The 225879-nt window shown below is 62.1% G+C and carries 209 protein-coding genes, 1 tRNA gene, 1 other RNA gene and 1 CRISPR repeat array (2 of these 212 running past the window's edge); of the genes, 112 read left to right on the top strand and 99 right to left on the bottom strand.

Features of this window, described 5'->3' with window-relative positions:
- Positions 1-6, bottom strand: partial view of an inositol-1-monophosphatase gene (suhB, locus tag B5T_RS18110; protein ID WP_014995990.1) — the 5' end (the start) only. Its footprint begins 816 nt before the window's first position; only the first 6 of its 822 coding nucleotides appear in the window; it begins with the start codon at positions 4-6; its stop codon lies beyond the left edge, outside the window.
- A gap of 153 nt (positions 7-159) precedes the next feature.
- Between suhB and B5T_RS18105 the strand changes: the two genes are divergently transcribed.
- The 3 genes from B5T_RS18105 to B5T_RS18095 are packed head-to-tail and all read left to right on the top strand — an operon-like array spanning position 160 to position 2724.
- Positions 160-927 carry an RNA methyltransferase gene (locus tag B5T_RS18105; RefSeq protein WP_014995989.1) on the top strand — a complete coding sequence of 256 codons (768 nt, stop codon included), beginning with the start codon at positions 160-162 and terminating at the stop codon, positions 925-927.
- 30 nt (positions 928-957) lie between these two features.
- Positions 958-1728, top strand: a complete 771-nt coding sequence (cysE, locus tag B5T_RS18100) for a serine O-acetyltransferase (RefSeq protein ID WP_014995988.1) — start codon at positions 958-960, stop codon at positions 1726-1728.
- 54 nt (positions 1729-1782) lie between these two features.
- On the top strand, positions 1783-2724 hold the full coding sequence (locus B5T_RS18095) for a bile acid:sodium symporter family protein (protein ID WP_014995987.1): 942 nt from the start codon (positions 1783-1785) through the stop codon (positions 2722-2724).
- 34 nt (positions 2725-2758) lie between these two features.
- On the opposite strand, the gene tnpB is transcribed toward B5T_RS18095, so the two are convergent.
- A complete protein-coding gene (tnpB, locus tag B5T_RS18090) occupies positions 2759-3055 on the bottom strand; it encodes an IS66 family insertion sequence element accessory protein TnpB (protein ID WP_014995986.1) in 297 nt (98 codons plus the stop codon).
- Between the two features lie 218 nt (positions 3056-3273).
- Between tnpB and B5T_RS23295 the strand changes: the two genes are divergently transcribed.
- The 7 genes from B5T_RS23295 to B5T_RS18055 are packed head-to-tail and all read left to right on the top strand — an operon-like array spanning position 3274 to position 9610.
- Positions 3274-3666, top strand: coding sequence for a MipA/OmpV family protein (locus tag B5T_RS23295; protein WP_148279299.1), 393 nt, complete (start codon positions 3274-3276; stop codon positions 3664-3666).
- Positions 3663-4733, top strand: a complete 1071-nt coding sequence (locus tag B5T_RS18080; protein ID WP_081586919.1) for a mitochondrial fission ELM1 family protein — start codon at positions 3663-3665, stop codon at positions 4731-4733. Before B5T_RS23295 ends, B5T_RS18080 begins: the two co-directional genes overlap by 4 nt.
- Positions 4730-5869, top strand: a complete 1140-nt coding sequence (locus B5T_RS18075) for a glycosyltransferase (RefSeq protein WP_014995983.1) — start codon at positions 4730-4732, stop codon at positions 5867-5869. The genes B5T_RS18080 and B5T_RS18075 overlap by 4 nt, the downstream gene beginning before the upstream one ends.
- Positions 5866-6897: a glycosyltransferase family protein gene (locus B5T_RS18070; RefSeq protein WP_014995982.1), complete on the top strand. Its 1032-nt coding sequence runs from the start codon at positions 5866-5868 to the stop codon at positions 6895-6897. Before B5T_RS18075 ends, B5T_RS18070 begins: the two co-directional genes overlap by 4 nt.
- On the top strand, positions 6897-7604 hold the full coding sequence (locus B5T_RS18065; protein ID WP_014995981.1) for a YrbL family protein: 708 nt from the start codon (positions 6897-6899) through the stop codon (positions 7602-7604). Before B5T_RS18070 ends, B5T_RS18065 begins: the two co-directional genes overlap by 1 nt.
- The gene (locus B5T_RS18060) at positions 7601-8644 is read left to right on the top strand and encodes a glycosyltransferase (RefSeq protein WP_014995980.1); all 1044 of its coding nucleotides are present in this window, start codon (positions 7601-7603) and stop codon (positions 8642-8644) included. Before B5T_RS18065 ends, B5T_RS18060 begins: the two co-directional genes overlap by 4 nt.
- 18 nt (positions 8645-8662) lie before the next feature.
- A complete protein-coding gene (locus B5T_RS18055; RefSeq protein WP_014995979.1) occupies positions 8663-9610 on the top strand; it encodes a hypothetical protein in 948 nt (315 codons plus the stop codon).
- On the opposite strand, the gene B5T_RS18050 is transcribed toward B5T_RS18055, so the two are convergent.
- From B5T_RS18050 to B5T_RS18025, 6 genes are all read right to left on the bottom strand, one after another.
- Positions 9580-10425: a DMT family transporter gene (locus B5T_RS18050; protein ID WP_014995978.1), complete on the bottom strand. Its 846-nt coding sequence runs from the start codon at positions 10423-10425 to the stop codon at positions 9580-9582. The two genes, B5T_RS18055 and B5T_RS18050, sit on opposite strands and share 31 nt — an antisense overlap.
- Positions 10426-10518: 93 nt before the next feature.
- Entirely contained in the window at positions 10519-11040 is a 522-nt protein-coding gene (locus B5T_RS18045; protein WP_014995977.1) for a pyridoxamine 5'-phosphate oxidase family protein, read from the bottom strand.
- Positions 11040-11375 (bottom strand): hypothetical protein, encoded by a 336-nt coding sequence (locus B5T_RS18040; protein ID WP_014995976.1) that lies wholly within the window; start codon positions 11373-11375, stop codon positions 11040-11042. The genes B5T_RS18045 and B5T_RS18040 overlap by 1 nt, the downstream gene beginning before the upstream one ends.
- Positions 11376-11388: 13 nt before the next feature.
- Positions 11389-12561 carry a GNAT family N-acetyltransferase gene (locus B5T_RS18035; RefSeq protein WP_014995975.1) on the bottom strand — a complete coding sequence of 391 codons (1173 nt, stop codon included), beginning with the start codon at positions 12559-12561 and terminating at the stop codon, positions 11389-11391.
- A gap of 2 nt (positions 12562-12563) precedes the next feature.
- On the bottom strand, positions 12564-13304 hold the full coding sequence (locus B5T_RS18030) for a class I SAM-dependent methyltransferase (protein WP_051015539.1): 741 nt from the start codon (positions 13302-13304) through the stop codon (positions 12564-12566).
- 275 nt (positions 13305-13579) lie between these two features.
- Positions 13580-13900: a winged helix-turn-helix transcriptional regulator gene (locus B5T_RS18025; protein WP_014995973.1), complete on the bottom strand. Its 321-nt coding sequence runs from the start codon at positions 13898-13900 to the stop codon at positions 13580-13582.
- A 91-nt stretch (positions 13901-13991) separates the two neighbouring features.
- On the opposite strand from B5T_RS18025, the gene B5T_RS18020 reads away from it, so the two are divergent.
- Positions 13992-14579 (top strand): carboxymuconolactone decarboxylase family protein, encoded by a 588-nt coding sequence (locus B5T_RS18020; protein ID WP_051015537.1) that lies wholly within the window; start codon positions 13992-13994, stop codon positions 14577-14579.
- Between the two features lie 35 nt (positions 14580-14614).
- Here B5T_RS18020 and B5T_RS18015 read toward each other — a convergent pair whose 3' ends face one another.
- A complete protein-coding gene (locus tag B5T_RS18015) occupies positions 14615-15496 on the bottom strand; it encodes a LysR family transcriptional regulator (RefSeq protein ID WP_014995971.1) in 882 nt (293 codons plus the stop codon).
- 89 nt (positions 15497-15585) lie between these two features.
- Between B5T_RS18015 and B5T_RS18010 the strand changes: the two genes are divergently transcribed.
- The 3 genes from B5T_RS18010 (at position 15586) to B5T_RS18000 (ending at position 20401) form a co-directional block, all read left to right on the top strand.
- On the top strand, positions 15586-16023 hold the full coding sequence (locus tag B5T_RS18010; protein ID WP_014995970.1) for a PACE efflux transporter: 438 nt from the start codon (positions 15586-15588) through the stop codon (positions 16021-16023).
- A gap of 358 nt (positions 16024-16381) precedes the next feature.
- Positions 16382-17248: a DMT family transporter gene (locus B5T_RS18005; RefSeq protein WP_014995969.1), complete on the top strand. Its 867-nt coding sequence runs from the start codon at positions 16382-16384 to the stop codon at positions 17246-17248.
- Positions 17249-17497: 249 nt separating this feature from the next.
- On the top strand, positions 17498-20401 hold the full coding sequence (locus B5T_RS18000; RefSeq protein ID WP_188832224.1) for a di-heme oxidoredictase family protein: 2904 nt from the start codon (positions 17498-17500) through the stop codon (positions 20399-20401).
- A 119-nt stretch (positions 20402-20520) separates the two neighbouring features.
- Here the strand turns inward: B5T_RS18000 and B5T_RS17995 are convergent, their stop codons facing one another.
- On the bottom strand, positions 20521-21150 hold the full coding sequence (locus tag B5T_RS17995; protein ID WP_014995967.1) for a Vgb family protein: 630 nt from the start codon (positions 21148-21150) through the stop codon (positions 20521-20523).
- A gap of 38 nt (positions 21151-21188) precedes the next feature.
- On the bottom strand, positions 21189-22409 hold the full coding sequence (locus B5T_RS17990) for a helix-turn-helix domain-containing protein (protein WP_014995966.1): 1221 nt from the start codon (positions 22407-22409) through the stop codon (positions 21189-21191).
- A 374-nt stretch (positions 22410-22783) separates the two neighbouring features.
- Between B5T_RS17990 and B5T_RS17985 the strand changes: the two genes are divergently transcribed.
- Genes B5T_RS17985 through B5T_RS17975 form a run of 3 tightly spaced genes read left to right on the top strand, consistent with a single transcriptional unit; the run spans position 22784 to position 26514 of the window.
- The gene (locus tag B5T_RS17985; RefSeq protein ID WP_014995965.1) at positions 22784-23254 is read left to right on the top strand and encodes a (2Fe-2S)-binding protein; all 471 of its coding nucleotides are present in this window, start codon (positions 22784-22786) and stop codon (positions 23252-23254) included.
- Positions 23255-25546 (top strand): xanthine dehydrogenase family protein molybdopterin-binding subunit, encoded by a 2292-nt coding sequence (locus B5T_RS17980; protein ID WP_014995964.1) that lies wholly within the window; start codon positions 23255-23257, stop codon positions 25544-25546.
- Between the two features lie 44 nt (positions 25547-25590).
- Entirely contained in the window at positions 25591-26514 is a 924-nt protein-coding gene (locus B5T_RS17975; protein ID WP_041717109.1) for an XdhC family protein, read from the top strand.
- A 38-nt stretch (positions 26515-26552) separates the two neighbouring features.
- Here B5T_RS17975 and B5T_RS17970 read toward each other — a convergent pair whose 3' ends face one another.
- The 3 genes from B5T_RS17970 to ychF all read right to left on the bottom strand — a co-directional run bounded on the left by B5T_RS17970 (position 26553) and on the right by ychF (position 29765).
- A complete protein-coding gene (locus tag B5T_RS17970; protein ID WP_081586918.1) occupies positions 26553-27173 on the bottom strand; it encodes a nucleotidyltransferase family protein in 621 nt (206 codons plus the stop codon).
- A 55-nt stretch (positions 27174-27228) separates the two neighbouring features.
- On the bottom strand, positions 27229-28470 hold the full coding sequence (locus B5T_RS17965) for an ATP-binding protein (RefSeq protein WP_041717108.1): 1242 nt from the start codon (positions 28468-28470) through the stop codon (positions 27229-27231).
- 203 nt (positions 28471-28673) lie between these two features.
- Complete coding sequence (gene ychF, locus B5T_RS17960; RefSeq protein WP_014995960.1) at positions 28674-29765, bottom strand: redox-regulated ATPase YchF; 1092 nt, start codon at positions 29763-29765, stop codon at positions 28674-28676.
- A 27-nt stretch (positions 29766-29792) separates the two neighbouring features.
- On the opposite strand from ychF, the gene B5T_RS17955 reads away from it, so the two are divergent.
- A complete protein-coding gene (locus tag B5T_RS17955) occupies positions 29793-30665 on the top strand; it encodes a glutathione S-transferase family protein (protein ID WP_014995959.1) in 873 nt (290 codons plus the stop codon).
- Between the two features lie 21 nt (positions 30666-30686).
- On the opposite strand, the gene pth is transcribed toward B5T_RS17955, so the two are convergent.
- Both pth and B5T_RS17945 read right to left on the bottom strand, forming a co-directional pair.
- Positions 30687-31271: an aminoacyl-tRNA hydrolase gene (pth, locus tag B5T_RS17950; RefSeq protein ID WP_014995958.1), complete on the bottom strand. Its 585-nt coding sequence runs from the start codon at positions 31269-31271 to the stop codon at positions 30687-30689.
- 59 nt (positions 31272-31330) lie between these two features.
- Positions 31331-31978 carry a 50S ribosomal protein L25/general stress protein Ctc gene (locus B5T_RS17945; protein WP_014995957.1) on the bottom strand — a complete coding sequence of 216 codons (648 nt, stop codon included), beginning with the start codon at positions 31976-31978 and terminating at the stop codon, positions 31331-31333.
- Positions 31979-32195: 217 nt separating this feature from the next.
- On the opposite strand from B5T_RS17945, the gene B5T_RS17935 reads away from it, so the two are divergent.
- Positions 32196-33370 (top strand): IS3 family transposase gene (locus B5T_RS17935; protein WP_085942833.1). Its coding sequence is split into 2 segments (ribosomal slippage): positions 32196-32487 and positions 32487-33370, totalling 1176 coding nucleotides; the frame shifts between segments, so codons are not numbered across the junction.
- Between the two features lie 79 nt (positions 33371-33449).
- Here the strand turns inward: B5T_RS17935 and B5T_RS17930 are convergent.
- From B5T_RS17930 to B5T_RS17910, 5 genes are all read right to left on the bottom strand, one after another.
- Entirely contained in the window at positions 33450-34409 is a 960-nt protein-coding gene (locus B5T_RS17930) for a ribose-phosphate pyrophosphokinase (protein ID WP_014995956.1), read from the bottom strand.
- Between the two features lie 51 nt (positions 34410-34460).
- Positions 34461-34536 (bottom strand) — tRNA-Gln (locus B5T_RS17925).
- A 12-nt stretch (positions 34537-34548) separates the two neighbouring features.
- The gene (gene ispE / locus B5T_RS17920; RefSeq protein ID WP_014995955.1) at positions 34549-35430 is read right to left on the bottom strand and encodes a 4-(cytidine 5'-diphospho)-2-C-methyl-D-erythritol kinase; all 882 of its coding nucleotides are present in this window, start codon (positions 35428-35430) and stop codon (positions 34549-34551) included.
- The gene (gene lolB / locus B5T_RS23690) at positions 35427-35987 is read right to left on the bottom strand and encodes a lipoprotein insertase outer membrane protein LolB (protein ID WP_014995954.1); all 561 of its coding nucleotides are present in this window, start codon (positions 35985-35987) and stop codon (positions 35427-35429) included. Before lolB ends, ispE begins: the two co-directional genes overlap by 4 nt.
- Positions 35984-37705 (bottom strand): tetratricopeptide repeat protein, encoded by a 1722-nt coding sequence (locus B5T_RS17910; RefSeq protein WP_014995953.1) that lies wholly within the window; start codon positions 37703-37705, stop codon positions 35984-35986. Before B5T_RS17910 ends, lolB begins: the two co-directional genes overlap by 4 nt.
- Before the next feature lie 218 nt (positions 37706-37923).
- Here B5T_RS17910 and hemA point away from each other — a divergent pair, with 218 nt between their 5' ends.
- From hemA to B5T_RS17890, 4 genes are read left to right on the top strand one after another with little or no spacing between them, the layout of a single operon-like run.
- Complete coding sequence (gene hemA / locus B5T_RS17905; RefSeq protein ID WP_014995952.1) at positions 37924-39189, top strand: glutamyl-tRNA reductase; 1266 nt, start codon at positions 37924-37926, stop codon at positions 39187-39189.
- Between the two features lie 43 nt (positions 39190-39232).
- Positions 39233-40330 carry a peptide chain release factor 1 gene (prfA, locus tag B5T_RS17900; RefSeq protein ID WP_014995951.1) on the top strand — a complete coding sequence of 366 codons (1098 nt, stop codon included), beginning with the start codon at positions 39233-39235 and terminating at the stop codon, positions 40328-40330.
- A gap of 3 nt (positions 40331-40333) precedes the next feature.
- Positions 40334-41155, top strand: coding sequence for a peptide chain release factor N(5)-glutamine methyltransferase (gene prmC / locus B5T_RS17895; protein ID WP_014995950.1), 822 nt, complete (start codon positions 40334-40336; stop codon positions 41153-41155).
- A 27-nt stretch (positions 41156-41182) separates the two neighbouring features.
- Positions 41183-41944, top strand: coding sequence for a HesA/MoeB/ThiF family protein (locus tag B5T_RS17890; RefSeq protein ID WP_014995949.1), 762 nt, complete (start codon positions 41183-41185; stop codon positions 41942-41944).
- Between the two features lie 125 nt (positions 41945-42069).
- On the opposite strand, the gene B5T_RS17885 is transcribed toward B5T_RS17890, so the two are convergent.
- Positions 42070-43095, bottom strand: a complete 1026-nt coding sequence (locus B5T_RS17885; protein ID WP_014995948.1) for a hypothetical protein — start codon at positions 43093-43095, stop codon at positions 42070-42072.
- A gap of 36 nt (positions 43096-43131) precedes the next feature.
- Complete coding sequence (locus B5T_RS17880; protein ID WP_041717106.1) at positions 43132-43386, bottom strand: hypothetical protein; 255 nt, start codon at positions 43384-43386, stop codon at positions 43132-43134.
- A gap of 318 nt (positions 43387-43704) precedes the next feature.
- Between B5T_RS17880 and B5T_RS17875 the strand changes: the two genes are divergently transcribed.
- Together B5T_RS17875 and B5T_RS17870 are read left to right on the top strand one after the other, a co-directional pair.
- The gene (locus B5T_RS17875; protein ID WP_014995946.1) at positions 43705-44397 is read left to right on the top strand and encodes a LuxR C-terminal-related transcriptional regulator; all 693 of its coding nucleotides are present in this window, start codon (positions 43705-43707) and stop codon (positions 44395-44397) included.
- 38 nt (positions 44398-44435) lie between these two features.
- Positions 44436-46232: a hybrid sensor histidine kinase/response regulator gene (locus B5T_RS17870; RefSeq protein WP_041717105.1), complete on the top strand. Its 1797-nt coding sequence runs from the start codon at positions 44436-44438 to the stop codon at positions 46230-46232.
- Here the strand turns inward: B5T_RS17870 and B5T_RS17865 are convergent.
- Complete coding sequence (locus B5T_RS17865) at positions 46221-46985, bottom strand: Crp/Fnr family transcriptional regulator (protein WP_041717726.1); 765 nt, start codon at positions 46983-46985, stop codon at positions 46221-46223. The two genes, B5T_RS17870 and B5T_RS17865, sit on opposite strands and share 12 nt — an antisense overlap.
- Before the next feature lie 184 nt (positions 46986-47169).
- On the opposite strand from B5T_RS17865, the gene B5T_RS17860 reads away from it, so the two are divergent.
- The gene (locus B5T_RS17860; RefSeq protein ID WP_014995943.1) at positions 47170-47421 is read left to right on the top strand and encodes a hypothetical protein; all 252 of its coding nucleotides are present in this window, start codon (positions 47170-47172) and stop codon (positions 47419-47421) included.
- A gap of 4 nt (positions 47422-47425) precedes the next feature.
- Here the strand turns inward: B5T_RS17860 and B5T_RS17855 are convergent, their stop codons facing one another.
- Complete coding sequence (locus B5T_RS17855; RefSeq protein WP_014995942.1) at positions 47426-47965, bottom strand: cytochrome b; 540 nt, start codon at positions 47963-47965, stop codon at positions 47426-47428.
- A 107-nt stretch (positions 47966-48072) separates the two neighbouring features.
- Here B5T_RS17855 and B5T_RS17850 point away from each other — a divergent pair, with 107 nt between their 5' ends.
- From B5T_RS17850 to B5T_RS17835, 4 genes are all read left to right on the top strand, one after another.
- Positions 48073-48348 carry a YrhK family protein gene (locus B5T_RS17850; RefSeq protein WP_014995941.1) on the top strand — a complete coding sequence of 92 codons (276 nt, stop codon included), beginning with the start codon at positions 48073-48075 and terminating at the stop codon, positions 48346-48348.
- Between the two features lie 204 nt (positions 48349-48552).
- Positions 48553-48795 carry a hypothetical protein gene (locus tag B5T_RS17845; RefSeq protein ID WP_014995940.1) on the top strand — a complete coding sequence of 81 codons (243 nt, stop codon included), beginning with the start codon at positions 48553-48555 and terminating at the stop codon, positions 48793-48795.
- Positions 48796-48838: 43 nt separating this feature from the next.
- The gene (locus B5T_RS17840; RefSeq protein ID WP_014995939.1) at positions 48839-51601 is read left to right on the top strand and encodes a DUF2339 domain-containing protein; all 2763 of its coding nucleotides are present in this window, start codon (positions 48839-48841) and stop codon (positions 51599-51601) included.
- Positions 51601-52947: a DUF3999 domain-containing protein gene (locus tag B5T_RS17835; RefSeq protein WP_014995938.1), complete on the top strand. Its 1347-nt coding sequence runs from the start codon at positions 51601-51603 to the stop codon at positions 52945-52947. The genes B5T_RS17840 and B5T_RS17835 overlap by 1 nt, the downstream gene beginning before the upstream one ends.
- A gap of 61 nt (positions 52948-53008) precedes the next feature.
- On the opposite strand, the gene B5T_RS17830 is transcribed toward B5T_RS17835, so the two are convergent.
- From B5T_RS17830 to B5T_RS17805, 6 genes are all read right to left on the bottom strand, one after another.
- Complete coding sequence (locus tag B5T_RS17830) at positions 53009-54112, bottom strand: hypothetical protein (protein WP_041717104.1); 1104 nt, start codon at positions 54110-54112, stop codon at positions 53009-53011.
- Positions 54113-54140: 28 nt separating this feature from the next.
- Positions 54141-54917 (bottom strand): hypothetical protein, encoded by a 777-nt coding sequence (locus B5T_RS17825; RefSeq protein ID WP_148279295.1) that lies wholly within the window; start codon positions 54915-54917, stop codon positions 54141-54143.
- A gap of 44 nt (positions 54918-54961) precedes the next feature.
- Complete coding sequence (locus B5T_RS17820) at positions 54962-55498, bottom strand: hypothetical protein (RefSeq protein ID WP_148279294.1); 537 nt, start codon at positions 55496-55498, stop codon at positions 54962-54964.
- Entirely contained in the window at positions 55499-56944 is a 1446-nt protein-coding gene (locus B5T_RS17815) for a hypothetical protein (protein ID WP_014995934.1), read from the bottom strand.
- On the bottom strand, positions 56922-57602 hold the full coding sequence (locus B5T_RS17810) for a hypothetical protein (protein WP_014995933.1): 681 nt from the start codon (positions 57600-57602) through the stop codon (positions 56922-56924). Before B5T_RS17810 ends, B5T_RS17815 begins: the two co-directional genes overlap by 23 nt.
- Positions 57603-57708: 106 nt before the next feature.
- Positions 57709-58908: an FAD-dependent oxidoreductase gene (locus B5T_RS17805; RefSeq protein ID WP_014995932.1), complete on the bottom strand. Its 1200-nt coding sequence runs from the start codon at positions 58906-58908 to the stop codon at positions 57709-57711.
- 141 nt (positions 58909-59049) lie between these two features.
- Here B5T_RS17805 and B5T_RS17800 point away from each other — a divergent pair, with 141 nt between their 5' ends.
- Genes B5T_RS17800 through B5T_RS17790 form a run of 3 tightly spaced genes read left to right on the top strand, consistent with a single transcriptional unit; the run spans position 59050 to position 64900 of the window.
- Complete coding sequence (locus tag B5T_RS17800) at positions 59050-62010, top strand: type VI secretion system Vgr family protein (protein WP_014995931.1); 2961 nt, start codon at positions 59050-59052, stop codon at positions 62008-62010.
- 30 nt (positions 62011-62040) lie between these two features.
- Positions 62041-63093 (top strand): T6SS immunity protein Tli4 family protein, encoded by a 1053-nt coding sequence (locus B5T_RS17795; protein WP_148279293.1) that lies wholly within the window; start codon positions 62041-62043, stop codon positions 63091-63093.
- Between the two features lie 49 nt (positions 63094-63142).
- On the top strand, positions 63143-64900 hold the full coding sequence (locus B5T_RS17790) for an esterase/lipase family protein (RefSeq protein ID WP_014995929.1): 1758 nt from the start codon (positions 63143-63145) through the stop codon (positions 64898-64900).
- A gap of 13 nt (positions 64901-64913) precedes the next feature.
- Here the strand turns inward: B5T_RS17790 and B5T_RS17785 are convergent, their stop codons facing one another.
- The 6 genes from B5T_RS17785 to gatC form a co-directional block, all read right to left on the bottom strand.
- Positions 64914-65729, bottom strand: coding sequence for a crotonase/enoyl-CoA hydratase family protein (locus B5T_RS17785; RefSeq protein WP_014995928.1), 816 nt, complete (start codon positions 65727-65729; stop codon positions 64914-64916).
- Positions 65730-65751: 22 nt separating this feature from the next.
- Entirely contained in the window at positions 65752-66138 is a 387-nt protein-coding gene (locus B5T_RS17780; protein ID WP_014995927.1) for a hypothetical protein, read from the bottom strand.
- Positions 66139-66142: 4 nt separating this feature from the next.
- On the bottom strand, positions 66143-67675 hold the full coding sequence (locus B5T_RS17775; protein ID WP_014995926.1) for a S41 family peptidase: 1533 nt from the start codon (positions 67673-67675) through the stop codon (positions 66143-66145).
- Positions 67676-67763: 88 nt separating this feature from the next.
- The gene (gene gatB, locus B5T_RS17770) at positions 67764-69221 is read right to left on the bottom strand and encodes an Asp-tRNA(Asn)/Glu-tRNA(Gln) amidotransferase subunit GatB (RefSeq protein WP_014995925.1); all 1458 of its coding nucleotides are present in this window, start codon (positions 69219-69221) and stop codon (positions 67764-67766) included.
- On the bottom strand, positions 69218-70672 hold the full coding sequence (gene gatA / locus B5T_RS17765) for an Asp-tRNA(Asn)/Glu-tRNA(Gln) amidotransferase subunit GatA (RefSeq protein ID WP_014995924.1): 1455 nt from the start codon (positions 70670-70672) through the stop codon (positions 69218-69220). The genes gatB and gatA overlap by 4 nt, the downstream gene beginning before the upstream one ends.
- Before the next feature lie 6 nt (positions 70673-70678).
- Complete coding sequence (gene gatC, locus B5T_RS17760) at positions 70679-70966, bottom strand: Asp-tRNA(Asn)/Glu-tRNA(Gln) amidotransferase subunit GatC (protein ID WP_014995923.1); 288 nt, start codon at positions 70964-70966, stop codon at positions 70679-70681.
- Between the two features lie 354 nt (positions 70967-71320).
- On the opposite strand from gatC, the gene B5T_RS17755 reads away from it, so the two are divergent.
- The 9 genes from B5T_RS17755 to B5T_RS17715 all read left to right on the top strand — a co-directional run bounded on the left by B5T_RS17755 (position 71321) and on the right by B5T_RS17715 (position 82246).
- Entirely contained in the window at positions 71321-72364 is a 1044-nt protein-coding gene (locus B5T_RS17755) for a rod shape-determining protein (protein WP_014995922.1), read from the top strand.
- A 46-nt stretch (positions 72365-72410) separates the two neighbouring features.
- Complete coding sequence (gene mreC, locus B5T_RS17750; RefSeq protein WP_014995921.1) at positions 72411-73289, top strand: rod shape-determining protein MreC; 879 nt, start codon at positions 72411-72413, stop codon at positions 73287-73289.
- The gene (gene mreD / locus B5T_RS17745) at positions 73286-73777 is read left to right on the top strand and encodes a rod shape-determining protein MreD (protein ID WP_014995920.1); all 492 of its coding nucleotides are present in this window, start codon (positions 73286-73288) and stop codon (positions 73775-73777) included. Before mreC ends, mreD begins: the two co-directional genes overlap by 4 nt.
- Positions 73778-73809: 32 nt before the next feature.
- Complete coding sequence (locus tag B5T_RS17740) at positions 73810-74430, top strand: Maf family protein (RefSeq protein ID WP_014995919.1); 621 nt, start codon at positions 73810-73812, stop codon at positions 74428-74430.
- Between the two features lie 26 nt (positions 74431-74456).
- Positions 74457-78239, top strand: coding sequence for a YhdP family protein (locus B5T_RS17735; protein WP_051015533.1), 3783 nt, complete (start codon positions 74457-74459; stop codon positions 78237-78239).
- A gap of 4 nt (positions 78240-78243) precedes the next feature.
- Entirely contained in the window at positions 78244-79092 is an 849-nt protein-coding gene (locus B5T_RS17730) for a carbon-nitrogen hydrolase family protein (RefSeq protein WP_014995917.1), read from the top strand.
- Complete coding sequence (gene tldD / locus B5T_RS17725; RefSeq protein WP_014995916.1) at positions 79079-80524, top strand: metalloprotease TldD; 1446 nt, start codon at positions 79079-79081, stop codon at positions 80522-80524. The genes B5T_RS17730 and tldD overlap by 14 nt, the downstream gene beginning before the upstream one ends.
- A gap of 71 nt (positions 80525-80595) precedes the next feature.
- Positions 80596-81063 carry a cyclic nucleotide-binding domain-containing protein gene (locus tag B5T_RS17720; RefSeq protein ID WP_014995915.1) on the top strand — a complete coding sequence of 156 codons (468 nt, stop codon included), beginning with the start codon at positions 80596-80598 and terminating at the stop codon, positions 81061-81063.
- A 4-nt stretch (positions 81064-81067) separates the two neighbouring features.
- A complete protein-coding gene (locus B5T_RS17715) occupies positions 81068-82246 on the top strand; it encodes an MFS transporter (RefSeq protein WP_014995914.1) in 1179 nt (392 codons plus the stop codon).
- Positions 82247-82257: 11 nt separating this feature from the next.
- Here B5T_RS17715 and yjgA read toward each other — a convergent pair whose 3' ends face one another.
- Positions 82258-82797 carry a ribosome biogenesis factor YjgA gene (yjgA, locus tag B5T_RS17710; protein ID WP_014995913.1) on the bottom strand — a complete coding sequence of 180 codons (540 nt, stop codon included), beginning with the start codon at positions 82795-82797 and terminating at the stop codon, positions 82258-82260.
- Between the two features lie 66 nt (positions 82798-82863).
- On the opposite strand from yjgA, the gene pmbA reads away from it, so the two are divergent.
- From pmbA to B5T_RS17690, 4 genes are all read left to right on the top strand, one after another.
- Positions 82864-84219: a metalloprotease PmbA gene (pmbA, locus tag B5T_RS17705; protein ID WP_014995912.1), complete on the top strand. Its 1356-nt coding sequence runs from the start codon at positions 82864-82866 to the stop codon at positions 84217-84219.
- 65 nt (positions 84220-84284) lie between these two features.
- Entirely contained in the window at positions 84285-85214 is a 930-nt protein-coding gene (locus B5T_RS17700) for a BPSS1780 family membrane protein (RefSeq protein WP_014995911.1), read from the top strand.
- 90 nt (positions 85215-85304) lie between these two features.
- Positions 85305-87008: a molecular chaperone HscC gene (locus B5T_RS17695; protein WP_229682980.1), complete on the top strand. Its 1704-nt coding sequence runs from the start codon at positions 85305-85307 to the stop codon at positions 87006-87008.
- Complete coding sequence (locus B5T_RS17690; protein WP_014995909.1) at positions 87008-88312, top strand: RDD family protein; 1305 nt, start codon at positions 87008-87010, stop codon at positions 88310-88312. The genes B5T_RS17695 and B5T_RS17690 overlap by 1 nt, the downstream gene beginning before the upstream one ends.
- 95 nt (positions 88313-88407) lie before the next feature.
- Here the strand turns inward: B5T_RS17690 and B5T_RS17685 are convergent, their stop codons facing one another.
- The 11 genes from B5T_RS17685 to B5T_RS17635 form a co-directional block, all read right to left on the bottom strand.
- Complete coding sequence (locus B5T_RS17685) at positions 88408-88677, bottom strand: HPr family phosphocarrier protein (protein WP_014995908.1); 270 nt, start codon at positions 88675-88677, stop codon at positions 88408-88410.
- On the bottom strand, positions 88674-89528 hold the full coding sequence (gene rapZ / locus B5T_RS17680) for an RNase adapter RapZ (RefSeq protein WP_014995907.1): 855 nt from the start codon (positions 89526-89528) through the stop codon (positions 88674-88676). Before rapZ ends, B5T_RS17685 begins: the two co-directional genes overlap by 4 nt.
- 72 nt (positions 89529-89600) lie before the next feature.
- Complete coding sequence (gene ptsN, locus B5T_RS17675) at positions 89601-90074, bottom strand: PTS IIA-like nitrogen regulatory protein PtsN (protein WP_014995906.1); 474 nt, start codon at positions 90072-90074, stop codon at positions 89601-89603.
- Positions 90075-90082: 8 nt separating this feature from the next.
- A complete protein-coding gene (gene hpf, locus B5T_RS17670; protein WP_014995905.1) occupies positions 90083-90382 on the bottom strand; it encodes a ribosome hibernation-promoting factor, HPF/YfiA family in 300 nt (99 codons plus the stop codon).
- Positions 90383-90450: 68 nt separating this feature from the next.
- Positions 90451-91917: an RNA polymerase factor sigma-54 gene (locus B5T_RS17665; RefSeq protein ID WP_014995904.1), complete on the bottom strand. Its 1467-nt coding sequence runs from the start codon at positions 91915-91917 to the stop codon at positions 90451-90453.
- A 125-nt stretch (positions 91918-92042) separates the two neighbouring features.
- Positions 92043-92768: an LPS export ABC transporter ATP-binding protein gene (lptB, locus tag B5T_RS17660; RefSeq protein ID WP_014995903.1), complete on the bottom strand. Its 726-nt coding sequence runs from the start codon at positions 92766-92768 to the stop codon at positions 92043-92045.
- Positions 92769-92770: 2 nt separating this feature from the next.
- Positions 92771-93406, bottom strand: coding sequence for a lipopolysaccharide transport periplasmic protein LptA (gene lptA, locus B5T_RS17655; RefSeq protein ID WP_014995902.1), 636 nt, complete (start codon positions 93404-93406; stop codon positions 92771-92773).
- Positions 93381-93938 (bottom strand): LPS export ABC transporter periplasmic protein LptC, encoded by a 558-nt coding sequence (gene lptC / locus B5T_RS17650; protein WP_014995901.1) that lies wholly within the window; start codon positions 93936-93938, stop codon positions 93381-93383. Before lptC ends, lptA begins: the two co-directional genes overlap by 26 nt.
- Entirely contained in the window at positions 93935-94438 is a 504-nt protein-coding gene (locus B5T_RS17645) for a KdsC family phosphatase (protein ID WP_014995900.1), read from the bottom strand. The genes lptC and B5T_RS17645 overlap by 4 nt, the downstream gene beginning before the upstream one ends.
- Positions 94438-95406: a KpsF/GutQ family sugar-phosphate isomerase gene (locus B5T_RS17640; RefSeq protein ID WP_014995899.1), complete on the bottom strand. Its 969-nt coding sequence runs from the start codon at positions 95404-95406 to the stop codon at positions 94438-94440. The genes B5T_RS17645 and B5T_RS17640 overlap by 1 nt, the downstream gene beginning before the upstream one ends.
- 71 nt (positions 95407-95477) lie before the next feature.
- Entirely contained in the window at positions 95478-96488 is a 1011-nt protein-coding gene (locus B5T_RS17635; RefSeq protein ID WP_229682981.1) for a calcium/sodium antiporter, read from the bottom strand.
- Positions 96489-96588: 100 nt separating this feature from the next.
- Between B5T_RS17635 and B5T_RS17630 the strand changes: the two genes are divergently transcribed.
- The 7 genes from B5T_RS17630 to B5T_RS17600 all read left to right on the top strand — a co-directional run bounded on the left by B5T_RS17630 (position 96589) and on the right by B5T_RS17600 (position 103692).
- Positions 96589-97233: an MlaC/ttg2D family ABC transporter substrate-binding protein gene (locus B5T_RS17630; protein ID WP_014995897.1), complete on the top strand. Its 645-nt coding sequence runs from the start codon at positions 96589-96591 to the stop codon at positions 97231-97233.
- 95 nt (positions 97234-97328) lie between these two features.
- A complete protein-coding gene (locus B5T_RS17625) occupies positions 97329-97583 on the top strand; it encodes a BolA family protein (RefSeq protein WP_014995896.1) in 255 nt (84 codons plus the stop codon).
- Positions 97584-97634: 51 nt separating this feature from the next.
- Positions 97635-98897, top strand: a complete 1263-nt coding sequence (gene murA / locus B5T_RS17620) for a UDP-N-acetylglucosamine 1-carboxyvinyltransferase (protein WP_014995895.1) — start codon at positions 97635-97637, stop codon at positions 98895-98897.
- Between the two features lie 10 nt (positions 98898-98907).
- On the top strand, positions 98908-99555 hold the full coding sequence (hisG, locus tag B5T_RS17615) for an ATP phosphoribosyltransferase (RefSeq protein WP_014995894.1): 648 nt from the start codon (positions 98908-98910) through the stop codon (positions 99553-99555).
- Position 99556: 1 nt separating this feature from the next.
- Positions 99557-100858 (top strand): histidinol dehydrogenase, encoded by a 1302-nt coding sequence (gene hisD, locus B5T_RS17610; RefSeq protein ID WP_014995893.1) that lies wholly within the window; start codon positions 99557-99559, stop codon positions 100856-100858.
- 78 nt (positions 100859-100936) lie between these two features.
- Positions 100937-101995 (top strand): histidinol-phosphate transaminase, encoded by a 1059-nt coding sequence (gene hisC, locus B5T_RS17605; protein ID WP_014995892.1) that lies wholly within the window; start codon positions 100937-100939, stop codon positions 101993-101995.
- Between the two features lie 71 nt (positions 101996-102066).
- Positions 102067-103692: a DUF4139 domain-containing protein gene (locus B5T_RS17600; protein ID WP_229682982.1), complete on the top strand. Its 1626-nt coding sequence runs from the start codon at positions 102067-102069 to the stop codon at positions 103690-103692.
- Here the strand turns inward: B5T_RS17600 and B5T_RS17595 are convergent.
- Complete coding sequence (locus B5T_RS17595; RefSeq protein WP_014995890.1) at positions 103689-104792, bottom strand: trypsin-like peptidase domain-containing protein; 1104 nt, start codon at positions 104790-104792, stop codon at positions 103689-103691. The two genes, B5T_RS17600 and B5T_RS17595, sit on opposite strands and share 4 nt — an antisense overlap.
- A 197-nt stretch (positions 104793-104989) precedes the next feature.
- Between B5T_RS17595 and B5T_RS17590 the strand changes: the two genes are divergently transcribed.
- The 3 genes from B5T_RS17590 to sat all read left to right on the top strand — a co-directional run bounded on the left by B5T_RS17590 (position 104990) and on the right by sat (position 108203).
- Positions 104990-105748 (top strand): Nif3-like dinuclear metal center hexameric protein, encoded by a 759-nt coding sequence (locus tag B5T_RS17590; RefSeq protein WP_014995889.1) that lies wholly within the window; start codon positions 104990-104992, stop codon positions 105746-105748.
- Positions 105749-105809: 61 nt separating this feature from the next.
- Positions 105810-106727, top strand: a complete 918-nt coding sequence (locus B5T_RS17585) for a diacylglycerol/lipid kinase family protein (RefSeq protein ID WP_014995888.1) — start codon at positions 105810-105812, stop codon at positions 106725-106727.
- 261 nt (positions 106728-106988) lie between these two features.
- Positions 106989-108203, top strand: coding sequence for a sulfate adenylyltransferase (gene sat / locus B5T_RS17580; protein ID WP_014995887.1), 1215 nt, complete (start codon positions 106989-106991; stop codon positions 108201-108203).
- Positions 108204-108272: 69 nt separating this feature from the next.
- Here sat and B5T_RS17575 read toward each other — a convergent pair whose 3' ends face one another.
- Entirely contained in the window at positions 108273-108785 is a 513-nt protein-coding gene (locus B5T_RS17575; RefSeq protein WP_014995886.1) for a YhcB family protein, read from the bottom strand.
- A gap of 284 nt (positions 108786-109069) precedes the next feature.
- On the opposite strand from B5T_RS17575, the gene B5T_RS17570 reads away from it, so the two are divergent.
- From B5T_RS17570 to B5T_RS23535, 6 genes are all read left to right on the top strand, one after another.
- On the top strand, positions 109070-109699 hold the full coding sequence (locus B5T_RS17570) for an alpha/beta hydrolase (RefSeq protein ID WP_014995885.1): 630 nt from the start codon (positions 109070-109072) through the stop codon (positions 109697-109699).
- Positions 109700-109815: 116 nt separating this feature from the next.
- Positions 109816-110904 carry a cell division protein ZapE gene (gene zapE, locus B5T_RS17565; RefSeq protein WP_014995884.1) on the top strand — a complete coding sequence of 363 codons (1089 nt, stop codon included), beginning with the start codon at positions 109816-109818 and terminating at the stop codon, positions 110902-110904.
- Between the two features lie 97 nt (positions 110905-111001).
- Positions 111002-112147 (top strand): acyl-CoA dehydrogenase family protein, encoded by a 1146-nt coding sequence (locus B5T_RS17560; RefSeq protein ID WP_014995883.1) that lies wholly within the window; start codon positions 111002-111004, stop codon positions 112145-112147.
- Between the two features lie 360 nt (positions 112148-112507).
- Positions 112508-113740, top strand: coding sequence for an OmpP1/FadL family transporter (locus B5T_RS17555; protein WP_041717716.1), 1233 nt, complete (start codon positions 112508-112510; stop codon positions 113738-113740).
- 139 nt (positions 113741-113879) lie between these two features.
- Complete coding sequence (locus B5T_RS17550; RefSeq protein WP_014995881.1) at positions 113880-115730, top strand: lipoprotein; 1851 nt, start codon at positions 113880-113882, stop codon at positions 115728-115730.
- Positions 115731-116020: 290 nt separating this feature from the next.
- A complete protein-coding gene (locus tag B5T_RS23535) occupies positions 116021-116458 on the top strand; it encodes a hypothetical protein (RefSeq protein ID WP_202803017.1) in 438 nt (145 codons plus the stop codon).
- Here the strand turns inward: B5T_RS23535 and B5T_RS23530 are convergent.
- Together B5T_RS23530 and B5T_RS17535 are read right to left on the bottom strand one after the other, a co-directional pair.
- Positions 116432-116731, bottom strand: coding sequence for an addiction module antidote protein (locus B5T_RS23530; RefSeq protein ID WP_014995879.1), 300 nt, complete (start codon positions 116729-116731; stop codon positions 116432-116434). The two genes, B5T_RS23535 and B5T_RS23530, sit on opposite strands and share 27 nt — an antisense overlap.
- The gene (locus B5T_RS17535) at positions 116728-117048 is read right to left on the bottom strand and encodes a type II toxin-antitoxin system RelE/ParE family toxin (RefSeq protein WP_229682983.1); all 321 of its coding nucleotides are present in this window, start codon (positions 117046-117048) and stop codon (positions 116728-116730) included. Before B5T_RS17535 ends, B5T_RS23530 begins: the two co-directional genes overlap by 4 nt.
- Positions 117049-117460: 412 nt before the next feature.
- Here B5T_RS17535 and B5T_RS17525 point away from each other — a divergent pair, with 412 nt between their 5' ends.
- Positions 117461-117784, top strand: a complete 324-nt coding sequence (locus B5T_RS17525) for a hypothetical protein (RefSeq protein WP_014995876.1) — start codon at positions 117461-117463, stop codon at positions 117782-117784.
- Positions 117785-117831: 47 nt separating this feature from the next.
- Here B5T_RS17525 and B5T_RS17520 read toward each other — a convergent pair whose 3' ends face one another.
- Positions 117832-118176: a type II toxin-antitoxin system HicB family antitoxin gene (locus B5T_RS17520; protein WP_014995875.1), complete on the bottom strand. Its 345-nt coding sequence runs from the start codon at positions 118174-118176 to the stop codon at positions 117832-117834.
- Positions 118173-118427: a type II toxin-antitoxin system HicA family toxin gene (locus B5T_RS17515; protein WP_041717714.1), complete on the bottom strand. Its 255-nt coding sequence runs from the start codon at positions 118425-118427 to the stop codon at positions 118173-118175. Before B5T_RS17515 ends, B5T_RS17520 begins: the two co-directional genes overlap by 4 nt.
- A gap of 121 nt (positions 118428-118548) precedes the next feature.
- Here B5T_RS17515 and B5T_RS17510 point away from each other — a divergent pair, with 121 nt between their 5' ends.
- From B5T_RS17510 to cas6f, 7 genes are all read left to right on the top strand, one after another.
- Positions 118549-119526, top strand: coding sequence for a helix-turn-helix transcriptional regulator (locus tag B5T_RS17510; RefSeq protein WP_014995873.1), 978 nt, complete (start codon positions 118549-118551; stop codon positions 119524-119526).
- Between the two features lie 192 nt (positions 119527-119718).
- Positions 119719-120693, top strand: coding sequence for a type I-F CRISPR-associated endonuclease Cas1f (gene cas1f, locus B5T_RS17505; protein WP_041717100.1), 975 nt, complete (start codon positions 119719-119721; stop codon positions 120691-120693).
- Positions 120690-124076, top strand: coding sequence for a type I-F CRISPR-associated helicase Cas3f (gene cas3f / locus B5T_RS17500; protein WP_014995871.1), 3387 nt, complete (start codon positions 120690-120692; stop codon positions 124074-124076). Before cas1f ends, cas3f begins: the two co-directional genes overlap by 4 nt.
- Before the next feature lie 43 nt (positions 124077-124119).
- Positions 124120-125460 carry a type I-F CRISPR-associated protein Csy1 gene (gene csy1 / locus B5T_RS17495; protein WP_041717099.1) on the top strand — a complete coding sequence of 447 codons (1341 nt, stop codon included), beginning with the start codon at positions 124120-124122 and terminating at the stop codon, positions 125458-125460.
- On the top strand, positions 125453-126439 hold the full coding sequence (gene csy2, locus B5T_RS17490; protein ID WP_014995869.1) for a type I-F CRISPR-associated protein Csy2: 987 nt from the start codon (positions 125453-125455) through the stop codon (positions 126437-126439). The genes csy1 and csy2 overlap by 8 nt, the downstream gene beginning before the upstream one ends.
- 18 nt (positions 126440-126457) lie before the next feature.
- Positions 126458-127495: a type I-F CRISPR-associated protein Csy3 gene (csy3, locus tag B5T_RS17485; protein ID WP_014995868.1), complete on the top strand. Its 1038-nt coding sequence runs from the start codon at positions 126458-126460 to the stop codon at positions 127493-127495.
- Positions 127496-127498: 3 nt separating this feature from the next.
- Entirely contained in the window at positions 127499-128062 is a 564-nt protein-coding gene (gene cas6f / locus B5T_RS17480; RefSeq protein ID WP_014995867.1) for a type I-F CRISPR-associated endoribonuclease Cas6/Csy4, read from the top strand.
- Positions 128063-128191: 129 nt separating this feature from the next.
- A CRISPR array of direct repeats spans positions 128192-132000; the repeat unit is 28 nt; unit sequence GTTCGCTGCCGCGCAGGCAGCTAAGAAA.
- 75 nt (positions 132001-132075) lie between these two features.
- On the opposite strand, the gene B5T_RS17475 is transcribed toward cas6f, so the two are convergent.
- The 7 genes from B5T_RS17475 to B5T_RS17445 form a co-directional block, all read right to left on the bottom strand.
- The gene (locus tag B5T_RS17475) at positions 132076-133275 is read right to left on the bottom strand and encodes an acyl-CoA dehydrogenase family protein (protein WP_014995861.1); all 1200 of its coding nucleotides are present in this window, start codon (positions 133273-133275) and stop codon (positions 132076-132078) included.
- Between the two features lie 8 nt (positions 133276-133283).
- Positions 133284-134900 carry a class I adenylate-forming enzyme family protein gene (locus B5T_RS17470; protein ID WP_014995860.1) on the bottom strand — a complete coding sequence of 539 codons (1617 nt, stop codon included), beginning with the start codon at positions 134898-134900 and terminating at the stop codon, positions 133284-133286.
- A gap of 10 nt (positions 134901-134910) precedes the next feature.
- Positions 134911-135618 carry an ABC transporter ATP-binding protein gene (locus B5T_RS17465; RefSeq protein WP_014995859.1) on the bottom strand — a complete coding sequence of 236 codons (708 nt, stop codon included), beginning with the start codon at positions 135616-135618 and terminating at the stop codon, positions 134911-134913.
- A complete protein-coding gene (locus tag B5T_RS17460; protein WP_014995858.1) occupies positions 135618-136385 on the bottom strand; it encodes an ABC transporter ATP-binding protein in 768 nt (255 codons plus the stop codon). The genes B5T_RS17465 and B5T_RS17460 overlap by 1 nt, the downstream gene beginning before the upstream one ends.
- Complete coding sequence (locus B5T_RS17455) at positions 136385-137674, bottom strand: branched-chain amino acid ABC transporter permease (protein WP_014995857.1); 1290 nt, start codon at positions 137672-137674, stop codon at positions 136385-136387. The genes B5T_RS17460 and B5T_RS17455 overlap by 1 nt, the downstream gene beginning before the upstream one ends.
- A 10-nt stretch (positions 137675-137684) precedes the next feature.
- Positions 137685-138626, bottom strand: a complete 942-nt coding sequence (locus B5T_RS17450) for a branched-chain amino acid ABC transporter permease (RefSeq protein WP_014995856.1) — start codon at positions 138624-138626, stop codon at positions 137685-137687.
- Between the two features lie 77 nt (positions 138627-138703).
- The gene (locus tag B5T_RS17445; protein ID WP_014995855.1) at positions 138704-139936 is read right to left on the bottom strand and encodes a branched-chain amino acid ABC transporter substrate-binding protein; all 1233 of its coding nucleotides are present in this window, start codon (positions 139934-139936) and stop codon (positions 138704-138706) included.
- Positions 139937-140159: 223 nt separating this feature from the next.
- Here B5T_RS17445 and B5T_RS17440 point away from each other — a divergent pair, with 223 nt between their 5' ends.
- Positions 140160-140858: a GntR family transcriptional regulator gene (locus B5T_RS17440; protein WP_014995854.1), complete on the top strand. Its 699-nt coding sequence runs from the start codon at positions 140160-140162 to the stop codon at positions 140856-140858.
- Between the two features lie 4 nt (positions 140859-140862).
- Here the strand turns inward: B5T_RS17440 and B5T_RS17435 are convergent, their stop codons facing one another.
- The 4 genes from B5T_RS17435 to B5T_RS17420 all read right to left on the bottom strand — a co-directional run bounded on the left by B5T_RS17435 (position 140863) and on the right by B5T_RS17420 (position 145100).
- Entirely contained in the window at positions 140863-141567 is a 705-nt protein-coding gene (locus B5T_RS17435; RefSeq protein ID WP_014995853.1) for an SGNH/GDSL hydrolase family protein, read from the bottom strand.
- Between the two features lie 17 nt (positions 141568-141584).
- Positions 141585-143204 carry a phytoene desaturase family protein gene (locus B5T_RS17430; RefSeq protein ID WP_014995852.1) on the bottom strand — a complete coding sequence of 540 codons (1620 nt, stop codon included), beginning with the start codon at positions 143202-143204 and terminating at the stop codon, positions 141585-141587.
- Positions 143205-143214: 10 nt separating this feature from the next.
- Positions 143215-143820, bottom strand: a complete 606-nt coding sequence (locus B5T_RS23770) for a TetR/AcrR family transcriptional regulator (protein WP_014995851.1) — start codon at positions 143818-143820, stop codon at positions 143215-143217.
- A gap of 242 nt (positions 143821-144062) precedes the next feature.
- A complete protein-coding gene (locus tag B5T_RS17420) occupies positions 144063-145100 on the bottom strand; it encodes an NADP(H)-dependent aldo-keto reductase (protein ID WP_014995850.1) in 1038 nt (345 codons plus the stop codon).
- Between the two features lie 238 nt (positions 145101-145338).
- Between B5T_RS17420 and rplM the strand changes: the two genes are divergently transcribed.
- The 8 genes from rplM (at position 145339) to B5T_RS17380 (ending at position 152475) form a co-directional block, all read left to right on the top strand.
- Entirely contained in the window at positions 145339-145767 is a 429-nt protein-coding gene (rplM, locus tag B5T_RS17415; RefSeq protein ID WP_014995849.1) for a 50S ribosomal protein L13, read from the top strand.
- Positions 145768-145778: 11 nt separating this feature from the next.
- Positions 145779-146174, top strand: a complete 396-nt coding sequence (rpsI, locus tag B5T_RS17410; RefSeq protein ID WP_014995848.1) for a 30S ribosomal protein S9 — start codon at positions 145779-145781, stop codon at positions 146172-146174.
- Positions 146175-146700: 526 nt separating this feature from the next.
- The gene (gene petA / locus B5T_RS17405; protein WP_014995847.1) at positions 146701-147288 is read left to right on the top strand and encodes a ubiquinol-cytochrome c reductase iron-sulfur subunit; all 588 of its coding nucleotides are present in this window, start codon (positions 146701-146703) and stop codon (positions 147286-147288) included.
- Entirely contained in the window at positions 147285-148565 is a 1281-nt protein-coding gene (locus B5T_RS17400) for a cytochrome b (protein ID WP_014995846.1), read from the top strand. The genes petA and B5T_RS17400 overlap by 4 nt, the downstream gene beginning before the upstream one ends.
- Entirely contained in the window at positions 148565-149221 is a 657-nt protein-coding gene (locus B5T_RS17395; RefSeq protein ID WP_014995845.1) for a cytochrome c1, read from the top strand. Before B5T_RS17400 ends, B5T_RS17395 begins: the two co-directional genes overlap by 1 nt.
- A gap of 91 nt (positions 149222-149312) precedes the next feature.
- Complete coding sequence (gene sspA / locus B5T_RS17390) at positions 149313-149951, top strand: stringent starvation protein SspA (RefSeq protein ID WP_014995844.1); 639 nt, start codon at positions 149313-149315, stop codon at positions 149949-149951.
- Between the two features lie 78 nt (positions 149952-150029).
- Positions 150030-150437, top strand: coding sequence for a ClpXP protease specificity-enhancing factor (locus B5T_RS17385; protein ID WP_014995843.1), 408 nt, complete (start codon positions 150030-150032; stop codon positions 150435-150437).
- Positions 150438-150480: 43 nt separating this feature from the next.
- Positions 150481-152475: an LTA synthase family protein gene (locus B5T_RS17380; protein WP_014995842.1), complete on the top strand. Its 1995-nt coding sequence runs from the start codon at positions 150481-150483 to the stop codon at positions 152473-152475.
- Positions 152476-152638: 163 nt separating this feature from the next.
- Here B5T_RS17380 and B5T_RS17375 read toward each other — a convergent pair whose 3' ends face one another.
- The 8 genes from B5T_RS17375 to B5T_RS17340 form a co-directional block, all read right to left on the bottom strand.
- On the bottom strand, positions 152639-153844 hold the full coding sequence (locus tag B5T_RS17375; RefSeq protein ID WP_014995841.1) for an MFS transporter: 1206 nt from the start codon (positions 153842-153844) through the stop codon (positions 152639-152641).
- Positions 153845-153913: 69 nt separating this feature from the next.
- Positions 153914-154699 carry an SDR family NAD(P)-dependent oxidoreductase gene (locus B5T_RS17370; protein WP_014995840.1) on the bottom strand — a complete coding sequence of 262 codons (786 nt, stop codon included), beginning with the start codon at positions 154697-154699 and terminating at the stop codon, positions 153914-153916.
- Positions 154700-154838: 139 nt separating this feature from the next.
- The gene (locus B5T_RS17365) at positions 154839-156398 is read right to left on the bottom strand and encodes an AMP-binding protein (RefSeq protein WP_014995839.1); all 1560 of its coding nucleotides are present in this window, start codon (positions 156396-156398) and stop codon (positions 154839-154841) included.
- A gap of 164 nt (positions 156399-156562) precedes the next feature.
- Entirely contained in the window at positions 156563-157864 is a 1302-nt protein-coding gene (locus tag B5T_RS17360) for a TRAP transporter large permease (RefSeq protein ID WP_014995838.1), read from the bottom strand.
- Positions 157861-158334, bottom strand: a complete 474-nt coding sequence (locus B5T_RS22380) for a TRAP transporter small permease (RefSeq protein ID WP_014995837.1) — start codon at positions 158332-158334, stop codon at positions 157861-157863. The genes B5T_RS17360 and B5T_RS22380 overlap by 4 nt, the downstream gene beginning before the upstream one ends.
- A 55-nt stretch (positions 158335-158389) precedes the next feature.
- Positions 158390-159445 carry a TRAP transporter substrate-binding protein gene (locus tag B5T_RS17350; RefSeq protein WP_014995836.1) on the bottom strand — a complete coding sequence of 352 codons (1056 nt, stop codon included), beginning with the start codon at positions 159443-159445 and terminating at the stop codon, positions 158390-158392.
- 20 nt (positions 159446-159465) lie between these two features.
- On the bottom strand, positions 159466-160890 hold the full coding sequence (locus B5T_RS17345) for an aldehyde dehydrogenase family protein (RefSeq protein ID WP_014995835.1): 1425 nt from the start codon (positions 160888-160890) through the stop codon (positions 159466-159468).
- Positions 160887-162506 (bottom strand): GMC family oxidoreductase, encoded by a 1620-nt coding sequence (locus tag B5T_RS17340; RefSeq protein WP_041717098.1) that lies wholly within the window; start codon positions 162504-162506, stop codon positions 160887-160889. The genes B5T_RS17345 and B5T_RS17340 overlap by 4 nt, the downstream gene beginning before the upstream one ends.
- A 110-nt stretch (positions 162507-162616) precedes the next feature.
- Here B5T_RS17340 and B5T_RS17335 point away from each other — a divergent pair, with 110 nt between their 5' ends.
- Both B5T_RS17335 and B5T_RS17330 read left to right on the top strand, forming a co-directional pair.
- The gene (locus tag B5T_RS17335; protein WP_014995833.1) at positions 162617-163357 is read left to right on the top strand and encodes a GntR family transcriptional regulator; all 741 of its coding nucleotides are present in this window, start codon (positions 162617-162619) and stop codon (positions 163355-163357) included.
- The gene (locus B5T_RS17330) at positions 163354-164490 is read left to right on the top strand and encodes a mandelate racemase/muconate lactonizing enzyme family protein (protein ID WP_014995832.1); all 1137 of its coding nucleotides are present in this window, start codon (positions 163354-163356) and stop codon (positions 164488-164490) included. The genes B5T_RS17335 and B5T_RS17330 overlap by 4 nt, the downstream gene beginning before the upstream one ends.
- 107 nt (positions 164491-164597) lie before the next feature.
- Here the strand turns inward: B5T_RS17330 and B5T_RS17325 are convergent, their stop codons facing one another.
- From B5T_RS17325 to B5T_RS17310, 4 genes are read right to left on the bottom strand one after another with little or no spacing between them, the layout of a single operon-like run.
- A complete protein-coding gene (locus B5T_RS17325) occupies positions 164598-165167 on the bottom strand; it encodes a BON domain-containing protein (protein ID WP_014995831.1) in 570 nt (189 codons plus the stop codon).
- On the bottom strand, positions 165167-165754 hold the full coding sequence (locus B5T_RS17320) for a phosphoheptose isomerase (protein WP_085942845.1): 588 nt from the start codon (positions 165752-165754) through the stop codon (positions 165167-165169). The genes B5T_RS17325 and B5T_RS17320 overlap by 1 nt, the downstream gene beginning before the upstream one ends.
- Positions 165754-166122: a YraN family protein gene (locus B5T_RS17315; protein WP_014995829.1), complete on the bottom strand. Its 369-nt coding sequence runs from the start codon at positions 166120-166122 to the stop codon at positions 165754-165756. The genes B5T_RS17320 and B5T_RS17315 overlap by 1 nt, the downstream gene beginning before the upstream one ends.
- A 4-nt stretch (positions 166123-166126) precedes the next feature.
- Complete coding sequence (locus B5T_RS17310) at positions 166127-167926, bottom strand: penicillin-binding protein activator (RefSeq protein WP_014995828.1); 1800 nt, start codon at positions 167924-167926, stop codon at positions 166127-166129.
- A gap of 129 nt (positions 167927-168055) precedes the next feature.
- Between B5T_RS17310 and rsmI the strand changes: the two genes are divergently transcribed.
- The 19 genes from rsmI to lpxC all read left to right on the top strand — a co-directional run bounded on the left by rsmI (position 168056) and on the right by lpxC (position 188474).
- The gene (gene rsmI / locus B5T_RS17305) at positions 168056-168910 is read left to right on the top strand and encodes a 16S rRNA (cytidine(1402)-2'-O)-methyltransferase (protein ID WP_014995827.1); all 855 of its coding nucleotides are present in this window, start codon (positions 168056-168058) and stop codon (positions 168908-168910) included.
- A 250-nt stretch (positions 168911-169160) separates the two neighbouring features.
- Positions 169161-169518, top strand: an RNA gene (gene rnpB, locus B5T_RS22405) — RNase P RNA component class A.
- 104 nt (positions 169519-169622) lie between these two features.
- Positions 169623-170435: an oxygen-binding di-iron domain-containing protein gene (locus B5T_RS17300; protein ID WP_014995826.1), complete on the top strand. Its 813-nt coding sequence runs from the start codon at positions 169623-169625 to the stop codon at positions 170433-170435.
- Between the two features lie 334 nt (positions 170436-170769).
- The gene (gene mraZ, locus B5T_RS17295) at positions 170770-171213 is read left to right on the top strand and encodes a division/cell wall cluster transcriptional repressor MraZ (RefSeq protein WP_014995825.1); all 444 of its coding nucleotides are present in this window, start codon (positions 170770-170772) and stop codon (positions 171211-171213) included.
- 17 nt (positions 171214-171230) lie between these two features.
- Complete coding sequence (gene rsmH, locus B5T_RS17290) at positions 171231-172166, top strand: 16S rRNA (cytosine(1402)-N(4))-methyltransferase RsmH (protein WP_014995824.1); 936 nt, start codon at positions 171231-171233, stop codon at positions 172164-172166.
- Positions 172166-172429 carry a cell division protein FtsL gene (gene ftsL / locus B5T_RS17285; RefSeq protein ID WP_014995823.1) on the top strand — a complete coding sequence of 88 codons (264 nt, stop codon included), beginning with the start codon at positions 172166-172168 and terminating at the stop codon, positions 172427-172429. The genes rsmH and ftsL overlap by 1 nt, the downstream gene beginning before the upstream one ends.
- Entirely contained in the window at positions 172426-174165 is a 1740-nt protein-coding gene (locus tag B5T_RS17280) for a peptidoglycan D,D-transpeptidase FtsI family protein (protein ID WP_014995822.1), read from the top strand. The genes ftsL and B5T_RS17280 overlap by 4 nt, the downstream gene beginning before the upstream one ends.
- A complete protein-coding gene (locus B5T_RS17275; RefSeq protein WP_014995821.1) occupies positions 174162-175634 on the top strand; it encodes a UDP-N-acetylmuramoyl-L-alanyl-D-glutamate--2,6-diaminopimelate ligase in 1473 nt (490 codons plus the stop codon). Before B5T_RS17280 ends, B5T_RS17275 begins: the two co-directional genes overlap by 4 nt.
- Positions 175631-176962, top strand: coding sequence for a UDP-N-acetylmuramoyl-tripeptide--D-alanyl-D-alanine ligase (locus B5T_RS17270; protein ID WP_014995820.1), 1332 nt, complete (start codon positions 175631-175633; stop codon positions 176960-176962). The genes B5T_RS17275 and B5T_RS17270 overlap by 4 nt, the downstream gene beginning before the upstream one ends.
- Positions 176963-178045, top strand: coding sequence for a phospho-N-acetylmuramoyl-pentapeptide-transferase (gene mraY / locus B5T_RS17265; protein WP_014995819.1), 1083 nt, complete (start codon positions 176963-176965; stop codon positions 178043-178045).
- Positions 178046-178047: 2 nt separating this feature from the next.
- Positions 178048-179373, top strand: coding sequence for a UDP-N-acetylmuramoyl-L-alanine--D-glutamate ligase (murD, locus tag B5T_RS17260; RefSeq protein ID WP_014995818.1), 1326 nt, complete (start codon positions 178048-178050; stop codon positions 179371-179373).
- Complete coding sequence (ftsW, locus tag B5T_RS17255) at positions 179366-180520, top strand: putative lipid II flippase FtsW (protein WP_041717097.1); 1155 nt, start codon at positions 179366-179368, stop codon at positions 180518-180520. The genes murD and ftsW overlap by 8 nt, the downstream gene beginning before the upstream one ends.
- Entirely contained in the window at positions 180517-181584 is a 1068-nt protein-coding gene (murG, locus tag B5T_RS17250; RefSeq protein WP_014995816.1) for an undecaprenyldiphospho-muramoylpentapeptide beta-N-acetylglucosaminyltransferase, read from the top strand. Before ftsW ends, murG begins: the two co-directional genes overlap by 4 nt.
- The gene (gene murC / locus B5T_RS17245) at positions 181574-183040 is read left to right on the top strand and encodes a UDP-N-acetylmuramate--L-alanine ligase (RefSeq protein ID WP_014995815.1); all 1467 of its coding nucleotides are present in this window, start codon (positions 181574-181576) and stop codon (positions 183038-183040) included. The genes murG and murC overlap by 11 nt, the downstream gene beginning before the upstream one ends.
- Complete coding sequence (locus B5T_RS17240) at positions 183040-184002, top strand: D-alanine--D-alanine ligase (RefSeq protein WP_051015623.1); 963 nt, start codon at positions 183040-183042, stop codon at positions 184000-184002. Before murC ends, B5T_RS17240 begins: the two co-directional genes overlap by 1 nt.
- On the top strand, positions 183995-184828 hold the full coding sequence (locus tag B5T_RS17235; RefSeq protein ID WP_229682984.1) for a cell division protein FtsQ/DivIB: 834 nt from the start codon (positions 183995-183997) through the stop codon (positions 184826-184828). The genes B5T_RS17240 and B5T_RS17235 overlap by 8 nt, the downstream gene beginning before the upstream one ends.
- Positions 184829-184847: 19 nt before the next feature.
- Positions 184848-186083, top strand: a complete 1236-nt coding sequence (gene ftsA, locus B5T_RS17230) for a cell division protein FtsA (RefSeq protein ID WP_026948624.1) — start codon at positions 184848-184850, stop codon at positions 186081-186083.
- Positions 186084-186258: 175 nt separating this feature from the next.
- Complete coding sequence (gene ftsZ / locus B5T_RS17225) at positions 186259-187422, top strand: cell division protein FtsZ (protein ID WP_014995811.1); 1164 nt, start codon at positions 186259-186261, stop codon at positions 187420-187422.
- 137 nt (positions 187423-187559) lie between these two features.
- Entirely contained in the window at positions 187560-188474 is a 915-nt protein-coding gene (lpxC, locus tag B5T_RS17220) for a UDP-3-O-acyl-N-acetylglucosamine deacetylase (protein WP_014995810.1), read from the top strand.
- Positions 188475-188553: 79 nt separating this feature from the next.
- Here the strand turns inward: lpxC and B5T_RS17215 are convergent, their stop codons facing one another.
- Complete coding sequence (locus B5T_RS17215) at positions 188554-189024, bottom strand: hypothetical protein (RefSeq protein WP_014995809.1); 471 nt, start codon at positions 189022-189024, stop codon at positions 188554-188556.
- A gap of 236 nt (positions 189025-189260) precedes the next feature.
- Here B5T_RS17215 and B5T_RS17210 point away from each other — a divergent pair, with 236 nt between their 5' ends.
- The 4 genes from B5T_RS17210 (at position 189261) to B5T_RS17195 (ending at position 195433) form a co-directional block, all read left to right on the top strand.
- Positions 189261-190187, top strand: a complete 927-nt coding sequence (locus tag B5T_RS17210; protein ID WP_014995808.1) for a M23 family metallopeptidase — start codon at positions 189261-189263, stop codon at positions 190185-190187.
- Positions 190188-190372: 185 nt separating this feature from the next.
- Entirely contained in the window at positions 190373-193105 is a 2733-nt protein-coding gene (gene secA, locus B5T_RS17205; protein ID WP_014995807.1) for a preprotein translocase subunit SecA, read from the top strand.
- 169 nt (positions 193106-193274) lie between these two features.
- Positions 193275-194480 (top strand): bifunctional glutamate N-acetyltransferase/amino-acid acetyltransferase ArgJ, encoded by a 1206-nt coding sequence (gene argJ / locus B5T_RS17200; protein ID WP_014995806.1) that lies wholly within the window; start codon positions 193275-193277, stop codon positions 194478-194480.
- A 2-nt stretch (positions 194481-194482) separates the two neighbouring features.
- Positions 194483-195433 (top strand): Nudix family hydrolase, encoded by a 951-nt coding sequence (locus tag B5T_RS17195; RefSeq protein WP_014995805.1) that lies wholly within the window; start codon positions 194483-194485, stop codon positions 195431-195433.
- Here the strand turns inward: B5T_RS17195 and B5T_RS17190 are convergent, their stop codons facing one another.
- From B5T_RS17190 to pilB, 5 genes are all read right to left on the bottom strand, one after another.
- Entirely contained in the window at positions 195434-195628 is a 195-nt protein-coding gene (locus B5T_RS17190) for a DNA gyrase inhibitor YacG (RefSeq protein ID WP_014995804.1), read from the bottom strand.
- Complete coding sequence (coaE, locus tag B5T_RS17185) at positions 195618-196223, bottom strand: dephospho-CoA kinase (RefSeq protein WP_014995803.1); 606 nt, start codon at positions 196221-196223, stop codon at positions 195618-195620. Before coaE ends, B5T_RS17190 begins: the two co-directional genes overlap by 11 nt.
- Positions 196224-196321: 98 nt before the next feature.
- Entirely contained in the window at positions 196322-197185 is an 864-nt protein-coding gene (locus tag B5T_RS17180; protein ID WP_014995802.1) for a prepilin peptidase, read from the bottom strand.
- Between the two features lie 27 nt (positions 197186-197212).
- Positions 197213-198436 carry a type II secretion system F family protein gene (locus B5T_RS17175; protein WP_014995801.1) on the bottom strand — a complete coding sequence of 408 codons (1224 nt, stop codon included), beginning with the start codon at positions 198434-198436 and terminating at the stop codon, positions 197213-197215.
- Between the two features lie 71 nt (positions 198437-198507).
- Entirely contained in the window at positions 198508-200220 is a 1713-nt protein-coding gene (gene pilB, locus B5T_RS17170) for a type IV-A pilus assembly ATPase PilB (RefSeq protein WP_014995800.1), read from the bottom strand.
- A 361-nt stretch (positions 200221-200581) separates the two neighbouring features.
- Here pilB and B5T_RS17165 point away from each other — a divergent pair, with 361 nt between their 5' ends.
- On the top strand, positions 200582-201058 hold the full coding sequence (locus tag B5T_RS17165; protein WP_014995799.1) for a pilin: 477 nt from the start codon (positions 200582-200584) through the stop codon (positions 201056-201058).
- Between the two features lie 121 nt (positions 201059-201179).
- Here the strand turns inward: B5T_RS17165 and B5T_RS17160 are convergent, their stop codons facing one another.
- From B5T_RS17160 to B5T_RS17125, 8 genes are all read right to left on the bottom strand, one after another.
- Complete coding sequence (locus tag B5T_RS17160) at positions 201180-201452, bottom strand: helix-turn-helix domain-containing protein (RefSeq protein WP_014995798.1); 273 nt, start codon at positions 201450-201452, stop codon at positions 201180-201182.
- Positions 201453-202736 carry a type II toxin-antitoxin system HipA family toxin gene (locus B5T_RS17155; RefSeq protein WP_014995797.1) on the bottom strand — a complete coding sequence of 428 codons (1284 nt, stop codon included), beginning with the start codon at positions 202734-202736 and terminating at the stop codon, positions 201453-201455.
- Between the two features lie 134 nt (positions 202737-202870).
- Positions 202871-205081: a TRAP transporter permease gene (locus B5T_RS17150; RefSeq protein ID WP_014995796.1), complete on the bottom strand. Its 2211-nt coding sequence runs from the start codon at positions 205079-205081 to the stop codon at positions 202871-202873.
- Positions 205078-205608: a DUF1850 domain-containing protein gene (locus B5T_RS17145; protein WP_229682985.1), complete on the bottom strand. Its 531-nt coding sequence runs from the start codon at positions 205606-205608 to the stop codon at positions 205078-205080. Before B5T_RS17145 ends, B5T_RS17150 begins: the two co-directional genes overlap by 4 nt.
- Positions 205609-205617: 9 nt before the next feature.
- A complete protein-coding gene (locus tag B5T_RS17140) occupies positions 205618-206658 on the bottom strand; it encodes a TAXI family TRAP transporter solute-binding subunit (RefSeq protein ID WP_014995794.1) in 1041 nt (346 codons plus the stop codon).
- A 265-nt stretch (positions 206659-206923) separates the two neighbouring features.
- Positions 206924-207286: a glycine zipper family protein gene (locus B5T_RS17135; RefSeq protein ID WP_014995793.1), complete on the bottom strand. Its 363-nt coding sequence runs from the start codon at positions 207284-207286 to the stop codon at positions 206924-206926.
- A gap of 197 nt (positions 207287-207483) precedes the next feature.
- The gene (nadC, locus tag B5T_RS17130) at positions 207484-208335 is read right to left on the bottom strand and encodes a carboxylating nicotinate-nucleotide diphosphorylase (protein WP_014995792.1); all 852 of its coding nucleotides are present in this window, start codon (positions 208333-208335) and stop codon (positions 207484-207486) included.
- Positions 208332-209663, bottom strand: a complete 1332-nt coding sequence (locus B5T_RS17125; RefSeq protein WP_014995791.1) for an alanine/glycine:cation symporter family protein — start codon at positions 209661-209663, stop codon at positions 208332-208334. Before B5T_RS17125 ends, nadC begins: the two co-directional genes overlap by 4 nt.
- A gap of 232 nt (positions 209664-209895) precedes the next feature.
- Between B5T_RS17125 and B5T_RS17120 the strand changes: the two genes are divergently transcribed.
- The 5 genes from B5T_RS17120 (at position 209896) to aceF (ending at position 218436) form a co-directional block, all read left to right on the top strand.
- On the top strand, positions 209896-212106 hold the full coding sequence (locus B5T_RS17120; RefSeq protein ID WP_014995790.1) for a DUF1631 domain-containing protein: 2211 nt from the start codon (positions 209896-209898) through the stop codon (positions 212104-212106).
- Between the two features lie 32 nt (positions 212107-212138).
- Entirely contained in the window at positions 212139-212708 is a 570-nt protein-coding gene (ampD, locus tag B5T_RS17115) for a 1,6-anhydro-N-acetylmuramyl-L-alanine amidase AmpD (RefSeq protein ID WP_014995789.1), read from the top strand.
- Positions 212709-212787: 79 nt separating this feature from the next.
- The gene (locus B5T_RS17110) at positions 212788-213624 is read left to right on the top strand and encodes a protein AmpE (RefSeq protein ID WP_014995788.1); all 837 of its coding nucleotides are present in this window, start codon (positions 212788-212790) and stop codon (positions 213622-213624) included.
- A gap of 395 nt (positions 213625-214019) precedes the next feature.
- On the top strand, positions 214020-216689 hold the full coding sequence (gene aceE / locus B5T_RS17105) for a pyruvate dehydrogenase (acetyl-transferring), homodimeric type (RefSeq protein WP_014995787.1): 2670 nt from the start codon (positions 214020-214022) through the stop codon (positions 216687-216689).
- Positions 216690-216726: 37 nt separating this feature from the next.
- Positions 216727-218436 (top strand): dihydrolipoyllysine-residue acetyltransferase, encoded by a 1710-nt coding sequence (gene aceF / locus B5T_RS17100; RefSeq protein WP_014995786.1) that lies wholly within the window; start codon positions 216727-216729, stop codon positions 218434-218436.
- A 115-nt stretch (positions 218437-218551) separates the two neighbouring features.
- On the opposite strand, the gene B5T_RS17095 is transcribed toward aceF, so the two are convergent.
- The 7 genes from B5T_RS17095 to B5T_RS17065 form a co-directional block, all read right to left on the bottom strand.
- Complete coding sequence (locus B5T_RS17095) at positions 218552-218899, bottom strand: Spy/CpxP family protein refolding chaperone (protein WP_014995785.1); 348 nt, start codon at positions 218897-218899, stop codon at positions 218552-218554.
- An 85-nt stretch (positions 218900-218984) separates the two neighbouring features.
- The gene (locus B5T_RS17090) at positions 218985-219683 is read right to left on the bottom strand and encodes a response regulator (protein WP_014995784.1); all 699 of its coding nucleotides are present in this window, start codon (positions 219681-219683) and stop codon (positions 218985-218987) included.
- On the bottom strand, positions 219661-221037 hold the full coding sequence (locus B5T_RS17085) for an ATP-binding protein (protein ID WP_014995783.1): 1377 nt from the start codon (positions 221035-221037) through the stop codon (positions 219661-219663). Before B5T_RS17085 ends, B5T_RS17090 begins: the two co-directional genes overlap by 23 nt.
- A gap of 114 nt (positions 221038-221151) precedes the next feature.
- Positions 221152-221757, bottom strand: coding sequence for a cob(I)yrinic acid a,c-diamide adenosyltransferase (locus B5T_RS17080; protein ID WP_014995782.1), 606 nt, complete (start codon positions 221755-221757; stop codon positions 221152-221154).
- Positions 221758-222063: 306 nt separating this feature from the next.
- Positions 222064-222933, bottom strand: a complete 870-nt coding sequence (locus tag B5T_RS17075; RefSeq protein WP_014995781.1) for a ketopantoate reductase family protein — start codon at positions 222931-222933, stop codon at positions 222064-222066.
- Entirely contained in the window at positions 222930-224228 is a 1299-nt protein-coding gene (locus B5T_RS17070) for an AmpG family muropeptide MFS transporter (protein WP_014995780.1), read from the bottom strand. Before B5T_RS17070 ends, B5T_RS17075 begins: the two co-directional genes overlap by 4 nt.
- Entirely contained in the window at positions 224229-224561 is a 333-nt protein-coding gene (locus B5T_RS17065; protein ID WP_014995779.1) for an MGMT family protein, read from the bottom strand.
- A 495-nt stretch (positions 224562-225056) separates the two neighbouring features.
- Between B5T_RS17065 and groES the strand changes: the two genes are divergently transcribed.
- Together groES and groL are read left to right on the top strand one after the other, a co-directional pair.
- Positions 225057-225347: a co-chaperone GroES gene (gene groES, locus B5T_RS17060; RefSeq protein ID WP_014995778.1), complete on the top strand. Its 291-nt coding sequence runs from the start codon at positions 225057-225059 to the stop codon at positions 225345-225347.
- Positions 225348-225399: 52 nt separating this feature from the next.
- Positions 225400-225879, top strand: partial view of a chaperonin GroEL gene (groL, locus tag B5T_RS17055; RefSeq protein ID WP_014995777.1) — the beginning only. The gene runs 1161 nt beyond the window's last position; 480 of the gene's 1641 nt are visible here — the first part of the coding sequence; its start codon is at positions 225400-225402; the stop codon falls past the right edge of the window.

Raw genomic sequence — 225879 nt, 5'->3', positions numbered from 1 at the left:
GTGCATGCCGGTATCCTGTCGGTTTAAAAGAGCGGTTTGGGCCGGTGACCTTGAACGGGCACCAGGAGCCATATTGCCGCGAAGTTTAGCAGAGGCGGAGGACTGTGGGCAGGTGAGAATCTGTTAAACTCCCCTTCTTTCCCGCGATCTGGATACATCATGTTAGACAACGTGCGCGTGGTGATGGTAGGAACCACCCACCCGGGCAATATCGGTGCGGCGGCTCGCGCCATGAAGACCATGGGACTGAGCGATCTGCGGCTGGTGACGCCGAAAATCCACCCCAGCGCCGAGGCCACCTCCCGCGCTTCCGGTGCCGGCGACATTCTTGCCGCGGCCAGGGTGTGCGACAGCCTGGATGAAGCCCTGGAAGGCGCCACCCTGGTGGTGGGCACCAGTGCCCGCCATCGCCGTATCCCCTGGCCCTGCCTGACGCCACGTGAGCTCGGCCAGCAACTGGAACAGGAACCCGCCGACGCCCGCATTGCCGTGCTGTTCGGACGTGAGGACCGTGGCCTGACCAACGAAGAGCTGCACCGCTGTAACCTGCATGTTTCCGTGCCCACCAACCCGGAGTATGGTGTGCTGAACGTGGCGTCGGCGGTGCAGTTGATTGCCTATGAACTGCGTCTGGTACTGGCCGACGACGATACCGTGCCGAAGGCGGCGCGGGCCAATCGTGCCACCATGACGCCACCCCGGATGTATTGGGACGAGCCGGCGGCCAGTAACGACGCCGTCCAGCACTTCCTCGATCATCTGGAGCGAATCATGGTGCGCAGTGAGTTCCTGGACCCGGAAAAACCGGCCCAGGTGATGACACGCATGCGGCGATTGTTCCTGCGCGCCCGCCCCGACAGAATGGAAATCAATATCCTGCGCGGCACCCTGGTGGCCATTGACAAGGCCCTGGATGACCGCTCATAGAGCAGGTAGAGCAGGCTCTTAGAGGTAACTATGTTCGAGCAGATCAAAGAGGACATCCAATCCGTCTTTCACCGTGACCCGGCGGCGCGCAACACCCTTGAGGTATTGCTGAACTATCCGGGGCTGCATGCCGTCTTGTTCCATCGGCTGGCGCACTGGTGTTGGGGGCACGGTCTGAAGCTGCTCGCGCGTTTGATCTCCACCTTCAGCCGCTGGCTGACCGGTATCGAGATTCACCCGGGAGCGCGGATTGGCCGACGTTTCTTTATCGACCATGGCATGGGCGTGGTGATTGGCGAGACCGCCGAGATTGGCGATGACGTCACCCTGTACCACGGCGTCACCCTGGGCGGTACCAGTTGGAACAAGGGCAAGCGCCACCCGACGCTGGAAGACGGTGTGGTGGTCGGTGCCGGCGCCAAGGTGCTGGGCCCGTTCGTGGTGCATAAGAACGCCAAAATTGGCTCCAACTCCGTGGTTACCAAGGAAGTGCCGGAAGGCGCCACGGTGATTGGCATTCCCGGCCGCGTGATCCGTCAACCGGCCAACGAGCAGGAGCGCAACCGCCGGGAGATGGCGGAGAAGATCGGCTTCCAGGCTTATGGCGTCAGCAACGATATGCCCGACCCGGTGGCGGAGGCCATTGGCACGCTGCTGGATCATATGCACGCGGTGGACGGCAAACTGGACCGGGTCTGCGACAACCTGCGCCGCCAGGGCATCCAGGGCTGCGACGAGCAACTGCCGGAATTGAAGGATGAGGACTTCGAGTCCATCAAGGCCCGGGAGGGCACCGACTGACCACTCCCGCACGACGGTATCCAGAACAACAACATCAGATAGTGAGGGCAGGGCATGATCGCGAGACTTTTCCCGCTGTGGGCGATTTTGTTTTCCATTTTTGCCTATTTCATGCCGGCGCCACTGGCGGCGCTGTCCGACTGGATCGTTCCGCTGCTGATGGTGATCATGTTCGGCATGGGGCTGACCCTGACCTGGGAGGACTTCCTGCGTGTATTCAGGGCGCCCGGCGTCATTGGCCTGGGGGTGGCGCTGCAATACTTGGTCATGCCGCTGGCCGCGCTGCTGGTGGCCAAGGTCCTGGCCCTGCCCACGGAGGTGATGGTCGGTCTGGTGATCGTCGGCGCCTGTCCCGGCGGCACCGCGTCCAACGTGATCTGTTATCTGGCCCGCGCCGATGTGGCGCTGTCCATCGCCATGACCGCGGTGTCCACCCTGGTGGCGGTGCTGGCGACACCGGCTTTGGTGTGGCTGTATCTGGGCGAAACCCTGCCCGTGCCGGTGGCGGCGATGCTGGTTTCCCTGGTGAAGATCGTTTTGTTGCCGGTGATTGGTGGCACCTTGATCAATTCGTTACTGGGCAAGCGGCTGGATCGGGTGCGTGATGCCTTCCCTCTGATTTCCGTGGCCGCCATCGTTCTGGTGATCGGCATCATCGTGGCCCTGAATCAATCCCGTATCGCCAGTGGCGGCGCCCTCGTCATGCTGGCGGTGGTGCTGCACAACGGTATCGGCCTGGCCGCCGGCTATGGCGTTGCCAGACTGTTCCGTTTCGACCCGCGCCGTGCCCGCACCCTTGCCATCGAGGTGGGCATGCAGAACTCCGGTCTCGGCGTGGCGCTGGCGGTGAAACATTTCACTGCCATGGCCGCCTTGCCCGGTGCCCTGTTCAGCGTCTGGCACAACCTCTCCGGCGCGGTGCTGGCCTGGTATTGGCGCCGTCGTGACGAATCCCCGGGCGTCGCTCGGACGCCACCGCGAGGCAGCGTCAAATAAGCGTCGGCCGACCTCAATCGTAAGCGCCAGAAAATCAGCACCTGTTTTTCCTGAGCCGCCCCCGACACACTCGCTTGAGCTTGTTCAGGTCAATGCCATCCAGCAAAAGTTCCAGATCCTGACGGGGCAGCGACAGGCTGTCGGCACTGGCCTTGGGCCACTTGAAGCGCCCTTGTTTCAGGCGCTTGTAACTCACCATCAGACCGTTACGTTGCCAGTACATTAGTTTGACCTTGTCACCGGATTTATTGCGAAAGATAAACACGCCATCACGCAACGGGTTCGGGGTTTGTGTGCTTTCTCCAGCCTTCTCTTCAACAAGTTTGTTCATGATGATCTCCGGTTTGTTGGGGAGCTCATAATGTAACGGCTTGGAAGATCTATTATTAGGTGGGCTGGGCGGACAGTTACGTCTTTTCCAACATTAACAATCTTTAATTTGCTCTCAACCTGTCAGTTAGACGCGATCATCTAAGCTGTAATTGTTCAATCGCCCTTTCAAGTATTTTTGGCGGGTGGAAGGCCAACTAAACAATGAAAGGAGGTGCTATGAAAAAGCTTATAGTAGCTTCGCTTTCGGATTGTACGATGTTTGGAAGTACCGCAGCATATGCCGAGGAAATCGGCTGGAGAAATTCCTCATACGAACACGGTGAGGAAGAAATGGGAACACGCAATTGGAAAGATTGGGATGTGACAATCGGAATCGGCGGTGAGTATGGCCCTGTTTCTCCAGGTGTTGATAAAACAGAGCTTGATGCTTTGCCTTATGTCGATATTGAATACAAAGATCGTTACTTTCTGAATTTTGAAAGAGGTTTGGGCGCGTACCCTAAATCTGCTCCTCTTCAGCCTGCGGTCGCATTCCTGCGGTCTCAATACTGTCATGAAGTACATAAACAATGTCTGATCAGCGATAGCTTCTCAGGATTGTGTTCATGAGCTCATCCTCCATAAAGGCGAACGCCAGCAAGGTGGGTGCGTTGGGTGGGGATCCGCACTGGCCGGGGCGGGCGTTTTTCGATATCGGGGCGCCTCCGCCCGAGCCGCTGCTGGCGAGTATGGATCCGTTATGGCTGGCGCGGCCGCTGGTCCGGCCGGTGGTGTGGTTGCTCAATGACGGCAAGGCGGGTCACGTGAACCAACTGCGTGGCCTGGGCGAGCGGCTGGAAACCCTGTGCGGAGCGCAACTGATCTGGCTGTCCTGCCGTGAATACCGGGTGTCGCCGTGGCGGGCGGTGATGGGCCGGGCTCCGGCCATTGATGCGCCGGCACCGACCATTATCATTGCCGCCGGTTCTGGCACCCATACCCTGCTGATGGCCTGCCGCCGCCAATACGACGCCATGACGGTAGTGTTGATGCGGCCGAGCTTTCCCGGGCGCTGGGCGGATCTGAAGGTGATTCCCGAGCACGATAACCCGCCGGCCCGTGGCGATATTCTTACCACCCAGGGTGCGATCACGGCGGTGCATCCCAACCCGGCACTGATCGGTGAATCCCGAGGGCTGATTCTGGTCGGTGGCGAGTCGCCCCATTTTCAGTGGGACAGCGAGGCGATCTACCAGCAGCTGCAGACACTGTCGCGGGATTATCCGCACTGGCAGTGGGCGGTGACCAGTTCCCGCCGCACGCCGCCGGCATTGGTGGCGAGGCTGCAGCAACTGACGCAGCCCAATGTGCGCTTTTTTCATCACGAACAGACCCCGGTCGACTGGTTACCTCAGCAATTACGGCAGTCGCGGGTCGCCTGGGTCTCCCCCGATAGCGTGTCCATGCTGTATGAATCTCTCACCGCGGGCGTGCTCACCGGGATGCTGGAATTGCACCCCGGTGGCAAGAAACGGGTGGTGGACGGTGTCAGAAAGTTGCAACAGCGGGGCCTGGTGGCCGCCTGGCAGCAGCGCCACACTCTGATGGAGGCCAAAACCGTCAGGGCGGCCCATCTGTGGGAAGCCAACCGGGTTGCCCACTGGCTGATCGAACGTTACCGGGATGCCGACTTTTGAAGGTCTTGCAGGTATTGCCGGCGCTCAACAGTGGTGGCGTGGAACGAGGCACCGTTGAATTTGCCCGGGAGCTGGTTCGGCAAGGCCATGAATCCTGGGTGCTGTCCAATGGTGGCGCCATGGTGGCGCAGCTGGAAGAACAGGGCAGCCGGCATGCGACCCTGCCCGTGCACCGCAAATCTCTGTGGTCCCTTTTGCAAATAAGGCCGGTTCGACAGTTGCTTCGGGAGCTGGCGCCGGATGTGGTGCATGTGCGCTCCCGTCTGCCGGCCTGGCTGGTGTGGCTGGCCTGGCGCAAGTTGCCGCCGGCGCGGCGTCCGGCACTGGTCAGTACCTTTCATGGCCTCTATTCGGTCAACCGCTACAGCGCCATCATGGCCAGGCCACCCCATGTGATCGCGATTTCCGAAGGGGTCAATCAGTACATTCGCGAGCATTACCGGGTGGACCCCGCGCGGATTACCGTGATCCCGCGGGGCGTGGATGTCGAGCGGTTTTCGCCGGCGGAACCGGACCGTCGCTGGTTGCGACAGCTTTACGCCAGCTATCCCCATTTTCAGGGCAAACGCCTGATTCTGATGCCGGGCCGTCTGAGTCGCTGGAAAGGGCAGGAAACCTTTCTGGAGGTGATGCGGCAACTGGTGCAACAGGTGCCGGACGTGCACGGCGTGATTGTCGGCGGAGCCGAGCCTGATAAGCAGCATTACCGTACGGAGCTGGAAAACAAGGCGCTGAGCATGGGGCTCGCGCCCCACGTGACCCTGGTCGGGCGGCGGGCGGACATGGTGCAGTTTTACCGGCTGGCGGAGATGGTCTGCCATCTCTCCAGCAAGCCGGAGCCCTTTGGCCGGGTGATAACGGAAGCCCTGTCGACCGGTTGCAAGGTGGTGGGGTTCGAGCGGGGCGGTGCCGCGGAGATTCTCTCCGCCTGTTTCCCCGACGGGCTGGTTACGGAGGATGACGTGCCGGCCGTGGTGGCGCGGATCGTGCAGCTGCTGAAGGTGCCGGCGGTGGTCCAATTGCCTCCGCAATTCCACCTGCGGCAGCAGGTCGACGCCACTTTGAAGGTCTATCGTCAGGCGCTGGCTGGGCAGGCCTGTCAGCTGGTAACCGGCGTGCGGGAGCCGCAAAAATGAGAGTGCTGCATGTGGCCTACCAGCAGTTGCGGCGGTACGGTAAAACGCGGGTAAGCTGGGCGCACAAGCTCACCCTTGGTCTGATCCGCAATGATCATGACGTGCGGGTATTCAGTGATCGGGATGTGGCGGCCTTTGAGGCGCCTTTGGGCATCCGTGACCTGGGCAAGCGGCAGGCGAACCGGCGGCTGCTGGAAACCGCGGAAGCGGTGCAGCCGGATCTGGTGATCTGTGGGCATTGTGACCTGATTAGCAACGATACCCTGGTCAGCCTGCGCAAGGCATGCCCCGGGACGGTGCTGATTCATTGCAATAACGACCCTCTTTTCGTACCGGACAACGAGGCCCGGATCGGTCATCGTGCCGAAGTGGTGGATGCGGTGTTCGTCTCTACAGGGCTACCGGAGTTGCGGCGCTTCCGGGGCAGCAAGGCGCGTTTCTATCACATGCCCAACCCGGTGGACGCCTCCATTGAAACCCTGGACAACAGCCAGCGCACCAATTTGCCGGTGGATTTGTTGTTCTGCAGCAACAGCAATGATTTCACGCACCGCCAGGAAACCGTCCGGCAACTCAAGGACGCTCTGGATGGAACCTTGTGCTTCCGGACGCCGGGCAGCTTTGGCATGCCGCCGGTATGGGGGCGTGATTACGAACGTGCCCTGGCCGAGACGCGCATGGGGCTGAACCTGAACCGGCAGGAAGGACATTATTGGTATTCGTCGGCGCGGATGGCGCAGCTGGCGGGCAATGGCATCCTGCAGTTCTGCCACAGTGCGCCGCGCTTTGATGAGTTGCTGCCGCCGGAAACCCTGGTCTATTTCGATGACGACGATGCCCTGCGTGAGCAGGTTCTGGCCTTCCACCACGACGATGCCCGTCGCCAACACTGGGCCGCCCGCGCCCGGGCCTTCTTTCACGAGCGGATGAATTCACGACTGTATGCCCGGTACATTGTTGAAGCGTCACTGCAGTTGCCGTTCTCTTATGATTATGTGTGGGCCCGGCGGGAGCGGGAGGCTTTCTGATGGCAGTGACGCTTTCCTCGCAGGCGCCGTTTGCGCGTGGCGGCAACCGCTTGTGTTTTGTCGACCCGACGGATTCGGGCCGCTGCATCAAGGTTCGTCGTCCCGACTTCACTGTGGCGGATCGGCGGCGCAAGAAGGGGTTCCCGAAAACACTGTTGCCCCTTTCTCGTTTTGATGACAACCGTGAAGAGCGGCAGGTAATGGTGGCGTTGCAGCGCCGCTATGGCGAGCCGTTGTATCGGCATGTCAGCCGCTGTTTCGGTTTCGTGCGGACCGATATGGGGCCGGGGCTGGTGTCCGAACTAATCCGCGATGACGATGGCGGCGTCGCCCAGACGCTGAAGAAAACCCTCTGGGATGAGGGCATGACCGAGGCCTGTCGTCAGGCGGTGGAAGCGCTGGCCGGCTTCTGGCTGGCGATGCGCATGCCGTCGCGGGATCTGCTGCTGCACAACATCGTGGTACAGCGGGCCGGCGACGGCGGTATTCGCCGTCTGGTGGTGATTGACGGGCTGGGCAGCACCGGGCTGATCCCGATGTTGCTGTTGCCGGTCGCTTTGCAGCGCGGAAAAACACAAAGGAAAGTCGCCAATCTGCATCAGAGAATACAGGCATTGCTGGCCCAGCGCGGCCAGCCGGACTTCCCCGGTTACCACGGCCTGCTGTTGCACGATGGCCGGGCCGAGGCGTTGGGGAGAAACCAATGAAACGGCTGGCCCAGGTACTGGCGGGGGCGGAACAAGGCGGTGCGGAGAGCTTCTTCGTGCGGCTGGTGAGCGCCCTGCAAGGGCAACCAGGGCTTGAACAACAGGCGTTCCTGCGTCCCTATGAACAGCGCGTCCGCGCACTCAGGAGTGCCGGTGTGGCCAGTTGTGGATTTCGTTTCCCCGGCCCGTTGCGGCCCTGGGAACGGGTCCGTTATCGGCAGGCTTTGCGCCGCTATCGGCCGGATATTGTGCTGACCTGGATGAACCGGGCCAGTGCGCTGACGCCCCCCGGGGATTACACCCTGGTCAGCCGGTTGGGGCACTACTACAACCTGAAATACTACCGCCACGCGGACTACTGGATAGGCATCACCAAAGGGATCTGTGATCACCTGGTGCGTGGCGGCATGCCGGTCGGACGGGTGGTGCAGATCCCGAACTTTGCCGATGAACACCCGGTCGAGCCGGTGACTCGGGCGGATTTCGCCACGCCGCCGGATTGTCCGCTGCTGCTTGCGGCGGGGCGGTTGCACGTGAACAAGGGATTCGATGTGTTGCTGACGGCCTTGCAGCAGGTCCCCGAGGCCATGCTGTGGCTGGCCGGCAGTGGTCCGGAAGAAGCGGCGCTGAAGACGCTCTGTCGGGAACTGGGGCTGGAGGAACGGGTCCGTTTCCTCGGCTGGCGCGATGATGTCACCGCGCTGATGCGCAGCGCCGATCTGTTTGTCTGTCCTTCCCGACATGAGGGGCTCGGTTCCATCGTGCTGGAGGCCTGGGCGCATCACTGTCCCATCATCGCCACCGCTTCCCAGGGGCCGGCGGAGTTGATCGAGCATGGCGAAACCGGGCTGGTGACACCGGTGGACGAAACGGTTGCCCTGGCCGGGGCCATCGCCTCCCTGCTTCGGCAACCGGCGATGCGGGCGCGGCTGGCCGATAACGGCTGGCGGCACTATCAGCAGCGGTTCAGCCGTGCGGTGGTGGTGCGCCAGTATCAGGACTTCTTCGCCAGCCTGCCCGGGCTGCGGCCTCACGCATAGCCGACCGGAGACGAGCGCATGTGGAAAGCAAGACGCAGAGAAAAACGGCTCCGGGCGAAACGTGATGCCATCGCTTTGCAGAAGAGCGTTTTTTTGTCCGGCCAGTTCCAGTGGAGTGCGATCAACAGCACCATCCCTGGAGTGGGCAACGCACTGGAGGAGGAGATCATCGTTTCGCTGACCACCTTCGACAAGCGTATCGATAACGTTTATCTAACCATTGAGAGTCTGTTGCAGCAGTCCCTGAAACCGGATCGCATCATTCTCTGGTTATCGGAACCGGAATTCCGCCGGGCCGATGTCCCTCATATTCTGACCCTGCAACAACAGCGTGGGCTGGAAGTCGCCTTCTGCCCAGAAGACCTGGGGCCTTACAAGAAATTCTATTACACCCTGATGCGCTATCCGCACAGCCTGGTGATCACCGTGGACGACGATATGCTCTATCCCCATGACCTGGTGGACAGGTTGTATCGAAGTTATCGGGCCATGCCGGGTGTGATTCCCTGCTTGCGGGCTCACGGCATGCGGTTTGATTCGCGGGGAGAGGTGCTGCCCTACAAACAATGGGAGAAACCGACCTCCGATAGCGCACCTTCCTTACTGACGTTTCCGACCGGTGTCGGCGGTGTGCTGTATTTCCCCGGCTGTCTCGACGAGCAGGTGCTCGATGCCACCCTGTTCCGGTCGCTCTGTCCCAACGCGGACGACGTCTGGCTCAAGGCCATGAGCCTGAAGCGGGGAACGGCCTGCCGCCGTGTCCCCGATTACGGTGACTTCAAAACCGGTTTTCCGGTGGTGGAAGGCAGCCAGCTGCATTCGCTAAAGCGGGCCAACAAATCCGCCGTGGGAGGCAATGACAGCAGTATCCGCGCAGTATTCGATCACTTTGATCTGTGGGGTCTGTTCAAGAACCCGGAACCGCCCGCTGTGAATCAGACCGCACTCCGGGGCAAAGTCAGATAGACGCCGGCCAACATCAGCGGCGCGCCGAGCAGGTGATGTAGTCCCAGTGTTTGTTCCAGGATCAGCCAGGCAAAGAAGGCGGTGAAGAACGGTGTGCTGAGGCGGATCACGGTGGCCGCCGTGGGGGTGATGCGCTGGCAGGCCAGCGGGTAGAGATAGCCGGGGGCGAGGGTGGAGAACAGCGCCAGGCCCGCGAATAATCCCCATTGCGGCCAATCGGGCAACGTCAGTGTCGGCACGGAGAACGGCAGGCTGATCAGGGCGCCCAGCAGGCAACTGATCAATACCACGGTCCAGCCCTGTCCCTGCAGACGCGGTCCGATCAGTGAATACAGCGCCATGGTCAGCGCGGCGCCCAGGCCACAGACATTACCGAGAGCGGGAAGGCGGCCGGCGGTTGCGGCTGCGCCGCCGGCAATCAGCACCAACACGCCGGTAAAAGCCAGAATTCCGCCCACCATCTCCTGGCCGCGTAATGCCTCCCGCCGGCAAACACGAATCAACATGACGAAGAACGGTGAGGTGGACACCAGCAGCGAGACACTGACCACGTTGCTGAAATAAAAACCGATGGTGGCGAACAGATAATAGGCGACCAGCAGGGCGCCCGCGCCATAGCCATCGCGAGTGGGTTTGCGGATACCGCCGGAGAGCAGTAATGCCGGTACCAGTAGCACGGTGGCGGTAACGAAACGGAACAACAGTGTGGAAGACACCGGCAGAACCGTCAGGAGGGCTACCCAGATACCGGTGGCGCCCCATAAGGCGCTGGTGGCGAAGGCGTAACCGGTACCTTTTATTTGCGGCCGATCCATCAGGTTTCCGTATCCATTGGGGGTGCGAGAAAGAGACAGCGTATCCCCTGGAACGAAACTCCACCAGACTGTCCGCCCGTATAACGTGCCGGCTCAGAGCTCTGGAATCAGATGAGTGATTTCCACCCGCTGGTCGACCTTGTCCTCGCTCCACCGCTGCAGGTCCAATAGCCATAACCGGGTGAGCTTGAGCTCATAGAAACGTCTGCCACCGCCGCTCAGAAACTGCTCCACAGGCAACTGCCATTGGCGGCGCACCCCGGGATCGGGAAAATTTTCCCTATAGTAATCGCGATGAGCGTCAGGCGTTTTCTGGTCGGATAAAGGGTGGCAACTTCCCTGCAATTGCAATCCGTCCAATCCGACTGGGGGAGCGGCTTCTCCCAGGTCGGTGCGAAACAGCGAGGCGGCCACATCGTGGCTACCGTGAATGTTGCTGGAATGCCGTGCACTGGTCATGGAATACCAGAGCAGGCGCAGCGGCGTGCGAAACACCACGTAGTTCACGGTTGACGCCCAGGCGATACCTTCGGGTGACACGGTGGCCAGGGTAACAAAGCGGGTGCTGTTCAGCAGCCGTGTGGCTCGGGCGGCGAGTTCCTGTTGCGCGGGCATTACGAGTGCTCCATTTTGACCTCGTTCATCAAGCGGGCATCAATGATGTCCCACCACTTATCCTGTTCCACCCGGCGCTCTTCCCAGGCCGGTTCCTTGGCGCGCTGATGTACTTCCGCACGGTACGTACCCCAGGCGGCTTCGTCGAGGAAGGCCACGGAATGCTCGATGCAGTGCACGTGCTGTCCAATAGTGTGAACGTACCAGCGCGGGTTCTGGGCCATATCCAACCCGTCATAGAACCATTGTTCGCGGGCGCGTACCCACTCCCAGAATTCCTTTTGATGGGTTCGAGCGTGGACGGTGGGGCGCATGATGTAGACCAGATGTAACATGATTCCTCCTTGGTTACGGGGTATTCACCAATTTCCAGTCGGTGCTTGTGTAGTGTTGATAGCGGCTCTGATAAAAGTGTTGTATCGCCAGGTTGTGCTCGGCGACGAGGCGAGGATCAAGGGGGCCATCACGGAGCATCACCACGGCGGCCAGTGGGGTGACGATGCCACCTCGTTTGGCTTTGGCATCCAGGGCGGAAATCGACAGGTGGGACACCGAAAAACCCTGACGGGCGGCGAAGTCGAGGGGAGCGTAATAGCCCAGAATGAAGTAACGGAAATCATTGTCACGATGCTGATAATCCGAGCCGAAATAACGGAGATGCAGTGCTTTCCCAAAGCGATAGAACACGCATACGGCCGTGACTCGATCGCCATGCCTGGCGGTGGCGAGAATAATGTTCTGATGCAGGCCGGCCTGTTTCTGGCCGGAAAGAATTCGCGACATCCAGGCTTCACCGGCCTGTGAGCCGTACTTGTGCCGATTGCTTGTCACCAGCCTTGCCACCACGGGTTCCAGTTCCGGTGTCAGAGAGGACCACTCGATGGCGTTGCCATGATTCCGAAAGGCGGAAATTTCCGACCAGGTGCGTGAGCGGTAGCGCTTTCTCCACGCGGAGACGGTGGCCTGTAAGCCGCCTGAAGAAATGGGCTGAAATGCCTCGGCGGTATGGAGAATAATCTGTGTTTCCGGATGCGAGCGGCGCAGAGTCAGGGCATGGTGCAAGGGTATGTACGGTAGAATCACGCCGGCTTGATCCCGTTGCGTGGCAAGCTGTTTTAGAGCGCTGAGCAGCAGTCGTTGCGCGGAGCGCCGGCGGCTGCCGACGGTGACCACTGGCTCGTTGTGAGTGGCACGGTAAGCCCCTCCCCAAAGGAAGTGTTCTTCCCACGGACCAGCGAGGCCTCCGAACAGCGTGGATGGATTGAACAGGGCGTCATCGGGCTGTCCTTTCCAAACCGGACAGCCGGCCATCAGCCCTCCGGCCCCGAATACCGCCAACGTTTCCTGTGGTCCAAAGGCATACTCCAGAGAGGCCAGCCAGCGATGGCTGTTGAAAAAGTTGCTATCGCTGACCAAGGCGTCCCAGGCATGGCGATCAAGGGTGCGCACGGAGGGGCAGAGACGGACGGATGTCTCTCCATACCGGGGTAGCAAGGGCTCCGGTATCGGCACGGCGAGCATGGTTATCTCTCCTTGCGTCCCTCGAGGATCGCCGCGTGGGGACGGCTCTGATAGGCTTCCCAAAAGGGGGCGCCGAGCAAGTTGAGCCCTTCTTCGGTGGCCCGGGGCTGGTGCCATTGCAGAGCCTCGAGACCCTGTTTTGTCATTGCTTCATGCAGGGCCTGCGCGGACCAGTAATAAGCGGTCACATACTCATCATAAGGGGGATGACACAAATGCAGGGTGATGGCCGAGCCGTCGTCATAAGCCGTCTGTTCATCGCTGCTGAGCTGGAAGCCGTAATGGCGATAGTAGGAGGGAGGCAGGGCATATTCCGGGTGGATCGGCAGGGCCACCAGGCGCCCGCCGGGCTTGAGCCGGGATACCATGGCCCCGCACATGTCGAGCAGAGCCGGAAAGTCGGACGCGTAGGGGAGGACATAGACGGACAATAACAGATCGAAGTGTTGCTCCGTGGTTTCGTCGAGAGTGTCGATGAAGGAGACCCCTATCTGTTCCTTTTCTTCGCGGCGCCGGGCATAGGCGATCATGCCTTCGGATTCGTCATAGCCGGTCACCGATGCCGCGCCCCGTTGGCGCAAGGCGCGGCTGTAGAAGCCGCTACCACAACCGAAATCGAACACATCCAGGCCGGAAAGGTCGCCAAGCACACTGAAAACCGAAGGGATTTCGCAGTGTTTTCGGAAGGGCCATTCCGCCATTTCCTCGTAAAGCGCGGCAAGCTCATCAAATTGACTGTCCATGTGATTGTCCCTCATCTTCTCTCGTCCTGATTTAATGGAGTCTTTTTCTTAATCAAATTCAACACATAAAAAAATGAGTTACTACTAATAGTTTTATATAAAAAAATGGCATTTTATGACACTAAAAAATGGTGCAGAAGTGGAGGGGTGGTATCGGTATTTTTGGGGATTTTGCGGCGATGGAGGCTGTTAATGATTAAACGATTTGCGAAAATGAAAAAAAGAGGCGTGTTGTCTGAAAAATCAGCCCCGCTGAAACAGACAGGTTGAAGAGACTATCCCCACCAGCGCTCGCTCCAGTGGTACAGCCCGAGAAGTTGCTCTCCAAGTTCTCTCCCGGCTTTCGTGAGACGGTAGCCGGCTCCTTCCTGGTGTTCCACGATGTCCCGTTCCCGGAGCTTTTTTATGCGCTCATTCAGCACTGTTGGTGAAAGTTGACCGCAGCGCGCCTGCAGTTCCCGGAATGACAAAGGCTCACCTCGCAGCTCCCAGAGGATGCGGAGCACCCAGCGCTGCCCGAGAAGATCCAGCAATACCATGATCGGGCGGCCGGTGGTTGATCCCCGGACCGGTTGGCTGACGGTTTTCCTGGCCATGACGATTCCTTTTTGAATGGCTTGACTGCTACATAAAAAGTAGCGGAGACTGAATGCGTGCTACACATATTGTAGCGATCGGGAGACGACAATGACACACGATTTGAGGCCCCTTTCGGGGCCGCCATTTGACAGAGAGACTCAGGCCATACTGGACAAGTACTACCCGCAGCGGGATGGCGAGGTGTTGAGCCTGTTCCGGGTTTTCGCCCGCAATCCCCGTCTGTTACGCAAACTCGGCGCGGCGGGATTGCTGGATGACGCCAGCCCGTTACCTTTGCGTCAGCGGGAAATAGTGATCTTGCGCACCACCGCGCACCATAGGTGTGAATACGAGTGGGGCGTGCACGCCAGGGTGTTCGCCAAGGCGGCGGGGCTGGATGAAGCGCAGTTGGTTGCCACTCGGCACGGGACCGCGGAAGCGCCATGCTGGACCGAACAGGAACAAGCCCTGATCCGGGTGGTTGATGAACTGCATGACGAAGGCAAGCTGAGTGAGGAGGCGCACTCGTTGTTCGTCCGGCATTGGGAAACCGAGCAGCAGCTGGAAGTTCTTGCTTTGTGCGGGTTCTATTCGACGGTCAGTTTTATCGCCAATACCGCACGGCTGGCGCCGGAGCCTTGGGCGCGGTGTTTTCCCGACGCCGGAGAAGCCCCGTCGGCTTGTCCATGTGGGTGACGGATCCGACCGGTGGCCGGCGCAATCAGGAGAAGTCAGGAGAGTGCCGTGGCGGCGAATCGCTCCCGCAGCCATTTGGCCGCTGGCCCGCAGGGGCGTTGTTTGTGCCAGACCATCTCCACCGCCACCGGCAGATCAAAGTCGTCGAACTGCAGTTCCGGAACCACCAGATCCGCGGCCACCGGCGACGCCTCGATCACGTGACTGGAGACGAAGGCCCAGCCGATTCCCTGGCGCACCAGCTGCAGGATCACCCAGTGGCTTTCCACCCACCACACTTCCGGTGCCACTCGTAACCGCTGTTTCTCGGGGCCGTCGCTGTGCGCCGCCACCAGAATCTGACGGTGGCGTTTCAGGTCTTCCCAGTCCACCCGTACCTTGGCCAGAGGGTGGTGTTTACCACAGACCATTTTGATCGGCACCCAGCCGAGGGTCTGAAATCCCAGCTCGGTGGGTAGAATTTCCTGCCGCCACATGACACCGAGGTCGGCCTTGCCGGTCAATACCAGGCGGCTGACGTCCTCCATCATGGGAAACAGCAACTCCAACTCCACGTGGGGGAATTGTTCGGCGAATTCGGCGAACACCTCGGCCATGACCCGTTCCGGATAAATCTCGTCGACGGCCACCACCAGCCGCTGCTCTACATGGGCTTCGAAACTGCGTGCCACGCCGATCAGGTGTTCACGCCGGTCGAGGATTACCCGGGCTTCCAGCAGCAGTCGTTCCCCCGCCGGGGTCAGGGTAGGGCTGCGCCCGGCGCGGCTGAACAGCGCCAGCCCCAGATCCTCCTCCAGATTGGAGATCTGGGTGCTGACGGCGGATTGGGCCTTGTGCAAACGCCGGGCGGCGGCGGAGAACGAACCCGTCTCGGCGGCGATGACGAAGGCCTGCAATTGGTCCAGGGAAACGGTCATCTATCTGATTTTAAGATGGTATCTAACTTTATTTCTGCGATATTGAAGATAGATTGGGCGCCAGTCAAATCATTGAGGAGTGTTTCATCATGGCATTGCGTACGACTCAGGACCGGGTCCGTCACGCGGTACTGTTCGAGCTGATCGGCCTGGCGATCATGATCCCGGTGGGCGCTTACCTGTTTCAGTTGCCGGTCGGTCACATGGGCGTGCTGGGGGTGGTGGGCGCCACCATCGCCACGGCCTGGAACTTTGTATTCAACCTGGGGTTCGACCACGCCATGTTGCGTTGGCTGGGCCATACCAGGAAGACTCTGCGTATGCGGGTAGGGCATGCGTTGCTGTTCGAAGGTGGCTTGCTGGTAATGCTGCTGCCGATAGTAGCCTGGTATCTGGGAATCGGTTTGATGCAGGCCCTGCTGATGGACCTCGCCATGGTGTTGTTCTATCTGTTCTATGCCTTCAGCTTCAACTGGGCCTATGACCGGGTGTTCCCGGTGCCGCCGATGGCGAAACCGGCGGTTTGAAGGCTGCTGATGTGTCATGGCTACGAAAGACGGCCGTGCATCATACTGGTGCGCGGCCTGTTCACGTATTACCATGAGCAACGTCAAATCGTTATGAACGGATTCCCTCTCATGAATGTTGTCGCACGCATCGTTGCTGTAGCTGTCCGGTCTTCCGGCGACCGCGTGCGGGATCATGGCATGTCTCCTCCGCTTGCTTCCGTCGTTGTCGCCGCGGTCCGGACGTCAGTCGCCGTAGCGCGGCAAATCGTTCGCGGCTAATACCGCTGATTGACCTCCCCGATCTGTTTTAACGGCTTCGCCGCCCGGTTTCCGCGGCGTCAGGTCGGGGCCGTTCGTATTCGATGGATGAGCTTTCATGAAAACGGAAAATACCTTCTGGGCGGCCCAGGGCGCCATGGCCACGTTCGTGTTGCTGTGGGGCAGTGCCGCCATCGTCACTCGTTGGGGGTTGGACCACGGCTCGGTTCTTGCCCTGTTGATTCTGCGTTTCGCTCTCGCGCTTGGCGCCTTGCTGTTGATCCGTGGCGGTCGTTTGCTGCCTCCGCGAGGGCAACGTTTGCCGGTGGCTGGCGTCGGCTTGTTGCTGATCGGTTTTTACACCCTGTGTTACTTCCTGGCTTTGGAGCATGAGGTCACGCCGGGACTCCTGGCCACGGTGCTGGGGGCACAACCAATCCTCACCCTGGTACTCACCGAGAGGCGTTTTGCGCCGTGGCGGCTGGCGGGATTGCTGCTGGCTTTGCTGGGGCTGACGCTGGTGGTCTACCAGAGTCTGGTCCTGGCCAGGTTGTCCTGGACCGGCATGGCGTTTGCTCTGGGCGCTTTGCTCTGTGTCACCGTCGGCGCGTTGTGGCAGAAGCGTATCGCGTTGCCGCCGAGCGAGGTGCTGCCGTTGCAATACGCGGTGACGCTGCTGTTGTGCGCTTTGCTGATCCCGTTCCAGCCTTTTCATTGGCAATGGAGTGTGGGGTTCCTGGTGCCGGTGGTATGGATGGGGCTGGGAGTGTCGGTGGCGGCGCAGCTGCTGCTTTATCGGATGATCCGCTCCGGTAATTTGGTCAATGTGACCAGCCTGTTCTATCTGGTTCCGGTGGTAACGGTGTTACTGGATTACCTGGTATTCGGCAATGCACTGTCGGTAATGTCGCTGGCCGGCATGATCGCGATCCTGGCCGGGTTGGCGGTGGTGCATGGCCGGCCGGAGCGGGTTCCCGCTGAGTAGGGGGACCTTCCGGGGTCTCCCGCTACGAAGTGATGCGCCCTGCGGAGGGGGATCCCGGGTCAAGCCTGGGCTGACGGTACGGGGCACGCCCAGGGTGACGGGTGTTTTTCAGGGGTTCCCTGTTTACGCTAGAGGTTCACATTTTTTTATGAGTAGCCTGTCATAATAAGAAAAAATATGCCCAATAAGATGGGGCTGTTCTCAAAGTGTTGTCCATTACGGATTGCAAGCGGGGGGGGGAAATTGACCATGCGCAGGTTGCTCATCCTATTGTTAGCATTGACGGCATCGGCCTGTGGTGGCGGAGGTGGCGGCAGCACACCACCCGCGTCCGCCCCCGATTCCCCGCCTGCCGGGGAACTGCCCGAACCGGATTTTGAGCCAGCGCCAGTCAGCGATATCAGTCCGCTGCCGTCCGCGGATGCGCCCGTACGACCCGCGCCACCGCCGGAACTGCGCTTGGCAACGGCAACTGACGATGGCGAATGTCAGCCAGCGCAACCCATCACTGGCATCACCGCGAGTTCGTCCGGCGACGAAAACGACAATAATACTGCCGGAAAAGCCGTTGATGGCGACCCGAGCAGCCGCTGGGAAAGTGCTTGGAGCGATATCGCCGACCCTGACGATGCTTGGTTACAGTTCGATTTTGGTGCCAAAACCGCCATCGGTTCCATGAAACTGTACTGGGAAAATGCGTACGCCGATGAATATGCCATCTATATTTCCGACGATGCGGAAGATTGGTATCAAGTGCGTTACATCACCGTCGGAAAGGGCAACACAGAGACCTTTTTCAATCTCAATATCAACGTTCGCTACGTGCGTTTGCAAGGCATTCGCCGCCATACCCATTATGGCTACTCGCTATTTGAAGCCGAGTTTCAAACGCCCGGTTGTGGTAACTCAATGCCAACACTGGATACATCTTATGTGCCTTATCCCGTAGACGGCAGAGACCGCCAGCCCCTGCCAGCGCCAGCGGAGCCCATTGAAAGTATCCGCTTTACCCTGGCCGATGGCACGCTGGTCACCCGTTTTGGCATGGTGGGCCGCTCACGTCACGCGCGTGAACGCGGCGAGGAGTGGAATGAATACGGTTTTGGCCGCAACGACACCGTTGATGGTCAAGGCAATCCGGTCGATAAGGGGCCTGGCGCACACTTAAACTTTGTCGCCAACTACTTCAAAAACCGCACCTGGGGCGTTGAATTTATCGACAACAGCAACGTCGCGGGCGTCACCGAGCCACGCATTATCGTTAACCAGTACTTTCAACAGGCGCAAAAAGGGGGGGGACATTCCTTTGTGCGCCGCTTCGATGACCCCAATGTCACCGGTTTTGGCTGGATGAGTCCGGGTGATCTGCTTGACGATTCAACCTACCTGAGCGACGGCGCGCCCTGTCCGGTAGTGCCCAAGCCCGCTAACAACGAGTTATTGAACCCCGATAGCGGTTTTCATGGGATTATCGGCGCCAACGATGGCTGTAGCGTGGTGTTCGACACCTATCCCGGTCACAGCGCCTTGGCTGAGAATGCCGACGGCGTGCTGGTACCCAACGGCGACAATGTGCCAGCACGGCCGTTGAAACAAGGCGATATCATTGAGTTCACCAGTTCGTTTTTCTCGACCCGCGAGGCCATGGATGCCATCGGCGATGACGGTGCTGTTCGTTACTATACCAACGAACTGACTTACGTAATGGGTGAAGGCTTACGTCCTTGGTACGGTCAAGAGCCACGCTTGATGAACGAACCCTTGCCCAGGCACGCCCTGCAAGGCGGGTTGGGTTCGGTATCATACGATTACGCCGACAATGCCAGCTTTATCTTTCAGCAGCCCCACAACAACGTTGGCATGCGGAATATTCAGCGTTTTATGGAGGGGCGACGCTGGTTACACACCAATCTGTGGAGCGGCGCGCATAATGAAGCCGGTAACGACCGTAATGACGCGGGCCGGGAGCTGCAAGGCCAACATTTTAACCAATCGACCTGTGTCAGTTGCCACATCAATAATGGCCGCAGCGTCGCGCCGGTGGTTGCCAATCAACGGTTAGACACCATGGTGGTGCGTGTGGGTGCGGAGAGTAACCCGGCCAACGGTCTATATTTACCGCACCCTGTCTATGGCCAAAGCCTGCAAATGAATGCGCGTTCAACCACCAGCGGCACTAGCGAAAACTGGGGTAACGCCGCTTATGTGGCTGGCTTCGACAGCCACGATGTAATCCTTGCCGATGGCACGGTGGTTACACTGCGCAAACCCACTATCGCCTTTGAAGGGCCGTCACCCGCCTCCTATTCGCTGCGCGCGGCGCAACCGTTGATTGGCATGGGGCTGTTGGAAGCCATTGCTGATGACACCATTCTGGCACGAGTTCGCGGCACGCCAGACGAGGATGGCGTACTCGGCACAGCCAACTACGCTTACGATCCCGAAAGCGGCGAGGTACGTTTAGGCCGCTATGGCTGGAAAGCAGGCAAGGTCAGCCTGCGCCATCAGGTAGCCAACGCCGCCTTGCTTGATATGTCGGTGACCTCATCGCTTTATCCAAACCGTGACTGTCTGGCCGGCCCGAAATACTGCGATCCCGCCAGCGGCACCGAAGCCGGTTTGCCCGACGACGCGCTGCAATTGATGACCGACTACTTGCAGTTGCTGGCGGTACCCGCGCAACGCAGCCAGGTAAGCGGTTTTCCTCAGGGCGTGTCGCCATTGCCCTATTTGGACGTCGATCCCAATAAAGTGGCACAAGGCGAGCAAGTGTTTAACGACATTCGCTGCAACGCTTGCCATGTTAGCGAAATACAAACCAGCGCCCGTTCGCGCTTCGCCGAAGTCCGCAACCAGACAATTCGCCCATACACCGACCTGCTGTTGCACGATATGGGCGAAGGCCTGGCCGATGACTTTGCCGAAGGTCTCGCCAGCGGCCGTATGTGGCGCACACCAGCGTTATGGGGCATTGGCTATACAAAATACGTGGCCGGCGACATACCCGTTGGCTATTTACACGACGGCCGCGCCCGCACACTCACCGAAGCCATCATTTGGCACGGTGGTGAAGCCGAGGTGATTAAAAACCGCTTTATCAACCTCAGTAGCGAACACCGTGAAGCATTGTTGGCGTTTTTAGGGTCGTTATAGGCGGCGTGACCCCCGATCCAGTGTGCGCAACAGTCCAGGCCAAGTGAGATGACCATCCTGTCGTCCCTTGGCCATTTTTCTGGACTGCTCTTGGATATTGTCGACGATACCCTCCAGCACTATCCCGGGCGGCGTACGGCTCTCAGCTTTCCGCTGCCACCGCCGCCACAGAAGAAACGGTCCCGGCCATCGGACTCGAGCCCTGACACACCCATTCCGGCCGGCATCTCGATTCGCTCCAGCAGTTCTCCGGTGGCGGAGTCGATACGTCGCAATTCGCTTTCGTCGTTTTCCCAGGTGCCGTGCCACAGCTCTCCTTCCAGCCAGGTGACGCCGGTGACGAAGCGGTTGGACTCAAGCGTGCGGAGAATCGCACCGGTTTCCGGGTCGACCTGATGGATCTTGCGGCTGCGATGCTGACCCACCCAGAGTACGCCTTCGCCCCAGGCGAGACCCGAGTTGCCGCCTTCGGGAGCGGGGAGGGTGGCGATGATCGCGCCGCTTCGCGGGTCGATCTTCTGGATCTGGTTTCCGCTGATCTGAAACAGATGCTGCCCATCGAAGGCGGTTCCCGCGTCCGCGGGGACGTTCAATGAGCGCACGGTTTGACCGCTGTCGGGGTCCAGGGCGGTCAGCGTTTCTCCGGTGGCAAGCCAGACGTGCTGGCCGTCGAAGGAAACCCCGTGCACGGCGTCGATAGCGGGGAAGGGGCCGTATTCACGGATCAGGTCGGCTGATGATGTGTTCATGCTGTTGTCCTCGTTGCTGCCTGTGTATGGGCCAGATCCTAGCTGCCCGGCAGCGGGGCCGGGAGTAACAAGGTTGTCGTGAATCCGGGAATGGGGGGAAGCAGCCAGCGGCGGGCGCGGCCCTGGCCGAAACGTTGCACTTTCTCCGCCTGTGCCAGCGACTCCAGTGCTCTCTGCACGGTACGCTGACTGGTGCCCAGTGCCAGGGCCAGAGCCGAACTGGACCAGGCCTGGCCGTCGGCAAGCAGGGCCAGAATGGCGGCGTGTTTTTCGTCCACAGGTGGGGCCAACACGGCCACGTCAGCGCCGGGCTCGGGGGCCAGGGTGAAGCCCCGGCGGGTTGCTTTTATTCCGACGTGGCCTCGCAGGCGCTGACGCAGACGCCCGATTTCCACCCGCAACCGGGCACGATGGGAATCGTCGGCAAAGCGGGTTCGGAATACCTTCTCAATAAGAACGTCTCTGGGCACGTCTTCCGGCCAGGCCTCGGCCAGCATGCGAGCGAGAGCGAGCAGTATCGGGCGTCCCACGAACGGGATCGAGGTACCGCCGCTACGGACCTGATGGCGGCATTCATCCACGATCAGCGTATTGGAAGCCAGCAGCGTTTCCACTTCCTCAAGAAGCAGAGTCCGTTGTCGGCCTTTATGAATCAGACGCGCCGCCGGAACCGTCAGAGTGAGTGCGGTCTGCTCCACCTCCGCGATCAAGGCCGGAATGCCGCTTTGGCGGGCGGCCGTGTCGGCGCGGGCAAAAGCGGACCGGGCCCGCCGCGTTTGTAGACGACGCAAGGCAATGCCGGCGATCACCAATTCATGGGCGGCTTGCAGCGGGGGAGGATAGGAAGAGGGGTCGATTCCGGCCAGTCCCCGCTCGGCTTCGTCAAGACGGCCAAGCAGGAGCTGGCGCCGGATTCGGATATGCCGGGCATGGGCGGCATTGATCCGCTCGCCATGCTTTTCCAGTGTCGATCTGGCCGCCTCGAGGGGCTGTTCGGACCAACCCAGGTCGCGCGATGCCAGTGCGATCTCGGCTTGGGCGACAACGCAGCGGGCCCGGGCCAAGGCTTCTTTCTTCCCGAAGGCCCGGGCCGCGGCTTTCAGCAAGGCTCCGGCACGGGGCAGGTCGCCGAGTTGCGCCAACGCGATGCCGCGCATGGCAAGCGCGGCGGCGTCATCACGCAGGGCGACCTGATTGAGCGCGGCCAGCGGATCGCCCGCCGTGAGAGCACGCGCCGCCGCCGTAATCAACGAATCCATCGCAGTCCCGCCATCTTTGTTACTCACGCTGCCGGCTGGCTAGCATAGCCCATGATCAGTCACATAATAGGCACCCACGAATTCAGAAGGTACAGGCGATTGGCGTGTTCGCGTGCCAGCGTGTTGCGTGTAAGCGTGCTGTCTCAAAACTGCGGGATAGTCGTGACATAAACAGGCAACGATGCGGTATTGACCTGGCATTGCTTTTTGTCGGATGTTGATAAACATCATTCGGTGACGAATGTCGCAAAGAAGTCATGAAACCGTAGTGACCGGATGAGTGTTTTTTTGCACTGTTCTTGATTCGCGGTAGGGGCTCGTGCCCTTATTGGTTATGGTCACCACGCTGATTGTGCAACGCAAAGGAGTTCGCCATGCCCCAGCTTAACGTCAATGGCCAGGCCAAGGAGGTCGACGTTCCCGACGACATGCCGCTGTTGTGGGTGCTGCGCGACGAACTTGGCATGACCGGTAGCAAATTCGGCTGCGGCATGGCGCTGTGTGGCGCCTGCACCATGCACCTGGACGGAGCGCCTGTCCGCTCTTGTGTCACGCCGGTGTCCGCGGCGGCGGGGCGCGCGATTTCGACCATCGAAGGCATGGCGTCCGACCGTGTCGGCCAGGTGGTGCAACAAGCCTGGATCGAGAACAATGTGGCCCAGTGCGGCTATTGTCAGGCGGGTCAGATCATGACGGCGGTGGGGTTGCTCAAGACCACACCGGCACCCACAGAAGAACAGATTGACGGCGCCATGGGTGGCAATATCTGTCGCTGTGGCACCTATCCGCGTATTCGCGCCGCTATCTTGCAGGCGGCGGATCGTCTGGCGCAAGGAGACGAATAAATGTCCACGACCGTGCAACTCTCCCGGCGCCGTTTCCTCCAGAGCAGCCTGGGAGCACTGACGCTGGCGGTGACGGCGGGTGGTCTGGTTACCATCGTCAGAGCCGCTGATGCCGATGCCAGGAAATACGGTGCCGATTCCATGCCGGGCGGTACGGTGGACGACCCGCTGGTCTTCGTGTCCATCGCCGCGGACGGCATGGTCACCATCGTGGCACACCGTGCCGAGATGGGAACCGGCGTGCGCACCAGCCTGCCAATGGTGGTGGCCGATGAAATGGAGGCCAGCTGGGACCGCGTGCAGGTGGTGCAGGCGGAAGCCAACGAGGCCCGCTATGGCAACCAGAATGTGGACGGCTCCCGTAGCATGCGCCATTTTCTGATGCCGATGCGGCGCGCGGGCGCGGCGGCCCGGCAGATGCTGGAAGCGGCTGCCGCTGCCCGCTGGTCGGTGTCCGTGTCCGAGGTCAAGGCGCTGCGGCATGAAGTGGTTCACCAGAGCTCCGGGCGACGACTGGGCTATGGAGAACTGGCGGCCGACGCGGCCCGGCAACCGGTACCCGGGACGGAGCAGCTCAAACTCAAGGCGCGCGCCGACTATCGCTACATTGGTAAGAACCAGGTACGTCTGGTCGATCTAGAGGCCATCGGCAAGGGCCAGGCCACCTATGGCATGGATATGCGCCTGCCCGGCATGGTCTACGCGGTGGTGGCGCGCCCGCCCGTGGTGGGCGGCAAGCTACGCCGTTTCGACAGTGAGAAAGCGCTGACCGTGCCCGGTGTTCTGAAAGTGGTGGAGATTCCCGCTTTCCAGGGGGCGCCGGCATTTCAGCCGCTGGGCGGCGTCGCCGTGGTGGCACGCAACACCTGGGCGGCGATCAAGGGCCGTGAGGCGCTGGAGATAGAGTGGGACGACGGCCCCAACGGCGGCTACGACTCCGCCGATTTCCGCAAGACACTGGAGGAGGCTTCACGTGCAACGGGTAAAACCATTCGTGATAACGGTGATGCCGTAAGTGTGTGGAACGGTGCGGCCGAGACGGAGCGGTTCGCCGCCGAGTACTACATCCCGCACCTGGCGCATGCGTCAATGGAGCCGCCCGTAGCCACGGTGCAAATTAAGGAAGGCCGCGCCGAGGTCTGGACTTCGGTGCAGAACCCGGCGGCGGCACAACAGGCGGTCGCGGCGCGGCTGAAACTCAAGCCGGAAGACGTCAAAGTCAACGTGCTGCTGCTGGGAGGCGGCTTCGGCCGGAAATCCAAGCCGGACTATGTTGATGAAGCGGCCATCGTGGCCCGGGCCATGCCCGAGGGGACGCCGGTCAAGCTGGTGTGGACCCGCGAAGACGATATCCACCACGACTACCTGCACACCGTCTCGGCGGAACGGCTGGAAGCGGTCATCGACAAGACCGGCAAGGTTCGGTCCTGGCTGCACCGCAGTGCCGCCCCGACCATCGGCTCGCTGTTCGCCGAGAATGCCAAGGGGCAGCAGCTTTTCGAGTTGGCCATGTCGGCCATCAACATGCCTTATCAGATCCCGAATGTGCGGGTCGAAACCGCTGAGGTTGCCGCCCACGCGCGCATCGGCTGGTTCCGCTCGGTGGCCAATATCCCCCATGCCTTCGCGGCGCAGTGTTTCATCGCGGAACTGGCGCACCGTGCCGGCAAGGACCACCGGCAGTTCGCGCTTGATCTGATTGGTCCTGCACGCCAGATCGATCCCGGCGACATGGCGGACACCTGGAACTACACCGAGTCACCGGAACGCTATCCTTACGACACGGGCCGCTTGCGCGGCGTCATTGACGCCGCCTGCCAAGGCGCCAAATGGGGGCGTGAGCTTCCCGAGGGGCATGGCCTGGGTCTGGCCTTCTGTTACAGCTTCATGAGCTACACCGCCACCGTGGTCGAGGTGGCCGTGGACGAGAAGGGCAAGGTACGGGTGCTGGCGGTGGATATGGCCATGGACTGTGGTCCGCAGATCAACCCCGAGCGCATTCGCGCACAGATGGAAGGCGGCGCGGTGATGGGGCTGAGTCTGGCGCTCACCAGTGAGATTACCTTCGAGAAAGGGCATGTGAAGCAGAGCAATTTCCACGACTACCAGGTGCTGCGCCACAATGCTTCGCCGCGGGTGATACGTACTCATCTGGTCAACGATGACCATGATTTGCCGCCCGGCGGCGTGGGTGAGCCGCCGGTGCCGCCCGTGGCCCCGGCACTGTGCAATGCCATCTTCGCCGCCACCGGCAAGCGTGTGCGCGGCCTGCCGGTGGGGACGGTAGCTTGAATACCGCAAGCCGGGCCGCGAATGGACCTGTTTCGGAGCCGGTCTTGAAGGAGAGCCTCTGGGTCAACACATCGCCGGTCCGAACGCTGCGAACCGATGATCCGCTGGAGCTGCTGAAATTCGCGCGGGCCGGTTTCCGCGCAGGCGGTGTGGCAATCGCCATGCTCGTTGACATAAGGGGAGGCGCGGCGCGCGCGCTCGGCTCGCAGGTTGTGGTCACCGAGGAGGGCGAATTCGCCGGGTTCGTTTCCGGTGGCTGTGTGGAAGCGGCCGTCGCGGCCGAGGCGCTTCTCGCCATATCCGAGGGCTGTGATCGCTCCGTGCTCTACGGCGAGGGATCACCATTTTTTGACATCGTGTTGCCCTGCGGAGGCGGCATCACCGTCGCCATTCATGTGCTCAGAGACATCAACGCCATCGATCAGGTTATCGAGTGTCTCGGCAAGCGCTGTCCGGCCGGGCTGGCTTACTCGCCACAGCAGCAATCGTTGAGCTGCGTCGCGCCGCCCGAACAGGCGGGGTGGCACGGCGGCACCTTTGTTTCGGCCTACCGTCCGGCGACGCGGGTGGTGATTTCCGGGCGTGGTATCGAAGCGGAACGCGTTGCTCTGCTGGCGGAATGCTCGGGCTATGACGCCGTCGTTCTCGATCCCTCCCGGGCCTCGGAAGGGCTGGACGGGGTGGCCGATGCCTATAGTGCTATTGTGCTTCTGCATCACGATCTGGATGCGGAACTGCCGTTCCTGGAAAAGGCGCTGAACGCTCCGGGCTTTTACCTCGGCGCCCTGGGCAGTACCCGAACCCATCGCAAACGCATCGAACGTTTGCGCGGCCTCGGTTTCAGTGATGAGGAAGTGGCCCGGATCAAGGCGCCGATTGGCCTGTTCGGGCCGGCAAGAGAAGCGTCTTCCCTGGCCATTTCGGTGCTCGCCGATGTCGCCGCGACGCGCTTGGCGACCTTCGTCTGAATATCGGCAAGGTTGATCGTGCCGGGCGCTGGTGGGGGTCAGTTTTTCAGCACGCCGCCTGCCCGGATGACCGCTTCGGGCGTGTCCACATCGAGAAGTGCGGCGGGGCCGGTTTCCACGTCGATGATCGGCAGTTCCGATCGCTCGACCAATGACCGCGCTCCGCTATCGCCAGACAGATGCCGCATGGCGTCATAAAGCGCCTTGGGGATGATAACGGGGTTGCCCCGTTGCCCGTTGCAGCTGGCGCGCACGATCACATTGCCGCCGTGCTGGCGGAATGACTGGATCAGCCGGTCGATATGATCCGGAGTAATCGCCGGCATGTCCGCCAACATCACCAGAGTGCCGTCCGCTTCCGCGATCGCCTGATGGGAAAACCCACGGGCAAGCGAGCTACCCATGCCAGTGGTGTAGGCGGGGTTGAAGTGCGCTTCCACTTCCAGCCCTTGCAGTTCGGCCTCGATTTGCCGGTGTCGATGTCCGGTGACGACGACGACCGGGCAAAGGCGGGACGACAACAAGGTTTGCGCTGATCGTCTTACCAGCGCACAGCCGTCGAATTCGGCCAACAGTTTATGGTGTCCGCCTGATCCCATGCGGCGGGCCTCACCGGCGGCGAGCAGCAAACCGGCCACCGTCGCCTTCCTGTCTTGCACCGATAGCCCTCTTCTTCAGTATTCAGAGACAAGCTTGATTCCAGCGTTTTCGGGGTCACTGAATCGCGGGTACCAGCACACTGATTGGAACCGCGAAAAGTCGCTCCCCGAAAGGCAGTATGGCATCGCCATCGTAGAACACCACGCCGGCGGCAAAGCGCTCACCAGTGGCATCCTTGAGCCGTTTCAGCCCCTTGAAGTCGCTTTGGGTGATGGTAGCGGCGGCCTTGATCTCGATGCCGGCCAGTTTGCGGCCCTGCTCGATAATGATATCCACCTCCACCTTGTCCTTGTCACGATAGTGACAGAAATGCAGTTCCTGTTCGTGCCAATCAGCCTGTTTACGCAACTCTTGATAGATGAAGGTTTCCAGCATCTGACCGAGCAGGGCCTTGTCCTGCCACAGGTCATGGCGGCTGACGCCAAGCAGGGCACAAGCCAGGCCAGTGTCGGCGAGATGCAGTTTAGGGGTTTTGATCAAGCGGCTCAGACGGTTGTTGTGCCAGGGTTCAAGCTGCTCGATCAGGAAAATCTGTTCCAGTAGTGTCAGGTATTCACGGATGGTGGGGCGGCTGATTGCAAAGGGTGAGGCCAGATCACTGACATTGAACAACCGGGCGGTTTGTGCCGCGGATAGAGTGAGGAGCTTGGGCAGGCTGGCCAGGTTGCGAATGTTTGCCAGCTCGCGGATGTCACGCTGAATCAAGGCTTGGCTGTAGTCCCGGTACCAGGTGTTGCGGCGCTTTTCGGTGCGGCGGGCGATGGCGGCGGGATAACCGCCCTGGCACAGAGTGTCTGCCAGAGATTCTCCAAGGCGGGACAGGTGGAGGTTGCCTGCGTTGAAATCCGCCAAGAACAATTGCGGGAGAAAAGCGGGTCGCTGGCCCCTTATTTCGCACTGGGCCAGCGGGCGCAGGCGTATCACTTCCATTCGCCCGGCAAGGGAATCCGCCAGCTTGGGCAGCAGCAGGACATTGGCGGAGCCGGTCAGGATAAAGCGACCGGGTTGCCGGTTCTTGTCAATGGTGGCCTTGAGGCTGGTAAAGAGTTCCGGAACCCGCTGAATCTCATCGAGAATGACGTTTTCCGGCAGCGTTTGAACAAAGCCCATGGGGTCTGTCTGGGCTGCTTGGTGCTGGTTGTCATCGTCAAAGGTGATGTAGTGATAGCCCAACGCATCACCCGTTTCCCGCGCCAGTGTCGTTTTACCGCACTGGCGAGGGCCATGGATCAGGACGGCGGGAGAGTCCTGCAGGGCTTCGTGTAGCAAAGGAGCCGTGTATCTGGGGTAGTGCATGCCGGCGCTTCTGTTGGGCGGATTGCGTCCAATCGTAAATAAAATGCCGTCCAATTGAAAGTTAATTGGCGTCTATCTGTAAGTTGGGTGCCGTCTGATTGAAGGTTTTCCGTAGGCTGAAAGATTCATGAGCGGAAACCGGAAGGGCGGTTTCCGCCTGACAGCGGGTTACCCTGGTCGCCTGTGGCGTGAGACAAGCAGGATCAGACGTTGAAGCGGAAGTGCACCACGTCGCCGTCCTTGACCACGTACTCCTTGCCTTCCAGGCGCCACTTGCCGGCGTCCTTGGCGCCCTGTTCGCCGTTGTAGGCGACGTAGTCGTCGTAGGCGGTGACCTCGGCGCGGATAAAGCCCTTCTCGAAGTCGGTGTGGATGACACCGGCGGCTTGCGGGGCGGTGGCGCCGACCTTGACGGTCCAGGCGCGTACTTCCTTTTTGCCGGCGGTGAAATAGGTGTGCAGGCCCAGCAGAGTGTAGCCGGCGCGGATCACCCGGTTCAGGCCCGGCTCTTCCATGCCCAGGTCGGCCAGGAAGTCGGCTTTTTCGTCGTCGTCCAGCTCGGCGATTTCCGCTTCGATCTTGGCGCAGATCGGCACTACCGATGCGTTTTCCTTTTCCGCCAGTTCCCGCACCGCGTCCAACAGCGGGTTGTTGTCGAAGCCGTCCTCGTCCACGTTGGCGATGTACATGGTGGGTTTGAGGGTGAGCAGGTTGAGACTGCGTAGCTGCTTGCGTTCGTCGTCGCTCAGTTCAACGGCCCGGGCTGGCTCGCCTTCGTTCAACATCGGCAGCACCTTGTCCAATACCGGCAACAGTGCTTGGGCTTCCTTGTTCTGGCCTTTGGCGGCCTTGGTGGCGCGTTGATGGGCACGCTCCACGGTGTCCAGATCGGCCAGCGCCAGTTCGGTGTTGATGACGCCGATGTCGTCCAGTGGCGACACCTTGCCGGCCACGTGAATCACGTTCTCGTCATCGAAGCAGCGCACCACATGGGCGATGGCGTCGGTTTCGCGAATGTTGGCCAGGAACTGATTGCCCAGGCCTTCACCCTTGGAGGCGCCGGCCACCAGGCCGGCGATGTCGACGAATTCCATGGTGGCCGGCAGCACCCGTTCCGGGTTGACGATGGCGGCCAGCTTGTCCTGCCGTGGATCAGGGATGGGCACCACGCCGGTGTTCGGCTCAATGGTGCAAAAAGGGAAGTTTTCGGCGTCGATGCCCGCCTTGGTCAAGGCGTTGAAAAGAGTGGACTTGCCCACGTTGGGGAGTCCCACGATGCCGCACTGAATACCCATAGCCATACCTCCACGTTCGAGGGCGCAATGCTACTCAAGCCGTCGGCAAAAAGCGACCGTCCCGGCGGGTTGCCAGGGAGCCGGGGCGGCCAGGCGCTGGCGCCGGGAGGGCGGCTGTGGGGCGCCGCTAGACTGGTCGGTCAGAAAACCAAGAGTCTGATGATCATGCGTATCCTTTACCAGTTTCCCATTTCCCATTACTGCGAGAAGAGCCGTTGGCAATTGGAGCACAAGGGGCTGGCCTACGAGACCCGTGACCTGCTGCCCGGGGCGCACTGGCCACGGACCCGCTGGCTGGCCCGGATCGGTACCGTGCCGGTGTTGCGCGACGGTGAGCGCAGGGTGGGGGACTCCACCAAAATTGCCTACTACCTGGAGAAGTATTATCCCGAACGCTCCCTGATTCCCGAGGAGCCGGCCTTGCGTCATCGGGTCATTGAACTGGAGCAGCAGTTCGATCGCCTGGGTGTCCATCTGCGAACCTGGATGTACGGGCATGTGCTGGATCGTCCGGAAACCATGGAGTTGCTGCTGGCGCCGGCGGGAACGGTCCCCTGGCTGACGCGATTGCTGGCGCCGCCATTGCGTGAGGCCATCCGCCGCAAATACGCCATCAATCCGAAATCGGTGGTTTATGCCAGTGAGCGGGTCGAGCACGGTCTGACCCTGGTGGAGACGCTGCTGGTACAAAACGGGGGAGACTATCTGGTGGGGGACCGCCTGACTCTGGCGGACATTACCGCCGCCAGTCTGCTGGCGCCGATGATGGGGATTGCCGGTACCCCTTGGGAAGGGATCGAGGTTTCCAGCCTGCCGGAGCCGGTCCGGCATCAGTTCCAAGTGGTCCGTGAACGCCCTGCCGGGCAATGGGTGAAGGACCGTTACCTGCGTGATAGATAGTGCGGGGCGTGGATCCGGAGGTCAGGCGCGAAAGCCGTTCAGGTGGTTCATGGCGCTGTTCAGGTCGCCGCGCAGCAAATCGGGGGTATACCGCACCGCTTCGTCGATGGCGTGTTCAATAAGCGTACGGTCGGCGGTGGACGGCTTGTTAAGCACATGGGGCGTGACCAGCTGGGCGCTGCCCGGGTGGCCGATGCCGATGCGCAGCCGGTAAAAGTTCCGGTTGTTGCCGTGGCGGCTGATGATGTCCTTGAGGCCATTGTGGCCGCCGTGCCCGCCGCCTTGCTTGAACCGGGCGGTGCCGGGCGGCAGATCCAGTTCATCATGGGCGACCAGGATTTGCTCGGTGGGGATCTTGAAGAAGTTGGCCAGGGCGGAGGTGGACTGGCCGCTGCGGTTCATGAAGGTGGTGGGGACCAGCAGGCGAATGGTTTCGCCCTCGAAAGTAAAAGTACCGGTGACGCCGAAGTACTTCTTCTCCTTGTTGAGGTGAACCCCATGGGCACGGGCCAGCGCGTCCAGGTACCAGACGCCGGCGTTGTGGCGGGTCTGCTCGTATTCCTGCCCCGGGTTGCCGAGGCCGACGATCAGTTGAACCTGTGCCATTTCCTTATCCTGGAATCAAAAAAAACGGGGGCCGAGGCCCCCGTTTCGTCTCGGGCCGATTATTCCTGGCCTTCGCCTTCTTCCGCCTCGCCGCCTTCTTCGGCGTCGTCGCTACCGCCACGCACTTTCGGTTTGTGCACCGCGGCTACCGGCTGGTCGTGGCTCTCGCCGTGGCTCAGCTCCACCAGGGTCACGCCTTTCGGCAGCACCAGATCGGACAGGTGAACCACTTGCTCCAGCGCCACGTCGGCCATGTCCACTTCGATGAATTCCGGCAGGTCCTGCGGCAGACAGCTGACCTGAACCTCGGACACATTATGGTGGATTTCACCGCCTTCCTTCTTCACGCCGACGCTGGTTTCTTCGTTAATGAAGTGCAGCGGAACGGTCATGGTGATGGCATGGCTGGTGTCCACGCGCAGAAAGTCAGCGTGGATCGGGAAGCCGCTGGACGGGTGGCGCTGCAGGTCACGCAGTACCGCCTGTTGCTCTTTGCCTTCCAGTTTCAGGGTCAGCACGTGGCTGTAGAAGGCTTCGTTTTCCAGGGCTTTGCGCAGCTCGCGCATTTCCAGTGACAACATGGCGGGTTCGGCGGTACCGCCGTAGAGAACGGCGGGAACCCGGTCTTGCAGACGACGCAGGCGGCGGCTCGCACCTTTCCCCTTGTCGCTGCGTGCTTCAGCGTTCAGTACAAACTCATTGCTCATGAGTGTTCTCCAGTAAAGCTCCACGGCACCCCGCGACCAGGCGCACCGGGAGGGATCAGTCGAATAAAACCGGCAATGGGCCGGAAGGGGGCGGATTATGCCGGAAAAGGCCGCCGGACGCCAGATGCCCCGGCCCGCAACGAAAAAGGCCGCCCCATGGGGCGGCCTCTTGAACCGGCCCCAAAAAAGTAGACACCTTCATTAACGAGGAAGGTGTATGCAATTTCGCAGCAAGCGTCGGTTTAGTGACGCGTTCAAACGCGAGGCCGTTGAGGCCTCGCTGTCCAGCCCACAGACACAAAGACAGATCGCTGCCAAACTAGGGGTTCATCCGACCTTACTGAGCCGCTGGCGGCAGGAGTGGATTGTGGGTAAGTCATCCTCCAAGAAACCGGTCCGTAATGCGGGCCCGACCAAGAGCCTTGAGGAGCTGGAGCGGGAAAATGCCCGCCTGAAGAAACAGCTGAAACGGGCGGAGATGGAGAGGGACATCCTAAAAAAGGCGGACGAGTACTTCGCCAAGCTCCAGAAATGAGGTTTGCCTTCATTGACGGGCACCGTGACCGCTGGCCAGTGACGGTGTTGTGCGAAGTACTCGACGTATCTCGGGCGGGGTATTACCGGTGGTGCCACGCCCCCTGCCGGCCCAGCGCCCGGCGCCAACGGTGGCGGACCTTGCAGACGTTCCTGCTGGAGCAGGCGAAACAACAGGATGGGGTGCCGGGTTACCGCAAGCTGTGGTTGGATGCGCAGGCGGCAGGCTTTGCCTGCGGCAAGAATCAGGTTCAACGGCTGCTACGGGCCTGCGGATACCGTTCTAGCGTGGCGACGAAACCGGGGCATCGGCGCCCCAGCAGCGGGTTGCCAGTGCTACCGAACCTGCTGAACCGTCAGTTCAATGTAGCTCACCCCAACCAGGTGTGGGTGTCGGATATTACCCAACTGCCGTGTCAGGAGGGTTGGCTGTATGTGGCGGTGATCTTGGACCTGTGCACCCGTCAGGTGGTGGGTCGAGCGCTGGGGCGGGTCAACGACTCGGGCCTGGTGCTGCGTGCTCTGGAGCAGGCCTGGGCGTGCCGTCAGCCTCGAGGAAAAGACCTGCTGTTCCACTCGGATCAGGGCGTCCAATACCGCAACGAGGCGGTGATGGGCTGGCTCAATGACCGGGATGTCACGATCAGCATGTCGCGCCCGGGCAACTGCTGGGATAACGCCTGTGCGGAGAGCTTCTTCGCCTTGTTGAAGAAGGAGTGGACGAAGCGTCTAGGGTTGATCGGCCGGGACGAAATGGCCGATGAAATCCAGTACTATACGGACCACTTCTACCCCAAAGTACGGCGCCACATGACGTTGGGAGGGCTCACCCCCAACGACTATGCGGCTACTTTATAATCGGTGTCTACTTAAATGGGGCCAGTCCATCTCTTTATCTTTTCGCTGTCAACTGCCCACTATCAACTGTCGACTGCCTTCACACCAGCTCCAGGCGGTCGAACATGGCGGACAGGGACTCCTCGTTGTTCACCCGGCGTACCGTTTCAGCCAGGATCGGCGCCAGGCTGAGCACGCGGATGTTGGGGCAGGCTTCGCCTTCCGGGGACAGCGGGATGCTGTCGGTGACCACCAGCTGATCCAGCGGGCTGTTGCGGATATTGTCGATGGCCGGGCCGGACAGCACCGCGTGGGTGCAGTAAGCGTAGACCTTGGCGGCGCCGTGGTCTTTCAGGGCCTGGGCCGCCTTGCACAAGGTGCCGGCGGTATCGACGATATCGTCCACCAGGATGCAGGTGCGGCCTTCGACTTCACCGATGATGTGCATGACCTGGGATTCATTGGCTTTCGGGCGACGTTTGTCGATGATCGCCAGATCCAGGTCATTGAGCTGCTTGGCCAGGGCACGGGCGCGAACCACACCGCCCACGTCCGGGCTCACCACCATGGCGTCGTCGTACTTCTGGCGCTCGATATCGGCCACGAACAGCGGTGTGGCGTAGACGTTGTCCACGGGGATATCGAAGAAGCCTTGAATCTGGTCGGCGTGCAGGTCCACCGTCACCACCCGGTCGATGCCCACCGCGGTGATCATGTCGGCCACCACCTTGGCGGTGATCGGCACCCGCGCGGAGCGCACCCGGCGGTCCTGACGGGCATAACCGAAGTAGGGCATGACGGCGGTGATGCGGCCGGCGGAGGAGCGGCGCAATGCATCCGCCATCACCAGCACTTCCATCAGGTTGTTATTGGTGGGGTTGCAGGTGGACTGGACGATGAACACGTCCTTGCCGCGTACATTCTCCTGGATATCCACCGCGACTTCGCCGTCGCTGAAGGTGCCGACTTCGGCATCACCCAGGGGAAGGCTGAGGTGTTTGGCCATGGCGTCGGCCAGAACCGGGTTGGCGTTACCGGAAAAGATGACGAGTTTGGACACTGGCGTCCCCTAGGATGTTGAAAGTACCGTTTTGAAGTACTACAGGAAAGATGGCTGGGGTACCAGGACTCGAACCTGGGAATGACGGGATCAAAACCCGTTGCCTTACCAACTTGGCGATACCCCAACACTAACTTGCTCAGGACGTTCCTGAATTCTGTCTGGCCCGAAGCGTTGCCAGTGCCTCCCGGAGTGGGGAGATTTGTTTGCTTCGCGCCACAAAACCTGTCCAGTGCTGTGGCAACCTCGGCAGTAATTGCCGGGCTGCTTGCTCACCGGCGAGGCGTGCGAAACAGCAGGCGCCGGTGCCGGTCATACGGGCGTTGCCCGCTTCTCGCTGGAGCCAGTCCAGGGCTTCCGCTATGGGCGGAAAGTGCCGTTTGGCCACGCTTTCACAGTCGTTTTGCAGACTGTCCAAGGTGCCCCTGTCCAGCGAGGCCGGTACTTTAATGGGGGGGGTGTGCCTTGTCAATTCCTTGTCGCTGAAAATTCGAGCGGTCGGAACGGCAATGCCGGGGTGCACCACCAGAAACCATTCCTCGGGCATGAACACCGGGGTCAGGCGCTCGCCGACGCCTTCCGCCCAGGCGCTGTGGCCGGCCACGAACACCGGCACATCGGCACCCAGTTTCAGCCCCAGGGTGATTAATTCCGCCTCTTCCAGGTTCAGATCCCAAAGCAGGTTCAGGCCACACAGGGTGGTGGCCGCGTCGGAGGAGCCGCCGCCGACACCGCCCCCGGTTGGCAGTCGTTTTTGCAAGCGCAGGCGCGCGCCCTGGCGGCAGCCGGTGTGCTCCTGCAGAAGCCGGGCGGCCCGCAATACCAGATTGCCGTCATCCACGGGCAAATCGGGATCGTCGCACTGGAGGTCGAGATGAGAGTGCGGTTCAAAGTGGAGACGATCGCCATGGTCCAGCATCACGAACAGGGTTTGCAGCTCGTGGTAGCCGTCCTCCCGGCGTCCGGTGATATGCAAAAACAGATTCAGTTTGGCCGGAGCCGGCAGTTCGAAGGCGGTCACGGCAGCGGGCGCCAGTCGCGGATCAACAAAGTGAATCGGTTGCCGTCCTGCTCCGCCTTGATGCGGTGGGGCAGAGTGACCCGGCCCACCGGCTGATAACGGTCGAATTGCAACTGCCAGCCGAGCTGATTCAGGGTGATCAGATTGCCGGCTTGATCGCGGTCGCTTTGCGCCGGCGCGCCCGGCCAGACCAGGCCGCGGCTCCAGTACTCCAGCGCCGATACCGGCAGCCAGAATCCGGTCAGATGCCAGGCCAGCTCCCCGGGGGTGCGGGCCTGCCATTCGCCCTTGGCGGTGCGCAGATGGGCCAGCCCCGGGTCCCAGCGCAGTTCGGCACTACCGAAACCCAGAGGGCCGGAAAACCGGATCTCGCCCTGGCGCGGCGTCTGATGCCAGTCAAAGGTGGCGGAGCCGCCGTCGGCGTCGGTGCGGTAGCCCAGTTTGCCGGACATGCGCCACTTCAGAATCTGGTCGGGACGGGTGAAATCAGTGCTGACCGGCTGCTGCTGACAGGCGGCCAGCAGCAAGGCCAGAGCCACGGCGAGGACGCGCATCATAATGACACTCCCAGGCGTTGCAGGGTGTCATGCAGCAGTTCGCTCTCCGGGTCGTTGGCGAGGGCGTCGCGCCAGACGGTGCGGGCTTTGTTGCGCTGACCGAGATTCCACAACACCTCGCCCAGATGGGCGGCGACCTCGGCGTCCGGATACTGGGCGTAGGCCCGCTGCAGATAATCCAACGCCTGTTGGGGGCGTCCCAGCCGGAACAGCACCCAGCCCATGGAGTCGAGAATAGCGGGATGGTCCGGCTCCTGTTCCAGGGCCTGGCGGATCATGTCGTGGGCCTGATCCAGATTGATGCCCAGATCCGCCCAGGTGTAGCCCAGGGCATTGAGGGCATCGGTATTGTCCGGACGCAGAGCCAGCACCTTGCGCAGATCGCCGGTGGCCTGGTCCCAGTCCTTGAGCAGCGTGGCGGTCATGGCGCGGGCGTACAGCAGATCGGGATCATCGGGCTGTTCACCGACCGCTTCATCCAGCAGGGCCATGGCCCCGGGCACGTCACCGGTGTCGGTGCGGATCTCCGCCTCGGTAACGTACAGCAGCGAAGTGTGGGCCGGGTGCTGTTGCAGCAGACTGGTCATCAGGGCGTGGCCCTTGGCGGTCTGGCCGCGTTCGTACATCAGCCGTACCGCCTGCACCCGGGCGGGTAGAGTCTGTGGGCCCTGCACCTGCATATAAAGGTCGATGGCCTGGCTTGGCACGCCCTGCTGTTCCGCCGCCTGAGCCAGCTGCATGCGCACCTCATCTGGACGGTAACCCTGATCCAGCAAGGCCTGGAGCCGCTCCTGTGCCACCTCGGCGGCGCCGGATTCCAGTGCCATCAGGGCCAGGGAATACTGCAGGTCCAGGTCGTCGGGGTCCTGGGCGGCGAGAATCTCCAGTTGCTCCTCGGCGCGTTCGTGCTCGCCATCGGCCAGCAGCACACGAATATAGGCCAGGCGGTAACGGCGTTGCTCCGGTGCTTTTTTGACGATCTTGCGCAGATGCCGCTGGGCCCGCTTTTGCTGGCCCATGTCATGCCAGAGTTGGGCCTTGAGCAGCAGAGCTTCGTCATGATCCGGGTTGAGCTTGAGGGTTTTGTCGGTGGCCTCCATGGCCCCTTCCAGATCGCCTTGCTCACGCCGCTCCAGGGCCCGCGCGTACCACAGCGGGGCATGTTCCGGATAATGGTCGGCCAGGCTGGACAGGGCATGCAGTAATTCCCGATTGCCCTGCTGGTCCAGGTTCTGAGCCTCCGCCACCAGCGGTACCAGGGCTTCGGTGCCGTGATGGGCCACCAATTGGTCCACATGTGCTGCGGCGGCGTCGCCGTCACCGAGTTGGATGTCGGCCAGGGCGGCCAGGCGCAGCGCGTCAGGGTCTTGCGGGGAATGCCGCAGCCATTGGCTGGATAGCGCCCGGGCCTGCTCGAAGTGGCCGAGATAGGCGGCCAGCTGGGTGGCCTGGCCAAGCACCCTGGGGTCGCCGGTACGCTCCGCCACCGGGGCATAGTAATCCAGGGTCAAATCCAGCGCCTGGCGCTGGGCGGCGGTCTCCGCCACCAGTAGATCACCGATGTCGGCGCCGTCGTACTCGATCGGCCGGGTGGGGGGGGCGGGCTCGGCGGTGGCGGCGGGAGCCTCGACCCGAGGGGCCGGACTGGCGCAACCGCCAAGTAAGAAACTGGCGATCAGTGGCGGGATCGCGGCAAAAAACGGCGAACGTGGTTTCATCGAACTCGCTGTCACGGCACGGGTGAGCGGCTATCATGGCACAGACATTTGCGTCACCCAAGGGGCCTCTCCTCGGGTTTCCCGCTACTGATCCTGGGCTTGGTGGCGCGGTGGTGTATAGACTATAAACAGGCTCTCATTGTTTCCACGGGCGCTTTCGCGCAAAATGCGTGGCCCTTGCGCGTGTAGCTAACCCAGGCCGGGTCGTCATCACTTTTATGAATCTCTTCGCAGTCGGGGTCAATCACACCACCGCGGACGTGGAGTTGCGCGAGCAACTGGCGTTTTCAGCGGATCAGGCCGACCAGGTGCTGGCCGTCTTGCGTGATGAGCTGCCCGGCGTTCGCGAAGCGGCGCTATTGTCCACCTGTAATCGCACCGAACTTTATTGCCTGGTGGACGGCCCCATCCCCGATTTCAGCGACTGGCTGGCCCGTGCCCGGCGCATGTCCTCGCAGCGGCTGCGTGATGTGGTCTATCAGTATCGGGACGAGCAGGCGCTGGAACATATGATGCGTGTGGCCGGCGGGCTCGATTCCCTGGTATTGGGTGAACCCCAGATTCTCGGGCAGATGCGTGAGGCCTATGCCCGTGCCCATGAGGCCGGCCTGCTTAACAGTGAACTGGGGCGCGTGTTCCAGGACGTTTTCTCGGTGGCCAAACGGATTCGCACCGAAACCGGTATTGGCGCCAACCCGGTGTCGGTGGCCTATGCCGCGGTCTCCTTCGCCCGGCACATTTTCTCCGACCTGAAGCAGAGCCGGGCGTTGTTGATCGGCGCCGGGGAAATGATCCAACTGGTGGCCCGGCATCTGCATGAGCAGCAGGTGCGGGAGATCGTCATTGCCAACCGGACACTGGAACGGGCCAGTGAACTGGCGGCCGAAGTGGCGGGACGCGCCATCGGTCTGGAAGAATTACCGGTGGCGCTGGAGCACGCGGACATCGTCATTTCCTGCACCGCTTCGCCACTGCCGGTGCTGGGCAAGGGCACGGTGGAACGGGCGCTGAAACGGCGCCGGCACCGCCCCATGTTCATGGTGGACATTGCCGTGCCCCGGGATATTGAGCCGGAAGTGGGTAAATTGGACGACGTCTATTTATATACGGTGGATCATCTTCAGGAAGCCATCGAGGAAAATGTGCGCGCCCGTCAGGAAGCGGCGCGCGAGGCCGGTGAACTGATCCGCGAGGCGGTGCACCGTCATCGTCGTTCGCGCCGTGAGCAACGCGCCGCTGGTGTGTTGCGCGATTACCGGCAACAGCGTGGGATGCTGGCGGACCAGGAACTGGAACGCGCATTGTCGCAGTTGCAGAACGGCGCCGATCCGGAGGACGTATTACGCCGCTTCAAGCACAACCTGGTCAACAAATGGCTGCACCAGCCCAGCGTGTCACTGCGGCGGATGGCCGCCGAAGGTCGCGTGGAGGATCTGCGTACCGCCCGGGAACTGCTGCTCGGCGACGAGCCCGACCAGACCTGACGCCGCGTCGCCCGATCCCTCTTTTTCAACATCGGAAACCTCTATGAAAGCTTCGCTGAGCGCCAAGCTCGAGAAATTGACGGAACGTTTCGAGGAATTGAGCGGCTTGCTGTCCGATCCGGACGTCATCGCCGAGCAGAAACGCTTCCGTGCCTATTCCAAGGAATACGCGGAGCTGGAACCGGTGGTGCAGGGATTCCGGGAATATCGAACCACCCAGGAGAACCTGGAAACCGCCCGTGCGCTCACCGAGGACAGCGACCCGGAAATGCGTGCCATGGGCCAGGAAGAAGTGCGCGAGGCGCAGGCGCGTCTGGAGCAACTGGAGAGCGACCTGCAACGGGCCATGCTGCCCAAGGACCCCCGCGATAACGCCGGGGTTTACCTGGAAATCCGCGCCGGCACCGGCGGTGATGAAGCGGCTTTGTTCGCCGGCGATCTGTTTCGCATGTACTCCCGCTACGCCGACCAGCGTGGCTGGAAAGTGGAAACAGTAAGCGCCAGCGAGGGCGAACACGGCGGCTATAAGGAGGTGATCGCGCGGGTGATGGGCGACGGCGTCTATTCCCGCCTCAAGTTCGAATCCGGTGCCCATCGGGTGCAACGTGTCCCCGCCACCGAATCCCAGGGTCGTATCCATACTTCCGCCTGTACCGTGGCGGTGATGGCGGAGGCCGAGGAGGCCGGTGATATCGAGATCCGCAACGAGGATTTGCGCATCGACACTTACCGTTCCTCCGGCGCCGGCGGCCAGCACGTCAACACTACCGACTCGGCGGTACGGATCACCCACTTGCCCACCGGGGTGGTGGTGGAATGCCAGGACGAACGCAGTCAGCACAAGAACAAGGCCAAGGCCATGTCCCTGCTGAAAGCACGTTTGCTGGACGCCCGTGAAAGCGCCTCCCAGGCGGAACAGGCCGCCCAGCGCAAGTCTCTGGTGGGGTCCGGTGACCGCTCCGAGCGTATCCGCACCTATAATTTCCCCCAGGGCCGCCTCACCGATCACCGCATCAACCTGACCCTGTACCGTCTCAACGAAATCGTCGCCGGTGACATGGACGAAGTGCTGGACGCGCTGCTCGCCGAACATCAGGCGGAACAACTGGCGGCGTTGGCGGGCGCCGGCGGCGTGGAGTAACCGGTGCGCATCGACCAGGCGTTGCGAGAGGCCCGTTCCCGTTTGCGGGCCTCGCCCAGTGCGGCGCTGGATGCCGAGTGTCTGCTGGCCCATGTGCTGGCCCAATCCCGCACCTATCTGTTCACCTGGCCGGAACGGACCCTGAACGAATCCCAGCAGCGGCGCTTCCTGGAACTGCTGGCTCGCCGCGAAGCCGGTGAGCCGGTGGCTTATCTGGTCGGTGAGCGGGAGTTCTATGGGCGGTTGTTCAAGGTTACCCCGGATACTCTGATCCCACGTCCGGACACCGAAACCCTGATTGACGCCGTACTGGAACGGCTGCCGGAATCGCCGTTGCGGGCGGTGGATCTGGGCACGGGCACCGGCGCCATCGGCATTACTCTGGCGTTGGAAAGGCCGGCCTGGTCAGTGTTGCTGGTGGATATCAGCGATGCTGCCCTGCGGATGGCGAAGGACAATGCCCGGGTTCTGGGCGCGGAAGTCGCGGTCGTCGGCGGAACCTGGCTGGCGGCGCTGCCAGGCCCGTTTGAGCTGATCGTATCCAATCCGCCTTATGTCGATCCCGAAGACCCGCATCTGGGGCAAGGCGATGTCCGCCATGAACCGCGTACCGCGTTGGTGGCGGCGGAACGGGGGCTGGCGGATATTCGCGTGCTTGCCGATCAGGCCATAACGCGTCTTGTGGAAGGCGGTTGGCTGGTGCTGGAGCATGGTTATGATCAGGGGGAGGCGGTGCGCACCCTGTTGACGGAGCGGGGGTATCGTGAAGTGGAGACGCTCCGCGATCTGGGAGGGCAGGATCGCGTTACTCTTGGCCATCGGTAAGTGGGGCCGGCGATAAGCGGAGACATCATGTTCAACGACGACCAGTTAATGCGCTACAGCCGTCAACTGCTGCTGGCGGACTTCGATCTGGACGGTCAGGAGGCGTTGAGCCGCGCCCGGGTGCTGCTGGTGGGATGCGGCGGTCTGGCCAATCCGGCGGCGCTGTATCTGGCCGGCGCCGGTGTCGGCGGTTTGCTGCTGGTGGATGACGACCGCGTGGAAGTCTCCAATCTGCATCGTCAGGTGGCTTTCCGCGCTGACCAGGTGGGAGAGCACAAGGCCCTTGCCCTGGCGGCGCAATTGCGTTCGCTGAATCCTGATGTGCCGGTTACCCCCGTGGTGGCCCGTGTCGATGCCGCCTGGCTTGATCAACAACTGCCGGAAGTGGATCTGGTGTTGGATTGCACCGACAACTTTGCTACCCGGCAAGCGGTCAACGCCGCCTGCGTGCGTCATCGCAAACCGCTGGTGAGCGGCGCCGCGATTCGTCTGGAAGGACAAATCGCCGCTTTCGATCTGCGGCAAACCGACAGCCCCTGCTACGCCTGTTTGTTTGGTGACGGTACCGAGGGCGATTTGCTGTGCAGTGAGGCGGGAATCCTGGGACCGGTGGTGGGTACCGTGGGCACCCTGCAGGCACTGCTGGCCATGCATTTGCTTACCGGCAAGCCGGTGGATCCGCAACTTCACGTCTTCGATGGCCGTGCCCTGAGCTGGCGGCAATTGGCACCGCGCAAGGACCCGCATTGTCCGGTGTGCGGCGATCCCGTCGCCGGGGAAGACGGATGACAGGCTCCGGAGACATGGATTGGCGTTGTTTTCGCGGCCAAGGCCGCTTCCCACGGCGGGAACTGCAACGTCACCGTGGGAAGCGGCCTTGGCCGTAAATAGAACGGTCGCTTAACGACTACGGGTCAGAGCACCTTTGTCGGAAAGGCACACAACGGGCTGCCGGAGCAGTTTTCCGCGGTGACGAACAGTAGCCGCTCACCGGTGGGATCGTTGACCGGATCATGGCTGACAAAGGTCACGAAGCCGAAGAAGTAGATGCCTTCCGCGCCTTTGGCATTGGCATCCGCCACCACTTCCGCATAGGTGTCCGCCGACGGCGTCAGCTCATAACTGAAAGTGGCCTGGCTGGTGGTGTCCTTGATATAGAAGTTGGCGAATTCCTCAGCGCCATTGGTGTTGACGAACGCAAAGGGATAAAGCCAGAGGTAACCCTGATTGCCTTGCTCGGAGATGGCGGTGAGGAACTCTTCTTCGGTTTCTTCAAAGTCGGCTGGCGTCGAGCGGTAGTTGTAACGTGCCGTGCCGTTGACGGCACGTTGCCACAGGTAACCGGCATTGCCGCTGCTGTCCCTGATGGGGCCCAGCAGCAGATAGCCTTCATCACCCAGGTCATTGGCCGCGGCAATGAGAGCGTCGGCGCTGGTTGCAAGGCCCGGGGTCACCTTGGTTTCGTAGGTGGTGTTGGCGCCTTGCTGGCGCATGTAGACGGTCTGAGTGGTGCTGTCGCCATACAGATTGACATAAGGCGCGTTCAGGGCAAAACCCGCCTGGCCTTGGACATTGGCCTCGGTCTCGAACTGGCTCAGCGTGGGCTGTTGCGGATTGATCCGATACTCGTAGGTGGTTTCCTGATAGCGGCCGAACAGCAGCCCCTCCTCATCCACGTTGGAACCCAGAATCACCGGTCCCAGGAACACATAACCTTCGGCGCCCATATTGATGATTTGCGTGTCGGTGAACTGAGTCCCGGGCAGGAATTCGTAATGGTATGTGCTGGCGCCGCCATCACCACCGCCGTCACCATCTCCCCCACCATTGTCGCCGCCACCATTATCACCGCCGCTGCTGCTTCCTCCACCGCCACCGCAGGCGGCCAGGGTGATGGAAAACAACGTAACGAAAAGGAATGTGAAGGTACGTTTGAACATAACAGCGTCCTTGTTAATGCATCTTTGAATTGGCAATCAGTCGTCGTTCTTGCCGATGGAAGTCATGTCATCCTTGGTGTCCTGGACCGCCTGGCCGGTATCCTGCACGGACTTCACCGTGCCTTGCACGGTGTTGGTGGCCTTGTCGGAGGTTTCCTGCACCTTGTTGATGGCGTTGGAGGTCTTGTCCAGGGCGTCGTTCATTTTGTCGAGAAAGCCGGCCTGGGCATTCACGGACAAAGCCAGTGCACAGGCGGCGGAGGAGGCGATAACCAGGGCTTTAAGTGTCATTGTCGGTCTCCGTACTGTTAACCGTTGTTCATTGAAGAAATCCGGAGTGGCCATGCCCTCCGGACAACTGGAAAAAATAGGCATCGACGTGGAGAACCCGTACCGATTTCGACGCCGGGTGTCGTAAAATGGGGACAGCAACGTCGGACTGCTTTGCCATGGCTCTTGGGGAAGGGAGCACGCGTATCGATGTGCTCCCGGCGCAGCTTCCAGAGTGTTGGCCCCGGGTGAATGAAAGCTATCGCCGGTGCCCGGTCTGAACCACCCTACCGTGGTAGGGTTTTCAGCCGTCGCCAATGACCTAGGATGGAACGGCGAATGAATGAGGACGCAGGGCTTCACGGGAAACCGGAAGAAAGGAAGGGAAACATCGAGTATGCCCTGGTGGTGGATGACCACCCTTTGGTGGTGCGTGGTGTCGCGGAATATCTGATCTCACACTGCGGTTACCGTTCGGTGCACAGCGTCGCGGATGGCGACGCCTGTATGGCGTTGATCGCCGATAACGGAGCGCCCAGCCTGGTCATTATCGATTTCTGGCTCGCCGATGGTGCGGCGCCGCCTCTGGTAAAGGCATTATCCGATCATTGCCCCGCAACCCGGCTGTTGGTCATGAGCGGTGACGATGGTGTTGGTATCGATGCCCAGGCACGGGACGCCGGCGCTCACGGTTTCATTCATAAGAATGAATCGCCGGAGACGTTTGCCCGGGCCGTGAAGGCGTTGCGCCGGGGGAAAACCTGGTTCTCGGATGCGGACCCGGCATCAGCGGCGATACTCCGGTCCCGTCGGGAACTGCTGATCAGTCCGGCGGATCTGGGGTTGACCCGGCGCCAGGGCGAGGTGTTGGCGATGATGCTTAAGGGATTGCCTAATAAGCGGATTGCCATGGCGCTCAATGTCACCGAGCAAACGGTCAAGGAGCATGTGTCGTCCATCCTGCAGAAACTCGGCGCCAGTAATCGGGTGGAAGCGATCGCGTTACTGCATGGGCGACGTCTGCGGCTATGAACACCCCGCCTGCCAGAGGGAATGTGGTGACACCGTCCATGACCGATTTGAGTGCTGACGGGCGCGCCCGGTTATTGGATATCACTCGTGTCAGGCTGTTTTACAGCGCCTCGGTAACGCCGTTCGCGGGCATGGCCTTCATCGTCTGGTTCTATCTTCTCGGGCAGGATATTTCCTGGCTGCTTGTGGAGCTGGCCGTGTACTTGCTGGGCGTCTGGACGTTGTTCGTTCTGCGTCGGCGTTACCTGGCGGACAGAGCATCCCTTGATAGTGAGAAGGTGCTTGAAAAATGGCTGCCGGTGGTCAAGCGCATCGCTGTTCTGCATGGCTTCGGGCTGGCTTTGGTGGTGTTGCTGACGGCGGGCAAGGTGACTTTTGAATTTGCCGCCGTATTGCACATCACCTTCGCCGGCACCATCGCCGCCAACGCAACGCATCAGACGCCGGTGTGGGGCGTGTTCCTGCGCTTTTTCCTGTGTTGCTGGGTACCGGTGGTTTTAATGATGCCCTGGACGGTTCCCGAGCATTGGCATTTCGTGTTGCCGATGGCGGTGCTGTTCGGTATCGCCATGTATCGTCATGGCGTGACCTCCCACCGTTTCTTCGTGCAACAGATCAAACTGGAAGAAGACAGTGCTGCTTTGGCGAAGCGTTTCCGCGACGCCAAAGAAGAAGCGGAGCAGGCCCTGCAGGACAAGAACCGGTTTCTTACCACCGCCAGTCATGATCTGCGCCAGCCGGTGCATGCCATGGGCTTTCTGATTCAGGCCATCGCGCATCGCAATCGCGATGAAACGCTCAAGGATCCGATCCGGGATTTGCAACAGAGCGTGCGTTCGGTGGATCTGATGTTCAACTCGCTGCTGGACCTTTCCAAGATGGAAACCGGCGCGGTGACCGCGCAACGCACGCCGGTGTTGTTGGACGCCATCGTCGAGGATGTGGCGACCACGTTTCGCGAGGAAGCCAACAGCCGTGGCCTGGATCTGCGTATCCGCATTGCCCGAAAAGAGGCGGTGGTGCTGGGCGACGCCAGTCTGATTCGCCGCTGTTTGATCAATCTCACTCACAATGCTCTGCGTTATACCCCCCAAGGCGGTGTGTTGCTGTCGGTACGCCACCGTCAGGGGAACTGGCTGCTGGAAGTATGGGATACCGGAATCGGTGTGGCGCTGGAGGAACAAAAGAGTATTTACACCCAGTTCTATCGCAATGCCTATTCCTGGGGAATCGACAGCGCCGGCCATGGCCTCGGACTGGCGATGGTGGCGCGCAGTGCCAAAATAATGGGCGCTGGCTATGGTCTGAACTCCGTGGAGGGGCGCGGATCCCGATTCTGGTTGTCGTTGCCGGCCATAAAGCAACTGAAAACCGGTCATACGGTATCGGGTAATGCCATGCGCTTGTCGTTGACCCGGCTCGTGCCGCTGAGCGGGAGTTGCCTGGTTATCGACGACGATCCTCTGGTGACCAAAGCCTGGCAGAGCCTGATGGAGGCCTGGGGCGTGGAGGTCCGCTGTGTCGCTTCCGGTGCCGAGGCGCATGAGCTGTTGCGGGGAGGGTTTCAACCGCAGGCGATTCTTTGCGACCAAAGGTTGCGCTCCGGAGAAAGCGGTTTCGAAGTTTTCCAGGCATTGCTGGAGGCATGCCCGGAATCCGGCGGCGCCATGGTCAGCGGTGAATTTCACTCCCCTGTACTGGAGCAGGCGGAACGGGACGGCTATCTGGTGTTGCGTAAACCTCTGCAGCCGCCGCAACTGCACGCCGTACTGTCGCAATGGCTGGAACCCGGAGAGGCGGCCAGCGAAAGCGATCGTTCCGAGTCAGCCGGATAGGGCCACCACACGATGATTGAGCCGGGTGATTTGCCGCGCCATGTCGGTCATCAGCCTTTGAATCAGGGTGGGATGGGCCCGGATCAGTTGATGGAACTGGCTGCCGGGCACCCGCACCGCGGAACAGCGGGTGCGCGCCCGTACCGTGGCGCTGCGTGAGGCGCCGGTAAGCACCGCGATGGCGCCCAGCACCTCGCCCTCGCCGACCTGACCTACGGCCACATCATCCACCAGCACATCCGCTTCGCCTTCGAATAAGTGATAGACGTCAGTGGCATGCTCCCCCTGACGGATCAGCACCTCTCCGGGTTGAAAGTAGACGAAGGCGGAGTGAGCGTGATGATCCTCACCGGCCCTGGCCGCCAGCATGTGCAGCAACAAGCGCTCCCTCAGATTCCGTAGGCGCTCCCATAAAGCCGCGAGATGGGGTTCTTTTCGCAACCTCTGAAGCACCGTCTTCCAGGGGTAGGCTGCCAGCAGAACGGCGCTGTCCGCCTTGTAGCTCAGTTCCGTATCCTGTGGCAGCACATCCCCTTCATCACACAGGAACAGGGGGCTTTCGCCGTGACGGGCCACCACCATGCCGCCACGTACCACATGCAGACATTCTTCATGGAGCGGCAGCCTGTCCGCCGGAGGCTGAGGGCGAGGGGTGGCCAGATCCGCCAGGGCCACGGTCAGTTCACTGCCCAGTCGCTTGTAGTCCCGTGCCAGCGCGGCAAAGCCGGGAAGAGGGTCGCCAAGTGTCATCATGGTGTTCTGTCGTCCGCGGTAGCCGAAAAGTAACGTGTCGTTGACCAAGCAGGGGGCGTGCCATTCCCCGGCGTCTTTAATCATGGCCTCTGGGCGTTATCGAGAGACGTGAACGCAGGCACAATATTGTGCAAAGTGACAAAAAAAGTCAGGGAGGAGTGCTGTGGGATACTGGATCCGCATAATGACAGTGGTGTTATTGGCCGCCCTGGGCCTGCTGGGGTTGGGGTTGATTGTATTGGGGATGATGACAATGGAGGATTGTCCCTCTCGTTCCGACTGTCTGGCCTGGCGCATGCTGGGCGTCATCATCTGGTTGCCGACATCACTGATGTTTCTGGGTTGTGCCGTGTGGCTATGGCGCTGGCCGTCCTGGTGGGCGTTGACTCCGCTACTGTTGCCGTTGTTGCTGATTGTCGCCTTTGTAACAGGCTGATCCTTCACCAGCGCGGTGAGGCCATTCGCCGCAAGGTGTCGTCATGGTCGATGAAATGATGCCAAAGGGCGCCGGCCACATGGATGGCCACCAGCGTTAAAAGCACATACCACAGCAGGTCCTTGTGCAACCAGGCCAGGGTTTCGGCTATTCCCGCATTGGGTGTCAGTAGTTGCGGCAAGGGGCCAAGTCCGAAAATCACGGTGGGTTTGTCAGCGAATTGACGCATCAGAAAGCCCAATATGGGCATGGCGATCACGGATAGATAGAGCCCAAGATGTACCAGTTGAGACAGCCGGTGCTGCCAAGGCGCACCAATAAACGGTGGTGTGGAATGATGAACTCGCAGGTACAGTCGGAAAAGCATCAGGATCAGCACGGTGGCACCAAAGGAAACATGCAGCATCACCCAGCGGTCGCGCCATGGGTTGCCCTTTTCCACAAACTCGTGTAACTCCACGGAGGCCCACACCATCACCAGAAGAATGGCTACCAGCCAGTGCACCCCTTTGAGGGTACGGTGCCAACCAGTGTTCGTTGCCATGCTCGTCTCCCGTGAGGATGAAACAGAAGTGTCTTTTGAATCCAACAAGGGTGGTTTGATTTATATCAATGAATCTTATATCACCGGGCTATGCCATGGAGTTGATCATGTATAAAAGCCGTGTCGATAACCCTCTCACCGTACATCTTGGGCATGAGGAGTTGGTGATCCGCCGTCGTTATGAAACGCTCAGTATCGCCAATGATTTCCTTATCGCCATTTGGTTTCTACTGGGCAGTATCTTTTTTCTATATCCCAGCATGGAAACACCGGCAGCGTGGTTGTTCGTGGTGGGTAGCTTCCAGTTCTTGATCCGGCCCACGATCCGTCTGTGCGGGCATATTCACTTGCAACGTTTGCCGAGCAGTCAATGGGAAGAGTGAGATAAAGATTGACCTTTCATGCCGACGGGATCCGGCCCGGTCAGGTACGATGGGCCTGATATACGGAACTGAGAACCAGGGAGCAAGGATGTGATGGGAAGAATACGGCTGCTTTTCTCGGTAATAGCGCTTTTGAGCTCTCCAGTTCAGGCCACCCAGCCACCTCCTTGGGGAGGTGAATGGCCAGTTTGTGACCGGCTGGAAATGAGTTTCTTTATTATTGCTTCGCTACGCTACGAGGACGGCCAGCCGCTGGAACGGGTGTTGGCGGAGCTGGATACAGAGAATACGGAAACGCCGGCAGAGAAGAAGCTGTTCGAGAAGATGGTCCGCCGGGTTTATGAATTGCCCGCCGATCCCGAAGATCTGACCGAAGAAGGCGAAGGCGTGACCGTGGAGGACCTGGTCGGTGACATCCTGGACGAATGTGGGCAACAATTCCCGTAACACCTGAAGAGACAGGGTGAGAGGCCCGAAGGGCGGAAATGGAATGACCACAAAGGATGAGGATGCCATGAGCCCGAACCGTGTACCCCCCTGGCCGTTGGCTTCGATGACGTTCATGGCACTGGCCGGAGCGCTGGCGGGCGGTGCCGTGATGGCTTTCGTGGCGATGCTGCTGGGGGCCCTGAGTGGTTCCTGGATAGCGGCGGGCATCTTGTGCGCGGTGTTAGGTACCTTGGGAGCACTGACCGGATTCGCCATTGTGCTGCTGGTGCTGATCCGGGACCGGGTGACGGCCAGCGAACAGCGGATCCGGACATTGCTGGCGTCGGCTGACAGGGTGCCTTCGCCTCACGTCGCTTCGCAGCCGCCGGAGCCGGCTTCCGTGGAGCCGCCACTAGCTCGCCCGCCGGAATCGCCACCACCACCGTCGCAACCATCAACGCAGCCGCAACCGGAGCAGCCGCCCGGGAGGCCGCTTGCCCCGCCGGCGCCGTCCCTGTTTTCACGGGGCTTCCAGCGTATCGGTGCCTGGCTGAAAGGCGGCAATACCATTGCCCGCGTGGGCGTTCTGGTGCTGTTCATCGGCGCCGCGTTGCTGGCCAAGTACGCCGCGGAGAGTGGCCTGTTTCCGCTGGAGGTCCGGTTGGCGGCGGTGGCGTTGCTGGGGATGGCGTTACTGGGGTTGGGTTGGCGGCTGCGCATCCGGCATGTTGGCTATGCGCTGATTCTGCAGGGCGGAGGCGTGGCGATACTGTATCTGACCCTGTACGCCGCTTTCCGCCTGTTCGCTGTGATCCCCTCCGGGCTCGCGTTTTCACTGATGGTGGTGGTGGCGTTGGCCGCGGCGATGCTGGCGGTGGCACAGAATGCGCTGATCCTGGCGGTGATCGGCTTCGCCGGCGGTTTCCTGGCGCCGTTGCTGACATCCAGTGGCGCAGGCAGCCATATCTCGTTGTTCAGCTATTACACCGTGCTCAATCTGGGCGTCTTTCTGGTGGCCTGGTTCCGGGCCTGGCGTCAGCTCAATCTGGTTGGTTTTCTGTTCACGTTCGGCATCAGTGCTCTGTGGCGTGGAGGGGGCTATTCGCCGGAGCATCTGATCAGTACGGATCTGTTTCTGGGGCTTTTCTTCCTGATGTATATGGCGGTGTCCCTGTTGTTTGCCCGGCGCCAGGCGAAGGCCGATCTGGGGTATGTCTCGGGGACGCTGGTGTTCGGGTTGCCGGTGGTCACTTTCGGTCTGCACGCTTCCCTGGTCTCGCATCTGCCCTACGCCTTGGCCTGGAGCGCCTTGGCCTTCGCGCTGTTTTACCTGGGGCTGGCACTGATTCTGTTTTATCGGCGCCGATCGGAATGGCGCCTGCTGGCCGAGGCCTTTGCGGCTCTGGGGGTGATATTCGGCAGTTTGACGGTGCCCCTGGCGCTGTCCGGAAGTGCCACCGCGGCGATCTGGGCCGTGGAGGGCGCCGGGCTGTTGTGGCTCGGGGTGCGCCAGAAGCGAAAGCTGGCGCGGGCTTTCGGGGTCCTGTTGCAAGTGCTGGCGGCCGGACAGCTGATGATCGCCATGCCGGATTACCTGCAACCGACCATGCCGTTCTTCAACGGGATCTTCATGGCGGCGTTCGGATTGGCGGTGGCCGGATATGCGAGCGGCGTGTTCCTGTCCCGGCTGGGCGCGGCGCGGGCCTCCTACGAACGAGGGGGCGCCCGGATCCTGTTGGCGTGGGCGGTGTTCTGGGCTTTGTTTGCCGGTGGCGCGGAAGCGGGCGAGTACGCTCCCTTCCATAGCGAGGCGGGCTGGTTACTGCTGGTGCCAACCCTGATCATGCTACTGCTGACCTGGGCCGGACGGTGGCTGGCCTGGGAAACCAGCGTTCGCGTCGCGCCTTTGCTGGGCGCGGGTTTTGTCGCCATTGCCGGCCTGGCGTTGTTGACCCTGTCGCATCCGCTGGCGCATGGGGCTCTGTGGGGCTGGCCGGCATTGTGGCTGGTGTACTACCACACGTTGTGGCTGCGGGACCGGAGAGAGGCAACGTTGCTGCCCGGAATGACGCCGTGGCTGCACGCCCTGGGACTATGGAGTCTGGCACTGGTGCTGTTGCCCGAGTTGCCGTGGCGGATCGGCAATGTGCTTGATGGCGTCTGGCCGGTGCTCACCTGGGGGCTGATCCCGGCGGCGCTCATCACTCTGTGTGCCCGCTCACCGGGTGTCTGGCCCTGGCGGCGGCATGCGCCGGCGTACCGCTGGCAAGGGGCCCTGCCCCTGGCGGCGTTGGCCGTCGGCTGGCTGATCTGGATCAATCTGTCTCACGACGGTGCACCGTCGCCGTTGCCGTATTGGCCGTTGCTCAACCCTCTGGATCTCAGTGTGGCTCTGACAATGATGGCCATTGTTGGCTGGTGGAGGGAGACACCACGACCCTATCCCGTGTTCGCTGTATCGATGCTGGCGGCACTGGTTTTCCTGTGGCTGAGCGCCGCCCTGGTGCGTGCTCTGCATTACGGCGTGGGCACCCCGCTTGATGCCGCCGGGATGGTACATTCAGTGACGGTGCAAATGGCCTTGTCCCTGTTCTGGGCCCTTTTGGGGCTGGCCGCCATGATCACCGCCACCCGCAAAGGATGGCGCCCCGTGTGGATTCTGGGAGTGGCCTTGTTGGGCGTGGTGGTGGTGAAACTGTTTCTCATCGATATGGCGGGCACGGAAACCCTGGCCCGTATCGTCTCGTTCCTGGGCGTCGGGCTGATACTGCTGGTTGTCGGCTATTTCTCGCCGTTGCCGCCCCGGGGAAAGGAGTCTTCCTGATGCGTCTCTGGATTCTGCCTTGTTTCATCGCCGCGCTCGGTTACGGTTCCGCTACCCTGGCGGTGCCGCTACCGGATGATTTCGCCGAGGGCATTCCGATCACGCCGGTGGGGGAAGGGCGGGCCTATCAGTTGTCCTTGCCGGAACCGGTTTATCAGGTCAGCACCCGGGCCGATCTCGGTGATGTCAGGGTCTTCAATCGTGACGGCGGTGTGGTGCAGCACGCCTTCTGCGAGATCGAGGATCAGACCGAGCAAAACACCGTGGCGCATCCGGCGGCGTTGTACGGCCTGCCCCCCGGACGTCGCCCGGCCGAGCACCTGGGCGGTCAACTGGCCATCGACACCGCGGATGGACTGAGCATGCGCTGGCAGCGGTCAGAGCCGGAGGAGGGCGCATCGGCGGAGGCCGGTGCCTTTGAATACATTGTGGATGCGCGTGGGGTGGAACAGCCGGTCGCCGGTATTCGCCTGGACTGGCGCTGGCGCTCCCCGGAAGGACGGCAGGAACTGCCGATTCGTATCGCCGCCAGCGACGATCTGGATCAATGGAGAACCGTCGTCACGCGAACCACACTGTTGCGGCTGGACGGGGAGGCGCTGGAGACCGCTGCCGTGGCACTGCCGGAGCATCGCTACCGCTTTCTGCGCTTGATCCCCGAGGATGAACGGGCCCGGGACTGGTTGCGCAACGCACAGGTGCTGACCACGCGCACCGAGGTGGAATCCGTTCCGTTGATATGGGCGGAGACGGAGCGGAGCGCGGCCGATGCCCTTGATAGCCGGTTCCGGAGTTCCCGCCCCGCGCCGGCGCGGCAATGGCGGTTGACCCTGCCGGGGCCGAATCGGGTTCTCGAGGTGCGGTTGAGTTCCCGTGCCGACGAAACAGCCGCCTGGCGGCAACGCTTTCAGGGCCCGGTCACCTCGGGGCCGGAGACCGGGGCTACCGAAGCTCAGGATATGGCCTCGACGAGCGATGCGTTATGGCGGCTGGAAGTGTTGTCCGGTGGGGAAGCCCTATCCGGGGAACCGCCCTCGTTGCAACTGGGGTACCCGCCGATACGACTGGGGTTCCTGGCCCAGGGGGAAGGGCCATTCCTGCTGGCCTATGGCAGCCGCCGGTCCGCGCCCGCCCAAGTGTTGGATTGCGCGGTTCTGGGCGATGAGCCCGCGGCGGCGCGGGCGGAATTGAAGCAACGGCGCGAGCTGGGGGGCAACGCGGCTTTGCAGGCTCCGCCGAAGCAAACCCCGATACGGCGGATGGTATTGTGGGGGATTCTGATCCTGGGCGCGGCCCTGGTTGTCGCCATGGCGGTGGGTTTGCTGCGCAAGCTGGACAACCGCTGATTAGCCGTTGATTAACTGTAGATGATGACGAGGCCCGCCGGCGGGCCTCCGCCGTACCCGGTCAATAGCTGAAATGTACCGGGAAGGTGGCATCTGCCCTCCGCCAGATGCCTTCCAGGTTTCCCTGTTGATCCACCTCCAGCAGAAATTGTGCTTTGCCATCCGGCCGGGTCAGTTTCAATGACTTGTCCTGAGTCGTTTCCAGAGGATGCAGCGGGCCGGCCTGGGATTCCGCGTAGAACGATTGATCGACATCGGAGCTCCTGCCGAGAACCAAAGTGACGAGATCACCATGATCAGCCCGCGCGCGATAGATCCCCGGGTGAGGGTGTCGTCCCCTGGGCAACGAGCAGGAGGAGAGAGACTTACGCTCAAACAAACAACGGCCATAGTCGTTCAGCCAGGGCTGTAAAGCATCCCGGGAATAGCGTGCCGAGAGCCGGCCCAGATCATTCAGCGCCTGTGCCACGCGCGGGAACGGACAGTCGCGGGTGAGGGTGAGTTGAGCCGCCTCGAGGATCATGGTGTCCGCGACGGTCTGGTCATTGAGAAGCGCCTCGAGACACTGGGTGTAATACTCCTGTCGCGATTGCATTTCGTCGGAGTCCCGGGAAGCCCCTGTCTCATTTTTCAGGGCGGCCTCGAGCCTGGGGCGCCATTGTCGACGTACATCCTGATTCAGTGAAGCCAGCCCCTGTTTGGTAAACAGATCTTGCAAGCTCAATGGATGGCCGGTGGCGGTGTCGAAGCTGTAGGCGTGGGAGAAGGACGAAGGATACCCATTCAGTTGGGTGCCATGAACCGTCAGTGAAAGAAAAGCGCGGGTGTGGGCCAGGACAGTGAAATCCAGGCTGGTGAAGCCATGGGGTTTGCCGGAAGAGGTCCAGACCCGCTCAAAGGCGGTGCGGCCATCGACCGGAAGCTGACCGAGCGCGCTGGCTTGCAGCCAGGCATTGATGCGCCAGGCGATCCATCCGATGTTGCAACGCGCGGTGGGCCCACAGGAGGAACCGGTGATCCAGGGAAACCGGAAGGTGGTCTCCAGATCGGGGTGCGTGGCGGCGATCGCCGCCACCGACAGCCGGGCCGGCCAGGGGCTGGGCGGCAGCGCTTGCGCCATGGCGGACACCGCGGACATAGCGGTGAGCATGAGAGCGCCCGCCATGCCCAACCAGCCGACCCGGCGTCCTGACCTAGCAGCAGGGGAGCGCTTCGACACCAAGGGTATATAACCCTTCTTGCCAGCTTTCGTCAGAAGAACGAATGATGAGTTCATAATCTCCTGGTGTCCTTAAAAAAACGTCGAGGTGTTCGTCGGTGTCGTCACCGCTGTCGATGGCTGCATAGTGGCTGCCGTGGTCGACCAGAAGATAGGCGCTGAAATCGTCGGAGCCGAAGCGAATCCGATATTGCCCGATCTTGTCCACGTGCAAGGTGTGTTTTGCATTGAGCCCCTGCAGCCAGTCCTTGATCGTGACGCCGGGCACCAGAGGGGCGATGCTCTGAAGCTCGGTGGTCTTGACGCTCACGGTGTACTGTCCCAGAGAGCGTGGGGAATTCCCACCCACGGCCAGTAGATAGGAGCCTTCCCTTTCGATTTTCTGGCTCAGATGGGCATGGTAGCTGTGCAGAGCTGTGTCGCTTTGGCCGTTTTTCTCGTGCTGTAACAAGGTTCCGTCGGGAGCGAACAGGGAAAGATAGCTGTTGAGCCCGCCGGTGACGTCGAACCTGGCCACCTGGTTGGCCGCCAGCTCAACCCGGTAGAGATGATAACGACTGCCGTCGTTGAAGTTCATGGGTGCTTCGGCCGTTAACCTGTCTTCGGTCTCGTCGCCGGGCTCCAATGGCCGGGGCGTGGCCTCGGATGCCCTGGCCTGGAGAGCGGCGAATAGCAGGATCAGGCTGAAAAGCGCCATCAGCCGGCGTTTCCCGCCGGTTACCGAAAGACAGGGTGGTGATGAGAGTGTCATGGGGTCATCCCGAGGCAGTGGCTTGGATAGCGTTCTTTGGAGGATCAGCGCCGACGTTTCTGAGCAGACTCCAGCAGGAAGGTATTCAGACTCAGAACGTGCTTTTTCAGTTTGGCGAAGTTCCAGACGAAATCGCCCCACATGTTCATCGTATATTCCCGTTCGGCGGTGACCACGATCAATTTGTTGGGTCTGATGGGCAGAGCTCTGAGGCTGAGAGTATTGTCCTGAACGGTTATTTCTTTTATCCGTTCAACGGGAATCTCGTAAAGCAATCCGGTGCGATCGGATGACAGCGTCAAGCGGGCTTCCGTGCAGAGCAGCAGCTTGCCGTCGTCGAAAACGCGGTGCACCAGCCACAGTAATGCCGTGACGATCGGGAGTGGCCAGGCGATGAACAGATCCAGACCCTCGAGGGACGTGTCGGTATACAGCGCGAAGCTGATGACAACGATTACGGTCAGCATGAAACCGCCGCAGCCGGCCAGAGCGATGAAAAACGCCACCCGCCAGAAACCCGCGTAGTACCAGGAAAATTCTGGACAAACTGATTGAGACGAGTGGGTGGGTGTGGTCATCACTCATGGCTCGAAATGAAAGGCGTGGCGGGAGCTGTAAAAATCTTCCAACGCCTCGGTCCGCTTATTGCGGTAGTTCATATAGTAGACCACGTGAGTTTGGCCAAGCCGGGCGTAGCGCACCAGATGCCAGTCCTGTTTGGCCTCAAAGATCAGCCCGCTGTCGTCGGCTACCAGAACGCTTTGATCGCCGGACACTTTGTCGGCGTCGAAGGAGAAACCATCATCATCGCGCATGTAGATCCCGCCGGATGGACGTTCGAATTCCGACTCGCCCGGTTGCAAGGGAACCTTGACGCTAATGTAGTCGCTTTTCCCATCGTTGCTTTGGAAGACCATGTTTTCTCCGAGGGAAAGCATGTAATAGCCGCTGCCGGACCAGTGTTCGGCCGTATAGCCCTGAGGAAGGGTCATTTTCGCGCCTTCGAACAGGGAGACGGATTGTGCCGGCGAGAACGGGCCGAGGGTGTTGTCCATGTAACTATCCAGGCTGACGCTGTTGTCCGCGCCGGTGGTCCGGGCGTTATTGGCGATAACGCCGAACCGTTTGACCTCGTCCATATTCCTCAAGGTGCGGGTGGTGATCAGCAGGGTGCGCCCGTGGCTCAATGGCACCGTCCGATACAGGTCATAGCCGGCAAGATAGGCCTCATCCTCGGCTTCGTCGTACTCGGTGAAGGCATCGACAAACAAGCCATCCTGTTCATACAGGCGGTAAGTTCCGGGCCAGCGGCTTTCTTCCGCGACGTCCTTTGGCGGCGCGTCCTTGATCGTCAACGTCAGGTCCGGGTTCACCTGATTGAACAAAGGCTGGTCAGTCTCGGGCTCGGCCAGGGTGAACAAACGCCATTGCTTCGGCCCTTGCTGATGGACATAAAAGCCGTTATCCCCCGGCGGTAGATTCAGGGTAAAGGCCTCGGGGAAAGCAACGGTCACACTGTCGCCGGCCTGAGCCGGGATGGTCAGGTCGGCGTGTTTTTCGGCCTCTTCCCGTTTCATCGTCTCGATGTGCTGGTGCCGCTCATCCAAAGCGTTCTTGAACTCGGCTTCGCCGTCCAGCGGATGGGGTTTGATGAAGAAGATGTTCTCGCGGCCGTCAGACATCAACAGTTTCAACTGGCCGTCAACCAACTTCGCCGTCAATTGTGTCTTCAAACGCTCCATGCGCTTGTCGTCCGGCTCGGGCAGCAGAGCGAGCGGTTTGTCCGGTTTTTTAGCGTCATAGGCGACCAGGCTGCCGTCTTCGTCGTCGTAGACGAAGAAGCTCGACTTGCCGAGTCCCGCCAGGGAAAGAGGAGACAGCATGGCGGTTTTGAGAACGAACCTGGTGTCGTCCGGGCCTTGCACGTGCCAATAGCTTTTTTCCGCCAGGGCGACGCCTGGTGCCACGGTTAACATGGTCAGCAGGCCGAGCCGCAGAGCGGTTTTAATATTCGTAGCGGTCATCATGGAAGCTCGGTAGCTCGGAGTCGTAGTAGAGGGCGAGGATGCCACCTCGCCCTCCCTTGGGACGTTCGTCACCGGACCAGCTCGATGCCAGCTCACACAGACAGTCGTTCTCGATACTCAGGCGCACGGCGCCGTTGTCGAGCCGCCAGAAATAGACCTTGCCGCGATGGTCTTCCTGGCTGGCGGTGACGGGACCGTATTCTTTCTCCAGGCGGGTCTTGAGGGTCATCACCTGATCGTCATCGAACACGTCCAGGGGCTTTTCCCCTTTCACGCCATCGTAGTTACCGACCCGCGAGGTGATGATGTACAGGGTGTCGTCCTGGTCGGTAAGAAAGGCGGGGGCCCAAAGGGGGATATCGTGGAAGTAGACGTTGGGTCGGGCGGTTTCCTCTTCCCAGTCGATGGAGAAGTTGCCTCGCAGGACGTCCCGGGCCTGATACTGTTCACCAAAAAGGAGCACCTGCAGGTTCATGACCTGATCAGAAGGTTCCCGTGTGTAAGGAATATGGTTGTCGTCGAGCAGCCGGGCGATAGCGGTATCGCTGTCCAGCTCATCCAGGTCCAGCCTTGGGGCGCGGTCCGCACAGCCGCTCATCGCCAGTATCGCTCCCAGGCAAAAGCACACGGGCCGGAGCAGATCTCCGTTGATACTCATGAGTACATCCTTTGCAGTTTTATCGACATGGTGATCCCTCCATGCTTGGTCAAAGTATAGGCAGCCCTGGTTTAACCCGCAAAAACCGTGGCCTGGGGACAGGTGATCAACGCAACAGCCCCCGCTTGGCGCCGGCCACGGTCAGCGCCATTTGTCGCGGCAGCCAGGGCATGCGATACATCAGCGGAAAGGCGATGTCACGTAACGCCGGGACCCACTTGCCATGAGACTGGAACAGGGGCGTCAGCCAGCGGCTCATGTTCTGGTAGAAGCGGATCGAACTGGCCCGCCGCCGCTGGAAGCCGGCCCATACTTGGGGCCATTGATCCGCCTCGGCCATGGCCTGGCCCAGGGCCTGGGCATCCAGCAGTGCCATGGTGCCGCCCTGGCCCAACTGTGGGCTCATGGCATGGGCGGCGTCGCCGATGATGCCCAGCCGGTCCTCGCCCCAACGGTGCAGAATCACATCGCGGTAAGTGGCCTGGAGCAGATCCTCGGAAGACCGCAGGTGTGCGAGCAACGGCGTCAGGTCCGGCCAGAACGCGGCGGTTTCCTGTTTCCATTGTTCGAACGGATGGGCGCCATTGCGCCAGTGGGGCATGTCGGCCACCGGCAGGCTCCAGAAAAAGCTCAGCAGCGGCGTGTCGGGGGCGTCCGGAGTGCGGCCGGTGGGCAAAACCCCGGCCATGCGATGGGCGCCCTCGTAACACTGGCGCAGCCAGGCGCCGTCGAAGCCGGCTTCCATTGGCATAATCGCCCACAGTGCGCCCCACGGGTATTGCTGGTCATAGTGTACCCAGCCGGCGGGCCGCAGGTGGCTGTTGCTGCCGTTGGCGATCAAAGTAGCGTCGAAGCGATGCTCACCCTGGCGGGCTCCGGCGCCCACTACCACCGTGACCCCCAGAGGATCGTGTCGCAGGGCGTCCACTCGGGTGCCCAGCCAGCGTTGATGGGCGTAGGCGTCCAGACTGTCGCTCAGAACGTGGCAAAGACTGGCCCGATGGACTCCGAGTCCCTGTACCCCGGGACCCAGCAGGTGATAGCGGGTATCCATCAACACCCGCCCGGAGCGGGTCACTCCGTGGAGGCCGTCCATGGGGGCTCCCAGTTCGGCAAGGGCCTGATAGCAACCCAACTCCCGAAGGACCGACAGGCCGGTGGGCTGCAGCAGAATGCCGGCGCCTACCGGTGCCAGCGCCGGTGCTTGCTCCAGCAGGGTGATGTCATGTCCCTGGGCGGCCAATACCCGGGCGCTGGCCAGTCCGGCGGTGCCGGCGCCGATAATGGCTATGGATTGCGATTTCACAGGTGGTGCTCCCCCGGTAACCAGCCTGGCATTATACGCACCCGGCATTCTCGTGCAGGGGGCTGTCTGGCATTGAAACCGTGCCTGTGCCATGATTTTGGCCGTCATCAAGGATGTTTCGGCACTGAATGGAGTCAGACCATGCCCCCCTTTGACGAGCTGCGAGACCTGTTGACGTCCGCGCTGTCGCTAAAAGACCATCGCCGCCTTTATCGCTTCGCCCTCGACGACAACACCACCCCGTTGCTGGTGGAGCGCTGGTGCGGTGACGAAGCCCTGTCCGCCCCTTCGGTGTGGTGGGTGGATGTCCTCACCGGTAATGCCCAATGCCCGTTGGGGGAGTGGTTGGGTCGTAAGGCGACCCTGTTCACCCGCCTCGGCGATGGCAGCGAAACACCCCGCACCGGCCTGGTGGAAGAAGTGTCCCTGCTCGGTGCCGATGGCGGCCTGGCCCGCTACCGCTTCACTCTGAGGCCCTGGAGCTGGCAGCTCAGTCACGGCCGCCACAGTCAGGTGTTCCAGGACAAGAGCGTGGTCGATATCGCCGGCGCCGTGTTCGAGCGTTACGGTGAGTGGGCCAGTTGGCGGCAACGGGATGACGTGGCGCCGTTCCTGCAAGCCGTCAGGCCGCGCAGCTACTGTACCCAGTACCGGGAAACGGACGGTGATTTTATCCATCGTCTGCTCGCCGAGGAGGGGCTGGGATTCCGTCTGGTCGAAACCCAGGACGCGCCCGCCGGGCATCATCTGGAACTGTTCTCCGACAGCCGCCTGTTACCGGAAGACGCCACCTCCGAGGCTCAGGGCGGTGTGCTGGTGCATCGTGGTGATGCCAGTGAGGAAGGCGATGGCCTGCACCGCCTGGGGCGTCGTCGTCGCGCCGGGGCTCAGCGACTGACCCTGCTCAGCGAGGACTACAAAACCCGCAAGGCCACTCCGGTACAGGTGACGCTCGCCGCCGGCGGTGAGCGTGATCAACCGGTGGAACAATACGACAGCGTGGGCCAGTACGCCTGGAAAGACGCTGAGGAAGCCCGCCATTACGCCGAATTGCGTGCCGCCCATGCCGAAAGCGTGCGCGACTACTGGCAGGGTGAAGGCGCCGTGCGCACCTGTCGTGCCGGCACCTTCCTGCGGTTGCGGCAGCCGCCGCAAGGGTTGGCGGTACCGGATGCGCTGCTGCTGACCCGGGTCCGGCACCTGGGCATCAACAATCTTCCCGCCACGGCTCAGGGACAGATAGCGCACACCCTGGGAGAAGCACCTCCCTGGCCTGACGCTCAAGCGCGGGAGGCCAGCGAGCGACTGGCGGAACGGGCCGCGCAACTGGGCTACGCGAATCTTTTTGAGGCCCAGGATCAGGGGCGTCCGTGGCGGCCCCGTGCCACCGATGAGCAGGGCCGCTGGCGCGGTCGTCCGGTGGCGCGGGGCTATCAGACTGCCCGGGTGGTGGGGCCGGAGGGTGAGCCCCGGGTGAGTGGCGGTGAGGAGGTGTTCAGTGACGGCCTCGGACGGGTCAAGGTTCGTTTTCACTGGCAGCGCGGCGATAGCGACGACGATCGCGGCACCTGCTGGCTGCGGGTCGGACAGTGGCAGGCCGGCCCCGGCGCCGGCGTGCAGTTCGTGCCGCGCATCGGCCAGGAAGTGGTGGTCGGGTTCATCGGCGGCGACATCGACCGGCCGGTGATTCTCGGGGCACTGTATAACGGCCAGGGCGAAGGCGGTATCGCGCCAACGCCTGGCGGGATCGGGGGGCGGGAGAACAGCACCGACGTCTTCGCCCGGGCCCACGATGTTGCCGCCAGCGCCCGCGCCAATCGCGGCGGTGGTGCCGCGCCGCCCTGGCATGGCGCCAGCCCCGATACCGCCGGTCACGGCAACGCCGCCGCCTTGTGGGGCATGCAGTCCAAGGAGTGGGGCGGGGACGGCTATAACCGTCTGGTCTTCGACGACAGTGATGATCAGTTGCGGCTGCAACTGGCCAGCAGCCATGGCGACAGCCAGCTCAATCTCGGCCACCTGATCCACCAGGCCGGTAATTATCGCGGCAGCTTCCGGGGCGAAGGACTGGAGTTGAGAACCGATGAGTGGGGCGCGGTCCGGTCCGAGCGGGGGTTGTGGCTCAGCGCCTGGGGGCGGGATGACCCCGATGCGCCCGCCGGCGATATGGAAGACGCCGCCGCTCTGCTGGATCACCTGCGGCAACTCGGACAAACCCTGTCCCAGGCCTGCGCCCGCCACGGCACCGCGGTGCTGGCCGCCGCCGAAGGCTCCGACCGTTCCGGCGCCTCCTGGCTGATCGATCAGGAAGCGCCTCTGAACGCCCTTTATACCAGCACGTCAACCCGGGTTACCGGCGCCGATTGCGGCGCGGCTCTGGGAGAGGCGCCCCAGCACAACACCAGCGGCGGCAATGACCGGGTGCCCCACAGCAGCCACGCCTTGTTGGGATTAACCGCCCCTGCCGGCATCGGGTTGCTGGCGGGCCAGAGTCTGACCTGGAGCAGCGCCGAGACCCTGGCCCTGGCCAGCGGCCAGGACAGCAACCTGGCGGTGGGCGGTGATTTGCGTCTGCACAGCGGGCAGTCCCTGGGGCTGCTCGCCGCCGCCGAGAGCGTCGATGGCGACGCGCTGACTCTGGTCAGCGCCGAAGGCGAGGTCCGCTTCGAAGCCCAGCATGAACGCCTGCGCGTGCAAAGCCGTGACGACCTCAACATCACCAGCGCCAACGGCCCGCTGGAACTGGCCGCCGGCCAGTCCCTGCATCTGGCCACCAGCGCCGGGGCCCGACTGACCCTGGAAGGCGGCGACCTGATTGTCAGTTGCCCCGGCGAAATCAAGGTGGAGGCCGGCAAGAAGTCGTTCCTGGGCGGCACCCAATTGAGCCGGGAAATGAACAGCTGGCCCAACACCCAATTTAACAAGAAGGTGCGTGTCAGCATGCCAAGCGGCGCGCCGGCGAAGAACTACCGCTACGAAATAGTGCGCGCTGACGGTGCCAGGATACAGGGCGTGACCGATGCGGACGGTTGGGCCGAGGTGCAGAACGCGAACGCGCTTGAGAAATACAGCATGCGTCTTCTTGGGCCGAGTAAAGGCTGAGGGTAACCATATGATCGGTACGGAGACGTTGTGAGAAAGTCTGTTTTGGGACTGGTAGTGATAGCGCTGACGATGCTGTTGGCCGGCTGTGGCCCATCCGAAAGTGAAACCAAGGACTATGCGCTTATGAATCAAATTCCCCTGACCGTTGAGTGCGTGGGGCACATGCGTATTGGGCTGCCGGAAAAGGGCGTGAAATCATGGAGCGCAACGGTGGATGGCGCCGATCTGAAGAGGCTGAAAGGGCTGAGTAAAGACGCCTTCATGGACTATGTTCAGGCAAGAAAGAACGAAGTGGCCGCGTTGCCCCACCATTCCGAGGCGAACCGCTTGGTGGCGTTTCGCACCTTTGGAGAGAGTGGCGCCATTTTACTGTATCGGGAGGACGCGTTCCAAACCGAGGTGGTGGAAATGGACCGATACTTTTGGGTTGAAGGTGGTCAGGGTTCAGGCACAGGGTATTACCTGGATTCCGGCTCTCATTTCGGCCAGGTGGAAGAGGATCTGGCCAGGTTCGCCCGCATATTCTCACAGTTTTCCACCCGGCAGCCCGGTGATGAATCCGCATCGGGAGGGTTTTGCATTGACGGGGCCTCCTTGACCTCCGATGACGTAGGCGTGGCAACGGATGTGACGGTGTCCGTGCCCGGACAGCCGGGCTGGGACCTGTATGTCAGCTACGCCAGGTTGGGCGGGGGCAAGGCTGTTCCGGAAACGGAAGGCATTGATCCGCGGTTGGCTACCGCGGTGGGAAGCATGGAACTGGAGCAAGAGAAATATCGGAAGCAGGCTCAGGCGGACCCGGATATCAAACAAGAGGCGGACTACCCCAGGGAATTTGAAGTGCTCAGAGAGAGCAGGCGCGAGATCGGCGGGGTAAAAGGGGGAGAGGCAGTCTGGAAAAAAGAGCTGAATGATGGCCAGGTGCTTTATACCTTTTTATGGATGGATGAAGCGCTGACTGAGCAGAGCGCGGTGGTGGAAATGAACACCAGGCAAAGCGGTGAAGACAGCTCTTCCGAGGAGAGGATGCTCGCCCTGTGGGATGCGGTGCTGACGTCCGCGAAATTCCAACTGTACTGATCGAAGCCGTTGCTTTCCGGATTTTTTCTCAAAACAGGGATTGTTGATTATGGTCGAGACACGCCGGATTCAAACCTCCGTTGATGAGGACGGGGTTCCTTCATCTTCCCATGCCATGTCCTCGGCATCCGACGAGGCCGCGGATGAGGTGGTGGCGCCTCCGGCCGTGGCCGTGCCCATTGTCTTCCTGCCCGGAGTGATGGGGAGCAACCTGCGAGCCAAGCGGGATATTCACCTGAACGCGGTTATCAGAGGGAAACCGGTCAGACGACGATTGGCACAGGCCGGCGATCGAATCTGGGATGTGGACAGGGAGGCCAAGTTCAGTCGAAGCGAAGGCCCCTTTGCATGGTTGGGCAGAGGGCCCGCGGAAAGACAATTGTTGCTGAACAAGGAATCCGTGGAAGTCGACGATGGCGGGGAGATCGTCGAGGGTCGGGACGGGCGCCAGACCGCAAGGGGAAGAAGGTACTATCCGAGCGGGAGGACCGAGCAATCCCGGTTGGCACTGGCCAAGGCAAGAGCACGGGGATGGGGGCAGATCAGTTGGTACTCATATGGTCCTTTTGTCGACTGGCTTGAAGAACGGTTGAATGGTGGGGCCATGGAGTCAGGCAGTCCCAACGCGGTACTGAGTGAGCTGCTGTCGTTGTCAGGGACCGCCCCGGCGGGCGCTACCGGGAGCGTGAGTCAATTACAGGAAGATCAGGTCAGGAAACTGCTCGATATTTATTTCCCTGTCCATGCCTTGGGTTACAACTGGCTGGATTCAAATCTGGACTCCGGCGCCGATGTCGCCCGGAGGATCGAGGCGATTATCAGTCAGTACCAGGACCGCCATGTCTGCGAGAAAGTCATTCTGGTAACGCACTCGATGGGGGGGCTGGTGGCGCGGGCGGCCTCCGAGTTCGCGGGCGCGAGGGACAAGATTCATGCTGTTATTCATGGCGTGATGCCGACCGATGGCGCCGCGTTGTTCTATAAGCGGCTTGTTGGTGGCGGATTCGGAGAGGGAGAAGGGTTTGTCGGCGGGATCACCGGGTACATGGCCGCCCAGGTCCTGGGCGAGACGGCAAGGGAGACGACACCGGTTCTGGCCCATGCTCCTGGTCCCTTGGAGCTTGCTCCAAATCGTTTGTACAACCAGGGGCGCCCCTGGCTTTTTATAAAGTCGGCCGCCGGTGGCACCATGAAAAGCCTGCCGGAGTCAGGCAATCCCTATGGCGAGATATATCGGGCGGGGCGAGAGTGGTGGCGCGCGATTAATCCGGACTGGCTTAATCCTGCCCAGTTGCCGGATGCACTTCCCAATCATGTCAAGGCGCTTGCCAAGGCGGAGGGCTATCATGCCGTTTTGGGGAACGCCGGGTTTCACCCCGAAACTTACGCGCATTACGGTCGGGATGGCGAATACAGAATCTGGGGTACCGTCACTTGGGTGGCAACGCCAATGGAGGCCATGAGGGGCGGCCCGGGCAATCTGCCTCAGGCCTGGCAGGAACGGCCGGCTTTGCCGATTGCGGGGGACCCCGCCGACTGGGCCGTCAGCTTCAATTGGGGCGGTCGCCCGAAGCGTAGCATTGATGACGGGCTCAATGAACGGGTTCGATGCGAGATCGACTCGCCCACCGATGCGGGAGATGGCACCGTGCCCGCCAACGAGGGCGCCGCCGGAGTATCCCGGGCCAACCCAAAAGTGTTGTGTGTGACATCGGGACACGACCACCAGGGCAGTTACGAAAGCGAAGAGGTGCGCCGTTTCGTCCTGGACGCTGTCGTACGTGCGGCTACGTCAATCACCGTGTGATGGCCGTAAAGACTCAATAATCCCGCTGCCGTGGCCCGAACCGTGGTGCTTCCTTCTTGAAATTGGCGTTCATAGCGGTGCGCTGATTACGGCTGCGCAGCAGCTTGAACTGCAGCCGGGATTCGTGCAGAAAGGCCTGTTCTTCCGGAGCATTCCAGGTGTCATGGAACAAGGCCTTGGCGGCACTGACCGCGTCCGGGGACCGTTCCAGCAGTGCCTCGGCCAGTTCCCGGGCGGCCTGCTCAGGCGTCTCGGACACCCGGGTGACCAGGTGCAGGCGTTCCGCTTCACGGGCGTCGAAGCGGCGGCCGGTCATGGTCAGTTCCTTGGCCACGTCCAGGGGTAACAGCTCGCGCAGGGTGACGGTGCCGGTCATATCCGGGATCAGCCCCCATTTGATTTCCATTACCGAGAATTCGCAATCCGGCGTGGCGATACGGAAGTCCGCCGCCAGCGCCAGTTGCAGGCCGCCACCGTAGCAGTAGCCATGGGTCACCGCGATGACCGGTATCGGCAGTTGCCGCCAGGCCCAGCAGGCTTGCTGGAACAGGTTGGTTTTCTTGATGCCGAAACGGGTGAAGGCGAGCAGCATCTTCATGGGTGTCCTGGTGACGCGGCCAAAATCCAGGCCGGCGCAGAACGCTTTGCCATCCCCCTTTAGAATGACCACCCGCACCTGGCGGTTCTTCCTCAGCTTTTTCGCGCAATCGACCAGAGCCTGAAGCATCTCCAGATCCAGTCCATTGTATTTTTCCGCCCGCGCCAGGGTAACGGTGGCGATGTGATCGGCGATGTCCAGGGTCAGGCGATCCCGAAAAATATCGGTCATGGTGATGTTCTCCTGTCGCTGGTCAGCGGCCGGGGGCAGGGATGCAGGAGGCTTCCACCATCTCCCATCGTTTGCCGTCGCCAAGCCGTTCCAGCCAGCAGCGTTGGTTATTGAGCAACAGTCGGAAGGTCTCCGGCCGTTGCAGGTTCCGGCCATTGATGGGCGGGCGGCTCAGATCCCGAGGCGGAGCTCGCTCGATCACCAGCAGGCTGTCGCGCGTGAGCGCGTCATCGGCCAGCAGGACCGGTTTGTCCGCCGGCAGGGCGTCCCGGATCTTTTCCCGCAGTTCCTTTTGGTCCGCTTCCGTGCCGGACAGCAGCGCCGGAGTGTCGCCGCCCGCCGGTTGCGACTGGCAGGCGCCGAGCAGTACCAGAGTGCCCAGCGCCAGTGCTGTTTTCGTAGGGCTCATAGTGTCACCGGGCCGGAGTCATTATGCGGTTTTCCCGCCACGGTGCCTTGTGGACACGGCCATCGTCGATGGGCGGCGTGGTCAACGATCGGCCTAAGGCATGACGGCTCACCGGCGATGGGCAGTATCCAGTGTCGATGTAGTGCAGGGCCGTGGCCAGGCGCGCTTCATTGATGTCGCCGAGGTCATGATCGTAATCGTCCGCCACCTGGCAGCCCTGCACTCCGGCCTGGCCGTCGTCGGCGCCGGGCACGAAGCCGTCCGGGTAATCGCCGAAGCCCTTGGCGTTGACGCCCTGGAACTGGATCGTGAAGTAAGTGGTGCCGCAGTTGTCGGTGGGATAGAACCCGTAGGGTTTTCCGCAGGTGCGATCGCCGATCTGAATCACCTCCACATCCACACCGCGTAGCCCGTTGATGATGGATTCACTGGCGGAGCAGGTGGTGGCGCCGGTGAGTACGAACACTCGCGACAGGTTCAGATTGGGCAATGGCTCGCTGGCCGGAACCGAGAAGCCCAGGGTGGTGTGGTAGAACGGCGTCGGAGTCAGGGGCTGGTCAGTGACCGGGTTGATTTGCGGATGCTGATCATTGAACCGGGAGATCTCGAAAGCTTGACCGGCGGTCCGCGCAGGGCCGGCGATCATGTATGAAAGCTGACTGGCCAGCGCGAGATAGCCCCCGCCGTTGTAGCGCAGATCCAGTACCAGTTCGTCGATGTCATTGCCTTGCTGTAATTGCTCCACCGCTTCCAGTAGCGCTTTTTCTGCGGTGGCGATGTGGTCGTTGAACAGCATGTAGCCTACCCGTTTGCCGCCGGCGCTGGTCAGCACCTGTACTTTCTGTACCGGCTCGGAGGTGATGGTTTCGGCGGCGAGTGTGATGGTATGCAGGCTGTCATCGGGATATGCGAACTCGAACTCATGTTGCTCGTCTTCGCGGGTGGGAAACAAGCCCGCGTTCAGCGTATCCACGTCATTGCTCCATTCCATGCTGACGCCGTCGACGGACAAAAGCCGGGCGCCTCGTGGCGGCAGGTCGGGGCGGTCTTGCTGATCGTGATAGGCCACCCGCACGTCCCGTGGCAGGTAAGGATCGACGATCACCCACTGCATGCCGTAACCCAGTGCCACGCCGGATTGGGATTGCGCGTTCCATTCGTCACTGGACATGGTGAAATGAAATTGATCCTTCGGCGTGCCGCTGGCGGTGATGGCTTCCGTTTTCAACAGGTCGAAATAAGCCAGCGGGTTATCATAATTGCCGGGATTGCGATCCTGGATCTCGTCGTACCAGAGGTAGGTCTCGTGGCTCCAGGCGCGCAACCAGTTGTTTTCATCCAGCACTGATCCCGCCACATCGGGGTACTGGTTGCCGCTGCGTGGCCTGAGGCACTGATTGGCGAATTGTCCGGCGTCGGCGAACTGGCCGGCTTGCCAGGTGGTTGCCGGGCTGCTTGAACCGCCACCGCCACCTCCTCCGCACGAGGAAAGAAGGACGAGAGCAGACAATAGTGTGGCGTGACGAAAACCTTCCATGGTGATTTCCTTATTATCGTGTTGTTGTGCGGGCGCCGGGGCGGCCCATCCCGGGCCGCAGCGTAAACCGGCTCCTGTGACGGTTTGATTAACCGTTCAGTTTTTGTTGCAGCAACTGGTTCAGTTGCTGGGGATTCGCCTTGCCCTGCGTGGCCTTCATGGCCTGACCGACGAAGAAGCCGATCTTTTTCTTCCGTTTGGCGTCATCGGAGCCATGGTAATCCTCTACCTGTGCCGGGTGGTTGGCGATGATGTCATCGACGATCTTTTCCAACTCGCCGGTGTCGCTCATCTGCTTGAGGCCTTTGCTCTCGATGATTTGATCCGGGCTGCCCTCGCCGGCCCAGCAGGCGTCAAACACCTGCTTGGCGATTTTGGAACTGATAGTGCCGTCCTTGATGCGCTGGATCAGTTCACCAAGATGTTCGGCGCTCACCGGACTTTGCGCGATGCCGATGTCGTCGGCGTTGAGACGCGCGGTCAGTTCTCCCATCACCCAGTTGGCCGCCAGCTTGGCGTCGCCGCCCTGTTTGGCCGCCGCTTCGAAGTAGGCGGCGGTGGCGAGGTCGGCGCAGAGCAGTTCGGCGTCGTATTCGGAGAGCGCGTAGGCTTCAACGAAGCGCGCTTTGCGGGCGTCCGGCAGTTCCGGCAGCGCGTCACGCAGCTCGTTGATTTCCTCTTCACTGACCAGCACCGGCAACAGGTCCGGGCAGGGGAAGTAGCGGTAATCGTTGGCGTCTTCCTTGCTGCGCATGGCGCGGGCGGTGTTGGTTTCGCCGTTGTACAGGCGCGTTTCCTGCACCACTTCGCCGCCGTCCTCGAGCACATCGATCTGCCGTTCCACTTCCAGTTTGATGGCTTTTTCCATGAACCGGAACGAGTTCAGGTTCTTGGTTTCGGTACGCGTACCCAGCGGTTCGCCGGGACGGCGCACGGAGATGTTCACATCGAAACGCATGTTGCCCTGGGACATATCGCCGTCGCTGATGCCCAGGGAGGTGACGATGGCGTGCAACTTGCGGGCGAAGGCCACGGCTTCTTCCGCGTTGCTCATGTCCGGTTCGGAGACGATCTCGATCAGCGGCGTGCCGGCCCGGTTCAGGTCGATGCCGGTCATGGCCCGCCCGGTTTCGTCGGAGAACGCTTCATGCAGCGATTTGCCGGCGTCTTCCTCCAGGTGGGCGTGGTGAATGCGCACGCTCTTGCGAGTACCGTCCTCCAGTTGCAGCTCGACCACGCCGGCGCCGACGATGGGCTCGGCCAGTTGGGTGGTCTGATAGCCCTTGGGCAAATCCGGGTAAAAATAATTTTTCCGCTCGAACACGGACCGGCGGCCGATTTCCGCGTCAATGGCCAGGCCGAAGCGGATTGCGTGGCGGATTGCTTCACGGTTGACCACCGGCAGAGTGCCGGGCATGGCCAGATCAATCAGACTGGCGTTGCTGTTCGGTTCGTCGCCGGTGCGGGTGCTGCTGGCGGAGAACAGTTTGGAGACGGTGGCCAGTTGCACGTGCACTTCCAGGCCGATAACGGTTTCCCAACTCATGCGAACGCTCCCGGAATCCGTTGGTGCCAGTCGGTGGCCAGTTGATAACGATGGGCCACGTTGAGGATGCGGCCCTCCTGGAAGTAGTTGCCGATGACCTGGGTGCCCACCGGCAAGCCGTTGACGAAACCGCTGGGCATGGACAGCGCCGGCAGGCCCGCCAGGTTGACGGCGATGGTGAAGACATCGGCCATGTACATGTTGATCGGATCATTTACCTTGGCGCCGATCTTGAACGCGGTCTCCGGGCTGGTCGGCCCCATGATCACGTCCACCTCGGCGAAGGCGCGGGCGAAGTCGTCACGGATCAGGCGGCGGACCTGCTGGGCGCGGCGGTAATAGGCGTCGTAGTAGCCGGCGGACAGGGCGTAGGTGCCGACCAGAATACGGCGTTTGACCTCCTCGCCGAAGCCTTCGGAACGGGAGCGTTTGTACAGATCCAGCAGATCCACGGGATCGTCACAGCGGTGACCGTAGCGCACGCCGTCGAAGCGGGACAGATTGGAGCTGGCCTCCGCCGGCGCGATCACGTAGTAGGCCGGCACCGACAGTGTGATACTCGGCAGCGACAGTGGCACCAGTTTGGCGCCCTGTTTTTCCAGCTCCCGCAGCGCCTCGCGGCTGCTTTCGGCGATGGCCCCGTCCAGAGTCTCCGGGAAAAACTCTTCCGGAACGCCGATCCTGAGACCCTCCAGATTCTGGTTCAGGTCGTTGAGATAATCACCCACCGGCTGGTCGAGGCTGGTGGAATCCTTGTCGTCGTGGCCGGCCATGGCGCCCAGCATCAGCGCGCAGTCGGCGGCGCTCAGGCCCATCGGGCCGGCTTGGTCGAGGCTGGAGGCGAAAGCGATCATGCCCCAGCGCGATACCCGTCCATAAGTGGGCTTCAGACCGGTGACGCCGTTCAGTGCCGCCGGCTGGCGAATGGAACCGCCGGTGTCGGTACCGGTGGCGGCCGGAGCCAGGCGCGCGGCCAGAGTGGCGGCGGCGCCGCCGGAAGAACCGCCGGGCACCCGCTCCTGGTCCCAGGGGTTCTTCACCGGGCCATAAAAGCTGGTTTCGTTGGAGGAGCCCATGGCGAACTCGTCCATGTTGGTCTTGCCCAGCATCACCGCGCCCTGTGCCGCCATTTTTTCCACCACGGTGGCGGTGTAGGGAGCGATGAAGTTGTCCAGCATGCGTGAGCCGCAACTGGTGCGGACGCCTTCGGTACAGAAGATGTCCTTGTGGGCCACGGGCAGGCCGGTGAGCAGTCCGCCTTCGCCCCGGGCGAGGGTGGCGTCGGCGGCGTCGGCCTGGGCCAGGGCCTGCTCCTCGGTGACGGTGATCAGACTGTTGAGTTCACCGTCGAATTGCCGGATGCGGCGCAGAAAGTGTTCGGTCAGCTCGCGGGAGGAGAATTCCCGGGCGGCCAGGCCGGCTCTGAGTTCGGTCAGGGTCTTGGTATGCATGGCGTCTTATTCAATCACTCGGGGGACCAGGAAGCAGCCCTCTTCGGTGGCCGGGGCGATCGGCATGACCCGTTCGCGCACGTCCGGTTCGGTAACGTGGTCGTCGCGTAGCGGCTGACTCACATCCAGGGGATGGGCCAGAGGCGCGACGCCATCCACATCGGCCTGCTGCAACTGGTCCACCATGGCGAGAATGTCGTTGAGCCGTTCGCTCAATGCCGCGGTCTCGTTGTCGTCCACTTGCAGGCACGCCAGGTGGGCGACTTGAGCGACCACCTTGGAATCAATAGCCATGGTTCTCTCCGTTGTTCTCTTCGCAAGAATCAGCACAGCCCGGTATCAGTACGCCGTGGCGTCGGCACGGGATCGGAAATCGGCTTCAGGAAGGCGCAAAAAGTACCACAGACCGGCCTCGGGGAGCCACTGAACCGGCATCCGGGGAGGGCAAATCCGGGCGCTTGCCCCGGGGATTGCGGATGATCGCCTCCCGGTACGATGAAAACAGGGGCGCCGGCGGCGCTTCGGCCGATCCGTCGGCCTTGCCGGATGGGCCCGCCGTTGCTAGAGTTGCGCCATCTTGCCGTCACCTGTGAAAACGGGATCAAGACGGCGCTTTCCTCTCGACGAGACTTCAGGAAACTGGCCAGGATGTCCGTTATCAAACGTATTCGGGGGATGTTCTCCACCGATCTTTCTATTGATTTGGGGACCGCCAACACGCTGATCTATGTGCGTGGTCGGGGTATTGTCCTCGATGAGCCCTCGGTGGTGGCGATTCGTCATCACGGTGCCCAAAAGAGCGTGGCCGCGGTTGGCGCCGACGCAAAACGGATGTTGGGCCGTACTCCCGGCAACATTACCGCCATTCGTCCGATGAAGGACGGGGTGATCGCCGATTTCGACGTCACCGAGAAAATGCTCCAGTACTTTATCAAAAAGGTGCATGACACCGGCTTTTTCCCGCCGGCGCCCCGGGTACTGGTCTGTGTGCCTTGCAAATCCACGCAAGTGGAGCGCCGGGCCATTCAGGATTCCGCCTACGGCGCCGGGGCTCGTGATGTGTTCCTGATCGAAGAGCCCATGGCCGCCGCCATCGGTGCCGGCCTGCCGGTGGAAGAAGCGCGTGGCTCCATGGTGGTGGATATCGGTGGAGGCACCACCGAAATCGCCCTTATTTCCCTGAACGGCGTAGTCTACTCCGAATCCGTGCGTATTGGCGGTGACCGTTTCGATGAGGCCATCGTCGCCTATGTGCGCAAGGAATACGGTTCGCTGATCGGTGAATCCACCGCGGAACGCATCAAGCACGAAATCGGCACCGCCTATCCCGGTGGCGAGGTGCTGGAAATCGACGTTCGCGGGCGTAATCTGGCGGAAGGGGTGCCGCGCCAGTTCACCCTCAATTCCGAGGAAATCCTGGAAGCGCTCAAGGAGCCGCTGGCCGCCATTGTCAATGTGGTGCGCAATGCCCTGGAGGCTTCGCCCCCGGAGCTGGCTTCCGATATCGCCGAACGGGGCCTGGTGATCACCGGCGGCGGCGCGCTGCTGCGTGATATCGACCGGCTGCTCAGCGAGGAAACCGGCCTGCCGGTGATCATCGCGGATGATCCGCTGACGTGCGTGGCACGCGGCGGTGGCAAGGCCCTGGAAATGATGGATACCCACGGGCTTGATATGCTGGCCATGGGTTGATAGACGTTGGCGCCTCACGGCGCCAACGTCCTGGTAACCGACGGCCATGTCCTCTTCCAACCCTACTTACCGTCTTCTCATCGCGCTGGTGCTGGCCGTGGTGCTGATGGTGCTCGACCAGCGCACACCGTGGGCACAGCCGATCCGTTACGTGGTCGGCTACCTCACCGCGCCGGCCCAGTACCTGGCCCACCTGCCGGTGGACACCGCCCGTTTCGTTTCACGCCAGACCCAGAGCCGTGGTGAACTGCTGGAAGATCAGGAGCGCCTGAACCGTCAGGTGCTGATTCTGGAACAGCGGGTGCAGAAACTGGCGGTGCTGGAGGCGGAAAACACCCGCTTGCGCGAGCTGCTGAACTCTTCGGCGAGCCTGGAAGGATCGGTGCTGGTGGCGGAGATCATCGGTCTGGATCCGGACCCCAACCGCCAGGAAATCGTGATCAACAAGGGCGCCCGCGAGGGCGTGCGCCGTGGCCAGGGCGTGCTGGAGGCCCAAGGGTTGATCGGTCAGGTGGTGGAAGTGGGGCCGCTGGCTTCGCGGGTGCTGCTGATCACCGACGCCAGTCATGCCATGAGTGTGCAGGTTAACCGCAACGGGGTGCGCGCGATTCTGGCCGGTACCGGCCAGGGCAATACCCTGCGTTTGCTGTACGTGCCGGACACCGCCGATGTGCAGCAGGGCGACTTGCTGGTGAGTACCGGCCTGGGACAGCTCTATCCCCGTGGCTATCCGGTGGCCGAGGTGGTCAGTGTGGATCACCGCTCCGGCGCCGCCTTCGCCGATATCCTGGCCCGGCCCAAGGCCCAGATTGATCGCGCCAGTCACGTGCTGTTGGTGGAATCCAAACCGGTGGAGCCCGCTCCCGCTGATCAGGACGAACAAGGGGACGCGCCGCCGGACATGGCGGAGGAGGAAGGCCAATGAGCAAGGAGAAACCGGCCGGCACCGGCGTGATCCTGGTGACGCTGTTCCTCGCCGGTCTGCTGGAGGTGGTGCCGCTGCCCGAGGACCTGAACTGGTTGCGTCCGGACTGGCTGTTGCTGGTGTTGATGTACTGGGTACTGGCGTTGCCGCATCGGGTCGGCGTGCTGTGGGGCTTCGTGGTCGGGCTGTATCACGATGTGCTGGTGGGCACCACGCTGGGTCAATGGGCTCTGGCCTATAGCCTGGGGGCCTACTTCATGTTGGCCGCCTACAAGCGTATGCGTGTCTTTCCGGCTTTGCAGCAAACCGCGGTGGTGTTCCTGTTGGTCGGCTCCTCGAATCTGCTAGCCTATCTGGTGCAGGAATCCGTGGGGCGCGCTTATTATCCTCCCTATACGATCCTTTACAGTACGCTGGCCAGCGCGGTGCTGTGGCGGCCGATCGTGGCCGCGCTGCGCTGGGTGCAGTTGCGTTTTCTGGTGCGCTGAGAACGGATCGACCAGGCCGATGGCAGGACGACATGACGGACGTTGTTTTACCTCAGCGGGGGACGCCGCTGTTTCTCGCTTCCGGTTCGCCCCGACGAGCCGAGTTATTGACCCAGGTGGGAGCCCGGTTCACTCGCCTGCCGGCTCCGGGCGTGGACGAAACGCCCTTGCCCGATGAATCTCCCGAGCAATACGTGATCCGTTTGGCCCGCGCCAAGGCCGGCGCCGGTGATGGTCTGCGGACGTCGCCCGGTGCGGTGCTCGGCGCGGATACCGCGGTGGTGCTGGAGGCGCGCATTCTCGGCAAGCCCGTCGATGATGACGATGCCCTGGCCATGATCGATGCCCTGTGCGCCCGGGAACATCGGGTGCTCAGCGGGGTCTGCGTGTTGCATCAGGGCGAGGCGCGCACGGCCATGTCGACAACCCGGGTAAGATTCCGGGCGCTCACCGCGGCTCAGCGGCGCGCCTATGTGGCCCGTGGAGAAGGCCGGGACAAAGCCGGTGCCTATGGCATACAGGGGCTGGGCGCCGCGCTGGTGGCGTCCCTGGCCGGCAGTTACAGTGGGGTGGTGGGACTGCCCCTGGAGCAGACCCTTCCTCTGCTGGAATGGGCAGGGGTCCCCTACGGTATCTCCGTGCCCGCTGAATAGGGCGCGAAGGTGGTGACGAGGCCAAGGTGAGCAGAAAAAACGACAGGCACGGACATGCCTTCTGGCGCGACTGGCTATGGTGGCTGGTGGCCATCCCGTTGGTGTTGCTGGCGGTGTACGTGGTGGCCATGCGGCAATTCATGGCGGTACTGCCGGAATACCAGACACAACTGGAAACGCTGGTGGCGGAGCGCTTCGGCACCGACATCGAGATCGATCGCCTGGAAGGCGAGATGGAGGGGCTGTCACCACGCATCCGGCTGTTCGGGCTGAGTCTGCCGGCGGTGGAAGGCGGGTCTCCACTGACCCTGGACCGGGTGGAAATCAGCGTTCGGGTGCTGGCCTCGCTACTGACCCGGGAGCCCCGCCTCAACGAACTGCGTATCGAAGGCGTGGATCTGCATCTGGTTCGCGACGAACAGGGCCGGATCCATCTGCGCGGCCTGGAGGCCTTCGAAGGTGGTGAACCGCAATGGGACCGCTGGTTGTCCCTGCTCTATCACCAATACCGTATCGTCATCGACGACGCTCGCTTTTCCCTGGAATGGCCGGATTTGCCACCGCTGGCGTCGTCTTTGCGTCTGGCGCTGGTCAACCATGGCGATCAGCATCGTCTGGCGGTGAAGCTGGAGGCCCGTGACCGTCCTTTTTCCGTGGACGGACGGCTGCGCCTGGATGGCAATCCGCTGCGCTGGGAACAGGTGAATGCTGGCGCCTATTTGTCGTTGGATGGAGAGCGACTGGAGGAGTGGCTGCCGGACACCCGTGAGTGGCCCCTGGACCTGGAGAACCTGAAGGGCAAGACGCAGCTGTGGCTGGATGTCAGGGACGGCCGCCCCACCAGCGGCAGCGCCCGCCTTTCGGCGCCACGGCTGGTGCTCACCGATGGGGAAACCCCCTGGGCGATCAGCGATCTGAATCTGGACGCGCGCTTCCGTTATGACCCGGAACAGGGGGGAGAGGTGGTGCTCTCCAACGTGCGGGGTGAAACGCCGGCCGGCGATCTGGCCCCCGGGCTGCTGGCGGCATCCTGGCACCGGCCCGGGGAGGGCCAGGCCCCGCGGTGGGCGGCCCGTGGTGAACGCCTGCGTTTGCAGGCGCTGGCACGGCAGTTGGCGCAGTGGCCGTTCGCGTGGCCGGCATCGATCTCGCCGATCCGGCAAAAGCTTGAGGTGTTCCAACCCGAAGGCCAGTTGCGCAGCCTGTATCTGACCGGCGAGGGAACGGACTGGCGTTCGCTCCAGGCCCGCTTCAGTGACCTGGTGGTGCAGGCGGTGGATAAACTGCCTGGCGTCTCGGGCCTCAATGGCTGGCTGACGGCCACGCCGGAGGGGGGCTTGGCGGATCTGCGGGGCGACACGCTTGGCCTGATGCTGCCGGAATTCTATGACCATGCCCTGGAAGCGGCGTTCACCGGTGCGCTGCGCTGGTCGCTGGAAGAGCAGTCCTGGACGTTGGACACCGGCGCGATACGCGCCCGCAATCCGGATGCCTGGGGGGTGGCGATGGCCCGGGTGCGGGGCGGGGCGGAACACATTCCCGAATTGCGTCTGCTGGCGGATCTGTTCGACGGCGACGGCGCCCGCGCCAGTCATTATATTCCGCTTGGGCGCCTGCCCGGCGGTGCTCGCGACTGGTTGGGCCAGGCGTTCCGGGGCGGTCATCTGGATCATGGCCAGTTCCTGTACCAGGGGCCGGTGAAGATCGATCGCGAACGTCAGCAGGACCGCACCTTCCAAATGCGCTATCAGGCCCGCGATGTCGCCCTGTCATTCCTGCCGGACTGGCCGGTGGCCACCGCCGCCGACGCGGACGTGCTGATGGACGGACGGCGTCTGGTGGCCACCGCCGGCAGCGGTACTTTGCTCAACAGCCAGATCAGCCAGGTGGCGGTGGATATTCCCGAGCAGGGCGGTCAACTGGTGGTGCAGGGCAAGGTCAATGGTCCGGCCGCGGATGTTGATCGCCTTTTCCATGACACGCCGCTGGCCGCGACCTTGCCAAAGGAATTGTTGGATTGGCGCTTCCGTGAGGGCCGGGTGCAAGGGCATCTGCTGCTGGATGTGCCGCTGAGAAAAGGCGAAGGGCGACAGGTAACCGTGGTGGCGGATGGCAGTGCGAGTGGCGTCACCGTGGCCAATGAGGCGCGGCGGTTGACCCTGACCGGGGTGGCCTCGCCGGTGCACTTTCACAGCCGCAATGGATTGAATCTGCCGGACCTCAAGGGGGAAGGGCTGGGAGGCCGCTTCAGCGGCGCCTGGACCACCCGTGACGCCGACAGCCGTCTGGTATTGAGCGGGGGGGTGCCGGCGGCGCGATTGCGGCAATGGCTGGGTTTCGACTGGCTCTCCCCGGTATCCGGGACCGTGCCGGTGGATATCACCATGAGCATGCCCTGGCGCGGGCGAGGCTTCCACCTGGAGGCCTCGTCATCGTTGCGCGGGGTGACTGTCGATGCGCCGGCGCCGCTGGGTAAATCGGCGGATACCAGCCGACGGCTGTGGCTGAGTCTGGATCCGGAACGGCAGGATCTGCGTTTGGAGTACGCCGGCGTTGGCCATGGCCGGATCCGTATCGGCGACCCGGTGGCCGGGGTGATCCGGCTGGGCGAGGGGGATCTGCCGAACATGCCGTCCCGGGGCGTGACTTTTCTGGGGCATGTGGACCGGGCCGACGCTAATGCCTGGATGGCCTTTATCGGCAGCCTTGCCGGCAGCGGCGCCGGTGGCGGACAGAATAGTCTGGTCAACAGAGCGGTGTTCAATGTCGGTGAATTGACGCTGGCGGGACAGCGGTTCCGGCAGGTCCGTTTTTCCGCCATGCCGGCGGGTTCCGGCTGGGAGCTGGGGCTGTTGGGGGATCAGGTGGCGGCCTCGCTGCAGGTTCCCGGTGGCTTCCAGGCACGGGGGCAACGACCGCTACTGCTGACGGTATCCCGTTTGTACCTGCCGGAGGGCGCCCCCGGCGGGAACGATGCTGGCACCGGTAAAGCGCCCATTGTTCCTTCCACGTTGCCGCCGCTGGACGCAACGATCAGCGATTTGCGGCTGGGGGGGCAGCCGTTGGGGGACTGGAGCGGCAACCTGCGGCCGGTGGACGGCGGCGTGCACATCAGTGGCCTGCGCGGCGGCTGGCGCCGCATCAGTTTGGACGGTGCCTTGACCTGGACCGGCGATAACCGTGCTCAGCACACCCGCTTTGAGGGGGTACTGTCTTCCAATGATCTGGGCAAGGCGCTGTCCGCCTGGGGCCTGCCGCCCCTGGTGGAGAGCAAGGATGCCCGTGCTTCGGTGAATCTGTCCTGGAACGGCTGGCCGCTGGCGCCGCCGCCGCTGGGGTTGCAAGGGCAGGTGAACGTGGACATCGGCGAATGCCGGATTCCGGATACCGATTCGCGCACGTCCATTTTGCGTGTGCTCGGCGTGCTTAATGTCGGTACGCTGCAGCGCCGCCTGCGGTTGGACTTCTCCGATCTCTACAAAAAAGGCCTCAGTTGCGATGCCCTCAAGGGGGATTTCCAGTTCCAGGGGCCCCTTGTCAGCACCCAGAATTTGCACATCGACTCGCCATCGGCGGCGTTCCAGGTTTCCGGGCAGGTGAATCTGGCGGAGCAGACCTTGAACAACCAGGTCGCCATGACCTTGCCCATTTCCAGCAACCTGTATGCCGGCTGTCTCGCCGGTCCGGCGGTTTGTGCCGGGGTTTTCGTGGTGGAGCGGCTGTGGGGTGATAAGCTGGACAAGACCACCACCATGGAATACCAGGTCTCCGGACCCTGGAAGGAACCCCGGGTGACGGAAGCGGAGTGAGGCGATGAGTGACGTGATCACCGTGGCCGCGGTGCAGATGACCAGCGGCAAGGTGCTGACGGACAACCTGCGCGAAGCGGAAGCGGGCCTGGAGCGGGCTGCCGCCGGTGGTGCCCGTCTGGCGCTATTGCCGGAGAACTTCGCCGGTTACGGCGTGGATTACCGCGAACTGGCGGCACGGTATGACGAACTGCTGGCGTGGCTGGCGGAGCGGGCGCGGCGTTATCAGTTGTATCTGGTGGCCGGCAGCCTGCCAGCGCGATACCGTCCTGACGGCAGTGAAGTGCCGGCACCACGGGTGCGCACACGCAGTGTGTTGCTGGGGCCGGATGGCGAGGTGAGCGCCGGTTACGACAAACTGCATTTATTCGATGTGGATGTGCAGGACAGTCAGGGGCGTTATCGGGAATCGGAGGTATTCGAACCCGGTGATGCCGTGGTCACCGCGCCAGCCGCCGGCCTGACTCTGGGCATGGCGATCTGTTACGACCTGCGTTTCCCGCTTCTGGCCCGTGCTCTGGTGGCACAGGGCGCTGAACTATTGATTTACCCCAGTGCCTTCACCGCCACCACCGGTGCGGCGCACTGGGAATTGCTGCTGCGCGCTTGCGCGGTGCAAAACGGTTGCTACGTGCTGGGCGCCAACCAATGCGGACAGCACAGCGAGAAACGGGCGAGTTTTGGTCATTCCATGCTGGTGGACCCATGGGGTAGGGTGGTCGCCCAAGCTGGCGGCGAGCCCTCGGTGGTTCTCGGCGACGTGGACCGCGCGACTCTTACGCAGGTGCGCTCCGCGTTGCCGGTGCACCAGCATCAACGATTCACGGTGGAAAGTTTCTATGATCTCCGATGAACGCTTTACTCTGGCGGCGGATATTCTGCTGACGCCGGCGGAGCTGGCCCCGGATCAGTTGCAGGCCCTATTGGGGGGCAAACTGGCCGGACAGGCGGATTACGCCGACATCTACTTCCAGCACAGCCGCCACGAAGCCTGGGTGCTGGAAGACGGGCTGGTGCGCGATGCCAGCTTCAATCTGGAACGCGGTGCCGGCGTGCGTATCGTCAGCGGCGATAAAACCGGTTTTGCCTACAGCGATGATATTTCCCTGGACACCCTGACTCAGGCGGGCAACGCCGCCGCCGCGATCGGGCGTCAGGGCAGCAGCAAAGCGGTGCGTGTGAAGGGCGGCCGGGCCATGCCCGAACGCTATGCGCCGCTGGACCCGTTGCCGGTCTGGAGCAGCGAACGCAAGGTGGCGGTGCTGCAGGAGATGGACCGGCTGGCGCGGTCGCTGGATCCGGCGGTAAAGGAAGTCACCGTCAGCCTCAGCGGGGTGCAGGACGTGATCCTGGTGGCCGCCACCGATGGCACCCTGGCGGCGGATGTGCGGCCGCTGGTGCGCTTCAATATTTCGGTGATCGCCGAGCGTAATGGCCGCCGCGAACGGGGCAGTGCCGGAGGCGGCGGCCGGGTGTCCTACCAATGGCTGGAACAGGACGGGCGCATGGAATCCTGGGCCCGTGACGCGGTACGGCAGGCGCTGGTCAATCTGGAAGCGGCGCCGGCGCCCGCCGGCGCCATGCCGGTGGTGCTGGGGCCCGGCTGGCCCGGGGTATTGCTGCATGAGGCGGTGGGGCACGGTCTGGAAGGGGATTTCAATCGCAAGGGCACGTCCATGTTCGCCAGCCGAATGGGACAAAAAGTGGCGTCGGATCTGTGCACGGTGGTGGATGATGGTACCTTGCCGGATCGACGTGGCTCGCTCACCGTGGACGACGAAGGGACGCCCAGTGGCTACAACGTGCTGATCGAAAAGGGCGTGCTCACCGGCTATATGCAGGACAAGACCAATGCCCGCCTGATGGGCGTGGCGCCCACTGGCAATGGTCGCCGGGAGTCCTATGCCCATCTGCCCATGCCACGCATGACCAACACTTACATGCTGCCGGGCGAATCCGATCCCGAGGAAATACTGGCAAGCCTGGATCGCGGCATTTACGCGGTGAACTTCGGCGGCGGTCAGGTGGACATCACCTCCGGCCGGTTCGTGTTCTCCACCAGCGAGGCGTATTTGGTGGAAAAGGGCAAGATCGTTTGTCCGGTCAAGGGCGCCACACTGATCGGTAGCGGCGCGGAGGTGATGAGCCGGATCTCCATGGTGGGCAATGACCTCGCCCTGGATACCGGTATCGGCGTATGCGGCAAGGAAGGCCAGTCGGTGCCGGTGGGCGTGGGGCAGCCGACCTTGCGGGTGGACTCGCTGACGGTGGGTGGTACTGCGTGAGGAGTCGGTGAGGGGCAAAGGAAGAGAGAGCCCGTCCGGGCTGGTGGAGTTGTACTGCAGGGAGTACAGGAATGCCGAGCATTCCGTTGTCGCAATTATTGTCTCATATGCGGCTGTTCGATGGTCTGGAAGCCGAAGAGCTGGCCGTGGTGGAAAAACTGGTGTTCGTGAATCGGGTGAACGCGGGGGAAACCGCGTGTCGGGAAGGGGATCACAGCGACTTTGTCTGCTTCGTCGCCAGCGGCCGTCTCGATATCATCAAACATCATGCCGAGCAGGGCGAGGTGGTTATCGCCCAGCTCAAGCCCGGTGATTCTCTGGGTGAAATGGCACTGGTGGATCAACAGCCCCGTTCCGCCACCGTACGCGCGGTGGAGGACTCCGCTTTGGTGGTGCTGACCCGCAAAGGGTTTGAGCAATTGCGCCGCCGACGTCCCCGGGCGGCGGCGGTGATCATGGAGAACATCGCCTCGCTGTTGTGCTCTCATCTGCGGCAGACCTCGTCCCGGCTGGCGCGTTTCATGCTGCCATTGGGTTAGGACCATGCCAAATAGCGGGCAGGCGCGACGCCTGCCGTTACCGTTGTTTCTCGTTGCCCTGTTGCTGATCGCGCTGAACCTGCGTGTGGGTATCGTCGTGATCGGCCCCCTGGCCAATGGCATGGGGGAGGATCTGGCGCTCAGCGGTGGTGCTTTGGGGCTGCTGACCACGTTGCCGTTGCTGTGCTTTGGCGCGTTGTCGATTTTCTCGCCCCGCTTCGCCGAGCGCTGGGGGCTGGAGACGGTCCTGCTGACGGCGCTATGGCTGCTGTTCCTGGGGTTGGTGCTGCGACTGTTCGGCAGCTACTTTTGGCTGCTGGCGGGCACGGTGTTGCTGGGTGCCGCCATCGCCGTCATGAATGTGCTGATCCCGAGTCTGGTGCGCGGCCGCTTCCCTCGCAAGGTGGCGGCGCTGACCGCGCTCTATTCGGTCACCATGACCCTGGGAGCGGCTTCCGCCGCTGGTATGGCGGTGCCGGTACGGGATGCCTTCGGTGGTGACTGGCGTTATCCGCTGGCGGCTTGCGCGCTGGTGGCCCTGGCCGGTGCTATCGGCTGGTGCTTCATGCTGCCATACCGGACCCCCGCCGCGCCCGGCAAGGCGCCGTCGTTGGGATTGTGGCGTAATCCCCGTGCCTGGGTGTTCAGTGTCTTCTTCGGCTTGCAGAGTCTGTTGTACTACAGCCTTACCGCCTGGCTGGCGACGGTCTTCGTCGATGCCGGCATGAGCGAGGCCCGGGCGGGAGAATTGCTGACCCTGTTCAATCTGTCCGGTATGCCCGCCAACTTTTGCGCGCCGTTGTTTTTTGCCCGAATGCGTAACCGGCGCCTGGCCATGGTGCTGTTGCACGTGCCGCTGCTGATCAGTGTCCCGGCTCTGATGATCGCGCCCACCAGCCAGCCCGTATTGTGGGTGGTGCTGCTTGGCCTTGGACAAGGGTCGATGATCAGTACCGGTTTGACGCTGATCGCTCTGCGTGGCGCGGACGCCCGGGCCGCCGCCGGTCTGTCCGGGCTGTGTCAGTCCGTCGGTTACCTGCTGGCGGCCTTGGGGCCGGTGACCCTGGGGCTGCTGCACGATAGCGCCGGTAATTGGCGGATACCGCTGATGCTGTTGTCGGCCCTGTTGCTGGTGCAGTTTGTCGCCGGAGTGCTGTCCGCCGATGGCGAGCCGATCGGCTAGCATCGGCTTCGTCAATACAAAGGCGCGTTTCTTTCCAGATCGTTGAGGACGCCAAGAAAGCGCTTACGCTCGCGCTTGAAGCGCTCACGTTGCTCCTGTTCGGCGGCGCCGGGGTCGTCCAGGCGCGCCTTGATCAGGTTGCGCGCCTGATTGCGCAGCGCCTGGCGGTCCGCGTGCGGATAGAACTCAAGGATTTGCTGAATCACCGGTTCCGCTTCCTTGGCCGAGGCCGCTGCCATGACCTGCTCGGTCCATTGCAGCAGGCGCTGCTGCCGTACCGGGTCCTTGAGCGCGGCCAGGGCGGAGAGAATGGCATCGGTTTCGGCATCGCGAATCAGGCGGCCGACAAACAACGCATGGCGGCGTTGAGCATCGGCATTAGTGATACGGCGGGCCTCTTCCAGCGCCCGCCGCAGCGGGTCATTGAGCGGCAGCCGTGCCTGTTGCGCCGGTTTCAACGCCATGATGTCCAGCCCGGTCTGCTGCAGCTCCGACATTTCCTGTTTGAGCTGCGTTTTGCTGGGAGGTAGGGGCTCGTTATACTCGGTCATTGTTTATGGGAGCCGGTCCGCCGCGACACGAACGCTCCGCCATCAAGCTGAAGGAAACCCTATTTTATGTCCGATCACCCCCGTCCGTCAGCCGATCTCGGCCCAAACCAGTTGAATGTGGCTAAGGACACCGTGGCTTTTGTACTGGAAGAGGCGCGCCGCCAGGGCGCCAGCAATGCGGAAGTCGACTTGTCTCTGTCTCAAGGGTTGTCGGTGGACGTCCGCCTCGGTGAGGTGGAAACGGTGGAGTTTCATCGTGACCGGGGTGTGTCGGTGACGGTGTACTTCGGCCATCGCAAGGGACAGGCCAGCACCTCGGATGACCGCCGCGAAAGCCTCTGCGACGCGGTGCGCGCGGCCTGCGCCATTGCCCGCCATACCGAGGAGGATCCCCACTCGGGTATCGCCGATGCCGGCTTGCTGGCGCATCAGGTGCCGGATCTGGATTTGTACCACCCCTGGGCATTGACCACCGACCAGGCCATCGAACAGGCACAGCGGTGTGAGGCGGTGGCTCGCGACGATGCGCGCATCGTCAATTCCGAGGGCGCTTCGCTCAGCACCGGCGCCAGTCTGTACGTGCTGGGCACCAGCGCTGGTTTTCTGGAGGGGTTCGCCGGCACCCATCACAGCCGCAGCTGCGCGGTGGTGGCTCAGGATGAGGCCGGCATGCAGCGACAATTCTGGTACGACAGCGGCCGTCGTGCGGAGCTGCTGGCCAGCCCGGAGCAGGTCGGTGAAAAGGCCCGTGAACGCACGCTGGCCAGGCTGGGGGCCGATGTGCCCGCCACCGGCGAGTTTCCGCTGCTGTTCTCGGCGGAAATGGCGAGTGGCCTGATTGGCCATTTGATCGGTGCCATCAGCGGCGGCTCACTGTATCGGCGTGCCTCTTTCCTGTGTGACGCACTCGGCTCCCGGGTGTTGCCCGAGGGATTTCGTTTGGGAGAGCGGCCGTTGATGACGGCCGGCAATGGTTCCACACCCTTCGATGGCGATGGGCTGCCCACCCGGGACCAGGATTTCATCGAGGATGGCGAGCTCAAAGGCTATGCCCTGGGACTGTACGCGGCCCGCCGGCTGGGATTGTCACCCACCGGTAACGGAGGAGGAGTACATAACGTCATTCTGAGCGACACCGGGGAAAGCCGGGAAGCCCTGTTGCGTCGCCTGGGAACGGGGATTCTGGTCACCGAAGTGATGGGACAGGGTGTGAACCTTGTCACAGGAGACTATTCTCGCGGCGCCGCGGGGTTCTGGGTGGAAAACGGCGTTATACAGCGACCGTTGCAAGAGTTTACTATTGCTGGAAATCTGAAGGATATGTTCGGAGGCGTTCTGGGCAGTGGCACGGATGTGGATCGAAGGGGGAATATCCACTGTGGTTCGTTACTGTTGTCGCCCATGAAAGTCGCCGGGCGCTAGCTGTTTTTCGTCTTTCAGAATGACTATTGACTGTTTGGCTTAACCAAGGACAAGGAGCATACATTATGGAATCCAATAATCCATATCAGGGGCCCAGCGCGGATGTGCTGGTGACACAGGCGGGATCGGGAACGGTAGGGCAGGCGCAGAAGCGGCCGGTGGGGAACGGCGGTGCCTGGTGGGCGCAGGCATGGCGGATCGTGAGTCAGAACAAGCTGATGTGGGCATTGGCGACTTTCGTCTTCCTGCTGATTTTCATGGCCATCGGTCTGATCACCGCGTTTATTCCTTTTATCGGCACTTTCATTCCCACCCTGTTCGCGCCGGTATTCGTCGTCGGCTTGTATTTCATTGCCCACAGGGTACGTGAGCAAAACACGTTTTCCTTCGGTGACCTTTTCGTCGGATTTTCCAATCAGACCGGGCCGCTGTTCATGGCCGGTCTGGCGCAGATCGTGGCGATGCTGGTCTTTTTTGTTTTGATCGGCATTCTTGGCGCACTGTTCTTTGGCAGTGAGTTGATGATGATGTTCAGCTCCTTTGCCGACCCCTACGCCGCGCCCATGATGAACCCGGCCTTTGGCATCGCCAAGATGATCCTGTTCGGCCTGGTCTCTCTGTTGTTGATCATTCCCTACATGGCGGCGATCTGGTTCCAGGTGCCTTTGGTGTTCTTCGGGCAGCGTAATGCGTTCGCGGCCATGGTGGAGAGTTTCACCGCGGTATTCCGCAATTTCCTGGCCATGCTGTGGTACGGCATCATCGGTTTCCTGATTTTCCTGGTGCTGGGTATCGCGGCGGCGATCATTGTTGGAGTGATTACCGGAGTGCTCGGACAGGGCGTGATCAGCGGTATTCTGATGTTCGTGTTCGGTGTGGTGATGCTGTTGGTGATGTTGGTGCTGATGGCTCTGTACTCCGCCACCATCTATTGCTCGTTCCGCGATATCTTCGAGTTGGGTGAAGCCGCGCCGCAGCAGCCTGCCTCTGTCTGATACGCTCAGCATGACCTTACCCGATGCCAATTGGCGCCGGGATCCTCGCCGGGCGGTTTGATACCGCCCGGCGTTCGTTTGGGGCTGTGAATGGCGAAAGGAGAGGCCATGGCGATCATCGGTATTGATCTGGGCACCACCAACAGCGCGTGTGGTGTCTGGACCGGGCAAGGGGTGGAGCTGATTTCCAATCGCCTGGGCGACGTGCTGACGCCGTCCGTGGTGGGCGTGGATGCCAGCGGAGAGATCATGGTGGGCCGCACCGCCCGTCAGCGACTGATTCATCATAGCGACAGAACGGTGGCGGCGTTCAAACGCCTCATGGGCACCGACCACAAGATTACCCTTGGCGATCAGCGCTTCAGCACCACCGAGCTGTCCTCCCTGGTTTTGCGCTCGCTCAAGGAAGACGCCGAGACCTACCTGGGGGAGACCGTGACGGAAGCGGTGATCAGCGTTCCCGCCTATTTCAACGACAACCAGCGTCACGCCACCAAACAGGCGGCGGAGCTGGCGGGGCTGACGGTTCGGCGGCTGATCAATGAGCCCACCGCCGCGGCCATGGCCTATGGTCTCCACGAGAAGCAGGAAGGGCTGTTTCTGATTCTCGACCTGGGGGGCGGCACGTTCGATGTGTCGTTGCTGGAATTCTTCGACGGTGTGATGGAAGTGCACGCCAGCGCCGGCGATAACTTCCTGGGCGGCGAGGATTTCGTTGATGCCATGATCGACGATGTGCTGGCCGAGCATGGACTGAGCCGGGATGCCTTGCCGGCCAGTGTGATGCAGAATCTGTATCTGCAAATGGAAGGCGCCAAGCGTCGCCTGGGCAACGCCCAGACTCTGAACCTGAAGTTGGGGGACCGGGAGGTGACCCACGAGGTGACGCCGGAGTGGTTCGCCCGTGTCGTCACGCCGCTGTTACTGAGAGTGAAGCATCCCATCGAAAGGGCATTGCGGGACGCCAACTTGCACCCTGACAAGGTGGATGACGTGGTCTTGGTGGGCGGTTCCACCCGCCTGGCGTTGTTCCGCTCCACTGTCGGCAAGATGTTCGGCCGGCTGCCCTCCTGTCATCTGGATCCGGATACCGTGGTCGCCGTGGGCGCGACCATCCAGGCCGGCCTGCTGGCGCGGGGGGAAGGGCTGGACGACGTGGTGCTTACCGATGTTTGCCCCTACACACTTGGCACCGGTGTGATCAACGAGGACAACCCCCGGTTGGGCGATTACTTTCTGCCCATCATCGAACGCAACAGCGTGGTGCCGATCAGTGTGGAACGCCATCTGTCCACCGCGTCCAACAACCAAACCAAGATGAAGATCCGGATCTATCAGGGCGAAAACCGCCTGGTGGAGAAGAACGTCTATCTGGGCGAGTTGAGCGTGACGGTGCCCAAGGGACCACGTGGACAGGAAAGCGTGATTGTCCGTTACAGCTACGACATGAACGGTCTTCTGGAAGTGGACGTGAAGGTGGAGTCCACCGGCAAGACCTATTATCAGTTGATCGAACATACGCCGGGTGCCTTGAGCGAAGACGACAAGGCAAGATCCCTGCAACGTCTGGCGGCATTGAAGTTTCACCCCCGGGACGGCGAGGAAAACCGTGCCCTTCTGGCCCGCGGCGAACGACTGTATGAGTCCAGTCTGGGAGACCGCCGGGAGTTCATCGCGGACCTGATGGGACGGTTCGAGCAGGTTCTGGACCGGCAAAACCCTCTGGACATCGCCCGGGTCCAAAAGGAGTTCAAGGAGGCATTGGACAGTCTGGAGAGTGAGGACTGGTTCTGATGGATCCCTGGCGCGTCCTGGGGCTTGAGGCCACCGGGGATACCCGGGCGGTCAAGCGTGCCTACGCGCGCTTGCTGAAAAGCACCCGCCCGGATGAACATCCGGAGCAATTCCAGGCTTTGCACGCCGCCTACAAACGTGCCCTGGGCCTTGCCGAGCAACGTGCCCGTGCCGCTGCCGCCAGCGATACGGAGCCGGAAACGGAAACCGGGAAGCGAACGGAGAAGAAATCCCCTGCCACGGCCGCCGAGACTCAGCCGCTTCCGCCCGAGACACCGGAATGGCCAGCGCCGGTGGTTCCGGTGGAACCTGAGCCGGCGTTCCAGGATCAGCCTCCCCCGCCGGCGCGGGACCCGGAGCCGGCCTGGGCCGCGGCACGTGAGCGGGAGGAAGAACGGGAGCCGGAAGAAGACGAGTGGCTGGCGGCCAGTCGTGAACACGAACGACTGTTGACCCAGTGCCAGGCTTTGCTGGAGCGCGAGGGGCGGCCGGCTGAGGAGAAGGAATGGCGTTTCCTCGCCAACAGTCCCTGGATGCTGGACAGCGCCTTTCACCATGGTTTGGGTGATGCCCTGATGGCGGGGCTGGTGGAGCGGCTTCGGCAGCAGGATAACAAGCCGCCTCTGGATGCGGTGACACTGGCTTATTTGAGCAGCCTGTTCGATTGGGAAGGGCGTCGTGGCTTGCTGGCGGCCCGTTTTGGCGATACCGCCATGGATCGGGTGTTGGCCCCCCTGGATACGAATTCTTCCGGCGATCAGGCCTTATTGCAGGGGCTGCGTGGTGGTAAGGAGACGGTGCCGCCGTCGCGTCAGGCAAGCTCCGAGCCGGCACCCGAAACCCTTTATTTCACCGGCATGACCCTGCGTATGGCCGCTATCGTCATCGATCTGCTGGTATTGGTGGCGCTGTTGGTCATGCCGATATGGGTGGTGAGCGTCATGGTGGCGGATGCTAATGGTGATGCCGATGCCAGTGGTGTTGGCGCTTTCCTCGGACTTTTTGCCATGCTCGCCGTGCCGGCCTATATGCTGATGGCGCTGGTCATGGAGGCAGGACCCAGGCAGGCGACTCCGGGGAAACGGATGCTGGGGCTCAGGGTAACGAATCTGGAGTTTGAGCGGCTGTCATTCCTGCACAATGTATGGCGGGTCATGGCGTTCGTAGTGGTCAATGCGCTGACCAGCAAGGTGGTGATCCTGGTGAACCTGTTCCTGAAAGGGAATCTCCTGCACGATCGCGTCAGCCGCAGTTATGTCATCAACTGGGCGCGCAGCGAGAGGGAGCGGAAGGACGGGCAGTAGACCGGACCACGAAGCCGCTGTAGGAGCTTGCCCTGCAAGCGAATGCGCAACGTTCAAAGAGTTCGCTTGCAGGGCAAGCTCCTACAGTGGCCTCTTCACTCTTCTTCGTCGAAACGGCGGGCGAACAGGTCGGCCAGTTCCGCCATGGCCGGCTGCTCGTCATCGCCGTCCACCCGCACCCTGAGGTTGGTGCCTTTGGCGGCGCCGAGGGTAAGCAGGCCCATGATGCTCTTGGCGTCGACCTGACGCTCGTTGTGAAGCACCTGAATAGTGCAGCTGTAACGTGACGCCACGCTGACCACTTTGGCGGCGGCGCGGGCATGCAGTCCCAGTTTGTTGATGATGGTGAGTTCCCTCTCGATCATCCCTCCAGCTCCCGATGCCGCACATGCAGGGGGATGGCTTTATTGCGCAGGCGCTGAGCCAACTGCTCGGCCAGATAGACGGAGCGATGGCGGCCACCGGTGCAGCCGATGGCAACGGTAACGTAACTGCGGTCGTTGGCGGCATAGCGGGGTAGCCAGCGAACCAGAAACTGGAAAATATCGTCGATCAAATCCTCGGTTTCCTGATGAGATTGCAGGAAGGCCGCTACTTTGTCGTCGCGACCGGTCAGGGCCCGCAGATCGCCGTGCCAGTGGGGATTGGGCAGCATGCGCACGTCGTAGACCAGATCGGCGTCGTTGGGCAGACCGTTCTTGAAGCCGAACGATTGGATCAACAGCGACAGTTTGACGTTGCGGCCGGCTACCCGCTGGCGGATCTGGTTGCGCAGGGAGTGGACATCCAGAGTGCTGGTGTCGATCACCAGATCCGCGCGCATGCGGATGTCGGAGAGCAGTTCGGCTTCATAGGCGATGGCATCGGCCAGAGTGCGATCATCGCCGCTGAGCGGGTGTGGGCGCCGGGTGGCACTGAAGCGTTTGAGCAGGGTGCCGTGATCGGCGTCGAGAAAGATGATTTCCGTTTCCACCTGCAACTTGCGCAGTTCCGCCAGGGTGGAGGGAAAGGCCAGCAGTTGTCGCGGCAGGTTGCGGGCATCGATCCCCACCGCCACCCGCTCCAGCACCCGGTCCTCGTCATCCAGTTGCCCGGCCAGTTGCGGCAACAGGCCCAGAGGCAGGTTGTCCACGCAGTAATAACCGTGGTCTTCCAGTGCTTGCAGAGCCGTGGTCTTACCGGATCCGGACCGGCCGCTGAGAATGGTCAGTTTCATGGCGATTGACGCTTTCTTCCCCGAAAAGACGCCCGGGCCGGGGAGAACCGGCCGCATGGGCCCCGTCGTAGCTTATGAAGCCAGGCGCAATTCGGCCTCTGACTCCACGGCGGTAATATAGAGTTGGTGATCGTCCGTGGCCTGGCGCAGTTCACGCCGATAATCCTCGTCGTTGAACAGGTTGGCCAGGTGACTCAGGGTCTTGAGGTGCTGTTCGGGGTTCTGTTCAGGCACCAGCAGAACGAACACCAGATCCACCGGCCGGCCGTCCACGGCATCGAAGTCCACCGGTTCGGCCAGTTTCAGCAGCAGGCCCACTGCCTGCTCGCAGCGTCCGAGCCGACAGTGGGGGATGGCGATGCCTTCACCGATACCGGTGGAGCCCAGGCGCTCCCGGGCCACCAGTGCATCGAACACGTCCTGGGCACCGAGGTCGCCGCAACTGGCCGCGGCCAGCTCGGCAACCTGATCCAGAAGGCGTTTTTTGCTACCCACCTCGATACCGTTATGGGTGCGGTCCTCGGTGAGAAGTTCTCGTACTCGCATAGATCCGCTTAGTGACCGTGCTTGCGGCTCACGGTCTTCTCCTTGTGTTTGAGAATCTGACGATCCAGCTTACTGGTCAGGGCATCAATAGCCGCGTACATGTCACCGGCCTCGGCGGTGGCGAAGACTTCGCCGCCGGAAATGTGGATGGTGGATTCCGCCTTGTGGGTGTTCGGCTCCGGGGACAGGATTACCTGAATGCTAGTGATCTGGTCGAAATGCCGTTCCAGCTTGGAAAACTTGTCGTCCACATAATCACGAAGGGCTTCGGTGATATCCAGGTGATGGCCACTGATGTTGATTTGCATAGCTGGCTCCTTTGCCTCGTTATTTAACCCCGGCCTCTGGCCCGGGTTATAAGCCGTTTCCCGCGTCGTCAAACCAGACGTTTGCGAGCGCTGGAAGACGGGATTCGCATCGCCTCCCGATACTTGGCGACGGTCCGGCGCGCCACCTTGATCCCTTGCTCATTGAGCAAACTGGCCAGCTTATTGTCGCTGAGTGGCTTGCGAGGGTTCTCGGCGGCGACCAGCTTCTTAATGATGGCACGAATGGCGGTGGAAGAACATTCACCGCCGCCTTCCGTGTCCACGTGACTGGAAAAGAAATACTTCAGCTCGAACACCCCTCGGGGCGTGAGCATGAACTTTTGATTGGTGACCCGGCTGATGGTGGATTCGTGCATCTCCACCGCCTCGGCGATATCGGCCAGCACCAGCGGTTTCATCGCTTCCTCGCCATAGTGGAAGAAGTCCTGCTGCACCTCGACGATGCGCCGGGCCACCTTCAGCAGGGTGTCATTACGGCTTTGCAGGCTTTTCAGGAACCAGCGCGCCTCCTGCATGCAGTTACGCAGGTACTGGCCGTCCTCGCCCTCGGTGCGGCGGGCCAGGCGGGCGTACTGGGCGTTCAGGTTGACCTTGGGCAGGACTTCTTCGTTCAGTTCCACCCGCCAGCCGCCGCGGAAGGGGCGCACCACCACATCGGGAACCGCGTATTCCGCCACCTCGCCGCCGATTTGTTCGCCCGGGGCCGGGTCCAGGGTGCGCAACAACGCCAGGGCGTCGAGGAGATCGCTTTCCGTCACCCCCATGGTGCGGCGCAGTCCGGCATAGTCGTGCTTTTCCAGTAGCGCGAGATGCCCGAGCAGGGCGGTCGCGGTGTCCAGGTGCGGGGTGTCGGCGGGCTGTTGGCGCAATTGCACGCCCAGGCATTCGGCCAGATCACGGCTGGCCACGCCGATCGGGTCGAATTGCTGCAGTCGGTGCAGGACCGCCACCACTTCGTCTTCCTCCACCGGATCATCGGCGTCGGCGATTTGCCGCTCGGCGGTGTCGAGCAGATCATCCAGGGGCAGGGACAGGTAGCCACGGTGGTCGAGGGCGTCGATGAGGATGCCGGCGATGACCCGGTCCCGGTCGCTCATCGGGCTGAGATTGAGTTGCCAGAGCAGATGGTCCTGGAGGGTGACCGGAGCGACGTGGCGCTGTTGCCAGGCGTCGGCGTCATCGTCCTCGCCGCCGCCCGAGCCGGAACCGGACTGGCCCACATAGAGGTCGTCCCATTCGCTGTCGCTCTCCACCGGTCCATCCACCAGGTCGTCCAGGGCCTCGTCGCGTTCGAGGTCCATTTCCTCCGCTTCCCAATCGTCATCGGCGGGGGTGTCGTCCTCGGTGTAGGCCTCGACCCCCTCTTCAAGTTCCAGCAGGGGGTTGGTTTCCACCGCCTGCTGGATTTCCTGGCGCAGGTCCAGCGTCGACAGTTGCAGCAAGCGAATCGCCTGCTGCAACTGCGGCGTCATGGTGAGCTGCTGGCCGATCTGGAGTTGTAGACTCGGTTTCATACTGCCTTGGTGGTCCGGTGAATCGCCAAGGCGGCAGAATAGCAGCGTCTTTCAAGGTTTCGCAATTCATTTAAGCAATATGTATGCCAATGTTGAAATTGCAATTGAAAAAGAGTAGAGGCGCGTCATAGCCGAAAGTCGGCGCCCAGATAGACGTCGCGGACCTGTTGATTACCGAGGATGGTCTGGGAATCGCCCTCGGCGATGATGTTACCGGCGCTGCAGATATAGGCGGTATCGCAGATATCCAGCGTTTCGCGCACGTTGTGGTCGGTGATCAGCACGCCGATGCCGCGATCCTTGAGATGACGAATGATGCCCTTGATGTCATTCACCGAGATCGGGTCGACCCCGGCGAACGGCTCATCGAGCAAAATGAACGCCGGATCCGTGGCCAGGCCACGGGCGATCTCCGCCCGCCGCCGCTCGCCACCGGACAGGCTCATGCCCATGCTGTCGCGGATATGGGTAATGTGGAATTCCTCGAGCAGATTGTTCAGCTCCTGCTCGCGCTCGGCTTTGCTCAGTTCCTTGCGGGTTTCGAGGATCGCCATGATGTTCTGTTCCACGGTCAGACGGCGGAAGATGCTCGCCTCCTGAGGCAGGTAGCCGATACCGCGCTTGGCGCGCCCGTGCATGGGCAGGTGGGTGATGTCCTCGCCGTTGATCTCGATGCGCCCGGCGTCCGCTTCCACCAGCCCGACGATCATGTAAAAGCAGGTGGTCTTGCCGGCGCCGTTGGGGCCCAGCAGGCCCACGATCTGGCCCGCTTCCACTTCCAGGGAGACGTCCTCGATGACACGGCGCCCTTTGTAGCTTTTGGCCAGTTGGCGGGCATTCAGTTTCGCCATGGTCAGGGGCTCTCCGTTTCATTGGGGGTGCTGTTGGCGGGCGATTGTGGCGCGCCGTCGTCCTGGCCCTGGTTGTCTTCGCCGGTTTGCGACGCCTCGTCGCCGTTATCGCCGCTCTGAGCCTGGGAGGCATTGGCGGCGGGAATCACCAGCCGCACCCGTTTGTCGCCCTCGCTGCTGGCATCCATCCGTCGGGAGTTGAGGTCATATTCCACCCGGGCCCCTTCGAAGGTGTTGCCCTGATGCTGCACATAGGCGTTGCCGGTGAGGATCAGACGACGGCGCTTGAGATCGTAGACCAGGTTGTCGGCGTGGGCGTCCAGGTCCTTGCCTTCGCGCATGCGCACCGGACTGCCGGTGGCTTCCACCCGCACCAGTTGCTCGTTCTCGGTGAACAGCCGCAAGACATCGGCGTTGAGTCGACGGTTGCCCTGGATCAGCTCGGCGTCACCCCGGTATACGCCAGTGCCGGCGTCCCGTTCGAACACCGCCTGGTTGGCGCTGACCTCCACCGGGCCTTCGGCACCAGACTGGGCCACGGCCAGCGCTGGAACCAGAATGGCGGCGGCGATTACCGCGCGCAGACGGCGCAGCGGGCCATGCACCGGACCGTTATGGCTTGGGTCCTTTGAATTCACTTACTACTCCTTGCTTGAGAGTCATGCGCCCGGTGTCCAGGTCCGCGTCCATGCGGCCCGCCCGGGTGCTGCCTTCACTGTGTCGCATATTGACGGTGTCCGGGGCGGAAACCTGGCGATCACGGCTCAGGTAGTGCAGCTCCCGGGTATCGAGGGTGACGCCGTTGTTCTTGCTGACCGCCTCGACGTTGTTTTCGAAGACGATCACATCGCCGTTGTCGCGTACTTCACCATTGTCGGCCTGGATGGTCCACTGGCTGTTGCCGTTGTTCAGGCGCAGGTCCGGGTGATCGAGCAGCGTCAGCGCTTCGCGTTCGTATTGTTCCAGATTGTTGGCCAGAAGCCGGTATTCCACTTCGCCGCTGTCGCGGTTGAACTGGCGGGCGACAATGTTTTCCGCGGTGATCACCGGGGCGCTGAGGAACGCTTCATTGTCACCTTCCAGTGGGTTGCCCCATTCGTGCAGGGTCATCATCACGATCAACCCGAGCAGGATGACGCCGCTGGCGCTGAGCAGGCCGGGCCGTCTCACTGCCCCTCCCGCAGCCGCAGCAGGCTGTCGCACACTTCCCGTACCGCCCCTTCGCCGCCGCGCGCCTCGGTGACAGTGCCGGCGGCGCTGCGCGCCGCCGCGTGGGCGTTGGCCGGGGCGAAGCCCAGCCCGGCCCACTCCAGCGCCGGCACGTCCGGTTCGTCGTCGCCCATGTAACCGATTTCTCCGGCGCTCAGGCCCAGTTGTTGTGCCAGCGCGGACAGGGCCACGCCTTTGTCCTCGCGACCCTGGATCACGTGTTCGATACCCAGGTCCCGGGCCCGGCGGGCCACCATGGCGGAGTCGCGGCCGGTGATAATGGCCAGGGTGACGCCGCTGGCCGCCAGTTTTTTCAAGCCATGGCCGTCCAGGGTGTTGAATGTTTTCAGCATCTCACCGTCCGGGCCGTAGTAGAGACGGCCATCGGTCATCACGCCGTCCACGTCGAAGGCCATCAAGCGCAGGCGCAGAGCCTGTTCCGGCTTTATCCCCAGCGTCATTACATTACCCCCGCGCGCAGCAGATCCTGGGTGTTGAGCGCACCGATCGGGCGCTGCTGGTCGTCACAGATGATCAGACCGTTCACCTTGCGCGTCTCCATCAGTTGCAATGCCTCCGCCGCCAGACGGCCGGGCTGGATGGTGACCGGGCGCGGTGACATCACATCGCGAATGCCGACGACACGGACATCGACGCCTTTCTCCAGGGTGCGGCGCAGATCACCGTCGGTGAAGATGCCGATCAGCTTGCCGTCCTCGTCCACCACCGTGGTCATGCCCAGGCCCTTGCGGGTCATTTCCAGCAGAGCATCGGATAAGGGGGTGCTGGCGCTGACCACTGGCAGTTGTTCCTCTCCGTGCATGACATCGTCCACTTTGAGCAGCAACCGGCGTCCCAGGCTGCCGCCGGGATGGCTGAGGGCGAAATCCTCCGGGGTGAAACCGCGCGCTTCCAGCAGCGCTATGGCCAGGGCATCGCCCATGGCCAGGGCGGCGGTGGTGGAAGAGGTGGGGGCCAGATTGTGCGGGCAGGCTTCTTCCTTCACCGCCACGTTCAGATGAACATCGGATAATTGCGCCAGGGAAGATTCCGGGCGGCCGGTCATGCTGATCAGCCCACTGCCTTTGCGTTTGATCACCGGGATGATGGTCAGTATTTCCTGAGTCTCGCCGGAATTGGACAGCGCCAGCACCACGTCCTCGCTGGTGATCATGCCCAGATCACCGTGGGAGGCTTCCCCCGGATGGACGAAGAACGACGGGCTGCCAGTGCTGGCCAGAGTGGCCGCCAGCTTGGTGCCGATGTGGCCGCTTTTGCCCATGCCGGTGACGATGATGCGACCGGTGCAGGCCAGCAGGCGCTCGCAGGCGTTTTCGAAATCCTTATCCACACGCGCACTGAGCGCGGCCACCGCCTGGGCTTCCTCGTCCAGTACACGGCGCGCGGTGGCGATGAAGTTGTAAGGCATAGGGTCTCCCTTCACGGTCGCGGCCCGGTCCGCCGCCGGGATTTGTCGACGGGGCCTGATGAAGCCGCCGATTATACACCGGATGTTGCCTGAAGGCCTCGCCAGAGCACCATCAAATAGACACCGTATCCGGCTAACAGTGCCAGACCGGTGCCACGTCCCAGGGGGCGGCGTACCGCCAACATCATGCCAAGCGCCATGACCAGGGTCAGCAGCACCACAGCGGTGTAGTCGCGATCCAGCAGTGCCGGGTCGGCCAGTCTGCCGGGGCCGAGCAGAGCGGGCATCGGCAGCACCATCAGCAAATTGAGGATGTTGGAGCCAAGCACATTGCCCAGGGCCAGTTCGCCGTGTCCGCGACGGGTGGCCGCCAGGCAGGTGGCCAGTTCCGGCAGGCTGGTGCCGAGCGCCACCAGGGTCAGACCGATCAGGGCCTCGCCGACACCCAACTGCCGGGCTACTTCAGTGGCACCCCAGACCAGCGCCCGGGCGCTGATCAGAAGCAGCACCAGGCCGCCAAGGAACAGCAGCAGATCCCGCCCACGGCCGCCTTCCGGATTATCCCGCGGCGGCGCCTCCATTAACGCCTTGCGTTTCCAGGTGGCCACCGCCAGTACCGTCAGGCCGGCCAGTAATAGCACGCCGTCGACACGGGTCAGCCGGCCGTCGATCAGCACCACTCCGGCCAGGGCGGTGACCAGCAAGCAAACGCTGAGTACCTGATGGCGGCTGTCTTGGGGGCAGGGCACGGGGCGCCACAGCAGGGTCAGTGCCAGCACCAACCCCATATTGGCGATGTTGGAGCCCAGCGCGTTGGCCACCGCCAGTGCGGAACTGTCGCTCAGCGCGGCGGTGGCGGAAACCAGAATCTCCGGGGCCGAGGTGCCGAACGCCACCAGGGTCAGGCCCACCAGTGCCGGCGACAGGCCCAGCTTCAAGGACAGGCCGGCGGCGCCGGTGACAAACCGGTCCGAGCTCCAGGACAGGACCATGAGGGCAATCACACTGGTGAGCAAGGCGGGCAACATAGGCGCTCGGGAACCCCATACGTTAAAAGCCATCAAATCGTCATATACGGGCATGGGCGGCTTCCGGGGCCGATCCCGCCTGTGTAGGATGCGGTGAGTCCGCCGTTGCCTTCAACCGTGGCGGTGCTGACCGATTAGACCAGGGAGTGAACGCATGACTTATCCGAAACAATGGTTTTCCTTCATGGCGGCGGTGCTGCTGCTGTTGACCGCCGGTCTGGCGCAAGCGGAACAGGACCCGCGCAAGCTGGTGGAGCAGACCGTCGAGCGCATGACCAAGCGCATCGACGCGGAACGCCAGAAGCTGAATAACGATCCTCAATACGCCCGCGAACTGGTGCGCGAGGAACTGGGTGATCTGGTGGATTTCAAACGGATTACCCGGGTGGTGATGGGGGATTATTTCGATCAGGCGTCCCGGGAGCAGAAGTACCGCTTCCTGGAGGTGTTCGAGAACAGCCTGGTCAACACCTATGCCTCCGGTGTGACGATGTACGACGGCCAGAAGATGAAAGTCCTGCCTCTGCGCGAGGAAGACCGCCGTGGCAACTATGCGCGGGTGCGCATGGAGTTCTCCACCAACTCCGGCCAGGTGGTGCCGATCTTCTTTACTTTGTTCCTGGGCGACGGCCAATGGCGTGTGGTCAATGTTTACGTCAACGGACTTGACCTTAGCCAGATCTACAAGCAGCAGTTCGCCCAGTCCATGCAACAGCACAATGATATGGACACGGTCATCGCCAACTGGTCCGCCGCCGACGTGGCTGACGAGGTCGAGAACAAGGCCAACGTCAACTGATTCCTCCGTTTCCCTCCCTCATTGACGCGGGGCCGGCATGGCAAGGCCCCGCGCCCTCGCGTATTATTGCCGGTTCATTCGAATGAGGAGTTCCCATGAATCCGGAAGACGTGAAGGCGCTGGTGGAAGCCGGCTTCGACGATGCCGAGGTGGCGGTGGACGGCGGCGGTGACCGCTTTCTGATCCGCGTGGTGTCCGATGCCTTCGAGGGCCTGATGCCGGTGAAGAAGCAGCAACTGGTCTACGGCTGCATCAACCAGGCGATCGCCGACGGTACCATTCATGCCGTAAGCATCCAGACCTATACCCGGGCCGAGTGGGAAAAAGCCCAGAAGATGGGGCTGGCCTGAGCCCCGAGCGGCCCGCCATCTGCCTTTATGAACAGGCTCTAAGAGATCCGCATGGACAAACTCAAGATTACCGGTGGACAGCGTCTGGATGGCGAGATCCGTATTTCCGGCTCCAAGAACTCATCGTTGCCGATTCTCGCCGCCACCCTGCTGGCCGACGAGACCGTCACCGTAGGTAACCTGCCGCATTTGCAGGACGTCACCACCCTGATCGAGCTGCTCGGCCGGATGGGCGTGCATGTGGTGCTGGACGACCGCATGAACGTGGCGGTGAACCCCACCAGCATCCGCGAATTCACCGCGCCCTATGAGCTGGTGAAAACCATGCGCGCCTCGATTCTGGTGCTGGGACCGCTGGTGGCGCACTTTGGCCGCGCCGAGGTGTCCCTGCCCGGCGGTTGTGCCATCGGCTCGCGGCCAGTGGATATCCACCTCAAGGGGCTCGAAGCCATGGGCGCCGAGATCGAGGTGATGAACGGGTATATCTCCGCCCAGGTGCAGGGGCGTCTCAAGGGTGCCCGCATCGTCATGGATACGGTGACGGTGACCGGCACCGAGAACCTGTTGATGGCCGCTGCCCTGGCTGAAGGCACCACGGTGCTGGAGAACGCCGCGCGGGAGCCGGAAGTGGTGGATCTGGCCAACTTCATCAATCGCATGGGTGGCAAGATCACCGGCGCGGGCACCGACACCATCGTGGTGGAAGGCGTCACCTCGCTGGGGGCCTGTCACCATGACGTGATCTCCGACCGTATCGAGACCGGCACTTATCTGATCGCCGCCGCCATCACCGGCGGCCGCGTCAAGGCCAAGAACACCGATCCGGCCCTGCTGGATTCGGTTCTGCAGAAATTGCGTGAGGCCGGTGCGGTGATCGAGACGGGGGAAGACTGGATCAGCCTCGATATGGAAGGCCGCCGGCCGCAAGCGATCAGCCTGCGCACCGCGCCTTATCCGGCGATGCCCACCGATATGCAGGCCCAGTTCATGGCCATGAACACGGTGGCCGAAGGTACCGGCACCATCGTCGAGACGGTGTTCGAGAACCGCTTCATGCACGTGCAGGAACTGAATCGCATGGGCGCCCATATCGAGGTGCAAGGCAACACCGCCATTTGCCGTGGCGTCGAGTCGCTGACCGGTGCTCCGGTGATGGCCACCGACCTGCGAGCCTCAGCATCCCTGGTGATCGCCGCTCTGGTGGCCAAGGGCGATACCCTGGTGGACCGGATCTACCATGTCGACCGGGGCTATGAGTGCATCGAGGAAAAACTGCAATCCCTGGGGGCGACCATCCGTCGCGTCCCATCCTGACCGTGAAGCCATGAGCCAGAAACCGCTGATCATCGCCCTGTCCAAGGGCCGCATCCTCAAAGACACGCTGCCTCTGTTGAAGGAGGCGGGCATTGAAATGCTCGAGGATCCGTCCGCTTCCCGCAAGCTGATCTTCGACACCACTCGCGAAGACGTGAAGATCATCGTTATTCGCGCCACCGACGTGCCGCCCTATGTGCAGCATGGCGGCGCCGACATCGGCGTGGCCGGCAAGGACGTGTTGATGGAGCACGGCGCGGAAGGCCTGTTTGAGCCGCTGGACCTGGAGATCGCTCGCTGCAAGCTGATGGTGGCGGCGCTCAAAGACGCTCCGCCGGTGAGCGGACGCCTGCGGGTGGCGACCAAGTTCGTCAACGTGGCGAAAAGCTACTTTGCCCAACAGGGCCGCCAGGCGGAGGTGATCAAACTGTACGGCGCCATGGAACTGGCGCCGCTGGTGGGGCTGGCGGACCGCATCGTGGACATCGTCGATACCGGCAACACCCTGCGTGCCAATGGCCTTGAACCCACCGAAATGATCGCCACCATTTCTTCCCGGGTGGTGGTCAACCGGGCCAGCATGAAGACCCGCCACAGCCAGATTCAGGCGATCCTGGATCAGGTGGCGAAAGCGGTGGCGGCGCGACGGGAGCAATGACATGAAAACCAACTGGCTGGACGCGGGTGACAGCGATTTCGTCGAGCGTTTGACGGCGCTCACCGCCTGGTCGGAGGAACGCGACGAGGAAGTGGCCGAGCGCGTGCGCGGCATCCTCAAGGATGTTGCCCAGCGTGGTGACCAGGCGGTGATCGACTACACCAACCGGTTCGACCGCCGGCAAGTGACCTCCATGGCGGAACTGACCGTGAACCGGGAGCAACTGCTGGCGGCGCTGGAGCGGATCCCCGTGGCCCTGCGGGAAGCTCTGGAGGCAGCCGCCCGGCGGGTGCGCGCTTACCACGAAAAGCAGAAGCAGGATTCCTGGCAGTATCGGGACGAACACGGCTCGTTGTTGGGGCAGCAGGTCACGCCGCTGGATCGGGTCGGCATCTACGTGCCCGGTGGCAAGGCCGCCTATCCCAGCTCGGTACTGATGAATGCGCTGCCGGCCCACGTGGCCGGAGTGGGCGAAATCGTCATGGTCAGCCCGGCGCCGGACGGTGAACTGAACGATGTGGTGCTGGCGGCGGCGGCGGTGGCCGGTGTCGAACGCTTCTTTACCCTGGGCGGCGCCCAGGCGGTGGCGGCCCTGGCCCACGGCACGGACACGGTGCCGGCGGTGGACAAGATCGTCGGGCCCGGCAACATCTATGTGGCGGAAGCCAAGCGCCAGGTGTTCGGCAAGGTGGGCATCGACATGATCGCCGGCCCGTCCGAGATTCTGGTGGTGTGCGACGGCAAAACCGATCCCGAGTGGATCGCCATGGACCTGTTTTCCCAGGCCGAACACGACGAGGAAGCGCAGTCGATTCTGGTCAGCCCGGACGCGGATTTCCTCAAGCGGGTGGACGCCGCCATGGACCGCCTGGCGCCGACCCTGGAACGGGAAGATATCATCCGCACCTCCATGGCCAACCGCGGTGCCCTGATTCAAGTGGCGGACCTGGGTCAGGCCCTGGACGTGGTCAATCGCATCAGTCCCGAACACCTGGAATTGTCCATGGACGACGCCGAGGCCTGGGCGCGCAAGGTGCGCCATGCCGGCGCTATTTTCCTCGGACGCCATACGCCGGAGGCACTGGGCGACTACTGCGCGGGCCCCAATCACGTGCTGCCGACCAGCGCCACGGCCCGGTTCTCCTCTCCGTTGGGCGTGTACGATTTCCAGAAACGCAGTTCCTTGATCGGCTGCTCCCCGGAAGGGGCCAGCGAGTTGGGGCGTATCGCCTCCGTTCTGGCGCGGGGCGAGAGTCTGACCGCCCATGCCCGCAGCGCCGAATACCGCATCAAGGAGAGCTAACGTCGCGGTGAGTGGCGCGATCCGCTCCCACGACAGGATCAACGCACCGTAGGAGCGGTCGATGGACCGCGATGGGTTATGAGCAAATTCTGGAGTCCGTTCGTCCGCGATCTCGCGCCCTATGTGCCCGGCGAACAGCCGAAGATGGCCAACCTGGTCAAGCTGAACACCAATGAGCACCCGCAGGGGCCGTCGCCGAAAGTGCTGGACGCTATCCGGGCGGAAGCGGATGACCGCTTGCGTTTGTACCCGGATCCGCGCAGCACCGCGTTGTGCGAGGCCATTGCCGATTATTATCGGATCAAGTCGGAGCAGGTGTTTGTCGGTAACGGCTCCGACGAAGTGCTTGCCCACATTTTCATGGGGCTGTTTCGTCAGTCCCGGCCGTTGCTGTTCCCGGACATCACCTACAGTTTTTATAAGGTCTACTGCGGGTTGTACGGCATCGACTACCAGACCGTGCCGCTGGACCAGGACCTGTCCATCCGGCTGGCCGATTACGATGCCCTGAATGGCGGCATTATCTTCCCCAATCCGAATGCGCCCACCGGCCGTCTGTTGCCGCTGGCGGACATCGAGGCGCTGCTGCGGCGTAACACCGGGTCGGTGGTGGTGGTGGACGAAGCCTATATCGACTTCGGCGGCGACAGCGCCATCGCACTGATTGACCGCTACCCGAACCTGCTGGTGACCCAGACCCTGTCCAAGTCCCGCTCCCTGGCCGGCTTGCGTATCGGTCTGGCGGTGGGGGACGAAGCGCTGATCGAGGGGCTCACCCGCATCAAGGACAGCTTCAATTCCTACCCGCTGGATCGGTTGGCGGTGGCCGCCGGCAAGGCCGCCTTCGAGGACGACGCCTGGTTCCGCCAGGGCCGGGATCGGGTGGTGGAACAACGCGGCTGGTTGATCGGGCAGTTGGCCGAGCGTGGCTTTCAGACGCTGCCGTCCGCCGCCAATTTTGTCTTCACCCGCCACCCCGATCATCGCGGCGCCGATCTCGCTGGCGGCCTGCGCGAGCAGGGCGTGATCGTGCGTCATTTCGGCAAGCCGGAGCGCATCGCCGATTATCTGCGCATCACCATCGGCACCGCCGGGCAGAACCAGACACTGGTGGCCGCGCTGGACCGGTTGTTATAACCTGCCAGACATTACTCTGTTGGGTCGTACACCGGTTTGGTCATACTCTCGTTTAGTCATACAAGGACGCCATGATGAAACGCCTGCTGTTGCCCGCGTTGGTCGCGGGTCTGTGCCCGCCCGCGGCGCTCGCCGCGATTTTTCCCGTCACCGCGCCGGTGACCGAGGTGGTGCTGTTCCCCTCCCAGGCCGAGTTGACCCGCACGTTGAGTCAGTCGTTGCCGGCCGGGCAGCATCAACTGACTATTGCAGGTTTGCCGGAACTGGATCTGGATCGCCTCCGGATCGAGGTCAGCGGTGCCGTGCTCGAAGGCGTCCAGCGCCGCCGGGAAAGTAACGCCGAGGATGTCTCGGAACGCCGCCAGGCGTTGGATGAACAAATCGCCGCGCTGGAGCGCCGCATCCAGGAAGCCGCCACCGCCGACCGCCTCGATCAGGAGCAGATCCAGCAGTTGCAATCGCTGCTCGGGCAAGCGCCGCAAGGGCCGGCGCTGTACAGCGAAGTGCCGGTGGAAAAGTGGTCCAGCGCTTGGGCCCAGATCCGTGAGGCGGTGAATCAGCGCCAGTCCGCGATCAATGAACGGGCGGCGCAACGGCCGGACTGGCAACGGCAACTGCAGGCGCTGCAGCAGCAACGCTCGCAGTTGGGGCAGCAACAGCAGCAGCGCCAAGTGCTGGTGGTGGACCTGGTCGCCGAACAGGCCGGCACCGCCGAGCTGGCCTTGCGCTATTTCACGCATCAGGCCGGCTGGAGTAATCAGCTCCAGGCCAACCTGGACAGTGGCGCGGAACAGATCGACCTGAACGCCTACGCCGAGGTCCGCAATAACACCGGTGAGGACTGGCGCGACGTCAAAGCCACCCTGGGGCTGTTGCCGGCCGGCTATCGGCCGGTACCGGAACCGCAGCCGTGGATCATCGGCCTGCTCAACCCCAATCCGCCGAAAGCCATGAAGTCGATGGCACGGGAAGAGGTGGCCTACGAAGCGGCGGATATGTCGATGGCGGGATCAAGCCTTAAAGCCGCCGCACCGGCTCCGACGCCGCAGCCGGTGGCCCACGGGTTTGATATGCGGGTGCCGCTGGACGCGCCCCTGTCCCTGGCCAGCGACGGCAGCACCGCCCGCATCGCCTATCAGGATGCGGTGGTACCGGTGACCCTGAGCCGCGAGAGCTACCTGTGGCAACAACCCGCCGTGCTGCTGGTGGGCGAATGGAAAAACAGCAGTGGCGTGCCCTGGCTGAGCGGCCAGGTGACGGTGCTGCGTGACGGACAAAGGCTGTCCAGCTACGGTCGCGCGGAAGGCATCCAGCTCGGGGAAACGGTGCGGATGAGTTTTGGTGACGACCCCCGGCTGCGGGTGGACGTGGTCACCGAGCCCGCCAGCCGGGGCGAGGCCGGCCTGATCAGCAAGGAGAACACGCTTACGGTGACGCGCAGCATTACCGTTGCCTCGGGCTACGATAAGCCGGTGGACGTGGTGCTGTACGACCGTCAGCCGGTCCCCAATGATGACCGCATCAAGCTGGAAGCCACGGGAGCCCAGCCGGACCAGAGCAATGTCCGCGATATCAAGGGGCTGATGGCCTGGGAGCGCACCGTGTCCGCGGATCAGGAGACGCGCCTGGAGCATGGTTTCCGGCTGCGTTATCCCACCGATATGGATCTGACCGGGGTGGAAGGCCTGCCGCGCTAGCCCTCCGCCGCCGGCCGGGTGCCGATGGTGACGTCGACATCCATGCGGGTGCGGTTGCGGATCACGTTGAGGGTCACCTTGGTGTCCGGAGCGGTGCCGGCGATGCGGTTCATGGCCTCGTAACCGTCCTTCATGGTCTCGCCGTCGATGCCGATCAGCACGTCGCCAGGCTGCAGGCCGCCCTGATTGGCCGGGCTGTCCACCACCACCTGGGTGATCACGCCGCCGGCCACCCGATCCATATCGAAGGTTTCCGCCAGGGAGGGCGTGATGTCCTGCACCGTGACACCGAGGTAGCCACGGATCACCCGGCCGTGTTCGATCAGATCCGACATCACCTCGCGGGCGATGGACGCGGGCGTGGCGAAGCCGATACCCTGCCAGCCGCCAGTGGAGGAAAGAATCGCTGTGTTGATGCCGATCAGGTGACCGCGCGTATCGATCAGCGCGCCACCGGAGTTGCCACGGTTAATGGCGGCGTCGGTCTGGATGAAGTTCTCGAATGTGGCGATGCCCAGATGACTGCGACCGGTGGCGCTGACAATGCCCATGGACACGGTCTGGCCCACGCCCAGCGGATTGCCGATGGCCAGCACCACATCGCCGACGGTGACCTGATCCGGACCGTTCAGCTCGATTTTCGGCAAATCCTCCAGAGCGATTTGCAGCAGCGCCAGGTCGGTCTCCGGATCCGTGCCGACCACCCGGGCGGGGGCGTCCCGGCCGTCGCGCAACGACACCAGGATCTCGTCGGCGTCCCGGATCACGTGATAACTGGTGAGGATATAACCGTCGTCGGCGACAATCACACCGGAACCCAGGCTGGCCAGGGCGCGCTCCCGGCGAGGCTGTTCCATGAAACGGTTGAACAGCGGATCCTGGGTAATGGCGCCGGTGGAGACAATCTGCGTGGTGTAGATATTCACCACCGCCGGAGCCGCCCGGTTGACCGCGCTGGCGTAGCTGTCCGGGCTGGGGGAGCCCTGGCCGCGCGGGGAGCCCGGTCCCTGCTGGTGCCACCAGAGCACGCCGAACCCCACCAGCAGACCGGCGAGCACCGGTAAGGCGAGGAAACGGATCAGTCGAGTTACAGCCCCCATGAAAATGCCTCGTTCTTTGCCTCGGTGCGCGCACCGGTTGTAGAGAAACAGAGAGAAACTTGCCCCGGTCCGGCGAACCGGCTAGTTTGCCGGGCTGAGCGGGCCACCGCGGTGGTTCCATAAAGCGCTCATGGTAGCAGATCAACGGTAGAATGGGCTTGCCGTAAGCTGCCAATCGATTCCGGGAGGGTGCCCTCATGCTGAAACGAGACCGTCTGTTGTCGGTGCTGGACACCGAGCTGCAAAGTCACCGGTTCAAGGACTACTGCCCCAACGGCCTGCAAGTGGAGGGGCGCGAGCAGGTGCGTCATCTGGTCACCGGCGTCACCGCCTGTCAGGCGTTGATTGATGCCGCCATCGTCGAGGAAGCGGACGCGATTCTGGTGCATCACGGCTACTTCTGGAAGAACGAGGACGCCCGGGTGCGCGGCATGAAGAAGCAGCGCCTGCAGAGTCTGTTACGGCATGACATCAGCCTGTTCGCCTATCACTTGCCCCTGGATGCCCACCCCGAGCTGGGCAACAATGCGCAGCTGGCGCGGCGTCTGGGCCTGATGGTGGAAGGTGGGCTGCAGCCGCAGGACAGCTTTCCGATTGGCAACGTGGGGCGTCTGGACGGACCGATGACCGCCGACGAGTTCGCCTCCCATGTGGAATCGGTACTGGGGCGTCAGGTGCTGCATATCGGCGATACCCAGGACGAGATCGAGACCCTGGCCTGGTGCACCGGTGCCGCCCAGGGCTTTATCGATCAGGCCCAGGCGCTGGGCGTGGACGCCTACCTGAGCGGTGAGATTTCCGAACCCACCACCCATTTCGCCCGGGAAACCGGCATTCATTATTTCGCCTGCGGCCATCACGCCACCGAGCGCTACGGCGTGCAGGCGGTGGGGGAATGGCTGGCGGATGAATACGGTCTGGAACACACCTTCATCGACATCGACAACCCGGTTTGAGGCCCCCTTCTGATTCGCCGTGGCGTGCCAGTCACGCCGGGCGCATGCCGTACAGGACAGCATGAACATAACCGTTATTTTCAATCCCACCGCCGGCGGCGGTCGGGACCGCCGGCTGCGGCATTTCATCCGGACCCTGGAGCAGGGCGGCGCTCGCGTCCGCCTCTATCACACCCGCGCTCCCGGGGATGCGATTCGCTATCTGAAAGGCCTGGAAGACCAGGGCAATTGCGTGGTGGCGGCCGGCGGTGACGGCACGGTCAATGAGGTGCTCAACGGGTTGCGGCCCGGTGTGGCGCTGGCGTTGTTCCCGATCGGCACCGCCAATGTGCTGGCCAAGGAACTGGGGCTGCCGCGCCGTCCGGAAGCAGCGGCGAAGGTGGTTCTGTCCGGCCGCTCCCTGCCGGTGACGCCGGCGACGCTCAATGGCCGCCGCTTCATGGTCATGTGCGGGGTGGGCTACGACGCCTGGGTGGTCGATCAAGTGGACCTGATTCTGAAACGGCGGATCGGCAAACTGGCTTACGCCCTCAGCATGATCCGGCAGTTGGCCCGCTACGGCAAAGTGAGCTACCGGGTGTCGGTGGATGGCCGGCCCCTGGACTGTTTCTCCGCGGTGATCACCAATGGCCGTTATTACGGCGGCAGTTTCGTGCTCAGCCGGCAGGCCAACATTGCCCGCGCCAAGTTGCAGGTGCTGCTGTTTCAGCGCTCCGGGGTGTGGTTTCTGTTGGGATGCCTGGTGGCGCTGATGATGGGGCGGCTGGAACGGCGGGACGGCGTGGCCTCGGTGAGCGCGGAGAAAGTCACCGTGGAAGTATCCCGGTATCTGGCCGGCAGTGCAGTCCGACCGGTGGGCGAGGCGGCCTGGCCGAGACCGGGGCCGGAGCCGATCCAGGCGGACGGCGATCCCGCCGGTTGGTTACCGGCGGAAATCGTGCTGGAGAATCAGGCGGTGCCGGTCCGGGTGCCGCAGTAGAGTTGACAATTGACAGTGGACAGTTGACAGCGAAAAGACAAAGCACACAGCTCTTTAGCCGCTGTGGGAGCCCAGCTTGCTGGCGAAGGTCCGTAAGCCTCTTCGCCAGCACGCTGGCTTCCCACAGCTGTCATCATGGTTCATGGCCCCCATAGAATAAGAACCAAACGTAATATTCTTAGTAGCGGTGGAGGATCGCCGCCGCCGGCCGGTATAATCCGCGCCCGTTAATGCCCAAAAAATGACCTCTAGGGAGTGAACATGTCACAACTGGTGAAACCGCATGGCAGCGATACGCTGAAGATCCTGCTGCTGGAAGGCTCCGAGCGGGAGCAGGCGCTGCAAGCCGCTGAGACCCTGCCGAAAATCACCCTCAGCTCGCGGGAGCGGGGTGACCTGATCATGTTCGGCATCGGCGGTTTCACCCCCCTGGACGGGTTCATGGGCAAGGCGGACTGGCAGAGCGTGTGTGACAACATGACGCTGGCGGACGGCGTGTTCTGGCCGATCCCGATCACCCTGTCCACCGACGCGGCCACCGCCGAGGGCCTGAAAGAAGGGCAGGACGTGGCGCTGGTGGACGAGGCCGGTGAGATCATGGGTGTGCTGACGCTGACCGAAAAGTACGGCATCGACAAGGCCCACGAATGCCAGCAGGTGTTCAAGACCACCGATGAAGAGCACCCGGGCGTGAAGATGGTGATGGCCCAGGGCGAGGTCAATCTGGCCGGGCCGGTCAAGGTGTTCAGCCAGGGCGAGTTCCCCAGAAAATACGCCGGCATCTACATGACGCCTACCGAAACCCGCGCCATGTTCGAGGAAAAAGGCTGGAAAACCGTGGCCGCTTTCCAGACCCGGAACCCGATGCACCGCTCCCACGAGCACCTGGCGAAAATCGCCATCGAGATCTGCGATGGTGTCATGGTGCATTCCCTGCTGGGCAACCTGAAACCCGGCGATATCCCCGCCGAGGTGCGCCAGGAAGCCATCGGCACCCTGATCGACAAGTACTTCGTGAAGAACACCGTGGTGCAATCCGGCTACCCGCTGGACATGCGTTATGCCGGACCTCGCGAGGCGCTGCTGCACGCCCTGTTCCGTCAGAACTACGGCTGTTCCCATTTGATCGTCGGTCGTGACCATGCCGGCGTGGGCGATTACTACGGTCCGTTCGACGCCCACCATATCTTCGATGAAATCGCCGATGACGCGCTGATCACCCAGCCGCTGAAAATCGATTGGACTTTCTGGTGCGACAAGTGCGGCACCATGGCATCCATGCGCACCTGTCCGCACGAAGCGGAAGACCGGGTACTGGTTTCCGGCACCAAGCTGCGCAAGCTGCTGAGCGAAGGCGGTGATGTACCGGATAACTTCAGCCGTCCGGAAGTGCTGGAAGTGCTGCGCCGTTACTACGAAGGGCTGCAAGAGCACGAGAAGGTGAAAGTGGAGCTGAAAGGCCACTCCGCCCGCTGATCGGCTGCATGAAGACTATCGCGGTCCTCTTCATACAGGTCCTCATACAGGAGAGGGCTGCGATTGGTTTCAGGCTTTCTTGTCGTCGCTTTCGCTGTCCACGTCCGCGTAATCCCGCGGCGGCTCGACGAAGTTCGCCGGTTTCGCGTTGTCGTCCACGTTGACCGGTTCGAACGGACCGTCCGGATTGGCGCGCAGACCGAAATCCTCGGCCAGAGTGCCCTTGGCCTTGGGCGCGTAATCCAGCGGTTGTGATACCGGCATATTCTGTTCGCCAGCGGCGTCCAGGGATTTGGCGGCGGCCCGCTGACGGCCCGCTTCACTGCACAATTCACTGGCGCCTTCGGACAATTGCTGATGTACCGCGCGATAGGCGTTGGTCAGTTCGTTGACCAACTCGGCGGTACGCAGGAAATGATGATCCACCTGATCCCGATAGTGATTGAGCGCCTGACGGGCGTCATCGCGGTCGCGCAGCACGCGGCTGGACTGGCGGCGCGCGGGCAGCAGCCAATAAAGCAAGCCGGCGCCCAGCACCAGGCCCACGACGAATGAGATCAGATTGGTTGTCAGCATATCCATGTCATACTCCTAGCGACCCTGAACAGGTCCTACTACCCGGATGGCGTACCAGATACCCGGTGGACCGGCTCCGTTCCACACGGCTCGCGCCGCCCACCATTGTCATGCACCATACAACGACGACTGCGCGGTTTGGTGCCGTACCCGGATCAAGCCGTATTGCAGCACAGACATCGCCCGGGCGCCAACTGTAAACGGCCGCCGGCATTTAAAAACATGAGCCGGATCAGCGTCAGGGACCGGCGGAAAAACGCGCGCCACACCAGGAATTCGGGAGGATAATCATGAGCTCGGAACGGCTGTTGCTGGATGGGCCGGAAGGCAAACTCGAGGCCGTACTGGAAGGGACCACCGAAAACCCGCGGATGATCGCCATTATCTGTCATCCCCATCCGTTGTTCGGCGGCACCATGGACAATAAAGTCGTCACCACCCTGAGTCGTGCCGCCCGCGAGGCGGATGCCGCCGTGGTGCGGTTCAACTTTCGCGGTGTCGGCGCCAGCCAGGGCGCTTACAGTGAGGGCATTGGCGAAACCGAGGACCTGGTGGCAGTGCATAACTGGCTGAGTAAGCGTTATCCGGGATTGCCGTTCTGGCTGGCGGGGTTTTCCTTTGGCACTTTCGTGGCCGCCCGTGGCGCCGAGGTTCTGGCCGCCAATGGCAGCGGACCCAAGGCGCTGTTTCTGGTGGCGCCGGCGGTGCACAACTACCCCTTTGACGAGATCGAATCGGTCGGCTGCCCGGTGACGGTGGTTCAGGGAGAAGACGACGAAGTGGTGCCGGTGGACAAGGTGTTCCGCTGGGTCGAGACCACACCCTTGGCGCCGGACCTGATCCGTTTCCCCGAAAGCGGTCATTTTTTCCACGGCCATCTGCTGGAATTGCGCGACGTGGCCGCTTCGCGGCTGCCGTGAATAGCGGTCGGCGGAATCGTGGCTCGTGAGCCGAGATTCCGCGTGTTGCTTGTCTCCTGGCAATGAGAACGCTACATTGAGCCGCCGTCCACTGGCCGTTTGAGTTTGTCCAACCGATGACGCCGCTAGAGAAGTATCAGGCCGATCTGGCCAGCCCGGATTTTGTTCACGATGCTGCCCAGGAAGAGGCTGTGCGGGCCCTGGATTCTCTCTATCACCGGTTGCTTAAGCCGCGCAATGGCGGCGGTTTACTGGACCGGCTGCGCAAGCGCAAGCCAACACCGGAAATGGGCCTGTATATGTGGGGCGGCGTGGGGCGCGGCAAGACCTACCTGATGGATGTGTTCTTCGAGGCGCTGCCGTTCGAGGAGAAGCGGCGCATGCACTTCCACCGCTTCATGCAGCGGATCCACCGGGAAATGCGTGCCCGCCAGGGGGAGAAAAACCCGCTCACCAATATTGCCCGGGAATTCGCCCAACGTTATCGGGTGCTGTGTTTCGACGAGTTTTTCGTCACCGACATTACCGACGCCATGATTCTCGGCACCATCATGGAGACCCTGTTCGACCAGGGGGTGACGCTGGTGGCCACGTCCAATATCGAGCCGGACGGTCTTTACAAGGACGGCCTGCAACGGGCCCGTTTCCTGCCGGCTATCGCCTTGATCAAGCAGTACACCCGGGTGCTCAACGTGGACGGCGGCAAGGATTACCGGTTGCGCTTGCTGGAGCAGGCCGAGTTGTACCATTGCCCGCTGGGGCCGGAAGCGGACCGCTTTATTTGCGAACGTTTCGAGGCGCTTTCCGGTGATCATGGCCGCCGCCGGGAGCAGGGCAATATTCTGGTGGAAGGGCGCAAGATCGCCACCCTGAAGTCCGCCGATGATGTGGTCTGGTTCGAGTTCGAGGCGCTCTGTGACGGCCCGCGCAGCCAGAATGATTACATCGAAATCGCACGGGAATTCCATACCGTGCTGGTGTCCGATGTGGAACGCATGGGTGTGGGCACCGACGATCGCGCCCGCCGTTTCATCAACCTGGTCGACGAATTCTATGACCGCGGGGTCAAGCTGGTGATGACCGCCGAGGTGCCGATCGAGGACCTTTATGCGGGTGGGCGCCTGGAGTTCGAATTCGAGCGCACCCGCAGCCGTTTGCTGGAAATGCAATCGCAGGAATACCTGGCGAGCGAGCATCTGGCCTGATCGTTTTGGTCATTGTCCGCCCGCGCCACTTGTTTCACTCTGGTTGACTGTTTGGCCGGCTGAGCGCCGGTTCTTCCAATAACAACCGGAGAACATCATGATCCCCCGTACCCTGTTCAGTTCCGACCACGAAGCTTTCCGCGATACCGTCCGCCGTTTTCTGGAAAATGAAGCCGTGCCTCACCATGAACAATGGGAAGAGGAGGGGCAGGTACCGCGCGAATTGTGGCGTAAAGCGGGGGAGCAAGGGTTTCTGTGCCCGATGGTCAGCGAAGCCTACGGTGGCATCGGCGCGGATTTCCTGTACAGCGTGGTGGTTAGCGAGGAGGTGTCCCGCGCCGGCCTGACCGGTATCGGCTGGGGGCTGCATACCGAGATCGTCGCTCCCTATATCGAGCACTATGGCTCGGAGGCGCTCAAGCAGAAGTACCTGCCGAAGATGGTGACCGGTGAGCTGATCAGCGCCATCGCCATGAGTGAACCTGGCGCCGGCTCGGACCTGCAAGGGGTCAAGACCAATGCGGTGAAGCAGGGCGATCACTACATCCTGAACGGCTCCAAAACCTTCATCACCAATGGTCAGAACGCCGATATCGTCATCGTGGTGGCCAAGACCGACGCGGAGAAGGGGGCCAAGGGCATCAGTCTGCTGTTGGTGGAAGCGGGTACGCCGGGCTTCGAGAAGGGCAAGAACCTGAAGAAGGTGGGCATGAAGGCCCAGGACACCTCCGAACTGTTCTTCCAGGACGTGAAAGTGCCGGCGGAGAACCTGATCGGCGAGGAGGGCATGGGCTTCATTTACCTGATGCAGGAATTGCCTCAGGAACGTCTGGGCATCGCCATCAACGGCCTGGCCATGGCGGAAAGCGCGTTCGAGCATACCCTCAACTACGTGAAGGAACGCACCGCCTTTGGGCGCCGCGTCGCTGACTTCCAGAACACCCAGTTCAAACTGGCGGAGATGCATACCAAACTGGAAGTGGCCCGCGCCTACGTGGACCGTTGCCTGGAGCTGCACCTGAAGAAGGAACTGGACGTGCCCACCGCCGCCGGTGCCAAGTACTACGTGTCCGATCTGCAGTGCGAGATTGTCGACGAATGCGTGCAGCTGCACGGTGGCTACGGCTATATGTGGGAGTATCCGGTGGCACGCATGTTCGCTGACTCTCGGGTACAGCGTATCTACGGCGGCACCAATGAGATCATGAAGACCATTATCAGCCGGGCTCTGCTCGCCGGTTGACCCGCACCTCCTCTCCTGCTACCCCCACGTACCGGGTGCCTTTGGGTGATCCGGCACGTGGGTGCGGTTTTACAATACAAATCTTCCCCAAATGTATATCTCTGTATAACCTTTGCGCACAAGTGCTCGCTGAGGCGTCCCAAGCCCGTTCCAGTGGGGAAAATAAAAGGAATCCGGGTTCGGGAACGTCAGAGTGACTCCCTGAAGGGGCTGAAAGGTGGTTATTTTGGCCCAATGGGGTGTCTAGGCGGGTGCTTTTATCAGGTGTACTTTCAATAGGTGTAGGATGGGATTTGAGACTCGTTTATGAGTGTCCCCCAAGGACGCCTTTATTCAGCTCGCAGGATGATGGAGAAAATCATGAAAATAAAAGGTGCGATTCTGGCAGGATCGGCGCTGTCACTGGCGGTGAGTTCGGCAATGGGTTCCGGGTTCTCTGTCTCTTATCAATCCGTTTCCGCTCTTGGTACCGCCTACGCGGGATCCGGGGTGCTCAGTGAAGACGCCTCCAATCAATGGTATAACCCGGCGACTCTGGCTGGCCTGAAGCAGGCACAGGTCTCCGTGGCCGGTCATCAGGTCTGGATCGACACCGACTTCAAAGCCGATGGTGTGGGTGGTCCAGGCAACTTCAAGGATGTGGAACCGTTTGTCGGCAGCGCCTTCCTGGCGGTACCGATCAACGACACCATGACCTTTGGTCTGGGGCTGACCGCGCCGTTCGGCACCAAGATCGAGTACCAGAGCGGCTGGGGTAACGCCGTGGCTCCGGGCATTACCTCCGGTGATTTCTACGCGCAGGAATCCGACGTCAAGACCGTGAACATCAACCCGTCCCTGGGCATTCAGGTCACCGACCGATTGAACCTGGGTGTGGGTGTCAGCTATCAGCGCATCGACGCGGATCTGCAAAACGCCGCCACCCGTCTGGAAGGCGACGATGACGCGGTGGGCTGGAATGTCGGCCTGACCTACCAGGCGGACGACAACAACCGCTTTGGTGTGGCCTATCGCTCCAAAATGGAATACACCGTGGACGGTGATATCACCTTCCATCCGGCTGCCACGGGTGCGCCTGTTGACATGAAGTTCGATGGCAAAGCCGACATCGATCTGCCGGCCAGCCTGCAGCTTTCCTACGCCGGTAACATGACCGAGCGTACCCAATTGCTGCTGGGCGTCGAATGGATGGAGTGGAGCGATCTGAGCACACTGGAAGTCAAACACGGTGGCCCGGCTCCGTTGCCGAACCCCGCCGTGGAAAACTTCGACTGGGAGAACACCGTGCGTTACTCCCTGGGTCTGCGCCACACTCTGACCAACGACACCGTGTTGCGCTTCGGCGTGGCCAAGGAAGACGCCACCCAAGGTACCTCCAACCGGTCCGCGGCGTCTCCGGACTCCGATCGCGTCTGGGTTACCCTCGGTGCGGGCTTCAAGCCCACCGACAACATGAGCATCGATGTGGGTTACGCGCATATCTTCGTCAGCGACGCGGATATCAGCCGTCAGGACGGCACCAAGCCGCCCCTGTCCGGCACCTACGAACTGGATGCCAACGTAGTGGGCGCACAGCTCAACTACACCTTCTGATCGCCTTTCGGGACGATCTCGACGGCGCGGCTTCGGCCGCGCCGTTTTCCCTTCCGAACGCCCTCCCGTTAACGTAAACCCTATTGTCCCGCCTCTGCCCCTCCTTCAGTCTGTCGATAACTCGGACCGGGATGGAATCATGTTCAGAGTCGCACTACTGCTGTTTTTTATACCGCTGGTGGCTTGCCGCTCCAGTGGTGGCGAGCCGGTGCCTCAAGATGACGTCACCGAACTGACCCTGTATGGCGACAGCCACGCTCGTATCAATGAAGTGGTGGGCATCGTCGCCGTTTTGCCGGATCGGTACGACCAATACCAATGGACACAGCTGGACGGCACGCCGGTGGCATTACCGGACCGCCACGGTCCGGCGATCAGCTTCCGGGTCAGCGATCCCGGCCTTTATCGATTCCGTTTCCAGGCCGGCTCGGACCAGGGCAGCGTCAGCGATGAGTTTGCCGTCACGGTGGCGGATGATGGCGAGCCGGCCCGGGCCGCTCTGCGTGCGGATCGCTCGGTCAGTGCCGGCGGGCGCACCTCCCTGCGTTTCTGGCTGGATGACGAAGCGCCGGCCTCGGCCCCGCGGTTTCGTCAACTGAGCGGCCCCGCCGCCGCCCTCGCCTACGGTAGTGACCCGGCGCTGCTGTACCTGAGCGCGCCCGATGTGCCGGGCGATCGGGTACTGGTGTTCGAAGCCAGCGTTGATACCGCCGAAGGTACCTTCACTGACCTGGCGCGGGTAGTGATACGCAATCGTCCGCCGGTGACCAGCCCCTACTTCTGTGCCGGCGACGGCGCCAACTGTGCCACCACAGTGCCGCTACAGGAAGTGCGAGCCCATCGGCGGGATTCCGCTTATCGACCGGCTTTGGAACGCTGCGTTTATCACAATCAACTGGATGGCGCCCGGCTATGCCGGGTGTCGGAACTGCCGCCATTGGGAGGGCAGGGAGATTTGCCCACGGTGGAGCGGATCATGGACCGGGTGCTGGTCAGCCACGACTGGATGGGCGAGCGTTTCGAAGCGTTGTTACGCGACCCCGAGTTGCAAGCGGATTTGCGTCATCTGCTGCGGCCGGTGACCGCCGTGGTGATCTCCAGCGACCTGCGCCCCTCGTTTTACTGGGCGCTCACCGGCGCCATCTACCTGGATCCCCGCTACCTGTGGCTCACTCCGGAAGAGCGGGATCTGATCAACGAGCAGCCGGATGCCCGCAGTGGTTTCGGTGAAGACCTGCCGTTCCGGATCGTCAGCCGTTTTCTCTCCGACCACGGGCCGATGCCCGCTTTGCCCGCCGCCGGTGAGCGGGCCGTGATCAGCGAAGATCGCTTGCGCCCCCGACTGGCCAACACCCTCTATCACGAACTGGCCCACGCCAACGATTATCTGCCGCCCTCCGTGCTTCCCTTTCTGGACGATGAACTGCGTATCGTCGACGAGGTCAATCGCCGCACGCCGGTGTCCGCCACCTTGCCCGGCGGCCCACGGGACGCCAACCTCGCCCAACTGGCCCGGGTCCGCTATTACGGCGACCCCATCACCGAAGCGCAGAAACAACTGGACCCGGATCAGGTGGCGGACGGGTTCTTCGCCGACGTCACCAACGACTTCTACGCCTACACCACGCCCCGCGAAGACCTGGCCATGCTGTTCGAAGAGGCCCTGACGGGATTTCGTCTGGGATACCAACGGGATCTCGCCGTCACCGACACCGACTATGTGGTGCGCCAGGGCTGGCGGCATCGCATCGCGCAAACCGGAGTGGCGGAGCGGGCGGGGTATGCGCTGGACCGGATCTATCCCGAACAGGCTCCGGCCATCCGCTCCCACATAGAAAGCCTCACTCCGGAGCCGCTATGCGCGGGGGGGCCGTTCGTATCCAGTGGCCCTGAATGCGCGACGCCAATGGCCTTCCCGGCATCGCCGGGAGCGTACCAATACCAGCCGGAGCCGCACGAGCACTTTTCCCCACCTTCGGTGCGGCGTTAGTTGCGGTGGTCTGTGGTGCCCAGAATAAAAGAGGACGAAATCTGATCAATGGTGCCGGTGGATTTTGATGGGGTGATTTTTCCCTTCTAGATCAATGCTATATATTTAGACTGTTCCCCGCAGACGCGGGGATAAACCGCCCCCAGTTTGGGGGAGGAGGATCTGGCGCGGGCATCTCTGGTGGCGTTCAGTCAGTACCAGCCGCCCCGGCACCCGTTCAGCTCAACGGAGGCGCCGCCTCAGGAGAGTCGTCAGCCCCCAATGTTGTGGTCAATGTCAGCGGAAGCATAGTGGGAGCGACCAAGGAAGACCTGACAGCGATGTTTGGGGAGGCTCTGCGTGACGACATTAATAACGGCGACTTTGTCCTGATTGATGCCAGAAGCCGGAATGGCCGCAAACTGCCCCGGGTGCCCCAGTCGGTATTGAATATTCGGGCCGAAGATATACGCGGCCGGCTATTCAGGACGAAGTGTACAAATAGCCTCATCAAGCCCCCCGCTCCGGCGGGGGCTACTTTATGGCTGTGGTTGATCAGCCAGCGCCCGGATCACATGCTGCGGGTCATTGTGAATGGCTCGAAGCAAGGCCTTGGCTGGGCCAGTTGGTTCTCGGCGGCCCTGTTCCCAGTTGTGCAGGGTGGCCAGTTGAACGTCGATCATGGTTGCCACCATTGTTCGACGATTCGTTTAGCCGGGTCTTTAGTGTGCGTGCCCATCAAAGTGTAGGCTCAGCCCCAAGGCACGGGTGATTTTGAGCATGGTGTCGAACCCAGGCCGGCCATCAGGAGAGAGCGCTTTGTAGAGGCCAGCTCGGGTCATGCCCGTTTCTTTCGCGAGGCGGGACATATTCTGTGCGCGGGCAATGTCGCTCAGCGCTGCCCGGATGAGAGAGCCGTCGCCGGGGTCGTCGTCAATGCAGGCGTTCAGATAGAGGATCATATCTTCCTGGTCCTCCAGGTGATCGGCGGCATCCCATGGTTTCAGTTTGTGGTTGCTCATAGGTCCTCCTGGTATTGCTTCGCAAGCGCCTTGGCCGCTTTGATGTCTTTGCTCTGGGTTTTCTTGTCGCCACCCACGAGCAGGACAATGATTTCCAGGCCGCGAGCCATCAGGTACACGCGATAGCCTGGGCCGTAGTGAATGCGAAGCTCGCTAATCCCACTGCCTACAGGTTCGATGTCGCCCGGGTTGCCCAATGAAAGGCGACGAATGCGGGCATTGATCTTGGCCTTGCCCTGCTTATCGCGGAGGCGCTGCAGCCAATCATCAAACTCTGGGGTGGTGAGGATCGTTTTCATGCATTTAATGTAAACCATGGTATACACATAGGTCAACCCTTATGCCCGCCACTGAGCGGGTTTTTTTATTGGAGAACGATCATGGCAAAAGCTATCTCCGGCCTGGCCAAGGCCGCTCAGGATCCCCAATCCGGCGCCGAGTCTGGTTACTGGGTACTAACCCAATACACGGTGAAGCTGCTCCAGGGCAAGACGCAGGCGGTCCTGCGCGGTTTTGCGTCTGCTGAAGCAGCCGAACAGGGACTTCGGGCCTACGCCAACCTGGTGGTGGAGGTTGAGGGTGCCCCCGCCGGTGACGCCCCGCAGTGGATCTACCAGAACCTGATTGATTCCGAGTCCAGTCCCCTGGCCGGTGCCCCCCCCCCGATAAGCCTTCTTCCCCCTGCCCACCAGCCCGCCTCGTGGGGGCTTTTTTGTATCTGGAGCATCCATGGCGGTGATCACCTACACAGCCAAGCGGAGCCTGATGGACGGGCACGTGGCGGGGCAGAGCTATGAGTTTGAGGTGCTGCTTTCGGACTGGACGCCGGACTCTGACCCGGAAACCAGTTCCAGCACCTCCCTCAGTGGTCGGAAGTTCACGACGCTGCACCGCATCGAGAAGTCGTTTTCAGCCCAAACCATCCCCGTGGACCTGTTCCCCGCAGACGCGGGGATAAACCGGGCGGCGACGCGGCATTCCAGATATTCGTTCTCTGTTCCCCGCACCTGCGGGGAGCAGGAGGTCAACTTCCTGTCCTTCGACCGGGTTTAGGGTTTATCCCCGCACATGCAGGGACAGGAGGGAGTCACTGAATAATATCAGCAAGGGGGGCATGTGCGAGTTTCCCGGCTCAGCACATCAGCGACCCATTGATTGATGCTCTTGTGCGCGAGTTCAGCTCTGACCGCAACCGTTGCGTGCAGCTCTGGCTCCAGTCGCAGGCTGAGCTTGCCGGAGTAGGGTTTTTGCGGCTGGCGATTCAGTTTGGCGCAGGTATCGAGATAGTCATCGACGGCTTCCTCGAAGGCGGCGCGCAATTCCTGAACGGACTCGCCATGAAAGCCCACCACATCACGAATGCCTGCGATGTGTCCCACGAATAGATTGTCTTCGTCACTGTAATTGATGCGGGCTGCATAGCCCTTGTAGGTCATTGCATTCATGGGGTAACTCCTGCTTGCTCAAGGAAGGCCCGTGCGTCACGTACCTGATACGGCTTGGCCTCCTTGTCGGGATGGGGACGGTGAAAAGTGCCGATCACACCATTCAGCTCGAAGCGCACTCTCGAGCCATTCCCTTCGATAGTGTTGGCACCGAGGGCCATAAAGAGCGACTCAATCCGCTTCCACTCCAGCGATTTCGGAGCAGGGCTGGAGTAGATGGCTTTCAGAGTGTTGCGCTGCTTGCTGTTCATGGTATCAAATAGTAATACCATTTCTCTGGTATGACAAACTCAGGGAGGCTCAGCTTGGGTTGTGACGCAGTTCACGAAAGAGTAAAGTCGATTATAAAAGAAAAATGCATAAGGATTTGCCGTGACCCGCCTGGAGCGTTTTTACCGCATCCACGGTTTGTTGCGCAGTGCCCGGCAACCCGTACCCATGCGGCGCCTGATCGAAGAACTGGGGGTAACCCGCAACACCATCACCCGGGATTTCGAATATCTCAGGGATTTCTTTGGCGCGCCCATCGTCTACGACCGGGACCGCAATGGCCATTACTACGACCCGGAAGCGCCGGAGTTCGAGTTGCCCGGCTTCTGGATGAATGCCAGTGAACTCTACGCGTTGCTGGCCTGTGAACAGTTGCTGGAAACGGTACAGCCGGGGCTGATGGCTCAGCGATTGACTCCGATTCGCCAGCGGATCCAGAAATTGCTGGGGGACGCCAGCGAGCATGAAACCCGGCTGGGCCAGAAAGTCCGACTGCTTCCTGTCCTGCAACGACCGGTCGACAACCCTGTCTTCATCGGCATCGCCGATGCCACCCTCGCCAACACTTGCCTGCGCATTCGCTATCGGGCCCGCAGCCATGACAGATCCGGCGAGCGCATGGTGCACCCCCAGCGGCTTCTTCATTATCGCCACAACTGGTATCTGTTGGCCTACTGCGAGCAAGCCGGTGACTTGCGCCTTTTCTCTCTCGATCGAATAGAGATGCCGCAGATGGACGACCGCCCCTGCAAACAGATCGACACTGAATCTCTGGAGGGATTCATCGGCGACAGCTTCGGCCTTTTCTCCGGCGCGCCGTCCCACTGGGCGGAACTGCGTTTTTCCCCACGCGCCGCCCGCTGGGTTGCCGACGAACTCTGGCATCCGGACCAGCGGGGAGAATGGCGGGATGACGGTTACCACCTCCGAGTGCCGTACTCGGACCCCACGGAACTGATCATGGAGGTGCTGCGGCATGGGCCGGACGTGGAGGTGCTGGCGCCGTCTGAACTACGGGCGGTGGTACAGCAGCGTTTGGAGGGGGCGTTGATGGGCTACGTCGGAAAGCAGAGTGAATGACGTGGATACAGGGCGAGCCTCTATATAAGGCGCCCATTATTAGACTGTCTTTATGTTCAGTGGTGCCATTTGGTGAGCAGAGGGAGTGTTAGGGTCACTTAAGGGTTTAAGTAGTCATTGGAGCTATGGAAATTGCAAACCAGACTGTGACGGTGTGAAAAGGCGCCGAGGACAGATTCCTTGGGGGGGGCTATGCACGACATATCGCCGACGGATTTGAAGACAATACTCCATTCGAAACGGGCCAATATTTACTATTTGCAGCACTGCAGAGTGTTGGTAAATGGCGGGCGAGTCGAGTATGTCACCGATGAAGGTCGACAATCATTGTATTGGAATATCCCCATTGCCAATACAACCACGCTGTTGCTTGGCACCGGTACCTCCATCACTCAAGCTGCAATGCGAGAGCTGGCCAAGGCGGGAGTGCTGGTGGGCTTCTGTGGGGGAGGAGGCACGCCGCTTTTCTCGGCCAACGAGGTTGATGTGGATGTGGCCTGGCTGACACCGCAAAGTGAATATCGGCCTACTGAGTATCTGCAGTACTGGGTGCGGTTCTGGTTCGACGACGAACGGCGGCTCGAGGCGGCCCGTGCCTTTCAGTTGTGCCGTTTGGCACGAATTGAAACGCTATGGCTCAGTCGGCCTCTCAAGGACTCTGGTTTCGAAGTAACCGCTGACGTTCTGGGCACGACCCTGGCGCATCATCGGAAAGCGATCGAAGAGGCTACCAATACCACGGATCTGCTCACCCTGGAGGCGAGGCTTACCAAGGCCTTGTTCAAAATGGCCACTCGGGCGGTGGACTATGGTGACTTCACCCGCGCCAAGCGTGGTAGTGGTACCGATCCCGCCAATCGCTTCCTCGATCATGGCAACTATTTGGCCTACGGGCTCGCGGCCACGGCCACTTGGGTACTTGGGATCCCCCACGGTCTGGCCGTACTCCACGGCAAGACAAGGCGAGGTGGGCTGGTTTTCGACGTGGCGGATCTGGTCAAGGATGCGGTGATTCTGCCTCAGGCGTTTCTTTCCGCCATGCGAGGTGACGAAGAGCAGGAATTCCGCCAGGCCTGTATTGAGCGGCTTACCCGGACCGAGTCGCTGGACTTTATGATCGATACCTTGAAGAGCATCGCGCAGGATCTCGGGCAGGGCATCGAATGAACGTGCTGTTTGTTTCCCAATGCAGCAAAAACGCTCTGAGCGAGACGCGCCGGATTCTGGACCAGTTTGCCGAGCGCCGCGGCGACAGAACCTGGCAAACTCCGATTACCCGGGCCGGACTGGATACATTGCGTCGATTATTACGAAAGTCGGCACGTAAAAATACCGCGGTGGCATGTCACTGGATTCGCGGGCACGACCACAGCGAGCTGCTGTGGATCGTTGGGGATGCCAGCCGCTTCAATGCCCAGGGGGCGACACCCACGAATACCACTTCCCGGGATGTCCTGCGCCAGAGCGACGAGAACGACTGGCATACCGGTGAAGACATCCTGCTGTTAGCTGGCTTGGCTGCTCTTATGCATGACCTGGGGAAGGCTTGTCTTGCCTTTCAGAATCGGCTGGTTGGAAAGCTTGAAGGCCGTAACCTCTATCGGCATGAATGGATTTCCCTACGCCTTTTCGCCGCTTTTGTCGGTAATGATGACGATGCCGGTTGGCTGGGAAGGCTGCTTGGGCCCGGTCTGGAGGATGACGATCGATGGCTTCAGCAGTTGCAGAGGGATGGTTTGGACGACAATGGTGCCTCGCCGTTTCGCCACCTACCGCCTTTGGCCGCGGCAGTAGGGTGGCTGATCGTGACACATCACCGGCTGCCGATGAAACCTGGCGAGCCCGATGATTCAGGTAGACGGCCTCGCTGGGGTGTATTGCGCCCCGCGCTGCGGTCGGATCAGCTTCAGGATATACCCACTGTCATTAGCGCGGACTGGAATGAGGTCCACGACACCTGTGTTCGGGAACAGATTGAACCCTATTGGTATTTTGAACACGCTTTACCGGTAACGACATCCAGATGGCGTGAGCGGGCCGGGCATCTGGCCCGGCGTTTGCTCGAGCGCTTGCCGCATTACTCATCCCCTGTGCTGGATAATCCTTATGTCATGCATCTGGCGAGACTGAGTCTGATGCTGGCGGACCATTACTATTCCGGCCTTGAGGAAAGCAGACACCGGGTTCGTGGTGAAAGGGGCTATCCGCTTTACGCCAATACCGATAAAGCCGGTGCCCTGAAACAGCCTCTGGATGAACATCTCTTGGGGGTGGAGAAACACAGCGCAGCAGTGAGTCGGGCGCTGCCCAGCATGACCCGCCACCTTCCCCGTCTTGCTCGCCATAAAGGCTTTAGAAAACGCAGTGATCACCCCCGCTTCCGCTGGCAGGACAAGGCATTCGATCTGGCCCGCTCAATCCGCGAGCGTAGCGAACGGCAAGGTTTCTTCGGCATTAATATGGCCTCCACGGGTTGCGGGAAGACTCTGGCGAACGGCCGCATTCTCTATGCCCTTGCCGATCCGGAGAAAGGGACCCGGTTCAGCGTTGCGTTGGGTCTGCGCACCCTGACTCTGCAGACCGGGCAGGCCTATCGTGAGCGTCTTAATCTCGGTGAAGATGAGCTGGCGGTAAGAGTGGGCGGCAGTGCCAGTCGGGCGTTATTCGAGCACTATGAACAGCAGGGTGAGCGCACAGGGTCGGCTTCCGCCCAGAGCCTGATGGAGGAGGACGGACACGTCACTTTCGATGGCAACTTTGATGCTCACCCTGTTCTGCGGCGGCTGAATCAGGATCCAAATGTTCGCAATCTGATTGCCGCACCCATTCTGGTGTGTACTGTCGATCATCTTATTCCCGCCACCGAAGGAACTCGTGGAGGCCGCCAGATTGCGCCCATGCTGCGTTTGATGAGCAGCGATCTGGTGCTGGACGAGATCGACGATTTTGATATCGATGATTTACCCGCACTTACCCGGTTGGTGCATTGGGCTGGTCTCCTGGGCTCGCGGGTGTTGCTGTCCTCGGCCACCTTGCCGCCTTCGTTGGTACGCGGTCTGTTTGAGGCCTATCGGGATGGACGGGACCAATATCAAAAGAACCGGGGTGAGCCGGGGTGTCCCGTGGAGGTTTGCTGCGCCTGGTTCGACGAACACGACCGTCACCATGAGACCTGCTCGGACGGTGATGGTTTTTCAGCTACGCACCAGCAATTCGCCAAGCGCCGACATCAGCGGCTGGCTAAGGCAGAGGTGCTCCGCCGGTCGGAAATCGGTGATCTGAAGGGGCTAGGGCAAGATGGGGCGTCAATTCGTCAGTCATTGGCGGAGTGTCTGCGGGATCATGCCGAGCGCCTGCATGATCGCCATCATAGCGTCGATCCCTATGGTGGCGGGCGGGTGAGTTTTGGTTTGATCCGCATGGCCAATATCGATCCCATTTTTGATGTGGCCCTGGCGTTGTATCGGCTGGGGGCAAGAGATGGGCGGAGAATCCATCTCTGCGTCTATCACTCCCAGCATCCTCTATTGGTACGGTCTGAGATTGAACGGTGTCTGGATCGTGCTCTGGACCGCCGTGACGCCAAGGCGGTCTTCGAGCTACCTGATATCCGGCGACGACTGGATGCTCATCCGGAGCAGGACCAGCTTTTTATCGTGCTGGGGTCCCCAGTTACTGAGGTGGGGCGCGATCATGATTATGACTGGGCGGTGGTGGAGCCATCATCCATGCGATCGATCATTCAACTGGCGGGCCGGGTGCGGCGGCACCGGGAAGCGGCCTGTGATGCCCCCAATATGGTGCTTCTGGACACCAATCTGAAACACCTGGAGCGCCCGAGCGAGCCGGCCTTCTGCCGGCCTGGCTTCGAGACCGCTGGTGATTGGCGCCTTAATAGTCATTCTCTGCATGATCTGATGCGGCCGGAGGAATGGACGGTCGTGGATGCCCGGCCGCGCATTCTGGAACGGCAGGGGCTTCGGCCCCATGAGAGTCTGGTGGATCTGGAACACGAGCGTTTGCGGGCATCCCTGTTGGAGCCGCTCAGGGGCGCGGGGCCTGATACGTCCTCCGTGGATCCTGCGTCTCTGACGCCGCGTGAACGCAAGCGTCTGCGCAGAGAGCCATCTTCGCCTCCTCTGGGTGCCTATAGCTGGTACCGGATGCCCCGGCTGCATTTATTGGGTGTTCTGCCCCAGTATCAGCCCTTTCGCTATCAAGCGGCTCGTCAGGAAGAACTGGTTTTGCTGCCGGATGAGGGTGGAGAAGACTGGGTGCTACATCTGATCCAGGACGGTCAAAGACGCCACGAGAAGCTCTATGTTCCCGTGGAGAAAAGCAAGCTCGAACGGATTGAGCTTGCCGGGGACAGAGGGCCGGGGATTCAGTCATGGGGAACGCCAGACTACCTGGAGGCACTGGTGGAACTCGCGGACGCCAAAGGAATGGCCTTGGAAAACGCCGCTCGGACCTTCGGTATGGTCACGCTGCCGGAAAGTGATTGGGGGTGGCGGTTTCATCCGGCCTTGGGTTTTGCTAAACGTCGATGAAATATCGTTCATGTGAAATGAACGATGGGGAGGGAAAAGTAAGATGTCTAACTTGGAAAGTGCCGATTTACGGTCGGTTATTAAAGACTTTCTCCAGGAACGGATGGAAGCCAAGCTGTCCTCTAAGATAAAGGATCTGGAAAAGAAACGGAGAAAAGTACTAGATCTGGATGACCCGGAGAGAGAGGATCTCGTTGTTCATGTTTCGGCCCAATATGAATTGGAGACATGGGTGGGCGATGCAGCACGGCGTGTTGGTAAATTGCAATTAGCTACTCATATAGTGAAAGCAGTTCACCCCAGTGCGAAGAAGGCGACCAACCTATATGTGTGGCCAGAAAATCAGCCCCATCATTGTCTAGTGGGCAGCCACCTGCTCTCCAAGGATTTCGATTATGATGTGGCAGTAGAGGATGCGGCAGCTCTAGACGTATATAAATTTCTTAAATTAGAACATGACGGGCTCTCCTTACTGGAGAGGGTATTGGAGGGAGACCCAGCCCTAACGGGTGCCCTGAGCAAGGATCCGGAACAGGCCAGGGAATGGATGACTTCCTTTGCCGCCATCACGGAGCCCCGAGGTGGTGAGGCCTCCCATACCCACGCCAAGCAAGTGTACTGGCTGGTAGGTGACGACCCTGGAGACAATGGAAGCTTTCATCTGCTTGCACCCTTGTACGCCACCTCTTTGGCCCATCGTGTCTATCAAACGATCAATGAGGACCGTTTCGGTGAGGCCACCAAGGCGGCCCGGCAAGCCCGGCGGGACGGCCGCTACTGGGAAGGCGGATATCGGGATTACCCCAATATAGCTGTTCAGACGTTCGGAGGTACCAAACCCCAGAACATCTCCCAGCTCAATAACGAGCGGGGTGGCAGTAACTATTTACTCGCCTCGCTTCCGCCTACCTGGATCGACAGTGATATCAGACCCCCGCATTTTGTCGACTCGGTGTTTCCTCGCTTTGGCCGGCGCAAGGAAGTGCGTGGGTTGGTATCCGGGCTGCGCCGCCTGTTGATGTCGGATGCGGAGCCCAATGCTGAAACTCGGGATCGCCGTGATGAGTATGTGGGCGCCCTGATTGATGAATTGGTGGCCTTCGCCAGCCGTTACTCGGTGCTCGAATCGGGGTGGAGTGCCTCGCCGGATTGTCGTCTGGTGGATGCGGAAGCGCTATGGCTTGACCCTTGGCGTGATGACGAAAGCTTTGCTCAACGCCGGGAGCAGGGCGACTGGGCGCAGGAGGTTCGGCACCGCTTCGCGACTTGGCTGAATAGCCAGTTTGGCAAATCCCTGCCACTCGGGGATGCGGAATTCGCGTTCTGGCAGAAACAATTAGCCAAGAGGCTGAACGCGCTCCAGGAGGACCTGCCCTATGTCTGATGTACGTAACCTTCTGATATTGCCGCATTTGCGCATTCAGAATGCCAATGCGGTTTCCAGCCCGATGACCTGGGGCTTTCCGGCCATGAGTGCCTTCGTGGGGCTGATGCAGGCTCTGGAACGCAAGCTGCCGGAGACTCTGGATCTGGAGTTCGACGCGGTAGGCGTTGTCTGCCACCACTACCAGGCTCAAGCCACAGAAGGCGGCTTCACGCGAGCCTTTCATTTGACTCGCAACCCAGTGGATAAGACGGGAGCCACGGCGGCGATTGTCGAGGAAGGGCGTATCCATCTCGACATTACACTGATCTTCTCGGTTCAAGGGGGTGCCTGTGCCGGCGAAGGGGCGGAGCTGGGTCAAGTAGCGAACGAGATTGCCGGGATAGTGGCGGGTATGCGCGTCGCGGGCGGGAGTGTTATGCCGGCTCTGAGCGGCGGCCGGCCATCCAGATTGAAGCCTGAATTAATACAACTGGATGACAACGCGGAGGCTCGGGCCATGCAATTCAAGCGCTTGCGTCGGCGGTGCCTGCCTGGGTTTGTTTTGGTGTCACGGGATGACCTGCTTCAGCAACATCTTGATGAACTGCGCTCTGTGAACCCGGAGTTTTCCATGCTGGACGCCTGGCTGGACCTGTCTCGTCTGAACCACACCTGCCGGTTGGAAACCACCACCAACAGCCAGGGTGAAAGCCATGACGCCGTGGAGTGGGAGGTACGTCATCGGCCCGGTTGGATCGTGCCCATCCCAGTGGGCTATGGCGCCTTGTCCCGGCTTTACGATCCTGGTGAAGTGGCTCGGACGCGGGATGCGTCGACCCCATTCCGGTTCGTGGAGAGCCTGTATTCCGTTGGTCAATGGGTCAGCCCCCACCGCCTGGAGCGGCCAGAGCAGTTGCTTTGGTATGTGGATAACGACCTGGACTCGGGGCTGTACCGGCTCCGCAATGACTACAGAGATAAACCCATTACCGCTTAACGAGAGGGGATACCCATCATGGCCAAGAACGATAAACTCAAAACCGCATCCGTGCTTGCTTTCGAGCGTAAACTGGACCCGTCCGATGCGCTGTTTTTCGCCGGGCAATGGTCGCGGCGCGACCAGGCTGGCGAATGGCCGGCGGTCACTATCCGGGAAAAGTCGGTTCGGGGGACCATATCTAATCGCTTGAAAGCCAAGGATCAGGATCCGGCCAAGCTGGACGCCCGTATCGAGAGTCCCAACCCGCAAACCGTGGATGTGGCCGCTTTGCCCAGTGAGGCCGATACCCTTATGGCCCGTTTCACGCTGCGGGTACTCAGTGGTGCCGGTAAACCTTCGGCCTGTAATGACGCCGACTACCAGGCCAAGCTGGATCAGGCCGTGCGGGGCTACGTAGCTACGCATGGCTTTGCCGAACTGGCCAGCCGCTATGCCTATAACCTGGCGAATGGCCGTTTCCTGTGGCGAAACCGGGTGGGGGCCGAGCAAGTTGAAGTGCAGGTGCGATTAATGGAGCAAGGTGAGCCGGCCGAAATCTGGACCTTCGATGCACTTTCTCTGTCTCTGCGGGGGTTCGAACCTACGGAGGAGGCAAAAACCTCTCTGCATGCGCTAGCAGGGTGTATCACCGACGGGCTGTCGGGAGGTCGTCATGTGTTACTGGAGGTGGTGGCCTTCGCCCGCCTTGGGGCCGGACAAGAGGTGTTCCCCTCCCAGGAATTGATTCTCGATCGTGGACGTGGTGACAAGAGCAAGACGTTGTATCGGGTCGGCGAAACTGCTGGGATGCACTCCCAGAAGCTGGGTAATGCCATCCGTACCATCGATACCTGGTACCCCAAGGATGAGGACGAGAACTTGGGACCCATCGCGGTGGAACCCTATGGTTCGGTGACGACCCAGGGAAAGGCCTATCGCCAACCTAAGCAAAAAGCTGACTTTTATTCCCTTCTGGATAGCTGGATGCTAAAGGACCAGGCACCCACAGTGGAGCAGCAACACTTCGTGATGGCCATCCTGATTCGTGGCGGGGTGTTTGGAGACGCGGGGTGAGATATGGATCAGTATATTGATATCCGGATACTTCCCGATCCGGAGTTTACGTCGACCATTCTCATGGGGGCGTTGTACGGTAAATTACACCGCGCTTTGGTCAAGCTTCAGTCTGATGACATTGGTATCAGTTTCCCGGAGCACCAGCGGCGGCCGAAATCCCTGGGTGGTGTCTTGCGTCTGCACGGCAGTGCCGCGGCTCTGGATCATTTAATGAGTCAAGATTGTCTGGCCGGCATGCGTGACCATATCCAAATGACAGGGTTGGCTCCGGTGCCAGGCAATGCCAAGCATCGTGTGGTCCGGCGCCGCCAATTCAAGACCAATGCGGAACGTCTCCGGCGTCGCCGGGCGCGGCGTCACGAGGAAACTCTGGAACAGGCTCGGGAGCGAATCCCAGACACGGTGGAGCGCAAGGTTGATTTACCCTACGTGACGCTGCGTAGCCAGAGCACGGGTCAGGACTTCTGCCTGTTTATAGAGCACGGTGACCTGCAGGCACATCCGGTTACGGGCCGCTTCAGCCGCTATGGCCTCAGCCCTACCGCAACGATACCGTGGTTCTGACCCTTTTTTTGATTCCAATTAATACTTTCCGAAAATCAATAACTTACGTCACGCTCCAAAATTTGGGGTGTGGCGCTTCTTTTTAGCCTTGTTCTTTAAAAATCAGGGAGTTAGATTCGTTTGGTTCTAGTTCGCTGCCGCGCAGGCAGCTAAGAAAACCGAAGCCATTGGATGGATGAATGATCCAGAGTTCGCTGCCGCGCAGGCAGCTAAGAAAAGGTAGATGGACTGCATGCCCGGCTCTTTGTTGTTCGCTGCCGCGCAGGCAGCTAAGAAAACACCGGCAGCGTGACTCGCGCCTACGCTGAGGTTCGCTGCCGCGCAGGCAGCTAAGAAATACGAGGTTTCCACCCTGCACCTGGAATGGAGGTTCGCTGCCGCGCAGGCAGCTAAGAAAAAGGCGATCCGGGAAACGGATCTGGAAGAGTCGTTCGCTGCCGCGCAGGCAGCTAAGAAACTGCCCGGTGATCTCAATCCGGTCGCCTGGATGTTCGCTGCCGCGCAGGCAGCTAAGAAAGGTCGTCGCCCAGTGCCATCCAAAGCCCGCCAGTTCGCTGCCGCGCAGGCAGCTAAGAAAATTCAGTGCGTCCAGATTCAGCGTGCATTCCTGTTCGCTGCCGCGCAGGCAGCTAAGAAAGTTGGCTACCTTTGGGAATGTACGCCGATCAAGTTCGCTGCCGCGCAGGCAGCTAAGAAATTGCCCCCGGCGCCCAGTACAGGGCAGGGCATGTTCGCTGCCGCGCAGGCAGCTAAGAAAGACAAGGTCGGCCGACAGGCGACGGGATGGAAGTTCGCTGCCGCGCAGGCAGCTAAGAAATGGTTGGATTCGCCGACCCGTTGCACGGTGAAGTTCGCTGCCGCGCAGGCAGCTAAGAAAAGAGCAATTACAGTTCCACGCGCTCAGGCCTGGTTCGCTGCCGCGCAGGCAGCTAAGAAAAGTTGGTTATCAATCATGTGAAGCACCCGCCAGTTCGCTGCCGCGCAGGCAGCTAAGAAACAATCCGCCGGCCACACCTGCGCACCGGCAGTGTTCGCTGCCGCGCAGGCAGCTAAGAAAAAACATGCGTCGTGGCCTTCGGGCGTATCGTGGTTCGCTGCCGCGCAGGCAGCTAAGAAAACTGAGGATGCTGGCGACCCGGTCGTGCTGAAGTTCGCTGCCGCGCAGGCAGCTAAGAAAACCAGACGCATGCCACGGAACTCGCGGGCCCCGTTCGCTGCCGCGCAGGCAGCTAAGAAAAGCATCTGGACCCGCTGCCCCGTGCAGATGATGTTCGCTGCCGCGCAGGCAGCTAAGAAAAGATTCGACGGTGAGAAAATCAGCAACGGCAAGTTCGCTGCCGCGCAGGCAGCTAAGAAAATAACGTCGTCCAGCAGTCCGGCTTTGTGGAGGTTCGCTGCCGCGCAGGCAGCTAAGAAAAACGACAATGAGCCGCCGCCATCGGGCGACTAGTTCGCTGCCGCGCAGGCAGCTAAGAAAAAATCACATCGGACTCAGTCTGCGCAGCAGCAGTTCGCTGCCGCGCAGGCAGCTAAGAAATCTAGGGGATCGTTCCTTGAATCTATCCTTGTGTTCGCTGCCGCGCAGGCAGCTAAGAAAAGAATTCTATCGCCAGGTACTGGCGTAGCCCTGTTCGCTGCCGCGCAGGCAGCTAAGAAAAAGGAAATGCGCGACCGCCTGCAGCATCACGCGTTCGCTGCCGCGCAGGCAGCTAAGAAAATCCTGCCCCGTGGGCGGCACGTAGATGCCCAGTTCGCTGCCGCGCAGGCAGCTAAGAAAATGGCCGAACGCTCGCCTGAGGTGCCATCCGAGTTCGCTGCCGCGCAGGCAGCTAAGAAAACTGACGACGGATTCTGGAGCGTCATCGAGGGGTTCGCTGCCGCGCAGGCAGCTAAGAAATGGAACACCTGGTCGAACTGGTTCTCGTCCAGGTTCGCTGCCGCGCAGGCAGCTAAGAAAGTACAGCAGGCGCGGTTTCGGGAGCGACTTCTGTTCGCTGCCGCGCAGGCAGCTAAGAAACACCACCGATCCAGTAGGACCGACCAAGGCCCGTTCGCTGCCGCGCAGGCAGCTAAGAAAAGGAGCTGACGGACGATGTGCACCATGATCGTGTTCGCTGCCGCGCAGGCAGCTAAGAAAACCTTGCGGCCCGCCAGCGCGGACCAGTCGGCGTTCGCTGCCGCGCAGGCAGCTAAGAAACACAACGCACTTCACCGTCTCCGACCTATGCCGTTCGCTGCCGCGCAGGCAGCTAAGAAATGGAAGGGGCCTACCTGGAAGGGGCCGACCTGGTTCGCTGCCGCGCAGGCAGCTAAGAAAAGGATATCCGTGCGCGGGTTGCGCGGCACATAGTTCGCTGCCGCGCAGGCAGCTAAGAAATCATTGGGCTCTTGTTCTGCGCCGTGCAGGTCGTTCGCTGCCGCGCAGGCAGCTAAGAAATGAACGATGCCAGCTCCAAATTCTGACCAGGAGTTCGCTGCCGCGCAGGCAGCTAAGAAATGTTCCCGCGACAAAGAAGGGATCTCCTTCAAGTTCGCTGCCGCGCAGGCAGCTAAGAAAGTCGAGCCATGAACCGACGCTCGCACCCCATAGTTCGCTGCCGCGCAGGCAGCTAAGAAAAATGGCGGGCACGCATGGGGCTGAGCCAACGGGTTCGCTGCCGCGCAGGCAGCTAAGAAAGATACAGGAGAGTAAAGTCATCGCCTGTTCCCGTTCGCTGCCGCGCAGGCAGCTAAGAAAACCCGCCCCGGCGGAACCGGGATTCCGAAAGGGTTCGCTGCCGCGCAGGCAGCTAAGAAACCGCGACGGTGGCTTTCGTGCTGGTCGCCGGCTGTTCGCTGCCGCGCAGACAGCTAAGAAAACGGGTACAGGCCCTCTGGCGAAGGGACTTGGGTTCGCTGCCGCGCAGGCAGCTAAGAAATTAAGGTAGACCGAAAGCAGGAAAAGCCCTCTGTTCGCTGCCGCGCAGGCAGCTAAGAAACACTGGTGGAATGGGGTAAGCTGATCGGGGTCGTTCGCTGCCGCGCAGGCAGCTAAGAAAGCCTACTGGCCCGGCACCGTCCGGGCTTTTTTGTTCGCTGCCGCGCAGGCAGCTAAGAAAACTACGTGTCCGGTGTATGGGACGGGCAGGGGGTTCGCTGCCGCGCAGGCAGCTAAGAAATTCTTGATAAAGAGTTTCGGCGGCAACGATAAGTTCGCTGCCGCGCAGGCAGCTAAGAAAAGAGCAAGGCGGCATCTATGCCGGCCTCATGCGTTCGCTGCCGCGCAGGCAGCTAAGAAATCGGGGAGAGTCGGCGTTCCCACCCCTATAAGGTTCGCTGCCGCGCAGGCAGCTAAGAAATATCAGCCGATTGTGTTGCTGCGGCGGTCCACGTTCGCTGCCGCGCAGGCAGCTAAGAAAAGCATGTGACGCTCCAGCGCCATCGCTTCAATGTTCGCTGCCGCGCAGGCAGCTAAGAAAAGAAGCCGGACGCACGGCGCGAATTTTTACCTGTTCGCTGCCGCGCAGGCAGCTAAGAAAATCGGCGCCAAGTCGGCGCAAAAGTCCCGTATGTTCGCTGCCGCGCAGGCAGCTAAGAAATCACAGCGCTGACACCAAAGGCCGCCAACAAGGTTCGCTGCCGCGCAGGCAGCTAAGAAAACGCAGGATGACGGTGTCACCCTGGTGGATATGTTCGCTGCCGCGCAGGCAGCTAAGAAAACTCGCTTCGGCCAAGACGCCACCACCAAGTAGTTCGCTGCCGCGCAGGCAGCTAAGAAAAGGGGCCGAGACGATGTTGCAGGCCGTTTTCGGTTCGCTGCCGCGCAGGCAGCTAAGAAAATGTCCGCGCGGCGCGACTTGACGTTCGGCGCGTTCGCTGCCGCGCAGGCAGCTAAGAAACAGCGGTTGATGATCCCGCGCACCGTGTACAGGTTCGCTGCCGCGTAGGCAGCCAAAAAATACTGGATCGAGGGTCGCTTCTGGCATGCCCTTCGCCGCTGAGGCGACCTCCCTCAGCGGCTCGTGGTGCCTTAGCTAACGATACCGCGCCAGTTCCAGCCGTCCTATCTGGTTGCGGTGCACTTCGTCGGGGCCGTCGGCCAGGCGCAGCATGCGGGCGTTGGCGTAGGCTTTGGCGAGGCCGAAGTCGTTGGTGACGCCGCCGCCGCCGTGGGCCTGGATGGCCCAGTCAATGACACGGGCGGCCATGTTGGGGGCGGCCACTTTGATCATGGCGATTTCCTTGCGCGCCACTTTGTTGCCGACGGTGTCCATCATATGGGCGGCGTTGAGCACCAGCAGCCGGGTCTGATCGATGAGGATGCGGGATTCGGCGATGCGTTCCAGGGTCACGGTTTGTTCCGCCACCGGTTTGCCGAAGGCGACCCGCTCCTGGGTGCGTTTGCACATTTTCTCCAGCGCCCGTTCCGCCAGGCCGATCAGACGCATGCAGTGGTGGATACGGCCGGGGCCGAGGCGGCCCTGGGCGATTTCAAAACCACGACCGTCACCCAGCAGCATGTTGCTGGCGGGTACGCGCACGTTTTCGAAACGGACTTCTCCGGTAACGTCCGGCGTGCCGGAAAAGCCGAAGACGGGCAGGGGACGGACCACGGTAATGCCCGGGGTATCCCGGGGCACCAGAATCATGGATTGTTGTTTGTGCCGGTTCGGGTTATCCGGGTCGGTCTTGCCCATGAAGATGAAAATCTTGCAGCGCTCATCCGGCGATCCGGAAGAAAACCATTTGCGCCCGTTGATGACGTAGTCGTCACCGTCACGCACGATGGCGCTTTGGATATTGGTGGCGTCGGAGGAGGCCACGTCCGGTTCGGTCATGGCGAAGCAGGAGCGGATCTCGCCGTCGAGCAGCGGTTGCAGCCATTGTTTTTGCTGCTCCGGGGTGCCGTAGCGGGCCAGCACTTCCATATTGCCGGTGTCCGGTGCCGAGCAGTTGAACACTTCCGGCGCCCACATTACCCGCCCCATGATTTCACACAGAGGAGCGTATTCCAGATTGGTGAGTCCGGCGCCGTGTTCCGATTCCGGCAGGAACAGGTTCCACAGTCCGGCGGCGCGGGCTTTCGGCTTCAATTCCTCAATCACTTCCGGCCAGTAGTTGCCGGCGGCCAGTTCCTCTTCATAGCGGGCTTCGTTGGGATAGATATGCTCGTCCATGAACGCATTGAGCTGGGCGATCAGGGTTTGTGTTTTTTCCGGGTAGGCGAAATCCATGGTGGTTCTCAACAGGGTTCGGTTTCAGGGTGGGCGAGGCGGTCGCGCAAGGTGGTCTTCATCACTTTGCCGTTGGCGTTGCGCGGTAGCGGCTCCCGTTGCAGATGAACAAAATCGAGGACTTTGTAGTCGGCCAGGCGTTCGGCGCAGAAGCGGCGTAGCGTGTCGGCATCGAGGTCGCTGTCCTGACTGCTGATCACCGCCAGAATTTTTTCGCCGAGCACCGGATCCGGCACGCCGATCACCGCGCACTCGGCCACGGCCGGGTGATAGGCGATGGCGTTTTCCACTTCGATGCAGTAGATGTTGTAACCGCCGCGAATAATCATGTCCTTCTTGCGGTCGAAGATGCGTACATAGCCATCGGTGCTGATATCGCCGATGTCGCCGGAGCGCCAGTAGCCGCCGACGAAATTCTGCGCGGTGCGTTCCGCATCCTGCCAGTAGCCGGGAATCACCACCGGCCCGGAGATCCATAACTCACCGGACTCCCCCGCCGGGCACTCCTGGCCCTGTTCGTCCATGATGCGGATGTCCACGCCATCCAGTACCTGTCCGATGCTGTCCAGGTGCTCCAGTTGCGCCGCTGGTGGCATGGCGGTGACCGCGGTGCAGGTTTCCGTGGCGCCGTAGGCATTCATTAACTGCAGGTGCGGCAGCCGCTGACGAAACTCGACGATGGTCGATTCCGGCATGGGGGCGCCGCCGAAAGCACCGACCCGCCAACTGTCGAGATCGAGCGTGTCGAAGTTGGCGCGCATCAGACACAGCTTGTACATGGCTGGAACCATGATGGTGCTGGTGGCGCTTTCATCGGCGACCAGTTGATTGAATTCGGCGGCGTCGAATTGCGGCATGATCAGAGTGCAGCCGGCCATGTGTGCCATGGTGAAGATGATGCCCATCAAACCAGTGACGTGGCTGCCGGGAACCGCCAGGACGGAGCGCTCGGCGAAGCGCAGATCCATGGATTTTTCCCACAGTTTGACGGTATGAGCGATATTGAGGTGGGTCTGCATGGCGCCCTTGGGGCGGCCGGTGGTGCCAGAGGTGTAGAGCAGAACGGCGATGTCTTCCTGGTCCGGGCGGGCCAGCGGCAGCCTGGTGTCGGCGCCTTCAAGCAAAGCCTCGAAGGGGCGGGCTCCTTCGGCGTCGCCCCCTGCCGCGAACAGCGCGACCAGATCTTTGGTGGCGCCGCCGTCGTGCAGCCGTTGCACCAGGTCGGCTTCGGCGATAGCCACTTTGGGCGCGCAATCGGAAAAAATGTAGCCGAGCCCGGCGCCTTGTTCACGGGCGTTCAGGGGAACCGCGATGGCGCCGAGCCAGAGCGCGCCATAAAGGCCGTACATTAACGCCGGGCCGTTGCGCAGCACCAGCGCCACCCGGTCTCCGGGGCGCACGCCAAGTTGGTGGAAGGCGGCGGCGACCCGCGAGGCCCGCCGTGCCAGTTGGCGATAGCTGACACGTTCGCCCTCGACCACGAAGGCATCGCCGTCGGGATTGCGCTCCAGGGCGGATTGCAGCATGGCCTGCACCGAGGCCGGCCGCTGGCGGAAACAGCGGATGACACGGTCGCCGAAGTGCGTTTCGTAATGCATGTCGAAGCGATTGGTGGGATGGTTCACGCTGCTCTCCTCACGCCACTTCCAACCAGTCGCGGCGAATGTCATCCCGCGCCTGCATGTCGGTGGTGGAACCGGTGAAGACGATCTGGCCGTGTCCCATCACCAGTACATGGCTGGCCACGCGCAAGGCCATGGTCATCTTCTGTTCCACCAGCAACACACCCACGCCGCGTTGGTGAATGTCGCGGATCACGTCCATGACCACTTGCACGATCATTGGCGCCAGTCCTTCGGTGGGTTCATCCACCAGCAGCACCAGTGGATTGCCGAGCAGTGAACGGCAGATGGTGAGCATTTGCTGTTCACCGCCGGACAGGTAGCCGGCTTTCTGATTACGGCGTTCACGCAGGCGGGGAAAGTACTGGTACATATCCTCCGCCTGCCAGCGAGGGGCGCCTTCGGCACCGGTCTGCATGCCCATCATCAGGTTTTCCTCCACGGTGAGGTTGGGGAAAACCTGGCGCTCTTCCGGTACGTAACCCAGGCCGCGCCGGGCGATGACATGGGCCGGGCGGCCGGCCAGATCCTCGCCGTTGAGCGCCACCTTGCCCTGGCTGGGGGGCACCAGACCCATCATCGCTTTCAGGGTGGTGGAGCGGCCGGCGCCGTTGCGCCCCAGCAAGGCGACAATCCGGGGTTCCGGCATGGTGAAACGCACGCCATGCAGAATATGGCTCTTGCCGTAATAGGCGTGCAGATGGTCGATGTCCAACAGCATCAGTGTTCCTCCTCCTCGCCCAGGTAAGCGCTTTGCACCTCCTGGTTAGAGCGAATCTCCTCGGGACTGCCGGTGGCGAGAATGCGGCCGTAGACCAGCACCGAGATGCGGTCGCACAGTCCAAACACCACGCTCATGTCGTGCTCCACCATCATCAACGTCTTGCCTTCGGTGACCTGGCGGATCAACTCCACCATGTAGGCGGTTTCGTCCCGGGACATGCCGGCGGTGGGTTCGTCCAGCAAGATTACTTCCGCGCCGGTGGCCAGGGTCATGCCGATCTCCAGCGCCCGTTGCTCCGAGTAGGTAAGGTCCGAAGCCAGGTTGTCGGCACGATGGTCCAGGCGCACTTGTTGCAGCAGAGCATGGGCTTCGTCATTGATGGCGCGCATCGGTTTGATCCGCCGATACAGGTTGAAGCGAATGCCGTGCCGGGCCATGACACCGATGCGGATGTTTTCGAAAGCGCTCATGCGGCTGAACACATTGGTGATCTGAAACGACCGGGTCAGACCGCGACGGCTGATCTGTTCCGGTTTCAGACCGCTGATGCGCTGGCCGCGCAGATAGATTTGCCCGCCGCTGGGGCGGTGCTCGCCGGAGATCAGATTGAACAAGGTGGATTTGCCGGCGCCGTTGGGGCCGACCAGGGCGTGGCGTTCGCCGTGTTTAATAGTGAGGTCCACGCCGCGCATGATTTCCAGGCCGCCGAAGTGTTTTTGCAAGTCGTCGATGACCAGGACGTCGGGCTGCATTGCGGTGTCCATCAGCGTCCTCCTTCCATCAGTTCCTGCGTGGCGGCGGGGATGTCGCCGTTATCATTGTCGTCGTCCTTGTCCCACAACGTCTGGATGCGGGCGAAGGCGCGGCGCAGCAGGTACAGACCGGGCACCAACAACAGCACCGGGAACAGCCACGTGAACGGATGGAACACCTGCCATTCCCGAGCGAACACCGTGTAAGGCGCGTACTCGCCGGTGCGGGCCACCGCCGCCGCGTACTCCCGGGACAGCACGATTTCCAGACTCTGCACCACGAACACGGTGGCACAGGCGACCATCAAGCCGGCCAGAGTGGCGAGCGCGTAGGGGGCGGCCAGCCGCTTCCAGGGCAAGGCATGGCGTTGTTCGATGTGGGCCTGGATGACACCGCCGATGCCCTTGGGCGCGAACAGCATCACCAGCACGAAGATGATGCCCTGATAGAGCATCCACGAGTGGGTGACGCCCGAGACCACGAAGGTGAACAGCGACAGCACGCAGGCGCCGACGATCGGACCAAAGAAGATAGTGGAACCGCCAACGAAGGTATGCAGCACCACCAGGGCCGAGACCTGGGTGCTGAACACACTGTAGTTGGCGGTTTCGTTGGAGATCGCCATCAGGCTGCCGGCGACACCGGAGAACATGGCGGAGATGGCGAACACCACGATCTTGGTGCCGTGGGCGTTGAAGCCCATGAAGCGGATGCGCTGCTCGTTGTCGCGCAATGCCAGGGTGAGCCGTCCGAAAGGCGTGCGGGTGTAGGCGTAGAGCAGGCCGATGCAGATCACCACCCAGGACAGCGTCAGGTAATACACTTCCAGCGTGGAGCCGAAGGTGAAGCCCAGGGAGGGCATGCGCATGGACGACAATCCGGCCTCGCCGCCGAACATTTCGTCCCAGTGCGGTGCCAGGGAGTGCAGCAGCTCCGCCAGAGCCAGGGTCACCAGCGCGAAATAGACGCCGGAACGCATGGTGGCGAAGAAGCCGGCCAGGGCGCCGCACAGCAGACTGACGGCGGCACCGGCCAGCGGCAGCAACACAGTGGGGAAAGGGATATCCCCGTATTCCACCGACTGCATCAGATGGATCACGGTGAAGGCGCCGACGCCGAAGTAGGCGGCGTGACCGAAGGACAACATGCCCCCCTGGCCCACCAGCAGATTGAAGGCGGCGGCGAACAGGGCGGCGATCAAGGCGTTGATCAGCGCGTACTGCCAGCCGGTGCCGAGCAGAGGCGGCGCGATGATCAGCAGCGCCAACAGGGCGAGGATGGCAATCAGGGCGTATCGCATTATAGCCTCCTCAATTCTTCGAGCCCATCAGGCCGGCTGGACGCACCAGCAGCACGATGAGCATCAACAGGAAGGGAACGGTGGCGGAAATCGAGGACAGCGGCATGGTCACCAGGCCCCCCAGACTGTTGGCCCAGTCACCCAGGCCGATCAGGCCGAACAACGAAGCCAGCGACCAGTCCAGGCCCACCGCGAAGGAACTGAATACGCCGATCAGCAACGAAGCGATCAGCGAGCCGGCCAGGGAGCCGAGTCCGCCGACCACCACCACCACGAAAACGATCACGCCCAGCTCCAGGGCCATGTTCGGATTGGTGGGAAAGAACGCGCCGGCCACCGCGCCGGACAGTCCGGCCAGGGCCGCGCCGGCGCCGAACACACCGAGGAACACCATGGGCACGTTATGCCCCAGCGCCCGCGCGGTGTCCGGCAGGCGTTCGGCGGCACGCACCACCATGCCCACGCGGGTGCGGGTCAACAGCACGAACAACACGATGAACATCAACAAGGCCACCAGCCCGATGAACACGCGATAGAACGGATAGTCGGTGCCGAACAGATTGAAAATGGCGAAATTGAGGTAGTCCGGGCGCTGATAATTCACCGGGAAGTCGCCGTAAAACAGCTTGATCAACTCCTCGAAGATGAACACCAGGCCGAAGGTCAGCAGCAGCTCGTGGGCGTGGCCATGGGCATGCACCCGGCGCAGCATGTAGCGCTCGATGAACATGCCGATGATGGCCACCAATAACGGGGCGACGATCAGCCCCACCCAGAAATTGAACAGGCCGGAAAGGGTGTAGGCGAAGTAGGCGCCCAACATGTAGAACGAAGCGTGGGCGAAGTTGAGCACGCCCATCATGCCGAAAATCAACGTCAAACCGGCGGACACCATGAACAGGAGCATGCCGTAGATGACGCCGTTCAGCGTGGAGACGATCAGAAACTCCATGCGTCTCTCCCGATGTTGTTATCAGTATGGCGGCCGGCTCCCGGGGAGACGCGGCCGCGGAATCAAAGCGGGAAGGGTTATTTCGGGCGCCGCATGCGGCAGCTGTCCTGGGCCGGATAGATGGCGTCCTCGCCAGCCACGGTCTTGATCGGCTTGAAGCCCAGCTCGGTGCCGTCCACCGGGTACTTGACGCCGCTGGCCACCTGGGACACCACGATGGGGATCACCGCCTGATGATCCGCCTTGCGGACATGCATACCGCCCAGACCGTTATCGAAGGTGGTGTTTTCCATGGCCAGGGCGATTTCGTTGACGTTGATATCGCCGCCGTCGAAATCCACTTGTTTCAGGGCTTCGGCGAACAGGCCGACGCCATTCAGGGTGGTCGGTTCGATGAACACCGGATAGTGGCCGGTGGCTTTCTTGTAGGCTTCGGGGCCAGCCTCGTCGAGCAGTTCTATGTTGCTGCTGTGCGCCACGTAATGGCCTTCGGCCACATCGCCGGCGTTGGCCACATTGCCGGGCTGATCCATGAAGATGGTGCCGAAGGTGACATCCAGGTTGGCGTCGCCCACCGCCTTCATCAGCAACAACAGGTCATTGGACCAGTTGCCGGTGATCACGGAATCCGGATTTTCCGATTTGATGCGGGCCACGAACGGGGAGAAGTCCTGGATCCGGTTTACTTCGTGGAGCACCTTGTCCACCACCTGGTAGTCGAACCGGTCCGCGTTGTCGACGATGGCGGTTTCCATGTCGCGGCCCCAGGAGTAGTTCTGGTTGATGGAATAAACGCGCTTGCCCAGATCGCCCTGTTCGGACATGACCTGCATCAGCGGGACGGTGCGATAGGGCGCGGTGGTGGTGAAGTGGAAGGCGTGGAAATGACACTTCTTGCCGCGCAGCTCCATGGCCTCGGCACCGACATTGATATAGATGATCGGATTATCGGGGTTGCGGATATTGTGCTTGCGTACGTCCTCGGTGACCTGGCCGCCAATCGCTGAGGACGCGCCCTGAATGATGACGTGGGCGCCGTCGGCCGCCGCTTCGCGGAATTTGGTGGCGGCGCCGGAGGTGTCGCCGGCGTTGTCGTACTCCTTCACCTGGATGGGTTCGCCGTTGAAACCGCCGTTGGTGTTGGCCTGATCGATCACATACTCAGCGGCGGTGGCGATCAGGCGGCCGGTGGAGGTTTGCGGGCCGGACAGGGATTCGATGATGGCGATTTTCAGAGGTTCGGCCTGAACCGCGGGAGCGATGGCGCCCAGGGCGGTGATGGCCGCGGCCGTGGTAATCCAACGTGGCATGGTGTGCCTCCTCAATGCTTGTTGTGTTTATACGCCGGGCCCGGTGGCGCGGCGGGTGGTGAGGTGTTGCGTTTGTCTGAAACTAGCCCATGGATTATTGTGGGTCAATATCGTAGGACAATATTGCTAACATAATTCGAAGATGCGTACCGGGCGAGGCCTCATTAGAATGCGCTGCCAGCCTGCTCCGGCCCCTAAAAACGACGATCAAGGACCGTTTCCCATGCGCAGAGCCGAAGACGCCACCCCACCGGCCACGCCTCCGTTGAGTTCACCGGATGCGGTGATCCAGGCCATTTGCAAAGGCATTGGCAGCGGCCGTTATGTGCCGGGGCAGCGGCTGGTGGAAGCGGATCTGACCCGCGAGCTGGGGGTGAGCCGGGGGCCGGTGCGGGAAGCGTTGAAGCGGCTGGCGGCGGAACGGATCATTACGCTGACCCGGCACAAGGGCGCCTATATCCGCTCGCTGAGCCGGGAAGAAGTGCGCGACCTGCTGCAGAACATCGAGGTGTTGCTGGGGTTGGCGGCGCGATTGGCGGCACAGCGCATCGACCAGGCCGATCATCGCCAGCGTTTTGAAGAGGTGTTTGACGAACTGCTGGCTCACCGCCGACGTGGGCTGAGTTTTGCCTACCTGGAGCAACGGGACCGCTTTTACGGTGTGATGATCGACATCGGCGGCAACCGGGAATTGCCGGGTATGCTACCGGCGACCATGGTGCAGTTGCTGCGCCAGCAGTTTCAGTCCTACGATCAGTTCACCAACCCGCCGCGCCGCTTCCGGGAGTATCAGGTCATGGGGGAGGCGATTCTGGCCGGTAATCCGAAACGGGCGGAGCGTTGCACCCGTCTGCACATCCGCAGCTCCCGGCTGGCGATCCAGAGCCTGCCGGATGCCGCGTTTTACGGAAACGGGGGCTAGGCGTTCAAGGCATGCTGATGTCGTCCGCCACCGTTCGGGCGATAAGCGCATAGCCTTGTTCGGAGGGGTGATAGCCGTCCTCGGCCAGCAGATCCTTGCCTTCCACGGGTGGATAAGCCAAGTGGTGTACACCGGCCAGCGTGCGGGCCAGGTCCTGCTGCACCCGATCCAGCCCCTGTGCCCGCCAACCCAGCAAGTCTCGTAACGGCCGGGGCAGGGCAGTGAAGCGCTGCATCGGAGGCACCGCCAGCAGATAAACCGGAAGCTCGGCTTTGTCCCGTCGTAGTTCGGCGATCAGCGCCGTCAATGCGTGGCGATAGCCGCGGCGCCGGGTCAGGCCGGTGGTGTCATTGACGCCCAGGCTGATTATCGCCACATCCGTCTCCGGCGCCCTGGGCAGGTGCCCGATCAGCGCGGCGGCGCGAATGCCGTTGACGCCCACGGTTCGCCACAACACGGTGCGGCCATGGCGCCGGCTCAATTGCGCGGCCAAATGCGCCGCCAGGCCTTGTTGATGGTCACCAACACCGACGCCGGCGGCGGTGGACTCTCCCACCACCAGCAGTCGTAGCGCCGGGCCGGTGTCTCCGCTGCGGCCGCTCGGTTCGCCGCCCGCCTCCGGCAGGCGCGGCGTGGTCGCCCGAGTGCGTTTCGCCTGCCACAGCAGCCACGGGGACAACAGCAACAGCGCCAGCCAGAAACGAATCATGATTACTCCATGAAGAGTCAGCCCGCGAACATGGTCTTGGCCAACGGCAGGGCGCGCACGCCGCCCACCGAAATGGCGGTGACCAGCCCGGCGATCATGGCCCCGGCGACGCCGCAGGTGAGCACATCCTGGCCGGTGAGATAGAGGCCGGGAATGGTGGTCTTGGGGCGCAGCCATTGTTGCTCGAACCGGTTTGGATCGTGGTTCAGGCCATAAATTTCGCCACTGGGGTAGCGGCAGAAATAAGCGGTGGAAAGCGGAGTGGAGAGCTCGTAGTAATCGAGGTGCTCCCGCAGGTGTGGCATTTTCTCGAACAGTTTTTCCAGTAGCCGCTGGGAGAACGCTTCCTTGACCGCTTCGTAATCTTCGCCCCGTTTGCCCCAGGGAGTGCCGTCCCAGGCCTGGAACCATTCATAGGGGGCGGCGGCGACGATCTCGATGGTGGCGCGGTCCGGATAGCGTTCGCTGAAACTGGGGTCCTTGGCGCTGGGGAAGGAAATATAGGTCAGCGGAATATCATGATCATCGGGGGCCGCCAGGGCTTGCTCCAGTTGCCGCTGATAGTCGCTGTCCGGGTAAATCCAGAAATTGGTTTTCGGCAATCCCAGGCTGGCGGCGTCCGCGTTCAGGCCCACATACAGGCAGGCGCTGGCCATGGAACGTTGCACCCGGGTCAGCCGGTCCAGATAGCCCTGGCGCTGCGGGCAGGTGTCCGGCAACAGGTTCTGGAAGGTGTTGAATACACCGGCGTCGCTGATGATCACCGGCGCGGAAACCACATTGTCGTCCGCCAGCCTCAGACCGGTGGCGCGACCGTTCTCGATGACGATCTCCCGCACGTCGGCGTAGGTAAAGACGTCGCCGCCGCTTTGCTGGATCACCGGAATAATGGTTGTGGCCATGGCCGAAGCGCCGCCCACCGGATAGAAGCCGCCATACAGATAATGGCGGGCGATGATGGCGTGGATCAGAAAACTGGACTGCTCCGGTGGCAGGCCGTTGTCGCCCCACTGGCCGGTGAGCACCGCGATCAACTCGCGATTGTCGGTCAGCTCACCGAGCACTTCGGCGGTGGGCCGGTTCAGCTTGCCGGCCCCGGTGAGACTCAGCCCCTTGGCCAGCAGTTTACCGGCAGTGCCGGGCAGCACCTTGGCGGTGGTCAGCACCTGGATCGCGGTGGCGGCCTTGGCGGTGAGCGCCATATAGCGGTCGATGGCGGCATGGTCGTTGGGGAAAGCCCGTTTCAAGGTCTCGACGAAAGCCTCGGGGCCGGCCATCAGATCGTACTGCCGGTCGCCGATATGGATGCGGTCGTAGCAGGGATCCATCGGCGCCCATTTCAATTGGCCGTCACTGATATGGTCGAACAGCCGTTTCGCCAGGGTATGGTCCTTGCCCACGTCACCGATGTAGTGAACACCCACGTCCCATTCGTAGCCGTTGCGCTCGTAGGCGTGGGTAAAGCCGCCGGCGGTGTAATGCTGCTCGAACACCGCCACTTTCTTGCCGAGCTTGCTCAGACAGGCGGCGGCGCTGAGCCCGCCAATGCCGGAACCGATGACCAGAACATCGTAACGGCCTTGCAGGCGGTTGGCGCGGTAGCGTCGGCCTATTCGCAGAGTGCTGGGGCTGGGCATGAGGGACTCCTCAGGGGGTGTTGTTATGGCGGGAAGACGGGCCGCCGGGCAGTAGCAGCCGGGTGACCAGAGCCGCCAGGCCCGGTGCCTGCTGCTCGTCGGGCAGGTGACCATCAATGGTCAGTTCGGCGAAACCGTGCACCAGGGACCAGGCGGCGGCGGTCAGCGGGCCGGCCGGCTGGCCATTCAGATAGCCGGCGGCGAGAGCGTCATCAATGCTTTGCTGCAGAACGGCGAAGGCGCCGAGGCCGGCGGCGTCCAGGTCCGGATGGGCGCCGCGCGGCAGCAACTGGCCGCCGAACATCAGCCGGTACAGATTGGGCCGTGCCTGAGCGAAGGCGATGTAGGCCTGGCCGATGCCGGTCAGTTGCTCCAGGGCGTCATCCCGCCGCACCGCCAGCAGTTGCCGGCGCAGCTCCCGGAAGCCGTACTCGGCCAGGGCGGCAAGCAGACTGTCGCGATTGCGGAAATGCCGGTACAGCGCTGGGGCGGTCACTTGCAGACGGCGGGCCAGGGCTCGCAGGGTGACCGCCGCCGCGCCTTCCTCATGAAGGAGGGCCAGCGCCTGTTCCAGGGCCTGACGGTACAGATCGCCGTGATGATAGGTGGAAGTCATGTTGATCCCGATGCTGTGTTAACGGCGTTAACATTGCGCTGATAACATTGCACCGATAACAAGGGAGCCGTCAAGAGGGGTCTTGGAAACATGTACCGGGGGTAGCTACGAGGCCGCTGTGGGAGCCAGCCCTGCTGGCGAATGAATCGTTCCCGAATGGTGGGAGAATTCGCCAGCAAGGCTGGCTCCTACAGTACCTTCGTGGTTCTCGCTTTGCGAATTGCCCGAGCGCAGTTAGAGCGTCAGGGCGCCGGATACGGGAAGCGGGTATGAATCGCTTCGATCTCCTTCTCCAATTCGTCGTTCCAGCTCAGATTGACGCTGTCCAGGTTCTCCCGGAGCTGCTCCAGGGTGGTGGCGCCGATGATGTTGCTGGTGACGAAGGGCCGGGTGGTGACGAACTGCAGCGCCAGTTGGGTGGGGCTGAGACCGTGGCGTTCCGCCAGTTGGCAGTAGGCTTCGGTGGCGGCGACGGACTGTTCGTTGGTATAGCGGGCGAAGTGCTTGAACAGTGTCAGCCGGCCTTTTTCCGGCTGCTGGCCGTTACGGTATTTGCCGCTGAGCAGGCCAAAGGCCAGTGGTGAGTAGGCCAGCAGGCCGACGCCTTCACGATGGGCCACCTCGGCCAGACCCACCTCGAAACTGCGGTTGAGCAGGGAATAGGGGTTCTGGATCGATACCGGATGCGCCAGGCCGATCTTTTCCGCCTCGCGGAGGAAGGTCATGGTGCCCCAGGGAGTTTCGTTGGACAGGCCCCAGTGGCGGATCTTGCCGGCGTCCACCAGTGCCTTGAGGCCGGCCACGGTCTCCGCGATGGGCAGCGCCTGGGCGTCCTCGCGGTGCTTGTAACCGAGACGGCCAAAGTAGTTGGTGGGGCGCTCCGGCCAGTGCAGTTGATAGACATCGATAACATCGGTCCGCAGGCGCTTGAGGCTGCCTTCCACCGCCTCTTGCAAGCTTGCCGGGCTCAGGCGCGGCCCGCCGCGGATATGTTTGACGTAATCGCCAGGGCCGGCGGCCTTGGTGGCCAGTACCACCTTGTCGCGGTTACCGGTGCGGGCGAACCATTCGCCGATGATGGTTTCGGTGCGGAAAGAGGTGTCCGGGCTGGCCGGAACCGCGTACATTTCCGCTGTATCGAAGAAATTGACCCCCTGTTCGAGGGCCAGGTCCATCTGCGCGAAGCCGTCCTCGGCGGTGTTCTGGTTGCCCCAGGTCATGGTGCCCAGGCACAGGCTGCTGACTTTCAACTCGGTATGGCCGAGAAAGCGGTATTCCATGGTGGCTCCTTGTCTATCCGGGTCTGTCCGGGCGGCTTTTCAGGTGTCTTTTTAAGTGTCTTTTCAGGTAAGAACGAGTCAGCTGACTATACCCAACAATTTCCCGTTTTCCGTGCTTGTCTTTACCCGGGCGCTTCAGTACAATTCGTGCCCTCTTGCCCGGCGGGCTTAACGTCGGCGGGTTCCTGGAACCCGTAAGCATCTGAATTTAGGGCACAAATTTTTAGGGAAGACTCCCATGAAGACCTTCAGCGCGAAACCGGAAAGCGTAAAGCGCGACTGGTATGTGGTAGACGCCTCCGGCAAAACGCTGGGTCGGCTGGCTACAGAGATCGCCAGTCGTCTGCGCGGTAAACACAAGCCGGAATTCACTCCGCATGTGGACACCGGCGACTATATCGTGGTGATCAACGCCGAGAAAGTGGCGGTTACCGGCAAAAAAGCCAGTAACAAGATGTACTATCGTCATACCGGCTATCCGGGCGGCATCAAGGAAGCCAACTTCGAAACCCTGATCGGCAGCAAGCCGCAACTGGTTATCGAGAAGGCCGTGAAGGGCATGCTGCCGCGTACTCCGCTGGGTCGCGCCATGTTCAGCAAACTCAAAGTCTACGCCGGCGCCGAGCATCCTCATACTGCTCAGCAGCCGCAGCAGCTGGAAATCTAAGGGGTTAGTCGATGGCAACTGCAAACGCCGATTACGGAACCGGTCGTCGTAAAACCGCCGCCGCTCGCGTTTTCCTGCGCCCCGGTAGCGGTAACATCACCGTTAACGGTCGCCCGCTGGATCAGTTCTTCGGTCGCGAGACCAACCGCATGGTGGTGCGTCAGCCGCTGGAACTGGTGGACATGACCGATCGTTTCGACGTCTACGTGACCGTGAAAGGCGGTGGCAACAACGGCCAGGCCGGTGCCATTCGTCACGGCATCACCCGTGCTCTGATGGAGTACGACGGTGAAATGCGCGGCGCCCTGCGTCGTGCCGGCTACGTCACCCGCGACGCCCGTGAAGTCGAGCGTAAGAAAGTGGGTCTGCACAAAGCGCGTAAGCGTCCGCAGTACTCCAAGCGTTAATCGGCACCGCCGAATACCGCTCACGCTTGCGAAAAGCCCGGCAATGCCGGGCTTTTTTGCGTTCAAATCAGGGGTTTACCGGGCGTCTCTCCCCGGAATAACCGGTTGTAAGATGTGGGTTTTTTCTTTACCATTTCGGCCGCCTTACTCCGCCTGAAGCGTGAGCTCTGACCTCTCGTCCCGGTCCGGGACATCTTTGCCTGATCTGGGTCACTCCCGCGCTCCGACGGAGCCCGCTTTCGTTCGATTTGATCCGCTGTTGTCGGCATCATTCGTCCTGCGGGATTTAAATAACAAACCGGTTCGGTGTTGCCGTTTCACACACCCTTGTCCGTCCGGGTCCGGGCCTTCCGCCCCTGCCCGACATCGCATTGGTGTGTGCCATGCCCTGGTGGCGTGGTTGGCGTGGCTCGACATTCCTGGCACGGATCCGGGTGTGGATGTGAAGCCTGGCATCCACCGGAAGAGCAACGCGGCGAACGATGGAAAAGACAGATGAAAACAGGCTCCAGGGGAGAAGATCTCAATGAGCAATGACGGCGTAAATACCAGCCGCCGTACCTTTCTGATTGGCCTGACATCGGCGATCGGAGCAGCAGGTGCGGTGGGGCTGGCGGTTCCTTTCGTGAAATCCTGGCTGCCTAGCGCCAAGGCGGAGAACGCCGGTGCCCCGGTCCAGGTCGATATCAGCAAGTTGGAATTGGGCCAGCGGGTGGTGCAGGAATGGCGCGGGCAGCCGGTGTGGGTAGTGAATCGCACCGACAAGATGCTCGAAGGCCTGGCCCAGATCGAGGGTTCGCTGCGCGACCCCGGTTCCGAGCAAGATCAACAACCGCCGTACGCCAAGAATCAGTGGCGCTCCATCAAGAAAGAATATCTGGTGCTGATTGGCACCTGTACTCACCTCGGTTGCTCCCCCCTGTATGAGCAAGAGCCCACCGTGCAACTGGATCATGGCGGCTTTTTCTGTCCCTGCCACGGTTCCATGTTCGACCTGGCGGGACGTGTTTACCAAGGCGTGCCGGCTCCCACCAACCTGGTGGTTCCGCCGCACTCTTATCTGAGCGAGTCCGTGATCATCGTCGGCTCTGAAGAAGGGGAGACTCAGGCATGAGAGTGGTGAATGGCTTGATCGACTGGGTGGATGCGCGTCTTCCCGTCGTTAACACCTACAAAAAACACATGTCGGAGTACTACGCTCCGAAGAACTTCAACTTCTGGTACTACTTTGGGGTGCTCTCCATGGTGGTGCTGGTGAACCAGCTGCTCACCGGTATCTGGTTGACCATGTTCTTCTCTCCCAGCCAGGGCTTCGAGTCCGTCGAGTACATCATGCGCGACGTGCAGTGGGGCTGGCTGATCCGCTATATGCACGCGGTCGGCGCTTCGGCCTTCTTCGCCGTGGTGTACATCCACATGTTCCGTGGCCTGCTGTACGGCTCCTACAAGCCGCCGCGGGAACTGGTGTGGATCTTCGGCATGTTGATCTACGTGGCACTGATGGCCGAAGGTTTCCTCGGCTACGTGCTGCCCTGGGGTAACATGTCCTACTGGGGCGCCCAGGTGATCATCTCCCTGGCCGGCGCGATTCCGTTCGACGTGATTCCGTTCATCGACGCCAACGACGCCAAGGAAATCGGTGAGGCCCTCACCACCTGGGTGCGTGGCGACTATCTGCTGTCCACCGCCACCGTGAACAAATTCTTCGCCCTGCACGTGGTGGCGATTCCGCTGGTGCTGGTGGCCCTGGTTTTCCTGCACATCCTGGCGCTGCATGAAGTCGGCTCCAACAACCCGGATGGCGTGGAAATCAAGAAGCACAAGGACGAGAACGGGATCCCCAAAGACGGCATCCCGTTCCACCCTTACTACACCGTCAAGGACCTGCCCGGCGTCATCATCTTCATGATGGTGTTCGCGGTGGTGATCTTCTACTTCCCCACCGGCGGCGGCTATTTGATCGAGAAGCCCAACTTCGCGCCGGCGGATCCGCTGAAGACCCCGGATCACATCGCTCCGGTGTGGTACTACGGCCCCTATTACGCGATGCTGCGTGCCACCACCATCGACTGGTTTATCTCGTCCAAGGCCTGGGGGCTGATCGCCATGGGCGGCGCCATTGCCATTCTGTTCCTGCTGCCCTGGCTGGACCGCCATCCGGTCAAGTCCATCCGTTACAAGGGCCTGGTGAGCAAGATCACCCTGGCGCTATTCGTGGTGGACTTCCTGATCCTCGGCTATCTCGGGACCCAGCCGGCCACCGGTCTGGCGAAGACCGTGGCGCAGATCGGCACGGTGTATTACTTCCTGTTCTTCATCGTGATACTGCCATTCGGCCATCGATTCGAAAAATCCAAGCCGGTACCTGAGCGCGTCACGGGGGGTCACTGATGAAGAAGCTTTTTGCCGCCATTTTGTTCAGCTGTTTGCCGGTATTGGCCGTGGCCGCCGGTGGTCATGACGCTGAGTATGAGAAGGCTCCGGTCAATCTGCAGGACAAAGTGAGCCTGCAGAACGGTGCCAAGCTTTATGTCAATTACTGCATGGGTTGTCATAGTCTGGAATATCTGCGTTACGGTCGTATGGGCGACGACCTGGGTATCCCGGATGAGCTGGTACTGAAGTATATGAACTTCACCAGTGATAAGATTGGTGATCCGATGCAGAACGCCATGGATAAGGAAGACGCCAAGAAGTGGTTCGGGACCGCGCCGCCGGATCTGACCCTGGAAGCGCGCCTGCAATCCCCGGATTGGCTGTATTCTTATCTGATCGGCTTCTATGAGGATGAATCCCGTCCGTTCGGTTACAACAACAAGGTGTTCCCGAACGTCGGCATGCCGCATGTGATGGCCGGTATGCAGGAAGCCCTGGATGAAGAGGAATTCAAGGCCGCCATGGGCGATATCACCAACTTCCTCACTTACGCGGCGGAGCCGATTGCGCCCACCCGTGAGCGGATTGGTGTTTACGTGCTCGTGTTCCTTGCTATCCTTCTCGTACCGGCGTACCTGCTGAAGAAGGAATACTGGAAAGACGTTCACTGATCCACGAACGTTGATCCAGCCTGCAACAGGGTAACCGCGCAAGCGGCTACCCTGTTTGTGTTATTAGATGATGCTTGGAGATGACTCGACCATGGGCGTGGTGACCAAACGTTCCTCAATGACTTTCTTCTCTTCCCCGGACGATCACTACAGCCACCGGGTGCGTATTGTCCTGGCGGAGAAGGGCGTAACCGTGGATATCGTGGACGTGGACAGCCGGGACAAACCGGAAGATCTGGCGGCCCTGAATCCGTATAACGAGGTCCCGACCCTGGTGGACCGTGAGCTGACCCTGTATCAGTCCACGGTGATCATGGAGTATCTGGACGAGCGCTTCCCGCATCCGCCGTTGCTGCCGGTGTATCCGGTGGCGCGGGCGCAGAGTCGTCTGCTGGTGCACCGTATCGAGCGTGACTGGTGTGGCCATGTGGACGCCCTGGTGCTGGGCGAGGAGAAAGACGCCGCTTTGAACAAGCGCCGCAAGGAACTGCGCGAAGGAATGATCGCCACCGCGCCGATCTTCAATGAGCTGCCGTTCTTCATGAGCGAGGAATTCACCCTGGTGGACTGCGTGGTGGCGCCGATTTTGTGGCGGTTGCCCGTTCTGGGTGTGGACCTGCCCGCCAAGCAGGCCAAGCCGCTGCTGGATTACGCCGAGCGCCTGTTTGACCGTGACAGCTTCCAGGCCAGCCTGACCGAAGCTGAGCGGGAAATGCGCCTGGCGCTGTGAACTCCGGCCCGTGCCCCCGCGCACGGGCTTTTTTTGCCGCCGGAGCGCGGCCGTATCCATCGGAAAAGCCCTGCTGTTATGTCCGAAATGACTTCCAACCGGCCCTATTTGATCCGCGCCACCCATGAGTGGATATGCGATAACGGTCTCACCCCTCATCTGGCGGTGGACGCGGGCTATCCCGGCACCGAAGTGCCGCAGGAATTCGTCAAGGATGGCCAGATCGTACTGAACGTGGCTCCCCGGGCCGTGACCCAGTTCGTGGCGGGCAACGATGAAATCGTCTTTTCTGCCCGTTTCGGCGGCGTGCCGCATCATCTCAGAGTGCCGGTGGGCGCGGTGATCGCGATTTTCGCCCGCGAGAACGGCCAGGGCATGGCGTTCGAGCCCATAGATCCACCCCCGGATCCCCCCGAAGACGGCCCCGATGACAATGGTCCTGACAAAGGCCCCGACAAGGGCCCGCGTTTACGTGTGGTGAAATAAGCGCCGCCGACCCCGACAACCCGCATCTGATTGTGGAGCCTGTATGCTGTTTTCGCCACGTGTGCGATTGATCCTGAGCCTGGTTGCCGCGTTCTTCCTGGTTTTCGTGGTACTGAGGGGGGCGTTCTTCTGGTTTTTCCTTTCCGGCCTGGAACTGCCTTCGCAAGAACTCTGGCATGCCTTCGGCATTGGTGTCCGCTTCGACTTGCGTTTGGCCCTGCTGATTGTTCTGCCGGTGGCCATTCTCAGCCTGCTGCCGGGCCTGTTCGGTCTGCGCCGCGGACAGCTGGCCCGCAAACTGGCGGTGGCCTGGCTGGCTCTGGCCTCCGCCGTGGCCTGTTTCGTTTACATCGCGGATTTCGCCCACTACAGCTATCTGGAAGAACGCCTGAACAGCTCTGTGTTGCGTTTCCTGACCAACCGTGGGGATTCCCTGCAGATGGTGTGGGAGAGCTACCCGGTGGTCTGGCTGGCGCTGCTGCTGCTGGTGACGCTGGCGGTGGGAGCCTGGTTGGGGCGCAAGCCGATTGCCGCCTTCGCGCGCCGCCCGGCGCCGGGGCGGGGCTGGTTGGGTGGCACCATCGCCGTGGCGTTGGGTATCTATCTGTACGCTCTGGGGATCATGGGGCAAACCGGCACCGTGCCGCTGCGCTGGAGTGACGCCTACTTTTCCAACAATCTGCAGGTGGCGTCCCTGGGGTTGAACCCGGCGATTTTCTTTTACGACACCTACACCACCGGTACCCGGGAACATGACGATGAGCTGCTGGCGCAGCGCTATCAACGGGTGGCGGAATACCTGGGGGTGAGCAATCCGGACCCCGAGACCATGACGTTCGCCCGGTCGGTGCCGGGGCAGGCACCGCAACGGCCACCCAATGTGGTTCTGATTCACCTGGAATCCATGGGCGCCAACCGCATGGGGCTGTTTGGCAACCCCATGGAAGCCACGCCCAATCTGGACCGTCTCGGTAATGAGGGGCTGTTCTTCCCCAATTTCATGGTGCCCTCCAGCGGTACCGCCCGCACCGTGTTTGGTCTGGTGACCGGGATTCCCGACATTACCTGGGGTGGCTCCACCGCATCCCGGGATCCGCAGATCGTCAATCAGTACACCCTGGTCAACGCTTTTAAAGGCTACGAGCGCCTCTATTTCATAGGCGGTTCCGCCGGCTGGGCCAATATCCGTGGCGTATTGAAGAACAACATTCAGGATCTGGAGTTGTGGGAGGCCGGAGACTACGACGCCCCCAACATTGATGTCTGGGGCATCTCGGACCGGGATCTGTTCAAGGCCGCTCACCAGCGCCTGGACCAACTGGATCCGGACAAGCCGTTCATTGCCTTCATCCAGACCGCCGGCAACCATCGGCCGTTCACCATTCCCGATGATGATTCCAACTTCGAGGTGATCAATCCGCCGGAAGACAAAGTGCGCCAGCACAGCTTCCTCGGCAACGATCAGTACAACGCGGTGCGCCTGTTGGACTACAACATCGGTTACTACCTGAATGACCTGGTGGCTAATTCCCATTACGCGGACAACACCATCTTCATTCTGTACGGCGACCATAACGACCGCTCCGAGCCATCCCAACACATGGGTTACAGCGAGTCCCTGCTGCTGGACAAGCATCATGTGCCGTTGATCATCTACGGCCCGGACGTCATTGGTGAGCACCGGGTGATTGAGCGCCCCGCCAGCCTGGTGGATATCATGCCGATGGCGCTGGGGCTGGTCGGGCTGCCGTATGAGAACCGCACCATGGGGCGGGATCTGCTGGATATCGAGGGCCCCTCATACGCGATCACCTTTGGCGGTGACCGTTCCCACCGGCCGTTAATCGGCCTGGTTGGCGAGGATTATCACCTGAGCATGTACTACGACGGTGACAACGCGCGGCTTTACGATCTGAAGGATCCGCGCCTGGAAGCGGATGTCGGCGTGGACCAGCCGGAGGTGTTCCAGGACCGCAAGGAACTGCTGGAAGGGCTGTATCAGGCGGGGCGTTATATGCTCCACCATAATCGGCCTTAGTGCGGCTTGGAGACATAAACTCAAAGGTTGCTACAAGGCCGCTGTAGGAGCTTGCCCTGCAAGCGAATTTCCTTTTGGAAATGGGTGCCCATTCGCTTGCAGGGCAAGCTCCTACAGCGGCTTCGTAGTACCCGCTGTGGGAAGCGATGTGTTTAAGCGGTCTTCAGGACACCGCCACATCAGCCGGGAACCGGCGAATACGCTGAGTCAGAAACAAGCCGACGATCAGCCAGAAGCAGGTAAAGCCGATGGCGAGCGGGAAGCCTCCCGGCGTTTCGATCAGCCAGCCCGCCACCGCCGGGCCGATAAGTTGTCCGCCGGCGAAGAACAGGGTGACATAACTGAACGCGATGGGAATGTAACGCGGTGCCACCTGGTCGGTACTGGCGGCCTGGATCAGGGTGAAGACCCCATTGACCGCGCAGCCCATGAAGAAGAAATGGGCGATGAACAGAGGCAGGCTCTGATCGACCAGTGGCAGTGCCATGGCAACGGTCACCACCGACATGGCCAGGCTCAGGGTATTGCCGCGCCCCCAGCGGTCCGACAGCGAGCCCCATAACGGGCCGCTGAGGACGGAGAGCAACCCCATCATCGCCATCAGCCATCCCGCGATGGTTTCGTCGAAGCCGGATTCCACCACATAACTGACCATGAACAGAGCCTGGGTGATGTACACCATGCCGATGATGCCGTACACCAGCGCCATGATGATGACCCGGGGATTCCGGTAGATCAGCCACTTGTCCGCCGAGGGCGGCCGCGCCGTGTTGGCATCGTCGCTGGCGGGCGGATCACGCACCGCCATCAGAACCAGTAAGCCGACGGCGCCGGCAACGGCGGCGAAAATCCCCCAGGTCACCCGCCAGCCGTTCGCGCCGAAAAGATCGGAGAGCCAGGGTACCAGCAGCCCGATGAAGAAAATCCCCGCGCCGACGCCGGCGGTCATGCAGCCGATCATCATTCCGCGCCGCTCCGGGTACCAGGTGGCCAGCAGAGACACCGTGGGCGCGAAGCAGAACGCGGTGCCGAAGCCGAGCAAGGCCATCAGCACCACGATCAGAATATAGTCGCTGGCGGCGGCCAGCCCGGCGAAGCCGACGGTCACCGCGGCAAGACCGAAAATCACCGTATTGCGGGCGCCCCAGCGGCTGGCCGCGAGACCGCCAAGCAATACGAACAGCAGATAACCCAGGGCGGTGACCGTGCCCAGAGCGCCGGCCTGGCGGTAGCTCAGCCCGAGATCGGCGCGCATGGCCGGCAACAGCAGACCGTAGGCCAGGCGGGCGAAGACAATCACCACCAGCGCCACCAGCATGGCGGACACGGCCATGACGAAAGGGTTGGGCCTGTTATCGGTTCGCGGCATTGGGGCAATCACTCTGGTGGGGCCGGGCCAGCATGGTCGGCGTGATCAGCGAAACAAGCAACCTATCCATCACGCGTTGCGTGCCATCAGACCGCCGTCCACCGGAATCACCGCGCCGGTGAGGTAGGACGCCGCCGGCAGGCACAGGCTGACGGTCATGTGCGCCACTTCTTCCGGGGCGCCATAGCGTCGCAAAGCGGTTCGCCGTCTGGCGAAAATGGCCTTGTGCTCGTCCGCGATCCGCGCGGTCATATCGGTGTCGATGGGGCCGGGGCAGATGCAATTGACGGTGATGCCTTCCTTGCCCAGCTCCACCGCCAGGGCGCGGGTCAGGCCGGTGACGCCGGCCTTGGCCGCGGCATAGGCGCTGTTCTCGGCGGTGGCGCCGAGCGCTTCGGTGGAAGCGATATTGACAATGCGGGGATGGTGCGAGCCCCGCAGGTGGGGCAGCGCGGCCCGCACCAGGCGTTGCTGGGCGGTCAGCAGAATCGACAGGCTGGTGTGCCACGTGGCCTCGTAGTCGTCCGCCAAGGACGAGATGGCGGTGAAGCCGGAGACCCCGGCATTGTTGATGAGAATGTCCAGGCCGCCAAAGGCTTCGGCCACCTCGGCGGTGACCGCTTCGATCGCCGCGGCGTCGCTCACGTCCAGGGTCCAGCTTTGCGCCTGGAAACCCGCGTCGCGAATCTCCATGGCGACCTGCCCGGCGCCGTCACCATCGCGGTCGGTAACGGCAACCCGCGCGCCCTCGCTGGCGAACACCCGGGCGGTGGCTCGTCCCATGCCGCTGGCGCCACCGGTCACCAGGACCCGGGCACCGTTCAGGGAACGGCTCAATTCGGTGAGGCTACTCATGCTTGGACCTCTCTTGCAGGTTCACGATGTTTGCGCCACACGCCAATTCGCTGCCTTGGCAGCGAATACAGCGCGAATTCATATCTCCAAGACCAATAATCAGTCACTGCCGTGGCTTCAGCCTCCAAGCCGGCAGTCTCTAGACAGCAGCCGCCCATTGCTGGCGAAGGGCTTTCTTGTCCAGTTTGCCGTAAGCGGTGAGCGGCAGGCTGTCGAGCAGATGGATCTGTTTGGGGACCTTGTACTTGGACAGCGCGCCTTTGCAGTGGCGCAGCAGGGCTTCCAGGTCCAGCTCGGCGCCGGCATCGGGGACCACGAACGCGGTCACCGCCTCGCCCCAGTCTGGATCGGGCAGGCCGACCACCGCCACCTGGCCGACACCGGGGTACGGCTGGATGGCGTTCTCCACCTCCGAGGTGTACACGTTCATGCCGCCGCTGATGATCATGTCGTTCTTGCGGTCCAGCAGGTACAGATAACCGTCCGCGTCCATCCGTCCGATGTCGCCGGTGTGCAGCCAGCCGTCCACCAGCGTTTCGGCGCTTTTCTCCGGCAGGCCATGATAACCGAGCATGTTGTACGGCGTGCGTGCCGCCACTTCGCCGCTTTCCCCCGCGGGCACCGGTTTCCCGTTGTCATCGACGATACGGACCTGACTCATGGTCGCGGCCTGACCGCAACTGAGCAGCCGCTCCGGATGGGCCGGGTTGTGGTCCTCCCGGCGCAACCGGGTGATAAAGTTGGGCGCTTCCGACTGGCCGTAGAGCTGCATGAACACCGGCCCGAAGGTTTCCAGGCCCTGAGTCAGACGCTCCACCGTGATCGGGGCGGCGCCGTACAGCATGGTGCGCAGCGAACTCAGATCCGGACGGGGCTCCGGATTGGCCTCCAGCCAGTCCAGCAGCCGGTAAATCATGGTGGGTACCATGAAGGTGAGAGTGACCTTGTCCTCGCTGATGCGGCGGATCACGGTGGCGGGATCGAATCCGGGTTCGATGTAATGGGTAGCCCCTTTCAGCAACCCGACCATCAGGATACTCCCAGCGGCATGGGGCAGAGGCGAGGTAAGCAGGAAGCGCTCGTCGTCCTGCAGTGCCAGCTCCATCTGGTGGGAAAGCAGATTCAGATAAATGTTTTGTTGGTTGTGCAGGACGCCCTTGGGCTTGCCCGTGGTGCCGCCGGTGTAGGGAATGAAGGCCAGATCATCCGGTGTCACGTTGACGTCGGTGTACTCCGGCTTGCCGGAGGCGAGAAAATCATCCCAGGGCATCATGTCCGACGGGCAATCCCGCGTCGGTCCGAGTGCGATCACCTGTTCCAGCTCCGGCAGGCGATCGCGGTGACGGGAGAGCAGCTCGAAACGCTGAGCATCGACGATGGCCACCCGGGTGTTGGAGTCCGCCAGAATATAGAGCACCTCATCGTCGCTGAGCATGCTGTTCAAAGCCACCCGGGTGGCGCCGGCCTGAATCACCCCCTGGGCCGCCACCGCGAACTCCAGGCAATTGGCCATGGCGAGCGCCACCCGGGTGCCGGGGGTGACGCCGAGGTCGATGAGGGCGTTGCCGACCTGAAAGCTGCCGCGCTGCAGCTCGGCGTAACTGAGGCTGTGCCCCCCCATGGTCAGCGCGCAGCGGTCCGCGAAACGGGCCAGAGCACCGGTGTACAGGGATTTCAGCGTCATCAGCGGGACGGTCATGGAGGCACCTGATTGTTGTCGTTGTCGGGCGGCAGGCGGAGAGCCGGATGGGTCGGTGTATTACGTTAGCGAGGGCGGCAGCGGGTGAGCATCGTCGGAACCGACGAAGCGGTGGTTTCGAGGGAGGGGAGGCGGCGTCCCCATGAGAACGCCGCGGGGCTGAATCAGCGTAGAGACCGGAGCAGTTCCGGCAGTGCGAGACTGAGTTGAGGGAACAAGGTCACCAGTGCCAGCACCCCCAGCAGGGCCAGCAGGAACGGCCAGATGCTGCGAATGATCTTCTCCACAGGTACCCCGGAAATCTGACTGGACACGAACAGGTTGACCCCCAGCGGCGGTGTCAGGAAGGCGATCTGGATATTGGTCACCAGAATGATGCCGAAGTGCACCGGGTTGATGCCGAAGGCGGTGACCAGCGGCACTAGGATCGGCGCCAGGATGATGATCGCCGACATGGTTTCCATGAAGGTGCCCACCAGGATCAGGAACACGTTGATCCACAGCAGAATCACCAGCGGATTGGTGGAGACACCGGACATGGCCACGGAGATCTGCTGTGGAATGGTTTCCAGGGTGATCACCTTGGCCAGCAGCGCTGAGCAGGCGACCACGATCATCAGCGCGCCGGAGATGCGGTGGGTCTGCTCGAAGGCTTCGTGCAGTGCCCGGGCGTCCAGTTGTCGATACACGAAACGGGCCACCACCAGCGCGTAAAAGACCGCCACCACCGAAGCCTCCACCGGGGTGAACAGGCCCGAGTAGATGCCGCCAAGAATCAGCACCGGCAAAAACAGGGCGAATTTGGCGTGCCAGATCAACGCGCCCAGGCTCTCGTTCTCGTCCTCCTGCTCATGCACCGGATTGACCACGGCACCGGAACGTTTGGCCATCACATAGGCGGTGAATACCAGCACCACGCCCATCAACAGCCCGGGCAGCAGACCGGCGGCGAATACGTCGGCGATCGACACATTGGCGATGATGGCGTAGATGATCATCGGGTTACTGGGGGGAATCAGGATGCCCAGAGTGCCGCCAGTGGCGGTGACCGAGGCCGCGTAGGGTGCCGGGTAGCCGTAACGCACCATGGACGGAATCATGATCGACCCGATCGCCGCCACGGTGCCCGGGCCGGAGCCGGAAATCGCGGCGAAGAACATGCACGACAGAATCGTCACCATGCCGAGGCTGCCGGGGATGTGCCCGAACATGCGCCGGAAGATACGAATGATGTCGTGGGTCAGGCCGCCTTTCTCCATAATGTTGCCGGCCAGGATAAAGGCGGGAATCGCCAGCAGCGCGAAGTTGTCCACGCCGTTGAAAATACTCTGCGCGGCGAACACCAGGTCGGCGCCGAGAAACCAGGCGGCGGCGAAGCCAGTCAGACCGAGCGCCGCGTAGATCGGCACGCCGAGCAGCAGCAGTGCCGGCAGCATAATGATCAGTACCCATTGCACGGTAGTCATGCCAGACCCTCCCCGACCTCGCCACCAGCGTTGCGGCCGAACAGCCGGCCCAGCGCCGATAGCACGAACGCCAGGATCAACACCACGAACAGATAGTTGGTATTGAAACCGAGCACCGGCGACACACTGGGGTATTTAATGCCGTCGATGACGTTGCGATAGCAGTAGATGATCATCAGCACGTCAAACAACAGCAGCAGGGCCGTGGTCATGATTTCCACCGGCCCCCGCCCCAGGCGCCGGCTCAGCCAGTCGGCGAAGACGCCGATGCGCAGGTCCGCTCTGGTCAGCGAGGAGTAACTGGCGCTGATAAAGACGAAGGAGATAAAGGCGAACCGGGACAGTTCCTCGGTCCATTCCAGGCCGGCGTTGAAACTGCGGCCGAAGATCTGCAGCAGCAGCGCCAGCACCATGCCCGACAGCAACGCGTGGCACAGCGCCAATTGGGACTTTCTCAACAGGTTGTACATAAGTTTGTCTCCCGTCGGAACGGCCTGCGCCGTCCTGACCGCGGGCTGAATTGTTTTATTGATTGCTCGCTTTATAGGACTCGAGGATGTCCAGCGCTTTCTTGGTCAGGTCCTCACCGTCCTTGCCGATCAGGGGGTAATAGTGGGGCCAGGCCGCGCGGGCTTTTTCCGCCCAGGGCGTCTCGTTCTTGATGTCGGTGATCTCGACGCCGGCTTCCTCGGCCAGCTTCCACCAGCGGGCCTCGTCCAGTGGCTGCCACCAGCGCACGTATTTCGTGGTTTCGCGACCAGCTCGCAATACTGCTTTCTGCAAGTCCGGCGCCAGGTCCTGGAACCAGCGCTCGGACACCACGATGGGGTGGGTGAGGATGGTGTAGTGCAGCCGTGAAATGCGTCCGATCACTTCGTCGAACTTCATGCCGATAATGTCGCTCACCGGGCTGTCGCCGCCTTCCACCACACCTTGCTGCAGGGCGCTGTAGAGTTCGTTCCAGGCGATCGGCGCCGGCGACGCATTCCAGGATTTATAGGTGCCGAGCATGATCGCGTTGGGCGGCACGCGCATTTTCAGCGGCGCCAGATCCGCCGGGGTTTCGATGGGCTCCGGGGCGTTGTAGAAGAAATGCCGCCAGCCGGTATTTTCCCAGCCGATAATGCGGACACCCGCTTCCTCGATCACCCGCGGTTGCAGCACCGGTGTGATGTGGTCCAGCAGGTAGTTGGATTCCTCGGTGCTCTGGGTGAGATAGGGTAGCAGCAGCACGTTCAGGCTGGGCGCTACCTGGGCCATGTTGTTGGTGGCGGGAATCGTCACCTGGATGACGCCCTGACGGGCCTGCTGCAGCATTTCCTTTTCGCTGCCCAACTGCGAGCCTGGAAAGATCACCGGGCGGATGCGGTTGTCGGTGTAGATGGCGACCAGTTCCGCGAAGCGTTTCAGCGCCACGGTTTGCGAACTCCACTCCATATTCAGGGAGTGGGCCAGCCGCATGGTGATCTGATCACCTTCCTTGGGCACCGACCGGTAGTCGAACGGATTGGGGGTGTCGGCGGCCACCGGGTTGGTCAATAAAACGGTGGCCAGCACAGCCAGTTTGGCGATTGTTCTCATGATTATCACCCTGTTGTTATTTACCAGGCCAGGTAAGCGGCCTGTTCGATGGTGTAGAAGGCGGACGCCGAAGCCCCCACCGAGTAAGCGCCCAGCCCGGAATGCTTCATGCCGCCGAACGGCATGTTCACGTCCGGCACCGTGCCGTTGTTCACGTGCAGCATTCCGTTGCGGCTTTCGTCCAGGAAGCGCTGGATCAGCGCATGGGAATCCGAGAACAGGCTGGAAGTGAGCCCGTATTCGGTGTCGTTGAGAATGGTCAGCGCCTGATCGGCGTCGTCGTAGGGCAGCACCGAGAGCACCGGGCCGAAGATTTCCTGACGGCTGGCGGTGTCGGACACGCCGGCGTTGTCCAGTAGTGTGGGGGCGAAGAAATAGCCGCCCTCGCAGCCGGGCACGGTGGCCGGCTCGCCGCCGGTGACCAGGGTGGCGCCCTCGTCCACGGCGCGGGCGGTGAGCGTTTTGACGCTGTCGAAGTGGGCACCGTTGCACAGCGGGCCCAGGGTGGTGGTAGCGTCCAGGCCATCACCCAGGCGCAGACCCCGGGCCCGTTCGGCGAGGCCCCGAACCACGGCCTGATGCAGATTCCGCTGCACGATCACCCGGCTGAGGCTGGTGCAGCGTTGCCCGCCGGTTTGAAACGCGGCGCCGAACACCTGGTCCAGGCAGCCGTCCAGGTCGGCGCTGTCATTGATGATCACGCCATTCTTGCCGCCCAACTCCAGTTGCGCGGGTACCAGGCCCTCGGCGGCGGCCAGACCGACCTTGCGGCCCACCGCCACCGAGCCGGTGAAGCTGACCCCGTCGAAGCGGCCGGCGGCGGTGAGCTGGCTGGCGAAGGCGCCGCCGCAGGGCAGCACCTGCACCAGGCCGGCAGGGAAGTGTCGCGCGGCGATTTCCGCCAGCAGAAAGGCCGCCGCCGGGGTGAACTGGGACGGTTTGATCACGAGCGCATTGCCGAAGGCGATGGCCGGGCACAGTTTGCGCAGCGGTGTCATCGCCGGGAAGTTCCACGGGCAGATGGCCAGCAGGGTGCCGCGCGGACGGCGCAGGATCAGATTGCGCACCCGTGGGCGGGCGGCGGCGGTGGTCTGCAGTTGCTGACGCGCCGCTTCGCCGGCCATGAAGCGGCCTTCGGCGCAGCCCTTGAGGGTTTCATTGCGTGCTTCATTGAGCGGCTTGCCCTGTTCCAGGGTGATGGCCTCGGCGATGCGGTCCACGTTCGCCACCACCTCATCGAGGAATGCCAGCAGCCGGTCGCCGCGCACCACCGGTGGCACCTCCGCCCACTCGGCCTGGGCGCGGGCGGCCTGGTTGAACACCCGGTCCACGGCGTCCGGGTCGGTCACTTCCGCGTAACCACCCACCACCTGGTCGGGGCGGGCCGGGTTCACGGTATCGAAGGGCGTGCCCCCTCCGAGATGGCTTCGGTAATCAAATTTCATGGTTGGGACTCCGGGTTGGCGTCTTCAAGAATCAGGGCCGCGCCTTTTTCACCGATCATCAGTGAGGGCGCATTGGTATTGGCGGAGGTCACCGTGGGCATCACCGACGCGTCCACCACGCGCAGGCCCCGCACGCCGCGCACGCGCAAGCGTGGATCGACCACGGCGCCGTCGTCGCTGCCCATGCGGCAGGTGCCGACGCAATGGAACACGGTGCCGCCGCGCTGCCGGGCGGACTCCCACAAGGCGTCGTCGCCGTCCACCTGCTCGCCGGGTTCCATCTCCACGTCCCAGAGTTCGCGGAACGCCGGTTGGCGGGCGATGTCACGGAGAATTTTCATGCCTTCGACGATCACCTTGCGGTCGTGTGGATCGGAGAAATAGCGCGGCTCGATCACCGGCGCGGCGTCCGGGTTGGCGGAGGCGATGCGCACCTGGCCACGGGAGCGCGGGTGGCACTGCCACACCGAAGCGGTGAAACCGGGGTAGCGGTGCAACGGCGTGCCCGGCTTGTCCACGGACAGCGGCATCACGTTGAACTGCACATCCGGCCGGCCACCGTCGGCGTAGCGAGTGCAGGCGCTACCGCCCACCTGGCCGGCACCCACGGTGAGGGAGCCGGAGGCGTTCAGCAGCCATTCCAGTCCCATCTTCGCCAGCTTGATTGGGTTGCGCACATCGGTGTTCAGCGACAGCTTTCGCTTCAACCGGTAGATGGCCCGCACCTGATAGTGGTCCTGCAGATTGGCGCCCACCTCCGGTGCGTCATGAATCGGCTTGATACCGTGCCGGCGCAGCAATTCAGCGGGACCGACGCCGGACAACTGCAGCAGTTGTGGCGTCTGGATGGCGCCGGCGCACAGAATCACTTCACGGCTGGCGCCGGCCCGGTGCACGGCGCCGTTCCGGCGCCATTCCACGCCCACCGCCCGGTTGCCTTCGAACAGCACCCGATTGGTGGGTGCCTCGGTGACGATGGTCAGGTTGGGACGGTCCTTGATCGGCGTCAGAAATGCCTTGGCGGAACTGCAGCGCCAGCGGCCCTTGAGGCTCAGTTGGTAGGGGCCCACGCCGCGAGTGTCGGCGCTGTTCATGTCCGGGTTGAAGGGCAGGCCGTATTGCTCGGCGGCGCGCAACCAGGCGCGGCAGGCGGGGTTGTCGGTGCGCATGTCGGAGACCCCCAACTCACCGCGGTCGCCGCGGCTGGCGTCGCCGTGGCCGGTGTAGCGCTCCAGACGGCGGAAGTACGGCAGCACCTCGTCGTAGGACCAGCCGGTGGCACCCTGTTCGGCCCAGCTGTCGAAATCCTCGCGCTGGCCGCGAATAAAGATCAGCCCGTTGATGGAACTGGAACCGCCGATCACCTTGCCCCGCGGCCAGACGATATTGCGCCCGCCACTGCCCTCGGAGGGCTCGGTGTCGAACAGACGCGCCACCCGGGTATCGTAAATCGAGCGGTAATAGCCCACCGGAAAGTGCAGCCAGAAATTGCGGTCCCAGCCGCCCGCTTCCAGCAACAGCACCCGGTTGTCGCGGTTCGCGGACAGCCGGTTCGCGACGATGCAGCCGGCCGAACCGGCGCCCACCACGATGTAGTCGTATTGTTTGTCGGACACCGTGTACTCCTTGGGATGAGAAGTCATGAAGTCCTAATGTTAGGACATCAGTTGATGCGAACGTTTCCACATGCTAGGTTTCGTGTCAAGCATTTGCCGGGAAGGGATGGATGGCTGATCACAACGACGATCGCGGGCTGATGAACGCGAGCCCGATTCCGCTCTACTTGCAGGTGGCGGACATCATCCGCTATCGGATCGGGCGGGGCGTGTGGGCGGAGGGCAGCATGCTGCCGCCCATCGAAGTACTGATGAAGGAGTTTTCGGTGTCCCGGGTGACGGTGCGCCAGGCGCTGCAGTTGCTGGCCCGCTCCGGTCTGATCAAGGTACAGCGTGGCGTCGGCACCCTGGTGCTCAAGGGCGGCGCGGACCAGCACCCGGTGAAGGTGGAAACCACCCTCAACGCCCTGGTGGAGGCTTATCGCGGTGACACACCGGTGGTCACCAACATCTCCGATTCCAGTACACCGCCGAGCCTTACCGACAGTGACGGTGTCCCGGCCGCGCACTACCAGCACCTGCGCCGGGTGCACGCCCGGCAGGGCGTGAAGTATTGCGTGATCTCCATCTATCTCGAAAAGCGCGTGTTCAAGAAGGCGGAGAAGCGTTTCCGTAACGAGATCATTCTGCCGGTGCTGATGTCCCTGGATCTGACCGTGGCGCAGGCCAAGCAGAGCATCACCATTTCCAAGGCCGATCTGGAAGTGGCGCGACTGCTGGACATGCCACTGGGCGACCCGATCGCCAACGTGCGCCGGGTGCTGGTGGACGCCGACAACACCATCATCTATGTCGCCGAGGCCACCTACCGCGGCGATTACATACATCTGGAAATGGATCTGAAAGCATGAACGACCCGGTCGCCATTCGCGCCCTCGATAGCTTTGTCTACCGGTGTCCCCTGGATACCCCGGTGGAAACCTCCTTTGGCACCATGATGGACCGGCCGATGGTGGTGGTACGGGTGACCGACCAGGATGGGCATCAGGGCTGGGGTGAGATCTGGTGCAACTTTCCCATGGTGGGGGCCGAGCACCGTGCCCGGTTGGTGGACAGCGTGTTTCGCGCGCAAATGGTGGATCGGGAATTCGATTCGCCGGCGGCGGCCTACCAGGCGTTGGAAGCCGGCACCCGGGTGCTGGCGCTGCAATCCGCCGAGCCGGGGCCGTTCGCTCAGTGTCTGTCCGGCATCGATCTGGCGCTGTGGGACCTGTGCGCACGCCGTGCCGGTCAGCCACTGTGGCAATATCTGGGCGGCGACACGGATCGAATCCCGGTGTACGCCAGCGGTCTCAACCCCACGGCGCCGGAGCGACTGGCCGTGGAGCGGGCGGCGCAAGGTTACACGCGCTTCAAATTGAAGATCGGCTTTGGCGCGAGGCGGGATCTGGCCAACCTGGCGGCGTTGCGCGAGACCCTGGGCGATCAGGCCTCGCTGATGGTGGATGTGAACCAGGGCTGGACCCTGGACCAGGCCAGGGACCAGTTGCCGGCGCTGAACCGGCTGGGATTGAAGTGGATCGAGGAACCGCTGCTGTGCACCGCGCCCTGGTCGGAGTGGCGGGCGCTGGCGGCGCTCACCGATATTCCGGTGTCCGCCGGCGAGAATCTCATGGGCGAGGCGCGTTTCCGCGAGGCCATCGATAGTGGCGCGCTGTCGATTCTGCAGCCGGATGCCGCCAAGTGGGGGGGTATCAGTCGCCTGCTGCCGCTGGCGCGAGCCATCAACAACGCCGGACTGCGCTACTACCCCCATTATCTGGGTGGCGGTATCGGCCTGCTGGCCTCCGGCCACCTGCTGGCCGCGGCGGGTGGTGAGGGCGCCTTGGAAGTGGACGCCAATCCGAACCCGCTCCGTACTGAATTGTGCGGCCCATTGAACGTGGTGGAAGGGGGATATGCATCATTGGGGCGCGCGCCGGGTATCGGTGACCTCGATGCGCTCGCCGGACTCGAGTGCTATAGGGTTGGGGAATACCTGTAACAGCCCTGACCGGGCGTCATGCTGGCGGTCGGCGTTGTCGAGTCGACTGGACACTAGCGATGTCGGGATGGTGAGGAAGGCGGGGCGGCCAGGCCGCCCCGGATAGGTCAATCTATGTATTCGATAATCTTGACGATCTTCTGCACGCCGCCGACTTTCTGAACTTTTTGCACCGCCAGGTCGGCTTCCTCATGGGTCAGCAGGCCCATCAGATAAACCACGCCGTTTTCGGTGATCACCTTGGTGCGCATACCGGGAGTATCGCCGCTGAGCACGAGGCGGCTTTTCACTTTGGTGGTGAGCCAGGCGTCGTTGGTGCGCGCCATGGCGGAGTTGTTGCCGGCCACACGCAGTTCATTGTGGACGTTGCGCACATGGCGCACTTCGCCGGCGATATTTTCCGCCTGGGCTTTCAGTGATTCACTGGCCACCTGGCCGGCCAACAGCACATTGCCGTTGAAGCTGACCACGACAATGTGGGATTCGTCCAGATCGGCGCTGGTGCGGGCCAGATTGATCTTCACCTTGCGCTCGATGTTGCCGTCCTCGATGAACGCCCCGAAGGTGCGGGAGCCGTGGTCCTGATCCACCGGCTCCTGCGACATGTTCTTGGTCATGGTGGTGCAGCCCGTGGTGAGCAGGGCGGCCAACAACACGATCAAACCGGTGACGCGCATCAGGCTCCTCCGAACAGCTGTTGATCGATAAAATCACACAGGGAGTGAATCACCAGCAGGTGCACTTCCTGGATGCGGGCGGTGGAGTGCGCCGGCACCCGGATCTCGATGTCCTGGGGACCGTACAGGTTCACCATCTCGCCGCCTTCCCGGCCGGTCATCGCCACCACCTTCATATCCCGGTCGTGGGCCGCCTGGATCGCCTGGATCACATTGGCGGAATTACCGCTGGTGGAAATCGCCAGCAGCACGTCGCCGCTGTTGCCAAGCGCGCGCACCTGCTTGGAGAAGATCTCGTTATAGCTGTAATCGTTGGCGATGGAGGTCAGGGTGGAGGAGTCGGTGGTCAGCGCCACCGCCGGCAGCGCCGGGCGCTCCATTTCAAAGCGGTTGAGCAATTCGGAGGAGAAGTGCTGGGCATCGCCAGCGGAACCGCCATTGCCGCAACTGAGAATCTTGCCGCCGTTGAGCAGGCATTCCACCATCACCTGGCCGGCCATGGCGATCACCTCGGGGAGCACTTCCCCGGCCTTTGCCTTGGTCTCCAGACTTTCGGCGAACAATTGCCTGATGCGATCCACACTCATCATTGGTCTCCGTAAAAAGCGTTTTGCACCCATTGGTAACGGACCTCTCCGTCACCATCCGGTTCCAGTCCTAGCACGTCGAAACGGCAGGGATGAGAGCCCCAGCGGGCATTATGAGCTAGAAAATGACGGGCGGCGACGTGCAGCCGCCGTTGTTTGGCGCGGGTCACCGAGGCCAGCGCGCCACCATAGTCGCGACGGCTGCGCCAGCGTACCTCAATGAAGACCAGGGTGTCGTGGTGGGTCATGATCAGGTCCACCTCACCCCGGCGGCAACGATAGTTGCGCGCTACCGGGCGCAGGCCCTGCTCCCGCAACCAGCGCAAGGCCTGCCACTCCGCCCGTTGACCACGCCAGGCGCCGAGCACCGGATCAGGGCGTCAGCAGCGGGCTGGGCAGACCCCCTTTGAAGGTGGCCCACTGCAGTTCGCGCACCACGCGTTTGCCGTCCAGGTGCAGCACGCCGGTGGCGCCGGACAAGGTGCTGCCCGGTGCGCTGTTCAGCAGTGGCAGCCGGGCCTGCAGACGGAAGGCGTCCACGCCCATGGCGAACAGGCGCGTGTAACGACCGTGGCCATCAGGCCAGTTCGCCGTGACCATATCCTTGAGCCGCGGGTCCGGGTTCAACACCCAGGGCATGTCCACGAACTGGACCCGATCCAGATCCTGGTCACGGCGCGGATCAGGGACGCCGCCGTAAATATAGGAGGTGCTGTGCACCGGCAGATAGCGAGCGTAGTGGTAATTCAGCGCCGGTTTGACCTGACGCCCCTGGTCGGCGTTGGCCACCAGGAACACAAACGCCATGTCCTCCGGGCCGCGGGGGCGGAATTCCTTGCCGCCGCTGGAACCGAGATTGCCGCGGGCCTCACCGAGGAAGGCTTTCACCGAGCCGCCGATATCGTCATCGGCGTAGGTGCGGCTGGCCACGATGGAGCCGCCTTGTGACTGCCAGGCATTGCTGAACGCCTCGGCGACACGGTAGCCCCACTCCGAATTGGGGTAGAGCACGCCTGCTCTCACCGCGCCGGCGGCGTAGCCGTCACGGGCCACCTGACGGGCCTCGTCTTCCGGCGCCAGGCCGAACTGATAGAGGCCGTTGCCGCCGTCGTCCAGGTAATTCAGCGCTAAAGTGGGCACCGGCGGGGTGCCGAGTGCGGCGATAGCAGCCACCTGGTCCTTGGCCAGCGGGCCGATCACGAACTGGGCACCATCCATCACCGCCTGCTGGTAAACCTGGGCGGCATCGGCGTCGGCGGTATCGTAGAAGCGCAGCTCGGGGGTGTAGTCGCCGTTGTCACGGGCCAGATAGTAGCCGGCCATCAAGCCGTCATGGAGCGCGTTGCCAGCATAGGAGAGCGGGCCGCTTTCCGGCAGCAGAACCGCGACCCGGGCCGGCCGTTCCTGCGCGGCGCGGCGCATGGCATTGAGGGTTTCGGGCAGCTGTGCCTGGGCCGGGTGTTGCGGCCAGCGCTGCTGCCAGTCGTTCATGCGCGCCACCTGATCATCGAGACCGGCCTGGGCGTCGCGGTAGATGTCCGCCAGTTCCAGCCAGCCGAGCAGATCACCGCTGGCACCCTCGGCTTCCTGCTGCAATTGGCTGCGCGGTACACGCAGCAGCGCCTGCCAGGTCATATCCTGGTTGTAAGCGCGGTCGGAGCGCCCCAGTCGCGGCTGGATGTCGACCCGCTCCTTGAGGCTCTCCATCAGGTTGTCGTTAAGAGCCAGGGCATCCGCGCGCAGCAAAGCCAGGCGTGCCTGCTGATCCGCGGGCAGGGAGCGGATATCCCCCTGGTAACTGTTGAGCAGGTCCAGCGCCTGTTGCGGTTTGTGCTGCCCGAGCAAGGCCTGGGCACTCAACTGCAGCCAGCGGAAACGCTGATCCATGCTCGGGGCGCCGCCGCGCACCAGCTCCAGCACTTCACTGGCTTCCCCGGCCCGGTCGTTAACCAGGTAATAACTTGCCCAGGAGAGGGCGGTATCGGTCCGCGCCGGATCCGCCATATCACCCAGGCGTTGCCTGGCTGATTCCGTGCTGGATGGGGCTTCACGGGCGGGAGCCGTGTCCATGGCGGGGGTGCCGGTGCGCTGGTACGCCCCTGGTGTCTGGACGCAGCCGGTGATGGCGAGGATCACCAGCAACGCGGCCCATTTAACCTGTCTCAATTCCATGACGGTGGGATAACCCTTTGCTACTGCGGGAATGGAGCCGGTATTGTAGGGACTTTCCGACTCGCGAATAACCCCCGGCGGCGCTGCGCGCCCCTTCTCTTGCCCTATCAGTGAGACAGAGCACGTAAAATGACCCGACCCTGCCACGACGCCGAAGCGGGCTGCCTGTACGTAGTCAGCACACCGATCGGTAATCTGGACGATATTTCCCGGCGCGCCATCCAGGTGTTACAGGAGGTGGATTGGGTGGCTGCCGAGGACACCCGGCACAGCCAGGGGTTGATGCAGCAACTGGGGATTTCCCCCCGCCTGATCAGTTGCCACGACCATAATGAGCAGCAGCGGGCTCCGGATCTGGTGGCACGGCTGGCCGATGGCGAGAGTGGCGCATTAATCAGCGATGCTGGCACGCCGCTGGTCAGTGATCCGGGCTACCGTCTGGTGCGGGCCTGCCAGGACGCCGGGGTGACCGTGGTGCCGATCCCCGGGGCCTCGGCGCTGCTGGCGGCGCTGGCGGTGGCCGGCCAGCCCAGCGACCGCTTTTTGTTTGAAGGCTTTCCGCCGGCCAAGGGCGCCGCCCGTGAACGGGTTCTGGAGCGCCTGGCCGCCGCGGACGTGACCACCATCGTTTACGAAGCGCCCCATCGGGTGCTGTCCCTGCTTGAGGCATTGGCACCGAAAGTGGCACCGGAGCGGGAACTGACCCTGTGCCGGGAACTGACCAAGCGCTTCGAAACGGTACGCCGGGGACCGGTCGCGGAGGTGCTGGAATGGGTGCGCGCCGACAAGGACCAGCAGCGCGGGGAACTGGTACTGGTGCTGGGACCGGCGCCGCAAAGCGACCTGCTCAGCGAGCGCGACCGGGCCCTGGCCCGCGCTCTGCTGGAAGAACTACCCCTGTCCCGCGCCGCCCGCGTGCTGGCCGCGCATACCGGGCTCAAGCGGCAGGCGCTGTATAACTACTTAGAAACAGTTGACAGTTGATAGTGGACAGTTGACAGCGAAAAACAAAAACAGGTGATCTTTAGCCGCTGTGGGAAGCTTGCTGGCAAGCGAATGGGGTTCGCTCAGGCGCTTGCCAGCAAGCTTCCCACAGAAAAGGCATGAATCGACTTTGTTGATACGCAAATGAATTTTGCATCTCCGCATTTTTCTTTCCGCTGTCAACTGTCCACTATCAACTGTCAACTACTTCTACCCTATCAACTGTCAACTGAATCCACTATGCTGCGCCCGGGTCGGTCAGGCAGCCGCTGGCGGGAAACCGCTGGAGGAAAGTCCGGGCTCCACAGGGCAGGGTGCCAGGTAACGCCTGGGGGTCACACTGGTGACGGTGTGGCTACGGCCAGTGCCGCAGAAAATAGACCGCCTGTTCCTTCGGGGGCGGGTAAGGGTGAAAAGGTGCGGTAAGAGCGCACCGCGCTGCTGGTAACAGCGGTGGCAGGGTAAACCCCACCCGGAGCAAGACCAAATAGGGATCCAATGGCGTGGCCCGCGCTGGATCCGGGTAGGTCGCTAGAGGTCCCCGGTGACGGGGATCCCAGATGAATGGCTGCCCACGACAGAACCCGGCTTATCGACCGGCCCACCTTATTGCCTCAATGTCGGGACCCGTCCTGGACGGGTCTTGATACAGATCAAGTACCCTCCGTCGCGCCTATGCAAAATACTTGATTTACATCAAGGAGGAGGCGCGATGACACGGGCGGATATTCTGTTCCAGCAGGGCGATCACGTGGTGGCCAGGTTTCATGATCTGGTCCAGGGCGAAGGCGTGCAGGCCAATCAGTTCGCCATTCGCCATGGTGAGCAGGGGGCCCTGATCGACCCCGGCGGCGATCTTACCTATACCCCTCTGACCATCGAATTGAGCCGCCATCTCAACCTGCGTGATCTCACCTACATTCTGGCGTCCCACCAGGACCCGGATATTATCGCCTCGCTGCCCCGCTGGATGTTGCATTCCCACTGCAAGGTGGCGGTGTCCCGGCTATGGTCGCGGTTTCTGCCCCACCTGGCGTCCACTTTCGTCACCTCGCGGGTGGGCGAGCAATGGCAGGAGCGGATTCTGGCGCTGCCGGACAAGGGAGCGGTATTGCCGTTCGCGGATTCGGAACTGTGGGCCTTGCCCGCCCACTTCCTGCATTCAGTGGGTAATTTCAGTTTTTACGATCCGGTAAGCCGTATCCTGTTTTCCGGGGATATCGGCGCCTCTCTGGGTGGGGAGGAAGGCGAGGTAGGCCGTTTCGAGGATCACATTCCGGCCATGGCCGGCTTTCATCGGCGCTACATGGCCGGCAATCGTGCTTGCCGCTATTGGGTGCGCATGGTGCGGGAATTGAATCCGGCAATGATCGTGCCGCAGCACGGAGGTTATTTTGCGTCTCGAGTGACCATTGGGCGCTTTCTGGATTGGTTGGAACGGCTGGAATGTGGCCCCGACTTGATGGGGGTGAAGGATTACCGGCTTCCCGGGAGAGTTGGCGCTCACCCAAAAAGAACGAAATAGAATTTGCAGTATATTTTATATATGCAAATGATCTAACACTTAAAGTGCTTTCTCAGCTCCAGAGCGCAGCTGTCTGATTAGTTTCAGAACCAATTTCCCTTCCTTTATTCCCCTTTCAATGTGACACAGCTAACAAACTGATTTTCAAGGAATTTCTTTTACATTCACCAATGTCGTGAAACTTGACTTGTGAAAAGCGCTGGCCATAGAGTGTCGCAATGTGGTGAAAAGTGGGATGAAGTGGGAAAAAGGCTTCGTCCGGTGTGACGAAGTGGGACGGACCGCCGCTCCCAATGCTTCGACATAAAAGGGCCGACATAGAAGGGGAAGGCCAGTGTTCAATGGGCGTACCGCGCTCAATCTGGATGCAAAAGGTCGGCTGACCGTGCCGACGCGCTACCGTGAGTCGCTGAACAGCGCTTGCGGTGGCCGCGTTGTGCTTACTCAGCACCCCTATGACGCCTGTCTGGTGATGTACCCGTTTCCCGAGTGGCGCGAGATCGCCCGGCAGGTGGCCGCGCAGAGTGACGCCCACGCCCAGGTTCGTGCGTTGAAGCGCCGGTTCCTGGGGCAGGCGGTGGAAATGGACATGGACGGCAATGGCCGTCTACTGGTGCCGCCGGAACTGCGGGACGTGGTCGGGCTGGAGAAGCGCGCCATGTTGGTGGGTCTGCTGCACCGCTTTGAAATCTGGGCCGAAGACACCTGGAACGAACTCGAACAGCAGAACCTGGACCAGGAAGCCATGCCCGAGAGCGTGCAGGCTCTGTCGTTCTGACGCCGCGAGGTCATGGCATGAACAACGGGAAGCAGTACGCGCACCAGCCGGTGATGCTGGAGGAGGTACTGGAAATGTGGTTCACGCGGGACGACGGCTTCTATGTGGACGGCACCTTTGGCCGCGGTGGCCACAGTCGTGCCTTGTTGTCCCTGCTGTCGCCCGCCGGGCGCCTGACGGGCGTGGACCGTGACCCGCAAGCGGTGGCCACCGGTGAGCAACTGGAAGCGGAAGATTCCCGCTTCCGTATTCATGCCGGCCGTTTTGACTGTCTGCCGGAACTGGTGAGTGAGGCCGGGCGGCCGATTGACGGTCTGTTGCTGGATCTGGGTGTGTCCTCGCCGCAACTGGACGACGCCAGCCGCGGGTTCAGTTTTCTGCGCGACGGCCCCCTGGACATGCGCATGGATCCGGGCAGTGGCGAAAGCGTGGCCGACTGGCTGGCCCGCGCCGATGAAAAAGATATCGCCGACGTGTTGTATCGCTTCGGCGAGGAGCGCAAGTCGCGGCGCATTGCCCGTGCCATAGTCGCGCGCCGCCAGGAAACGCCGTTGCGGACCACCCGCCAACTGGCCGATCTGATTGAGTCGGTGCTGGGCAAGGGCGATCCGGGCAAGCATCCGGCGACGCGCAGCTTCCAAGCCCTGCGCATCCACATCAACAGGGAGTTGGAGGCGCTGGAAGCGACTCTGGCACAAACGCTCGAGACGCTCGCCATCGGCGGGCGTCTCGCCGTTATCAGCTTCCATTCTTTGGAAGACCGGCTGGTGAAGCTGTTTATCCGCGACCAGTCCGGCATGGCGCCCCGGGGGCGGGGTGGACTGCCGCTGGGTGAGGAAACACCTCAGCGGCTACGGCCGCTGGGTAAGGCCCGGCGCGCTGGCGAGGAAGAAGTGCGGCATAACCCACGCGCCCGCAGCGCGGTGCTGCGCGTGGCGGAGCGGGTGGCCTGATGGCCCGCTGGCTGCATTGGCCGTTGCTGATCCTGGTAGTGGGGTCGGCATTGGGCGTCAGTTATACGGTGCACGAGGCACGCCGCCTGACCGATGAGAGTCAGCGGCTGCAACGGCGCCAGGCGCAACTGGAAACCCAGTGGGGCCAGTTGCTTTTGGAACACAGCACCTGGGGCAGTTACGCCCGGGTGGAGAGCCTGGCCAGAGAAAAGCTGGGCATGAAAGTCCCGACCACCGATGAGCGAGTGTTGACACGGCCATGAGCGCCAACAAACGCAAAGCGACACGCAAACCGGTCGCCAGCAAACGCTGGACCGGCAGACGCTGGCACCTGGTGCTGGCGTTCTGGCTGGTGTGCGCCGCTGTGCTGGTGGTGCGGGCGGTGGATCTGCAGGTGGTCGAGCACGACTTCCTGGCTCACCAGGGCGATATCCGTAATTTGCGGGTGGAGCCTCTGGCCGCCAATCGGGGTGTGATTCGTGATCGCAATGGCCGGCCGCTGGCGGTCAGTACCCCGGTGGTGACGCTGTGGGTGAACCCCCAGGAAGCGATGGAGAATCAGCAGCAATGGTCCAAGCTGACCGGCAACCCGATTATTGACCGGGCGCATTTCGCCCGGCGCGTGAAAGCGCACCCCAGCCGGGAATTCATCTATCTGGCCCGGGGGTTGGCGCCGGAACAGGCGGAATCCGTACTGTCCCTGGGCGTGCCGGGTATCTATTCGCTGACCGAGTACCGCCGCTATTACCCGGCCGGTGAAGTGACCAGTCATGTGGTCGGGTTCACCAACATTGATGAGCAGGGCCAGGAAGGCGTGGAACTGGCCTTCGACAAGCAGCTCACCGGCGCGCCGGGCCGCAAGAAAGTGGTCCGTGACCTGCTGGGACGGGTGATTCAGGACATCGAACTGATCGAGCCGGCGCGTCCGGGTGAAGATGTCACCCTGAGTCTGGATCTGCGGTTGCAGTATCTGGCGTACAAGGAGCTGATGTCCGCGGTGCAACGTTTCGGTGCCACCGGTGGTTCGGTGGTGGTGCTGGACGTGAAGACCGGCGAGGTGCTGGCCATGGTCAACCAGCCGGGCTACAACCCCAATAACCGCAGCGGCATTAATACCGCCAGCCTGCGCAACCGGGCCGTCACCGACCTGTTCGAGCCTGGCTCCACGGTGAAACCGTTCACCGTGGCCGCGGCCTTGGAGCAGGGCATGGTGACTCCCGCCACCGCCATTAATACCCACCCGGGCTATCTGCGTGTGGGGCCGAAAACCATTCGCGACCATCGTGATTATGGCGTCATCGACGTGACCACGGTGCTGACCAAGAGCTCCAACGTGGGCACCAGCAAACTGGCGCTGTCCATGGACCAACAGGTGCTGCCAGCCATGCTCGAGCGGTTCGGCTTCGGCCAGCCCACCGGCGTGCGCTTTCCCGGCGAGAGCGGCGGGGTGCTGCCGATCCGTGCCAAGTGGCGCGATGTGGAGCGGGCGGCGTTGTCCTACGGCTATGGCGTCAGCGTGACGGCTCTGCAACTGGCACAGGCCTACGCCATTCTCGGTAATCAGGGGCGCCGGGTGCCGCTGTCCATGGTCAAGGTGGATGAAGCGCCCCAGGGCGAGCGGGTGATTGGCACGGATACCGCCCGTGCCATCGTCGATATGCTGGAAACCGTGGTCGGCCAGTTGGGCACCGCCCGCCGTGCCCGTATCCCCGGTTATCAGGTGGCGGGCAAGACCGGCACGGTGCACAAGCTGACCTCCACCGGTTACGCCGAACACCGCTACCAGGGGATTTTCGCTGGCCTGGCGCCGGCCACCGATCCGCGCATCGCCGCCGTGGTGGTGATCGATGATCCGGATCAAAGCGCCTATTACGGCGGTCTGGTGGCGGCGCCGGTATTCTCCACTATTGTCGGCGGCGCCCTGCGCGCCATGCACGTGCCGCCGGACAAGCCGGAAGGGGTCATCGCCGGTGAGCCGGACGGGGAGGGTCGCACATGATCACCCTGGGCCAACTGCTGACCGATCTGGCATTGCCGGCCGACCTGGCCGGCTTGCCGGTTATGGCGCTGCGGCTGGACAGCCGGGCGGTCCGCCCTGGTGACGTGTTCCTGGCGGTGCCCGGATTCCGTGCCGATGGCCGCAGTTACATCGGTGCCGCCGTCGAGGCCGGGGCCGGGGCCATCCTGCAGGAAGGCGATGCCTTTACCGTTAACCAGAGTGGCGCGGTGCCGCGCATCGAGATTCCTGCCCTGGGGCGTGAAGTCGGCACCCTGGCAGCCCGCTTTTACGGCTGTCCCGCCAACCATCTGAACATTGTCGGAGTGACCGGCACCAACGGTAAAACCAGCATTACCTGGTTCCTGCGTGACGCCCTTGACGCCGTCGGCCACCGCTGTGGTCTGGTTGGCACCCTGGGCGTGGGGCTGAAAGGGGACGAAGCGGATACCGGCCACACCACGCCGGACCCGATCACGCTGCAGTCGGCGTTGTACGGTCTGCGGGAAAAAGGCGCCGATTACGTTGCCATGGAAGTGTCCTCCCATGCTCTGGATCAGGGGCGCCTGGGGGACACCCGGGTGCCCTGCGCGGTGTTCAGCAATCTCAGCCGCGACCATCTGGATTACCACGGCAGCATGGACGCCTATCTGAACGCCAAGCGTTCTCTGTTCACCCGTCCGGGGCTGGCCATGGCGGTGATCAACACCGACGACGAGGCCGCTTCCACGCTGGTGGCCAGCCTTGATGATGGTGTGCGTTGCGTGACCTTTGGATCCACCGATGGCGCCACCGTGCGTTGTCTGGAACATCATGCCCTGCCAGAAGGCATGGAAATGGTATTGAGCGTGGGTGGCGAGCCGTTGTCCCTGCGTCTGCCGCTGTACGGCGACTTCAACCTGAGCAATGTGATGGCGGTGGCCGGTGTACTGCACGGATTGGGCTGGAGCAACCAGGCGCTGGGTCAAGGACTGGGCGCGCTGACCTCAGTGCCCGGGCGGATGGAATCCCTGTGCCAGCCGGGGCAGCCGGTGGTGGTGGTGGATTATGCCCATACACCGGACGGTCTGGAGAAAGCCCTGAGCGGCGTGCGCGGTCATTTCCCCGGCCGGCTGTGGTGCCTGGTGGGTTGCGGCGGTGACCGTGACACCGGCAAGCGCCCGCTGATGGGCGCGGTGGCGGAAAAACTGGCCGATCGCGTGGTGCTCACCAGTGATAATCCGCGCAATGAAGCGCCGGAAGGCATCATCGAACAAATCCGCGGTGGCATGAACCGGCCGCAAGATGCGCTATGCCTGAGCGACCGGCCCGAAGCCGTGGCCAGGGCCATCGCCGAGGCCGAGGCCGGTGACGTGGTGCTGATCGCCGGCAAGGGCCACGAACGTTATCAGGAAGTGGCCGGCCATCGTTATCCCATGGACGACCGGGCCTTGGCCCGGGCGGCGCTGGCACGCCGGGGAGGGCAGGCATGATGCGGCTGTCGCGGATCAGCCAGTGGACCGGTGGCGTGCTGCGTGGCGCCGACCGTGATATCAGCGCGGTGTCCACCGATACCCGGCAACTGTCCGCCGGTGCCTTGTTCGTGGCTCTGCGTGGCGAACGCTTCGACGGCCATGCCTTCCTGGAGCAGGCCCGTGACGCTGGCGCCGTGGCCGCGCTGGTGGAAACCGATCAGGACGTTTTCGAGTCCCAGGTGACGGTGGCGGATTCGCGCCGTGGGCTGGGCCTGTTGGCGGCGGGCTACGCCGCCGGGTTCCCGGTTCCCCGGGTGGCGGTGACCGGCAACGCCGGCAAGACCACGGTGAAGGAAATGATCGCCGCGCTGCTGGGCGAAGGGACCCTGGCGACCCAGGGCAATCTCAACAACGACATCGGGGTGCCACTGACCTTGCTGCGGTTCGATGACCAGGTGCGTCAGGCGGTGATCGAACTGGGTGCCAATGCGCCGGGTGAAATTGCCTGGACCAGCTCCCTGGTACGGGCGCGGGTGGTGTTGATCACCAATGTGACCGGCGCTCATCTGGAGGGCTTCGGCACCATGGAAGGCATCGCCCGCGCCAAGGCGGAAATCTTCTCCGGCTGCGCGGCGGGCGCCACCGCGGTGATCAACAACGACGATGGCTTCGCCGACTTCTTCGCCGGGGAAGCCGCCAGGCACGGTTTGAACGTGGTCCGCGTTGGCGGCGCGAATGGCGCGCTGCGGGCCGAAGAGGTGGTTCTGGAGGACGGCGAGGTGCGTTTTCGGCTGATGCCTCAGGGACTGCCGGTGCGGGTACCGCTGGCCGGCGCCCATCAGGTGCAAAATGCGCTGCTGGCCCTGGGCGCGGTCAATGCCCTGGGTGTGGAACTGGCCGATGTGGTCGACCGCTGGCAATCGCTGAGCCCGGTGCCGGGGCGGATGAATCTGAAGACGCTGGGGGGCGGTTTGTTGGTGGATGACACCTACAACGCCAATCCCGGTTCGGTGCGGGCGGCGGTGCGCTGGCTGGCCGGCCGGCCGGCGCCGCGAACTCTGGTGCTGGGGGCTTTGGGGGAATTGGGGCCCGGCGCCGGCGACATCATGCGTTCCCTGGGCGAAGAAGCGTCCCGGGATCTGGATGTTTTGATTGCCATGCCCGGGGCGGAAGCCGCCGCGGCGGGCTTCGGCGAAGGCGCTGTTTTGGCGGCGGATCACGATGACGCCGCCGGGCGCGCCGGTGCGGTTCTCGAGGCCGGCGGCACGGTATTGGTGAAAGGCTCACGCACTGCCCGCATGGAGCTTGTGGTGCACCGGCTTGAAGAACTCAAGGGGGGACACTAAATGCTGCTTTGGCTGGCGGAGAATCTATCGAGCCTGTACAGCGGATTCCTGGTTTTCCAGTACATCACCATGCGCGCCATCATGGCGGTGCTCACCGCGCTGTTCCTGGCGTTCTGGATCGGACCGGTGATGATTCGCAAACTGCAGGAAAAACAGGTCGGCCAGGCGATCCGGGACGATGGCCCGAAGAGCCATCTGAGCAAGGCTGGCACGCCGACCATGGGCGGTGGCTTGATCCTGGTTTCCATCGCCGTGGCGACGCTGCTGTGGGCGGACCTGTCCAATCGCTACGTCTGGGTAACACTGGGCGTGCTGGTGGTGTTCGGCGCCGTCGGCTGGGTGGACGACTGGCGCAAGGTGATCGAAAAGAACCCGCGCGGCCTGCCGGCGCGCTGGAAATACTTCTGGCAGTCGGTGGGGGCGCTGGGCGCGGCGCTGGTGCTGTTCTTCACCGCGCAAAGCCCGGCGGAAACACAGCTGATCGTGCCGTTCTTCAAGAACGTGGCCATCAACCTGAGCTGGTTCTATGTGGTGCTGACCTATTTCGTCATCAACGGCACCTCCAATGCGGTCAACCTGACCGATGGCCTGGACGGGCTGGCGATCATGCCCACCGTGCTGGTGGCCGCGGCGCTGGGTATTTTTGCCTACGCCAGTGGTCACGCCGAGTTCGCCACCTACCTGCAGATCCCCTATATCGCCGGTGCCGGCGAACTGGTGGTGATCGTCGCTGGTCTGTGCGGGGCGGGGCTCGGCTTTCTCTGGTTCAACGCCTACCCGGCCCAGGTGTTCATGGGCGATGTGGGCGCGTTGGCGCTGGGCGCGGTGCTTGGTGTGATGGCGGTGATCGTCCGCCAGGAAATCGTGTTGTTCATCATGGGCGGCGTGTTCGTGATGGAGACCGTGTCGGTGATGTTGCAGGTGGCGTCGTTCAAGCTCACCGGTCGGCGCATCTTCCGTATGGCACCCATTCACCACCACTTTGAACTGAAGGGGTGGCCGGAACCGAAGATCATCGTCCGGTTCTGGATTATTACCGTAATGCTCGTACTGGTGGGTCTGGCGACCCTGAAACTGAGGTAAGGATGACGAAGGACGCGTTTGATCTGGTCATTGGCCTGGGTGTTTCCGGCCGCTCCGTGCTCCGCTATTTGCAGGGGCAGGGTATGGCCGTGCGCGCTCTCGACACCCGTCAGGCTCTGGCGGGCCTGGATGACCTGCACGCGGAATTCCCCAAATTGAAGGTGCATACCGGCGGCTTCAAGAAAGGCTGGATGGAACGGGCCCGCCGTCTGATCGTCAGCCCCGGCGTGGCGATTTCCACCCCGGCCATCGCCGCGCAGATCGCGGAAGGCAAGGAAGTGATCGGCGACATCGAGCTGTTCGCCCGCGCCGCCAGCCGCCCGCTGGTGGCGATCACCGGTTCCAATGCCAAGAGCACCGTCACCACCCTGCTCGGTGAGGTGGCCGAAGCCTGCGGTCGTCAGCCGGGGGTTGGCGGCAACCTGGGAATCCCGGCGCTGGATCTGTTGGCCAGCGACGCCGGTCTGTACGTCCTGGAGCTGTCCAGCTTCCAGCTGGAGACGACCTACAGCCTGAATGCCCAGGTGGCCACTATTCTCAACGTGTCCCAGGACCATCTGGACCGCTACAACCGTTTCAGCGACTACCTGGCCGCCAAGCAGCGCATCTACGACGGCTGCCAGGTGGCGGTATGGAATCGCGATGACGTGGCCACCCGTCCTCAGGTGCCGGTGCCACGGGAAGTGACCTTCGGCAGCCACCCGCAAGCGGACTATCGGCTCGACAGCGATCGCAACGCTCTGCTCTACAAGGGCGAAACCCTGTTGACGCTGGACCAGCTGACGCTCACCGGCCATCACAACGCCATGAACGTGCTGGCGGTGCTGGCCATGGCCGACGCCCTGGGGTTGGAACGGGAGACCGCGCTGGCCACGGTCTGTGCGTTCCAGGGCTTGCCCCATCGCTGCCAGATGGTGGCGGAAGCCGGCGACGTGCGCTGGTTCAACGATTCCAAGGCCACCAATGTGGGCGCCACGCTGGCGGCACTGACCGGCATTGGCGAGGCCATCAATGGCAAGGTGATTCTGATCGCCGGCGGTCAGGGCAAGGGGCAGGATTTCTCTCCGCTGGCGGAGCCGGCCCGGCAATACCTGCGCGCGGCGCTGCTGCTCGGTGAAGACGCGGACAAGGTGGCGGACGGTCTGATCGGCGTGCCGCGTGAACGGGCGGAGACCATGGCCGAGGCGGTGACGCGGGCGCGGCAACTGGCCCAGCCCGGTGACGCGGTGTTGCTGTCGCCGGCTTGCGCGTCCTTCGACATGTACAGCGGCTACACCGAACGCGGCGATGATTTCGCCCATCATGCCCGGGAGGTGAGCCATGGCTAGTGTGCTCATGCGCCCGCGGACCGGGCAGCTCGATCAGGTTTTGATGTGGTCGGCGATCGGCCTGACGCTGGTGGGGCTGGTGATGGTGACGTCCGCCTCGCTGCAGATCGCCGAGACCCGGCTGGATAACCCGTTCTATTACGGCATTCGTCATGGCACCTATTTGCTGATCAGCCTGGGCGTGGGCGCCGCCGTGTACTGCTGCGTGCCGCTGGCACTGCTGGAGCGGCTGCGCTTCGCCATGCTGCCGGTGGCGGTGGTGGCGCTGGTTCTGGTGTTCGTGCCCGGCCTGGGCCGTGAAGTGAACGGCTCCACGCGCTGGATCGCGCTGCCGGGCATGACGATTCAGGCCTCCGAAATCGTCAAGTTGTGTTTCGTGCTTTACCTGGCCGGTTATGTGGCACAGCGCAAGGCGGAACTGGAAACCCAGTGGAAGGCGTTCTTCGTGCCGCTGGGGGTACTGGGACTGCTGACTTTCATGCTGTTGCTGGAACCGGACTTCGGCGCCGTGGTGGTGCTCGGTATCACCACCATGGGCATGTTGTTCCTGGCCGGTGTGCCGACCCTGCGATTCCTGCTGATCGGGCTGGTGGCGGTGGGCCTGGCGGCCTTGGTGGCCGTGGCGGAACCCTATCGGGTGGCGCGGCTGATGAGTTTTCTCGATCCCTGGGCGGATCAATACGGATCCGGCTACCAGTTGACGCAGAGCCTGATCGCTTTTGGCCGCGGTAACTGGTTCGGCGTGGGTCTGGGCAACAGTGTGCAGAAGCTGTTTTACCTGCCGGAAGCGCACACCGATTTTGTTTTCGCGGTGCTGGCCGAGGAGTGGGGGCTGTTCGGTACCCTGCTGCTGATTTTCGGCTTCGGCCTGCTCGGCTGGCGTGTGTTCCGTATCGGTCACACTCTGGAGCAACGGGGTTTTCTTTACCACGCCTATGTGGTTTACGGCATCGCCTTTGTGTTATGTGCCCAGGCGTTCATCAATCTGGGAGTGAATATGGGTGTCCTGCCCACCAAGGGGCTGACGTTGCCTTTTGTCAGCTATGGCGGTTCCTCACTGGTGATTTCCGCGGTGATGGTGGCACTGGTGCTGCGCGCCAGCGCCGAACAGCAGGAACTGCAAGCGCGGGGGAGGGCGAAGCGATGAGCGGGACCATCCTGATCATGGCCGGCGGCACCGGGGGCCACGTTTTCCCCGCCCTGGCGGTGGCCGAGCAATTGCAGGCCGCCGGTTACCGCATCCTCTGGCTGGGTGCCGAGGACGGCATGGAAACGCGGCTGGTGCCGCGTTACGGCTTCCCGGTGGCGACCCTGGGCGTGGGCCGGCTGCGCGGTGGCGGCCTCAAACGCAAATTGATTGGTCCACTGCAGCTGATCCGCGCGGTGTGGCAGGCCCGGTCCGTGATTCGCCGTGAGCGGCCGGTGCTGGTGGTGGGCTTCGGTGGCTTCGTCAGTGCGCCCGGCGGTCTGGCCGCGCGGCTGTGCGGTGTGCCTCTGGTGATCCACGAACAGAACGCGCTGCCGGGCATGACCAATCGGTTGTTGGCCCGGTTCAGCGATCAGGTGCTGGAAGGCTTCGAAGGGGCCATGCCCGGTGCCATCTGGGTGGGTAATCCGGTACGCGAGGAGATCACCGGGTTGAACGATCCGGCCCAGCGCTACGCCAGCCGGCGCGGCCCCCTGCGGGTGCTGGTGCTGGGCGGCAGCCAGGGGGCGCTGGCCTTGAATCAGGATTTGCCGGAACTGTTACTGGCCGCGCTCGGGCCACACCTGGAAGTGCGCCACCAGTGTGGCCGTGGCCGCGCCGAGGAAGCCCGGCCGGTGTACAAGGCATTGGGGCTCAATGCCACGGTGAGCGAATTCATTGATGACATGGCGCAGGCCTACGACTGGGCCGATCTGGTGGTTTGCCGTGCCGGCGCCCTGACCGTGGCGGAAGTGGCCGCCGCCGGTGTGGCGGCGTTGTTCGTGCCGCTGCCGACGGCGGTGGACGATCACCAGACCCTCAACGCCAACTGGCTGGTGGATCGCGGCGCCGCCCTGATGCTGCCGCAGCGGGATATGAACGCCAGCGCCCTGGCGCGCAGCCTGGCCGGCATGACCGAGCGGGACGCGCTGGCGGAACTCGCCTGCCGCGCCCGTCAACTGGCCATCACCGACAGCGCCGAGCGGGTGGCCCGACTTTGTGAGGAGGTGGCCGATGACCGATAACGTCGCCAATGGCAACCAGGCCGCCAACAACCACGCTGCCACCAACCATGTGGTACCAGAGATGCGGCGCATCCGCGGTATCCATTTTGTCGGCATCGGCGGCGCTGGGATGTGCGGTATCGCCGAGGTGCTGGCCAACCAGGGTTATCAGGTCAGCGGCAGTGATATCAAGGAATCGCCGGTGGTGGTGCGTCTGCGCCGGCTGGGTGTGCGCGTGGACATTGGCCATCGCGCCGAGAACATCGAAGACGCCGACGTGGTGGTGACCTCCACCGCGGTGAGCACGGAAAACGTGGAAGTGGCGCGTGCCCACGAGTTGCGTATCCCGGTGGTGCCGAGGGCGCAGATGCTGGCGGAACTGATGCGTTTCCGCCACGGCATCGCGGTGGCCGGCACCCACGGCAAGACCACCACCACGTCCATGGTGGCGGCGATTCTCGGTGAAGCCGGACTGGACCCGACTTTTGTCATCGGCGGCCGTCTCAACAGCGCCGGCACCAACGCCCGGTTGGGTCAAAGCCGTTATCTGGTGGCCGAGGCGGACGAGTCCGATGCCAGCTTCCTGCACCTGCAGCCGATGAGCGCCATCGTCACCAACATCGATGCCGACCACATGCACACTTACGGCGGTGATTTTGCCCGCCTGGAGAATACCTTCATCGAATTTCTCCACAACCTGCCGTTCTACGGCGTGGCGGTGATGTGCATCGATGATCCGGTGGTGCGCCGGCTATTGCCGAGGGTGAACCGGCAGGTGATCCGTTATGGCTTCGACGAGGACGCGGATCTGCGCGCCGAAGCGGTCAGCGCCCACGGCATGAGCACCCGCTTCCGGGTGGTGCGCGCCGAGGGTGAACCGCTGGAGATCACTCTGAACATGCCGGGGCGTCACAACATTCTGAATGCGCTGGCGGCGATTGCCGTGGCCAGCGACGAAGGGGCCCCGGACGAGGCCATCGTGCGTGCCCTGAACGGTTTTGCCGGGGTCGGTCGGCGCTTCGATGTGCTCGGTAAATACCCCTGCCAGGGTGGCGCCGCCACCCTGGTGGACGATTACGGCCACCACCCTCGGGAAGTGGCCGCCACCGTGGCGGCGATCCGCGAGGGCTGGCCGCAACGGCGGCTAGTGATGCTGTTCCAGCCGCACCGTTATACGCGGACTCAGGACCTTTACGAGGATTTCGTCGAGGTGCTGTCGCGGGTGGACGTGCTGCTGATGCTGGAAGTGTACGCCGCCGGCGAGGAGCCGGTGCCCGGCGCTGACGCTCGCGCCTTGTGCCGCAGTATCCGCCAGCGCGGTCAGGTGGAACCGGTGTTCGTCGACGACCCGGCGAAACTGCCCGCCTTGCTGGAGCACCTGCTGCACGACGGTGATCTGCTGGTGACCCAGGGGGCCGGTAACGTGGGAACGATCGCGCGGGATCTGGCCGAGCGGGTGAGAGGAGAACGGTCATGATGATCGATAACGCCATGAAACAACGATTGGCACGCATCGGTCGGGTGGCGGTGCTGGCCGGCGGCAGCTCGGCCGAGCGCCCGGTATCCCTGAAAAGCGGTGCCGAGGTCCATCAGGCCCTGCGCCAATTGGGATTGATCGCCGAGTTGGTGGATCCCTCGGAAGTGGGGGTCGAGACCCTCAAGGGCTTTGACGTGGCCTTCATCGCCTTGCACGGCCGTGGTGGCGAGGACGGCGTGATCCAGGGCGTGCTGGAACATCTCGGTGTGCCGTACACCGGCTCCGGGGTGATGGCCTCGGCCATCGGCATGGACAAGGTGCGCAGCAAATGGCTGTGGAAAGGCGTTGGCCTGCCGACTCCGGCGTTCCATGTGGTGGGCGCGGATGATGACGGCGAGGCGCTGGCCGAATTGGGCTTCCCGCTGATGGTGAAGCCGGCCCATGAGGGTTCCTCCATCGGCATGGCCAAGGTGGAAGACCAGACGCAACTGCGCAAGGCGCTGGATGACGCCCGCCAGTACGACAGCGAAGTGCTGGTGGAGGCCTGGGTCAACGGCCCCGAGTACACCGTGTCCGTGGTCGGCGAGCAGGTGCTGCCGGCGATCCGGCTGAAGACACCGAATCAGTTTTATGACTACCAGGCCAAGTACCAGTCCAACAGCACCGAGTACCTGTGTCCGGCGGGGCTCAGCGACGAGGACGAGAGCGAACTGCGAGCGCTGTCGCTGCGGGCTTTCAAGGTGGTGGGCTGCCAGGGCTGGGGCCGCGTCGATGTGATGCGCGATGAACAAGGGCGCTGGCAGTTGCTGGAAGTGAACACGGTACCCGGCATGACCGACCACAGCTTGGTGCCGATGGCCGCCCGTGCCGCCGGTGACGAGTTCCCGATTCTGGTGGCGCGGATTCTGTTGGACGCGGTGGACCGGTTCCCGCCGCGCAAAGGAGGTAAACGCCGTGGCTAAGGCGCCTCGCCGTCAACAGGGAGTGCAACCGCGTTCCCGTGGTGCTTCCAGCGTCCGGCGCAAGACGCCCCGGGTGCCGCTGCGTGAGCGCCTGGCGGCGGCGGTGCCGGCGGTGCTGGTGGCCCTGGTGGCGGCGGTGCTGGTGGGCGGCGTGATTTACCTGCCACGGGTGTTGGATCACTACCCGGTGCGCAAGGTGGGTGTGGACGGGGTCACCGACGTCCGCCGTCAGCAGCAGGTGCAGACCAAGCTGGCCACCCTGGTGCGTGACGCCAACTACTTTACTGCGCCATTGGACCGGATCTATGACCAGGCGCGGGAATTGAGCTGGGTGGCGGATGTCTCGGTGCGGCGTCAGTGGCCGGATACCGTGGTGCTCACCGTCACCGAGCGGGAACCGGTGGCGGTGTGGAACGAGACCTTGCTGGTCTCCAATACCGGCGAACCGTTCAAGGCGCTGAAGCAGTACGACCTTTCCGGTCTGCCGCGTCTGAACGGACCGGAACAACGGCTCGACGAAGTAATGAGCTACTACCACAGCATGGCCAAACTGCTCAGCGACATTGGCTTGGGGATCGAGCGGATGGAGGTGAACGCGCGTCTCACCGCCCGCCTGACCCTGAATAACAACATGCAGTTGGTGGTGGATCGGGAACAGTACGTGAACAAGCTGCGCCGCTTCGTGCGGTTGTACCGCGGGGTGCTGAGCACCGACAGTCGCGGCGTGGCCCGGGTGGATCTGCGCTACGCCGATGGCGTGGCGGTCACCTGGCGGGATGACCAGGACGCGCAAGCGGCATCCGCCCGCCGGGCGGGCAAAGTATAACGGATCGAGGCAGGCGCTAATGGCGAACGCAATGGACAACATGATCGTGGGACTGGACATCGGTACCTCCAAGGTGGTGGCGATCGTCGGTCAGGTGACCAGCGAAGGCACCGTCGAGGTGGTGGGCCTCGGCTCGCAGCCCTCCCGCGGCATGAAGAAAGGCGTGGTGGTGGATATCGAGGCCACGGTGCGCTCGATCCAGCGGGCGGTGGAGGAAGCGGAACTGATGGCCGGGTGCCAGATCCACTCGGTCTACGCCGGCATCGCCGGATCCCACGTGCGCAGCCTCAACTCCCACGGCATTGTCGCCATCCGTGACCGGGAGGTGATGCAGGCGGATATCGACCGCGTCATCGACGCCGCCCAGGCGGTGGCGATTCCGGCGGACCAGAAGACCCTGCATGTGCTGCCGCAGGAATACGTGGTGGACAACCAGGAAGGGGTGCGCGAGCCGGTGGGCATGAGCGGGGTGCGCCTGGAAGCCAAGGTGCACCTGGTGACCTGCGCCGTGAACGCGGCCCAGAACGTGGAAAAATGCGTGCGCCGCTGCGGTCTCGAAGTGGAGGACATCATCCTCGAGCAACTGGCCAGCGCCTATTCGGTACTGACCGAGGACGAGCGTGAACTGGGCGTGTGCATCGTCGACATCGGCGGCGGCACCACCGATATCGCCATCTTCACCGAAGGGGCGATCCGGCACACCGCCAATATTCCGATTGCCGGTGATCAGGTCACTAACGATATCGCCATGGCGCTGCGCACGCCGAAGCAGCACGCCGACGAGATCAAGATCAAGTACGCCTGCGCGCTGACGCAACTGGCCGGCGCCGACGAAACCATCAAGGTGCCCAGCGTCGGCGACCGGCCACCGCGCACCCTCAGCCGCCAGAATCTGGCCGAGGTGGTGGAGCCGCGTTACGACGAACTGTTCACCCTGATCCAGGCGGAAATCCGCCGCTCCGGGTACGAGGACCTGATCCCCGGCGGCATCGTTCTGACCGGTGGCTCCTCGAAGATCGAAGGCGCGGTGGAACTGGCGGAGGAGATTTTCCACATGCCGGTACGGCTGGGTACGCCGCAGGGCGTGGCCGGGCTCACCGACGTGGTGCGCAACCCGATTTATTCCACTTCCGTGGGCCTGCTGCTCTACGGGCTGCGGATGGAGAAGGAAGGCCTGAGCGCGCGTGCCCAGGCCGGTGGTGGACAAGTGAACTGGGTCGAGCGCTTCAAGCGCTGGTTCCAGGGCAATTTTTGATGAAAACGCTGGCACGCAACACGCCAGCACGCAGCACGCTGAATCGGAGTGGTTTTCGCGTGTTGCGTGAAGCGTGCAAGCGTGGAGCGATTTCAACGGTTTCAAGACGGGCCGGGCAGGTTGGCCCGATTTGGAAAAAGCAGTAACCAGGGAAGCAACAAGCGGGAGATCAATTATGCAATTCAAACTGGAAGATTCCGTACCCCATGGCGCGGTGATCAAAGTGGTGGGCGTTGGTGGTGGCGGCGGCAATGCCGTGGACCACATGGTGCGCTCTAACGTGGAAGGCGTGGATTTCATTTGCGCCAATACCGATGCACAGGCCCTGCGCAATTCCTCGGCCAAGACCGTGATTCAACTGGGCAGCCAGGTGACCAAGGGTCTGGGTGCCGGTGCCAATCCGGAAATCGGCCGGCAGGCGGCGCTGGAGGACCGTGACCGCATCGCCGAGTTGCTCGACGGCGCGGACATGGTGTTCGTCACCGCCGGCATGGGCGGTGGTACCGGTACCGGCGCGGCGCCGGTGGTGGCCGAGATCGCCAAGGAACTGGGTATCCTCACGGTGGCGGTGGTGACCAAACCGTTCCCGTTCGAGGGCAAGAAGCGCATGCGCTCCGCTCAGGAAGGCATCCAGGCCCTGCGCGACCAAGTGCACTCCCTGATCACCATCCCCAACGAGAAGTTGCAGTCGGTGCTGGGCGGTTCCACCACCCTGCTGGACGCGTTCAAAGCGGCCAACGAAGTACTGCAGGGCGCGGTGAAAGGGATCGCCGATCTGATCGTCCGTCCCGGCATGATCAACGTCGACTTCGCCGATGTGCGCACGGTGATGAGTGAACTGGGTACCGCGATGATGGGTACCGGTATCGCCACCGGCGACAACCGGGCTTCCGAAGCCGCTCAGGCCGCCATTTCCAGCCCGCTGCTGGAAGATGTGGATCTGCGTGGCGCCCGTGGCATCCTGATCAACATCACCGCCAACGAGTCCATCGCTCTGGACGAGTTCTCCGAGGTGGGTGACATCGTCAGCGAGCTGGCCAGCGAGGAAGCCAATGTGATCATCGGCACGGCCATCGACCCGGATATGGGCGACAATATCAGCGTGACGGTGGTCGCCACCGGTTTGGGCGCCCAGCAGGAACTGAAAGTGGTGCGTGGCCGTCAGAACTCGTTGGGCGCGGAAGGCCGGGTGGACTACAACGACCTGGAGCGTCCCGCCGTCGAGCGCCGTCGTGCCGTGCAACAAAGCATGGGCGGTTCCGGCCGTGGCGCGGTGAGTACCGCGGAAGATCTGGACTTCATTGATATCCCGACCTTCCTCCGCCGTCAGGCCGACTGACGGCGGCGCGGCTAACGGCGCGATAGGCACGGTCAATGGTGCGGTAAGAGGATTTTGGGTATACTTATCCTCTTATAACGCTTCGAGGATGGCAGTATCCTTATTTTTCAGGATACCGGTAGCTTTGTGACGAATCGATGATCAGACAACGAACACTCAAAAACGTAATCCGCGCCACCGGCGTAGGGTTGCATACTGGTGAGAAAGTCTACCTGACGGTACGTCCGGCGCCGGTGGACACTGGCATCGTGTTCCGCCGCGTGGATCTGGATCCGGTGGTGGAGATCAAGGCGGGTGCCCACAATGTGGGAGAAACCACCTTGTCCACGACCCTGGTGCAGAATGGCGTCAAGGTGGGCACGGTCGAGCATTTGCTCTCCGCCATGGCCGGGCTGGGGGTCGATAACGCCTATGTGGAGTTGTCGGCACCGGAAGTCCCGATCATGGATGGCAGTGCCGGGCCCTTCGTATTCCTGCTGCAGTCCGCGGGTATCCGTGAGCAGGAGGCGGCCAAGAAGTTCATCCGGATCAAGAAGAAGGTGACGGTGAAAGAAGGCGACAAGGTTGCCACTTTCGTGCCTTTTGACGGATTCAAGGTGACTTTCTCGATCGAATTCGACCACCCGGTCTTCGAGGAACGCGATCAACTGGCGAGCATCGATTTCTCCACGACCTCGTTCGTGAAGGAAGTGGCGCGCGCCCGGACCTTCGGGTTCATGCGTGATATCGAGTTCCTGCGCAGCCAGAACCTGGCGTTGGGCGGCAGTGTCGACAATGCCATCGTGGTGGACGAATACCGCATCCTTAACGAGGACGGTCTGCGTTACGACGACGAATTCGTGAAGCACAAGATGCTGGACGCCATCGGCGACCTGTATCAATTGGGCTACAGCCTGATTGGCGAATTCGTGGGCCACAAGTCCGGTCACGCTTTGAACAACGCCCTGCTGCGCGAACTGCTGAGCCAGCCGGAGGCCTACGAAGTGGTGACGTTCGAGGACGCTGACGCGGCGCCGATCTCCTACGCCGGACCTTTGGCCACCGCCGAATAACGGTGTGCTTCCCCGATCCACCCCGGCCACCCTCCCGCGGCCGGGGTGGGCAGTTACGCCTTTCAGATGATCCTTCCCGTCACTTTTTGACCCGGCTGGCCAGTCGGGCCAGGGCCTCACGCAGACCCGGATCGTCCATGTCACGCGCCGCGCGCGCGATATGAGCCGCGCTTTCCGCATCCAGAACCGGTCCCATGGCACGGTATTTGCCTTCATCTGTGGCGTGCGTGGAGGAACCGGAGCCGCTATCAAGCTGGCGCCGGCCGGTCACCACGATTTTGACGCTGGCGGCGCCGGGCAGAGCCCGTTGCAGCCGGGGCAGATGGAAGCGCAACAACTGCGCGGTGGCGCTGTTTTCCACCAGCGCCAGCCAGCGTTGCGATTCTTCCACCAGCATGACCCGGTCACGCAGCGCGGGCGGCAGGCACGCTCGCGGGTCGCCGCCTTGAGAGGGCGCGGGCTGGGCGCGGGCATTGGCCGCCAGCCGTCCCAATCTGGGATGGCGTTTGAGCAGTGCCCCGAGGTTTTGGGGCCGGTTTGTGTTGGCCATGGTATTTCCTTACACTACCCGGCTAATTGTAAAAAAACGATAAGTCTCTCGCCAGCTACTCCGGGCTCGTCGAACCACGGCCAGACCATAACCGGCCGGGTGGCACGAAGGAAACCGGGGAGACCAGCGGGGACGGTGCCGCCCGGCACCACCGGCATTGTCATTTATGAATGGATATTCCGCGGGCCTGCAGACCGCTGGCCTGAAGACTTTTTGGAAGGGGTGTTTCCACACTCATGAACATCATATGGCTTAACAGCAAGGGCGGCCATGCCCGATCGGTGCAGTTATCCCGATCCTGGCTGTATCTGGCGCTTTTGGTAATGGTGGCGCTGCCGGTGGCCCTGGGTACCGGCGCCTACTGGCTGAACTACAAACTGGTGCCGCCGGCATACACCGAAGCCGTGGCCGAGCGGTTCCAGAGCGAACTCAACGAGCAGAAGCGTGAAGTGGCGGACTTGTCCCGTCTCAGCGCTGAGCAGTTCCGCGCCCTGACCCTGCAACTGGCGGACACCGAAGCCCGTCTGGTACGCCTGGACGCGCTCGGGGAACGCCTGGTGGACGTGGCCGGCATCGACGGCCAGGAATTTGATTTCAGCAGCGCCCCGGCCATCGGGGGGCCTGAAGTGGAGGGCAGCAGCAGCTTTACGCCGCCGTCCTTCATGCAGGAACTGGAGCGGGTGACCACCGCCTTGCAGCGGCGCGAGCAGCAGTTGGACATCCTGGAAAAGCTGCTGGCCAACCGTCAGCTCAAGGACGAAACCTTCCTTTCCGGCCGACCGATTCCGCATGGCTGGATGTCCAGCCGTTATGGCCGCCGCACCGATCCGTTCAGCGGCCGGGTGGCGTGGCACAAGGGCGTGGATTTCGCCGCCCGGGACGGATCGCCGATCATTGCCACCGCGTCCGGTGTCGTCACCTTCGCGGGCAAGAAAACCGGCTACGGCCAATTGGTGGAAGTCAATCACGGTAACGGCATCAGCTCCCGCTATGCCCATGCCAAGAGCGTCACCGTGGAAGTCGGGGATATCGTGCGCACCGGCGATACCGTCGCCATCGTTGGCACCAGCGGCCGTTCCACCGGTCCCCACGTGCACTATGAAGTGTTGAAGAACGGCCAACAGGTGGATCCTTCCCCTTATATCGCTCGGGCGCGCCGCTAGCCTGGTCATTCCGGGAGGGGCGGGGTGCTGTCAAGCGCCCCCATTGGCCCGGGACCGTCACCCGGGTCTTGATTCCTCCGCCCAAGGCTTGAATTATGGTCGCCCCTACCCAATCTCGTGAGTAGAATGATCCCTCCTTAGCGCGGGGCGCTCTGCTCCACCCATTGAGAAAAAACGGACGTTTCATGCTGTCTTCCATCGCAAAGAAAGTCTTCGGCACCAAAAATGACCGTGAACTCAAGCGTATGAGCCGCCTGGTCACGGCGATCAACGCGCTTGGTGACGACATGGCCAAACTGGATGACGAGGCGCTGAAAGCCAAGACCGGCGAATTGAGGGGCGCCTTCGCCGAGGGCAAGACGCTGGATGAGCTGTTGCCGGAAGCGTTCGCCGTGGTCCGCGAGGCCGCCACGCGAGTCATGGGCATGCGTCACTTCGATGTGCAGTTATTGGGCGGGATCGCTTTGCACGAAGGGCGTATCGCCGAGATGCGTACCGGTGAAGGTAAAACCCTCACCGCGACCTTGCCGGCCTATCTCAACGCCCTGTCCGGTCTGGGCGTGCACGTGGTGACCGTAAACGAATACCTGGCCGAGCGGGACGCCAACTGGATGCGTCCCCTGTACGAGTTTCTCGGCCTCACCGTCGGCATTATTTACTCCCAGCAGCCGGCGCCGGAAAAACGCGAAGCCTATGGTTCCGACCTTATTTACGGCACCAACAACGAATACGGCTTCGACTATCTGCGTGACAACATGGCCTTCCGGTTGGAAGACCGGGTGCAGCGCAAACTCAACTTCGCCATCGTCGATGAAGTGGATTCCATCCTCATCGATGAAGCCCGTACCCCGCTGATCATTTCCGGTCCCGCCTCCGACTCCTCCGAACTGTATCGCCAGATCAATCTGCTGATGCCACGGCTTCAGCCGCAGCCGGAAGAGGGCGATGAAACCGGTCACTATGTGATCGATGAGAAACAGCGGCAAGTGGAGCTGACCGAGGAAGGCCACCAGCTGATCGAGTCCTTGCTGGTGGAGAACGATCTGCTGGAGCAGGGGGAGAGCCTGTACGCGGCCCATAATCTGACGCTGCTGCATCACGTGCACGCCGCCCTGAAGGCCCACGCCTTGTTCCACCGGGATCGGGAGTACGTGGTGCAGAACGACCAGATCGTTATCGTCGATGAGCACACCGGTCGGACCATGCCGGGCCGGCGCTGGTCCGACGGCATCCACCAGGCGGTGGAAGCCAAGGAAGGGGTGCGCATCCAGCAGGAGAACCAGACGCTCGCCTCGACCACGTTCCAGAACTACTTCCGTCTTTACGACAAACTTTCCGGTATGACCGGCACCGCCGACACCGAAGCGGTGGAGTTTCGTCAGATCTACGGTATGGATGTGGTGGTGGTCCCCACCAACCGTCCGATGGCGCGGATCGACGCCAACGATCTGGTCTATCTGACGCTGAAGGAAAAATTCGAAGCGATTGTCGACGAAGTGAAACAGTGCGTCGAAAAAGGCGCGCCGGTGCTGGTGGGCACCGCCACCATCGAGGCCTCCGAATACCTGTCCAATCGCCTCAATCAGGACAAGATCAAACACGAGGTGCTGAACGCCAAGCAGCACGAGCGTGAAGCCCAGATCATTGCCCAGGCCGGGCGCCCGGGCAGCGTGACCATCGCCACCAACATGGCCGGCCGGGGTACCGACATCGTGCTCGGCGGCAATCCGGAGGAGCAGATCAAGCATCTCGACGATCCGGATGGCGCGGAAGCGCAGAAGATCCGGGACGAATGGCGGGACAACCACGCCCGGGTGCTGGAGGCCGGCGGCTTGCATATCATCGGCTCCGAGCGGCACGAATCCCGCCGTATCGACAACCAGTTGCGTGGCCGTGCCGGCCGTCAGGGCGATCCGGGGTACACCCGCTTTTTCCTGTCCATGGAAGACGACCTGATGCGCATCTTCGCTTCCGACCGGGTACGTAACATGATGCGTTCGCTCGGCCTGAAGGACGGTGAGGCCATCGAGCACCGCTGGGTGACCCGCGCCATCGAGAACGCCCAGCGCAAGGTGGAAGCGCGCAACTTCGATATCCGTAAGAATCTGCTTGAATACGATAACGTGGCCAATGACCAGCGCCGCGTGGTGTACAGCCAGCGCGAGCAGATTCTGGAATCCGAGAGCCTAGCGTCCTCCATCGAAAGCATCCGTCGTGACGTGATGCCGGATGAAATTCACGCCTACATGCCGCCCGGTTCCGTGGAAGATCAATGGGATGTGGATGGACTGGAGCGTACCCTGGCGACCGAGTACAGCTGCCGGGCGCCGGTAAGCCAGTGGCTGCAGGAAGATACCGGGCTGCACATCGACGGGGTGGTGGAAAAGGTCATCGAGACCATGGAAGAGGAATACCGCCGCAAGGAGCAGGAAGTCGGCGAGGAAACTCTGCGCCAGATCGAAAAACACCTGATGTTGCAGATCCTCGACCGTCATTGGAAAGACCACCTGGCCAGCATGGATCATCTGCGCCAGGGCATCCACTTGCGCGGTTACGCGCAGAAGAACCCGAAACAGGAATACAAGAAGGAAGCCTTCGAGTTGTTCCAGGCCATGCTGAACCAGATCCAGCACGAGCTGATCCGCGTACTGCATAATTTCGAGGTGCGACGCGATGACGAAGTGGAACGGCTGGAAGCCCAGCGCCAGGAAGAAGCCCGGATACAGGCGGAGCGGATGAAGGCGCAACAAGAGCAGATGGCCGCGCCCACCGCGTCCGGCGACGGTATCCAGACCCAGGGGCCGCCGCAGGTAGCCCAGCCGGTGGTGCGTGAAGGCCGCAAGGTGGGCCGCAATGAACCCTGTGTTTGCGGTTCCGGCAAAAAGTACAAGCACTGCTGCGGCCGTCTGGAAACGTGATCATTGTGGTCCCCCGCAAGGGGTGAGCACTTTCCCATCCAACCCCGCCATCGGCGGGGTTGGTGCGTTCGGGGCCCTTGCCCCTTTCGGCCAGGAAAGGCCATGCTATTAACCGGGGCCGCGAACAGATGGCCCGAATTATTCCATGACCCTTGGTGAAGGATCGAACATGACGCAGTCGCAGTGGTTTCCGGTGGCCGGGGTGCGCCTGGCCGCGGTGGAAGCGGGCATAAAAAAAGCCCAACGTAAGGACCTGGTGGTGATCGAGCTGGCGCAAGGCAGCCGTGCCGCCGGCGTATTCACCCGCAACCGCTTCCAGGCCGCGCCGGTACAGGTGGCACGCCGTAACCTGGCGGAAAAAGCCCCTCGCTACCTGATGATCAACACCGGCTATGCCAATGCCGGTACCGGTGACAAGGGGGTGGCGCTGTGTGAGGAGACCTGCGTGTTGCTGTCGGAACTGGCTCTGTGTCATCCGGCTGAGGTGCTGCCGTTTTCCACCGGCGTGATTGGTGAACCGTTCGCCATGGAGCCGTTCGAAAACGGTTTGCCGGCGGCGCTGGAGACCCTGGATGAGCACGGCTGGGGTCGTGCCGCCGAGGGCATCATGACCACCGATACGGTGCCGAAAGTGGCCAGTCACCGCCTGGAGCTGGACGGCGTACCGGTGAACATCACCGGCATCGCCAAGGGGGCCGGCATGATCAGGCCGAACATGGCGACCATGCTGGGTTACATCGCCACCGACGCGGATATCGCCAAGCCGGTGCTGGATCGCTGGGTGCGCCAACTGGCGGACGCCTCGTTTAATCGCATCACCGTGGATGGTGACACCTCCACCAATGACGCCTGCATTCTGATCGCCACCGGCCAGTCCGGAGCGGCGCCGATCGAGCAGGAGGACAGCGAAGCTGCCCGCCTGGTGTTTCAGGCGTTGGAGCAGGTGTTCGTGGAACTGGCCCAGGCGCTGATCCGCGATGCCGAAGGGGCCTCCAAGTTCGTCGAGATTCAGGTGCAAGGCGCCGCCAGTGACGCTGACGCCCTGGCGGTGGCGGAGACCATTGCCCACTCCCCGTTGGTCAAAACCGCCCTGTTTGCCTCCGACCCCAACTGGGGCCGGATCCTGGCCGCCGTGGGGCGGGCGCCGATCGACACCCTGGATGTGAACCGGGTGGCGATCTGGCTGGATGAGGTTCGTATCGTCAATGAAGGCGGCGTCGACGACGATTACACCGAGGAACGCGGCGCCGCCGTCATGGCACGTGCGGAAATCACCATCCGCGTGGACCTGGCGGCGGGAACGGGTCGAGGGCAAATGTGGACCTGTGATTTCAGCTATGACTACGTGAAAATCAACGCCGAGTACCGTACCTGACCATGTCCGATTCCCATGAGACCGTTCCGGAAATCACGGTGGTGGCGGGCATTATTCGCGACGGAGACGGACGCTTGTGTCTCAGCCGCCGCCCGGAGCACAAGCATCAGGGCGGGCTGTGGGAGTTCCCGGGCGGCAAGGTGGAGCCGGGAGAGGCCCTCGACGTTGCCCTGGCCCGCGAACTGCACGAGGAGCTCGGGCTGGATGTGACCGGATGCGCGCCGTTCATGACTGTGCGCCACCGCTACCCGGACCTCAAGGTCACCCTGCATTTTCGTGAGGTGCGGCGCTACAGCGGCGAGCCCCACGGCCGCGAGGGCCAGCCGGTGGAGTGGGTGCCGCTGGCCGATATCACCGAGCGCGCGTTTCCCGCCGCCAATCGCCCAGTGGCGCTGGCGCTGAGACTGCCGCCGGAGTGGGTGGTGGTGCCCGAGGGGCTCGAGGAGCCAGCCGTGGTCCAGGGGTTGGAGCGGCTGGACCCGCGACGGCAGGGTGTGTATCTGCGTGGCTGGAGTCAGGATCCGGCACTGCCGAGGCTGGCGGCGTGCTGCCGTGAACGGGGCCTGCCTTTCTGGGTCCGGGATGATGCGGCGCTGGCGGCGCGGGAAGGGGCCGCCGGATTGCATCTGAGCCGGCGGGCTCTGATGGCAGCGTCGGCCGCGGAACTGAGCGGGTTTGCCGGCGTGATCTCCGCCGCTTGCCACGATGCTGCCGCCCTGGAGCAGGCTCTGGCGCTGGATATCCCCATGGCGGTGGTGTCACCGGTGGCGGCCACCGCCACGCATCCTGATGTGGCGCCCATGGGATGGGACGGTTTCGCCGCGCTCACCGAGGGGCGGCCCCTGGTGTTTTATGCCCTGGGCGGGTTGTCCCCGGATGATCTGACCACGGCCCGCGAACACGGCGCCTATGGCGTCGCCGGCATCCGCGCCTTCTGGCCCGGGGTGGATTGATTACCGCTCCGGGTCGTCGAGATCGTCCACTGGTGCGTTTGGATCCCCCGGAATCATATGTTGCTCCGAGGCCCAGGCGCCCAGATCGATCATCTTGCAGCGTTCGCTGCAAAACGGCCGCCAGGGATTGTCGTCCCAGCGGGTGGGTTTCTTGCAATGGGGACAGGGGTAGATACGAGTGGTGTTATCCGCCATGACGTCGGGCTAACTCCAGATAACGTTGATGCAGTTGTTCCAGTTGCTGATGAAGCCGTTCCAGGGGACCGTCGTTGGTCACCACATCGTGGGCCAGGGCCAGGCGCTCTTCCCGCGATAGCTGGGCGCGCATGATCGCCTCCACCTGCTCCATGGGGACCTGATCCCGATTGACGGTGCGGGCCACCTGAATTTCACCGGGCACATCGACCACCAGAACGCGATGGGTCATGTCCTTTTGCCGTCCTTCCAGCAGCAAAGGCGAGACCAGCACGGTGTAGTCGCTGTCGCTGTCCTGGATCTGCCGGCGCAACTGGTCGCCGATCGCCGGATGGGTTATCGCTTCCAGCTCCCGCCGCGCCTGATCATTGCTGAAAACGATATCGCGCAGAGCGCGGCGATTGAGCGTGCCGTCCTCCTGCAGTATCCGCTCGCCGAAGCGATCGACGATGGCATGGAGTGCCGGCTGCCCCGGCTCCACCACGATCCGGGATGCCTGATCCGCATCGACGATGGTAATGCCCAGACGGGCCAGGAAATCGGTGGCGGCGGTTTTGCCACTGCCAATACCACCGGTCACACCTACCACATACATGCTTTGTCTCCACCCGGAACTGGTCTGCAAACTACACGGCACAATAACAAAAATCCAGAAGGCGGAGCATGAAAGGGGATAAACGTCGTAGCCCCCTCTCAGAACTGAAACAGACCCAGATAGGCGCCGACGATGGTGTCGCCCCACAACAGCGCGATCCAGCCGGCAATGGCCAGATAGGGCCCGAAGGGGATGCCCTGACCCTTCTTGAGACCGCCACGCGCCATCATGCCAATGGCGAACACCAGACCCACCACCGAGGACAACAGAATCACCAGCGGCAGATACTGCCAGCCCAGCCAAGCACCCAGAGCGGCGAGCAGTTTGAAGTCACCGTAGCCCATGCCTTCCTTGCCGGTGACCAGTTTGAATACCCAATACAGGCTCCACAACGACAGATAACCGGCCATGGCGCCGACGACCGCGTCCGGCAGGGAAACCGGTGAGATGCCCAGCAACGCCGCCAGCAGACCCGCCCACAGCAACGGGAAGGTCATGGCGTCAGGGAGCAGCGTGGTATCCAGATCGATGGCCGCCAATGCCAGCAGGGTAAAGCTGGCGAACAGCACGAACACCAGCCAGCTCCCATAACCAAACTGCCAGGCGCAAACGGCGGCGATCAGGGCGCTGAGCAGCTCGATCAGTGGATAACGGGCACTGATGCCCTGGCCGCAGGCACTGCAGCGTCCTTTCAATAACAGCCAACTGATCACCGGGATGTTTTCATGCCAGCGAATGGCATGATCGCAATGCGGGCAGCGGGAGCGGGGTACTACCAGGTTGTAGGGACTGGTTTCCTCGATGGGCAGTTCCAGCACTTCCTGGGCTTCACGCCGCCAGGTGCGTTCCATCATTCGCGGTACGCGGTGAATCACCACATTGAGAAAGCTGCCCACCAGCAGCCCGAACACGGTACAGAAGATAATGAGCAGTGCGGGCTGGTCGGCGAGAAAGCTAAACACGAATGACGTTATCCTGTTTGTTGTCGGTCAGACCACCTGACCCAGTTGGAAGATCGGCAGATACATGGCGATGATCAGGCCGCCGATCAGCACCCCCAGCACCGACATGATCAGCGGCTCCAGCATGCTGGTCAGACCATCCACGAGATTATCCACCTCATCCTCGTAGTAGGTGGCGACTTTACCAAGCATACCGTCCAGAGCCCCGGATTCCTCGCCGATGGCGGTCATCTGCAAAGCCATCGGTGGGAACACGCCGGTGGAGCGCATGGCGAATTGTAGCTGCTGGCCGGTGGCCACGTCTTCTTTGACCTGTAGTACCGCCTTGCGATAAACCACATTGCCGGTGGCGCCGGCACAGGCGTCCAGGGCGTCGATCAGAGGAACCCCGGCGGCGAAGGTGGTGGACAGGGTTCGGGCGAACCGGGCCACGGTGGCTTTGTGAGTAATGTCGCCAATAATCGGCAAGCGCAGCAATAAGCGATCGACGGCGTCCTTGAACGCTTGGGAACGCTTCCTTCCCTGGATGAAGCCAGCAATGAGTGCGCCACCACCGAGCAGTATGGGGAGAAAATGAGCCTGCAGTCCTTCGGACAGTCCGATAACGAATTGGGTAAAGGCGGGCAACTCGGCCCCGAACCCTTCAAACAATTCCTGAAAGGTCGGCACCACTTTTACCAGCAGGATGCCGGTGACGATGACGGCGATACAGATGACGGCAATGGGGTATTTCACCGCCTTGCGGATCTTGGATTTCAAGGCTTCGCTTTTTTCTTTATAGAGCGCGACACGATCCAGCATGGTCTCCAGCGAGCCGGAAGCCTCGCCGGATTCGATCAGGCTGCAGTACAGATCGTCGAACAGCATAGGGTGCTGTCGCAGGGCTCCGGCGAAGTTGTTGCCGCCTTCCACCTCGGTCTTGATCTTCAGCACGACGTCCTTCATCGATGGATTGTCCAGGCCATCGGCAACGATATCGAAGGATTGCACCAAGGGTACGCCGGCTTTCATCATGGTGGCCATCTGGCGGGTGAACAGGGCGATATCGGCGGGTTTGATCTTCTTTTTGCCACCCAGGGACAGCTCCCTTTTTTTGATGACCTTGCGTGCCTGAATGCCCTGGCGGCGCAGTTCCGCGCGCACCAGCGCCGGGCCCTTGCCGCTGATTTCCCCTTTGACTTTGCTGCCCTTGCGATCAAGGCCTTCGTAGAGAAAAGTGGCGGTTTTCTGCTGCGCCGCTGTCTTAGCCATAGGCGTCCTGTATCCCCCTTAATCGTGTCACGCGCCACGGAAATTCCGCGCACACGTCCCCCATAAACGTTCTAGTGGCCGCTGGTGACCCGGTCCATTTCCTCCAGACTGGTGACCCCCTGCATCACCTTGAGCAGCCCGGAGCGGCGCAGATCGTTGAAGCCTTCCTTGCGGCACTGGTCGGCGATTTCGATGGAATTCCCTTCCTGCATGATGATGCGGGCAATGCCGTCCGTGACCCGCACCACTTCATAGATCCCGACCCGGCCCCTGTAGCCGTTATTGCATTTTTGGCAGCCTTTCGGGCCGAACACAGTAAAGCCACTCTCGACGTCCGGTTCCGTGAAACCCATCGCAAGCAGCGAGGGTTTGGGCACATCCACCGGTTCCTTGCAGTGGCTGCAGAGGCGGCGGGCCAGGCGCTGGGCGATGATCAGACTCACCGAGGTGGCGATATTGAAGGACGGCACCCCCATGTTACGCAGACGGGTCAGGGTTTCCGGAGCGCTGTTGGTGTGCAGGGTCGATAACACCAGGTGGCCGGTCTGGGCCGCCTTCACGGCGATTTCCGCGGTCTCCAGATCGCGGATCTCCCCCACCAGAATAACGTCGGGATCCTGACGCAGGAACGCTCGTAGCGCGGACGAGAAATCCAGCCCCTGCCTGGGATTCACGTTGACCTGATTGATGCCTTCCAGGTTGATTTCCACCGGATCCTCGGCGGTGGAGATGTTGCGCTCCGGCGTGTTGAGAATATTCACACCTGTATAGAGAGACACGGTCTTACCAGAACCGGTGGGGCCGGTGACCAGGATCATGCCCTGGGGCTGGTTCAGGGCTCTCATGTACATGTCTTTTTGCTCGGGCTCATAGCCCAGAGCATCGATGCCCATCTTGGCGCTGTCCGGATCCAGAATCCGCAGCACGATCTTTTCGCCAAACAGAGTGGGGCAGGTGTTGACCCGGAAATCGATGGCGCGATTCTTGGAAATCTTCAGCTTGATGCGACCGTCCTGGGGCACCCGCCGTTCGGAAATATCCAGGCGCGCCATCACCTTGAGCCGGGCGGCGATCTTGCTGGCGCTGTTGATCGGAGGTTTGGACATGGTCTGCAACACACCGTCCTGACGGAAGCGTACGCGGTAGGTCTTTTCGTAGGGCTCGAAGTGCAGGTCCGAGGCGCCGCCCTTGATGGCGTCCAGCAGCAGTTTGTTGACGAAGCGAACGATGGGGGCATCGTCGGCGCCGTTACTTTCATCCTTGGAATCCGCGGCCGGTTCGCCGTTGGCCACGTCCAGATTGTCCAGGCCCTCGTCGAGATCGGCGAACGCCTTGCCCTCCGCCTCCGATTCCAACCGGTCGATCCAACGGGTCAGCTTGTCGTCTTCGACGATCACCGTTTCCACGTTGAGGCCGGTATTGAAGCGGATTTCCTCCAGCGCCGGCAGATTGGTGGGGTCGGAGACGGCGACGAACAAACGACTGCCCCTTTTATACAGGGGCAGGACGGTGTGGCGGGCAATCAGCTTGGTATCCACCAGATCCTTGACCAGGACATCCGGGGAGAACGCATCCAGATCTATGACCGGATCCCCGAACTCCTCGGCGGAGGCCCGTGCCACGGTGGCGGCGGTCAGCAGACCCGAGCCCACCAGACGGCGGACCAGAGGCATCTGCTCTCGACGGGCAGCACCAGCGGCTTCCATCACCTGCTCGGTGGACAGATGGCCTTCGTTGACCAGGCGGCGGGCGAGGCCGCTCAGGGATGATTGAGGACTGCTCATGGGTCGGAAAGAGTAAGTTTGTTAATAGGAAATAATTCTTATGCATCAGAAGATTGGCAGCCTTTCCCCAGGCTGTAAAGAGCCGGTGCCCGGTGGCTGAGAACCGGGTCCCACTTCCTTGCCGGAGAGGGGGTCCTGGAGCGGAGCCGCCACCCGAGCAGGTGCCCAAACCCGTCCATTCCAGGTGACAAAACCGGTCAATGGCTGACGCATAGTGGCAGAGTGCACCGTTCACACTTTGTCTCCGGCCCCCGTGAATCCTGGCTCAGGCAAATTGGCCCGGTAGCTGCATTGAGGAAGGCGCGACGCTCGCCTTGGGGGTGAGCACGGAAAACACAGTTCCCGCTATGGAGACGCAACAATGAAAAACGTGCAAAAGGGTTTTACGCTGATTGAATTGATGATCGTGGTGGCGATCATCGGGATTCTGGCGGCGGTGGCTTTGCCTGCTTATCAGGACTACACCGTGCGCGCAAAAGTATCCGAGGCCATCCTTGCTGGTTCCGCTTGCCGTACTACGGTGACGGAGGTATACCAAAGTGGAAGTGCGTTGCCGGCTGCTGATGCCTGGGGATGTGAAACTAGTGCAGCATTGGGCAATAACACAGCAAAAGTTGATAGTGTTGCCACCAGTGCTGCCGGTGCTATCACGATCACGATTAATACCACTGAGATTCCGCAATTGGCCGGTGCCAACGTGCTGACCCTGGTGCCGCTGACCGACGCTACCACTGCTGCAGGTACCGCTGGTGATCCGATCTTCGGCTGGCGTTGTGGCGATACTGCAGACGGTACCACCGTTACTAGCCAGTATCTTCCCAGTTCTTGCCGGGGCTAATTGCTAGTTGGTAAAAAAGAAAAATAAGGCATATCGGGGTCGGGTCTTGCTTTTTTTCTTTGCAATCGCAGACAAAAAGCGGGGCCCAGCCTCGTAGACTGAAATCCTTGAAAACCTGCTCTTACACCACACCCAATCGCAACCCAAACGGCTTTAACAACTTCTCCGCCGTACTCAATGTCGGGTTGCCCGTCCCATGTTCAATACCGTGAATCACTCTTGGGGAAATGCCGGTGAGCGCGCTGTATTCCTGCAACGTCAGTCTCAGTTCCTTGCGCAGAATTTTGATCACTTCTGAAAGCGATTGGCCGGGGTGCTCGTGAATGGAGCGCAGCACCTGCCGCCGCTGTTCCAACTGCTGATGCGCGTCCAACTGACTGTATCGCTTGTCCATTTACAGCGCTCCCAGGGTCTTGGCGGTTGCCACGGCTTGGGATGAGACTCTCTGAATGATTTCCGGCGCCAGGCCCTGTTCGTGCATAACGGTTTCCAGAGTAGTAAGAGGGTGGGCCATGTCCTTGAGCGCTTGAATCAACGGTTCGACAGCAACACCGCTGGCGTCGGCCGCTTGTTCAGCAGCGCTGCGCCAGTCAGGCTGCCCCCGGTCATGCTCGCGCCAGCGATTGGTTCGGGCAATGCCGTCGGGGTGAAGATACATGGGAGCGAAATCATAGAGGGGCGTAAGCGCTATCAGACCGTTGTTATCCCGGCTGATGGCGGTATTGCGGCTATGATTGTCCTTGTTGCCCATGACGATATTGGCCAGATCCCGTTTCAGGTATTCGATGATCTCCCGTTGCGGATCGGTGACGGCATTGGCAATGGCGACACAAGCCTCGTTGTGGCTGATGCGAACGCCGAAACCGGATCGCTGACATAGGGAAGCGAGGCTTTCCTGGGCGATGCGTTGCACCTGTCCGGACTCGCAGTGGCGATCAAAGCGGGGAATGAACAAAGTGTTCCCATGGTATTCGGGGAGAGCGTGGACACGCAGTCCCAAGTGCCGGGCGCAGGCCATGTATTTCCCTTCCGCTTCCAGGATCAGGTTCAGGTCCTGTGGTCCGGAACGGGTGAACTTAACTAGATAGTGCCGGCGCGCCCGCTGGTCGGGTAGTAAATGGTCCAGATAGAGCAGGCCATCGTCGGCCTCGGTAAGTAGAATTTTGGGCCACTCCCCCTGTACGCCGGATGAGCCGGCGACGAATAATCCATGGGTGGCGAGGTACTCGACGAAGTCCTCATGCCGTTGGGCCACTTCGTTGAAATGAAAACCGGTTTGTTGCGGTGGGCTATGCTGTTGGAGCCAATTCCAGGCTTCTTTTATGCGCAGATTACCAACCGGGTTGCCGGCGCCGGCCAGAAGCAGCGCCCAATCGGAGCTGGGGCCGTCCTTCAAAGATAGCTGTTTGAGTATTTCCTGGCGGCCGAAACCTTGAGGAAGAAGGTCAATCAGAAAAGCCGGCCAGGTCTCCCATTCACTAATTTCCGCACTGACCGGCCAGGTATGGCTGCAGGCGTGCGCGTCCCGGCTGTCCGGCCAGGTAATGACATGGTCCAACGTGTAGCCGCCATAACAGGAAGCCTGCCAGCCTAGCTCCACTGGCCCGGTCAGACCAACAAGGGCGGCATCTTGCCAGGCGCCATTCACGAAAATCTGAATAGTGCATTTTTTGTTCATTTTTGCAGTATAGGGAAAAAAAGAGCACTGTAAAGGGCCTCAGTTTCGCTTTATAAGTAAAAAGTGAACTCTGGTAGGCGCTGAGTGCAAGACGGGCGAGGCCCCCGTCATGCACCTTTGTACGGTTGCCGGCTCTAGACACGGGTCTCGATCGGCGTCGCGGAACCCTCTTTCTTCGCCAACAAAAACAGCGTCACCGTAATCACCGCGCCCAGCACGTCACTCCACAGGCCGGGATAGATCAGTGACAGCGCGCCGGCCAACGCCAGCAGACGCCACACCGCGCTCAGCGGACGCCGCAGGTAGCCTTCCACCGCCACCGCCAACAGCAGTACCCCTACCGTCCCGGTGATGATCACCCAGATGATGTTGCCGACGGTGGCGTCGATCATCAGCATGTTGTGGGCGAACACGAACATGTAAGGCACGACGAAGCCGGCCACCGCCAGTTTCATCGCCTGGAAGCCGGTGGCGTTGGGCGAGCCGCCGCTGATGCCGGCGCCGGCGTAGGCGGCCAGGGCCACCGGTGGCGTCAGATTGGCGAAGATGCCGAAGTAGAAGACGAACATGTGGGCGATGAAGATGGCGGTGTCGTTGTCGCCGGCCAGTTCGCGGAACAAGGGCAGGTTGAGCAGGATCGGCGCCGCCATGGTGCTGGTGATGATGTAGGTGGGGATGCTTGGCAGCCCCATGCCCAGCACGATGGACGCGATCATGGTCAGCATCAGGGTCGCCAGCAGTTGCAGCGTCGGGTAGGGAATGGCCCGTCCCAATTGCACCACCGCGTCGGCGGCTTCCAGCGCGATGCCGGTGAGGGTGGCGATCCCGACGATGATGCCCACGGCGCCGCAGGCCAGGGCCACGGGGATGGAATTGCGCACGCCGTCGGTCATGGCGTCACGGCAGTCGGCCACATCCATCTTCTCCGCCACCAGGCCAAGCCGGGCGCGAACGGCGTTGATCAGCACCGGAATGGCGATGACCGCGAACAGCGTTAAGCGGCTGGTTGGCATGGACGGAATGGAATGGCCAAGAATCAGGGCGCGCAACTGAGGCTCGAATATCAACAGCGTGAGCAGGATCATGGCACCGATCGTCACCCGCCGGGTGCCGCAGATCAGCACGGTGGCGGCGATGGACCAGAACGCGGCGAAGAACGGAGCGCGCCCTTCGAACAGCAGCCACATCAGTACCGCCATCGGCACCAGCAGGTGACCGCGCTTGAGCATCACTTCCTTGATCGGTGTCAGTTGGGAGCGGGGAATCCCTTCCAGGCCGTTGCGCATGGCGCGCAGGTGCACCTGGAACAGCACACCGAGATAGAACAGCAGGGCGGGAATGATGCCGGCCATGATCACCTGGGTGTAGGGCACCGACAGCACCTCCGCCATGATGAAGGCGGCGGCGCCCATGATCGGTGGCAGGATCTGTCCGCCGACGCTGGCGGAGGCTTCAACCGCGCCGGCGAAATTGGGCTTGTAGCCGGTTCGCTTCATCAACGGAATGGTAAAGGCGCCGGTGGTCACCACGTTGGCGATGGCCGAGCCGTTGATGGAACCGAGAAAACCGCTGGCCAGTACCGCCACCTTGGCGGGACCGCCCCGGGTGTGGCCGGCCACGGCCAGGGCGAGATCATTGAACAACTGACCCAGCCCGGATTTCACCAGGAAAGCGCCGAACAGAATGAACAGAATAATGTAGCTGGCGGAGACCGCGATGGCGGTGCCGAGCAGGCCTTCGGTGATGAACACCAGGTGCGACATGATCTGCCGGCCGGTGGCCAGCAGGATGGCCTCGTTGATCTGTGGATAGAAAGACAGTTTGGCGTAGAAGCCGTAGACCAGGAACAGTGAGGCCAAGATCGGTAACCCCCAGCCGGTTACCCTGCGGGTGGCATCTAGCACCAGCAGGATCGCCACCGCGCCCACCGCCATATCGACGTGATTGATGCGGCCGCCCGAGGTGATCACCCGGTCCGTCACCACCAGCATATAAATGCCAATGGCAAAGGCAACGATGACCAGAATGGCATCGAACCAGGGCACCCGGTTGCGGGCGCCTTTTTTGGTGATCGGATAGAGAATGAACGCCAGTGCCAGCAACACATAAAGGTGGATGCTGCGCTGGGCGATATCCACCAGCGGCCCGGAAAAGGACGTGTACAAATGGAAGGACGCCAGCAGGACGCACACAACGGTAATAAAGGCGAGGAGCCAGCGGGGCAGGGCGTCGCGGACCAGACTCTCGCGATCGTATTTTTCCAGCGCTTCCTTGATGGCGGGATCCGTTTCCACCGCTTCCGGTTCCGGTGGACGTGAGGAAGGGGATGAAGCAGATGGGTTCATGGCGCTCTCCACTGCCGCCACCAGGTTGCGAACCGGGCGGGCAGCATCGTCAACAACGGGGCTTCCCGAGTCGTGAATGTCAGAATCGGCGGGACACCGGGATGCGTCAGATCCAGTGTCCTCCCTTGGAAGCGTAGTCGGTAGTGTTCAGCGTCGGCGGCCTGGACATGCAGCGGATCCACCGGGCGGTGGATGCCGCTCATGACCACCCAGCCCTGTTCCAGACGGGTTTCGCGGCCCATGGCGGCGGGGACACCGGCACCGAAGGTCTTGAACCGGGTCTCCACCAGCATCAGGCTGCCATTCGTCTGAATCTGGAACCGTTCTTCCCAGTCTTCTTTTTCCACCGAGTGCGTCCAGCGCAGTACGAAGTCAGAACCGGAGGCGGCGGGGAAGGCGTAACGCAGTGCCTTGCCTTCCTGAATCACCAGCCAGAATCGCGGCCAAAGCAGTGCCGCGAGAACCGCCGCTATGATCAGAACCGCCGCCAACCGCCGGCGGCGCCGGGTTCCGGTCCTCGCTACCACCGTGTCGGCTTATTCGCCGCCGCCGTTGCGGCCATCGTAATAGCTCTTGGCGCCGGGATGCAGGGGAACCACCAGATGCTGGTCCATGGTTTCCGGATCAATGTCCTTGAGGGCGCCAACCGACACCTTGCCGGAGTGCAGATAGTCGTCGAAACGCCGGGTCAATTCCTCCGCCACCTTGTCGTCCATGGCGGCGGGAACGATCAGGATGTTGCGAATCGCCACCGTGGTGACCTCGGCGTCCAGGTTGTAGCGTTCGGGTTTACCGGCGGGAATGGTGTACGTCTCATAGTAGGGATAGGCTTCGAGCAACTTGTCGGCGACCTCGCCGGTGACCGGCACGAACGTCACATCGTTGCTCTGCATCAGCCCGGTAATGCTGGAATTGGGAACGCCGGAGGTGAAGAAGGCCGCGTCCAGGTTGCCGTTGCTCATTTCCGTCACGCTGTCGGCGTAGCCGGTGTGGCTGACCCGGGCCAGATCATCGTAGCTGAGGCCGGTGGCTTCCAGCACGATCTTGGCGCTCTGTTCGACGCCGGAACCGACCTTGCCCACGCCGACCCGCTTGCCGGCCAGATCGTCGACGCTGTCGATACCGCTGTCCGCGGTGGCGACGATCTGTACCACGTTGGGGTAGAGCCCCGCCAGGGTGGTGATGTCGGCCTGGTTGCCTGCGAACTGATTGTTGCCGTTGACCGCGTCGTAGGCCACGTCGCTCATGACGATGGCGATCTGGTTGAGGCCATCCTGAATGTTCTGAATATTCTGTACCGAGGCCCCGGTGGAGACCACCTGTACCCCGCCGATCTGGTCACTGGCCTCGAAGATGGGTTTCAGCGCGCCGCCGATGGGATAGTAGGAACCGGAAGTCCCGCCGGTACCAAAGATCAGATTCACCGGTTTGCTGTCGCTGGTCTGGGTTTGTTCGGAAGTCGCGCCATCGCTGCCGCTTCCGCTCTGTGGCGCGTCCTGGGGCTCGTCGCTGCAACCCGCGAGCAGGGCGCCGGACAACCCCAGCGTGGCGGCAAGGATCAAAGTACGAGGTGTCATGGAGCTTCTCCTGTTGTTATCGCCATGATGAATACGTGGACCCGCACTAGCTTACGAGCCGTATCACTTTGATACCACGTGAAGAGGTTAAGACTAAAGTAGAACGGGGTGGGGGGAGAGGGAGAGGAACAGCCGGGCTACGAAGCCGCTGTGGGAGCTGCCTTGGCAGCGAATTGCACACGTCCAAAGAATTCGCTTGCCAGCGGAGCGCCGCCCGGCAAGCTTCCCACAGTGGCTTCGTAGTAGCTTCTAAAGCGGACCGGGATCAGTTGAGAACCCGGTAGCCGCGTCCGCGCATGCAGTTTCTCATAACCTGGGACTTTTCCTGTTGGGCGTCCCCGGCCTTGCCGGCGCCGCCAAGTACCGCGCCGCCGCCAGCCATGCGACCAGCGGTGCCGGAATCACCGAAGATAGCGCCGAGAATGCCGCCAATCACCGCGCCGCCGACGGCACCCTCGGCGGCGTCCCGGCCAGTGGAAACCTGATCCGCGACCTGCCCGCATTCGGCCAGATCCTGCTGATACTGAGCCTGATCCACGCCCTGCGGGTCCACCACGATCCGTTTGGTCGAGGTGCAGCCGGTCATCAGCAACAGTCCTGCGGTACCGAGGATGATCATTGCACGCATGGTTGCTCTCCTTCGTTTGCCTGCCTTAGGCTGCCTTTTTATGCATTTTCTACATAAGCAACGCTGCGCTCATGGGCCGGCGTTCGCTTACGATTAACTCGATGATACGCGATTTGGCTGCATGGAGGCTGAACAGCAGGGAATTTTACGTTACCTGGTTTTGGGCTTTTCGCTGTCCACTATCAACTGTCAACTCTTCAGGCTGTCCCTTGCAGGCGCAGCGACAAGTCCACGGCCTGACAGTGCTTGGTCAGGGCGCCGGAGGAAAGGTAAAGCGGGCGGCTGTCCGGCAAGGCGGCGACATCATCCAGAGTGCGGTTGCCGGAGATCTCCAGGGCGCTGTGCGGTGCCAACGACATGGCCTCGGCCAGCATCTCCGGGGTGAAATTGTCGAGCATGATCTGATCCGGAGTCAGCGCCGCCGCTTCCCGCAGCTCATCCAGGTTCTCCACCTCGATGATGATTTTCTTGTCGGCGGCGACACGGCGGGCCTGCTCGATGGCGGCGGTGATCGAACCGCAGGCGGTAATGTGGTTTTCCTTGATCAGGAAGGCGTCGTACAAGCCCAGGCGATGGTTCTCGCAGCCACCGCACAGCACCGCGTATTTCTGTGCCGCGCGCAGGCCCGGCAGGGTCTTGCGGGTGTCCAGCACGGTGACTCTGGTGCCGGCCACGGCGTCGGCATAGCGCCGCGCGCTGGTGGCGGTGGCCATCAATGTCTGCAGGAAATTCAGCGCGGTCCGTTCGCCGGTGAGGATGCGGCGGGTATTACCGCTGAGCGTGCAGAACACGGTGCCGGCGGCCAGCCGCTCGCCTTCCCCGGCGTGCCATCGCACGTCCACGCCGCCCAATTGGCGGAATACTTCCTCGGCCCAGGGCGCGCCGCACATGACCGCGTCCTCGCGGGTCAGAATGGTGGCTTGCGCCTGTGCGGACTCGGGGATCAGCTGCGCGGTGATATCACCGTCGCCGATGTCTTCTTGCAAAGCGAAAGCCACGACCCGCGCGATATCGGCGCGGGCGTAGTCGGGCAGGGATCGGGTCGTCATTGTTGATCGAAAAACTCTTTGCTGAGGCGCACCACCACGGGGGCCAGGAATAACAGAGCGATCAGGTTAGGGACCGCCATCAGAATGTTCATGATATCGGCTATCGGCCAGACCAGGCCCAGGTCCATCATCGCGCCCACTGGTACCACCAGCACCCAGACCCAGCGAAACGGCACCAATGCGCGGTCGCCGAACAAATACTGGGTACAACGTTCGCTGTACAGGCTCCAGCCCAGCAGGGTGGTGAACGCGAAGATGGCCAGACCACAGGTCACCACGATTTCGCCATAGGTGCCAAAAGTGCTGGAAAAGGCCAGGGCGGACAGGGGCGCGCCCTTTTCACCGCTGGTCCAGGCACCACTGGCGACGATGGCCAGACCGGTGACGGAGCATACCACGATGGTGTCGATAAAGGTGCCGAGCATGGCGACACTGCCCTGGCGGGCGGGGTGGTCGGTGTTGGCGGACGCATGGGCGATGGGCGCGCTGCCCAGGCCGGCCTCGTTGGAGAAAATGCCCCGGGCGATACCATATTGGATCGCCTCCTTGATCACGGCGCCGGCGAAGCCGCCCGCGGCGGCGGTGCCGCTGAACGCGCTGTCGAAGCACAGAGCAATGGCGGCGGGCAGGGCGGCGGCGTGATCCACCAGTACCGCCAGGCCGGTGAGCAGATACGCCAGGGCCATGAAGGGCACCACGAAGGTGGCCACCCGGGCGATACGCTTGATGCCGCCCAGTACCACCAGACCGACCATGGCCATCAGCACCAGCCCGGTGGTCCAGGTGGGTACGCCAAAACTGGTGTGGAGACCATCGGCCACCGAATGCGTCTGCGTGGTGTTGCCGATGCCGAAACCGGCGCACATGCCGAAGAAGGCGAACAGCACCGCCAGCCAGGCCCAGCGCGACCCCATGCCCTTGCGGATGTAGTACATCGGGCCGCCCACGTATTGCCCGTGATGATCCTGTTCCCGGTAATGCACCGCCAGTACCGCCTCGGCGTATTTGGTGGCCATGCCGACCAGGGCGATCAGCCACATCCACACCAGCGCGCCGGGGCCGCCGGAAGCGATGGCGGTGGCCACACCGACGATGTTACCGGTGCCGATGGTGGCCGACAGCGCCGTGGCCAGAGCGGCGTTGGAGCCGATGGTGCCCTGGCCCGGGGAGGGGCGGAACATCTGCCGAAAGCCGAATCCCAGACGCCGGATGGGCAAGAATCCCAGGCGCAGACTCAGATAAATACCGGTGCCGGCGATCAATATCAGGGCCGGCCAGCCCCACATGAGGTCGCGGACGGCCTCGGTGCGATCAATGATGGTTTCCATCGTTTCCCTTCCAGTCTTTTCACAGGAGAGTAGGGAATTCGGCCTGCCGGGAAAAGCGCGAATCCGGGTTCCGCGGGTTTTCATCGCCTATGGCAGGGGTGCTTATGCGACGAATGTCTTATTTGGGATTTGGTTCAAAATAGTGATTCATGGGGCGTGCTAGCTTAGTTTCTCTGTATCCGTATGGACTTTTCTTGCTGGGACTCCTTTCGGGGTGCCGGGGTAATCAGCCATGACCAACGTCACGCACATCGGTACCGCCTCGGGTCGCCGCGCCGGCACCGCCCCCGCCGAGCCCTTGCCACGCCCGCTGGAACAGGTTCGTGAGTGCACCCGGGAGCGGGCTCTGGCGCTGCTGGCGGGCATGCTCGACGGCGCCGACGACATGCTGTTCAACATGGCGGAAGCCGAAACCGACCGTGAGCGGGACCGTTACTTCGACGCCATGCGTGAACTCCGCCTGCAAAGGCGGGCGCTGGAAACCGGCTTTCATGACGGCATCGTTGCCCTGTTCAATGAGATCGGCCGGGAAAGCAAGCCGGTTCCGGACACGCCCGCCCCCGCCCCCGGCATCGAGTCGCTGACGCTGGTGCAGAATGACGAGCTGGAAATCTCGGTGGCGTTGGATAACCTGGCGCGCCGGGCCCGCAACGGCTGTGAGGAGGCTCTGGCCCTGCTGGGTCACCGCCTGGAGTATCTGTTCGAGGGCAAGGTGGCAATCAGCGAGAAAAACAATCCGCTGGAGCCTCGCCAACTGGCCGCCTGCTTTGCCGACTGCGTATTGCGTTTGTCGCTGGATATCCGCGCCCGCCTGATCGTGTTGAAGCTGTTCGAGCGGGTGGTCATGGATGAGGCGCCGGCCCTGGTGGAGCAGGCCAACCGCACTCTGGTGCAAACCGGCGTGTTGTCGGAACTGGCCAGCGCACCGGTAGCGCGGCGTCCGGCCCGGCGCTCCGGCGGCACCGAATCGCGGCGGATCGATGATAACCAAACCTCCGACACCGACCTCGGCCAACTGGGCGAGTTGCTGGCCTTGCTGCGGGGGCCGGCCAAGGCGGTACCGGAGGCGTCACCGGAACCGTTTGACCTGTCCGGCCTGGCCACCCTGCTGGACGGCGTGGCGCATCGGGATGGCGCGCCGATCACCCTGGATCAACCAGTGCAGGCGGTCAGCCGCGACGATCTGATGCAGGTGTTGTCGCGCCTTCAGCGTCATGGCCAGGGGCAACCCGGGCGGGGAGAACGTCAGGGGCTGCGCGAGTCTCTGGCCCGGGAACTGGACCAACAGCGGGACCAGCAGCAGGATGCCCCGGTGGTGCATGCCCTGGAGCAGGCCGATGATGACCTCATCAATCTGGTGGCCATGCTGTTTGACTTCATCCTGGATGACGAATCGCTGCCCGCTGACGTCAAGGCGTTGATCGGACGGTTGCAGATTCCATTGTTGAAAGTGGCGATCAACGACAACGGTTTTTTCGGTGACGACGGCCATCCGGCCCGGGCGTTGCTCAACACCCTGGCCCGGGCTGGTGCTCAGTGGGATCCGCAGCAAGGTACCGGTGACGAGCTGTATCAGCGTATCCGCAGGGCGGTGTACACGGTCATCGACCACTACGACGAAGACCAGAGCCTGTTCACCCAACTGCAGGCGGAATTCGACGAGTATTTCAGTGAGCAGGACACCCGTGCCCGTCGTCTGGCTCAGCGTTTGCGCGAAAGCGAGGAAGGGCGTGCCCGGGCCGAGCAGGCCATGACGCGGGCGCGGGTGCACCTGGACCAGCGGCTGGCGGGCCGGGCCTTGCCGGAGGCGCTGATCCGCCTGTTGCGTCAGGGCTGGCAACAGGTGCTGTACCTGACCCTGCTGCGTGAAGGAGAAGACAGCGAAGCCTGGCGCCGGCAAAGCAAGATCGCCGATGCGCTGATCTGGTGTCTGCTGCCCCACGCGACGGAAGCCGATCAGCATAAGGCCCGCCAGATGGCGCCCAAACTGAGGGTGGCGGTGGCTCAAGGGCTGGCGGCGATACAGCACGACGAGGTGGAAAGTCAGGCGCTGGTGCGTGGCCTGGCCCTGGCCCAGGAGGCGATGTTCCGGGGGCAGGCGCCGCGGCGGGTGAAAGTGAAAGCGGCGCCGGAGGACGTGGTCGCCTCACCCTTGCCGGAGGACGACGCCTTGCTGGTGCGGGCGCGGGCGCTGCGACCCGGTCAGTGGGTGGAAATCGGAGCCGGCGACGAGGCCCGTCGCGCGCGGCTGGCGGCCAACATCCGCGAGGGCGCCAAACTGGTGTTCATTAACCGCCGGGGCATCAAGGTGGAGGAGTTCGACGCCGCCACGCTGGCCGTTGCCATGCGGGACGGCACTGTTAAACTCATCGATGAGGGAGCGCTGTTCGACCGGGCCCTGGAAGCGGTGATCGGCGATCTGCGCCGGCGGCAAGGCCGCTGAGTGGCGCTCCCCATCATCATTGGGGAGTTTCCGTGTCCGTATCACCGTCGTTGACGCCGACCTGTACCGTGCAGCGGCACTGGGTGGAGCAGGCCCGCAAGGTGCCCTCGCCGAATTTCAATGCCCGTCCCGATCCGGACGACATCGGGCTTATCGTTCTGCACAACATCAGTCTGCCACCGGGCCAGTTTGGCGGCCCGCACATCGAAGCGCTGTTCCAGAACCGCCTTGACCATGAGGCTCACCCCTATTTCGAGGGGTTGAGAGATCTGCGGGTGTCCGCCCATTTCCTGATTCGCCGTGACGGAGAGCTGGTTCAGTTCGTCGCCTGTGACCAGCGTGCCTGGCATGCCGGCGCCTCGTCCTGGCGCGGGCGGGACAACTGCAACGATTATGCGCTCGGCATCGAGCTGGAAGGATGCGATGATCAAGCCTTTGATGAACGTCAATACGCGGCGTTAAAGCCGTTGCTGGCGGCTCTGATCCGCCATTATCCTCGATTGAGCCGCGATACCATCACCGGCCATGAGCACATCGCTCCGGGCCGTAAAACCGATCCGGGGCCCTGTTTTGACTGGGCGCGGATCGGTGCCTGGCAATGACAGCTGGAAATGACTATTGGAAATAACCACTGAAAGTAACCACTGAAAGTAACAACCGAGGGAAACCGCTGGGAGCGCTATGAAACTGCTCGTCTTGCTTTTGGTTCTGGCTTTGCGTCGTCGCGATGGCGGTTGGCCCGGGGTGCTGGCCCGGCCGGATCGGCACCAGCGCTGCCTCGCCACCTTGTCGCCGGTGCGCCACGGTATTCCGGGCTGGTGGCTGAGCGTGGCCCTGCCGGCGATCCTGGCGGCATTGCTGTTCGATTGGCTGGCCGGCGGCTGGGGCAACCTGCTGGTGCTGGTATTGGGGACCGCCCTGATGCTGTGGCTGGTCGGCGTGGAAAGCGAATTCCGACTGGTGGATGAACTGCTGGTGTGCGGACGCTTGAACGACGGCGAAGCGCTGCGGGAGCGAGCCGAACAGGCGCTGCCGATCACCGGCGAAGCCGGTTCCCCGGACTGGTTCCGACAGTTGGAAAGTGGCTTCCTGGAACGGGTCTTTGTCTTGTTCGCCGCGTTGTTCTGGCTGATGACGCTGGGGTTCGGCGCGGTGGTGCTGTTCGTGCTTAACCGGGCCTGGTTGCAGCGTCACCGCGAACACAGTGACTGGTCACAGAGTCTGGACGCGGCGCTGCGCTGGATTCCGGCGCGCCTGACGGTGCTGGCGCTGGCACTGGCGGGACAGTTCGGCGCGGTGACGCGAGCGGCGGCGGGTAAACTCTGGCGCCTGGACGACAGCCGCGAACTGCTCAACGATACCGCCCAGGCGGCGGAACCGGTGGAGGAAATCGCCGAGAAGAGCACCGAGGAGCCGCTGGCGGCGGGAATGGATCGTCTGGAGGCACTGCACGGGGTGCTGCTGCGCGCCCTGGCGGTATGGCTGATCTTCGCCGCGCTCTGGAGCCTGCTGGCCTGATCGACATGAATTCGCCATTCGCTGGCAAGCCAGCTTCCCACAGCGGTTCCGTAGCACCCTGTGGGAGCTGTCTTGCCGCTCCCCTTCCCAGGTAATCGCCGTCACTTCCCCCATAAAAATGAAACGCTATTTCGGTTACGGTTTGCTCGCCATGGAGCGGTGGGGGAATCGTTCGAGGCCTGTTACTATGGCCGGTGACCTCCTGGTCAGGGAACCCTGAATAACGCTCCGGTTCCCTAGCTCCCCGGTGTTGATTGCCCTCGAATCACCGGAGGAGCGAGCTTCCTCGACCTGTCGCGACGACCACACCCGGAACCGTCGACACAGGCACGACATTCGCTGTCGCGGCGATCCCGCGACGGCGTGGCTAACGCGATTAAAAAGGACGCAAGCCCATGCAGAAAAGAAACTTCTTCGATGATATCGATCCGGCGGAAACGCGCGAATGGCTGGACGCGCTGGAATCGGTGATCGAACGGGAGGGGCCGCAACGGGCCGCCTGGCTGTTGGACATATTGACCAACGGAGCCCAGGAACAAGGCGTATTGCGCACCCACCTGAACACCCCGTACATCAACACCATTCCGCCTCGCAAGGAGGCGCCGTTACCCGGTGATTTGTTCATGGAGCGGCGTATTCGCTCCCTGATTCGCTGGAATGCGTTGGTCACGGTGCTGCGGGCCAACAAGAGCGATGACGATCTGGGCGGTCACATCGCCAGCTTCGCCTCTTCCGCTACCCTCTACGACGTCGGCTTCAATCACTTCTTCCACGCGCCTCACGATGACAACCCCGGTGACCTGGTGTTCTTTCAGGGACACTCCGCTCCCGGTGTCTACGCCCGCGCCTATCTGGAAGGACGGATCGACGAGGAACAACTGGATAACTTCCGCCGGGAAGTGGCGGGCAAGGGATTATCCTCCTATCCGCACCCCTGGCTGATGCCGGACTTCTGGCAGTTCCCCACCGTGTCCATGGGGCTGGGGCCGATGCAGGCCATCTACCAGGCCTATGTGATGAAGTACCTGCAGAACCGCGAGCTGGTTGCCGATCATAATCGCAAGGTCTGGGCCTTCCTCGGCGACGGCGAAATGGACGAGCCGGAATCCCTCGGCGCGCTGTCCATGGCCGGGCGGGAGAAACTCGATAACCTGGTGTTCGTGGTCAACTGTAACCTGCAGCGTCTGGATGGCCCGGTGCGCGGCAACGGCAAGATCATCCAGGAACTGGAAAGCTTGTTCCGGGGCGCCGGCTGGAACGTGATCAAGGTAATCTGGGGGCGCTTGTGGGATCCGTTGTTGGAAAAGGACGACGAGGGACTGTTGCGCCGCCGCATGGAAGAGTGCGTGGACGGTGAATATCAGGCCTACAAAAAGAACGGCGGTGCCTACACCCGCGAGCACTTCTTCGGTGCCTATCCGGAACTGAAGAAAATGGTCGAGCACATGAGCGATGAGGACATCTATCGTCTCAACCGTGGCGGCCACGACCCGTTCAAGGTATTTGCCGCCTACAACGAGGCGGTGAACCACTCCGGTCAGCCCACCGTGATTCTGGCGAAAACCGTGAAGGGTTACGCCACCGGTGCCGGGGAAGCGGTCAACAAGACGCACCAGATGAAGAAGATGGATCTGGAAAGCCTGAAGGAATTCCGCGATCGCTTCGACATGCCGTTCACCGACGAAGAACTGGAAACGATTCCCTACTACAAACCGGAAGAAGATTCTCCGGAGCTGCGCTACATGCGCCAGCAGCGGGAGAAACTGGGCGGCTACATGCCGGTGCGCCGTCGTGAAGCCAGCCAGTCCCTGAAAATGCCGGGCCTGGATTTCTTCGCCAACTTTCTGGAAGGCACCGGCGACCGGGAAATTTCCACCACCATGGCGTTCGTGCGCATGCTCAACGCTTTGGTCAAGGACAAGACCCTGGGCGAGCGGGTGGTGCCGATCGTACCCGATGAAGCGCGCACCTTCGGCATGGAAGGCATGTTCCGGCAGTTGGGTATCTATTCTTCCAAGGGCCAGAAATACGAGCCGGAAGATGCCGGCCAGGTGATGTACTACCGCGAGGACAAAAAAGGGCAGATCCTCGAGGAAGGCATCAACGAAGCTGGCGCCATGGCTGCCTGGATCGCCGCGGCCACCAGCTACAGCGTCCACAATTTCACCCTGATTCCCTTCTTTATCTACTACTCCATGTTCGGCTTCCAGCGCACCGGGGATTTCTGGTGGGCCGCCGGCGACAGCCAGGCCCGTGGCTTCCTGCTGGGCGGCACCGCCGGGCGCACCACGCTCAATGGTGAAGGTCTGCAACACCAGGATGGTCACAGCCATGTTCTCACCAGCACGGTGCCGAACTGTGTCAGCTACGATCCCACCTACGCGTACGAAGTGGCGGTGATCCTGCAGGATGGTCTGAAGCGCATGTATGAAGACCACGAGAACATCTTCTACTACCTGACGCTGATGAACGAGAACTACGTGCACGGCGCCATGCCGGAAGGGGCCGAGGAAGGCATTCGTCGCGGCATGTATCTGTTGCACGAAGGCAAGGGTGGTAAGAAGGCATCGAAGGTGCAGCTGTTGGGCTCCGGCACTATTTTGCGCGAAGTGGAAGCCGCGGCGGAACTGCTGCACCAGGACTTTGGTGTCAGCGCTGACGTGTGGAGTGTTACCAGCTTCAATGAGCTGCGCCGGGAAGGCATCCGTGCCGACCGTGATCGCATGCTGGCACCGGAACGCGACAAGCACGAACCGACCTGGGTGGAGCGCTGTCTGGCGGACCGCGCCGGCCCGGTGATCGCCTCCACCGACTACATCCGGGCTTACGCGGATCAGATCCGGCCCTGGGTCAAGGCGCCTTATCGGGTGCTGGGCACCGACGGCTTCGGCCGCAGTGATTCCCGTGCGCAACTGCGCCACTTCTTCGAGGTGGACCGCTACTTCGTGGTGCTGGCGGCATTGACCGCGCTGCGTGACGAAGGCGAGGTCGACGCCGACGTGGTGCAAAAAGCGATGGAAAAATACCGAATCGATCCGGCCAAACCCTATCCGGTGACCCACTAATGATTTTCCACTCTTCTTCCACAAGAAGGAGCAAAGCGTGAGCAAGGAAACTATTCGAGTCCCCGATGTCGGCAGCAGCGATCCTGTTGATGTCATCGAGGTGACGGTGAAAGAGGGCGATACCATTGCCCCGGAAGACACCATCGTGGTGTTGGAATCGGACAAGGCGACGGTGGAAGTGCCGGCGCCAAAAGGCGGCAAAGTGCTGGGTCTGCTGGTCAAGCAGGGTGACAAGGTCAAGGAAGGCGACCCGCTGCTGGAACTGGAGGCGGAGGCCGGTGACGACGACGCCGGACAAGCGGCCGGGGAGGAACAAGCTGACCGGAATGGTGCTGAGGAAGCCGAGCCGGAACAGGAGAGCAAAAGCACGGACGAAGGCGCTGACAGCGAGGATGATGAACAGGAAGCGCCCCAGGGAGGTGGCAGCCAGACCGTGACGGTGCCCGATCTTGGGGATATCGAAGGCGCTGAGATCATCGAGATCTCGGTCCAGGACGGGGATCAGGTGGAGGCCGAGCAAACCCTGGTGGTGCTGGAGTCCGACAAGGCGTCCCTGGACATTCCCTCGCCGGCGGCGGGTACCGTGGCCCGATTGCGGGTCAAGGTGGGTGACAAAGTCGGCACCGGTGATCAACTGATGGATCTGGAAGGGGCCGCCGGCGGCGCCGTGGCGAAGAAAACGTCCGGCGACGACGGTAAAACGGCGGCGAAAGCCGACGGTGACAAGGCCGCGGCCAAAGCGGAAGCCGCTTCAGCGCAAAGTGCCGGTCAGACACAAAAACCGGCCGACCCGACGCCGGCCCGACAGGAGAGCAGCGCCGCTTCCGCGTCCTCAGGTCAGCCGTCCGCCCAGGTCCATGCCGGCCCGGCGGTACGCAAGCTGGCCCGCGACACCGGTGTGGATCTGGCACGGGTCAAAGGGTCCGGTCCCAAGGATCGGATTCTCAAGGAAGATGTCCACGCCTATCTGAAAAGCCGTATGGAAGCGCCGGCCGGGGCGGGCACGGCGGCGCCGGTGGACGATTTGCCGGACATCGATTTCAGCGAATTCGGACCGGTGGAGCGGGTGGAACTGAACAAACTGCGCAAGGTGGCGGCCCGCAACCTGCACCGCAGTTGGATCACCATTCCGCACGTTACCCAGTTCGACGAAGCCGATATCACCGACCTGGAAGCGTTCCGCAAGAGCCAGAACAAGCTGCTGGAGAAGGAAGGCGTCAAGCTCACCATGCTGGCTTTCCTGGTGAAAGCCTGTGCCAATGCGCTGCGCGCTTTCCCGCGTTTCAACAGTTCCCTGGAGAAAGGCGGTGAAGCCTTGATTCAGAAGGACTATGTGCACATTGGCATCGCCGTGGATACCCCCAATGGTCTGGTGGTGCCGGTATTGCGTGACGCCGACAAGAAAGGGCTCAAGGAGATTGCTCTGGAAATGTCGGAACTGGCGGCCAAGGCGCGGGATCGCAAGCTGACACCGGCGGACATGAAGGGCGCCTGCTTCAGCATCTCGTCCCTGGGCGGTATCGGCGGGACCGCCTTCACGCCGATCGTCAACTGGCCGGAGGTGGCGATTCTCGGCGTCAGCCGCTCCGACACCAAACCGGTGTGGGATGGCCAGGCGTTCCAGCCCAGGCTGACGCTGCCGTTGTCACTGTCCTACGATCATCGGGTGATCGACGGCGCTGACGCGGCGCGCTTTACCACCTACCTGAGCAGTCTGCTGGGGGATTTGCGTAGAGTGTTGCTGTAGTAAAAGAAAGATCGCGGCTGTCTCACCCTCTCCCCTCAAGGGAGAGGGGAGACAGACCTTTCTAATCGGTTCCCTCTCCCTTGAGGGGAGAGGGACAGGGAGAGGGTGAAACTTTCTATTCCGCGTTTTTCCGCTCCAGACGCTGCTGCATCCGTTCCATGCGCTCCTTCATCTTTTCCTTGCGCTCTTCCTGCAGTGCCTGCGCTTTGTCCCGCTGTTCCGCGGTCAACACCGCGTCCACTCGCTCGCGGGTTTCATCGTGCAGTGTTTTCATTTTCTCGTGCTGTTCCTCGAAGATCGACTCGATCTCGGTACGTTGAGCGTCGGTCAGCTCCAGGGTTTCCGCCATGCGGTCCATGCGCTGTTCGGGATCGAACTTCATCTTCGGGCCGTGGCCCATGCCGGGGCCGGCGAAGGCGGTGGTGGTGACCAGGGTGAGGGCGATCAGCAGTGCTTTCTTCATGGTGCTTTCTCCGTTGAACTTCGATGTACCCAGTGTCGGAGAAGAATGTGCAGAGAGCGTGCAGGAACCGTGGAACAACCCGCGCTTATTCGTCTTCATCGGTATCGTCTTCGGGCCGGGTCTGAAGACGGTAACCCACACCGTAGACGCTGCCGATCCAGTCATGGTCACCGGGCAGCCCTTCGCCCAGTTTGCGCCGCAGCTTGCGAATATGGCTGTCGATGGTGCGATCGGAGACCACCCGGTGGTCCGGGTAGATCACGTCCATCAATTGATCGCGGCTCCAGATCCGGCCCGGTTGTTTGGCCAGGGTGGCCAACAGCTCGAACTCGATGGCGGTGAGCGCCACCCGGGCACTTTGGCAGACCGCCTCGAAGCGGTGGCGGTCCAGCTCCAGCCCGCTGCCCGCTTCCTGTTCCGTGGCCAGGGAGCGGCGCAACACCGCCTTGACCCGCGCCACCACTTCCCGGGGGCTGAACGGCTTGCAAATGTAGTCGTCGGCGCCGATCTCCAGTCCCAACAACCGATCCACTTCTTCCACCCGGGCGGTGATCATCAGAATCGGTACCTGGGAAAAACGGCGGATGGTTTTGCACAGTTCCATGCCGTCGCCGTCGGGCAGCATCAGATCCAGCAGTACCGCCTGATAACCGCCTGCACGGACGAGCCGTTCCGCCTCCCGCACACTGGCGGTCTGGTCCGCCTGGAAGCGGCTGTGGGTCAGGTAGTCCGCCAGTAGCTGCGCCAGGCGGGGCTCGTCTTCAACGATCAGTACGCGGGGCATGATGATCCTTGGGCAATCGAATGGTGATACGCAGGCCGCCCAGCGGGCTGTGCCCGGCCGTGATGGTGCCGCCATGGGCTTCGACGATGCGCTGGCAGATCGCCAGTCCCAGGCCGGCGCCGCCGGTGCGGCGGTTGCGTGAGCTTTCCACCCGGAACAAGTGATCGAACAGTTTCGGCAGCGCTTCCTCCGGCACACCCGGGGCGGTGTCGTTGATGGTAAGGCGCCAATGGTCCTGCTCGTCGTCCAGAACCAATTGCACTTCGCCGCCCTGATCGGTGTATTTCAGGCTGTTGTGCAGCAGATTGTCGAGCAACTGGCGCAGGCGTACCGGGTCGCCGCTAAGGGTGGCCGGCGGCAGGGTGGTGAGCAGGGTCAACCCCTGGCGCTGCATCGCCGGGCGCACCGCGTCCACGGCGTCCTCGCAGAGGGCGTCCAGGTCCATCCGGGTAAAGTGATAGCGCAGGTTGCCGGCATCGGCCAGGGCCAGATCATGCAGATCGCTGACCAGATGGGTCAGGTGCCGGACCTCGGATTCCAGGGTGCTGATGGTCTCCTTGCTCATCGGCCGTACGTCATCCTGGATCGCTTCCAACTCGCCGCGCAGCACCGCCAATGGTGTGCGCAACTCGTGGGCGATATCAGAGAACCAGCGCTGCCGGGCCTGCTGGCCCTGATTCAGGCGCTGCGCCAGGCTGTCCACATGGCGAATCAGATCGCCCAGTTCATCGCGGCGCTGACTGGTCAGCCGGGCCCCGTAATTCCCTTCGCGTAATTGCCGGGTATGGCGGCTGAGGGCGGTGATCGGTGCCACGAAGTGGCGTGCCAGCAGCCACGACACCAGCAGCGACAGCGCCAGGCCGATCAGCGTCATCCACAACATGAAACGCAGTTGCCGTTCCTGGAAACGGCGATCCATGGAGTCGCGGATCGCTTCCTGGTCCGGATAGACCAGCCAGCCCACTATCTGATCGCCGATACGGATCGCCACCTTGCGACGGAATTTGGGCGCCACCGGTGGGCCCAGCAGAGGGTGCTTGTCGGCCGTCAGCAATTGCAGATGACGATGGGCATCGCGGTCGATTTTACGCGGGTCGGGTTGATTGCGGTCACCGGCGAGCCAGTACAGCCGCCCCAACTGGCGCGGATCACGTAACAGAAAATCCCAACTGCCCCGCTGCGCGTAGAGCACCGCCAGGTGATCGGCCAGGCGCTCCACCTGGGCTTGCTGACGCTCATCCAGGTATTTGGACAGACTCTGTTCGAACGACAGGTAATAGAAGGCGCTGGCCGCCAGGATCAGCAGCAGGAAAGTACCCAGAAAGGTGAGGAACAGCTTGTTACGTATGCCCATGATGCTCGCGGGAGCCGTGGAGAATCGCCCCAGTGTAAGGCCGCCGGGGGTGTCCCCCTAGCGACTTGCACATTCTTTCAAAATGAAATGCTTTCAAACCAGCGCGGCGTCCGGTTAGCGATCTTCGCGCCGTACCCACTGTGACTCCGGCGTTTCGGCGCGCAGATTGATCAGGCGGGCCATGATGAACAGCAGGTCGCCGAGACGATTGAGGATCGCCAGGCTGACCGGGTTGACCTTTTCCTCGGCGGCCAGGGTCACCAGCCGGCGTTCGGCGCGCCGGGCCACGGTACGGCAATGGTGACACCAGGCGGCGTCGGCGTTGCCGCCGGGCAATACAAACTCCTTCAGCGGCGGCAATTCGGCATTGATCAGATCGGCCTGGGATTCGATTTCCACCAGCTCGGCGTCGGTGAGGGTGGCGGTGGCGGGAATGGCCAGCTCGCCGCCGATATCGAACAGCCACTGCTGCAGATTCTCGATCAGCCGGTCCAAATCCTCATCAAGCGGGTGAGCGCGTAATACGCCCAGTGCGCTGTTGAGTTCATCCAGGCTGCCCAGGGCTTCGATACGGGGATGGTCCTTGGCGACCCGGCTGCCATCGGCGAGGCCGGTCTGGCCATCGTCGCCAGTGCGGGTGATGACCCGGTTGATGCGGGTCTTTTCATCCTTGCGGGAAGACATGGCGATTCCTTGTTGATGATGTGGCGTGGAATCCATGAATGTACTCCGGATTCCGTCACGGGTGCAGCCCCGGCCCCGGAGACATGGATTCTTGCCAAGGGAGGAGAGCCGACGGTCAGCGTTCCAGGACACGCTACGAGCACGTCCATGTGGGCTCGGGTTTGGCCTTCCCTGGCCAAACACGGTCCTGGAACGCTGACCGCCGGCTCTCCACGAGCTCTGAAACCGCTCGCTTCTACGAAGCCGCTGTGGGAGCTAGCCTGCTGGCGAATCTTTTTGGCGCCGTGTCTTATTCGCCAAGCAGGGCTAGCTCCTACAGCGGCCTTGTAGCGACCTCTGATTTCATGTCTCCGAGGTCATGGCGGCGACGATGCGCTCATGAGCCGGCAGTGACAACCCCTGGGCAGCGGCCCGGCGCAGTAAATAGCCATTGATGGCATCGATCTCGGTGCGGGCGCCTTTGCGGACGTCGGCGCGCATGGACGAAGTATTGCCCGCGGTGGCGCTTGCCACCGCCATTACCCGGGGCAAAGAGTCGCCGGGCCAGGTCGGATCCAAAGCAGTGAACAACTGGTCGGCCTCCCGGCACAGTTCGGCGGCCTGGCGTTGCAACTCCCGGTCTTCCAGCAGCCGGCCGTTGGGCACATCGTGGAGCGCGGTGAGCGGATTGATCACCGCGTTGGCCACCAGTTTATGCCACTGGCGGTGTTGAAAGTCCGTTGGCCAGCTCAGGTTCGGCCAGTGTGCGCTCAACTGCTCGAACCAGTCCGGAGCGGCATCGCCGCCGCCCATCCAGGTTTCGTTTTCCGCCACCACCTGATGTTGTTCCGGCCCGTCCTGCTTCACCGCCGAAGTGGTGACCACCTCGATCGGCAGCACGCCCTCTGGCAGCAGACCATCAAGGCTGCCGAGACCGTTCTGCAGGCGCAGCACCTGGGTATCGGCGGTCAGCGGCACTTGCCCAAGGGCGGTGGCGCTGTACGGCGCCTTGCAGGCCACGATCAGATGGCGCGGCGGTTCGGTCAGCGCGGCGGGCGAAAGCACCGGCAGGATCAGATCGTATGACGGCCTGCCGTCGGCGAAGGTGAGCCTCCTGCGAAGCGGGCTGGCGGTGTCGCGGCGCAGCAAGGTCACCGGGAAACCGGCCTGGAGCAAGTAGTACGCCGCCAGCAAGCCCATGTTGCCTGCGCCGAGCAGGTACCAGGTGCTCATAGCCGTTGCGCCTCCGGCCGGGCGCCGTGTCGGATCAGCCACAGCAGGATCAATAGCCCGGGAATCGCCATGGCCGCGGTAAGGACGAAAAACACCTCCCAGCGGCCACCGAGAAGATCCACCATCCAACCGCTGCCGGCGGCCAGGGTGGTGCGGCCCAGATTGCCCAGCGATGCCAGCAGAGCATACTGCGTGGCGGTGAACTGCCGGTTACACAGGTCGGAGATATAAGTGACGAAGGCAATGGTGGAAACACCGCCGGTGAAGTTGTCGAGAATCACGCAGGTCAGCAGCACGGTGTCGTTACGCCCGGTCACCGCCAGCCAGGCGTAGAGTAGATTGGTCAGGGCCATGGCGACCCCGGCCACCAGCAAGCCCCGGGAGGCGCCCAATTTGATACTGATGGCGCCGCCGAGAAAGCTGCCAACACCGAGCGCCACCATGCCGGCGGTTTTCACATAGGCGAACACCTCCGCCCATTCGTAGCCGATTTCGTTGTAGAAGCGGATCGACATGGTGCCGAGAAACGCCTCGCCGATCTTGAACAGAAAGATGAACCCCAGCAGCACCACGGCCATCTGCGTGCCGTTGCGGCGGAAGAACTCAATGAACGGCGCGAAGACCGCGCCTTGCAGCCAGCGCGCCATGCGCTCGCCCGGCGGGGCGTCCAGGCGTCCGCCCGCCATGGTTCTGTCCTCGGGTTCCCGTGCCAGCAGGCAGCCGGCTACCCCGAACAGCATGGCGCTGCTCATCACCAGGTAGATCTGGTTCCAGCTGTCGAGCAAGGCGGTCAGCCACAGGGCGATGCCGGCGATCAGCAGATTTCCCAGCAACCACCCCACCACGCCGGCGGAGGCGGCGGCACCCTGCTGGTCCACCGGCACGGACTCGATCCGCAGGGCGTCGATGGCGATGTCCTGGGTGGCGGAAACAAAAGCGATGATCAGACAGATAATGCCCACGGCCAGCAGCTGTTTGCTGGGCGTGAACACGGAGAGCAGGATCAACAGCCCCACCAGTGCGATCTGGCTGAGCAGAATCCAGGCCCGGCGCTTGCCCAGCGCCCGCCCCAGCGGCCCCAGACGGAAACTGTCCACCAGCGGAGCCCACAGAAAATTGAGCGCGTAGGGCAGGGAGACCAGACCGAACAGGCCCAGGCTGGTACGGCTCAGACCCTCGTCGGTGAGCCAGGCGGACAGGGTGGAAACGATCATGCCCTTGGGGAAGCCGCTGGCAATACCCAGCAGAAAGATCACCAGGATGCGGCGATCAAAAAAGGCGTTTTCCAGTTTCATTTACTCTCCGGGGGCGGATTCGGCGGCCTCGGGGCGCCATTGGAAGCGGCGCAATGGCACGCGGTGGCCCAACACCGCCACGCCTTCCTTGTGTAACCGGCGCAGTTGGGTCTCTCCGCTGGGGGTACCGATCAGCGGCAGACCGCCATCGCCCCGGATCACCCGATGCCACGGCAGTTTGCTGCCCTTGGGCAACTGGCTCATCAACCGGCCGACAAAACGGGCGTGGCGCGGGTAACCCGCCATACGGGCCACCTGACCATAGCTGCAGACGGTGCCGACGGGGATGGCCGCCACAATCTGATAGACCGCGTCGCGGAACTCCTGATTCATGCGGCGAGTATGAAAGTGCCGGGGGCACCGCGCAACCGTGGCATGCGCACAACCTGCCAAGCCGCTAAGCCCCAAGCCTGCCGCCAACTTTGGAGATACGAACCCGTAGGTCGCTACAAGGCCGCTGTAGGAGCTTGCCCTGCAAGCGAATTCTTGGACCGTAGTGCAATTCGCTTGCAGGGCAAGCTCCTACAGAGGCTTCGTAGTCCGGCCTGTAGGAAACTGCTTTAGCCGCGAGTACCCACCCTTTGGGCCGTCGCTGACACGACGCCAAAAATCGCTCCCGACGATTTTTTGTGCTCCGCGCTCTTGAAAGGCCGGCTGGCAGCCCCATTAGGTGGTCACCGGCGTGACGGCCTATTGACTGTCATGACGGTCCAATTATGATTAGCACTCTCTGGCATAGAGTGCTAAGCCGGGTCTGGCCATGCCGGTCCGGCCATGATGCTGACTACATTCGTTGATTGCTGAAACCTCAACAGGAGAAGAGAGGCAATGAAAATCCGTCCGTTGCATGATCGCGTACTGGTGCGTCGCGAAGAGGAAGAAACCAAGACCGCCGGCGGTATCGTGCTGCCCGGCTCAGCCGCTGAGAAGCCTTCCCGGGGTGAAGTGATCGCCGTGGGTAATGGCAAGATCCAGGAAAACGGCGATGTGCGTCCTCTGGACGTGAAAGCAGGCGACAAGGTGATCTTCGGCCAATACGCCGGCAACACCGTGAAGGTGGAAGGCGAAGAGCTGCTGATCATGAGCGAGGCTGAAATCCTGGCCGTGATCGAAGGCTGATCCTTATTCTCCACTGCTGTCCTGGATAACCGAATTTCAGAGGAACACGACAATGGCTAAAGAAGTACTGTTTAGTGACGACGCCCGCCAGCGCATGGTGAAAGGCGTGAACATCCTGGCCGACGCGGTGAAAGTCACCCTGGGCCCGAAAGGCCGTAACGTGGTGCTGGAGAAGTCCTTCGGCGCTCCGGCCATCACCAAGGACGGCGTGTCCGTGGCCAAGGAAATCGAGCTGGAAGACCGGTTCGAGAACATGGGCGCGCAAATGGTCAAGGAAGTCGCTTCCAAGGCCAACGACGAAGCCGGTGACGGCACCACCACCGCCACCGTGTTGGCCCAGGCCATCGTCAACGAAGGCCTGAAAGCCGTGGCCGCCGGCATGAACCCGATGGACCTGAAGCGCGGCATCGACAAAGCCGTCATCGCCGTGGTCGAAGAAATCAAGAAACTGTCCACCCCCTGTGACAACACCAAGAGCATCGAGCAGGTGGGCACCATCTCCGCCAACGCCGACAGCTCCGTGGGCGAGATC

Origin of the sequence: Alloalcanivorax dieselolei B5, from assembly GCF_000300005.1 — a bacterium.
Classification (GTDB): Bacteria; Pseudomonadota; Gammaproteobacteria; order Pseudomonadales; family Alcanivoracaceae; genus Alloalcanivorax; species Alloalcanivorax dieselolei.
This window is presented reverse-complemented; position numbering and strand designations above follow the sequence as displayed.

What these genes read in the sequence shown, in the direction of transcription:
- B5T_RS17075 (WP_014995781.1), bottom strand. Translation starts at nt 222,933, where the DNA reads ATGAGCACCTGGTACCTGCTCGGCGCAGGCAACATGGGCTTGCTGGCG.
- B5T_RS17240 (WP_051015623.1), top strand. Translation starts at nt 183,040, where the DNA reads ATGATCGATAACGCCATGAAACAACGATTGGCACGCATCGGTCGGGTG.
- B5T_RS17310 (WP_014995828.1), bottom strand. Translation starts at nt 167,926, where the DNA reads ATGGAATTGAGACAGGTTAAATGGGCCGCGTTGCTGGTGATCCTCGCC.
- B5T_RS18020 (WP_051015537.1), top strand. Translation starts at nt 13,992, where the DNA reads ATGACACACGATTTGAGGCCCCTTTCGGGGCCGCCATTTGACAGAGAG.
- B5T_RS18055 (WP_014995979.1), top strand. Translation starts at nt 8,663, where the DNA reads ATGTGGAAAGCAAGACGCAGAGAAAAACGGCTCCGGGCGAAACGTGAT.
- B5T_RS17825 (WP_148279295.1), bottom strand. Translation starts at nt 54,917, where the DNA reads ATGACACTCTCATCACCACCCTGTCTTTCGGTAACCGGCGGGAAACGC.
- argJ (WP_014995806.1), top strand. Translation starts at nt 193,275, where the DNA reads ATGACGCAGTCGCAGTGGTTTCCGGTGGCCGGGGTGCGCCTGGCCGCG.
- B5T_RS17880 (WP_041717106.1), bottom strand. Translation starts at nt 43,386, where the DNA reads ATGACACTTAAAGCCCTGGTTATCGCCTCCTCCGCCGCCTGTGCACTG.
- sat (WP_014995887.1), top strand. Translation starts at nt 106,989, where the DNA reads ATGTCACAACTGGTGAAACCGCATGGCAGCGATACGCTGAAGATCCTG.
- B5T_RS17465 (WP_014995859.1), bottom strand. Translation starts at nt 135,618, where the DNA reads ATGCTGTTGGACATCGACCATCTGCACGCCTATTACGGCAAGAGCCAT.
- B5T_RS17350 (WP_014995836.1), bottom strand. Translation starts at nt 159,445, where the DNA reads ATGAGAACAATCGCCAAACTGGCTGTGCTGGCCACCGTTTTATTGACC.
- B5T_RS17875 (WP_014995946.1), top strand. Translation starts at nt 43,705, where the DNA reads ATGAATGAGGACGCAGGGCTTCACGGGAAACCGGAAGAAAGGAAGGGA.
- hpf (WP_014995905.1), bottom strand. Translation starts at nt 90,382, where the DNA reads ATGCAAATCAACATCAGTGGCCATCACCTGGATATCACCGAAGCCCTT.
- B5T_RS17475 (WP_014995861.1), bottom strand. Translation starts at nt 133,275, where the DNA reads ATGGATTTCGCCTACCCGGAAAAAACACAAACCCTGATCGCCCAGCTC.
- mraY (WP_014995819.1), top strand. Translation starts at nt 176,963, where the DNA reads ATGCTGCTTTGGCTGGCGGAGAATCTATCGAGCCTGTACAGCGGATTC.
- B5T_RS17990 (WP_014995966.1), bottom strand. Translation starts at nt 22,409, where the DNA reads ATGGATTCGTTGATTACGGCGGCGGCGCGTGCTCTCACGGCGGGCGAT.
- B5T_RS17155 (WP_014995797.1), bottom strand. Translation starts at nt 202,736, where the DNA reads ATGAACAAAAAATGCACTATTCAGATTTTCGTGAATGGCGCCTGGCAA.
- B5T_RS17555 (WP_041717716.1), top strand. Translation starts at nt 112,508, where the DNA reads ATGAAAATAAAAGGTGCGATTCTGGCAGGATCGGCGCTGTCACTGGCG.
- B5T_RS18005 (WP_014995969.1), top strand. Translation starts at nt 16,382, where the DNA reads ATGAAAACGGAAAATACCTTCTGGGCGGCCCAGGGCGCCATGGCCACG.
- csy1 (WP_041717099.1), top strand. Translation starts at nt 124,120, where the DNA reads ATGTCTAACTTGGAAAGTGCCGATTTACGGTCGGTTATTAAAGACTTT.
- B5T_RS17325 (WP_014995831.1), bottom strand. Translation starts at nt 165,167, where the DNA reads ATGCGCGTCACCGGTTTGATCGTGTTGTTGGCCGCCCTGCTCACCACG.
- B5T_RS17695 (WP_229682980.1), top strand. Translation starts at nt 85,305, where the DNA reads ATGGCGAAAGGAGAGGCCATGGCGATCATCGGTATTGATCTGGGCACC.
- B5T_RS18010 (WP_014995970.1), top strand. Translation starts at nt 15,586, where the DNA reads ATGGCATTGCGTACGACTCAGGACCGGGTCCGTCACGCGGTACTGTTC.
- B5T_RS17140 (WP_014995794.1), bottom strand. Translation starts at nt 206,658, where the DNA reads ATGACACCTCGTACTTTGATCCTTGCCGCCACGCTGGGGTTGTCCGGC.
- B5T_RS17365 (WP_014995839.1), bottom strand. Translation starts at nt 156,398, where the DNA reads ATGACCGTCCCGCTGATGACGCTGAAATCCCTGTACACCGGTGCTCTG.
- B5T_RS18095 (WP_014995987.1), top strand. Translation starts at nt 1,783, where the DNA reads ATGATCGCGAGACTTTTCCCGCTGTGGGCGATTTTGTTTTCCATTTTT.
- B5T_RS18065 (WP_014995981.1), top strand. Translation starts at nt 6,897, where the DNA reads ATGGCAGTGACGCTTTCCTCGCAGGCGCCGTTTGCGCGTGGCGGCAAC.
- B5T_RS17535 (WP_229682983.1), bottom strand. Translation starts at nt 117,048, where the DNA reads ATGGTTTACATTAAATGCATGAAAACGATCCTCACCACCCCAGAGTTT.
- murA (WP_014995895.1), top strand. Translation starts at nt 97,635, where the DNA reads ATGGACAAACTCAAGATTACCGGTGGACAGCGTCTGGATGGCGAGATC.
- B5T_RS17300 (WP_014995826.1), top strand. Translation starts at nt 169,623, where the DNA reads ATGACACGGGCGGATATTCTGTTCCAGCAGGGCGATCACGTGGTGGCC.
- B5T_RS17395 (WP_014995845.1), top strand. Translation starts at nt 148,565, where the DNA reads ATGAAGAAGCTTTTTGCCGCCATTTTGTTCAGCTGTTTGCCGGTATTG.
- B5T_RS17590 (WP_014995889.1), top strand. Translation starts at nt 104,990, where the DNA reads ATGCTGAAACGAGACCGTCTGTTGTCGGTGCTGGACACCGAGCTGCAA.
- B5T_RS18045 (WP_014995977.1), bottom strand. Translation starts at nt 11,040, where the DNA reads ATGCCCGCGCAACAGGAACTCGCCGCCCGAGCCACACGGCTGCTGAAC.
- B5T_RS17585 (WP_014995888.1), top strand. Translation starts at nt 105,810, where the DNA reads ATGAACATAACCGTTATTTTCAATCCCACCGCCGGCGGCGGTCGGGAC.
- mreD (WP_014995920.1), top strand. Translation starts at nt 73,286, where the DNA reads ATGAGCAAGGAGAAACCGGCCGGCACCGGCGTGATCCTGGTGACGCTG.
- B5T_RS17210 (WP_014995808.1), top strand. Translation starts at nt 189,261, where the DNA reads ATGAACATCATATGGCTTAACAGCAAGGGCGGCCATGCCCGATCGGTG.
- B5T_RS17175 (WP_014995801.1), bottom strand. Translation starts at nt 198,436, where the DNA reads ATGGCTAAGACAGCGGCGCAGCAGAAAACCGCCACTTTTCTCTACGAA.
- cysE (WP_014995988.1), top strand. Translation starts at nt 958, where the DNA reads ATGTTCGAGCAGATCAAAGAGGACATCCAATCCGTCTTTCACCGTGAC.
- lptB (WP_014995903.1), bottom strand. Translation starts at nt 92,768, where the DNA reads ATGGCGAAACTGAATGCCCGCCAACTGGCCAAAAGCTACAAAGGGCGC.
- mreC (WP_014995921.1), top strand. Translation starts at nt 72,411, where the DNA reads ATGTCCTCTTCCAACCCTACTTACCGTCTTCTCATCGCGCTGGTGCTG.
- B5T_RS17690 (WP_014995909.1), top strand. Translation starts at nt 87,008, where the DNA reads ATGGATCCCTGGCGCGTCCTGGGGCTTGAGGCCACCGGGGATACCCGG.
- B5T_RS17090 (WP_014995784.1), bottom strand. Translation starts at nt 219,683, where the DNA reads ATGCCCCGCGTACTGATCGTTGAAGACGAGCCCCGCCTGGCGCAGCTA.
- B5T_RS17755 (WP_014995922.1), top strand. Translation starts at nt 71,321, where the DNA reads ATGTCCGTTATCAAACGTATTCGGGGGATGTTCTCCACCGATCTTTCT.
- B5T_RS17375 (WP_014995841.1), bottom strand. Translation starts at nt 153,844, where the DNA reads ATGCCGCGAACCGATAACAGGCCCAACCCTTTCGTCATGGCCGTGTCC.
- B5T_RS17550 (WP_014995881.1), top strand. Translation starts at nt 113,880, where the DNA reads ATGTTCAGAGTCGCACTACTGCTGTTTTTTATACCGCTGGTGGCTTGC.
- B5T_RS17360 (WP_014995838.1), bottom strand. Translation starts at nt 157,864, where the DNA reads ATGACTACCGTGCAATGGGTACTGATCATTATGCTGCCGGCACTGCTG.
- B5T_RS18035 (WP_014995975.1), bottom strand. Translation starts at nt 12,561, where the DNA reads ATGCTCGCCGTGCCGATACCGGAGCCCTTGCTACCCCGGTATGGAGAG.
- B5T_RS17335 (WP_014995833.1), top strand. Translation starts at nt 162,617, where the DNA reads ATGGCTGATCACAACGACGATCGCGGGCTGATGAACGCGAGCCCGATT.
- cas1f (WP_041717100.1), top strand. Translation starts at nt 119,719, where the DNA reads ATGCACGACATATCGCCGACGGATTTGAAGACAATACTCCATTCGAAA.
- B5T_RS17110 (WP_014995788.1), top strand. Translation starts at nt 212,788, where the DNA reads ATGAAACTGCTCGTCTTGCTTTTGGTTCTGGCTTTGCGTCGTCGCGAT.
- B5T_RS17445 (WP_014995855.1), bottom strand. Translation starts at nt 139,936, where the DNA reads ATGCCACGTTGGATTACCACGGCCGCGGCCATCACCGCCCTGGGCGCC.
- hisG (WP_014995894.1), top strand. Translation starts at nt 98,908, where the DNA reads ATGAGCCAGAAACCGCTGATCATCGCCCTGTCCAAGGGCCGCATCCTC.
- B5T_RS17195 (WP_014995805.1), top strand. Translation starts at nt 194,483, where the DNA reads ATGTCCGATTCCCATGAGACCGTTCCGGAAATCACGGTGGTGGCGGGC.
- B5T_RS17885 (WP_014995948.1), bottom strand. Translation starts at nt 43,095, where the DNA reads ATGTTCAAACGTACCTTCACATTCCTTTTCGTTACGTTGTTTTCCATC.
- B5T_RS17720 (WP_014995915.1), top strand. Translation starts at nt 80,596, where the DNA reads ATGCCGAGCATTCCGTTGTCGCAATTATTGTCTCATATGCGGCTGTTC.
- B5T_RS17430 (WP_014995852.1), bottom strand. Translation starts at nt 143,204, where the DNA reads ATGCCCAGCCCCAGCACTCTGCGAATAGGCCGACGCTACCGCGCCAAC.
- lpxC (WP_014995810.1), top strand. Translation starts at nt 187,560, where the DNA reads ATGATCAGACAACGAACACTCAAAAACGTAATCCGCGCCACCGGCGTA.
- B5T_RS17945 (WP_014995957.1), bottom strand. Translation starts at nt 31,978, where the DNA reads ATGAGCAATGAGTTTGTACTGAACGCTGAAGCACGCAGCGACAAGGGG.
- B5T_RS17625 (WP_014995896.1), top strand. Translation starts at nt 97,329, where the DNA reads ATGAATCCGGAAGACGTGAAGGCGCTGGTGGAAGCCGGCTTCGACGAT.
- B5T_RS17275 (WP_014995821.1), top strand. Translation starts at nt 174,162, where the DNA reads ATGATCACCCTGGGCCAACTGCTGACCGATCTGGCATTGCCGGCCGAC.
- yjgA (WP_014995913.1), bottom strand. Translation starts at nt 82,797, where the DNA reads ATGACCGAGTATAACGAGCCCCTACCTCCCAGCAAAACGCAGCTCAAA.
- B5T_RS18040 (WP_014995976.1), bottom strand. Translation starts at nt 11,375, where the DNA reads ATGTTACATCTGGTCTACATCATGCGCCCCACCGTCCACGCTCGAACC.
- B5T_RS17070 (WP_014995780.1), bottom strand. Translation starts at nt 224,228, where the DNA reads ATGAAACTGGAAAACGCCTTTTTTGATCGCCGCATCCTGGTGATCTTT.
- B5T_RS17595 (WP_014995890.1), bottom strand. Translation starts at nt 104,792, where the DNA reads ATGGGGGCTGTAACTCGACTGATCCGTTTCCTCGCCTTACCGGTGCTC.
- B5T_RS23530 (WP_014995879.1), bottom strand. Translation starts at nt 116,731, where the DNA reads ATGAGCAACCACAAACTGAAACCATGGGATGCCGCCGATCACCTGGAG.
- B5T_RS17870 (WP_041717105.1), top strand. Translation starts at nt 44,436, where the DNA reads ATGACCGATTTGAGTGCTGACGGGCGCGCCCGGTTATTGGATATCACT.
- B5T_RS17150 (WP_014995796.1), bottom strand. Translation starts at nt 205,081, where the DNA reads ATGAACCCATCTGCTTCATCCCCTTCCTCACGTCCACCGGAACCGGAA.
- B5T_RS17320 (WP_085942845.1), bottom strand. Translation starts at nt 165,754, where the DNA reads ATGAGTGTGGATCGCATCAGGCAATTGTTCGCCGAAAGTCTGGAGACC.
- B5T_RS17640 (WP_014995899.1), bottom strand. Translation starts at nt 95,406, where the DNA reads ATGCCTTACAACTTCATCGCCACCGCGCGCCGTGTACTGGACGAGGAA.
- coaE (WP_014995803.1), bottom strand. Translation starts at nt 196,223, where the DNA reads ATGTATGTGGTAGGTGTGACCGGTGGTATTGGCAGTGGCAAAACCGCC.
- rapZ (WP_014995907.1), bottom strand. Translation starts at nt 89,528, where the DNA reads ATGAAACTGACCATTCTCAGCGGCCGGTCCGGATCCGGTAAGACCACG.
- B5T_RS17645 (WP_014995900.1), bottom strand. Translation starts at nt 94,438, where the DNA reads ATGACGCTGGGGATAAAGCCGGAACAGGCTCTGCGCCTGCGCTTGATG.
- B5T_RS22380 (WP_014995837.1), bottom strand. Translation starts at nt 158,334, where the DNA reads ATGTACAACCTGTTGAGAAAGTCCCAATTGGCGCTGTGCCACGCGTTG.
- pmbA (WP_014995912.1), top strand. Translation starts at nt 82,864, where the DNA reads ATGTCCGATCACCCCCGTCCGTCAGCCGATCTCGGCCCAAACCAGTTG.
- B5T_RS17455 (WP_014995857.1), bottom strand. Translation starts at nt 137,674, where the DNA reads ATGCGATACGCCCTGATTGCCATCCTCGCCCTGTTGGCGCTGCTGATC.
- B5T_RS17775 (WP_014995926.1), bottom strand. Translation starts at nt 67,675, where the DNA reads ATGGAAGGTTTTCGTCACGCCACACTATTGTCTGCTCTCGTCCTTCTT.
- B5T_RS17575 (WP_014995886.1), bottom strand. Translation starts at nt 108,785, where the DNA reads ATGGATATGCTGACAACCAATCTGATCTCATTCGTCGTGGGCCTGGTG.
- B5T_RS17715 (WP_014995914.1), top strand. Translation starts at nt 81,068, where the DNA reads ATGCCAAATAGCGGGCAGGCGCGACGCCTGCCGTTACCGTTGTTTCTC.
- B5T_RS18080 (WP_081586919.1), top strand. Translation starts at nt 3,663, where the DNA reads ATGAGCTCATCCTCCATAAAGGCGAACGCCAGCAAGGTGGGTGCGTTG.
- B5T_RS17840 (WP_014995939.1), top strand. Translation starts at nt 48,839, where the DNA reads ATGACCACAAAGGATGAGGATGCCATGAGCCCGAACCGTGTACCCCCC.
- B5T_RS18030 (WP_051015539.1), bottom strand. Translation starts at nt 13,304, where the DNA reads ATGGACAGTCAATTTGATGAGCTTGCCGCGCTTTACGAGGAAATGGCG.
- B5T_RS17460 (WP_014995858.1), bottom strand. Translation starts at nt 136,385, where the DNA reads ATGGACACCGCAATGCAGCCCGACGTCCTGGTCATCGACGACTTGCAA.
- B5T_RS17810 (WP_014995933.1), bottom strand. Translation starts at nt 57,602, where the DNA reads ATGAGTATCAACGGAGATCTGCTCCGGCCCGTGTGCTTTTGCCTGGGA.
- tnpB (WP_014995986.1), bottom strand. Translation starts at nt 3,055, where the DNA reads ATGAACAAACTTGTTGAAGAGAAGGCTGGAGAAAGCACACAAACCCCG.
- B5T_RS17600 (WP_229682982.1), top strand. Translation starts at nt 102,067, where the DNA reads ATGATGAAACGCCTGCTGTTGCCCGCGTTGGTCGCGGGTCTGTGCCCG.
- B5T_RS17865 (WP_041717726.1), bottom strand. Translation starts at nt 46,985, where the DNA reads ATGATGACACTTGGCGACCCTCTTCCCGGCTTTGCCGCGCTGGCACGG.
- ftsA (WP_026948624.1), top strand. Translation starts at nt 184,848, where the DNA reads ATGGCGAACGCAATGGACAACATGATCGTGGGACTGGACATCGGTACC.
- aceE (WP_014995787.1), top strand. Translation starts at nt 214,020, where the DNA reads ATGCAGAAAAGAAACTTCTTCGATGATATCGATCCGGCGGAAACGCGC.
- B5T_RS17280 (WP_014995822.1), top strand. Translation starts at nt 172,426, where the DNA reads ATGAGCGCCAACAAACGCAAAGCGACACGCAAACCGGTCGCCAGCAAA.
- B5T_RS17160 (WP_014995798.1), bottom strand. Translation starts at nt 201,452, where the DNA reads ATGGACAAGCGATACAGTCAGTTGGACGCGCATCAGCAGTTGGAACAG.
- B5T_RS17065 (WP_014995779.1), bottom strand. Translation starts at nt 224,561, where the DNA reads ATGAATCAGGAGTTCCGCGACGCGGTCTATCAGATTGTGGCGGCCATC.
- tldD (WP_014995916.1), top strand. Translation starts at nt 79,079, where the DNA reads ATGATCTCCGATGAACGCTTTACTCTGGCGGCGGATATTCTGCTGACG.
- B5T_RS17955 (WP_014995959.1), top strand. Translation starts at nt 29,793, where the DNA reads ATGCTACTCAAGCCGTCGGCAAAAAGCGACCGTCCCGGCGGGTTGCCA.
- B5T_RS17080 (WP_014995782.1), bottom strand. Translation starts at nt 221,757, where the DNA reads ATGGATTCCACGCCACATCATCAACAAGGAATCGCCATGTCTTCCCGC.
- B5T_RS17400 (WP_014995846.1), top strand. Translation starts at nt 147,285, where the DNA reads ATGAGAGTGGTGAATGGCTTGATCGACTGGGTGGATGCGCGTCTTCCC.
- B5T_RS17165 (WP_014995799.1), top strand. Translation starts at nt 200,582, where the DNA reads ATGAAAAACGTGCAAAAGGGTTTTACGCTGATTGAATTGATGATCGTG.
- B5T_RS17190 (WP_014995804.1), bottom strand. Translation starts at nt 195,628, where the DNA reads ATGGCGGATAACACCACTCGTATCTACCCCTGTCCCCATTGCAAGAAA.
- hemA (WP_014995952.1), top strand. Translation starts at nt 37,924, where the DNA reads ATGAATCTCTTCGCAGTCGGGGTCAATCACACCACCGCGGACGTGGAG.
- B5T_RS17440 (WP_014995854.1), top strand. Translation starts at nt 140,160, where the DNA reads ATGCGCAGAGCCGAAGACGCCACCCCACCGGCCACGCCTCCGTTGAGT.
- B5T_RS23295 (WP_148279299.1), top strand. Translation starts at nt 3,274, where the DNA reads ATGAAAAAGCTTATAGTAGCTTCGCTTTCGGATTGTACGATGTTTGGA.
- gatA (WP_014995924.1), bottom strand. Translation starts at nt 70,672, where the DNA reads ATGCATACCAAGACCCTGACCGAACTCAGAGCCGGCCTGGCCGCCCGG.
- B5T_RS17520 (WP_014995875.1), bottom strand. Translation starts at nt 118,176, where the DNA reads ATGAATGCAATGACCTACAAGGGCTATGCAGCCCGCATCAATTACAGT.
- B5T_RS17965 (WP_041717108.1), bottom strand. Translation starts at nt 28,470, where the DNA reads ATGCACTACCCCAGATACACGGCTCCTTTGCTACACGAAGCCCTGCAG.
- pilB (WP_014995800.1), bottom strand. Translation starts at nt 200,220, where the DNA reads ATGAGCAGTCCTCAATCATCCCTGAGCGGCCTCGCCCGCCGCCTGGTC.
- cas3f (WP_014995871.1), top strand. Translation starts at nt 120,690, where the DNA reads ATGAACGTGCTGTTTGTTTCCCAATGCAGCAAAAACGCTCTGAGCGAG.
- B5T_RS17420 (WP_014995850.1), bottom strand. Translation starts at nt 145,100, where the DNA reads ATGGAATACCGCTTTCTCGGCCATACCGAGTTGAAAGTCAGCAGCCTG.
- B5T_RS17665 (WP_014995904.1), bottom strand. Translation starts at nt 91,917, where the DNA reads ATGAAACCGAGTCTACAACTCCAGATCGGCCAGCAGCTCACCATGACG.
- B5T_RS17120 (WP_014995790.1), top strand. Translation starts at nt 209,896, where the DNA reads ATGACCAACGTCACGCACATCGGTACCGCCTCGGGTCGCCGCGCCGGC.
- B5T_RS17095 (WP_014995785.1), bottom strand. Translation starts at nt 218,899, where the DNA reads ATGAAGAAAGCACTGCTGATCGCCCTCACCCTGGTCACCACCACCGCC.
- B5T_RS17700 (WP_014995911.1), top strand. Translation starts at nt 84,285, where the DNA reads ATGGAATCCAATAATCCATATCAGGGGCCCAGCGCGGATGTGCTGGTG.
- B5T_RS17570 (WP_014995885.1), top strand. Translation starts at nt 109,070, where the DNA reads ATGAGCTCGGAACGGCTGTTGCTGGATGGGCCGGAAGGCAAACTCGAG.
- csy3 (WP_014995868.1), top strand. Translation starts at nt 126,458, where the DNA reads ATGGCCAAGAACGATAAACTCAAAACCGCATCCGTGCTTGCTTTCGAG.
- B5T_RS17525 (WP_014995876.1), top strand. Translation starts at nt 117,461, where the DNA reads ATGGCGGTGATCACCTACACAGCCAAGCGGAGCCTGATGGACGGGCAC.
- B5T_RS17630 (WP_014995897.1), top strand. Translation starts at nt 96,589, where the DNA reads ATGACTTATCCGAAACAATGGTTTTCCTTCATGGCGGCGGTGCTGCTG.
- B5T_RS17450 (WP_014995856.1), bottom strand. Translation starts at nt 138,626, where the DNA reads ATGGAGTTTCTGATCGTCTCCACGCTGAACGGCGTCATCTACGGCATG.
- B5T_RS17125 (WP_014995791.1), bottom strand. Translation starts at nt 209,663, where the DNA reads ATGGAAACCATCATTGATCGCACCGAGGCCGTCCGCGACCTCATGTGG.
- ftsL (WP_014995823.1), top strand. Translation starts at nt 172,166, where the DNA reads ATGGCCCGCTGGCTGCATTGGCCGTTGCTGATCCTGGTAGTGGGGTCG.
- murD (WP_014995818.1), top strand. Translation starts at nt 178,048, where the DNA reads ATGACGAAGGACGCGTTTGATCTGGTCATTGGCCTGGGTGTTTCCGGC.
- B5T_RS18015 (WP_014995971.1), bottom strand. Translation starts at nt 15,496, where the DNA reads ATGACCGTTTCCCTGGACCAATTGCAGGCCTTCGTCATCGCCGCCGAG.
- B5T_RS17215 (WP_014995809.1), bottom strand. Translation starts at nt 189,024, where the DNA reads ATGGCCAACACAAACCGGCCCCAAAACCTCGGGGCACTGCTCAAACGC.
- nadC (WP_014995792.1), bottom strand. Translation starts at nt 208,335, where the DNA reads ATGACGACCCGATCCCTGCCCGACTACGCCCGCGCCGATATCGCGCGG.
- B5T_RS17730 (WP_014995917.1), top strand. Translation starts at nt 78,244, where the DNA reads ATGAGTGACGTGATCACCGTGGCCGCGGTGCAGATGACCAGCGGCAAG.
- rplM (WP_014995849.1), top strand. Translation starts at nt 145,339, where the DNA reads ATGAAGACCTTCAGCGCGAAACCGGAAAGCGTAAAGCGCGACTGGTAT.
- B5T_RS17345 (WP_014995835.1), bottom strand. Translation starts at nt 160,890, where the DNA reads ATGAAATTTGATTACCGAAGCCATCTCGGAGGGGGCACGCCCTTCGAT.
- B5T_RS17835 (WP_014995938.1), top strand. Translation starts at nt 51,601, where the DNA reads ATGCGTCTCTGGATTCTGCCTTGTTTCATCGCCGCGCTCGGTTACGGT.
- secA (WP_014995807.1), top strand. Translation starts at nt 190,373, where the DNA reads ATGCTGTCTTCCATCGCAAAGAAAGTCTTCGGCACCAAAAATGACCGT.
- B5T_RS17855 (WP_014995942.1), bottom strand. Translation starts at nt 47,965, where the DNA reads ATGGCAACGAACACTGGTTGGCACCGTACCCTCAAAGGGGTGCACTGG.
- B5T_RS17135 (WP_014995793.1), bottom strand. Translation starts at nt 207,286, where the DNA reads ATGCGTGCAATGATCATCCTCGGTACCGCAGGACTGTTGCTGATGACC.
- B5T_RS17370 (WP_014995840.1), bottom strand. Translation starts at nt 154,699, where the DNA reads ATGAGTAGCCTCACCGAATTGAGCCGTTCCCTGAACGGTGCCCGGGTC.
- B5T_RS17560 (WP_014995883.1), top strand. Translation starts at nt 111,002, where the DNA reads ATGATCCCCCGTACCCTGTTCAGTTCCGACCACGAAGCTTTCCGCGAT.
- rpsI (WP_014995848.1), top strand. Translation starts at nt 145,779, where the DNA reads ATGGCAACTGCAAACGCCGATTACGGAACCGGTCGTCGTAAAACCGCC.
- B5T_RS17830 (WP_041717104.1), bottom strand. Translation starts at nt 54,112, where the DNA reads ATGGCGGGCGCTCTCATGCTCACCGCTATGTCCGCGGTGTCCGCCATG.
- rsmH (WP_014995824.1), top strand. Translation starts at nt 171,231, where the DNA reads ATGAACAACGGGAAGCAGTACGCGCACCAGCCGGTGATGCTGGAGGAG.
- B5T_RS17380 (WP_014995842.1), top strand. Translation starts at nt 150,481, where the DNA reads ATGCTGTTTTCGCCACGTGTGCGATTGATCCTGAGCCTGGTTGCCGCG.
- B5T_RS17980 (WP_014995964.1), top strand. Translation starts at nt 23,255, where the DNA reads ATGTCCACGACCGTGCAACTCTCCCGGCGCCGTTTCCTCCAGAGCAGC.
- B5T_RS18105 (WP_014995989.1), top strand. Translation starts at nt 160, where the DNA reads ATGTTAGACAACGTGCGCGTGGTGATGGTAGGAACCACCCACCCGGGC.
- sspA (WP_014995844.1), top strand. Translation starts at nt 149,313, where the DNA reads ATGGGCGTGGTGACCAAACGTTCCTCAATGACTTTCTTCTCTTCCCCG.
- B5T_RS17385 (WP_014995843.1), top strand. Translation starts at nt 150,030, where the DNA reads ATGTCCGAAATGACTTCCAACCGGCCCTATTTGATCCGCGCCACCCAT.
- B5T_RS18025 (WP_014995973.1), bottom strand. Translation starts at nt 13,900, where the DNA reads ATGGCCAGGAAAACCGTCAGCCAACCGGTCCGGGGATCAACCACCGGC.
- B5T_RS17860 (WP_014995943.1), top strand. Translation starts at nt 47,170, where the DNA reads ATGACAGTGGTGTTATTGGCCGCCCTGGGCCTGCTGGGGTTGGGGTTG.
- B5T_RS17800 (WP_014995931.1), top strand. Translation starts at nt 59,050, where the DNA reads ATGCCCCCCTTTGACGAGCTGCGAGACCTGTTGACGTCCGCGCTGTCG.
- B5T_RS18060 (WP_014995980.1), top strand. Translation starts at nt 7,601, where the DNA reads ATGAAACGGCTGGCCCAGGTACTGGCGGGGGCGGAACAAGGCGGTGCG.
- ptsN (WP_014995906.1), bottom strand. Translation starts at nt 90,074, where the DNA reads ATGCGAGTACGAGAACTTCTCACCGAGGACCGCACCCATAACGGTATC.
- B5T_RS17890 (WP_014995949.1), top strand. Translation starts at nt 41,183, where the DNA reads ATGTTCAACGACGACCAGTTAATGCGCTACAGCCGTCAACTGCTGCTG.
- B5T_RS17785 (WP_014995928.1), bottom strand. Translation starts at nt 65,729, where the DNA reads ATGACCGATATTTTTCGGGATCGCCTGACCCTGGACATCGCCGATCAC.
- B5T_RS17685 (WP_014995908.1), bottom strand. Translation starts at nt 88,677, where the DNA reads ATGATCGAGAGGGAACTCACCATCATCAACAAACTGGGACTGCATGCC.
- gatB (WP_014995925.1), bottom strand. Translation starts at nt 69,221, where the DNA reads ATGAGTTGGGAAACCGTTATCGGCCTGGAAGTGCACGTGCAACTGGCC.
- B5T_RS17985 (WP_014995965.1), top strand. Translation starts at nt 22,784, where the DNA reads ATGCCCCAGCTTAACGTCAATGGCCAGGCCAAGGAGGTCGACGTTCCC.
- groES (WP_014995778.1), top strand. Translation starts at nt 225,057, where the DNA reads ATGAAAATCCGTCCGTTGCATGATCGCGTACTGGTGCGTCGCGAAGAG.
- B5T_RS18000 (WP_188832224.1), top strand. Translation starts at nt 17,498, where the DNA reads ATGCGCAGGTTGCTCATCCTATTGTTAGCATTGACGGCATCGGCCTGT.
- petA (WP_014995847.1), top strand. Translation starts at nt 146,701, where the DNA reads ATGAGCAATGACGGCGTAAATACCAGCCGCCGTACCTTTCTGATTGGC.
- B5T_RS17780 (WP_014995927.1), bottom strand. Translation starts at nt 66,138, where the DNA reads ATGAGCCCTACGAAAACAGCACTGGCGCTGGGCACTCTGGTACTGCTC.
- prfA (WP_014995951.1), top strand. Translation starts at nt 39,233, where the DNA reads ATGAAAGCTTCGCTGAGCGCCAAGCTCGAGAAATTGACGGAACGTTTC.
- B5T_RS17085 (WP_014995783.1), bottom strand. Translation starts at nt 221,037, where the DNA reads ATGGGCATACGTAACAAGCTGTTCCTCACCTTTCTGGGTACTTTCCTG.
- rsmI (WP_014995827.1), top strand. Translation starts at nt 168,056, where the DNA reads ATGACCCGACCCTGCCACGACGCCGAAGCGGGCTGCCTGTACGTAGTC.
- B5T_RS17435 (WP_014995853.1), bottom strand. Translation starts at nt 141,567, where the DNA reads ATGATTCGTTTCTGGCTGGCGCTGTTGCTGTTGTCCCCGTGGCTGCTG.
- murG (WP_014995816.1), top strand. Translation starts at nt 180,517, where the DNA reads ATGAGCGGGACCATCCTGATCATGGCCGGCGGCACCGGGGGCCACGTT.
- B5T_RS17995 (WP_014995967.1), bottom strand. Translation starts at nt 21,150, where the DNA reads ATGAACACATCATCAGCCGACCTGATCCGTGAATACGGCCCCTTCCCC.
- B5T_RS17515 (WP_041717714.1), bottom strand. Translation starts at nt 118,427, where the DNA reads ATGAACAGCAAGCAGCGCAACACTCTGAAAGCCATCTACTCCAGCCCT.
- hisC (WP_014995892.1), top strand. Translation starts at nt 100,937, where the DNA reads ATGAGCAAATTCTGGAGTCCGTTCGTCCGCGATCTCGCGCCCTATGTG.
- csy2 (WP_014995869.1), top strand. Translation starts at nt 125,453, where the DNA reads ATGTCTGATGTACGTAACCTTCTGATATTGCCGCATTTGCGCATTCAG.
- B5T_RS17845 (WP_014995940.1), top strand. Translation starts at nt 48,553, where the DNA reads ATGAGTTTCTTTATTATTGCTTCGCTACGCTACGAGGACGGCCAGCCG.
- B5T_RS17815 (WP_014995934.1), bottom strand. Translation starts at nt 56,944, where the DNA reads ATGATGACCGCTACGAATATTAAAACCGCTCTGCGGCTCGGCCTGCTG.
- B5T_RS18070 (WP_014995982.1), top strand. Translation starts at nt 5,866, where the DNA reads ATGAGAGTGCTGCATGTGGCCTACCAGCAGTTGCGGCGGTACGGTAAA.
- lolB (WP_014995954.1), bottom strand. Translation starts at nt 35,987, where the DNA reads ATGATGCGCGTCCTCGCCGTGGCTCTGGCCTTGCTGCTGGCCGCCTGT.
- B5T_RS17270 (WP_014995820.1), top strand. Translation starts at nt 175,631, where the DNA reads ATGATGCGGCTGTCGCGGATCAGCCAGTGGACCGGTGGCGTGCTGCGT.
- gatC (WP_014995923.1), bottom strand. Translation starts at nt 70,966, where the DNA reads ATGGCTATTGATTCCAAGGTGGTCGCTCAAGTCGCCCACCTGGCGTGC.
- murC (WP_014995815.1), top strand. Translation starts at nt 181,574, where the DNA reads ATGACCGATAACGTCGCCAATGGCAACCAGGCCGCCAACAACCACGCT.
- ychF (WP_014995960.1), bottom strand. Translation starts at nt 29,765, where the DNA reads ATGGGTATTCAGTGCGGCATCGTGGGACTCCCCAACGTGGGCAAGTCC.
- ftsW (WP_041717097.1), top strand. Translation starts at nt 179,366, where the DNA reads ATGGCTAGTGTGCTCATGCGCCCGCGGACCGGGCAGCTCGATCAGGTT.
- zapE (WP_014995884.1), top strand. Translation starts at nt 109,816, where the DNA reads ATGACGCCGCTAGAGAAGTATCAGGCCGATCTGGCCAGCCCGGATTTT.
- B5T_RS17790 (WP_014995929.1), top strand. Translation starts at nt 63,143, where the DNA reads ATGGTCGAGACACGCCGGATTCAAACCTCCGTTGATGAGGACGGGGTT.
- ftsZ (WP_014995811.1), top strand. Translation starts at nt 186,259, where the DNA reads ATGCAATTCAAACTGGAAGATTCCGTACCCCATGGCGCGGTGATCAAA.
- B5T_RS17910 (WP_014995953.1), bottom strand. Translation starts at nt 37,705, where the DNA reads ATGAAACCACGTTCGCCGTTTTTTGCCGCGATCCCGCCACTGATCGCC.
- cas6f (WP_014995867.1), top strand. Translation starts at nt 127,499, where the DNA reads ATGGATCAGTATATTGATATCCGGATACTTCCCGATCCGGAGTTTACG.
- B5T_RS17850 (WP_014995941.1), top strand. Translation starts at nt 48,073, where the DNA reads ATGTATAAAAGCCGTGTCGATAACCCTCTCACCGTACATCTTGGGCAT.
- B5T_RS17740 (WP_014995919.1), top strand. Translation starts at nt 73,810, where the DNA reads ATGACGGACGTTGTTTTACCTCAGCGGGGGACGCCGCTGTTTCTCGCT.
- pth (WP_014995958.1), bottom strand. Translation starts at nt 31,271, where the DNA reads ATGGCACAGGTTCAACTGATCGTCGGCCTCGGCAACCCGGGGCAGGAA.
- hisD (WP_014995893.1), top strand. Translation starts at nt 99,557, where the DNA reads ATGAAAACCAACTGGCTGGACGCGGGTGACAGCGATTTCGTCGAGCGT.
- B5T_RS18050 (WP_014995978.1), bottom strand. Translation starts at nt 10,425, where the DNA reads ATGGATCGGCCGCAAATAAAAGGTACCGGTTACGCCTTCGCCACCAGC.
- B5T_RS17330 (WP_014995832.1), top strand. Translation starts at nt 163,354, where the DNA reads ATGAACGACCCGGTCGCCATTCGCGCCCTCGATAGCTTTGTCTACCGG.
- B5T_RS23770 (WP_014995851.1), bottom strand. Translation starts at nt 143,820, where the DNA reads ATGACTTCCACCTATCATCACGGCGATCTGTACCGTCAGGCCCTGGAA.
- B5T_RS17635 (WP_229682981.1), bottom strand. Translation starts at nt 96,488, where the DNA reads ATGCCCGTATATGACGATTTGATGGCTTTTAACGTATGGGGTTCCCGA.